Source organism: Mycolicibacter hiberniae (genome assembly GCF_010729485.1).
Classification (GTDB): domain Bacteria; phylum Actinomycetota; class Actinomycetes; order Mycobacteriales; family Mycobacteriaceae; genus Mycobacterium; species Mycobacterium hiberniae.
Window position 1 is genome coordinate 2,797,425 of sequence record NZ_AP022609.1, and the last position, 225,452, is coordinate 3,022,876.

A 225,452-nucleotide genomic window follows, 5' to 3' on the forward strand; every position below is an offset into this window, starting at 1 on the left:
ACGTTGCCCTTGAGCAGCACGGTGGCGCCGAACCGGTTCGCCAGTTCGGCGGCCGCGCCGACCCGGTCCGGGCCGGGCGGATGCCCTGCCAGCCGGGCGTATTCGCCGGCGTGCGGAGTCAGCACGGTGGGGGCGCTGCGGTCGGCCACCAGGGCCGGGTGGGCCGCGAGGATGGTCAACGCATCGGCGTCGACGATCACCGGCAGATCGGAGCCGAGCGCAAACCACAGTGCGGCAGCGGCCTGTTCGCCGGTGCCCAGGCCGGGGCCGACCGCCCAGGCCTGCACCCGGCCCGCAGCCGCCGGACTGGGTGCCGCGACCACCTCGGGCCAGTGCGAAACCACTGGGGCGGCAGCACTTCCGGCGTAGCGGACCATGCCGGAGGTGGCCGCCACGGCCGCCCCGGCGCACAGGATCGCCGCGCCCGGGTAGGTCGCCGAGCCGGCCAGGACGCCGGTGACACCCTGGGTGTACTTGTCGTCGCGAGGACCCGGCGCCGGCCAGATCCGCTCGACGTCGGCGGCGGTCAACCCGCGCACGTCGGTGTCGGGAAGATCCAGGCCGATATCGACGAGTTCGACCCTTCCGCACTGCCCCAGGGCGTGCACCGGCTTGAGACCGCCGAAGGTGACGGTGAGCGCGGCGTGCACGGCGGGACCGTCGGCCGCGCCGGTGTGCGGGTCCAGGCCGCTGGGGATGTCGACGGCCACCACCGGAATGTTCGCTCGCTCGACCGCGGCGAAGACCTCGGCGGCGTGCGGTCGCAACGGACCCCGCCCGGAGATGCCGACCACGCCGTCGATCACCAGGTCCGTCGCGGGCGGTACGCGGTCGACGATCCGGCCGCCGGCACGCCGGAACGCCGTGAGCCCCTTGGCGTGGGCGCGCTCCGGTTCCAGCAGGACGGCGGTGGCCGCCGCACCGCGCCGGCGCAGCAGAGTCGCCCCCCACAGCGCATCGCCGCCGTTGTCGCCGGAACCCACCACCGCACACAGAGTGCTCCCGGCAACCCCACCGGTGCGCGCCGTCAGCTCCCGGGCGATCGCGGTCGCCAGGCCGAACGCGGCCCGCCGCATCAGCACCCCGTCGGGCAGGCTTGCCAACAGCGGCGCCTCCGCGGCGCGAATGGCCTCGACGCTGTAGTAGTGCCGCATGCCGGCCTCCTCGCCCCTCCTCGGGATTGTCGCGATTGTCACGCTAGTGGCCGCCGGCGGCGCTCGGGTGATGTCGCAGCGGATGGTGCAGGGTCAGCGGATAGCAGGCCAATCCGATGAGCAGGGCGGCGGCATGGCCGATCGCGGTGAAATCCGGGTTGATGATCAGGGGAACGGCGAAGATGACGGCCAGCGCCGCCAGATAGACCCGGCGCCACGGCGGGCGGATGCGGTAGGTGAGCACCGCCATGACGCCCACCAGGAAGTAGCTGACGCCGATGTCACGGGCGTAGGTCAGCCGCTCGGACTCCCGGTGCAGGTGGATCAACACATACAGCGCGCCCTCGCTGACATAGGTGGCTCCGACGTGGGAGATCAACCCGACCATCAGCCAGCGCAGGTGGCCCAGCCAGTGTTCGGCCGGCGCCAGGAACAGGCTGAAAAGCACCAGATACGGCGACCAGTCCTTGCCGTCGATCCACAGCAGACTCGAGACCAGCACCTCCAGCGGATCGGTGGCCAGGTGATGCAGGTTGGTGGACTGCTCGACGAGCATGGTGCGCAGGTTCGGGCCCACCAGGTGCTGGATGGCGGTGGTGACCCCCAGCGCCGCCAACCACAGATAAGTCAGCGGCGCCGTGTGCACGAAGTGCCACACCGCGGCCAGCCGCGTTCTGAGGTTCGCCACGGCGTACAGCGTCGCACGATCAAGCCGGGACGAGGCCGCCCGACCGCTGATAACCTCACCTTCACAATCGGGCCAACCACCGGCGGCGGGCCCCGAGCGGATGTGGGGGCATCTATGAGCGAACCGCACGGTCCGTCACCCGACCCGTACCGCCTGGACCCGTATGCGCCGATGAACCGGCCCTTTCCGCCGCCCGGCGGGGGTCCTTTCCCGCCGCCGCTGCTGCCGCCGGGCCTCGGTATGCCGCCGCCTCCACGGCGCCCGGGGCGTGCCGCGGTGCTGGTCGCCGCGGCCTGTGTGATCGCGGTGATCGGCGTGGGGCTCACCATCGTGCTGTCCGGACGCGATCGGCACCACACGGCCAAACCCACTCCGACGACGCCGACCGCCACCTCGACCGCGACCGCGGCATCCCCGGACCGGCCACCGGTGCCGGTCGCCAAGATCGAGGGACTGCTCCCTCGCCAGGAGGTTCTCGCCGCGGCGGTGGCCGACCCGGATCTGGGTCTCGTGGTGAGCGGCGACGCGATGGATGACATCACCGTGGTGGACGCCGACTGTCAGGGAATCAGCTCCGTGGCCTCCGGGCCGGTCTACGCGGGCACCGGCTGGACCGCGATCCGCTGGCAGCGCTGGTACAGCCCGGCCGATATCGACACCCACGACCTCAAGCACGGCGTGCTGGTGTCGGTGGCCACCTTTCCGCGGGCCGAGAACGCCCATGCCTTCTACACCAAGCAGAGCGAGAAGTGGAAGCGGTGCGCCGGCCGCACCCTCAACATGACCGTCACCAACGGCGCCGATGAGCAGCCGGTGTTCTGGACCATCACCGAGGTCACCGAATCCGACGAGGTGACCAAGACGACCGCGATCAGCGAGGGTGGCGGCGGCTGGTCGTGCCAGGACGCCCTGACCGTTCGCAACAACGTGATCGCCCAGGCCGATGTCTGCGGCGACACCATCCCGGCCAACGCGGCGCAGGACATCCTGGGCGCGATCGCCCCGCAGGTCGACGCCGCCGGGTGAGCCGACCGCACCATCCTTGATCGGCCCCTGCCGCTGCCGTATCGTCCGAGTCAATTTCGCGTCTCCTGGTAGCGAATGCGAGGAAGGGGTGTCGGTGCGCAACCGCTACGCCGGGGAGCCGTTCGCCACCGGCGACTCCGAGGTCGCGGTCCGCATCAGCGTGTGCGCGGAGACTGATTCGACAGCGGCAGCACAGGCACTGCTCGACGCGATCACTGCGAAGATCGACGCAGCAGCGGGACATTGATGCACAGCGGCCGTACCGAGACGCACTGCCGCACAGCCAATGCGGGTTGCGGCGGACCACCCGCTGATAACGTCTCGTGCTGACGACACCGTCCGTCTATTGCCGGTACCCAGGGGGATGAGGTGCCCTTATGAGCGATCCCATGAGGCAGTCGCCCTACCGCTACGACCCCACGCGCTTCCCACCGACCAACGAGCCCATCTCGCCGGCGCCAGGCGGCCCCGTCCCGCCATTCTGGCCACCGGTTCCCCCACCGAACGGCAACCGCCGACTGATCCGGATGCTGCTGGGGCTGGTCTGCGTATTGACGGCGATTGTCGTGGCGCTCACCGTCACCGTCATACGCCGCGAACAGGACGAACACCCGCCGGCCAGCGCCCCATCGTCACCTGCCGCCTCCCCCGACCGAACACCGGCACCCCTCTCCGCTTCCGGTCGCCTGGTGCCCGTCGCCGCGCTCGACGGCCTGTTCCCGGATCGGGGTGTCGTCACTTCCGCGGTGGACGACCCCGCCATCGATCTGGTGACGCACGGTGAGCACATCGACCCCGAGGATCTGGCGGATGCCGATTGCCAAGGGATCGCCAGCGTCTCCTCCCAGGCCTACGCAGGATCAGGTTGGACTGCAATCCGCTGGCAGCGGTGGAACAGTCCGGCCGAACCCGATCCCCGCTTCCTGATGAAGCATGTCTCAATGTCCGTGACCGGTTATCCGCACGCCGCCGCTGCCCGGACCTTCTACGCCAATCAGAGCGCTGCGTGGCAGAAGTGCAACATCCGTATTGTCAACAGCCGCTCTGCCAGCGCGGACGAATCAGCCGACCAGCTCTGGTTTATCGATAATTTCACCGACTCCGACGGCGTACTCGGGGCCGTGATGATGGACAACGTCAACCCCGACTGGACGTGTGAAACCAGGCTGACCGTACGCCGCAACGTTGTTGTCCGCGCCGCCGTGTGCGCACACACAACTGCTTCGACAGCCGCACGCACAACTCCTTCGCTAGTGGCGGTACACACCCTGCTCGACTCGATCACCGCGAAGATCGACGCGGCCGGGTGAGCCCCCGCCACCCTTGATCGGCGCCTGCGCCTCGCGTATCGTCCGATTCAATTTCGCGTCGCACAGTAGCGAATGCGGGGAAGGTCGAGCTGTTGCGCAACCGCTACGCCGGGAAGCCGTTCAGCACCAGCGATTCTGCGATCGCCTCCGCTTTGGAGCAGGTGTCCATCCCCACCCTGTTGCTGTCGTGCGTACACATCACCGGTGATCCCCGCTTCATCCGCGACTTCAAGCAGAACGGGATCTTCCTCAACGAGATCCAGGGGTTCATGTCCGAGGAGGACAAGGCCCGTGCCCGCGCCGAAGCGCTGCCGGTGATCGTGGAGTACCGCGACCGGGGCTGCCCGCAGCCCGCTCCCCTGCCCGCCGAGCTGGTCAAGGAGATGCTGGACTGGGCGGCCTGTGAGAACGTACCGGAAGCCTACCTGGGATTGCTCTCCGAAGAACTCGACCTGGACGGCGTCGATCCTCGCGCTCCGACTCCGCTGGACCCGTCCCGCGCCGCGGAGCTACCGGTGGCAGTGATCGGCTGCGGTGAATCCGGCGTGCTGGCCGGAATCCGGCTGGCCCAGGCCGGCATCCCCTACACCATCTTGGAGAAGAACGACGGACCGGGCGGAACATGGTGGGAGAACACCTATCCGGGCGCCCGGGTGGACGTTGCGAACCACTTCTACTGCTACAGCTTCGAACCCAACAACAACTGGGGACATTACTTCGCCGAACAGCCGGAGCTGCGGGCGTACTTCGCCGGCCTGGTGACCAAACACGGTCTGGGCGAACACGTTCGCTGGGGCACCGAGGTCACCGCCGCTGCCTGGGACGAGGACACCGGAACCTGGACCCTGACCACGCGCACCGGCGACGGTTCGGTGTCCATGCTGGCGGCACGCGCGGTGATCACCGCAGTCGGTCAGCTCAACCGGCCGCATCTGCCCGATCTCGATGGAGCGGACAGTTTCGCCGGACCAGCGTTTCACTCCGCGGCGTGGGATCACAGCGTCGATCTGACCGGCAAACGGGTCGCGCTGATCGGAGCGGGCGCCAGCGGATTTCAGATCGCGCCCGCGATCGCCGAAAAGGTGGCCCACCTCATGGTGTTTCAGCGGACCGCACAGTGGATGTTTCCCAACCCGATGTATCACGACGCAGTCCACAGCGGGGTGCGCTGGGCGCTGGAGCACCTGCCGTTCTACGGCCGCTGGTACCGCTTCCTGCTGCTGTGGCCCGGCGCCGACAAGGGTTTGGAGGCTGCCCGGGTAGATCCGGACTATCCCGACCAGGACTACGCGGTGAGCGAGCTCAACGCCCTGGCCCGGCTAATGTTCACCGGCTGGATCACCGAACAGGTGGGCGACGACGACGAGCTGCTGGCCAAGGTGTTACCGGACTACCCCGCGACCGGCAAGCGCACCCTTCAGGACGACGGCACCTGGCTGCGCACCCTGCGACGCGACAACGTCGAACTGGACCGTACCCCCATTCGGCGGATCACCCCACAAGGCGTGGAGACCGATGACGGCGACCACCATGAAGTGGATGTGATCGTGTACGCCACCGGCTTTCGGCATACCGATGTGTTGTGGCCGATGCGCATCACCGGTCGTGACGGTATCGATCTGCACGCGCTGTGGGGCAGCAAACCGTATGCGTATCTGGGTATCACGGTTCCGGGGTTCCCGAACTTCTTTGTGCTCTACGGCCCGGGGGCGCATCTGGCGCACGGTGGCAGTCTGATCTTCAACTCCGAGTTGGAGATGCGCTACATCGATGCCTGCCTGGCAAAGCTTGCCGACGAGCAGCTGCATTCGATCGAGCCGACCGCGCAGGCCGCCGCCGAATGGCATCAGGCCACCCAGGTGGCGATCTCCAAGACCGTGTGGGCACATCCGGCGATCAAGCATTCCTACTTCAAGAACGCCGACGGCGAGATTCACACGGTGAGCCCGTGGCGGCTCGACGAGTACTGGTCGGCGGTGCGTGAACCGGATTGGTCGCAGTTCGTCATCGCAAAGGAGCGCTGAGGTGAGCGGAGTGGTCGTCACCGGGGCAGCATCGGGGATCGGCCGGGCCTGCGCCCAGGCCCTGGTCGCCGAAGGTCGCCGGGTTGCGTTGTGGGACATCGCGCCAGCGGTCCAGGACATAGCCGCAAGTTTGCGGATGCCCGGCGCGGTTGTCGACGTCTGCGACGACGACGGGATGCCCGCAGCGGTCACGGCGGCGGCCGACGCGCTGGACGGCATCGACGGTCTGGTGCACGCTGCCGGCCGGGTGTTGCCCGAGCCGGTGGGCGCCTACACCGCGAGTCCTGGGATGCGGTGATCGATGTCAACCTGCGCGCCCAGGCGATGCTCGTGCAGTTGATGCTGCCGCACCTGGAGGCTGCCGCCCGAGCCGGCGGCGATCCGGCAGTGGTCGGTATCTCGAGCATCGAAGGGTTGACCGCCAACCCGTTCATCCCGGCCTACTGCGCCTCCAAGGCCGGACTGCTGGGGCTGACCAGGTCGATGGCTGCCCAGCTGGGCCCGGCCGGAATCCGCGTCAACGCGGTCTGTCCCGGCTTCATCGAGACCCCGATGCTGCAGATCGCCCTCGACGTCGCAGAAGTCGCGGCCGGCTTTGTGGCAGCTGCGCCGCTGGGGCGGATCGGTCAACCGGCGGAGGTCGCCCAGGCGGTGGCGTTCCTGATGTCACCGCGGGCGTCGTTCATCACCGGGACCCAGATCGTGGTCGATGGTGGCGTCACCGCCCGGCATCCGTGACGGCCGAGAAGACCCCGCTGTGCCGCGACGTCGTCGGCCGTCCAACCGCGTACATTCCGGCGCGCGATCCCGCCCCACCGAGCACAAGCATCGGTAGCATCCCTGAAGATGTCCCAGAGCCACCCGCCGCCGAAGCCGCCGATCTCGTGGGGAGATCTCGTGGGGGCACTGTCAGCCTTAGCCCTGACGTTCATCGGCAGTGGTGTGGCCGCGTTTCTGGGACTGTTCCTGATGGCCTTCACGGACAACTGCCCGCCCTCGACCTGCAATATCGATGCAGGCGTCACAGCAATCACGGCCGGGTTCGCGGCTGCCGCCGTAGTCGTTGTGGGCGGAACGGTCGTCACCATCGTCCGACTGGTGCGCCGTAACCCGGCCTGGCCGTTCGCGTTGGCGACCCTGGTACTGACCGCCGCGGCGTGCACTGCGGGCATTGGCGGCTATATCACTGCGGTGGGTGGCTGACTCCTAAGTGGGGCGCACCATCTGCCGCGCGGCCACCGCCGGCCAAGGTGCGTATGGCCGATTCGGCGATCGCTTCCCGTAGGCCCCGTGTCGCCAGCTCATCGGCCAGCTCGTTGTCGGCTACTCCCGAATGGCCTTTCACCCAGAACCACTCAACCTGGTGACGCGCGCAGGCGGCCTGAAGCCGTTGCCACAGATCAACGTTCTTCACCGGCTGCTTGGCGGCGGTCCGCCAGCCGTTGCGTTCCCAGCCTGACACCCAGGTGGTGATGCCGTTGCGGACGTAAGTGCTGTCGGTGTGCAGATGTACCACCACCGGCCGGGTGAGGGCTTCCAGCGCCATGATCGGTGCGGTCAGCTCCATCCGGTTGTTGCTCGTCTCGCCGGGCTCGCCCCCGCACATCTCGCGGACGTGGTGGCGCATACGCAGCACCGCGCCCCAGCCACCCGGGCCCGGGTTGGGGCGGCACCCACCGTCGGTGTGGATGACGACCACGTCATCGGTGGATTCGGTCATCGGCTGAGGATAGGCGGAGAGATCATCGCGGTGCGGACCGACATACCCAGATCGCGGTGCCGCAGCGTGGCGATCCGGCGGCCGGGCTGCACGGCGTCCTTCACCGGCAACATACGCTCGCCGAAGAACGACGCAGTCGCCTCGATATCGGCGACGACGTAGGTGATGCCCCACAGCGATGACGGGCCGTCCGTCGCCGTTTCGGGCGACCCGACGACTTCGAGGATCACTGCCCCCAGCCGGAAGAAAATCTGCTGCATCGGCCGGCCGCCGAGTTCGGCGTCGCGGATCCGACGCGACCGCAGCCCGACGGCACCCAATGCCTCGACGGTGCGAGACAAGTTGGGGGACACCAGCACAATGTGATCGATCGAGGTCACGCCGTTCGGATGCGCAGCCGGCTCGGCGGCCGCCGCGATGGAATGGGAGGTGGGGATATCGATGCGTGATGCGCGTGCCGCGCGCAGCGTGTCAGGCCGGCACTGCTGCCGGAGTCGCGTCGGGGTTGAGATCACGCCACCAGCAGTAGATGAACAGCAGCATCGACATCACCAGCGCCACGATCACCCACAGTGTGATCGTGACGTCGATCCAGGATCCGATCGGCGGCGCGTCGGGCAGCGCATTGCGCAGCGGAACCACCGCGAAAAGCATGGCTGCATACCAGGTGGTCATCGGCGGCTGAAACTTTCGCCAGCCCAGGAAAGTCAGCACGGCTACCACGACCGCGACCACGGCCAGGGCGACCAGGACGCCGACGATGACGGCGCCGAAGGCCACCGTGCTCGGAGATCGATGCAGGGCCACCCGGTATGGGCCGGTGTCACGGTCGCTGGCGATCTCGTTCTTCCAGCCGGCGATGTGGTCGACAAACGTCACCGACATCCGTTCGGGCATCGTGGCATCCCCGCGCATGACGTCAACGGTGATGGGCCCGGTCTTGTAATGGTCGAACGGCCATTTCGCCGAGTTACCGGAGATGGTCAACGGGACCGGGAACTCTCCGGGCACCGTCCCCTTGGTCCAGCTGCGCTTGGTCGGGGTGACCGCGGAGTGCACCGCGATGCTGAGATCTTCGGTGAGTCCGTGGGTGTTCGGGTCGAGCAGCGACGGTCCCGGGGTGATGGTGACTTTGCCGGTCAGCGTGCCCTTTACGGTCTGCAGATCCTCGATGTCGATGATCACGGTCGTTCCGTCGGCGGACGCCAGGCCTTCGGTCAGATGACGCGGGCATCCGCACCCGGCGCGCTCGTACAGCGCCACCGTGACGACGTAGGACGCGACGAAGAAGACCGCCATGCCGATCATCAGCAGCAGCCTGGCCCGATTGACGTGTACAACAGGATTGCCGTTGGACAAGGCGGCTCCTCACTCGAAATGGTCAGGGTCGATGACGACGGCTGCATCGTCTCATCACCCCAACACGTCCCGCCACGGTTTCGCCGCACCGACCGACATTGGCCGTCCGAGCGCACGTTTGGGAGCGGCCGGCACGCGCCGGTGCGCTAGAAGACTTCGCTGCGCGGTGCGGCGATGACGAAGCCGTGGGTGACGGCGGAGCCGCCGGCCTTGGCGCCGTTCTCCTGCGCGGCCTTGAGCACGCACACCACCTCGGTGCCCAGCGGAGCCCCGCAGACCAGTGATTCGGTGGGCGAGAAGTCCCAGAAGACAATCTTGTGGCCGGGTGCCAGCATGATCGACGGAACCTTCTCCGGGTTTCCGAGCAGTCCCGCCGGTGCCATCGGCAGGAATTGCGCCGGGCCGTTGCCGTCGGCGTGCACCGTGCCAAGACTCACACTGCGGGTCCCCGGCGGTGTCCCGACAAGATTTCCCGCACAGGCGATGCTGTGCGTCACCTTCCCACGGCTCTTGCGGCAGGCCAGGCCGGACACGGTGGTGAACGCCAAGTCCGGAATACCGGTGAGGTCGGTAACCGTGGCGGGCAGCGGACCGCTGTCGTCGAACAGCGGACCGAGGTCGGGAACCTCATTGGCCGCAACGGCATTCGTCACCGGAGCGAACACCGCCATCAGGGCGCACGCCACTGCCAACAATCGTCGCACTGCAACTCCCGCTACTCGACGGTCACCGATTTGGCCAGGTTGCGCGGTTTGTCCACATCGTAGCCACGGGCCTGCGCCACCCCGGCAGCGAACACCTGCAGCGGGATGGTCGACAGCAGCGGCTGGTAAAGCGTTGACACCGCGGGGATCTCGATCAGGTGGTCGGCGTAGGGGCGCACCGTCTCGTCGCCCTCCTCGGCGATCACGATGGTGATGGCGCCGCGGGCCTGGATCTCACGGATGTTGGAGAGCAGCTTGGAATGCAGCATGGCCGCGTTCTTGGGCGAGGGCATCACAATGATCACCGGCAGGTCGTCCTCGATCAGCGCGATCGGACCGTGCTTGAGCTCGCCGGCGGCGAAACCCTCGGCGTGCATATAGGCCAGCTCCTTGAGCTTGAGCGCGCCTTCGAGGGCCACCGGGTAACCGACGTGGCGACCCAGGAACAGCACCGCGGGCGACCGGGCGAACTGCCGGGCCAGCTCGGCAACCGAATCCATGCCGTCCAGCACGTGCGACACCAGCTCGGGCATCGACTCCAGCTGCCGGTACTCGTGCTCGACTTCGTCGGGATACTTGGTGCCCCGGGCCTGCGCCAGCGCCAGGCCGACCAGGTAGTTCGCGGTGATCTGCGCCAGGAACGTCTTGGTGGAGGCGACACCGATCTCCGGCCCGGCACGTGTGTAGAGCACCGCGTCGCACTCGCGCGGGATCTGCGAGCCGTTGGTGTTGCACACCGCGAGCACCTTGGCCTTCTGCTCCTTGGCGTGCCGTACCGCCTCCAAGGTGTCGGCCGTCTCGCCGGACTGGCTGATCGCCACCACCAGGGTGCTGCGGTCCAGCACCGGATCGCGGTAGCGGAACTCACTGGCCAGTTCGACCTCTACCGGCAACCGAGTCCAGTGTTCGATCGCGTACTTGGCCAGCAGGCCGGAGTGGTAGGCGGTGCCGCAGGCCACCACGAACACCTTGTCGATCTCGCGCAGCTCCTGGTCGCTCAAGCGCTGCTCGTCGAGCACGATCCGACCGTCCTCGAAGTGCCCCAGCAGGGTTTCGGCCACCGCGGTGGGCTGCTCGGCGATCTCCTTGAGCATGAAGTACTCATAGCCGCCCTTCTCGGCGGCCGACAGATCCCAGTCGATGTGGAAGTGGCGGGCGGCGGCAGTGTCGTCGTTGCCGTGGAAGTCGGTGATGCGGTAGCCGTCGGCGGTGATGACCACCGCCTGGTCCTGGCCCAGCTCGACCGCGTCCCGGGTGAACGGGATGAACGCCGCCACATCTGAGCCCAGGAACATCTCGCCGTCACCGATGCCGACCACCAGCGGGGTGGACCGACGCGCGGCCACGATCGTTCCCGGGTCGTCGGCGTGGGCGAACACCACGGTGAAGTGGCCCTCAAGGCGGCGCAGCACCGCCAGGGCCGAGGCCACGAAGTCACCGGCGGTCTCGCCCTGCCGGTACTCCCGCGCCAGCAGGTGGACGGTCACCTCGCTGTCGGTCTCGCTGCCGAACTCGACGCCGGAACGTTCGATCTCGTCGCGCAGCACGGCGAAGTTCTCGATGATGCCGTTGTGCACCACCGCGAACTCCCCGGCGGTGTCGCAATGCGGGTGAGCGTTCTGGTCGGTGGGCCGGCCGTGGGTGGCCCAGCGGGTGTGGCCCAGACCGGTGCCCCCGGCCAGCAGAGCGGGATCGGTGGCAGCCAGTTCGGCTTCCAGATTGGCGAGCCGGCCCGCACGGCGCCGGACGGTCAGCTGCCCCACCCCGTCGACGACGGCGATACCCGCGGAGTCGTAACCGCGGTACTCCATCCGGCGCAGGGCCTCGACGACGACGTCACGAGCAGACCGCTGCCCGACGTAGCCGACGATTCCGCACATAGCTGTTCAGGGTAGTGCACGGGCAGCACCCGCCGAGCAATCGCGCTGGTCAGTGCCGTTACTGCGTGCCGAAGCCGTAGCGCCCAGGGGCGATCAGTGCCCGCCGATCGCTGCTACGCGCCGCCGAACAGGTCTGCCCACAGGTCGCCGAAGTCGAAGTCGGTAGCCACGCCGACATCCGGGACAACCTCCGGCGGGGGCCCGGCGAAGTCCAGTTCGCCGGTGAGCAGCAACGCGAGCGCCTGCCCCAATCCGGCCAGCGCGCCCAAATACCCGACCCCCTGACCCTGACCGAACGCCAGGTCGAGTTCGAGGGGATCGGTCACCGAGATGGTGATACCCAGCCCGTTGAGGATCGAGCCGCCACCAAAGACGGGCGGAGGAATTTCGGACCCGAGCAAAGCCTCAAAGTTGCCGCCGACTTCTCCCGGGGACAGCAGCCCGCCGAAGGCGAAGCTCAGTCCGGATATGCCCGCGCCCTCCGGCAGCAGGCCGGCTTCGCTGATCGTCGGGACCAGGAAGTCCAGGTTGAGCGTGGCGCCGTTGAGCCAGCCGTTGAACATGTTCGCCGGGATATTGATCAGTTCCTGCAGCGCCGCCATGGCGTCCGGGTCCTCGCCGCCGAGATTGGCGCTGATGGCTTCGATGCTGTTGACCAGCTCCACCAAAGGCGACAGGTACGGCCCCAGGGCGCCGATCAGCAGACCGGACAGCGGCGAGGCCAGGACTTGGATGATCTCCGGGATCGGGTCGGGGATCGGCGGAATGAGCCCGGGAGCCAAGGCTTCCCCTTGGTTGGTGAGCAGGCCGTAGAGCAGGAAGTTGCCGAGGCCGAAGCCGGGATCCCCGATCCCGCCTTCGCCCGAGGGCAGACTGGTGGTGAATTGAGCCAGCGGGTTGAGGAAGCCCTTCTGGTCGCCGGCAAGGAACGTCAGCGCAGCGCCCAGCTGCTCCAAGTCCAGATTTTCCGGGTCGGCGTTGCTGAGCGCATCACTGAGGGCACTGTTGGCGTCCTGCAACGCCGTCTGCAGCTCCGAGAGGTTGGTCTGCGCGGCGCTGAAGGCGTCGCTCCACGCACCGGTGAAGTCAAGACCGGCGGTCAGGGCGATATCGCCGACGCTGTGGACTTCAGGCAGCGGCGCGACCACCGGGGTGACCGTGATCATGCCGGCGCCGACCACCGCTATTCCGGCGGTCACAAAGGGACGTAATACAGGATTCATGTGAGTACTCCTCACTATCGAAGTGGCCTGCCGTCGAAACGCAACTGAGTATGGCGCCCACGTTAGTTATATTTTTACTGTGACACAAGACACAATCTCGCGCATTTTCCTGGCAACTTGCTGTCAGCATGACCACAGTTGTGCTAACAGCCGTTGCGTATTCGGTCCTGACCGCCGGCCCGTTGCGGCCAACCCGGCTCTGCGGCGGCGGTGCAGCGGTTATGTTGAGCATCCGCGCCAGCCACCATCCGCGGCGCAGGTCGGCCAGGAACCGAAGGGTTAGGGGACGACATGCCACAGCACCCTCCGACCACCGCAGGCACTCTGGTGGAACTGCTACGCCGGCAGGCAGACCGCTACCGGGACAAGGTCGCGTTCGTGTTCGACCCGGACGGCACAGCCGAACACGGCGCGCTCACGTACGCCGAACTCGACCGCAGCGCACGGGCGATCGCGGTGAGTCTGCAACAGCAGGGCGCGGCGGGGCGTCGTGTGCTGGTCGTCTGCCGGCCGGGTCTGGACAGCGTCGCGGCCTATTTCGGCTGCCTGTATGCGGGCGCGGTTGCGGTGCCGGTGCAGGATCGGCTCGGGCGGTTGGCCTTGATCGCTCCCGATGCGCGGGCCGGTTTCGCCCTGGCGGACTCCGCGACGCGCGACAAACTCAGGGCGAAGGTCGACGGCATGACCAAGCGGCCGCCGCTGTGGCTGGCCCCCGACGACCCCGGCGCGGACCCGGACAGCTGGGAACCGCCCGACGTCGACGGCAATACCACCGCCACACTGCAATACACCTCGGGTTCCACCAGGGCGCCCAAGGGAGTCGTCCTGACCCACGGCAACCTGCTGGCGAACCTGGTTGCGATCCATGAGGCGTGGGACGGCGACGACCAGAAGATCGCGGTGTGCTGGCTGCCGCAACACCACGACATGGGCTTGATCGGCGGCATCCTGCAGAGCGTGTTCGTCGGCGGCACGACGGTGCTGATGTCGCCGGCGGGCTTCATCACCCGCCCGATTCGCTGGCTGGAAGCCATGTCCCGGTACCGCGCCACCACCGCCACCGCACCCAACTTCGCCTACCAGCTCTGCGTCGAGCGCAGCTCCGCGCAGGAGCGCGCGGCGCTGGACCTGTCGCAGTGGTCGACGGCGATGAACGGCGCCGAACCGGTACAGGTCGCCACCCTGCGTGCCTTCGCCGAGGCTTTCGCCCCGGCCGGTTTCCGGCCGGAGGCGTTCCTGCCGGTGTACGGCCTGGCCGAGGCAACCCTGCTCGTCTCGGGCGGATCGGACGCCGCCGCACCGGTCGTGCGCCACGTCGACCGCACCGCACTGGGCGAAGACCGGGTCGTCGAGATCACCGCCGACGCCGATCCCCGCGCCGTGGCACTGGTCGGCTGCGGACGCCCCCGGGGCGGTCAGCAGATCGTCATCGCCGACCCCGAGACGCGACGGCGCCGCGGCCCCGATGAGGTCGGCGAGATCTGGATCTCCGGGCCATGCGTCGCCCAGGGCTATCGCGGCAAGCCCGAGGACACCGAGCAGACGTTCGGGGCCTACCTGGCCGACACCCGGGAGGGCCCCTACCTGCGCACCGGGGACCTCGGCTTTCTGCGAGCCGGGGAGGTGTTCGTCACCGGACGCTGCGCAGACCTGATCGTCTTCCGCGGCAACAACTATTACCCCAACGACATCGAGAAGACGGTGCAGGGCAGCCACCCGGCGTTGTTGTCCGGCCGGGGCGCAGCCTTTGCCGCCGGCACCGGGCCGGATGCCGACGAGCAACTGGTGCTGATCCAGGAGGTCGAGCCAGCCGGTGCGGCCGCGTACGCCGCCATGTTGGACGCGATCGAGGCAGCCGTTGTGCGCCACCACGCAATCGCCCCCCACGAGGTGGTCCTGGTCGGTCCCGGTTCCATCCCGACCACGTCGAGCGGCAAGATCCAGCGCCAGGCCGCCCGGCAGCGGTACCTCGACGGCGGTTTCGCCGCGGTGGCGCAACGGCGGGCGGCGCCGGGTAGGCGCACCGGTCCCGCCGATCCCGCGGCGGCCGCCCGGACCGCCGCCGCGGCGCAGCAGGCGGTGGCACTGCAGTACTGGAGGGCACGACCGGACTGACCCCGCAACGCCGGTGGCGCCGGTGCGTTACCGTCATCGGATGGCCAGCACCAAGCGTCTTTACGCCGCGTTGACCCGCCCCGGCCCGCATCGCGTCCTGCGCGGGGACCTGGCTTATGCCGGCCTGGCCGGGGTGGTGTACACCCCCGCGTCCGGGTACCGGCTGCCCGCCGTGGCATTCGGGCACGACTGGCTGACCGGGGCCGATCGCTACGCCGGACTGCTGGAGCACCTGGCCTCATGGGGTGTTGTGGCGGTGGCGCCGGCCACCGAACGAGGGCTGGCGCCGTCGGTGCTGACCCTGGCCGCCGACCTGGGCCGCGCCCTGGAGATCGCCATCGACATCCGGCTGGGGCCGGGGCGTATCAGCGTCGACCCCGGCCGGCTCGGGGTAGCCGGTCACGGCTTCGGCGGTTCGGCCGCGGTGTTCGCCGCGGCAGCACTGCCGATCACGCCCAAGGCCGTGGCGGCGATCTTCCCGACCGTCACCACACCGCCCGCCGAGCTGGCGGCGGCCGCACTCGATGTACCCGGCGTGGTGTTCAGTAGCGCCGGTGACCCCAAAGCATTGCGTTCCAACGCGATCGAGCTGGCCCACGCTTGGGGGCCCGCGACGCTGCGGGTGATCGACAAGGTGTCGCCCGCCGGACTGCCGCAGGGCCGCCGTCTCACCGGGTTCTTCGGCCTGCCGACGTCGGACCGGCGCACCCAGCGGCGGGTGCGCGCCCTGCTGACCGGATACCTCATGGCACAACTGGTGGGCGACAAAGCGTTCCGGGCCTTCGCCGACCCGCAGGCAGCCCTGCCGCGAACCCAGGCACCGGGTCCCCTGCCGGAGCCGCTGCCGCCGGAGGAGAAGCTCGCCGCACTGTTCGGGTAGCCGCGGTCCGCGGTGCCCGTTCTCCCCCGTCGCGATGGTGGACTACCTCGTGATGCGCCCTATTTTTTCCCTGAGTAGCCGCTGCTGCCGGCCCCCGAGGCGCTGGGCCGTCAGCAAAGACTGGTATGTGTGAGTGATGCGCATCGGTACACAGCTGAGCTACGCGGGCGGATTCAAGGAAGCCGTCGAGCAGGTCCTCGAGCTGGAGAAGATCGGGATAGACGTGGTCGCGGTCGCCGAGGCCTACTCGTTCGACGCCATCAGCCAGCTGGGGTACCTGGCCGCCAAGACCTCGCGGGTCGAGCTGCTCACCGGGGTCCTGCCCATCTACACCCGGACGCCCGCATTGCTGGCCATGACGGCGGCCGGCCTGGACTACGTGTCGGATGGCCGCTTCACCCTGGGCCTGGGTACGTCGGGCCCGCAGGTGGTGGAGGGTTTCCACGGCGTTGCCTTCGACGCTCCGCTGGGACGCACCCGCGAGGTCGTGGAGATCTGCCGGGCGGTCTGGCGCCGGGAACGACTCAACTATGCGGGCAAGCACTACCAACTGCCCCTTCCACCCGAACGCGGAACCGGTCTGGGCAAGGCTTTGCGGTTGATCAACCATCCGGTTCGGGAGCGCATTCCGATCTCGATTGCCGCCCTGGGCCCCAAGAACGTTGAGCTGACCGCCGAGATCGCCGAGGGGTGGCAACCCGTTTTCTTCTATCCGGAACGGGCGCAGGACATCTGGGGCGACTCGCTCAAGGCCGGTGCGGCCAGGCGTGATCCTGCGATGGCGCCCCTGGACGTTATCGTCGGGGCGACGTTGGCCATCGGCGACGACGTGGAAGACCGGCTGGCCTGGGCCAAGCCTCAGCTGGCGCTGTACATCGGCGGGATGGGCGCCAAAGGCCGGAACTTTTACCACAACCTGGCCACCCGTTACGGGTTCGGCGAGGTCGCCGATCGCATTCAAGAGCTCTACCTGGCCGGGCGCAAGACCGAGGCGATCAATGCCGTGCCCGACGAGCTGGTCCGCAACACCTCGTTGGTCGGGCCCCGCGGTCTGGTGGCCGAACGACTTGCCGCCTACGCCGAGGCCGGCGTGACAACGCTGCTGGTGGCCCCACTGGCAACCGGGCCGGACGAGGCGCTGCGCTACGTCGCAGAACTGCGCGACCTGCTTCCGTCGTGATCCAGCGCGGCCCGGCCGCGCGATCTTGCCCGCAATGACCCGCGGGTGTGCGGCACCCTCACCCGCCCGCGTGCGGCAACTCCTGGGCCGCGATGTCACACGGCGTCTGAGGTGCGACGTCTGAGGCCGCCAGGGGCTGCTCGGCATCGGTGCCGGCGCTCGGCGCTTCCGGTTCCCGATTGCCGCCCGACGGGGCCGCCTCCCCCGCGGCATCACCGAGTGGCGCGTTGCCCGGTCGGTCCTGCGGATCGTCTCGGTCAGCGGGCGACTCGGCGGGATCTGACTCCGGCTCGGCATCGGCGGCTTCGTCAGGGTCTGGGGACCCCTCGGAGTCGGCGACGCCGGCGGGCTCGGAGTGTTCGGCTTCGGCTCGGGGCCGGTCCTCGAAAGGATCGCGGAACGGCTCATCGGCACCGAACGTATCGGCGGTCCCCGGAATCAGCCCGCCCAGTCCGGGCAATCCGGGCAGGCCGCCCAGCCCGCCGCCGGTCCCACTGGGCGGGCCGGCCGACTGCCAGCCCCAGTCACCCGGGACGGCCCGCGTCCCGGGCGGCTCGAACGCGCCGGGAGTGCCCGGCGCACCGCCGTCGAACGGTGGCCCCGGATGCGGCGGCTGCGGGGCCGCCGGGCGCAGCGGCTGCGCCGGATCGTCTGACGCCGCGACCACAGCCGCTGCCGGCCGGCCACCATCGTCTGCAACCGGCACAGTCTCCGGGCCCTCGGGCCGCGGGATCGGCCCGAGGTCTGCCGGAACTGCGAACCACACCGCCGGCCCGGCGCCGGCTGCGGCGATCGCGGTGCGGTATGCCTCGGCAATGCCGTCCTGGGCAGCCCGGACTGCTGCGACCCAATCGCCGCGAACATCGTTGTCCACGTATGCAAGCACCTGCTTTTCCACGATGTCGACGGCCCGTTCGTCCGCGGTGCCGGCGTTCACCGCGCACGCCGCCGACAGCCAAGCCGGCCGTTGCGCGCCCACCCGCTCATCGACTCCCAGCACGGCCGCGACCTTGACATCGACCAACCGCCACAGCTCGTCGCGCAGGACACCGAGCCCGGTGGCCGCGGCGCGCAGCCGGTCGGTGAGCGCAGCAGCGGTGTCGCAGTGCCGGCGCAGGAACTCCGCGGCGGCGTCGGCGCCGGGGCCACGCCAGGCGTCCTGAAGCGCGGCAAGGTGGCGGCGCTGGGTGTGCAGTGCATCGTCGGCGGCGTCGGCCAGGGCGCGCAACTCGGTGCAGTCGGAGTCGAGCGCCCGCAGGTCCAGACCGGCTTCACTGTCGTAGCGGTCGGCGAGCTGGCCGTCATAGCCGGTGAGTTCAGCATCGCGGTAGCCCCGCCGGTGGCACGCCGAGACGTAGGCCTGGGTGACTGCGACCGCCTCGCGTCCCTGTGCCAGCCGTGCGGGCACGTCGAATCGTGCTGCCACGTCAGCCGACTCGCTCCGCCGCCAGCACCTCCACCTGCCGGTAGCGCGCCGACGCGGCCCGCAGCGCCGCGGCGATCTCGGTGGCGGCCCGTGACCAGCGGATCAGCTCCGGAACCCAGCCGTGCAGGGCGCGGCGCAGCTCCTCCCCCGCCCCGAAACAGTCGCGGCCCGCCGTGGCGCCGCCGAAGGTCAATCCGCCCAGCCGGATTCGCGTGGCGGTGTCCATGGCCGCCGCGGTCGTGTCGAAGTGGTCGGCCACCGAACACAACGCGGCGGCATCGAGGTAGAGCTTCAGTTGTCCCATACGGGTAGGACGCCGCCACGGCGAGCGGGGTTCCCGCCGATTCGCCCGAGTCAGCGCCGGGCGCGCACCACGTCGGCAACCTCGGCGGCGACCCGGCGGGACGTCTCCTCGTCGGCCGCCTCCACCATCACCCGCACCAGCTGTTCGGTACCGGAGGGCCGCAACAGGATTCGGCCGGCGTCGCCGAGCTCCTCGGTAGCGCGCCGAACCGCCTCGCGCACCGCCGGATGGCCCACCGCGTCGGCCTTGTCGGTGACTTCCACATTGATCAGCACCTGCGGCAGCGTGCACATCGCCGCGGCCAGTTCGGCCAGCGGGCGCCCGGTCTGGGCCATTCGCGCCATCAGCCGCAGGCCGGTGATGATGCCGTCACCGGTGGTGGCCACCTGGGGCAGCACGACGTGACCGGACTGCTCGCCGCCGAGGGTGAATCCGCCGGCCCGCAGTTGCTCCAGGACGTAGCGATCACCGACATCGGTGGTGTGCACCGTGATCCCGGCGTCGCGCATCGCCAGGTGCAGGCCGAGGTTGCTCATCACGGTCGCCACCAGGGTGTCATCGACCAGTTCGCCCGCGTCGCGCATGGCCAGGGCCAGCACCACCATGATGGCGTCGCCGTCGATCACGTTGCCGTCGGCGTCCACCGCCAGGCACCGGTCGGCATCGCCGTCGTGCGCCAAGCCCAGGTCGGCGCCGTGAGCACGTACCGCCGCCTGCAGCGGCTCCAGGTGCGTCGACCCGCAGCCGTCGTTGATGTTGAGTCCGTTGGGGTCGGCGTTGATCGCGATCACGGTGGCACCGGCGGCGCGGTAGGCATCCGGCGCTGCCTGCGACGCCGCACCGTGCGCGCAGTCCACGACCACGGTCAGGCCGTCCAGCCGGATCGGGTTGGCCTCGCTCAGGTGGTGCAGGTAGCGATCGAGCGCGTCGGGGGCATCGACCACCCGGCCCAGCTCGGCGCCGATCGGGCGCAGTCCCGGGCCGGCGGCGACCAAGTCTTCGATCTGGTCCTCGGTGGCGTCATCGAGCTTGTGGCCGCCCGGGCCGAAGAACTTGATGCCGTTGTCGGGCATCGGATTGTGGGAGGCGGAGATCATCACGCCGAAATCGGCATCGTATGCGCTGGTCAAATAGGCCACCGCGGGCGTCGGCAGGACGCCCGCGCGCAGCGCGTCGACGCCCTGACTGGTCAACCCGGCGATGACCGCGGCCTCCAGCATCTCGCCACTGGCGCGGGGGTCGCGGCCGACGACGGCGACCCGGCGCTCGGTGCTGGTGGACAGCCGCTGCGCCGCGGCGCCGCCCAGCGCAACCGCCAACTCGGCGGTCAGCTCGCGGTTGGCAACCCCGCGGACGCCGTCGGTGCCGAAAAGTCGACCCATAACTATCCTTTATCGCCGCGAGCGTGCGTGCTCCCGGCCCGACACGCCGGTGTCGGACCGGAAACCACCGCCCTCAAAAGCAAGCCGGGGGCACCTTCCGCGTGCGGAAGGCACCCCCAACTCGCTGCCAGAATGCAATCGCAGATCAGCGCTTGCTGTACTGCGGAGCCTTGCGGGCCTTCTTGAGACCGTACTTCTTGCGCTCGGTGGCCCGGGGGTCACGAGTCAGGAAGCCGGCCTTCTTCAGGGCCGGGCGGTCTTCGGGCTGGACCAGGATCAGCGCGCGGGCCAGCGCCAGACGCAGCGCCCCGGCCTGGCCGGACGGACCGCCGCCGTCGAGATGGGCGTAGACGTCGAAGCTTTCCAGCCGGTCCACGGTGACCAGCGGAGCCTTGATCAGCTGCTGGTGCACCTTGTTCGGGAAGTAGGCCTCCAGCGTGCGCCCGTCCAGGTCGAACTTCCCGGTGCCGGGCACCAGGCGCACCCGGACCACGGCCTCCTTGCGGCGGCCCACGGTCTGGATGGGACGGCCCAGGTAGTGCGGCTGGTAGGCCGGCTCGGCGTCTTCGTGCACTACGTCCTCGACAACCTCAACGACGGTCTCGTCGACCTCGGGGACCTCAGCACCTTCAAATGCGGTCTCGGTCATTGCGCCACCTGCTTGATTTCGAACGGGATCGGCTGCTGGGCGGTGTGCGGATGCACCGGCCCGGCGTAGACGTGCAGCTTGCGCTGAATCTGACGACCCAACTTGTTGTGCGGGATCATCCCGAGGATCGCCTTCTCCACGACACGGTCGGGACGGGTCTCCATCAGCTCGCCGATGCTGCGCTTGCGCAGCCCGCCCGGGTAACCCGAGTGGCGGTAAGCCATCTTCTTCTGCAGTTTGTCGCCGCTGATGGCGACCTTGTCGGCGTTGATGATGATGACGAAGTCACCGCCGTCAACGTTCGGCGCGAATGTCGGCTTGTGCTTGCCGCGCAGCAGGGTTGCTGCCGCAACGGCGAGCCGGCCAAGCACCACGTCGGTGGCGTCGATGACATACCACGAACGTGTGGTGTCACCCGCCTTCGGCGCATAGGTGGGCACAGCGCTTACCTCTTCTTTTCAACTCGAGCCGGGTCGTCCCGGACTTGCGGATCCCGGTATGAGCCGGGTGCCGGTCCGGCGTGGACGGCGGGGTGGTTCTCGGCGACCGACAGTGACCCGAGACCCGCTGTGCCCGCAGGCACCGCACGCCAACGGAGCAGCTTACCGGGGGCGATCCGGGCAGGTCAAAACGGCGACTGCCGGGGCGTTCAACCGGTGTGGCCCCCGACGGCTCTCCATCCCCAGGGGCCACACCGGTTCGGGGGCGGCCTCTCCTACCTCCCCCAGGCTCCCGCGGCGCGGCGATCGGCGTCGGCGACATCAGCGGCGCCGTCGCGCACCGCCCGGCCGAGATCGACCAGGATCTGGTTCAGCGCCTCGACCGCCTGCTGCCAGCGCAGCTGCTCGGCGTGGTAGGCCCCGGCCGCCTCCCGCGTCCAGACCTGTTGCAGCGGTGCGATCTGCGACCGCAACTCCTCCAGGGCCCCGTTGAGCCGGGCGGCCGTGGTGTGGATCTCCTGGCGGACAGCGAATTCGATCTCGTCGAAGTCGTACGACAGTGCGGTGTCCATACCCGGCACCGGTCAGATTCCGTCGCCGGCGGCGGCGATGTGGTGCGAGTGGGCCTCAGCCACCTCACGCAGCGCACGTTCGTTGCCCCGGATGGTCTCGGCGATACGCGCCAGCGCGTGATGCAGGTTCAGCGATTCGGAGTTCCAGCGATCCACAACGTCCTGGAACCGGGCCGCTGCCAGGCCCGACCACACCGACTCCGGAACCGCGCGCATCCGGGCGACGAACGCCTGCAGCATGCCCCGGATCTCCTCGTTGCGGGCGTCGGTGGCCGCTGCGACGGCGCGCATGACGTCGAAGTCGGCACGAAGCGCGGTGCTGCCGGCGGATCCGGACAGCCCGGAAGGTGTAGCCACATCAGTCCCTATCGTCGTCGGTTCGCTGATACGTAGTTCGACGGCGATACGCCCGTTCCGGTTCCCGCCGGTTCCCCACCGGGCGATTTCGCGGGCGGGCGGTCAACGCCCAACGGCATGGGCGGACCGCACCGCCTGCTCGCAGACGGTGCGCACGGTGTCGGCGCCGCCGGGGCCGCTCTGGCAGCCGACAGCGATCCGGATCGAGCCGTCGACCAGCACCGCCCAGGCGATCTGACGGTCGGCGCGCACCTCGCGATAGGTCACCGCGGGCCGGCCTGCACTGGTGCCGGCCGGATCGAAGTCCACGAACACCCCCGGCGTCTCGGCCTGGGCGCGCCGCAATCCCTGCTGCAGCGGATCGGCGACGGTGGCCAGCGCGCCGGCCGGGGCCGGCATCTGGGTCAGGTGCAGCACCTGATGCGGATCGGCCGGATTGGCCACCTCCACCCGTGCCGATCCGGGCCCACCGCTGACCCGCCGCACCGTCCAGTCCGCCGGGACCTGCATCGCCACCGCGCCGTCGAGCAGATACGACGTGGGCACGGGGGCCGGTGCCGTGCCCGGGTGCACCACCAGCGCCCAGCCGACCGGCAGAGCCAATCCCAGTGCGGCGGCAGCCGGCCGGCGCCGCCGGCGATGCCTCGCGACGGTCGCAGCGGCGACCGGCGTACCGGCGGCCGGGCGAACCGGGGGCAGCCCGTCGGCCACGGTCACCCGCACCTCGGGTCCCAACCGGTGGTCGATCATGCTCGCCAGCGCCGGGGCCCCGCCGACCCCGGCCGGCGCGTCGATCACCACGCCGTCGCGACGATCTCCCAGCGCCGCCAGGACCCGGCGGGCCACTGCGTCGGCGACCTCGCCGGGGTCGCCGATGCGCGGCTCGGCGACCATCCCGGGAATTCCGGTGCCGGTGACGGCAACCAGGCCGTCGGCGATCTCCACGACCGCTGCGGCACCGGCTGCGCCGGCCAGCACCGTCGACCGCGACCGGATGCGCACCGGCACGGCGCCGGCGGCCGCGGTGAGCGCCGCCACGCGTCGTTTCGGCCACCACGCCGGGTGTATGAGCTCCATCGCCACCGCGGGCGGGGCGCAGGCCAGCACGTCGCGCAGCAGCTCGGGCACCGCGACCGGTTGCCCGGCGACCAGCCCGACCGGGTCGTCGATCCATTCCACCGCCGCGACGGCACCGGCCGCTTCGGCGCCGCCGCAGCAGAGCCGCCGAATGGTGACGGGCCCGGCCTCGATCACCGCCCGATGCCCGGCGCTCATGGTTCCCAGGTCACCTGGATCAGCCGCGGCCCGTCGGCCCGCGTGGTCAACGTGCCGCGCCCGGCCGGCAGGTCGGCGGGTCGCCCCCAGCCGCCGGGGGCCTCCGCGCCGCTCATCGCCAGCCGCATCGCGCCCAGATCGGACAGCGCGGTCAGCGTCGGTTCATACGCCGACCGGGCGGCACCGCCGGTGCGGCACGCCACGATCAGGTGCAGCCCGACATCGCCGGCGTAGGGCAGGTAGTCCAGCAGCGGCGTCAGCGGATTGCCGGAGCCCGCGGTCACCACGTCGTGGTCGTCGACCACCACAAACCACTGCGGGCCGGACCACCAGGACCGGGCGCGTAGCTGCTGCGGGGCGAGGCCGGCGCCGGGTAACCGTGCGGACAGCTGCGCGGTCACGTCCGCCAATTGGCTCCTGAGCATCGGCGCGGTTACCGCGTAGCCGCCCAGGTGCCCGGGCGGCACCACCTCGAGCAGGCCGCGGCGGTAGTCGACCACCAGCAGTTGGGCCTGCTCGGCGGTGTGGGCGCGTACCAGCTCCCGGCACAGCGTGCGCAGCGCCGAGGTCTTGCCGCACTCGCTCTCGCCCAGGACCAGCAGGTGCGGTTGCCGGCCGAAATCGAGGGCGACGGCGGCCAGTTCGGGTTCACCGATGCCCAGTACCGGCAGTCCGGCGGCGGCCGCGGCCACATCTGCGGGCGCCACCACGGCCGGCAGCAACCGGATCGGCGGGGCGACGACACCGTCGGGATGCCGCAGCGGCGCCCAGTTTTCGGGCCGGGCGAGCCGCATGTGCATGCCCTCGGCAGTCAGACCGCGCCCGGGCCGATCCTGCGGCACCTGCTGGGCTTGCCGGCGGTCCAGTTCGGATTCGGCGGGATCTCCCAGGCGCAGCTCGATGCGGGTGCCGATGAGGTCGCGCAGGGCGGGCCGCACCTCGGCCCACCGCGACGCAGCCAGCACCACGTGCACGCCGTGGGACAGTCCGCTGGCGGCCAGTGCGACGATCGCGGCTTCGAGGTCGAATTCGCGGCACAGCGCAGCCCATCCGTCGATCACCAGGAAGACGTCGGGGGCCACGCCCTGGCCTTCCGCATCGCGGTCGGCGCCGGTTTCGCGGCGCGCCACCACAGCCTGCAGTTCGGCGACCATCCGCCCGACCAGATCGGGGTGCGCACGGTCGGCCACCGCGCCCACCTGCGGCACGGCGCCGAGGCCCGAAAGCATGCCACCGCCGAAGTCCAGGCAGTAGAACACGACCCGGGCCGCATCGTGGGTGGCGCACAGTGCGGCGATCAGGGTGCACAGGGCGGTCGACTTGCCCGATTGCGGCGCGCCGACCACTGCGACGTGTCCGGCTGCGCCGTCGAGCCGGACGCACAAGGCGGTGCGCCGCTGCTCGAATGGCCGGTCGACGACGCCGACGGGAACGCTCAGGTGGGCAGCAGGGTTGCTGCGCAACACCGATCCCAGGTCCGGGGAATCGCCTAAGGGTGCCAGCCAGATTCGGCGCGCTTGGGCGCCGTGCCCGGACACCCTGTGCAGCATCGCCTGCATCACGGTGCGCGCGCCTGGATCGGGTGCGGCGGCGGGGCGGTGAATCGGCGCGGCGGTGAACGGCTGTACCGCGGCGGGCGCCGACAGGGGGCGCGGGCACACACCGGAGACATAGGCCGTCTGGAATCGCCGTACGGTGCCGTCGGCGGTGCGCAGAAACCCCAGACCGGGGGTGTTCTCCAGGTCGTGCGCAGCCGTGGTGCCCAAGACGATCCGGGATTCGGCGGCTGACATCGTCTTCAGGCACACCCGGTAGGACAGGTGCGCTTCCAGCCCGCGCAGCCTGCCCTCTTCGAGGCGCTGGCTGGCCAGCAGCAGGTGGATTCCCAGCGACCGGCCCAGCCGGCCGATTGCGACGAAGGTGTCGAGGAGGTCGGGGTGGCGGTGCAGCAGTTCGGAGAACTCGTCGACGATGAGCAGCAGTGCCGGGAGGGCCGGTAGCTGCGGCTGCGTCGCGCGCGCCTGCCGGTATGCGGCCACGCCGGGCAGCCCGGCGTCGCGCAACTGCTGCTGGCGGCGCTGCAGCTCTCCGGCCAGTGCGTCGCGCATCCGGTCGACCAGCGGCGCCTCCTCGGCGAGATTGGTGATGACGGCACTGACGTGGCGGGCCTGGGAGAATCCGAGGAAAGTTGCGCCGCCTTTGAAGTCGACCAGGACCAGGTTCAGGTCCTCAGGCGAGTGACGCGCCACCATGCCCAGGACCAGGGTGCGCAGAAACTCCGATTTCCCGGATCCGGTGGCGCCGATACACAGTCCGTGCGGACCGCTGCCCCGATCGGCGGCCTCTTTGATGTCCAGCAGCACCGGGCCGGCGGCGTCGTCGGTGCCGATGGGAACGCACAACCGCTGCGCCGCCGCGCCCGCCCAGGCAGCCGGCGGGTCGAAGCCGTCGACGGTGTCGATGCCCAGCAGCTCAGCCCACCCCCGGTCGCCGCGGCCGGAGCCGGCCGCCCGGCAGCCGGCCAGTCGCTGAGCGCACACCGTCGCATCGGGGAGGCTCAGGTAGTCCGGCTGGCCGAGACGGCCGTCGCGGTCGTGCAACGTTGTTGCCGACACGGCCAGGCGGCGAGCGGCGCCGCGCGCTCCTGCCTCGGCTACCCGCAGACCTGCCGGGTCGTCACTGATCACCACGGCCCGGCGGCCGGCGAGGTCGCTTTCGGCGGCCGCCAGGTCGGGATAGGTCAGCAGCAGCATTCCCCCGGATGCCGACGGGTGCTGGTGGTGGGGAAGCCATTTCAGCCAGTCCCAGTCACGCTGGCGCGAACTGGTGACCGCGGCGATCGCCAGCACGGCGGGGGCGTGCAGGACGGCGAGCTGGCAGATCAGTGCGCGCAGCAGGCCGCCTACCCGCTCGGCGTCGCCGTCCAGCAGCAACGGCTCGCCGCCCAGCACCGGCAGCGTGACCGGCAGCTCGGGCACCGTGGCATAGGTGTCGAGAAAACGTTGCAGCGCGGCATCGGCGACCGGGTCGGCCCGGCTCGCCGGGTCATGCGCGGGCGCGACCAGTCGACTGGCCGGCACGGCCGGCCCAATGCCCACCCGCGCTGAGCCGAAAGCCGGATCGGCCGGCTCGCGCTCCCACTGCCGGGACCCACCGGTGAGCTGCCACAGGACGTCCGGGTCAGGATGTGACCACCGCGCAAATTCCGTCTGGGCCGCAGCGCTTTCGGTGACGGCGCCGCGCAGCCGGCTCAGATAGGCCAGATAGCTTTGGCGGTCATCATCGATGCCGTTGCCGCCCGAACGACTGCGTCCCGCCACTGCGAGGGCGACCGCCGAGCTGAGCATCATCACCGGCAACACGGCTACCGGGCTGCGTAGGGCGCTCACCCCGGCGCGGTGGGCGATGACGGTGACGGCGAGCATGGCCACGGCCGCCCCGATCGGCAGCAGCCGGGCCAGGATCATCCGATGGTCGCCGTCGCGAACCGATGGCGGTGCAGCGACGCCGATTTCGTTCTGCGGCGGCGGCGACGGTGGAGTCACGCACGGAGCGGGACCGGTCATCGGCACACGGTAGGAAGCCCCGTGGGAACCCGCAACTCGGCTGTGGATAGCCGCAAGCCCGTGCTCCGACGGGGCCGTAGCGTCGCCCCATCGAGGGCGAAAGGGGAACGCGACGTGTCCACTCCGGATTCCGGCCTGCGCCGGGTGGCGATATACACCGACCGCGCGCACGCCGACCTTGCCCTGCCGTCCGGCGTTCCGGTCGCGTCGCTGATCCCCGCTGTTGTGGACGTCCTGCCACCCGGGGCGGACCCGCCGCCGCTGCGCCCCTATCGCCTCTGTGAGCCCGGAAAGGCAGCGCTGGACGGTACGAAATCCCTGTCGCAACAGGGGATCCGCGACGGCGCAACACTGGTGTTGACCTACGCGCCGTGCCCCGCGCCGCAGGTGTATTGCGATGATCCGGCCGAGCAGCTGGCCGCCGGGGTTCAGGCGATGCAGCGCCCGTGGAGTCCGGGGGCGCGCCGGCTCAGTGCCGCGCTGGCGGCGAGCGGCCTGTCCGGGGTAGCCGGTTTCGTGGCCGTCCCCGGCGGGCCCGGCGCCCCCAACCTGTTGTTGGCGTTCGCGGCGGCAGGAACGGTAGCCCTGCTGACCGTTCCGTCGAGCGGCTGCGGTGCACCGGTTCGCACCATGTTGTGCTGTCTGGCCGGGCTGACGGTGCTGGCGGCGGTCGCGGCCACGGCCGTCGCGCTGAGCGGGTCCGGCCTGGCACGGCTGGCCGTTGTGGCGGCGTGCGCCGGTGTCTGGCTGACCCGCATCGCCGACCGCGTTGCCGCCGCGGCCACCGGGTTGTCCCGCAGCCCGCAGGCAGCCGTCGCCCGGGCCGGTCAGGCTCACGATCTGTTGACCGGGTTGGTGGCGGTGGCGTCGGGGCTGGTGGTGCTGGGCGCCGCCGGCGTGATCGCCGCGGCACCGGTCGCCGGGACGCCGCGGGCCGCCGGTGTGGTGTTCGCGGCGGCGGCCGGTGCGGCGTTGGCGCTGCGCGCCCGTTCGCACAGCGACGGCGCCCACATCGCGGCGCTGGTCGCCGGTGGTACCGCCACGCTGGGGATCGCGTTGCTGGGCGCGTCGTTCAGCGGGGCACGGCAGTGGCCGGCGGGGCTGGCCGTGGCGCTGGCCGCCGCGGCGCTCGGTTTCGGCGCCACCCCCGCGTCCGTGTCGATCCGGCGCGGCGCCGAGGTTCTGGAGGGCCTGGCGCTCGGTTCGCTGGCACCGCTGGCCTGCTGGCTGGTGGGGCTCTACAGCGTCGCCCGCGGGCTGAGCGTGGGGTGAACCGTGCGGCGCCGGCGGATCGCTCGATTGACCGCGGCCGCCCTGATGGCGGCGATGTCGGCGTGGGCGCCGCCGGCGAACGCGGTGGCCCCGCCCCCGGTCGACGGCACCCGACTGCCCCCGCCGGCGCCGGCCGCGCCGACCCGCCCCACCGTGCAGCGCGACGTGTGCACCGTGCCGTCGCTGGGCCCGGGCGGGCCGACGACCCAACTCGACGAGCTGGACCTGAGCGCCGCGTGGGCGCTCACCCGGGGGGCCGGCCAGCGGGTTGCGGTGATCGACACCGGGGTGGCGTTACACCGGCGCCTGCCCGGCCTGGTCGGCGGCGGTGACTACGTGTCCACGGGCGACGGCACCCGTGACTGCGACGGGCACGGCACGCTGGTCGCCGGAATCATCGCGGCCGCACCCGATCCCGCGACTGACCGGTTCGCCGGGGTGGCGCCGCTGGCCACCGTGATCGCCATCCGCCAGTCCAGCACCAGATTCAGTGCCGTCGGCGCGGCCCCCGGCATCGGCGACGTCGACACGCTGGCGGCGGCGGTGCGCACGGCGGCCGACCTGGGGGCATCGGTCATCAACATCTCCGCGGTGGCCTGCCGGCCCGAGAGCTCCGGCCTCGACGACCGCGCGCTGGGAGCCGCCCTGGCCTATGCGGTCGAGGTGAAGAACACCGTGGTCGTCGCCGCGGCGGGCAACACCGACGAGGGGTGCGGCGGCGACCAGCCCATGATCGTCACCCCGGCCTGGTACGACGACTACGTACTGACCGTCGGCTCGGTGGACGGCGTGGGCGCCGCGTCGGCCTTCACGGCGCCCGGCCCCTGGGTCGACGTGGCAGCCCCGGGCGAGTCGGTGCTCTCGCTGAGCACCGTCGCCGATGCGATGGCCGACAGTCTCGACGGCTCGGCGCTGCGCGGCACCAGTTTTGCCGCGCCTGTGGTCAGCGGTCTGGCTGCGCTGATCCGCGCGCGGTTCCCGCAGTGGACGCCGCGTCAGGTGATGGACCGGATCACGGCCACCGCCCACCCGCCACCGGGCGGGCGCGATGACTACGTCGGCGCCGGCGTGGTGGACCCGCTGGCCGCGCTGACCTTCGAACCAGCCGCCACCCGCGAGCAGGGTGGCCCGGCACCGTCGCAGGACCCGGCCGTGATCCTGCCCCCCGGACCCGCCACGGGTGCCGCCGGGTTGGGCACCGCCGTCGCCGGCACTGCGCTGCTGCTGGCAGCGCTGCTGGTGGCCGTCATCGCCCGGTTGGCGGCTCGCCGGAGGGCAGGTCGCGGGGCCGGAGCGCCTGGTCCCGGCTGAGCCGGGGGCCGGCCGGGAGCCCGGCCAGCAGTGGCCACGGCACCCCGGCCGCAGGGCCCGGAAGCCCCAGGCTGCGCGCCGCATCATCGTCGGCGACGGCGTACCGCACCCCGGTGTCGGCGATCAGATAGCCGGAACCCACGGGATGGCCGGCGGTATCGACCGCGCGAACGTAGGGCGTGTGTCCCGGCGGCAGGTAGACCGCATCCAGGGCGGGCCCCGGCCCATCCGCCTGCGCCAGTGCCGTCGGGGTCTCCCCGGTGGACAGGAAGGCCCCGGTGGACAAGGTGATCACGTCCGGGACCTCGGGGCGCCAGTGCGCGCACAGCGTCGCGGGGGCGATCCGCAGCCGACGGGGGTCGACCGGCGAGGCGTCGGGGGCTTCGGGGATCGCGTTGAGCAGCAGGGCCGAAACGCGCCGCGACACCGCGGCGGCCAGCACCGGGTCAGCGGGATCGACGGCGATCCGCCGTCCGTCGACCAGCAGGTAGCGGGCCCCGGACTCGGAGTCCACCGGCACCGCCTCCTGCGCCGTGACGCCGGCCGATTGCCGTGGCATGGGACCGACGAACAGCGTGGTCCCGGCGGTGTCGTCACACAGCGACCAGGTCTGCGCGGCCGGCGTCGCCGCCCCGAGGACGCCGGGAGCACCGGGAATGCCCAGCGGCGGGCCCCGCCGGGCGCGCCGGATCGCCTCGCCGTCCACCGGTAGCGGGTCGGCGGCACCGGCGATCAACCGCGCCGAGGCGAGGTTGTACACCGGATGCAGCACGTCGGCGACGCGGACATACAGTGCCCCGCTGGCCCGGTCCAGGACAATGGGTTCGTCACCCAGCACCGACTGCGGCCGCACGACGGCCAGCACCACCGCCCCCGCGGCGACGAGCGCACTGACCAGCCAGCTCAGGCCCAGCGCGGTCCGCCCGGGGGCGGGGTCGCCGGTCACCTCGCCGCGGGAGAGCGCCCTTGCCAGCCGGCGGGCCGCAAAGCGGTGGGCGCTGAGTTCGAGCTGCGTCCCCGATCGTCCCGCCATCTCGCCACCCGTCCCCGCGCGGTCTGTGCGGCGAGACTATCGGCAAGACCGGTGCGACGGTGCACGGCTTTCCACAGACCCGTCGGTATCGAACTGCGGCTTGGGTACCATCTCCGGTATGCGTTTTGCTCCGTTGAACAGCATTTTTTCCGCGGTCCTGATGGCTGGCGCACTACTGACCCTGCCGGCGGCGGCACCGGGCGTGGCACCGAGAGCCACCGCCTACGACTGCCCGGACGTCGAGGTCATCTTCGCCCGCGGTACCAGCGAGCCGCCGGGCGTCGGACGGGTGGGCCGCGCCCTCATCGACTCGCTGCGCCAGCAGACCTCCAAGCGAGTCGACGAGTACGGGGTCAACTACCCCGCAGGGCGACTGCAGCTGGGCGGTGGCGATGGAGCCAACGACGTGATCCGGCGGGTCAGAGACGCGGCCAACGTATGCCCCAACACTCAGCTGGTGCTGGGCGGTTATTCCCAGGGCGCCTCGGTGATCGACATCGTCACCGGCACGCGGGTCGGCGGCATCAGCTGGGGCAACCAGCTGCCCGCCGAATACGCCAAGCAGGTGGTGGCGGTGACCACGTTCGGCAACCCCGCGATCCGGGCCGGCGGTCCGATCAGCGTGCAGAGCGCCCTGTTCGCCGCCAAGGCGCTCGACCTGTGCAATCCGGGCGACCCGATCTGCCATGACGGGCCCGGCAACGAGTGGACCGATCACACCGACGGCTACATTCCCGCCCTGACCAGCCAGGCAGCCAACTTCATCGCCGGCCGGCTGCGGGCCGCGGGGCCGGTCTCGGCGCTGGCGCCGTGACCAGGACCACGGCAGTTATTTAGCTGATCAAGGCTTATTTTCGCTACTATCGCCCACCATGAAGGAACTGCGCATCCTGGCCTCGGGTGCTGCTGCGGCAGCGCTGCTGTTGGACCCCACTGCGTCGGCCCTGCCGGAGGCCTCAGCCGACGGCTGCCCTGATGTCGAGGTGGTCTTCGCCCGCGGAACCAACGAGCCGCCGGGCCTGGGCCGCGTCGGTGACGGGCTGGTCGGTGCACTGCGGAGCCAAACGGGCCGATCGGTCGGTGCCTACGCGGTGAACTATCCCGCCAGCTACGACTTCGGCCGTGCCGCCGACGGGGCCAACGATGCCAGCGCCCACGTGATGTGGATGGTGCAGAACTGCCCCGGCACCCGCCTGGTGCTCGGCGGGTACTCGCAGGGCGCCGCGGTCATCGACATCGTCGCCGCGGCCCCGGTGCCCGGCTTCGGTTTCACCTCGCCATTGCCGCCCGAGGCCGCCGAGCACGTCGCGGCCATCGCCGTCTTCGGCAATCCGTCGAACAAAATCGGGCAGCCGTTGACCAACAGTCCGGTGTACGGGTTCAAGACCATCGACCTGTGCACCGGCGGTGATCCGGTCTGCTCTCCCGGCCGCAACTTCGCCGCGCATTCGGGCTACACACCCTCCATGACCACCCAGGCGGCCTCGTTCGTCGCCGGGCTGCTATGACAGCCGGTTTAACGGGTCCGTAGGTCCCGGGTGATGACGGTGCGGGCTCCAAGCTGGTCGTCGGGCGGATAGTCGACGCCGACCAGCGTCAGCCCGCGCGCCGGCGCGGCGGTGAAGTCGCTGGAGCGGCGTTCGGCATTCAACAGCCCGGCGCACCACGCGGCGTCGCGGCGGTGCTCACCGACCGCCAGCACCGCCCCGACCAGGGACCGCACCATCGACCAGCAGAATGCGTCGGCACTGACCTGCGCGGTGACCAGATCCCCGTCGCGCACCCAGTCCAGACGCTGCAGGTCCCGGATGGTGGTGGCACCCTCGCGATGGCGACAGAAAGCGGCGAAGTCGTGGAGCCCCACCAGGCTTCGGGAAGCCTGCGCCATCGCGTCGACGTCCAGCGGACGCGACCACGCGGTGATGTAGCGGGCCTCTTGCGGCGCCACCCCGTAGGGTGCGGTCGACAGCCGGTAGACATAGTGACGCCGCAGCGCCGAGAACCGGGCGTCGAAATCGGCAACGGTGCGTTGCACCCGCAGCACCCGCACGTCGATCGGCAGGAAACGCGCCAATCGCCGTGTCAGGGCCAAGAACTCCGGTTCACCGTCACGGCGGGTCCGCGAATACGCATGCGGCAGCGTCGCAGCCGGGATGTCGAGGTGGGCCACCTGACCGGTGGCGTGCACACCGGTGTCGGTGCGTCCGGCCGCGAACAACCGCACCGGAGTGCGGAACACGGTCGTCAGGGCCTCATCGAGCACCCCGGCGACCGTGCGCTGGCCTGCCTGAACCGCCCATCCGGCGAAATCCGTGCCGTCGTAGGCGATGTCGAGCCGAAGCCGAACGACTTCGGCCGAATCGTCAGGACTCGTCGGTACCCTCGGCCGCATCAGTGGCCTCAGCAGCCTCGGTGGCTTCGGTAGCCTCGGTGGCTTCGGCCTCGGTCGCCTCGGCGGCCGGCTCTTCAACCGTCCCCTCGGCCTCGGCCTTGGCGGGCTTCTCGGCCTTCTCGGTCTTGGGGGCAGCCTTCTCGGCCTTGGCCGCGGCCCGGCGGGCGCGGTCGGCCTCCGACGTCACGGTCTTCTCCCGAACCAACTCGATCACGGCCATCGGGGCGTTGTCGCCCTGACGCGGTTCGACCTTGATGATGCGGGTGTAGCCACCGTTGCGGTCCGCGAAGTGCGGAGCGATCTCGGCGAACAGCGAGTGCACCACGTCCTTGTCGCGGATCTTCTTGAGCACCTCACGCCGGTTGTGCAGCGTGCCCTTCTTGGCGTGCGTGATCAGCTTCTCGGCGTACGGCCGCAATGCCCGCGCCTTCGGCTCAGTGGTCTTGATCCGGCCGTGGGTGAACAGCGAGGTGGCCAGGTTCGCCAGCAACGCCTTCTGGTGCGAGGACGAGCCGCCGAAGCGGGCACCCTTGGTGGGCTTGGGCATGGGGTCTTCTCCTAAATGGGGCCGACCCCCGTATCAGGTAGGGCCGGGACGGAAATTCGTTACAGCTGTTCGGTTTCGGCGTAGTCCTGCTCGTCGTATCCGGTGTCAGCCGACCAGGTGCCGGTGGCGGCGTCGTAGCCGGCAACCTGCGACGGGTCGAAGCTGGCCGGGCTGTCCTTGAGCGACAGGCCGAGCTGGTGCAGCTTGACCTTGACCTCGTCGATGGACTTCTGGCCGAAGTTGCGGATGTCGAGCAGGTCGGACTCGGTGCGAGCCACCAGCTCCCCGACCGTGTGCACACCCTCGCGCTTGAGGCAGTTGTAGGACCGCACGGTCAGGTCCAGGTCGTCGATGGGCAGGGCGAACGACGCGATGTGGTCGGCTTCGGCCGGCGACGGGCCGATCTCGATCCCCTCGGCCTCCACGTTGAGTTCGCGCGCCAGACCGAACAGCTCGACCAGGGTCTTGCCGGCCGAGGCCAGCGCGTCCCGCGGGCTGATCGAGTTCTTGGTCTCGACGTCGAGCACCAGCTTGTCGAAGTCGGTGCGCTGCTCGACGCGGGTGGCCTCCACCTTGTAGGTCACTTTGAGTACCGGCGAATAGATCGAGTCGACCGGGATCCGGCCGATCTCGGCGCCGGAGACCTTGTTCTGCACGGCCGGGACGTAACCGCGGCCGCGCTCGACGATCAGCTCCACCTCGAGCTTGCCCTTGTCGTTCAGCGTGGCGATGTGCATGTCGGGGTTGTGCACCGTCACGCCGGCCGGCGGCACGATGTCACCGGCGGTGACCGCACCGGGGCCCTGCTTGCGCAGGTACATGGTGACGGGCTCGTCCTCCTCGGAGGACACGACCAGGCCCTTGAGGTTCAAGATGATGTCGGTGACATCTTCCTTCACACCGGGCACGGTGGTGAACTCGTGCAGAACGCCGTCGATGCGGATGCTGGTGACGGCCGCGCCGGGGATCGACGACAGCAGGGTGCGCCGAAGCGAGTTACCCAGGGTGTAGCCGAAGCCCGGCTCGAGGGGTTCGATGACGAACTGAGACCGGTTGTCGGCCACAACCTCTTCGGACAGGGTCGGACGCTGCGAGATCAGCATGGTTTTCTTTCTCCTTCTGGCACCCGCTATTTGATGCCGGTTGGGGGTACTCGGGGCTAAGCCCCGAGTGAGCTACTTCGAGTAGAACTCGACGATCAGCTGCTCGGTGAGCGGGACGACGATCTGCGCACGCTCGGGCAACTGGTGGATCAGGATGCGCTGCCGCTCCCCGACCACCTGCAGCCAACCCGGGATGGGGCGGTCGCCCGACGTCTCCCGAGCGATCTGGAACGGCACCGTGTTGATCGACTTGTCCTTGACGTCGATGATGTCGTACTGCGACACCTGGTAGCTGGGCACGTCGACCTTCACACCGTTGACGGTGAAGTGGCCGTGGCTGACCAGCTGGCGAGCCATCCGACGGGTGCGGGCCAGACCGGCGCGGTAAACCACGTTGTCCAGCCGGCTCTCCAGGATGCGCAGCAGCTCCTCGCCGGTCTTGCCGCCCCGGCGGACGGCTTCCTCGTAGTAGCGACGGAACTGCTTCTCCATGACGCCGTAGGTGAAGCGCGCCTTCTGCTTCTCCTGCAGCTGCAGGCGGTATTCGCTTTCCTTGATCCGCGCGCGACCGTGCTGGCCGGGCGGGTAGGGCCGCTTCTCGAATGCCTGGTCACCACCGATGAGGTCTACGCCCAGACGGCGGGACTTGCGGGTGGCGGGTCCGGTGTAACGAGCCATGTTTTCCTAAACCTCCTAGACCCGGCGCCGCTTGGGCGGACGGCAACCGTTGTGCGGCTGCGGCGTGACGTCAGAAATGGCACCGACCTCCAGGCCCGCGGCCTGCAGCGAACGGATCGCGGTCTCCCGGCCCGAACCCGGACCCTTGACGAAGACGTCGACCTTCTTCACGCCGTGCTCCTGCGCCTTGCGGGCGGCGTTCTCGGCGGCCAGCTGCGCGGCGAACGGCGTGGACTTACGCGAGCCCTTGAAGCCCACATGGCCCGACGACGCCCACGCGATCACGTTGCCCTGCGGGTCGGTGATCGTCACGATCGTGTTGTTGAAGGTGCTCTTGATGTGAGCGGCACCATGCGGGATGTTCTTCTTTTCCCGCCGCCGGGTCTTCTGACCCTTCTTGGGGCCGGTCGCTTTCTTCGGTGGCATGACGATTACCTGGCCTTCTTCTTACCGGCGATGGTGCGCTTGGGGCCCTTGCGGGTGCGCGCGTTGGTCTTGGTCCGCTGGCCACGCACCGGCAGACCGCGACGGTGCCGCAGGCCCTGGTAGCAGCCGATCTCAATCTTGCGACGGATGTCAGCCTGCACCTCGCGGCGCAGGTCGCCCTCCACCTTCAGGTTGCGCTCGATGTAGTCACGCAACTGAGTGAGCTGGTCGTCGGTCAGGTCCTTGCTGCGCTGGTCCTTGTCGATACCGGTTGCGGCCAGGATCTCGCAAGCGCGGGTACGGCCGATGCCGTAAATGTAGGTCAGCGCGATCTCCATGCGCTTATCGCGCGGCAGGTCGACGCCCACAAGTCGAGCCATGGGGGCATGCCCCTTTCATCTTCGTTACGGAGGTTGTGATCCCAGCCCGTTCCCGGCCGACTGCTCCGGGGCCCGGCCTCCGATCCGGGCGTGTGTGAGGCGGCCCATCTCTAAAGATGCCAGCCGCTCACTGGTACTGGGAGGTCTGCATTCAGTTGTTGCTGATGCCCGGCTGCGCCGGGCGGGTGATCCGTGTCGTCGGGGAGCGCCGGTCGGCCGCTAGCCCTGACGCTGCTTGTGGCGCGGGTCCGCGCAGATCACCATGACCCGGCCGTGCCGACGAATCACCCTGCACTTGTCGCAGATCGGCTTGACGCTGGGGTTCACCTTCACGGCTGCTCTGGTCCTGTTCTCATCGCTGGTTGACGTGTTTCGACGGCGCTCGGGAGCTACTTGTACCGGTAGACGATGCGACCCCGGGACAGGTCATAGGGAGACAACTCCACGACCACCCGGTCTTCCGGCAGGATACGGATGTAGTGCTGCCGCATCTTGCCGCTGATGTGGGCGAGCACCTTGTGTCCGTTCTCCAGCTCAATGCGAAACATCGCATTGGGCAGGGGTTCGACCACTCGACCCTCGACCTCGATTGCCCCGTCTTTTTTGGCCATTACGCTCCGGCGATCCTCCGTGTCTGACTTATTCTTCGTGGCATGTGCATGCGCCCGTCACGGCGCAGCACCGACTACGACTGCAAAACGTGGGCCGGTGACAGGAAATTCTCGGCTCAACACCAAAAACTTCAGACTGGGCACGCAAGAGTCGACGCGGACGCCGCACCGTCGACCTACGATACCCGCATCCGCCTCCCACACCAAAATGCCGCATCCACACAGGCAGCGACATGCGAGGATGACCGCGACGGCCGGTGTGACGGCCGCCCGCAGTCGCCGGTTGAATCGAGGTGGGCGTGGTGACGATTGTGTACCTGGCGGCATTCGCCGTCGGCGCGATCGCACTGCTGGTCGCCGTGCTGCTGACCGACCTCGGGCATGACGGGATGCCGTTCCTGAACCTGACCGGTTTGTCGGCCGCTCTCGTCGGAGCGGGTGCCGGCGGGCTGGTGGGGACGTGGGCCGGGTTCGGTACGCCGGCCGCAGGCGCGCTGGGGCTCGGCACCGGGGTCGCACTGGTCTGCCTTGTGCACGGCGTGGCGCTGCCCTATCTGCGCCGGCAGGAAGCCAACTCTCAGCACGGGCGGTCGGCCTATATCGGCCTGCTGGGCACGGTGACGCTCGACGTGCCGCCCGGCGGGTGGGGCGAGGTGGCGTTCGTCGACCCCGACGGCAACCGGGTCCGGTCCCGGGCGATCAGCCCGGAACCGCTGAATCTTGCCAAAGCGACCCGCGTCTACATCGCTGATGTCGACGCCGATTACCTGCACGTCGTGGCAGTACCCCCGCAGTAACCGGCCGGAGAGGCAGTAACCATGTCACTTGTCCTGATCGTGACCATCAGCGCTGTGGCAGCACTGCTGTTGCTGGTCGGGTTGCCGATGATCTATGTCCGCAACTACGTCAAGGTGCCGCCGAACGAGGTCGCGGTCTTCACCGGGCGCGGTCAGCCGAAGGTGGTACGCGGGGGTGCCAGGTTCCGGATGCCGGGTATCGAACGGGTGGACATCATGAGCCTGGAGCCGTTCAACGTCAGCATCAACCTGCAGAACGCGCTGTCGAACAACGGGGTGCCGGTCAACGTGGAAGCTGTGGGCCTGGTCCGGATCGGCTCGGCCGACGAAGCCGTGCAGACCGCCGTGCAGCGCTTCCTGACGTCGAACCTCGACGATCTGCAGCGCCAGATCAACGACATCCTGGCCGGCAGCCTGCGCGGTATCACCGCGACGATGACCGTCGAGGATCTCAATTCCAACCGCGACACGCTGGCCCGCAGCGTGGTCGAGGAGGCGGGCACCGACCTTGCCCGCATCGGCATGGAAGTCGACGTCCTCAAGATCGCCGGTATCTCCGACCGCAACGGCTATCTGGAATCGCTGGGTCAGCGCCGCATCGCCGAGGTGAAACGGGACGCCACAGTCGGCACCGCCGAGGCCGAGCGGGACGCCCAGATCCGGTCGGCCAAGGCCCGTCAGGAGGGAGCGGTTGCCCAGGCCGAAGCCGATACCGCGATCGCCGTCGCCAATCAGAAGCGCGACGTCGAACTGGCCCGGCTGCGCGCCCAGACCGAGGCCGAGAACGCCCAGGCCGACCAGGCCGGTCCGCTGGCACACGCCCGCGCCGAGAAGGATGTCGGGATCGCCGTCGAGCAGGCCGAGGCCGCCCGGGTGCAGGCCCGCATCGAAGTGGAGCAGCGGCGCGCCGAGCAGGCCCAGGCCGCTCTGCAGGCCGATGTGATCGCCCCCGCCGAGGCGCAGCGGCAGGCCGATGTGGCCCGCGCCGAGGGCCAGCGCCAGGCCGCGATCCTGGCGGCTCAGGCCCAGGCGGAGGCGGCCCGGCAAGCCGGCGAAGCCCAGGCCGACGCGCGCAAGGCGGCCGCCGAGGCACTGCGGGTGGAACGCCAGGCCGAGGCCGACGGCGTCAAGGCGAAGCTGCTCGCCGAAGCCGAGGGCAAGAAGGAGATCGCCAACGCCCTCAACAGCTACAGCGCGGAGGCGGCCCGGATGCTGCTGCTCCCCGATGTGTTGAACTCGGTGGTTGCGGCCACCCAGGCCGCGGCCGCGCCGCTGTCCGACATCGAACGGCTGTCGATCGTCGGCGGCGCCGGCGATGCCCAGGATGCGCTCGGCGGTCTGCTGGGTATCAGTCCGTTGGGCATTGCCAAGGTGCTGGAGACGCTGAAGGCATCCGGGGTGGACGTCGCGGCCATGCTGCGTCCGCCTGCCACTGAACCCGCACCCGTGCCCAACTCGCATCCACTGCCCACCGAGTAACTGCGACCAGCACAGGAGTCACGATGTCGGAGACCTTCGCACTCAAACCCGACCTGGGCCGCTACGCGGTGTGGACCTTCGGGTCCCCCACCGGCGAGCAGGCCGCCGAGATCGAACGGCTGGGCTACGGCGCCATCTGGGTCGGCGGCTCGCCGGCCGCCGACCTGGCGTTCGTCGAACCGCTGCTGGAAGCGACGTCGACATTGCAGGTCGCCACCGGAATCGTCAACGTGTGGACGGCGGCGGCGGAGCCGGTCGCCGAGTCCTACCACCGCATCGAAGCCGCCTACCCGGGGCGGTTCCTGCTCGGCATCGGAGTGGGGCACCGCGAGGCCACCGCCGAGTACCGCAGTCCTTACCGCATCCTGAACGAGTACCTGGATGCCCTCGACGCGGCCGGCGTGCCGACCAGCCGCAGGGTGCTGGCCGCGCTGGGCCCCAAGGTGCTCGAGCTGGCCGCCCGGCGCAGCGCCGGGGCACACCCCTATCTGACCACCCCCGAGCACACCGCGACCGCGCGCGAGCTGATCGGACCATCGGTGTTCCTGGCGCCCGAGCACAAGGTGGTGCTGTCCACCGACGCGGCCGCGGCCCGCGAGACCGGACGGGAGGCGGTCGGCTTCTACCTGCGACTGTCGAACTACGTCAACAACTGGCACCGGATGGGTTTCGGCGACCGCGATCTGCGCGCGCCCGGAAGCGACCGGTTCATCGATGCGGTCGTGGCCCACGGCAGCGCCGAACAGATCGCCGCCCGGCTCGACGAGCACCTGCAGGCCGGCGCGGATCAGGTGGCGATCCAAGTGCTGGGCGGCTGGGAGCGCCTGGTGCCGACGCTGAAGGAGCTGGCCGGACCGCTGGGCCTGACACCGCGCGACTGAGCGATCCGCGCACCTACCCGGGTCTGGGCCGCCGTGGCGGGCACCAGGGCCCGCTCGGCAGCAGCCCAGACGTCGCCAGGCCGCCGCCGGTTATGGTTTCCCCATGCGTCTGCTGGTGACCGGTGGCGCCGGATTCATCGGCGCCAACTTCGTGCGCGGCACGCTGGCCCAGCATCCGGGCACGTCGATCACCGTGCTGGACGCGTTGACCTACGCCGGCAGCCGCGAATCGCTCGACGGCCTCGATGCCCGCTCCGACGAGTTCCAGCTGGTACAGGGCGACGTCACCGATGCGGCGCTGGTGTCCAAACTGGTCGCCGAGCTGGATCCGGCGACCGACGCGGTGGTGCACTTCGCCGCCGAAACCCACGTGGACAACGCGCTGGCCGATCCGGAGCCGTTCCTGCGCTCCAATGTGATCGGCACCTTCACCGTGCTGGAGGCGGTGCGCGCCCATCAGGTGCGGCTGCACCATGTGTCCACCGATGAGGTCTATGGCGAACTGGCGCTCGACGACCCCTGCCGGTTCACCGAGACGACGCCCTACCGTCCGTCCAGTCCCTACTCGTCGACCAAGGCCGCCGCCGATCTGCTGGTGCGCTCCTGGGTGCGCTCTTATCGGGTGCGGGCCACGATCTCCAACTGCTCCAACAACTACGGGCCGTATCAGCACGTGGAGAAGTTCATCCCGCGCCAGATCACCAATCTGCTGACCGGGCGCCGGGCCAAGCTGTACGGCAGCGGCGCACACGTGCGCGACTGGATCCACGTCGACGACCACAACAGTGCGGTCTGGCAGATCCTCACCGGCGGCCGCATCGGTGCCACCTACCTGATCGGCGCCGACGGCGAACGCGACAACCGCAGTGTGCTGCAGACCATCCTGCGGCTGATGGGCCACGACCCCGACGACTTCGACCACGTCGCCGACCGGCCCGGCCACGATCTGCGCTACGCCATCGACCCGTCGGTGCTGCGCGACGAATTGGGCTGGCGACCGCAGCACACACAGTTCGAAGCCGGCCTGCGCGACACCATCGACTGGTACCGCGCCAACGAAAACTGGTGGGGACCGCTCAAAGAGGCCGCCGAGGCCCGCTACACCGCGCTGGGGCGCTGACGTGGACGCGCGGGCACTGACGATCCCCGGCGCCTGGGAACTCACCCCGGCCCAGCACGCCGACGACCGCGGCGTGTTCTTCGAATGGTTCACCGACCGCGCGTTCACCGCGTTCGCCGGGCACCGCTTCGACCTGCGCCAGGCCAACTGCTCGGTGTCGCGCGCCGGCGTGCTGCGCGGCCTGCACTTCGCCCAGCTGCCGCCGGGACAGGCCAAATACGTGACCTGCGTGTCGGGTTCGGTCTTCGACGTGGTCGTCGATATCCGGGTCGGCTCCCCGACTTATGGCCGCTGGGATGCCGTGCTGCTGGATGCCACGGAGCGCAGATCGGTGTATCTTTCCGCCGGACTGGCACACGGATTCCTTGCCTTGCAAGACAATTCAACGGTCATGTATCTGTGCTCAGCCGAATACGCTCCGCAGCGCGAGCACACCATCTGCGCCACCGACCCGGAGATCGGCATCGACTGGCCCGACCGGCATCCCCTGGTGCTCTCCGAGCGGGATGCGGGCGCGCCGTCGCTGGCCGAGGTGCGCGCCGCCGGGCTGCTGCCCAGCTGGGACCAGTAACCCCGCTGCCGCCCGGTCCCCCGCTCAGGTCAGCGCGATGTACTTGGTCTCGAGGTATTCGTCGATGCCCTCCGCGCCACCCTCGCGGCCCAGCCCGGACTCCTTGATACCGCCGAAGGGTGCCGCGGGGTCGGAGATGATGCCGCGATTGACGCCGACCATCCCGCTTTCGACCCGCTCGGCCACCCGCAGCGCCCGATCCAGGCCGCGGGTGTAGATGTAGGCGGCCAGCCCGAACTCGGTCGCGTTGGCCGCGGCCACTCCCGCGTCTTCGCCGTCGAATCCGGCGATGGCCGCGACCGGCCCGAACACCTCCTCGGTGAGCAGCCGGGCCCCGGAAGGGATCTCGGTCAGCACGGTCGGCGGATAGAAGTAGCCCGGCCCCGCCACCGGCTGCCCGCCCAACAGCAGAGTCGCGCCCCGGTCCACCGCGTCGTCGACCAGTTCGCCGACCTTGCTGCGCTGCCGTTGGTTGATCAGCGGGCCGACGTCGACCCCGGCCTGCGTGCCGTCTCCGAGGGTCAGCTTCGCCATCCGGGCGGTGAGCTTGGCGGTGAACTCCTCGAGCACCGCATTGTCGACGTGAATGCGGTTCGCCGCGGTGCAGGCCTCTCCGCCGTTGCGCATCTTCGCGGCCAGGGCGCCTTCCACCGCTGCGTCCACATCCGCGTCCGCGAACACCACGAACGGGGCATTGCCCCCGAGTTCCATCGACGTTCGCAACACCCGGCCGGCGGCCTGCGCCAGCAGGCTTTTGCCCACTGCGGTCGATCCGGTGAAGGTGAGCTTGCGCAGTCGGGGATCGGCCAGCAGCGGCCCGGCCAACGCGGCCGCATCCGACGTGGGCAGCACCGACAGCACGCCCTCGGGCAGGCCGGCCTCGGCCATCACCTCGGCGAAGAGCAGCATCGTCAGCGGGGTGTCGGGCGCAGGTTTGACGACCATGGTGCAGCCGGCGGCCACTGCGGCGGCCACCTTGCGCGTACCCATTGCCAGCGGGAAGTTCCACGGTGTGATCGCCAGCGTCGGACCGACGGGCTGTTTGTCCACCAGGATCCGGCCGTTGCCCGAGGGCGCTGCGGTGTAGCGGCCGTTGATCCGGACCGCCTCTTCACTGAACCACCGCAGAAACTCTGCACCGTAGGTGACCTCGGCGTGACTCTCCGCCAAGGGCTTTCCCATTTCCAGCGTGATCAAAAGCGCGAACCGGTCCCGGTACTGCTCGATGAGTTCGAATGCGCGGCGCAGTATCTCGGCCCTGCGCCGGGCCGGCATTGCCGCCCAGGTGCCCTGGGTGGCGGCGGCAAGATCCATAGCCCGCGCCGCGTCGGCCGGGCCGGCGTCGGCGATCTCGACCAGAACCTCTTCGGTGGCCGGGTTGTACACCGCGAAGCGACCCCCGGCGGCCGCCGGCGTCGCAGTCCCGCCGAGCATCAGGTCGGTGGGTGCCCACGTCACACTGGTCTCCATCACTGACCTTTCCTGAACGGCAATCTGCGCCGGCCCCGCCCGTCGAAGATCCGCATGAGCGTCGTCACCAGACGGGCGCGGGACTTCGAAGCGGGGTACCACAGCGGTTCACGTTTCATCTCCGGACCCCGGGGAACCAGGATCGCTTGTTGGCGACAGTATTTGCGGATTCCAGACGCACCGCCGAAGCGGGCGCCCATCCCCGAGTTCTTCCAGCCGCCCATCGGCACCGCGAAGTTGACCAGGTTGGCGAACGCATCGTTGATGTTGACCGCGCCGACCTCGAGCTGGCGGGCCACCCATTCACCGCGCTGGCGATCCCCGCACCACACGGTGGCCGAGAGGCCATAGTCGGAGTCGTTGGCCAACCGGATCGCCTCGTGCTCGTCGGCGACCTTGATCACCGGCAGAAGCGGCCCGAACGTCTCCTCGGTCATGCACGTCATCGAGTGGTCGACGTCGACCAGTACGGTCGGCTCGAAAAACGCCCCGGACCGGGCGGGCTTGCCTCCGGTCAGGATTCGCGCCCCGCGCGCCACCGCATCTTCGACGTGCCGCGTCACGATATCGCACTGCCCGGGCGTCGCCATGGCCCCGATGTCGAAGTCGAACCCGCGGCCGTCGTGTCCCTGCCGGAGCTCTCGGACCTGCTTGACCAGGCAGTCCACGAACCGGTCGTACACCCGCGCCTCGACGTAGACCCGTTCCACCGAGATGCATACCTGCCCGGAGTTGAACAGGCCTCCGTAGACGATCCCGGCCGCCGTTCGGTCGATGTCGGCGTCGGCCAGCACGATCGCCGGATCCTTGCCGCCCAGTTCCAGGCTGCACGGCTTGAGCGACGCCCCGCACGCCGACGCGATCGCCCGCCCGGTCGTGGTGGATCCGGTGAACTGCACGTAGTCGACCGCGTCGACGACCGCTCGCCCGGTCTCCACACCGCCGGTCAGCACCGCAAACACCGGCGGGGCACCGATCTCCGCCCAGCCGCGGGCCAGTTCGCAGGCGCTCAGCGGGGTAACCTCCGACGGCTTCACCAGCACTGCGGCGCCGGCCATGAGCGCCGAGAACATGTCGAAGCACGGGTTGAGCAGCGGCAGATTCCACGGCGTGACGATGCCGATCACCGGGTAGGGCCGGTATCGGGTGATCAACCGCTTCGTCAGCCCGATCGGGCTGTGCGGGATGGGGCGCTCCTCGGCCAGGAACCCGCCGGCGTTGCTCGCCCAGTATTTGGCCAGGTCGATTGCCGCCGGAACTTCGATCTGAGCGTCGAAGCGGGTCTTGCCGGTCTCCGACTGCACCATGTCGGTCAGCCGTGCCGAGTGGTCGATCAACCAGTCCTGCAGGCGCAGCAGCCATTCCGCGCGGGCAGCGAAGCCGAGCTGCTCCCATTGCGGTTGGTGCCGGCGCAGCTCGCGGACGGCGTCGAAGACCTCCGTGCGTGAGTGGTCTGCGACTTGTCCGACCACCAGCCCATCGGCGGGGTTACGAACGTCGATCATGGGTGCGGGCACGGTCATCCCAGCGCTTGCCGATAGAGCGGGCTGTCGGCGCTGTAGTAATTGCAGTGGAATCCGCTCGGGATGCGGAACGGGATGCGCACCCGCGCCAGCGGCCCGTCCGCGAGGTTGCCGGCGTCGAACACCACCAGCTCGGTCTCGGCGGCCCCGGCCCGGTGCACCAATGTCACGGCGTAGCCGTCGGATTCGTCAGCTCCGCCGATCCGGGGAGCGAAGATGAGCTCTCCGGCGGCAGCTCCGTCACCGAAGTGGTAGACGTCCTCGGCCCCGGTCTCGGTGTCGACGCGCAGCACCGAATCCATGCCGTCGGCGCGCCCATCGACCGAATGCAGGTTGCTGTTGGCGAAGACGTTTCGGCTCGGACGGGTCATCATCCGGTCGTCGGGACGCGGGAACTGGATGTCGTGGTCGCTGATGATCCGCTCGTCCACCACATCGGTACCGGCGCTCGGGTCGATCGTCCAGCGCCGCAGGCTCTGCTGGGTTTCTGCGTGCGAGCGCCGGTTGCCGTGGACGTCGGGAAACAGCGCGGTCCCTTCCGCGGCCGCCACATCGGCGATGATGCGGCCGTTGTCCTCCCACACGTTGGCCTGATGCATCATGTGCCGCGGCGGGGCTTCGAACCAGCGCACGTCGGCTGCCGATCCGGTGCGCGGCATGACACCGAGCTTGGTGGGGCGTTCCGGGTCCCAGGCCACCATCGGCCCACCCGACATCGCCCGCTGAACGCTGATGTCCAGCGGTGTCACCGGAAAGACCACGTGGTTCTCGGTGACGAAGAAGGTGTGCATCAGGGTCTGATGCGGTATCGGAATGACCTCGTAGCGCAGCAGATTCCCGTCCGAACCCACCACTTCGTAGTGGATCGCCGGTTCGTCGCCCGGCCGGTGGGGCACCGAGCCGATGTTGATCAGCTCACCGGTCGCGTAGTCGACCGTCGGATGCGCCGAGAACGTGGTGGTGATCACCCCGCCGTAGTGCTCTTCGCCGAGGGTGTCCAGGGTGCGCGGCTCCAGCCGGACCGGTGGCGCGCCCTCCATCAGCGCCAACAGCCGCCCGCCGTGCAGGATGATGTTGGTGTTGGCGGTGTTGTAGCGGGTGCCGCGGGCCAGTGGGTCGGTCGTTGCCGGATTGTCGAGCACCCCGAACAGCCGCCGGCCGTGCTTGAGCTCCAGCTCCAGTTTTTCGGTGCGGACCCAGCGGCTGCGCATGGACACCCGGCCGTCTTCGATGAAGAACGCGTAGACCATGCCGTCGCCGTCGAACCAGTGGTAGTCCTCGTCGGTCGGCGGGTAGAGCGGTTCGGCACCGTTGCGGTAGAACACCCCGGCCAGGTCATCGGGAAGCTCGCCCTCGATGAACAGGTCGGGAGCACTGACTTCCATCCGGTTGGGCCGGTGATGACCGGTCAGAAACGGACTTTCCCGAAAACGCGGGTCAGCCATCGATGACTCCGTTCATTCGATGGCACCCAGTGGGGTGCCTACCGGGTAGGTTTCGTCGGCTTGGACGGCGCCATGGCGCAGAGTACCGGCGCAGGGGGCCGGGATGTCGGTCTCGACCTTGTCGGTACCCACGGTGTAGAGGTCCTCGCCCTCGGCCACCGGATGACCGTCTGGGACCAGCCAACCCATGAACGTGCCCTCGGTCATCGTGACGTCGAGTTTGGGCATTCGGATTTCCATCGTGGCCTTCCTATTCGCTGATGTTGAGTGCCTGGCTCGGGCAGGCCGCCACCGCCTCGGCGACCGCTCCGTGCCGACCGGGCGGAATGTCGTCGGCCGCGTGGGCCAGCCCGTCGTCGCCGACGGCGAAGACGTCTGGGGCCAGCGATTCGCAGATCCCGTGGCCGACGCAACGGTCTGGGTTGACAGTGACTTTCACGGTTCCTCCGATCACCGGGTCAGCACGGTGCACGCGCTGAGCCCGGGTGCGCCGTAGACGTGGGAAAAGCCGACCCGGGGCGTTCCGCCGATTTGGCGATCGCCGGCCTGCCCGCGTAGCTGCAGGACGTTCTCGTGCACCTGCCGCAGGCCCGACGCCCCGATCGGCTCGCCGTTGGCCAAGCAACCGCCGTCGGTGTTGACCGGCAGTCGCCCGGTCAGCTCGGTGGCACCCGAGTCGTAGAGCTCGGTCTGCGCGCCGTGTTCGCACAAGCCGGTCTCGGCGAGGTGGATGAGCTCTGCTCCGGCGTCGGTGTCCTGCACTTGCGCCACATCGACCTCGGCGGGGCTCACGCCGGCCGCCTCGAATGCCGCCTTGGCGGCGTCGACGCTGGGGCTCACGCCGCGGCGCACCGACAGCGAGGGACTGAGCACCTCGAACGAACCGGGCCGACGGGTCCGCACCGCGGTGCCGGCGATGTACACCGGGTCGGCGCGATGCCGCTTGGCGTGCGCGGCGCTGCTCAGCACCAAAGCGGTGGCGCCATCGCCCGGCGAGCACAGCATGTATTGGCGCAGCGGGTCCGACAACATCATCGAGTTGCGCACGTCGGCCTCGCTCAGCGGTTTGCGCCGCCAGGCGTTGGGGTTGAGCGCGCCATTGCGGAATGCCTTGCTGGCGACGGTCTCCAACAGCCGCTCCGGCAATCCGTACTCGTGCAGATAGCGTTGGATCTTCAGCGCGAAGAACTGCGACGTCATGGCCAGACCGGTGGTGCCGTACCACTGCCCGAGGCCGAGTGCCTCCGGGCGGATGGCGAACGCGCCACGCGGGTGCGAGTCGAAACCGACCACCACCGCGGTCTGCGCCGCACCCGAGGAGATGGCCTGCACCGCACAGATGAGCGAACTGGTACCGGTGGCACATCCGTTGAGCACGTTGATGAAAGGGATGCCGGTGAGACCGAGATCGGCGACCAGGGTGTCGGCCAATCCTGCGTCCATGCTGCCGCCGACGGCGTAATCGACGTCGCTCCAACCGATACCCGCGTCCTGCAGAGCCATCCGCACGGCGCGCACGGCCTCTTTGCGCGCGGTGGTGTCCAGATACCGGCCGAAGGGCCGGCATCCGATGCCGACGATCGCTACGTCATTGCTCATGGTCGTCTCCTGCCGTCTCCGCCGGCGCGAAGGCGAAGGCCGTTGCCGTGGTTCCTTCTTCGGTCGGCACTTCTATGCCGACCAGCCGCATCGGCATGCCGATCCGCAGCCGGTCCGGGTCAGCGCAGGTCAGGCGGGTCTCGATGATGACTTCGCCGGGCAATTCGACATAGCCCAGGCCGAAGGGTGTGAAGTCGTCGCCGGTCGGCACATACGGCGGGCTCGGCGGCGGGAACCGCTGGATGGTCCAACTCCACAGGGTGCCGCGGATGGCCAGCTGGGCCTCGACGACCCCGTCGGCGCCGCAGCTGCCGCAGCTGTCCCGGCGCGGGAACGCCGTATCACCGCAGTCCTGGCAGCGCCCGCCCAGCAGTCGCAGTCCGGCGTCGGTCATCTGCATGATCTCGGTATCGATGAGGTCAGCGCTCATCTGAGTTCCACTCCTGTCCTCGGTTTTCCGCGTACGCCGCGTTTGAGCACCACCACGTCGCCGTGGACCCCGGCCTGACAGGCCAGCCGAACGTGGTCGCCGCGCCCACCGTGGCCGCCCGAAAGTCCCGCTACCGCTTTGGCTTCCTCATCGCTCGGCGGCGACAGCGACTCGGGGTGTTCGAGCACCTCGACATGGCACACCAGGCATTCACCGTTGCCCCCGCAGATGGTGGGCCAGCGGTACCCGGCCTGCTGCCCGGCAGCCATGATGGTCTGCCCCGGCGCCGCGGTGAACTCGACGCCCGAGGGCTTGACGGTGACGGTCGGCATCTCAGCCCCGCCGCAGTTCCCGCCAGGGCCGGCCGCGCTCCAAGTCGGGTTCGCGATCCAGGCCGAGCACCCGCTCGGCGATGATGTTGCGCTGAATCTCCGAGGTTCCACCGGCGACGGTGAGGCGACGGCTGTCCAGCAGCGCATGCGTCTCCGCCGGTTCGGAGTCGCCGTCCCAGCAGGCGCCCGCCGGCCCGGCGATCTCGAAGCCCAGCTCACTGATGCGCTGGGACAGTTCGGATTGCAGCAGTTTGGTGATCGAGCCTTTGGCGTCGGGTGCGACCTCGAACCGCTGGTTGGTCAGGGTGAGTGCGCGTTCGGTGGCGATCAGCGCCGCGAGCCGGTCGCGAACGACCTCGTCGGCCCAGGCTCCGGTACGCCGGGCCAGCGCCAGCACGGGGTCCAGCTCCACCCCGCTGGCGGCCGAATCGCTGGAGAGCCCGGATCGTTCGGCGGTCAAGGTGGACAGGGTCACCCGCCAGCCGTCGTTGAGCGCACCGAGCATGGTGTCGGCCGGCAGTTCGACGCCTTCTAAGAAGACCTCGCAGAAGTGCTCGCTTCCGGTCATCTGCCGAAGCGGGCGCACCGTCACCCCGGCCGAGCGCATGTCGAGCAGAAAGCAGGTGATACCGGCGTTCTTGGGCACGTCGGGGTCGGTGCGGGCCAGCAGCATCGCGTAGCGGGAGATATCGGCGAAAGAGCTCCAGACCTTCTGTCCGTCCACCACCCAGCCATTGCCGGACGGCACAGCGCGGGTCGCCAGGCTGGCCAGGTCCGAACCGGCGCCCGGCTCGCTGAACAACTGGCACCACATGTCCTCGCCGGTCGCGATGCCGGGAAGATACCGTTCCCGTTGCTCGTCGGTGCCCCACTCGATGATGGCCGGGCCGATCAGCGTCAACGGGACGAAGTGCTCGACCGGCAGGACCGCCTGGGCGCGTGCCAGTTCCGAAAGCCACGCGTCGTGCTGTGTCATCTCCCACCGTCCCGCGAATCGATCAGGCCGGCCAGCCGCCCGCGGTGCCGGCTGGCGGCGCCGGTCAGGGCGATCACCGCGTGCGCCCGGCGCAGGTACCGGTGCGCCCAATGCTCCCAGGTGATCCCGATTCCACCGTGTAGTTGCACCGCGGCCTTGGTCGCCTCGACGGCCGTCTGGCGGGCCAGTGCCGCGGCCACCGCCAGATCGACTTCGGCCTGGACTGTCACCGGGCCGTCGCCGAGCTGCCACGCCGCCCCGTACACCGCCGACCTGGTCAGCTCGACCTGGGCGAGCATGTCGGCGAGCCGGTGTTTGACCGCTTGAAACGAACCGATGGTGCGGCCGAACTGGACGCGTCGACTGACGTAGTCGACGGTGCCGTCCAAGACCCGCTGCGCCACCCCGAGCAGTTCGGCTGACAGGACCAGGTCCGCGCGCCGCCGCATGGCGGCCGCGACCTCGACGCCGCACTCCAGCAGTGGTTGGCCGTTCGCCTGTGCAGCACGGCCGACCGGCCGCGAGAGATCCAATCCGGAGCACTCCTGCAGCCCGATCGCGTCGGCGCCGTACACGGCGACCCCGGTTTCACCGGCGACCGCTTGCTGCGTGACGACGACCGCGTCGTCGCTGTAGTCCCAGTAGGCGTCGGTCTGCCCGTCGCCGAAGCCGGTCAGCGACACCGCGACGCACGGAGCGCGCCGGCCCTCGCCTACCCCGGTGAGGGCCGGCTGCTGGGCCAGGGGCCCGACTGCGGCCGCAGAGACCAGTGGACCGTCGAACAGCGCGGCACCGGACTCCTCGGCCAGGATCGCCAACTCGACTGAAGTGGAACAGGTTTCACCGAAAAGCAGGTCGTCCACGCCGACCTCGGTGAGCAGTCGCCGCCACCGGTCGGGGCGCGCTGTGGTGGCGGTGGCGGCGAAGTACTCGCGCAGCACTTCCCGAAGGGCGGCATGCTCGGCGGTGAAGCCGAATATCTCCAGGGATGTCATCAGTGGCACACCGGTTCCTGATTGGACAGATATTGCCGGCGCAGCTGACGCTTGTTGACCTTGCCCATGGCCGAGCGCAGTTCGAAGTCGACCAGCTCCACCACATTCGGGCACTTGTAGTGCGTCAGGCGTTCCCGGCACCAGGCGATCAATTCGGCGGGTTGGGTGCCGGGCTCGGCTTGCACCAGGGCACACAGTTGTTCGCCGAGGTCGTCGTGCGGGATCCCGATGACCGCGACATCACTGACGCCGGGGTGGGTGCGCAGCACCGCCTCGGACTCGGCCGGATAGACGTTCACCCCGCCGCTGACCACCATGTCGGAGGCACGGTCGGTCAGGTACAGGAAGCCGTCTGCGTCCAGATGGCCGATCTCACCGATGGCGAACACTCCGTCTGCTACGTAGCTGCCCCGCGTCTTGGCCGGGTCCCCGTGGTACTCGGGCCGGTGACCGGTGGTCCACTGCACGCAGACCAAGCCGGACTCGCCGGTACCCAGTACCGCACCGTCGTCGCCGCGGATGGTCACCTCGACGCCGGGCAGCCCCTTGCCGACCGATCCGGGGTGGGCCAGCCATTCCGCGGAGGCGATCGTGGTCACGGTGCCGACCTCGGTCGAGCCGTAGGCCTCCACCAGCACCGGCCCGAACCACTCGATCATCGCCCTCTTGACGTGCTCGGGGCAGGCGGCGCCGGTGTGGATGATGCTGCGCACACTACTGACGTCGTGGCGGTCCCGAATCTCTTTGGGCAATGCCAGCATCCGGGCAAAATGTGTGGGCACCATCATCGTCGTCTCGATGCGGTGCGTCGCGATGGCTGCCAAAACGGCCTCGGCGTCGAACTTCGGCAAGATCACCACCGGGTTGCCGGTCACCAGCCCACGCACGCCGGTGATGGGACCGGTGTGGTGCATGGGCGCCACGATCAGGTGCTTGCCGGGGGTCCGAAACGGGGCGGCGCGAACGCGCTCCACGTGGTCGACCATGGACTCGCCGGTCGGAAACATCTGCTCGGGCAGTTCCACGCCTTTGGGCAGCCCGGTCGTTCCGGAGGTGTAGTACAGCGGCCTGGCCGGGCGGATGTCGCAGGGTGGCTCGGTGTCGGCGTGTCGTTGCACCACGCGGTCGAAGTCTTCGACACCGTCGGCATCGGGACTTCCCCACGCCACCACCGTCACGCCGGGGTCGGCGGCACGCGCGGTCGCCGCGGTGCGGGCGCTGCAGAGCACGGTGTGCACCGCGGCGTCGCGCAGGATGTAGCCGGTCTCGGCTGCGGTCAGGTGGTAGTTCACCGGTACCGCGGAAATCCCCGCGTAGGTGACGGCCAGATGCGCCAGGGCAGCGTGCGCACTGTTTTCGGCCATCACCGCGACCCGCTGCCCGGGTTCGACACTGCGCGACGTCAGCCAGTGGACGGTCCGGTTGAGTATCGAGTTCAGCTGCGGCCAGGTCCACTGGGTGGTCCCATCGGTCAGGGCTACTCCGGCGGCGTCCTGCCCGGCGCACTGCGCAATCCCGTGAACCAACCGGCTATCCCCTGCCCCGCAACGACGCCCGTGATCGCGCCAGCGCCGACCTGGCGGCTACGACGATCTCGTCGCAGCTGGGCACGAAGGCGTCTTCGAGGACCTTGGCGAACGGGATGGGGGTGTTGGCTCCGGCTACCCGCTGCACCGGGGCGCCCAACTCATCGAAGAGGTTCTCGGTGATCAGGCTGGCCAATTCGGCGCCGAATCCGCTGCGGCGCACCGCTTCGTGAACAACCACCGCGTGGCGGGTACGGGCCACCGACTCCAGCACCGTGGTCTCGTCGAGCGGAACCAGTGACCGCAGGTCGATCACCTCGGCGTCGATGGACTCCTGCGCCAGTTGTTCGGCGGCGGCCACCGCGTCGTGCACCTGCCGGCCGTAGCTGATCAGGGTGATGTCGGTGCCCGGCCGCACGGTCGCGGCCCGGCCCAGCGGAACCACGTGGTGACCGGTCGGGACGGGTTGCGGCGGACCAAAATACAGCAGGCTCTGCTCGACCACCACGCACGGGTCCGGGTCGAAGATGGCCGCGGTCAGCAGCCCCTTGGCGTCGGCGGGGTTGCTGGGCACCACGACTTTGAGTCCCGGGATGTGGGTGAGCCAGGCTTCGAGCATCTCGGAATGTTGTGCGCCGAACTGCATCCCGGCGCCGGCGGCGCAGCGGATGGTCAGCGGCACGGTCGTCTGGCCCCCGGACATGTAGCGCAGCTTTGCGGCATGGTTGGACAACTGGTCCATGCAGACCGCCAGGAAGTCCATCAACATGATCTCGGCGACGGGCCGCATGCCCGCGACAGCGGCCCCGATGGCCGCACCCACGATGGCCTGCTCGCTGATCGGGGTGGCGCGCACCCGGTGGGCGCCGTACTTGGTGGACAGCCCGACCGAGGTCTTGAACACCCCGCCACCGGGATCGGCGATGTCCTCGCCGAGCAGCAGCACCGACGGGTCGCGGCCCAGTGCGTCGTCGAGCGCGCTGCACACCGCCTGGAAGCCCGACATCGGCGTGGTGGGCGTGCCGGAATCGGTCACGACAAGTCCTCCTCGTACACGTCGGTCAATCCCTCGGACAGGTCCGGCTCGGGGCTTTCCACCGCGAACGCGACCGCCGCGGCGATCTCGGCCTTGGCGTCTGCCTCGATCGCTTCGATCTCGGCGACGCTGTGGATCTCGTTGTCGATCAGCCATTGCCGGAAGGCCAGCACCGGATCGGCGGCGCGCGCGGCGTCGAGCTCCCCGGGCTTCATGTACTCGTTGTTGTCGGACATCTGGTGTCCGTAGAACCGGAAGGTCATCGCCTCGATCAGGGTGGGACCGTCGCCGGCCCGGGCCCGATCAATCGCATCCTTGGCGGCCGTGTACATCGCGAGGGGATCGTTACCGTCCACCCGGACTCCGGGCATCCCGTAAGCGGCGGCGCGGTCGGCGATGCGGGCCACGCTGGTGCCGTCCTCGTAGGAGGTGTGTTCGGCGTACCGATTGTTCTGGCAACAGAAGACCACCGGCAGTTTCCACAGGCCGGCCAGGTTGCAGGCTTCGTGGAAGGCCCCGATGTTGGTGGCGCCGTCACCGAAGTTGACCACGGTGACCCGGTCTTCGCCACGCAGCTGGGCCGCCAGCGCCAGTCCGGCGGCGATGGGCAGCCCGCCGCCGACGATCCCGGTGGTGACCATCAGGCCGGAGTCCGGATGGGTGATGTGCATCGGCCCACCCTTGCCTTTGCAGGTCCCGGTGGCCTTGCCCATGAACTCCGCCCACAGTTGCGGCATGGGTACGCCCTTGGCCAGGTGGTCGTGCAGACCCCGGTAGGTGGTGACCACATAGTCGGTCGGCTTCAGCAGCGCCCCGATCGACGCGGGAATGATCTCCTGGCCGCGCGGCGAGTAGTACTGGGCACTGACCTGTCCGGTGAGGATCAACGACCGAAATTTCTCGTCGCACAGTTTGATCCGGGTGGCCGTGGTGAAGATTCGGGTCAGCGTGGCACTGGCCACGCCGGGTTCGGCGATCGAACCGGTCACGACGCCTCCCTATTAGTTAGTTCGATAATTAATTTGTAACACCGGTCACGATCCACTGTCAACGCTCCCAGCGGCCGCCTCGGGTCCTACTCGTCGGCGCCCAACAGCAGTGAATCGATCAGCGAGGTCATCTCGTCCATGGCGGCCGGGGTGGTCGACGCGGCCGCGTGCGCGAAGCCGTCGACAATGGCGCCGATCACGTGGGCTACCGCGACGGGGTCGCGGTCCGCGGGGATCAGCCCATGCTGCTGGCCGTTGCGCACCGCGGTGGCCAGGGTCTCGGCCATGGCCACCGCCTGCTTGGAGAACGCCTCGGTGAGCTCGGGATGACGACGCGCGTCGATGGGGGCGGTGGCGACGAAGCCGGCCAGCGTGGGCGACTCGTGGTTGATTCGCATCGACTCCCCGAGCACCGCACGCAGCAGCCCCTGCACCGAGCGCGGCTGGGCCATCGCCACTTCGGCGGACCGGGCGATGATCCGGCCGTAGACGTCCTCGCACACGGCGTCGAACAGTTTGCTCTTGGTCCCGTAGTGGTAGTAGACGGCGCCGGCGGTCACTCCGGCCAATTCCGCGATCAGGCTGTTGGTCGCCGGGCCGTACCCATATTGCGCGAAACACCGGCATGCCGCGTCGATCACCCGCTGCCGGGTGTCGCCGCTGTCGATTCCGGCTGGACGCCCCGGACCTGGTTTCACTCGCGCGTCGCCGTCACTCACTTGACCATCATGGCAAACGGCCGCGTCATTCCGCCGTTGACGTTCCGGGCGAGCGGCCGGTCAAATCCATTGACCCGGACAGTGACGCCTGTTACAAACTAATTGGTCAACCAGCCAATACTGTCCGGCCAGTCGGGCTGCGGGACAGCCGTACACCGAGGGAGCACTGCGATGGATCTCCGCCTCACCGGCAAGCGCGCACTCATCACCGGCGGCAGCCGTGGCATCGGCTTCGCCACAGCCACGACATTGCTCAAAGAAGGCGCCTCGGTGGGCATCTGCGCGCGCGACGAACAGGCGCTGGGCGCAGCGGCCGACAAGCTGTCCGAGCTCGGGACGGTCTTTCACCAAGCGGCCGACGTCAGCGACGCCGCGGCGGTGGACGCCTTCGTGCGCGCCGGCGCCGACGCGCTGGGCGGCGTGGACATCGTGGTGGCGAATGCGTCCGCGTCAGTCGGCGAGGGACCGTCGGCCTGGGCGAACAACTTCCACACCGACCTGATGAGCTTCGTCGGGCTCATCGAGGCCGCGCTGCCACATCTGCAGGCCAGCGACTCGGCCTCGGTCATCGCCATCGCCAGCACATCGGCGCTGGAGGCCGGCATCCTGCCCACCGCGAACAGCTTCGGCGCGCTGAAGGCCGCCATGCTCCAGCATGCCTCGGCGCAGGCCAAAGCCTTGGGCGCCGACGGCATTCGGGTCAATGCGGTGTCGCCGGGACCGGTGTACTTCGACGGCGGGGTGTGGGAGAACATCAAGGCCGGCATGCCCGAGCTCTACGAGGCCGCCAAGGCCGGCGCGGCGCTGGGCAAGTTCGCCTCGGCCGAGGACGTCGCCAACGCGGTGACCTTCCTGGCCTCGCCGGCGGCCGGGCACATCACCGGGACCAACCTGGTCGTCGACGGCGCCTTCACCAACCGATTCGCGTTCTAAGAACGGTGAATCGTCGCGTCCGTGCCGCGTTGGTGTGCGGCGGCCAATGGCACGACTTCGACTACGCCCGGCGGGAACTGCTGGGCGAACTGGCGGTCTACGACCAGGTGCACACCCGGGTCTACCAGGACTACGAGGGGCTGGGCCGGCTCGGGCCGGACGAGCCCCTGATCACCTACACCTGCAACGTCATGCCGTCGGAGGCGCAACGCGCGGCGCTCTCGGAGTTCCTCGCCGCGGGCGGTCGCTGGCTGGCGCTGCACGCCACCAACGCCTCCATCGTCCCCGCGGCCCCCGATGCCGATCACCTGTTCTGCACACCGCCGCTTCCCGGAAACCTGGCGCAGCTGCTGGGAAGCCGATTTCTGGGCCATCCACCGATCGCCCCCTACACCGTCACACCCGTCGCCGACCATCCGTTCACCGCCGGTATCGGCTCCTTCACCGTGACCGACGAGCTCTACATCAGCCAACTCCACCCGCCCTTGCAGGTGTTGGCGCACACCAGTTTCGTGGGCGAGTCGACCGGGTTCGCCGAAGGACACACCCACCTCGACGAGCCCCGTCCGGTGCTCTACCTCAAGCAGCACGGCGCCGGCACGGTCTGTTACTTCACGCTGGGACATTGCCGCGGCCGCTTCGATCTGGCCGATCTGGGCGTCGAGGACCTGGGCTGCGTGGACCGCGGCAGCTGGACCGTGCCGGAATTCCGCACGATTCTGCAGCGCTGCCTGCGCTGGGCCGTCACCGGGGAGTCACACCCGGCGCCCTGACTCCCCCAGCCGCCGACCGGGCCGCTACGTCTCCGCGGCCAGGTATGCGTCGAGGTCGGCGTGGAACTGCCGAATCCTGCTCTCCTGATAATTGGCCAGCGTGACACCGGGTTTGGTCATCGACTTCAGCCCCCGCTGCACCCAGCCCAGGTTGGTCAGGTCCTGATTGAGCACCGCACACAACCCGCCCAGCTCCGGTGCGGCGGCGAAGTCCTCATCGGGGCCCAGTACGTGCGGCGGAGCCGCCTTGGGCTTGGGCACACCGGCCGGCAGGGGAACGAGCATCATCACATCGAAGATGCAGCGGTCAGGGTCGTTGCCGTAGGGGCGGAACCGGTAGGTCAACGGCGCGCCCACCCCGGCCCACGGCGCCAGGTTCGGGAACACGAAATACTCGATGGCATCCAGGATCTCGCTGTCGCTGACATCGGACAGATCCGCCCCGGTGGCCTCCGCCAGCTGTGCGCGCATCGCTTCGGCGACCACCGGTCGGGCCTCTTGACCCTCCGGCACCGTGAAGCTCCCGACACCTTCGGGGTAGAAGTCGCGGAACATCGCCTCCAGCACATCCTGGGGCTCCAGCGGCTCGCCCAGGTGCGGACTGCTGGTGGCCTGCGCGGTGATCATCCGGTTGAATCCGGGCAACCCGTCGCTGCGGCGGTAGATGTCGTACTGGGTGTTGCAGTCGCCGAGGTACTCCAGCAGCTGCGGATGCGTGGCGATCACATGGTAGGACTCGATGAAGGCCTCCATCGCGACCTTCCAGTTGCAGTCGAGCACCTTGACCACGTGCACCGCCTTGAAGCGGTCCTGCAACTTGAACGGCTCCAGATGCCGGTCCGCCTCGCCGATGAAGTGCTCCAGCGGTACCGCGCCGGGGTCGGGATTGACGAACACGAATCCGGCCCACGTCGCGGTCAGCGCCTCAGGCAAGCCGAATTTCGCGTCGTCGATATGCGGGAAGTCCCAGCGGCAGGGAACATCGGTCAATGCTCCCTCCAGGCTCCAGGTGAATCCGTGGAACGGACAACGCAATTGGTTGGCGTGCCCGGAGTCATCGCAAAGCCGGCGGCCGCGGTGCAGGCAGGCGTTGTGGTAGGCCTTGATCTCCCCGCCCGGGGTGCGGACCACGATGAGCGACATGTCGGCGACGTCGTAGACGACGTAGTCCCCCGGCTCGGGAATGTCCTCTTCCCGGCAGGCCATCTGCCACACCCGTTTCCAGAGCTTGTCCACCTCCAGCCGGTGGAAGTCGCCGCTGATGTAGCGCGCCTTGTCGATGTCCTCGGAGCCGAGGAACTCAAACGACTCCTCCAGTAGCGGCTTGGGCACCTCACGGGTGTCGGTTGCCAGCAGCTCCTGCACCGTCGGTCCCGGTGAACGCGCCTCCCCCGGACCGCCGGGACCCTGCACACGCTCGCTCATCGTGCCTCCAAACCTACGACTGGCCGGCCGTGGCCAGCTGGGTGACATACTGCTCGACCACGGTGCCGATGAAAGCCGAGCCGTTGACGGCCCAGCCCCCGTCGACGTAGAGCGCCTGGCCGGTGATGTACCCGGCAGCCGGTGAAGTCAGGAAGGCGACCGCGGCGGCGATGTCTTCGGGGGTCCCGAGCCTGCCCAGCGGCATCGCCGCGCCGATGGCGTCCTGCAGTCCGGGATCGCCGAACTCCCCGGCGGTTCCTTCGGTGAGCACCAGGCCCGGACCGACCGCGTTGGCCCGGATCTTGCGAGGCGCGTACTCCACCGCCATCTGCCTGGTCAACGCGACCACCGCCGCCTTGGACGCCGGGTAGATTCCCCGGCCGGCGGCACCCACATGGGCCAGCACCGAGGCGAGGTTGACGATCGCGCCACCGTCGGCGCCGAATTTGGGCACCAACGCCCGGGTGACCAGCCAGGTACCGCGCACGTTGGTGCCCAGCACATCGTCGATCTCGGCGGTGGTGCTGTCGTCCAGCGTCGCCGATCGCCAGATGCCGGCGTTGTTGACCAGGATGTCCACCGCGTCGATCGCCTCGGCCAATGCCGCCACCGACCGTTCGTCGGAAACATCGCAGACCACAGCCTTACCGCCGACCTCCGCAGCGGCTCGTTGCGCCGCATCGCCGTCGACGTCGACGAGGACCACCTCGGCTCCCGCCGCAGCCAGATGGCGTGAAATCGCACGTCCGATGCCATTTCCCGCACCGGTCACCACTGCTTTCGGAGCTGCGCCAGCCACCCGTCCTCCACTTCCCGCGCGCCGGGACTGCGCCCGGCGACCACCTTGCGTATGACGCAGCTCACTATTATATTGGTGCACCAATTAGTCAAGTGCGTGATGCAAATTCCCTGGAGGCCGCGTTGAGCGACACCACTTCCGAGCAGACGACGGCGGCCCGATGCCCGGTCAGCGACTTCGACCCGCTGGCACCTGCGACTCTGCAGTGCCCCTACCCGTGGTACGAGTCGCTGCGCGCCGAGGCGCCGGTGCACTTCGTGGCCAGCCGGGGCATGTGGTTCGTCACCTCGCGTGAGTTGGTGGCCGAAGCGCTGTCCAACCACGAGGTGTTCTCGTCGAAATTCGGCTTGCCGCAGATGCCCGCACCGGAGTCGGTGGCCACGCAGGTCGCCGAGATCGAAGCGCAGGGCTGGCCGCCGGTGCCGACCCTGCTGACGGCGGACCCGCCCGAACACCACTACTACCGGCGCATGGTGGCCAAGGCGTTCACGCCGCGTCTGATCGCCCAGCAGGAACCGGCCATCCGCCAGATCGCCACCGAGATCGCCGACCAGCTACCCGCCGGCGAGCCGGTCGACTTCATCCCCGCGTTCGCCGCACCCCTGCCACTGCGGATCATCGCCCACCTCCTCAACGTGCCCGATGAGCGGATCGGCGACTTCAAGCGGTGGTCGGATCAGTTCGCCGCCACGGTCGGGGCCGAACTCGACGACACCGGCAGGCTGGAACAGGCGCGCAGCCTGCTGGAATACCAGCGCTACTTCGCCGCCGAACTCGACGATCGGCGGGCAAACCCCCGCGGCGACCTGATCACCGGACTGGTGAACGCCCCCGACATCGAAGACGGTGACGAACCGCTGAGCACCGGCGCGTGCCTGAGCATCATCCAGCAGCTGCTGATCGCCGGAAACGAGACCACCACCAAGTTGCTGACCAGCACGCTGCACATGGCGGCCCAGCAGCCCAAATGGTGGGATTGGTTGCGGGAGAATCCCACCGAGCGCGTCGAGGCGTTCACCGAGGAAGCCCTGCGGTACATGACTCCGGTGCAGAGCATGTTCCGGATCACCACCGCCGAGACCACGCTGGGCGGCTACACCATCCCGGCAGGCCAACTGGTGGTGCTGGCCTTCGCGTCGGCCAACCGCGACGAGGAGCGATTCGACCGGGCTGACGAGTTCAACCCCGAGCGGGACAACGCCCGGACTCACCTGGCGCTGGGCCACGGCATCCACGCCTGCCTGGGAGCTCCGCTGGTCCGGCTCGAGGCGAGCATCGCGTTCGTCGAGCTGGCCCGGCGCTTCAAGACCGTCAGGTTCGCCGACGACAACGACTTCACCTATGAGCCGAGCTTCATGTTGCGCGGCCTCAAACGGCTCTGTCTCGTCTTCGACCGGGACTGACGGGCGGGCCGACGACGGTGCAGGCTCCGGAGCTCGATGACGCGCCGAACCCGGCGACCCGGGCGATCGGGCGCTGGTCGCAGGACTACCTGCGCCGGCACCCGGTCACCGCGCTACGTACGGTGGGCGGTCAATGCGTGCTGGCGGTGCGAACCGCCCAGTACCTGGTCATCGACATCGCCCGTGGCCGCTTCCCGTTCACCGAATTCGTCGAGCAGGCCACCTTCATGGCCCGCACCGCAATCGTGCCGACGATGTTCGTCGCCGTACCGCTGAGCGTCACCCTGGCCATTCAATTCAGCTTGCTCGCAGGGCAACTCGGTGCGACATCGCTGGCCGGGGCCGCCAACGGCCTGGCCGTCATCCGGCAGGGCGCGCCACTGGTGGCGGCAGTGCTGATGGCCGCCGCGGTGGGATCGGCCACCGGGGCCGATCTCGGATCCCGCGCCATCCGCGAGGAAACCGACGCCATGGAGGTCATGGGCGTCTCGGTGATCCGGCGTCTGGTGGTGCCCCGGCTGGTGGCCAGCGTGGTGGTGGCCGTCGCCCTCACCGGCTTCACCTGCTTCATCGGCTTTCTGGCCGGCTACGCGTTCACCGTGACGCTGCAAGGCGGTACCCCGGGCAGCTACACCTCGACGTTCTCGTCGTTCGCGACCGTCGACGACCTGATCCTGACGCTGCTCAAGGCCGTCGTGTTCGGCGTCATCGTCGCGATCATCTCCAGTTACAAGGGACTGGACACCCGCGGCGGTCCGGCGGGAGTGGCGAACTCGGTGAACGCGGCCGTGGTGCAGTCGATCCTGCTGCTGCTTCTGACCAATGTCCTGATGAGCCAGATGTATCTGGTGCTGTTCCCGAAGACCAGTTTCTGATCATGGCGGCCACCACTTTCCTGCCCCCCGGCGCGCGCCCCGTGCTCGCCGCCGCGAACGTGCCCGTCGACCAAGCGGCCCGGATCGGGCACATGGTGGTGTTCTTCTTCCGGACGCTGGCCGGTATTCCGCTGGTGCTGCGGCGCTACCCGCGGGAGTTCTTCCGGCTGCTCTCGGATGTGACATGGGGTAACGGGTCGATCGTCGTCGGCGGCGGCACCGCCGGGGTGGTGTTGCTCAACGGCGCCGCCGGCGGCGCGGTGGTGGCGATCGAGGGCTACAACGCCCTCAACCTGCTCGGCCTGGGCCCGGCCACCGGGTTGATCACCGCGCTGGCGACCGTGCGCGAGATCGCGCCGATGATGGCCGCACTGAGTTTCGCCATCCAGGCCGGCTGTCGCTTCACCGCACAACTGGGCGCCATGCGCATCTCCGAGGAGATCGACGCGCTGGAGTCGCTGGCCATTCGCCCCATCCCCTATCTGGTGACCACCCGGGTGCTCGCGTCGGCCCTGGCCGTCGTTCCCCTGTTCGTCGTCTGTCTGTGCCTGAACTTCCTGGTGTGCCAGCTCGTGATCTTCCTGGTCAGCGGCCAGGCCTCGGGGACCTACCTGCACTACTTCGGGCTGATGCTGGCCGCGCGCGACATGGTTTTCGCGGTGATCAAGGTCGCCATATTCGTCGCCATCATGTCCACCCTGCAGTGTTACTACGGCTTCTACGCCACGGGCGGGCCGCGTGGTGTCGGCATTGCCGCGGGGCGGGCCATGCGCGCGAGCATCACCATCATGGTCTGCGTCAACATGCTTCTGACCATGGCGTTTTGGGGCATCGACGCCGGCGGACGGCTGGGCGGATAGATGCCGAACCGATTCGATTTCGACGGCCGGGGCCCCTCCACCCCGGCCTTGGTGGGCAGCGGAGTGGCCTTCGTCCTGATCTGCGCGCTGACCGGGTGGCTGCTGCTGGAGAAGTCAGCGGGCAAGCTGGACCCGCGGGTGCAGATCACCGCGGTGCTGTCCAGCGTCGGCGACGGCCTGCCCCCCAAATCCGATGTGAAGTTCCGCGGCGTGCTGGTCGGCGCGGTCCGCACCGTGATACCGGCCACGGACCAGGAACCGAACGTGGTGCACATCGACCTCAAACCCGATCGCGCACGCGGTATTCCGAACACCGTGACCGCACGCATCGTCCCCAGCAACGCCTTTGCGGTGTCCACGGTCCAGCTCGTCGACAACGGGCCGGCGGCGGTGGTCAAAAACGGCGACGTCGTCACCGAGGACCGCACCCTGCCGACCCAGTTGTTCCAGAACACGCTGGCCAAACTGCGTGATCTGGTCACCGCCGTCACCCGTCCCGGCAACGAACACACCCTCGGCCTGATCCGGGTGCTGGCGGACGCAACCGCCGGCCAGGGACCGGCGCTGAGCTCGGCCGCCCAGGGGCTCAACCGGATCGTGGCCGAAATGAACGGCCTCAGCGTCGATGACAGTGCACCGTCGACGCTGAAAACCTGGGAGTCGGCCATCGCCGCGCTGCGCGGCACCGCACCCGACTTGGTCGATGCGCTGCACCATGCCGTGGTGCCCATGCGCACCGTCGCCGAAAAACAGGCGGCACTGCAGAACCTGCTCACCGGAGCGCAGGACACCGTCGGCACCATGCGCACCGCCATGGACAACCACACCGACGAATTGGTGGCCATCGGCACCCAGATGACGCCGGTGGTCGGTGTGCTGGCCGACAGCTCGGCGAAGTTCCCGGCGATCGCACTGGGCATCAACCACCTGGTCGACACGTTCTTCGACGAGCTGTGGACCCGCACCGGCACCAAACTCAGCTTCAGCTTCAAGCTGGCGGTGGCGCTGGCTCCGCTGCGCCTTTACACCCGCAGCGACTGTCCGGTCTACGGCGAGCTGCGCGGCCCCAGCTGCGAGACCGCACCCGAGACGACGCCCGTCGTCGACACCCACGGGATTCCCGACTCACGCTCCTACGTTGCGCCACCTGGCATCACCCTGCCCGAACCCGCCAACGCCGCCGAGCAGGTCCTGGTGGGGCCGGCTGGAATCGCTTCGCCGGAAACCACTGTCACCCCAGGCGGCACGCCATGACCGCCCACCGCCGCCAGCTGGTCTTGCTGACCCTGTTTCTGGTTATGTGCATCTCGCTCACCGGGACCATCCTGGTCACCCTGCGCCGCGACGTGGCCGGCCCGACCAACACCTACACCGCGCTGTTCAGCGACGTCACGGGGCTACGGCCCGGATCGGATGTCCGCATGGCCGGGGTCCGGGTCGGCCGGGTAGACGCGGTGGACCTCGACGGCGACCACGCCAGGGTGCGATTCCGCATCCAGCGCAACCAGCCCGTCTACGGCGACACCATGGCCTCGGTCGTCTACCAGAACATCATCGGACAGCGCTACATCGGTTTGACCCTGGCGGATTTCGGGCGCCCGGAGAAGCTTCCCGACGGTGCCACCATCCCGATGGAGCGCACTGAGCCGTCGTACGACGTCACCCACCTGCTCAACGGTTTCGAACCGCTGTTCACCCTGTTGGACCCGGACAACCGGGGAAACCTGTCCAATGCCCTGATCAAGGCGCTCCAGGGCGACTCGAGTTCGCTCGCGGTACTGGTCAGCGAAACCTCCCGCCTGGCGAAATCCCTGGCCGGCCCCGATGACCTGCTGGGCCAGCTGATCACCAGCCTCACCGCGGTCACCCAGAACCTGGCCGATCAGGGCACAGCCCTGCAGACCACGCTGTCGCAGGTCCGCGCCGTCGTGGCCGGCCTCAATGTCCACCGCGACGAATTGATCACCGCGATGGGTTCCGTCTCCACGGTGGTCGGGCGGCTCTCCGGGATTCTCACCGCGGTGCGACCCGATCTGGAGGACACCCTCAACCGTGAGCCAGGGCTCCTGGCGACCATGATCGCGCGACAGGACCAATGGGCCACCATGGGCGCCAATCTCCCCGCGGTCTTCAAGGGCCTGGCCCGAATCACCGGCGACAGCACCTCCATGAGCGCCCAGGCCTGCGACTTCAACTTCACCTTGTTCAACTTCCTCAAACCCATCGTGCCCAGCATCATCAACGCCGCAACCCCGGGTGGGTGGCGTAAGTACTCGGCGCAGTGCAGGTGAGGACCATGCCAGCCCCGCGCGCGCGCAAACCGGTCCTCGAGGACCGCAACCAGGCCTGGCTGGGCACCATCGCGGTGCTGACCCTGACGGCGGTGATCGCCGCGACCACGCTGCTGACCACGCTGAACCTCGGCAAGACAACGTATTACGCGGAGTTTCTCCAGGCGGCCAGCATCCGGCCGGGCGACGAGGTGAGCGTCGCCGGCGTCCCGGTCGGCGCCGTCGAGGACACCGCGCTGGCCGGCGCTCACGTGCTGGTCTCGATGAAGATTCGCCGCGGGGTGGTGCTGGGTTCGCAGACCCGGGCTGCCATCAAGCTGACCACCGTGCTGGGCGCTCGCTACGTCGAGCTCAGGCCCGCCGGTGACGGTGAACTCGAAGGACGGCGAATCACCTTGGCGCACACCGAGGTCCCCTACGATCTGCAGCGATTGCTGCAGGACTCGACCAACACCTTCGAGGATGTCGACGCGCAGCGATTCGCCCAGTCCATGCAGGCGGTCTCAACCCAGCTGCGCGACCTCCCCGCGATTCTGCCCGACGCCCTGACCAACGTGCAGAACCTGTCGCGGGTCATCGCCGACCGCCGCGACCAGATCGCCGGGTTGCTGCGCAGCACCGCCGAGATCGCCGAGATCCTCGGCGGCCAGCAGGCCGATCTCGCCGCCCTGGTCGATCAGGGCCATCAGCTGTTCGGCGAGGTGACGGCACGCCGCGACGCGGTGCTGCGGCTGATGAACGCCGCCACCACACTGGTCGCCACTGCCCGCGACATCACCGTTGGCGACCACGCCCAGCTCGACCGGCTGCTCAGCGACATCCGTCAGGCCACCGCGATGCTGGGCGACCACGACGACCTGCTGCGCAACCTGTTCCAGGTGATGCCACTGGCCATGCGAAACGTGGCCAACGCCACCGGGTCCGGCCCGTTCCTGGACTTCGCACTGCCCGGCGGTCTGCTGGTGGATTCCTGGATGTGCGCGATCAGCGGCCGGGCCGAGCAATTCCGCTTCCCGGAGCGCTACCAGTACTTCAAGGACTGCGAATGACCAAACGGGCCCTCGTCGTCGCCATCATCGTGCTGGCCGCAGCCGCGGTCCTCGGTGCCGGATATACGCTGCGGTCGGCGGTGAGCGCCGGGCAGCGCACCATCACCGCCCGGTTCGACAACGTGATCGGCCTCTACACCGGCAACACCGTGGCGGTGCTCGGCATGCCGGTGGGCCGCGTCGCCTCGATCACGCCGCAGAGCAGCTACGTCGAAGTCGTCCTCGAAGTGGACCCCAAGGTCGCCCTGCCCGCCGACGTCCAGGCGGTGACGGTGGGCACCTCGATCCTCACCGACCGCCACGTCGAACTCACCCCGCCCTACGCCGGCGGACCCGTCCTGCCCGACGGCGCCGTACTCGGCCTGGACCGCACCAAGACGCCGATCGAGTTCGACCGGGTGCTCAAGATGGTCGACAAGCTCGGTACCGCGCTCGGCGGCGACGGCCACGGCGGCGGGCCGATGTCCGACATCCTCACCGCCACATCGAAGATCACCACCACCAGCGGTCAGCAGCTCAAGGACGCACTCGGCCAGCTCTCGACGGCGCTGCGGACCGGGGACGACGAGGGGCAGGCGACCCGCCAGAACATCACCACCATCGTCACGAACCTGAGCCGGCTGACCGACGCCGCAGCACGAAACCAGGACCTGGTGCGCGGGTTCGGCGCCGACATCCGCCAGCTCAGCAGCATCGCAGCCCAGCAGGGCGTCGGCAACGGAGACACCGGCCGCTCGCTCAACCAGGTGCTCGGCCAGCTCAACACACTGCTGTCCGACAACGGCGACAACCTGATGGCAACCCTGCGCAGCAGCAGCGCCCTGACCACAGCCCTGGCGGACTATCGCCGCGAACTGGCGGAGGTCTTCGACGTCGCTCCGCTGGCGATCGACAACGTGGTCAATGCGATGGACACCGACAACGGCATGTTGCGGGTGGCTGCGCACTTCGATTCGGTGTTCTTCGACAGCTCGATGACCAAAGAGGTCTGCAACATCCTGGGTCTGCGGCAATTGGGTTGCCGCACCGGCACGATCCGTGATCTCGGGCCCGATTTCGGGGTCACATCCGTCCTCGAGGCGATGACGAGGTTGGGGCAATGACACGGCGGATCCTGGCGGCACTGCCCCTGGCCGCGACCATGGTGCTCGCCGGCTGTTCGGTCGGGGTGGAACAGCTGCCCTTGCCCGCACCCGGCATCGGCGGCGACAGCTATCACCTGAACGCGGTGTTCTCCAACGCGCTGAACCTGCCGGACCGGGCCAAGATCCGGCTCGGCGGTGCCGATGTCGGCGAGGTGGTGTCGATGGCGGCCAGGGATTACACCGCTGTGGTCGATATGCGAATCCTCGCCGACGTCCGGTTGCCGGTGGGGACCACCGCCGAACTGCGGTCGGCCACTCCGCTGGGCGATATCTTCGTCGCGCTCACGCAGCCGCCGACGGCAGCCGGTGCGGCGCTGCTGCACGACGGCGACACCATCCCGATCTCCGCGACCCAGGCCGCGGCCACCGTCGAGGAGGTCCTGGCCTCGACCTCGATGCTGGTCAACGGCGGCGTGATCGGCAACCTGACCAGGGTTCTCAACGGCGTGGGCGACGCGGTCGGTCATGACGGTGACGGCCTGGCCGCCATGATCGGTGAATCGCGTGCGCTGGTGACCACCATGTCGGAGCGCACCGACGATCTTCGCGGGGTGATGCAGCAGACCACAGCGCTGGCCGACATACTCCACAGCCGACGGCAGTCGATCAACGACGTGCTGGGTTCGTCGGCGCCGGCGTTGGGCGTACTCGCCGGCCAGACCTCCACCATCGTCGATCTGGTGGACCAGATGGGCGCGATCACCGGCCAGCTGCAACGATTCCCGTCCATTGCCGGCGTCGACACCCGCAGCCTGATCCACGATGTCGACGAACTGTCCCGCGTGTTCAACGAGACGGCGCTGGAGCCTCGGGTGAGTTTGGACAACATGGTGCGGATCCTGCCTCCGGTGCTGAAGCTGTTCAGTGCCAACGCGGCGCACTCCGACGTCGACCTGCAGCAGTTGGCGCTCGGCCACATCGCGGACAAGAACCACCTGGGCGATCCGGAGTTCCACGGGCCCAAATGGGCCGACTGGGACAACCTGGTCGGCTCGTTGCGGTACGTCATCACTCAGTTGGGCGACCGGGTTTGGGGCACCGACCGGGGCCGGATCTGGGGGCCGCCGCAATGAAGCCCGTCGAACTGATCGCCGCGCTGGTTCTGCGGGCGGTGCGCACCGGTATGGCGCGCCGGCTGCTCATATCGGGCATCGCCCAAGTCGGCCTCGTGGTCGTCGGCGTCGCCTATCTGCTCTTCGGCGCCTTGCGCGACAACCCGTTCGCCGATCAGATGACGGTGACGGTGGACCTCGACGAGTCCGGCGGCCTGCTGGCCAACCAGGACGTCACCCTGCGGGGAGTACCGATCGGGCGGGTGGCCTCGGTGGACTTCACCGATGACGGCGTACGCGCCGTCGCCCGTATCGACGCACACGCCCGGATCCCGCGCGAGGGCATGGTGGCCCGGGTGTCCGGGCTGTCGCCGGCCGGCGAGCAGTACCTCAATCTCGAACCGGCCGCGTCCACCGGCCCGTTGCTCACCGACGGCACCGTGATCGGCCGATCCGACACCAGTACCCCGATTCCGATCTGGCGGCTGCTGGAGAATGTCGACGGACTGCTGGCGCAGACCGATCCGGTTCAGCTCAACGCGGTCCTCGGTGAGCTCGGGGTCAGCGAGCAGGGACCGCAGAAGCTGCGCGAGCTGCTCAGCGGCGGCCAACTGCTCATCTCCACGCTGGACGGAGTGCTGCCGCAAACCATGACACTGCTGCGCAGCAGCCGCCCGGCCTTCCGGATCTTCGATGAGGGGTCGGACGGAATTCGTTCTATCGCAGCCAATCTCGGCAGCACCTTGGCCGGAGTCAGCGCCAAGGATGCCGGCATGCGGCGTCTGCTCGAAGACACCCCTAATGCGCTCGCCACGATCGACCGGGTGATCGCCGACAACTCCGAGACCATGGTGCAGTTGCTGGGGAACCTGACCACCGTCGCGCAACTGTCCTACGTCCGCGTTCCCGCACTGCAGCAGTTGTTCCGCGACGATCGCCCGCCCCTGCTCGACGGCGTCGCCAGCCTGATGCACGGGGGCGGCATCTGGGCGATCGCCGACATCTACCCACGCTACATCTGCGACTACCCGCACCCCCGCGATGTGCCGTTCATCCCGAATTACCCCGAGCCCTACCTGCACACCTACTGCCTCAACGACGACCCCGGACTGCTGATCCGCGGAGCCCGCAACGCGCCCCGTCCACCCGGTGACGACACCGCCGGCCCGCCGCCGGGATGGGATCCCCTGCGCCGCACCGATCCCACCCCCGTCGGCCCGCACACCATTCCGCTGCCCTACGGCGGTCCGGTCATGCCTCCGGAATCCGAACCACACCGCCAGGGCATTCCCTGGAACTGACAAGGAGACGACAGATGCCCGCAACGGCCCCGGATCGGCGGTCAGTGCAAACCCGAGAAAGTGGAGCTGGCATGAGCAACAGAATCAGCGAGCTGCGTGACGACCTGATCATGCGCTCCATGCTGGGCCGGGTGGGCGACATCCCGGAGACGGTGCTGCTGCCCGTGCTGCGCGAGCTCGCCGACGACCGCGCGGTGGTGGACGCCGAGTGGGAATCGGTGATCGCCAGGCGGGTAGCCCCGGGGTCCCGGCTTCCTGCCCGCGAATCCTGGCGGCGCCGCTACGGACAGTTCGTCCGTGAACTGGAATGGGCCATCTCCGGTTTGGTGAAGAAACTGCCACGAGACGATGTCGAGCGGCTGGTCTCCGACACCGTGGCGGCCAGATTGCGCAGTTGGCTGCGCTACCTGCTGCCGGCGTTCGGCACGGTCACTCTGGTTCCGCGCGCACTGTATCCCCCTGTCATGGACGCCGGCGTCTCGGTGGCGACGTTCCTGGTCGGGCCGATCAGGCGGACCGGTGTCGAGCCCGACGGCACCCTGGTGTATGAAATCCCTGAATGCGCCATGCACACCGCCACCGAGGCGGGCGTGGCGCAGGAGCATTCATGCCTGATGGCGTGCAAAGCAGCCTGCGAGAAGTTGTTCGACAAAGACTCGGCGATGCCCTTGGAGTTCGAACCGCATCTGCCCGGACTGTCCTGCACGCTGCGGGTACATCCCGCCGCGAGCCACTCCAACAGATAGGACCGCTTGTGACCAACCCCGACACTGCCGGTGCCGACTTCGCCGCCTACACCCCGCTCTATGACGAATATGACTACACCATAGATGATTTCGACGGCGAGATCCCTGAGGGCCTGCGCGGAACCCTGTACCGCAACGGCTCGGGCAAGCTCGACGCCGGCGGGCAGGCGCTGGGTCACCTGTTCGACGGCGACGGCATGCTGTCGATGTTCTCCATTGCCGATTCGGTGCACTACCGCAACAGGTATGTGCGAACCAAGCACTACCGCAAATCGCTGACCTCGCGAGGAGCGCCCTACCGCGCGCTGGGAACCATGCGTCCCGGCGGCGTGCTCACCAACGCACTGCGGTTCCCGGCCAACGTGGCCAACACCGGCGTGGTGATGCACGCCGGCAAGCTGCTGGCGCTGTGGGAGGGCGGCCCGCCCACCGAGATCGACCCCGACACCCTCGACACCGTCGGCATTCACGACTTCGGCGGCGCGCTGAAATGGCTCGGCGCGTTCTCCGCGCATCCCAAGTGGGATCCCGACACCAAGGAGATGTTCAACTTCGGCCTGGCCATGGTGCCGTTCCCGAAGCTGATCTGCTACCGCGTGGACCGCGCGGGCAAGTTGCACCGACTGGGCCAGCTCGATCTGCCGCTGGCGATGTTCAACCATGACGTCGGCCTGACCAGCAAGCACATGGTCTTCGTGATTCCACCGCTGGTCTTCCCGACATCGAAGATGATGGGCGCCGCATTCGGGCTGCGTAACTTCATCGACGCCATCGAGTACGACGCGTCACGAGGCACCCTGATCGGTCTGGTGCCGCGCGACGGCGGCAAACCGCGGGTGCTCTACACGGATCCGCTGCTGCACCTGCACCTGGCCAACTCCTACGAGGACGGCACCGACACCGTGGTGGAGCTGGTGAACTACGACTCGACGTGGGAACAGCTCAACGGGCAGCTCTCCAGCTTGAGCACCGACCGGGCCAGCGACATCGGCTCTTACGGCGGAACCCTGATGCGGCTGCGGATCACCAAAACCGACAAGGTGATTCACGAGCCGGTGAGTGATCTTCGCGGGGAATTCCCGTCCTTCAACATCACCAAGACCAGCCGACCGAACCGCTACACCTATCTGTCCGCGGACGCCGACGGCAGCGACTACCCCAACGCGGTGGCCAAGATCGACAACACCACCGGCACGGTGGTCACCCACCAGTTCCCCTATGGCCACCAGCCGCACGAAGCGGTCTTCGCCGCCCGGCCCGGCGGCACCGACGAGGACGACGGCTGGTTGCTGGTGGCAACCCAGGACGGGGTCAGCAACCGCGCGGGCCTGGCGGTACTCGATGCCAAGAACATCGACGCCGGACCGGTCTACACCGGCCGGCTACGGCATCACCTGCCGCTCACCTTCCACGGCAGCTTCACCCCACGGGTGGCGCACCCTACCCGGTGATCGCGGCGAATTCCGGGGCGATCAGTTCGGCCACCCGGGGCCAGGGCACGGTGATCACCGGAAGCCCCCGGCCGAACTGATAGTCCGGGAAGTGCAGCTCGATGCCGTCGGCGGTCGGGATCCAGTATTTGAAGTTGAGATCGATCGGCGCCACCTCGTTGCCGAACTGCCAGCCCTGCCGGGGCGGCGCGTACCGGGTCGGCAGGATCTGTTTGGTCTCCTCGGCCAGCCGGGCCAGGCCGGCCGACTTGTCGACGAACAAGTTGTCCCACGTGATCAAGATTCCGCTGCGTTTGTCAAACACCCGGGTCGCCACGGCATGAAACGGCATATTCGGCATTTCGGTGTCGTATTCGCCGAGAAAAAGCGCGGAAACGGCGATCGGGCGAAATGACAGAGCCCCGGTGGAATTGAATGACCAGGGCATCGTCTTGGTCGCACTGGGCTCGTAGGTCGCGACCTGTCCGCGCGCCTCCGCATCGATCACGGCATTGATCGCGTCCGCCACGTTCGCATCGCCACCGGCGAGGCGCTGGTACTGAACTTCCCAGACACCCAATCGATCCGGGCTCTGACCCGCAATCGCCGCGGGCACCGCGAGATAGCCGCCCGCCGACTCGGGCTCCGCCCCCGCCACCGGCGCTCCGGCCACCGGGGCCACGCTCAAAAGGGCCACCAGCACCGTCGCGCAAATAACCCCCAGTCGCCGCATATCATTTTCCTTCGCGCTCGTCGGGCCGCTGAATACAGACTAGTGGATCGGCAAATTTTTCAGCGGTGAATTCCGCCCCGCACCGGCACTGTCGCCCGGCGGCCGGAATTGTCCGGCGGCCGGGTTCGCCGCGGGCCGCGCCGAGCCCGGCGCCCCGCCCCTCGCAAATACTAGGATGTCCTAGTATTCTCGTGTCGGGCCTATCGAGCCCCTCCACCACTTCCACGGGATGGCGCATGAGCACTCAGATACCGCACTTCATCGACGGCCGCCGCAGCGCCGGCACATCGCAGCGCACCACCGACGTCTTCGATCCCAACACCGGGGCCGTGCAGGCCACCTTGCCGCTGGCCAACGCCGCCGACGTCGACGCCGCAGTCGCCTCCGCCGCGGCGGCCCAGCGCGATTGGGCCGCCTACAACCCGCAACGCCGCGCCCGGGTGATGATGCGCTTCATCGACCTGGTCAACACCCATGTCGACGAACTGGCCGAGTTGCTCTCCCGCGAGCACGGCAAGACCCTCGAGGACGCCCGCGGCGACATCCAGCGCGGCATCGAGGTCATCGAGTTCTGTGTCGGCATCCCGCACCTGCTCAAGGGCGAACACACCGAGGGCGCCGGGCCGGGTATCGACGTGTTCTCGCTGCGCCAGCCGCTGGGCGTGGTCGCCGGCATCACCCCGTTCAACTTCCCCGCGATGATCCCGCTGTGGCAGGCCGGGCCGGCCCTGGCTTGTGGAAACGCCTTCATCCTCAAGCCGTCCGAGCGTGACCCGTCGGTGCCGGTGCGGCTGGCCGAGCTTTTCGTCGAGGCCGGGCTGCCGCCGGGGGTGCTGCAGGTGGTGCACGGCGACAAGGAGGCCGTCGACGCCCTGCTGCACCACCGCGACATCGCCGCGATCGGTTTCGTCGGCAGCTCCGACATCGCGCAGTACATCTACTCGACGGCGACCGCCAACGGCAAACGCGCGCAATGCTTCGGCGGGGCCAAGAACCACATGATCGTGATGCCCGACGCCGACCTCGACCAAGCCGTCGATGCCCTCATCGGCGCGGGCTACGGCAGCGCCGGTGAACGCTGCATGGCGATCTCCGTGGCGGTGCCGGTCGGCGAACAGACCGCCGAACGGCTGCGGTCCCGGCTGGTGGAGCGGATCAACAACCTGCGGGTCGGACACAGCCTGGACCCCAAGGCCGACTATGGTCCGCTGGTCACCCGCGCCGCCCTCGACCGGGTCAACGACTACATCGCCCAGGGCGTGGCGGCCGGCGCCGAGCTCGTGGTCGACGGCCGCACCCGCGGCAGCGACGACCTGCAGTTCGGTGACGCGAATCTGACGGACGGCTTCTTCGCCGGGCCGACGCTGTTCGACCACGTCAGCACCGACATGTCGATCTACACCGACGAGATCTTCGGTCCGGTGCTGTGCATCGTCAGGGCCGGGGACTACGAGGAGGCGCTGGCGTTGCCGTCGGAGCACGAGTACGGCAATGGGGTGGCGATCTTCACCCGCGACGGCGACACCGCCCGCGACTTCACCTCCCGGGTGCAGGTCGGCATGGTCGGGGTCAACGTGCCGATTCCCGTGCCGGTGGCCTACCACACCTTCGGCGGCTGGAAACGGTCCGGTTTCGGCGATCTCAACCAGCACGGGACGGCGTCCATCACCTTCTACACCAAGGTCAAGACCGTCACCCAGCGCTGGCCGTCGGGCATCAAAGACGGTGCCCAGTTCCACATCCCCACCATGGAATAGGGCCGGGCAATGGACACGACCTTGAATGACGAAGAACGGGTGATCGTCGACACCGCGGCGGCGTTCGCCGGCAAGCGCCTGGCCCCGTACGCGCTGGAATGGGATGCCACCCATCACTTTCCGGTCGACGTGATGAAGGAGGCCGCCGAGCTGGGGATGGCCGCGATCTACTGTCGCGAGGACGCCGGCGGCTCCGGGTTGCGCCGCCTCGACGGCGTCCGCATCTTCGAACAGCTGGCGATCGCCGATCCGGTGATCGCCGCCTATCTGTCGATCCACAACATGTGCGCCTGGATGATCGACAGCTACGGCACCGAGGATCAGCGCAAATCGTGGGTGCCCGCACTGGCGTCGATGGACGCCGTCGCCAGCTACTGCCTCACCGAGCCGGGCGCGGGCTCGGACGCCAGCGCGCTCAGTACCCGCGCGGTGCGCCAGGGCGGCGACTACGTGCTCGACGGCGTCAAGCAGTTCATCTCCGGCGCCGGCGTCTCCGACGTGTACGTGGTGATGGCCCGAACCGGGGACGACAGTCCTCGCGGGATCTCGACGTTCATCGTCGAAAAAGGAACTCCCGGACTGAGTTTCGGTGCGGCCGAGCAGAAGATGGGATGGAACTCCCAACCGACCGCTCAAGTGGTCTTCGACGGGGTGCGGGTGCCCGCCGAAGCCATGCTGGGCGGCCCCGGCGGGGAGGGCACCGGCTTCTCGATCGCGATGAACGGACTCAACGGCGGCCGGATCAACATTGCGGCCTGTTCAATGGGTGGCGGCCAGGCCGCGTTCGACAAGACCGGCAGCTACCTGGCCGACCGGCAGGCCTTCGGAAAGGCCCTGCTCGACGAACCGACGATCCGGTTCACCCTTGCCGACATGGCCACCGCACTGGAGACCTCACGGCTGCTGCTGTGGCGAGCGGCAACCGCGCTCGACACCGACGCAGCAGACAAGGTGGAGTTGTGCGCGATGGCCAAGCGCTATGTCACCGACGCCTGCTTCGAGGTCGCCGACCAGGCGCTGCAACTGCACGGCGGATACGGATATCTGCGTGAGTACGGTCTGGAGAAAATCGTCCGGGATCTTCGCGTGCACCGCATCCTGGAGGGCACCAACGAGATCATGCGGCTGGTGATCGGCCGTGCCGAGGCGGCCCGCGTCCGGTCCGGCCAGTAACCCGCCCATCTGGGATCACCAGGGCCACTGAGGAGTACATATGGCAATCGTCGCGTTTCTCGGCTTGGGCCGGATGGGTGGGCCGATGTCGGCAAACCTGGTCGCCGCCGGGCACACCGTGCGCGGCTTCGATCCGGTGCCGGCGGCCATTGCGGCAGCCGAGCAACACGGCGTGACCATTCACGCCGGTGCCGCCGAGGCGGTGGCCGGGGCGGACGCGGTGGTGACCATGCTTCCGCACGGCGACGCGGTGAAGAGCTGCTACGCCGAGATTCTGCCGGCGGCCTCGCCCGGCGCCCTGTTCATCGACAGCTCGACGATCTCGGTCGCCGACGCCCGCGAGGTGCACGCCCTGGCCGGCTCCCACGGGTTCGCCCAGCTCGATGCGCCGGTGTCCGGTGGAGTCACCGGTGCGGTCGCCGGCCGGCTGGCGTTCATGGTCGGCGGTGAGGATGCCGCGGTGGCCCGGGCAACCCCGGTACTGGAGCCGATGGCCGCCAAGATCATTCACTGCGGCGCTGCGGGTGCCGGGCAGGCCGCCAAGATCTGCAACAACATGGTGCTGGCCGTGCAGCAGGTGGCGGTCGCCGAGGCGTTCGTGCTGGCCGAAAAGCTCGGCCTGGCCGACCAAGCCCTCTTCGACGTGATGACCGGCGCCACCGGTAACTGCTGGGCGTTGCACACCAACTGCCCGGTCCCCGGGCCGGTGCCCACCTCGCCGGCCAACCGGAACTTCGAGCCGGGTTTCGCCACTGCGCTGATGGACAAGGATCTGCACCTGGCCATGGACGCCGTGACGTCGACCGGTGCGAACGCACCGCTGGGCAGCCACGCCGCACAGATCTACCGCGACTTCGCGGTCGATCACGGCGCGCAGGACTTCAGCGCCGTGATCAACGTGCTGCGCGACAACTGAGCGTGCCGGTGATCGGATCACCGGCCAGCCAAACTTGTCAGACCCTGCTGCGATGATGACGTCATGTCCTCGGCCGCATCGACTGCTCCGCCGGGCGTCGCTGCGCTGTCCCCCGATCAGCGTCTTGACGTGCTGTTCGGCGAGTTGTCGGAGCTGACCGGCCAGCGCAACGCCATCGACGGGCGCATCGTCGACATCATCGCCGAGATCGACCGCGACGAACTGTGGGCAACCACCGGCGCACGCTCGGTGGCGGCATTGGTGGCCTGGAAAACCGGTGTGTCCCCGGGCAACGCGCACACGATCGCGACCGTGGCACAGCGCGCAGAGTCGTTCCCCCACTGCACCCAAGGCATGCGCGAAGGCCGCCTGTCGTTGGATCAGGTCGGCGTCATCACCAGCCGGGCCGCCGACGGATCCGATGAGCACTACGCGCAACTGGCCGCCGTCGCCACGGTCAACCAGCTGCGCACCGCGGTCAAACTCGAACCACGCCCCGAACCCGAACCCCGGCCCGAACCGGTGCGCTCGATCACCAAAGTCACCGACGAGCGGGGCACCTGCTGGCGCATCAAACTCGACCACCTCGACGCAGCCAAGTTCGACGCAGCACTGCAGTCTCACCTCGATGCGCTGATAACGCAGTACAAGCGCGACCACGACGATTCCGGCCGCCCAACAGACCAGACACCGCCGTTGCCCACCACCGCTGATGCCTTCCTGCGTCTGGTCGAAACCGGATGGGATGCCGAGGCCACCCGCCGGCCCCACGCCCAGCACACCACCGTGGTAGCCCACCTCGACGTCCAAGACCGGACCGCGGCACTGCACCTGGGCCCACTGCTCTCCGACGACGAACGCCAATACCTGACCTGCGACGCCACCTGCGAAGTGTGGTTCGAACGCGACGGCGAGGTGATCGGGTCGGGACGGTCGACCCGCACCATCAGCCGCCGGTTGCGCCGCGCACTGGAGCACCGTGACCGCTCCTGCGTGGTTCCCGGCTGCGGAGCCACCCGCGGCCTGCACGCGCACCACATCCGGCACTGGGAAGACGGCGGCGAAACCGAACTCGCCAACCTGGTGCTGGTCTGCCCCTACCATCACCGGCTGCACCACCGCGGCATCATCACCATCACCGGCCCCGCCGACCATCTCGTCGTCACCGACGCGGCCGGCCGACCGCTCAGCCCGGCATCACTGGCCCGCCCACCCAAGCGACCCCCGCCCGTAGTCGCACCCTGCCCCGGCCCCACCGGCGAACGCGCCCAATGGTGGTGGTACCAACCCTTCCAACCCCAACCACCACCGGAATTCAACTAATCGGTCGTAACCCTGCGGCAGTGGCCCGATAGCAGAGCATGTGTGCAGCGGTGCCGTCGCCGGCGCTGCCACCGCAGTCCCGTGGACTGGACTCAGTCGCTCCACGGCTGACGCGGCGGGTCATAGTCAAGTTCCCACGACCGCCATGTGGGCCGCCAGTACAAGTCGGCCTCGGCTTCGCGTTGTCGGCTCTGTGCGAGCTGTTCGTCGATCTGGCGTTGTCGTTCAAAGGCTTTCAGCTCAGCCTCCCGAACGGCCTCCGTGAGCCGTGTGCGGGCCTCGGCCAGGCTGATGATAGGGATGCCGAGCGTGCGGGCCGTGGTATGCCGCGAGTCGTTAGCCTCTGGAGTTGAGGTGGCCAGCCACCGGACGGTCTTGGTGATGTTGACGGCAAGTCTGGCGCCATAGGATTCGGCCTCCCGACGCAGGTCGATGATTTCGCTGTGATCACCGAGTATCGCGATGCGCAGACCCCGAAGATAGCGGGCCTCGGCCGACGGTGGTGGCTCGGCGCTGGCCTCAATGACGTGACGAAGCTCTTCGGCTAGGTCGGTCAAACCAAGGGCGTCGGCGAGCAGATACATTTCCTTGCGAGCGGTTGCGGACAACGCAGTCCAGTCGGAGCTGTGATCGGGAAACGCTGCTTCCCAGGACTTCCGGTGAAGCTGCCGAAGCTGGGTACCGGTTAGTCGGGTCAGGCGTGCCTGGTCGGTGAGCACAGCGGCTTCCTCGTAGGTCAGCCGGCCGTCTTTCACCGCATCGGTTAGGACAGCCTGATACTGCGAGATTGCCCGACGGTCACCGACTCGTACCACCGGTGACTGTGGGAATGCATCGAGAAGCTCCGCCACGGAGGCGCGGGAAAGCCCGACGGGTCGACAGCTGATGGCGCACTGACGCATGGGGACCGGTATGGCGTCGGGCGGGGCCTGCGTCAAATACAGAGGGTGAGGTGACGTACGCAGCAACCACAGCAGCACCTCACGGACGGCGCGCGCATCACCGAGCGCGGTATGACGCTGCTCGTTCCAGCCTCCGGTGGCTGTCTTGTACATCGCAGTCAGGCTGAAGGCCCGCCCTTCGAGTTGCCGCCGAGATGTCTGCAATGTGCACAGGCCGAGCACCGGCGGCAGAGACAGACGGGTCTGAACTGCAGCGGCAGAAAGGAATCCGCCCTCGAAGTCCAGATTGTGGGCGACCAGGGCAGTACCTGCCATGAACGCGAAAGCCTCCGGCAGCGCTTCGTCCAGGCACGGCGCCCCGGTCAGATCGGCGTCGTCAATGCCGTGGACCTCCCGGGCACCGACGCTTGAACCAGGACTGTTGACCAACGTGGCGAACTCGTCGAGAACAGTGCCGTCCGCGGTGAACTTGACCAAGCCGATCTCCACGATCTGGTCGGCGCCGGGGTCCAAACCGGTGGTCTCGATATCGATCGCAGTGAACGTGACCCCGTCGACGGTGTGCTTGGTAGGCGTGCGGGTGAGCAGAGCGCGGGGAATGTCCGATGCCGTTGCGGTGGGTGCGGGGTCTGCACCGCGGGGGCCGAAGATGCCGGCATTGCACTGCGAGATTCGCCGAGCCTCCGACTCGCTGGCGGTACGGATTTGCGGACCGGGACGCGCCGACAGTGCCGTCGCCACCGCGGCGGTAGAACCATCGCGGGAAACCTGGAGTTGCCATTGCAGTCCCTGCGAAGAGGTTATGTCGAGGGTGCTGTAGCGCATCACCGGTAGCTGGCGGTTGTCCTTGTAGCGCCGATCCGGTCCGCCCTTGACGTTCACGTACTGCCACGTGTGGTCCACCTGGACGGCATCGCCGGGCGGCGCGGCGTTCTCAATAAACCGGGTCTGGCCGGCAGAAACGTGCAAGTGCGCGTAGCCGATGTCGCTGAAGTGCTTGCCCTCGCGTACCAGGGCGCGGTCGGGCAGGAAGTACAGGGCAGCATTGCCGGCACGAATCGATGGGACGGCGATGTTGGTGGCCAGTTCCTTGGGACCCGTCGTCGTCGCCGACCCCGTCACTCGCGACAGCAGACTTCCGGCACCGGAATTCGTCTTGAACTGATAGGTGGTGATCACCGCCCCCGATTCCAGCACCCGCCAGACCCGCTGCGAGTCGGTCAGCCAGGCCCATTGCGTCACCACGGAGTCGAACCAAGATAAGTGCTCATCGTGTACGTCGTAGAACAGCACCACCGTCTTGTGCGCACGGTCGTTGAGCACCAGCCAGGCGCACCCGGGAGCCGCCAATGCCCATACGATCAGCCCGAACGGCAGCGTCACCAAGCCGAGCAAGAACGCCGCGCCGGTCACCCACCAACCCCATGCCACCCGGCTCGACGCACCATTGAGCTGCTCAACCACGTCGTCACTACTGGTCGGCTCCAACTCGAATGCTGTGCTGCCAGTGACGTCCTCCATGACCACGCCGCTGCTGAGCCGAAAGGCCTGAGCGAAAACCCGCTCCGGCGGTTCGGTGGGTTGCGGACGATGTGGCTGCGATCTGGCGCCGAGCGTTGCCCGGTAGTACACGCCGCCACGGCCAATGTGCACGTAGTTTCCCCGCGGGCCACTGCCTACACGGAACCCCGGAATACCGGCACTGACGCCAATGCCTGATTTGCTCAGATTGAACCGGAACGGACCCGCTTTGATGCTTTTGCGCAGATAGAAGCTCACTTCGGTGCCTCGTCTTTCGTTCCTCCCGACGGCATCGTGCCACACATGATGTTTGCGGGGGGCCAGATCAGCCGGCCATCACGGTGGCGCTGGCAACGAGAGTGGGCGGGCGCCATCGGCGGCGAGCGACGTCAGACTCGACGGCCTGACTGACTGCTGCGCTTTTTGCTACGACGCGCTGCGCGCACCAGTGCCGTCACACCGTGTGACTCGGTTCTGGCGGCGGCGTCTTTGGTGTGAGGGCGGCATCTCGACGCGGGGATCAGGGCCGGGTCTGGGTCCTGCTCGGCCGGAACGTGCAGTCGCCGCGGCTGTCACTGGCCTGCCGGCTACTTCGCGATCGCCATCACGGCGCCCGGCCGCAGCCAGCCGATGATCTTCACCAGCGTGGCGTCGTCGATCGCCACGCAGCCCGCGGTCGGCCCGCCGTCGGTGGTGTGAAAGAAGTAGGCGGAGCCGGCACCGGGTGTGCGGGCCTTGTTGACACCGATCACCACCGCGTGCCGGTACTGCGGGATGTTGAGGTTCTCGCTGGCCGCCGTGTTGAACGGGCACTGGGCTTTTTTGCAGACCTGCATGGTGTTGTAGGTCGGGCTCTGGGAGTCGCTGTCCCACCAGTGGTCGGATCCGACCTGCACATACGGCAGGCCACCACCGGGATTGGGAGCGGTGCCGAACGCCGAGTCGAGCGTGTAAATCCCCATCGGGGTCGACGGCTCGCCTTCCTTGGTCTCTCGCGTGATGCCCGCCGAACCGACGTGTGCCGGAATCCCGATCGCGACCGGTTCCCAGCCCGCGAGAGTCCGCTGATAGACGTCGATCTTGGCCGTCGAATGACCCACTCCGACAACCGAAACCACCTGAGTGGCGTTGCCCACCGCATTCCCGAACCACGGTTCGACGACCGCCGTCGCCAACGGCGCCGACTTGACGCTCATAGAGCACAACACCGCGCACAGCACAACGACCAGTCGACGCACCGCATCATGGTCGACGACAGGTGGCGTCAGCGTCAAACGCGCCGATCGCCTGGAGCCGTCGTCAGCCCGCCGCGCGGGAGCTGAACCGGGCGACCACCCGCTCGGCCTGCAACTCACGGCATCCGGCCGCCGACAAACCGTCGTAGTCGGCCGGGTAACCGGCCGAGCCCGCGCTGATCACCGGCAGGCCGATCGCTGCGGCGGTGCGCGCCCCGGCTTCGGAGCCGGCGATCACCAGCGCCTCTCCGGCGACGATGCCCAACTCCCACAGCGCCAGGCGGTAGAGCCCGGCGTCACCGGCCGGCCCGGTCAGGTCGTCGGCGCTGACAACGGTCTCCGACATGCCGTCGCCGATCAGTTCCCGCACCCGCGACTGCACCCAACTGCGCGGCCCGGCACCGACCACCGCGACCCAGATACCGGCCGCGAACAGGCTCAGCACCAGATCCACCAGCCCCGGACGCGGCTCCCCTTCGGCGTCGGCCAGCGCATCCAGATCGAAGATCACCGCTTGCAGCGGGTACACCTCGGCATCCGGGTGTACCTGGTCCCACCAGAACGGGCGGGCTGGACCGGTCCATGTCGCGAGTTCAGTTGTGATCTGCATAACAGACACCGTGCCGGATGCCGCCGCGGGTGTCCTCCCCCATTGGGGGGATCGGGCGGGGGAATCACCTTCTCCGCTGCCGGTTCGTGGGCCTTATTGTCTTGCTATGCCCGTGCGCCTGGTCCTGGTCGACGACCACGAGATGGTGATCGAGGGCCTGCGGGCCATGCTCACCGCGTTCGCCGATCGGATCGAAGTGGTCGGGCAGGCCATCAATGCCGCGCAGGCCATGACGGTGGTCGCCGACACCGACCCGGACGTGGTGCTGTGCGACGTGCGGATGCGCGGTGAGAGCGGCCTGGACCTGTGCCTGGCCCTGCGGGAACGCGACCCGCAACGCAAGGTGGTGATGCTCTCGGTCTACGACGACGAGCAGTACCTCTTCGAGGCGCTGCGCGTCGGGGCCAGCGGCTATCTGCTCAAAAGCATCAGCAGTGACGACCTGGTGCATCAGATCGAGTTGGCCCACCACGGCGAGACGGTCATCGACCCCGGACTGGCGGCCCGGGCGGCCGGTACCGCGGCCCGCCTGCAGCGCAACGAGTTCTGGCCCGGCGCCCGGCAAGGGCTGACGCAGCGGGAAAGTGAGATCCTGGCCTACATGGTCAGTGGGCTGTCCAACCGCGGAATCGCCACCAAGCTGGTGATCGGCGAAGAGACGGTCAAGTCGCATCTCCGCTCGATCTACCGCAAGCTCGGGGTGTCCGACCGCACCGGCGCCGTGGCCACCGCGCTGCGCGAGGGGATCTACCGGTGAGCTCGGCCGGCGGGCAGCGTCCCCGTTCCCGCAAGCCCCGCGCGGTCCGGGATTTCGTCGACGCCAACCACGAGCTGGCGCTGCTGCGGGAACTCATCCAGGCGGCCTCCAGCGGACCCGGCGTGGAACCGCTCGCCGCGGCCGCGGCCCGGATGATCACCGCAGCCACCGGCACCGACGTCTGCTTCGTGCATGTGCTCGATGACACCGAGCGCTCGCTGACCCTCACCGGCGCGACCCCGCCGTTCGACACCGAGGTCGGCAAGATTCGGCTGGCGCTGGGTTCGGGGGTCTCGGGTTGGGTAGCCCGCCACCGCGAGCCGGTGGTGATCAGCCACGACAAAGAGGCCGACCCGCGGTACCTGCCGATCGAATCGCTGCGTGGGCGCGACTTCACCTCAATGGTGTCGGTGCCCATGGAGACCGATCCGGGCGGGCTGGTCGGGGTGCTCAATGTGCACACCGTGCGGCGCCGCGAGTTCACCGCCGGCGACGTCGAGCTCCTGCGGGTGATCGGCCGGCTGATCGCCGGTGCCATGCACCAGGCCCGGCTGCACCGGCAGCTGGTGGCGCGCGAACGGGCCCACGAGCTCTTCGTCGAACAGGTCATCCAGGCCCAGGAGATCGAACGGCGCCGGCTGGCCGGTGACATCCACGACGGGATCTCGCAGCGGCTGGTGACGCTGTCCTATCGGCTGGACGCCGCCGCGCGTGCGGTCGGCAGCGACCCGGACGAGGCGTCGGTGCAGCTGGAGGCCGCGCGTGAACTCGCCGGACTGACGCTGCAGGAGACCCGCGTGGCGATCAGCGGGCTGCGGCCGCCGGTCCTCGACGACCTGGGCCTGACGGGCGGCCTGGCCAGCCTGGCCCAGTCCATCCCGCAACTGACGATAGAGCTGGAACTGGCCGAGACCCGGCTGCCCGAGCACATCGAGCTGGCGCTGTACCGCATCGCTCAGGAGGGCCTGCAGAACGTCGTCAAACACGCGGCCGCGACGACGGTCCGGCTGAGTTTCACGATCACCGCCGACCCCGACACCGCGCGACTGGAGATCGTCGACGACGGGGTCGGTTTCGACACCTTCGAGCACCCGGTGGGCGGCGACGAGATGGGCGGCTACGGGGTGCTGTCGATGGCTGAGCGCGCCGAGTTGGTCGGTGGGCGGCTCAACATCCGGTCGCGTCCCGGAGCGGGCACCGCCGTGACCGCCACCATCCCGATCCCCGCGCCGACAGCGCGAGAATCCGCCGGTTAGCGTCCCACGGCGTCCGCTAGAAATCGCCGGCGTTGCGGCGCAGCGTCTCGATGGCCGACGACAACGCCCGCGATTCCTCTAGCGACATACCGAGATCGGCGAACACCTGAGCGTTGAGGCTGGCCGTCGCGTCGGCGACGGTCGCGCGCCCCAGTTCGGTGATGGACACCAGCGTAGTGCGGCCGTCGGTCGGGTGCGGCAGCCGCTCGACCAGACCAGCGGCCTCCAATCGCCGGATGGCATGCGTGACGCTGGTGACGTGGACCTGCAGCCGGTCGGAGGCTTTGGTGATCGGCAGTGCACCGGAGCGGCTGAACGCCAACAACCGCAACAGCTCGAATCGGGAGAAGCTCAAGTCGTAGGGGCGCAGGGTCGCCTCCACCCGGGCCAGCAGAATCTGGTGGGCCCGCATCACCGATGTCACCGCCACCATCCCGTCGGCGACGTCGCCCCAGCCGGCCCGCTCCCAGTTGGCTCGCGCCAGGGCGATCGGATCGGCGTCGCCGGACGCAGGGGAAGCTGCCACGTCCTTTTCTTACCGCACCGCGCCGCGTGGTCATGACGGTGTGCGCCAATCCGGTGTATCCACCTTCGGGCGCATTCGTCGCAGAACGCGGCGCTGCAGCTGCCGATCAGGGAAAAAGGTTCGCTGTCATAGCGGAAAATGAACCATTGAGCACCTCCTCACGGCACACTGACGAGATATGACCGCGCCGTCGCTCGCTGCCGTAGCCGTTAAGTTCCCGTCCCATCGATACAGCCAGGCCGAATCCGCCCAAGCACTGGGCGACTTCGCCGGCCCCGAGTTTCGGCGGTTCTTCGAGGCCAGCGGCGTCGCCTCCCGCCACCTGGCGCTGCCCCTGTCCCGCTACGCCGAATTGAGCGGGTTCACCGAGGCCAACGACACCTTCATCGAGGTCGCCCTCGACCTCGGCGAGCAAGCGCTGCGGGCCGCCCTGGACGCCGCCCACATCGAGCCGGCCGACGTCGACGTCGTGGTGTCCACGACGGTGACCGGCCTGGCCGTACCGACCCTGGAGGCCCGCCTGGCGGCCAGAGTCGGGTTGCGGCCCGACGTCAAACGGGTCCCGCTGTTCGGGCTGGGCTGCGTCGCCGGGGCCGCCGGGGTGGCTCGGATGTATGACTATCTGCGTGCCTATCCCGACGGGGTGGCGGCGTTGCTCGCGGTCGAACTGTGCTCACTGACCATCCAGCGCGGCGATCGCTCGATACCGAACTTCGTGGCCGCCAGCCTCTTCGGTGACGGCGCGGCCGCCGCGATCGCCACCGGCGCGAACCGGCGGCCGGCCGGGGCGAACATGCCGCGCATCCTGGCGACCCGCAGCCGGCTCTACCCCGACAGCCAGGACGTGATGGGCTGGGACATCGGCACCGACGGTTTCCGGATCAAGCTGTCGGTCGAGGTCACCACCGTGGTGGAGAAGTACCTGGCCGACGACGTCCACAACTTCCTCGCCGACTGCGGCCTGCGCGCCGAGGACCTGTCCGCCTATGTCTGCCATCCCGGCGGACCCAAGGTCATCGAGGCGGTCCAAAACGTGCTGGACCTGCCTGCCGAAGCGCTCGACCGCACCCGGACATCGCTGCGCGAGAACGGGAATCTGTCGTCGGCCTCGGTACTGGATGTGCTGCGGGCCACCGTGGCCGAGCCGCCGCCGCCCGGGTCGTTCGGCCTGATGATCGCGATGGGGCCCGGATTCTGTTCCGAGCTCGTACTGCTCGGCTGGTAGCCGGATGTATTACCTGCTGATCCTGGCGGTCGGGCTGGAGCGACTGGTCGAGCTGGCGGTGTCGACGTCGAATGCGAAATGGGCCTTCGCCCGCGGCGGCAAGGAGTTCGGCGCAGGCCACTACCCCGCCATGGTGCTGCTGCACTCCGGGCTGCTTGTGGGCTGTGTTGCCGAGGTGTGGCTGCTGCACCGCCCGTTCATCGGATGGCTGGGCTGGCCGATGCTGGCCTTGGCCGCGTTGAGCCAGGTGTTGCGCTGGTGGTGTGTGGCGACGCTGGGCCGGCGCTGGAACACCCGGGTGATCGTGTTGGACGGTGTTCCCCTGGTGCAGCGCGGGCCGTATCGGTGGCTGCACCATCCCAACTATGTGGCCGTGGTCCTCGAAGGGGTGGCACTGCCGTTGATCCACACCGCGTGGCTGACGGCACTGCTGTTCACCCTCGCCAACGCCGCGCTGCTGCGGGTCCGGATCCGGCTGGAGAACTCGGCCTTGGGCTACGCCTAACGCCTCAGAGGCCTAACGCCTGAAGCGGCGCTGGCCTCCGCCCGCACCGCACCGCTGCCCGCGGGCGGGGTTACGCGCCGGTGGGGGTGACCGGGCTGGTCAGGATCCGCGGCCCGTCCTCGGTCACCGCGACACTGTGCTCCCAGTGCGCCGCGCGCGACCCGTCGGCGGTGACGACCGTCCACTCGTCTTCGAGGATGACGGTCTGGTCGGTCCCCAGGGTCAGCATCGGCTCGATCGCAAGCACCGACCCGGCTACCAGCAGCGGCCCGTGGCCGGGCGATCCCTCGTTGGGCAGGAAGGGGTCCATGTGCATCTGGCGGCCGATGCCGTGGCCGCCGTAGCCGGCGACGATACCGAAGGAGCGCTTGAACTGCGCGGATGCGGCCCGGGCGCCGGTTTCGATGGCGTGCGAGACGTCGCTGAGCCGGTTGCCCACCACCATCGCCGCGATCCCGGCCTCCATCGCCTGCCGGGTCGCCGCGGACAGGTTCTCGTCGGCGACCGACAGGGTGCCGATACCGAAGGTGATGGCGGCGTCGCCGTGCCAGCCGTCCAGGATCGCTCCGCAGTCGATGGAAACCAGATCACCGTCCGCCAGCAGCTCGGTGGCCGAGGGGATGCCGTGCACCACCCGGTCGTTGACCGAGCTGCAGATCGAGGCCGGGAACCCGTGGTAGCCCAGGAACGACGGAGTGGCGCCCGCGTCGCGGATCACCGATTCGGCGATCTCGTCCAGTTGCAGGGTGGACACCCCGACCGCGGCGGCCTCGCGGACCGCCGAGAGTGCGGCCGCGACGACGGCGCCGGCCGCGGCCATCGCGTCGAGCTCGCCTGGGCTGCGATGCGGCACCGCTTTGCGCCGCTTCGGCAGTCCGATCACTACTGTCCCAGGGCGTTCAGGGCGCGTGTGAACACCTCATCGAGCGTGCCGAGCGCATCCACGACGTGCAGGTCGTGCTCGTCCTGGTAGTAGTCCAACAGCGGCGTGGTCTCCTCGCGGTAGATCATCATGCGGTTGTGGATGACATCGGCGGTGTCGTCGGCGCGCCCGCGTTCCTTGAGCCGCTTGAGCAGTTCGCTCTCGGTGACGCGGAACTCGAGCACCGCATCCAGCTTGGTCTGGCGGCGCTCCAGCATGGCGTGCAGTGCCTCGGCCTGCTCCACCGAACGGGGGTAGCCGTCCAGGATGAATCCGTTGGCGGCATCGGGCTGGTCCAGCCGATCGTCGACCAGCGCGTTGGTCAGCTCCGGCGGAACCAGGTCGCCTGCATCGAGATACTGCTTCGCCTGCTTGCCCAGCTCGGTGCCCTCGGCGATGTTGCGCCGGAAAAGGTCGCCGGTGGAGATCTGCGGGACGCCCAGCTTCTCCGCCAGCTTCACCGCCTGGGTGCCCTTGCCGGCCCCCGGCGGTCCCAGCAGTACGACTCTCACTTGAGGAACCCTTCGTAGTTGCGCTGCATGAGCTGGCTCTCGATCTGCTTCACCGTGTCCAGACCGACGCCGATCATGATCAGCACCGCGGTGCCGCCGAACGGCAGGTTCTGGACGGTGCCCGAGCTGCCCATCTGCAGGAACAGGTTGGGCAGCACCGAGATGACGCCCAGGTAGATCGAGCCAGGCAGGGTGATCCGGCTGAGCACGAAGCGCAGGTAGTCCGCGGTCGGGCGGCCCGGCCGGATGCCCGGAATGAAGCCACCGAACTTCTTCATCTCGTCAGCCCGCTCATCGGGGTTGAACGTGATCGACACGTAGAAGTACGTGAAGAAGATGATCAGGCCGAAGTACAAGGCGATGTAGACCAGGTTCGACGGATCCGACAGGTAGGTGCTGACGAACTTGTCCCACCAGCCGTTGCCGGCGCCGCCGCCACTGTGGACCAACTGGGTGACCAGCTGCGGAATGTAGATCAGCGACGAGGCGAAGATGACCGGGATAACGCCGGCCTGGTTGACCTTCAGCGGCAGGTAGGTCGAGGTGCCGCCGTACATCCGCCGGCCCACCATCCGCTTGGCGTACTGCACCGGAATACGACGCTGTCCCTGCTCGACGAAGACCACGCCGACGACGATGACCAGCGCGGCCAACAGGACCATGGTGAACACCACGGGGCCGCGGGAGTCCAGGATGGTTTTGCCCTCGATCGGGATGCGCGCGGCGATTCCGACGAAGATCAGCAGCGACATGCCGTTGCCGATGCCGCGCTCGGTGATGAGCTCACCGAGCCACATCACCAGCACCGCACCGGAGGTCATCACCAGCACGATGACCATCAGGGTGAAGATGCTGTGGTCGGCGATGATGTCGTGACGCAGGCTGCAGGTCTGCAACAGTCCGCCGTTGGCGGCCAGCGCCACGATGCTGGTGGCCTGCAGAATGGCCAGGGCAACCGTCAGGTAGCGGGTGTACTGCGTCATCTTGTTCTGGCCGGACTGGCCTTCTTTACGCAGTTCCTCGAAGCGCGGAATCACCACCGTCAGCAGCTGGACGATGATGCTGGCGGTGATGTAGGGCATCACGCCGATGGCGAACACCGTCAACTGGAGCAGCGCCCCGCCGGAGAACAGGTTGATCAGCGAGTAGACCTGCGCGGCGTCACCACCGCTGACTTCCTTGATGCACTGCTGCACGTTCTGGTAGTCGACGCCGGGCGATGGGATGGCGGCTCCCAGCCGGTACACCACGATGATGCCCAGCGCGAACAAGATCTTGCGCCTCAGGTCGACCGTCCGCAGCGCTGAGATGAAAGCCGAGAACACTCTTCTCCTCCTGCGCAGCCGAGGTCCGGTCGCGGCGTTCCAATGGGCTGTTCTGTCCCAGCCCCGGTTAGTCCTGGGTAAGTCCTGCGTTGTCCCGTCCGCGTGGCGGCCCGTCATGGCGGGGCCACGCGTGACTTTGGCGCGTCAGCAGTCTACGAGACTAACAGCTCAGCACGAGGGGGCGGGCTGGCCTTGGCGGCACTGCCAGCGCGCAGTCAGGCTGGCGGCGTACAGTCGCCCTAGCTCGTTAAACGCGCTAACTAAATTTTCCGGGCTGATCTGACCGGCAGAGAGGAAGAGGACCGTGATGGCACCTACCGAACTCAACACCGCCGACCTGCCCTCCGGCGCGGACATGGACGCCGCCATCGGCGCGGGGCGGGGCTGACGACCGTGGCGCGCAGTGACAACGACAGCTGGGACCTGGCCTCCAGCGTGGGAACCACCGCCACCATGGTCGCCGCCGCCCGTGCGCTGGCCACCGCGGAACCGGACGCCATCATCTCGGACCCGTTCGCGGCCCCGCTCGTGCGCGCGGTGGGCGTCGACTTCTTCACCAAGATGGTTGACGGCGCCCTGGAGCCGGCGGTGGCCGCGGAGGCCAAGGCCGCCGCTGAGCCGATGACGGCCGTGATGGCGGTGCGCACCCGGTTCTTCGACGACTTCTTCCGGGCAGCCGCGGCGGCCGGGATCCGGCAGTTCGTGATCCTGGCCGCCGGACTGGATTCACGGGCCTACCGGTTGGACTGGCCGCAGCCCAGCGTGGTCTATGAGATCGATCAACCGGAAGTCATCGAGTTCAAGACGCGCACGCTTGCCGCACTGGGCGCCCAGCCGAGCGCCGATCGCCGGGCCGTGGCGGTCGATCTGCGCGACGACTGGCCGGCGGCCTTGCGCGAACGTGGTTTTGACCCGACGCAGCCCACCGCGTGGATCGCAGAGGGGCTGCTGGTCTACCTGCCCCCGGATGCACAGGACCGGTTGTTCGACCACATCACCGCGCTGAGCGCCCCGCGCAGCAGGCTGGCGACCGAATTCCACCCCGACGGCGGCGCCGCGCTCAGCGGCTCGAACCAGTCGCTGGGGCAGCGGTTCGCCGCTCAGGGCCTGGACCTCGACATCGCCACCCTGGTGTACCCCGGCGAGCGCAATCCGGTGGGCAGCTATCTGAGCCAGCGCGGGTGGCAGGTGAACGAGCGCTCCCGCGAAGCGGTGTTCGCCGCCTACGGTCGCAGCTTTCCCGACGGCGACATCGTGGCGCGGCTGCGCAATTCGGTTGCGATCGAGGCAATTCGCACCTGACGGCGGGCGGCCGCCGCCTTCGGGGCGGTGAATTGGCCATTCGGCCGCTGGCCGGCTTCCGGCAACGGTATAACGGCCCCATGGTGCTCAAAGTCGCGGTTCCGCCCGACCTGATCGGCGGCGACGTCGATGAGGGTTTCGGCAAGGTCGCCGACGCCTTCCGGGACAACTTCGCCCGTGGCAGCGAAGTGGGCGCCGCCCTGGCGGTCTACCGCAACGGCGCCAAAGTCGTTGACCTGTGGGGTGGTTATCGCGACGGCTACAGCCGCGCTCCGTGGCGGCGCGACACCATGGTCAATGTCTTCTCGAGCACCAAAGGCGTGGCGGCGTTGGCCGTGGCGCTGGCCGTGTCGCGGGGCTTTTTCGGTTACGACGACAAGGTGGCCGCCCACTGGCCGGAGTTCGCCCAAGTGGGCAAGGGCGACATCACGGTACGCCAGCTGCTCGGGCACCAGGCGGGGCTGAGCGCGCTCAAACCGCCCCCGGCGCTGGCCGACGTGGCGGCCCCGGATCGACTGGCCCCCCTGCTGGCGGCTCAGCGGCCCCGCTGGGCGCCGGGAACCCGCCACGGATATCACGCGGTCACCTTGGGCTGGTACGAATCCGAACTCATCCGCCGCACCGACCCCGCCGGACGTACCCTGGGCCGCTTCTTCGCCGAAGAGATCGCCCGGCCACTCGGGCTGGACCTGCACATCGGGCTGCCCTCTTCGGTGTCCCGCGACCAGGTGGCGCTGTTGCACCAGTGGAAACGCGCGGAGTCCCTCCTGCACCTGTCGGTGATGCCCGGCGCTCTGGTGGCCGCCATGCTGAATCCGTTCGGTCTGCTGGGGCGGGCGAGCTCGCTTCCGCGCGACATCAAACCGTGGGACGGCGACTACAACCGCGACGACGTACGCGCCGTGGAAATCCCGTCTGCCAACGGGATCGGCACCGCCAGAGCGATCGCGCAACTCTATGGCGCCGCTGCCGGCGCGGCCCCCGCTCTGCCACTGTGCGAGGACGTGCGCGATGAACTCGCCGCTATGCCGGCGCCGCCGTCGCGCGGGGAACGCGACAAGGTGTTGGGCGTGGAGCTGGTGTTCAATCTGGGCTTGTCCAAACCGGCGTTCGGCACGGTTTTCGGTTCTTCCGACAAGGCCTATGGCACACCGGGTTTCGGCGGCTCGTTCGGGTTCGCCGATCCCGACACAGCGATCGGCTACTCCTACGTGATGAACCGCCTGGGCTTTCACCTGCACAGCGACCCGCGCGAACTCGCGCTGCGCCAGGCAGTGTTCCACCACGTCCTCGGGGCCCGGCGACAAGCCTGATCAGGCTGGATTCAGCGCGGACCACCGCGCCTTACCAGCGCGACTCCCCCAGCCACAGCACGTGCGCACCGTTGACCGAGCGTTCGATGTGCTCGACCACTCCTACCAGAGAGCGCACCACCAAGCCGCCGACCGCAGCGGACACCGCCGCCGCCGGCTGCGACGACGGGCGCGGCCGGATGAATTCCCACCACGACGAGCCCGGATACGACGCGGTGCGGACCTGCGCATCCGCATCGAGCCCGGCTAACACCTTCGCCCGGCGTACCGCCGTGCGCAGGCCGCCCAGTTCGTCGACCAGCCCGCGCTCGGCCGCGTCCGCGCCGGTCCACACCCGCCCTCGTGCCACCGCGTCGACTTCTTCGGTGGACAGGTTGCGGCCTTGCGCCACCCGGGCGACGAAGTCGTCGTAGAACAGATCCGCCTCGGTCTCCACCTGCCCCTGCTGTTCGGCGGTGAAGGGCGCGTCCATCGACCAGGCGTCGGCGTTGGCGCCGGTGCGCACCGCATCGCTGCCCACCCCCAGCCGGTCCTTGAGAGCACGGGTCACCAACTTGCCGGTCACCACGCCGATGGATCCGGTGATGGTGCCCGGATTGGCCACGATGGCATCCGTACCGGCGGAGATGTAGTACCCGCCGGATGCGGCCACCGCACCCATCGAGGCCACCACCGGTTTGCCCGCAGCACGTGCCTGCTGCACGGCCCGCCAGATGGTTTCCGAACCGGTGACCGACCCTCCCGGACTGTCGACCCGCAGAACGATCGCGGCCACGTCATCGTCGGCGGCCGCCTCCCGCAGCGCCGCGGCGATGGTGTCACCGCCCACGCTGCGGTTGCCCAGCGGTGACAGCGGTGGTCCGCCCGAGCCGCTGACGATCGCCCCCGCCACCGTCACCACGGCGACCACCGGTTTGGGTTTGCGTCCCGGCAACGGCGGGCCCGACCCGGGCGTGGTGGCATGCGCGTAGCGCGTCAGGTACAGGCGCGGCGGCGCGTCGTCATCGTCGGCGCCGGCGATGTCCCCGGCGCCGGTGAGTTCGGTGATCCGGTCGTAGGCCTGGTCACGGAAGCCGATCCGGTCGATCAGCCCCGATCGCTGTGCGTCGTCGCGCAACAGCGGCGCCTTGTCGGCCAGGGCATCGACGACCCCGGCGTCGAGCTTGCGGGATTCGGCGACCGCCGCACGCACCTGCGCATGCAGGCTCTGCACCAGCGCGGTGTCGGCCTCGCGGTGCGCATCGGTGTAGGAGTCCTGGGTGAAAAGGTTGGCCGCCGACTTGTACTCACCGCGCGCGACGAACTGTGCCTCGATACCGGCCTTGTCCAGGGCGGTACGCAGGAAGGTCGCGCTGGTGGCGAAACCGACCAGCCCGACGGTGCCCGACGGCTGCATCCAGATCTCGCCGAACGCCGAGGCCAGGTAGTACGACAGCGTGCCCGGATAGGTCTCGGCCCAGGCCACAGACGGCTTGACGGCAGTGAATTCGGCGACCGCGGCCCGAAGCTCCTGCACCGGCCCGGCAGCGGCCGCCGACAGCTGTACCCGTGCGATCAATCCCGCCACCCGAGGGTCTTGTGCCGCGCGGTGGATCGCGGCCACCACGTCGCGCAGCACCGGCGGTCGGCCACCGGAACGGATCAGCGCCAGCGGGTCGAAGGCGCTGGTCTCGTGGGGAAGCTCTTGCAGGTCGAGTTCGAGGATGACGCCGTTGGGCACGCCGTGATGGCGGGCGGTGTCGAGGCGGCGCGCAACGCCGCGCAGGCCGTCGATCCCGGGTACCCCGGGCAGCAGAGAGAACATGGATTCGAGCCTACCGGCGGCGTGCGGGACGGCGACCAGACGCAGAATCGCACCCCACCGCGGAGTGGAGTGCGATTCTGTGACTGCTCGCGCAGCGGCAAGCCCTACAGCTCGGTGGCGCTGCCTCCGGCTGCGGTGATCTTGTCCTTCGCGCTGCCGCTGAACTTGTGGGCGGTGACGTCGGCCTTGACCGTCAGCTTGCCGTCGCCGAGCACCTTGACCAGCGTGTTCTTCCGGACAGCGCCCTTGGCGACCAGCTCATCGAGTCCGACGGTGCCACCCTCGGGGAACAGCCGGTTGATGTCGCCGACGTTGACGACCTCGTACTCGGTGCGGAACCGGTTGCGGAAGCCCTTCAGCTTGGGCAGCCGCATGTGGATCGGCATCTGCCCACCCTCGAACGCGACCGGCACGTTCTTGCGTGCCTTGGTGCCCTTGGTGCCGCGACCCGCGGTCTTACCCTTGGAACCCTCACCACGGCCGACGCGGGTCTTCTTGGTGTTCGACCCGGGCGCAGGGCGCAGGTCGTGCAGCTTGATGGTCATTCTGCTTCCTCCACTTGCACGAGGTGGTGAACAACCCGGATCAGCCCACGGGTCTGCGGATTGTCCTCACGCACCACCGACTGGCGGATCTTGCGCAGGCCCAGGGTACGCAGGCTCTCGCGCTGCTTCCAGCGTGCACCGATGGTGCCGCGGACCTGGGTGATCTTCAGGTTAGCCATGATTACGCCGTGCCTTCCCGCGCCGCGGCGGCAGCCAGAGCATCGCTCTCGCGACGAGCCTTGAGCATCGCGGCCGGCGCAACATCTTCGATGGGCAGGCCACGACGAGCCGCCACCTCTTCGGGTCGCTGGATCATCTTCAGCGCGGCCACGGTGGCGTGCACCACGTTGATCGCGTTGTCACTGCCCAGCGACTTGGACAGGATGTCGTGCACCCCGGCGCATTCCAGCACCGCACGCACCGCGCCACCAGCGATCACACCGGTACCGGGGCTGGCCGGACGCAGGAACACCACACCGGCGGCGGCTTCACCCTGCACCGGGTGGACGATGGTGCCACCGATCAGCGGCACCCGGAAAAAGCCCTTGCGAGCCTCCTCCACGCCCTTGGCGATCGCGGCAGGCACTTCCTTGGCCTTGCCGTAGCCGACACCGACCAATCCCTTGCCGTCGCCGACGATCACCAATGCGGTGAAGCTGAACCGGCGACCACCCTTGACCACCTTGGACACCCGGTTGATCGCGACGACGCGCTCCAGGTAATTGCTCTTGTCGCCGTCCCGGTTGTCGCGGCCGCCACGGCCGCCGTCGCGGCCACCACGGCCACCCCGGTTGTCACGGTTGTCGCGCCCGTCGCTGCGGGAGGCACTGCCCGTGTCGGGACCTGCCGAGGAGGCCCCTGTCGGCTGCTCCGCCATCATGCGGTCCTTCCAGTCATCTTCACGTCCGTCATCAGAAGTTCAATCCGCCCTCGCGTGCCGCGTCTGCCAGCGCCGCGATGCGCCCACCGTAGGTGTAGCCACCGCGGTCGAACACCACGTCCTGCACGCCGGCGGCCTTGGCGCGCTCGGCGATCAGCTGGCCGACCCGAACACTGTGGGCCTTCTTGTCGCCGTCCACACCCCGTACGTCGGCCTCGATCGAGGACGCCGCTGCCACCGTGTGGCCGGCGAGGTCGTCGACCAGCTGCACGTGGATGTGCCGCGCGGAGCGGTGTACGACCAAGCGCGGACGCTCGGCGGTGCCCGCGACCTTCTTGCGCAACCGCGCATGCCGACGGATACGGTGCGTGCGCCGAACCTCGGAGATGTTCTGCCCGACGGGCTTGCGGTCCGCGGTGCCTGCTTGTGATTGCGCCATGACTACTTACCTGTCTTTCCGACCTTGCGGCGAACCTGCTCACCCTCGTAGCGCACACCCTTGCCCTTGTAGGGGTCGGGGCGACGCAGGCGGCGGATGTTCGCCGAGATCTGGCCGACCTTCTGCTTGTCGATGCCCGAGACCGAGAACTTGGTGGGCGTCTCCACCGCGAAGGTGATGCCCTCCGGAGCCTTGATCAGCACCGGGTGGCTGTAGCCCAGCGCGAACTCCAGGTCGCTGCCCTTGAGCGCGACGCGGTAGCCCACGCCGAAGATCTCCATCTTGCGGACGTAGCCCTCCGACACACCGGTGACCAGGTTGGCCAACAGGGTGCGGCTCAGTCCGTGCAGCGACCGGTTTCGCCGGTCGTCGTCCGGCCGGCTCACCACGAGGGCGCCGTCGTCGTTACGAACGACGTTGATCGGCTCCGCCACGGTGAGCTCCAGGGTGCCCTTGGGTCCCTTGACCGAAACGTTCTGACCATCGATGGTCACGTCGACCCCGGCGGGAACCGGAACCGGCTGCTTACCAATACGCGACATGTCTGCTACTCCCTCACCACACGTACGCGAGGACTTCGCCGCCCACGCCCTGCCTGGCCGCCTGACGGTCGGTCAGCAGACCCGAGGACGTGGAGATGATCGCCACGCCCAGGCCGCCGAGCACCCGAGGCAGGCTGGTCGACTTTGCGTAGACCCGCAGGCCCGGCTTGGACACCCGGCGCAGACCGGCGAGACTGCGCTCGCGGTTCGGGCCGTACTTGAGGTTGACCACCAGCGCCTTGCCCACCCGGGCGTCTTCGACGTGGTAGTCGGTGATGTAACCCTCGCGCTTGAGGATCTCGGCGATGTTGGCCTTGATCTTCGAGTGCGGCAGGGTCACCTCGTCGTGGTACGCCGAGTTGGCGTTCCGCAGACGGGTCAGGAAGTCCGCGATCGGATCCGTCATAGTCATTTAGGCTGCTCCTCCACCCTCACCAGCTGCTCTTCTGCACACCGGGCAGCTCGCCGGCGTGCGCCATTTCGCGCAGGCAGATTCGGCACAGGCCGAACTTGCGGAGCACCGCGCGCGGGCGGCCGCACTTGTTGCAACGGGTGTAGGCGCGCACCGCAAACTTGGGCTTGCGGGCCGCCTTGATCACCAACGCCTTCTTAGCCATGTGGTCAGTTCTCCTTGAACGGAAAGCCGAGAGCCCGCAGCAGCGCTCGACCTTCGTCGTCGTTGGTCGCCGAGGTGACGACGGTGATGTTCATGCCCCGCGGGCGGTCGATGGAGTCCACGTCGATCTCGTGGAACATCGACTGCTCGGCCAGCCCGAAGGTGTAGTTGCCGGAACCGTCGAACTGCTTGGGCGAAAGCCCGCGGAAGTCGCGGATACGCGGCAGCGCGATCGAGGTGAGCCGGTCCAGGAACTCCCACATCCGGTCACCGCGCAGCGTGACCCGGGCACCGATCGGCATGCCCTCGCGCAGCTTGAACTGGGCGATGGACAGCCGGGCCTTGCGGATCTCCGGCTTCTGGCCGGTGATCGCGGCCAGGTCGTTGACCGCGTTGTTGATCAGCTTGGCGTCCCGGGCGGCTTCACCGACACCCATGTTCACCACGACCTTCACCACGCCCGGGATCTGCATCACGTTGGCGTAGTTGAACTCTTTGTTGAGCGCGTCGCGGATCTCTTCGCGGTAGCGCACCTTCAGCCGAGGCTGGGTCTTTTCTGCAGTCGTCATCTCTAGATGTCCTTGCCATTGCGCTTGGAGACGCGAACCTTCTTGCCGGACTCGGCGTCCACCCGGTAACCGATCCGGGTGGGCTTGCCGTCGGAGTCGACGACCATCACGTTGGAGACGTGGATCGGAGCCTCTTGGGTGACGATCCCGCCCGAGGAGGCGCCGGCCTGGTTGGCCGAGTTCGCGACGTGCTTGCGGATCCGGTTGACGCCCTGGACCAGCACCCGGTTGCGGGTGGGGAATGCCTGCAGGACCTTGCCCTTGGCACCCTTGTCCTTGCCGGCGATGATCAGAACGGTGTCGCCCTTATGGACCTTCATCTACAACACCTCCGGTGCCAGCGAGACGATCTTCATGAACTTCTTCTCGCGCAGCTCGCGGCCAACCGGCCCGAAGATGCGAGTTCCACGGGGGTCGTTGTCAGCCTTGATGATGACGGCCGCGTTCTCGTCGAACTTGATGTAGCTGCCGTCGGCGCGGCGACGCTCCTTGGCGGTGCGCACCACGACAGCCTTCACCACGTCGCCCCGTTTGACGTTGCCGCCCGGGATGGCGTCCTTGACAGTCGCGACGATGACATCACCGATGCCGGCGTATCGCCGCGACGAGCCGCCGAGCACCCGGATGCACAAGATCTCCTTGGCGCCGGTGTTGTCGGCGACCTTCAACCGCGATTCCTGCTGAATCACCAGATCTCCTCAGTAATTGGGACGATGCGCGACATGACAAGTGGCATGCCGGAATCTCCCCGGTCGTGCATGGTCTTCTTTATTGCCGAAGGGCACGCAGGGCCAACTCACGCCAGCCGAGGTCTGCACATGGCAACCCCTAGATCCTAGGCGACGTAGCGCCAGACTCCAAATTGCTGGCCGACCCCCCGGGGGTGCAGCACCGGAATCCGATATGGCTGGTGCCGGTGTCCTGCGCCTGCGGCGATCGGGCGGCGGGCCGGTAGCGGTGACAGTACTCGGGCGCGCACAGGTGCGAGCCGCCCTTGAGGGTCTGGCTGACGGTGGGGTCGCCGGCAGCGGCCGGGGCGCAGCAGGCACTCGGCGGCGCATCGAGGCGGTGATGGACCGAGAAGACGGTGGTCGTCCACTCCCACACATTTCCGATCATGTCGAGCAGGCCCCAGGCGTTGGCGGCAAAGGCGCCGACCGGCGAAGTCCCGGACCAGCCCAGAGCACCGGCATTGCGGTACGGGAACGCTCCCTGCCAGGTGTTGGCCATCAGGGCCCCGCCGGGCTTCTCCTCCTCGCCCCACGGATAGGTGGTCGCGGCCCCGGCCCGAGCGGCGTACTCCCATTCGGCTTCGGTGGGCAGCCGCCGCCCCGCCCACCGCGCGTACGCCGCCGCGTCGGGGTAGGCCACCTGCACCACCGGGTGATCGAGCTTGTCCTCGACGCTGCTGCGCGGGCCCAGCGGGTGCCGCCAGTTCGCGCCGGGCACCCACCGCCACCACTGCCGCCAGTCCTGCAGGTCGACCGGCCCCGATGTCGGGGTGAAGACCAGGGCACCCGGCTGCGCATCGCCGTAGCGCGCCGGGTCGAGTTGCTGTTCGGCGACGGTCACATAGCCGGTTGCCGCGACGAACGCGGCGTACTGGGCGTTGGTGACCGGATGGCTTTCCATCGCGAACGGCTGCACCGCCACACTGTGGATCGGCGCCTCTTCGGGGTAGAAGCTCGTCGAACCCATCCGGAACACCCCGGCCGGGATGTCGACGAGTTCGGTCAGCACGGCGTCAATCCCGGGCGAATGCGGCGGCGATGCTCTTCCTCACATCCAGGTACGGCTCGCCGCTGACATCCACGGCCACATCCGCGATGGTTCCCCCGGTGAAGCCGAACGGCGCACGATACGCCGACGACACGGCTTGGCCGGTGTTGCGTCCCACGCTGACACCGCCCCCGGCCAGTGCGAAGGCACCCGGCTGGGCGAGCATCCCGGTCAGGGTGGCCACCACGGTGTCGTCGATGTAGAGCGCAGCGTCGCCCACCGGGGTGTGGCTGCCCTCGACGGTGCCGGTGCGCTCGAATCGGACGCCGAAGATGTGGTCTCCCAGCGGGATCGGATCGACCGAGGACAGCCACTGCTCACGCTCGCCGAGGAAGTTGTAGACGTAGTGCAGCTTGCCGTCCTGTACGAACAGCGCGTGACCGCCGTGCCGTGCGCCCTGCTTGAACAGCACACCCTCGGCGGCAGCGGAATCCACCGTGACGCGCGCCAACACCGAGAACGATCGCCCGCGGATCTCCACGCAGGCTCCCAACGGCACCTCCGCGGTGTTCGGGTAATACGTGTAGGCGGTGCGGTCACCCGACAGGTACGGCCGCTGCCGGCCCGTCATCTCGATGATGTTCAGGTCCGACAGCGGAAGTCCGTTGTAGCGTTCCGCTTCAGAGAACCACAGCTGCTTGAGCTCTTCGAGTTTCTCGGGGTGCTCGGCCGCCAGGTCGTGGCATTGGCTGCGGTCTTCGGCCAGGTGATAGAGCTCCCACCGGTCGTCGTCGAAATGACTCCAGCCGGACGGGGTCGCCGCATGCACCGTGTTGGCGAACCAGCCACGGTGCCAGATTCCGCGGGTGCCCAGCATCGTGTAGAACTGGGTGTGTTTTCCGGTATCTGCGGCCGGATCAAGCAGCGCTGCTTTGAAACTCACGCCTTCCAGCGGACGCTGGGCGACACCGCGCACGGTCTCCGGCGGCGTGATGCCGAGCAGGTCGTAGACCGTCGGGGTCACATCGCAGACGTTGACGTAGGTGTCGCGCACCTCGCCGTGCGCCGCGATCCCTTTGGGCCAGCTGACGATCGCCGGATCGGCGATGCCGCCCTCGTGCGAGGCATAGCGCTTGTAGAGCTTGTAGGGCGTGTTGAACGCCATCGCCCAGCCGACAGGATAGTGGTTGTAGGTCTCTGGGCTGCCGAGCTGATCGAAGAGCTTCATCGCCTCTTCGACGGAGTCGATGTAGCCGTTGAAGAACTTGTTCTCGTTGGGCGACCCGTTCGGGCCGCCCTCTCCGCTGGCTCCGTTGTCGGAGATCACCACCACGATGGTGTTGTCGAGCTGCCCGGATTCCTCCAGGTAGTCCAGAATCCGGCCGATCTGAGCATCGGTGTAGCTCTGGAATCCGGCGAACACCTCGGCCATTCGGGCGAACAGGCGCTTCTCGGAATCATCGAGGGTGTCCCAGGGGCGGACCATGTCCAACAGCGGCCAGGGATGGCCCGTGGAGCCGGTGACGTCGGCGTAGGGGTTGACCTCGGAGAGATCGGTGTCCGCCGGCACCAGGCCCAGCTTCTTCTGGTTCTCCAGGACGATCTCGCGGTACTTCTCGTAGCCCATGTCGAAGCGCCCGGCGTAGCGATCGGCCCATTCGGCGAACACGTGGTGCGGGGCGTGGCCGGCGCCCGGGCAGACATAGCCGAACCAGGGCTTGCCGGGTGCGACGGTCTTCGCGTCGCGGATGAACTCGATCGTCCGATCGGCGATGTCCTTGGACAGGTGGTAGCCGTCCTCCGGTGTGGCGGGCGGCTCGACCGGATGGTTGTCGTAGACCAGATCGGGATACCACTGATTGGTCTCGCCGCCCATGAATCCGTAGAACCGGTCGAAGCCCCGCTGGGTCGGCCAGTGCCGCCGCGTGGCCGCCATGTTGGACTCCTCCAGCGGCGTGAGGTGCCACTTGCCGACGCAGAAGGTGTTCCAGCCCTGTTCGGCGAGAACCTCACTGAGAAGGGCGGTGTCGTAGGGGATGCGCCCACTGCAGTTGGGGAACCCATCGGTGAACTCTTCAATGGTCGCCATCCCGACGCTGGTGGCGTTGCGGCCGGTCAGCAACGCAGCTCTGGTCGGCGAGCACAGGGCGGTGGTGTGAAACTGCGACAAGCGGACCCCGCGGGTGGCGATCCGGCTCATGGTCGGCATCTCGACCAGCCCACCGAAGCAGTCCCAGGTCGCGATGCCGGTGTCGTCCCAGACCAGGTACAGCACGTTGGGTGCGCCCTCGGGAGCCGTCGGCGCGGCGAACGGACCCCAGTCCGGTTCGGAATCCCGGATGTCGAGACTGATCTTGCCCTTGAACTCCACCATCGCTCACTCCGTCGTCGGCCCCCGGAACTGTTGTGACACTACCGGGACGCCGGCCAAGCGGCAGACTTTGCGAGCCGGACACGCCTTGTGCGCAGCCGAATTCGGTTTCCACACGCAACGGCGCACCCCGGCCACAAGGCCGCTACGCCCGGTGCGGAAAAAGCAGCGGCCCTGACGCGCAGTAAGGACTGCGTGTCAGGGCCGCGGCGTAAGAGCTTCTACTTGGCCTTCTCGAGGATCTCGACCAGGCGCCACCGCTTGGTCGCCGAGAGCGGACGGGTCTCCATCAGCGACACGCGGTCGCCGACACCGGCCGTGTTGTTCTCGTCGTGTGCCTTGACCTTCTTGGTGGTCCGGATGATCTTGCCGTACAGCGGGTGCCGCATACGGTCTTCGAGCTCGACGACGATGGTCTTCTCCATCTTGTCGCTGACCACGTAGCCGATCTGGGTCTTGCGGCGGCCCCGCGGCGTCTCGGTGCGCGGAGTGTGCTTGGCGCCCTTCTCCGCGGCGTTAGCCTTTGCAGCCTGTGCCATTACGATGCCTCGCCTTCAGAACCAGCGGGACCGGACACCAGGCCCAGTTCCCGTTCGCGCAACACGGTGTAGATGCGCGCGATCTGGTGGCGCACCGTGCGGAGCCGACGGTTGTTGGTGAGCTGCCCGGTTGCCATCTGGAAACGCAGGTTGAACAGCTCTTCTTTGGACTCGCGCAGCTGCTCGACGAGTTCGTCGGCGCTCAGCTCGCGCAGTTCGCCGGCGGTCACTCCCACTGCCATCAGAACTGCTCCTCTCGGGTGACGATGCGCGCCTTGATCGGCAGCTTGTGGATCGCCCGGGTCAGTGCGGCACGGGCGATGGCCTCATTCGGGTAGCTCAGCTCGAACAGCACCCGACCCGGCTTCACGTTGGCGACCCACCACTCCGGTGAGCCCTTACCGGAACCCATGCGGGTTTCGGCGGGCTTCTTGGTCAGCGGGCGGTCCGGGAAGATGTTGATCCACACCTTGCCGCCACGCTTGATGTGCCGGTTGATGGCGATACGCGCCGACTCGATCTGCCGGTTGGTGACGTAGGCGTGCTCCAGGGCCTGGATGCCGTACTCACCGAACGTCACCGCGGTGCCGCCGCTGGCGATACCGCGCTGCTTGGGGTGATGCTGCTTGCGGTGCTTGACCTTACGGGGAATCAACATGATTCAGCTCTCCGTGTTCTGCGTTTCCGCTGCGGCCGGAGCGGCCTCGGTGACCGTCTCGGCAGCAGCGGTGTTCTCGGTGCTCTCAGCGGCCCGCCCGGCGTCGGTGCTGGTCGCGGTGGTACCGGAGGCGCCACTGCGGCGCGGGCGGGTGCCCGACGGACGCTCCCGGCGGGGACGGTCGGCCGACGGCGCCGCAACGGACAGCTCGCGCTTGCCCCCGACGACGTCGCCCTTGTAGATCCAGACCTTCACGCCGATCCGGCCGAAGGTGGTCTTCGCCTCGTACAGTCCGTAGTCGATGTCGGCGCGCAGCGTGTGCAGCGGCACCCGGCCCTCACGGTAGAACTCCGAACGGCTCATCTCAGCGCCGCCGAGACGGCCCGAGCACTGCACCCGGATGCCCTTGACGTTGGGCTGGCGCATCGCCGACTGGATCGCCTTGCGCATCGCACGGCGGAACGCCACACGGTTGCTCAGCTGCTCGGCCACGCCCTGGGCCACCAGCTGCGCCGTGGACTCGGGGTTCTTGACCTCGAGGATGTTCAGCTGGACCTGCTTGCCGGTCAGCTTCTCCAGGTCGGAGCGGATCCGGTCGGCCTCGGTTCCCCGACGGCCGATCACGATGCCCGGACGAGCGGTGTGGATATCCACCCGAACCCGGTCCCGGGTCCGTTCGATCTCGACGTCGGCGATGCCGGCACGCTCGAGTCCGCTCGACAGCAGACGCCGGATAGCCACGTCTTCCTTGACGTAGTCCGCGTACTGCTTATCGGCGTACCAGCGCGACTTCCAGTCGGTGGTGATACCGAGCCGGAAACCGTGCGGATTGATCTTCTGGCCCATTACTCCGAGCCCTCCTTCGCGTCGGACGTCTCAGGCGCCTTCTTGGTTGCCGCCTTCTTGGCGGGCGCCTTCTTCGCCGCCGCTTTCTCCGTCGTCTTCTCGGCAGCCTTGGCTGCGGAAGCCTTCTTGGCCGGCGCCTTCTCTGCCGCCTTGGCGGGCGCCTTGGCAGCCGCCTGGCCGGCGGCGGCCTTGCTGGCCTGGGCACGACGCGCCCGGGCGGCACCGGCGGACTGCGCCGAGCCACCGCCGGAGACCGGACGGCTCTCCACCACCACGGTGATGTGGCTGGTGCGCCGGCGGATCCGGTACGCACGGCCCTGGGCGCGCGGCTTGATCCGCTTGGCGGTCGGGCCCTCGTCGGCGTAGACCGTGGCCACCACCAGGGTGGCGGGGTCCAGGCCGTTGTTGTTCTCGGCGTTGGCCGCCGCGCTGGCGATGACCTTGGCCAGCGGCAGGCTGGCTTGCTGCGGGGCCCAGCGCAGGATGTCCAGCGCCTCAGACACCGACTTACCGCGCACCAGGTTGATCACCCGGCGCGCCTTGCTGGCCGAGATACCCACATGGCGGGCCTTGGCGACAGCGGACGGAAATTCAGTCGTAACGCTCACCGGCGCTTAGCCTTCCGGTCGTCTTTGATGTGTCCCTTGAAGGTGCGCGTCGGAGCAAATTCGCCGAGCTTGTGCCCGACCATCGACTCGGTGACGAATACCGGAACATGCTTGCGGCCGTCGTGTACGGCGAACGTGTGCCCGATGAAGTCCGGGATGATCGTCGACCGACGTGACCAGGTCTTGATGACCTGCTTGGTGTTCTTCTCGTTCTGCACGTCGACCTTCTTGAGCACATGCTCGTCGACGAACGGACCCTTCTTGAGGCTGCGTGGCATCGCTTTCCCTCCGATTCCTAGCGCTTCTTGCCGGTGCGCCGGCGTCGGACGATGAGCTTGTCGCTGGGCTTGTTCGGCCGGCGGGTGCGACCCTCCGGCTTACCCCATGGGCTGACCGGGTGCCGGCCACCGGAGGTCTTACCCTCACCACCACCGTGCGGGTGGTCCACCGGGTTCATGACCACACCACGGACGGACGGGCGCTTGCCCTTCCACCGCATACGGCCGGCCTTACCCCAGTTGATGTTGGCCTGCTCGGCGTTGCCCACCTCGCCGACGGTGGCGCGGCAGCGCACGTCGACGCGGCGGATCTCTCCGGAGGGCATACGCAGCGAGGCGTAGGCGCCTTCCTTACCCAGCAACTGAATGCTGGAGCCAGCCGAACGGGCCATCTTGGCGCCACCACCGGGACGCAGCTCCACGGCATGCACCAAGGTGCCGGCCGGGATGTTGCGCAACGGCAGGTTGTTGCCGGGCTTGATATCGGCGTTGGCACCCGACTCGACCACGTCGCCCTGCGACAGACCCTGCGGCGCGATGATGTAACGCTTCTCGCCGTCGAGGTAGTGCAGCAGCGCGATCCGTGCGGTGCGGTTCGGGTCGTACTCGATGTGCGCGACCTTGGCGTTGACGCCGTCCTTGTCGTGGCGACGGAAGTCGATCACGCGGTAGGCACGCTTGTGGCCGCCACCCTTGTGGCGGGTGGTGATGCGGCCGTGGGCGTTGCGCCCGCCGTGGCCGTGCAGCGGCCGAACCAGCGACTTCTCCGGGTGAGAGCGGGTGAGCTCAGCGAAATCGGAGACGCTGGCACCGCGACGACCGGGGGTCGTCGGCTTGTACTTGCGGATTCCCATGTCAGTTAGATCTCTCTCTCACGCCGGTCAGGCCGGTGCGGCGAACAGGTCGATCGGCTTGCTGCCGGGCGCCAGAGTCACAATGGCGCGCTTGGTGTCTTTGCGCTTGCCGTAGCCGGTCCGGGACCGCTTGCGCTTACCCGGCCGGTTCGCGGTGTTCACCGACGCAACCTTGACCGCGAAGATCTTCTCGATCGCGATCTTGATCTGCGTCTTGTTCGTGTCGGGGCGGACCACGAAGGTGTACACGTTGTTCTCGATCAGCCCGTAGGACTTCTCGGAGATGACCGGCGCGAGGATGATGTCGCGGGGGTCGGTGATCGTCGCCATCAGGCCGAAACCTCCTCGGTTTTGGCGGTGTGAGCCTCGATGTAGGAGTTCAGGGCCTCAACGCTGAACACCACGTCGTCGGCACGCAGCACATCGTGGGTGTTGAGCTGGTCCGCGGACAGGATGTGCACACCCGGCAGGTTGCGCACGCTGCGGGCGCCCGTCTCGTCGGCCCGGCCGATGACCACCAGCACCCGCTTGCGGTCGGTGAGCGAGCCCAGGAACGTCTTGGCGCTCTTGGTCGACGGGGTCTGGCCGCTGACCAGCTCGGTGACCGCGTGGATCCGGCCGTTGCGCGCCCGGTCGGACAACGCTCCGCGCAGGGCGGCGGCGATCATCTTCTTCGGGGTGCGCTGGCTGTAGTCGCGGGGCTTGGGCCCGTGCACCACACCACCGCCGGTGAACTGCGGCGCCCGGGTCGAGCCCTGGCGGGCACGGCCGGTGCCCTTCTGCCGGTAGGGCTTGCGGCCACCGCCGCTGACCTCACCGCGAGTCTTGGTGGAGTGCGTCCCCTGGCGGGCCGCAGCCAACTGAGCGATCACCACCTGGTGCATGAGCGCGATGTTGGCGGGAGCGTCGAACAGCTCGGCGGGCAGCTCGACCGAGCCGCCGGACTTGCCGTCCGGAGTCTTGACGTCAATCGTGATGCCGGCCATTACTTCTCACCCTTTTTGATCGCGCTGCGGACCAGAACCAGCCCACCGTTGCGGCCCGGAATGGCGCCCTTGATCAGCAGTACGCCGTTCTCGGCGTCCACCTTGTGCACCACCAGGTTCTGGGTGGTGACACGGTCGTTGCCCATGCGTCCCGACATCCGGGTGCCCTTGAACACCCGGCCGGGGGTCGAGCAGCCACCGATCGAACCCGGCCGGCGGTGCACAGCCTGCGCGCCGTGACCGGCGCCCTGGCCGGCGAAGCCGTGCCGCTTCATGGTGCCGGCGTAACCCTTGCCCTTGGAGGTTCCGGTGACGTCGACGTAGCTGCCGTCGCTGAAAATCTCGGCGGTCAGCTCCTGGCCGACCTCGTAGCCGGCGGCGGCCGTCTCATCGTCGAGGCGCAACTCAGCCAGGTGCCGGCGCGGGTTGACGCCCGCGGCGGTGTACTGACCCGACAGCGGCCGGTTGACCTTGCGAGGGCTGATCTCGCCGTAAGCGAGCTGGACGGCGCTGTAGCCGTCGCGCTCAGGGGTGCGGATGCGGGTGACCACATTCGGCCCGGCCTTGACGACCGTGACCGGCACGACCTTGTTGTTCTCGTCGAACACCTGTGTCATGCCCAGTTTGGTACCCAAAATACCTTTGCGTGCCATGGTTTCTTCCGAGCTCCTACTGGGATGCCTTATTGAATGTTGACGTCGACGCTGGCCGGCAGATCGATGCGCATCAAGGCGTCAACGGTCTTCGGCGTGGGATCGAGGATGTCGATCAACCGCTTGTGGGTGCGCATCTCGAAGTGCTCCCGCGAGTCCTTGTACTTGTGCGGGGACCGGATGACGCAATACACGTTCTTCTCGGTCGGCAGCGGCACCGGGCCGACTACGGACGCACCGGTACGAGTGACCGTCTCAACGATCTTGCGCGCCGAGGCGTCAATCGCCTCGTGGTCGTAGGCCTTGAGCCTGATGCGGATCTTTTGTCCCGCCACGCTTCTGCTACCTCACTCCTGCAAAGGGGGCCCGTCTTTCGAACCCTTTGTGCCCCAGCTCGCCTACACCTGTCGGACCCGTGGGTCCGGTGTCGACACTGCGCTGGGCGCTGTCGCCGCTGTTTACCTGTCCTGGTCCACCGGTCCCCGCGGTCGGGCGTGTCGCCCGCACACGGCCTCGTGCACGGTGAAAAAACTCCGTACGCGAGAGTGGGACCGGATGCGCCCGGGTGGGCGCTGGTCGTATGCCCGGCCAGGAGCGATCCCGGCGCAGGCGAACCTGAATAGTATGCCCCAGATCGGTTCAGCGGCCAAATCCCCAGCGGTAGCGCTGCCGGCCCGCGGGGCCTGCAACCGCCGAACAGTCCGGCCAGCGATCTTACTTGCCGGTAAGGTGAGTCGGCGTGACCGGATCTACCAGTACTTATCGGGCTTGGCGGCGGCTGGCGGGCGTCCCGGGCGGCACCCGGATGTTCTCAGCCGCGGCGATGGCCCGGGTTCCCTATTTCGCCTCGGTGCTGCCCCACGTGGTCCGGATGGAGCCCGGACTGGCCGAGGTGCTGGTGCCCAAGTGGCCGTTCGTCTACAACCACCTGCGCACGGTGCACGCCATCGCGTCCTGCAATGCGGCCGAGGTGGCGATGGGCATGCTGATGGAGGCAACCGTGCCCACCAGCCACCGTTGGATTCCCAAGGCGATGAGCGTGACCTATCTGGCCAAGGCGACGACGTCGTTGCGGGCCACGGCGCGGCTGACGCCGCCGGAGTTTGACTCCATCGCCGAAGGGGCCGAGGTGGTGGTGCCGGTCAGCATCACCGACAAGGCCGGCGTCGAGGTGGTGCACGCCGACATCACCACCTGGGTGACGCCGGCCTGAGCGGGCGAGCTCGCACACTCCCCCGCCGAGCGTGTACTCAGCCCGAGATTTCGGGCGATTTTTCGTCCTGAGTACACGCTCGGCGAAAGAACAAGAGGTCAGTTGCGCACGCCCGCCCAGAAGTCGCACTGGTGCTCTACGGCGTAGTCGGTGATCACCCGGCTTCCGTCGGTCCGCAGCGACATCCAGCGCCGCTGCGGCCCCGGCCCCACCACGGGCCAGTCGGGTTGCTCGACCGCGATCGGCGCCCCGGTCACCACAAAGCCCGTCCAGTACTCGATCATCTGGTCGGACAGCCGGCGCTGGGCGGGATCCAGCGGCGGCGCCCCGCCGATGTCGAACAGATAGCGCATCTCCAGGGAGTGGGTGGCCCCGACCGGGAACGGCACCCGGTCGTACAGGTCTGGGGCCGGAGCGTGCGGGTCGTCGAACTCGTAGCCGTAGACGGGGGCGCCGGCAGCCAGTCCGCCGGCCATCCGGTCGGCCAGGCAGGCGAAGATGTCGTCGGTCGCCGCGGCCGCGTAGGCCAGCGAGACGCTGCCGCGGTACCGGGCCGGCGGATAGTGTTGCGCCACCGCGGCGGCGTGGTCGGGGCCGAACGTGTCGTCCAGTTCGCCGGGGTATTCCGTGGCGGTGATCTCCCGGCCGACGCGCAGATACCGCAGTGCGACGAACATGGTGAACTCGTCGCGGTTGATGCCGAGCAGTACCGGTCTGCCCGCCGGGCCGCCCTCATGCGGGGACTCCTGAAACACCCGCACCGGATCCTTGGGCAGCAGCTTGGTTCCGATCACCGGACCGCTGAGCTGATCGGTGCCGAAGCGCGAGTACCACAGCGGCTTGGCCAGCCGGTCGGGCGGCAACGCCCGCAGACACGACGCGATCTGCTCGTCGGGATAGTCATGGCCCCGGCCGTGCTCGCCGCAGCCCAGGGATTCGGTGTACTCCCGGCTGATCTGCTGCGCCTGCGCCACCTCGACCTGAGCCTGACAGGGCCCACTCTGGATGATCGCCGCCCGGAACAGCCCGGCCGATTCCGGCGCGGCCAGGTGGTCGCAGACCGACATACCGCCGGCGGACTCACCGGCAATGGTCACCTTGTCCGGATCGCCGCCGAACGCATCGATGTTGTCGCGCACCCAGCGCAGCGCCGCCTGCTGATCCGCCAGGCCGTAGTTGCCCGGGTCCCCCAGTGCCGGGTCGGCCAGGAAGCCGAGGGCGCCCAACCGGTAGTTGACGGTGACGACCACGATGCGGCCCCGGACCGCGAGGCGTTGCGCGTGATAGATGTCGCCGGCGCCCCGCATGAAGCTGCCGCCGTGAATCCAGACCATGACCGGCAGCGGCTCGGCCGCCGAACCGGTCGGCGTCCACACGTTCAGCGTCAGACAGTCCTCGCTGGTCGGGTCCGCGTCGCCGGCGTCCGGCTGGATGCACCACGGTCCGCGCCGCACCGCCTCGCGCACCCCCGGCCAGGCGGGCATCGGCGCCGGCGGCTGCCATCGCAGCGGACCGACCGGCGGCGCGGCGTACGGGACTCCTTGGAACAGACGGTGATCCGGACCGACGCTTCCTCTCAGCAGACCGGAGCCGGTTCGCACCACGTCGGCGTTGAGCGCGACAGCACGAGGGCCCACGCCGGGCTGGGACGCCGCACCGTCAGAACTCGCGCACCCGGCAGCCAGCACCGCGGTGAGCGCCAGCACCAGGACGCCGGCCCGCGCCACCCGGCGACACGATCGGATCGACATGACCGAAGAGCCTAATCGGCCGGATCGGCGCAAAGCGGGTACACGACGGGCGACTATGCCCGACACTGGTGCGGACCTGACACCTGTCAAGAATTGTGGACGAGGAGCCGGACTTGAGCACACCGACAGTTGACCAGGCGGCCCAGGTATTCGCCGACCCCAGCGCCTACGCCGACGACACTCGGCTGCATGCCGCGCTGACACACCTGCGCGCCCACGCACCGGTGTGCCTGGTCGACCGGCGGCCCTACCGCCCGTTCTGGGCGATCACCCGGCACGCCGACATCATGGAGATCGAACGCGACAACGCGCTGTGGATCAACGAACCGCGGCCGGTGCTGGTGCCCGCCGAGTCCGACGACCTGCAGCGCTCCCTGCTGGAGTCCGGCATGGGTCTGCGCACGCTGATCCACATGGACGACCCGCTGCACCAGAAGATGCGTTCCATCGTCTCGGAGTGGTTCCGCCCCAAGGCAATGCGCAATCTCAGGGCCCGTATCGACGAACTCGCGCACCGCTACGTCGAGAAGATGGTCCAGCTGGGGGGCGAGTGCGACTTCGTCCAGGAGGTCGCGGTCAACTACCCACTGTTCGTGATCCTGTCACTGCTCGGCCTGCCCGAATCGGACTTTCCCCGCATGCTGCGCCTGACCCAGGAGCTGTTCGGCGGTGACGATGAGGAGTACCGCCGCGGCTTGACTCCCGAGGAGCAGCTGCCGGTGCTGCTCGACTTCTTCGCCTACTTCGGGGCGCTGACCGCCGAGCGGCGAGCCCGCCCGACCGAGGACCTGGCCTCCACGATCGCCAACGCGACCATCGACGGGGCGCCGCTGTCCGATGTGGACACCGCCTCCTACTACGTCATCATCGCCACCGCCGGCCACGACACCACCAGCGCGGCGATCAGCGGCGGCATGCAGGCACTGATCGAGCATCCCGAGCAGCGCGAGCGCCTCCGCGCCGACATGAACCTCATGCCGACCGCGGTCGAGGAGATCATTCGCTGGGTGACGCCGGTCAAGGAGTTCATGCGCACCGCGACCGCCGACACGCAGGTGCGCGGCGTGCCGATCGCCAAAGGAGAATCGGTCTACCTGTCCTACGTCTCGGCCAACCGTGACGAGGACGTGTTCGCCGACCCGTTCGTCTTCGACGTCGGACGCGACCCGAACAAGCATCTGGCGTTCGGGCACGGCGTGCACTTCTGCGTGGGTTCCGCCTTGGCGCGCATGGAGATCAGCAGCTTCTTCAGCGCCCTGCTGCCCCGCCTGGAATCCGCCGAACTGGCCGGCGATCCGCAGCTGGTGTCGACGACGTTCGTCGGCGGGCTCAAGCACCTGCCGATCCGCTATCGCATCCGGCCCTGACCGCACAGCAGCGCAGCCGCCCGTTGAGCCAGCATCGCGATCGTCGCGTGCGGCCCGCGACTGGGGATCGTGGGCAGCGCCGATCCGTCGATAACCCATAGCCCGGCGATCCCCCGCACCCTGCACTGCGCGTCGAGCACCGCGGCCCGGTCGGCATCGTTGCCCATGGGCGCGCTGCCGCACAGGTGTTGCGAAGTCGACCAACGCGGCTCGGTGCCAGAGGTTGTGGTGCCCAGGACAGCCCCGAGCAACTCCACCCCGCGGCGCAGCTCGGCAAGGTCTTGCGGCTCGGTGTCATAGCGGTGCTCGATGCGCGGGGCGACCTGCGGATCCGCCGACACCAGACTGATCCGGCCGCGGGCGCGCGGGGTCATCAGCGCAACGCCGATCTGCGGCGGATCGACGGCGGCGGCCTCACCGACCATGGTCGCGAAACCCGTGGTGTAGGGCCGGATTTCCAGGCCTTCATGGTGCAGTACGGCCTCGAGCACCGGGCGGCCCGGCGTGGCCGGCCACTCGGCTGAGACCAGCCACTCCGGGTGGTCCGCGCAGTGCGCACCCACCGGAAGTGCGGATCTGACGGCAACCCCGGCGGCACGCAGCATCGCTTCCTCACCCACCCCGGACAGCATCAGCAGGTGCGCTGTGCCGATCGCTCCGGCGCACAGCACGATTCGATCCGCCGTCAGCCGCACCGGCCCCTGCTCCCCGATCGCCTCCACCGCCACGGCCCGGTCGCCCTCGATATCGACGCGCACCGCGCGGGTCTTCGTCAGGACGGTCAGGTTGGACCGGGACAGGGCCGGCCGCAGGTACGCCTGGCCCGGGCCGGTGCGCACACCTTCGACGATGTTGAGCGGGACGGCGCCGACTCCCGGTCCCGTCGCCATCGTCGCGTCGTTGAGATCGTCGATCCAGCCGAAGCCCGCCCGCGTCACCGATTCGATGAATCGATTTGTGCCAGCGCACATGTCGCGAGTGCGCCGGACCGGAATCGGCCCGGAGTCACCGTGCGCCGGGCCGTGGAAGTCCAGGTCGGTCTCAACCGCCCGAAACGCCTCCAACACCTCCGGCCAGGACCAGCCGGCGGGAAAACCGGCGAAGTCCGCGGGCAGTCCGCGGCAGAAGTAGCCGCCGTTGACCGCACCGGAGCCTCCAAGCGTGGCACCGCGCACGATGGCCGCCGCGTGGTCGCCGGTCAACTCGGCGCGGTAACGGCGCACCAGCGGGCTCGCAGCGCCGATCGGCAACCGTGCGGCATCGACGGTCTGCGCCGCCAGAACCGGGTCGTCTAGCCCGGCTCCCGACTCCACGAGGGTCACCGAGCATGCCGGATCCGCCGAGAGCAGTGCTGCGACAATGGATCCGGCGCTGCCCGCTCCCACCACCAGGGCGTCGCCGTGCACCACCGGAACCGTCAAGCCTCTAACCCCGGATCTGCGGCTTGAGTGCGGCACCGTTGCGCTCCCGCACCACACCGCCCCACAGGCCGGCGCCGTAGGCGAGGTCGTCGAGCCGTTTGAGCAGCAGGTAGCCGAGCAGCCCCAGCGGCCGTGTGTCGTCCTCGCAGCGCGCGTGGCGCAGCCAATCCACCACTCCGTCGGCAACCGCCGCCACCACCAGCGCCCTGCGGCACCGCTGAGACACCAGAGCGGCCAGCAGTGCTAGCGGCCAGTAGTGCCGACACAGGGCTGAAGCGATCTGCAGCCCGGCACCGGCCAGTCCGCGCAATGTCACGATCAGCACATCGGCCGGCGCGGTGTCGGGGCCGCGCATGGACTTGGCGACCTTGCGTCCGGCCAGCGCAGCGATCGCCAACGCGACCAGGTACCCCGCCGTCGAGCCGAGCGCCATCAGCACCCAGCCCGCCAGGGCCCATCCGGAGATCACCATGGGCGCGGTCTTGTCTGGATGCCGCGCCGACAGCGGAGCCGCCGAGCTTCCGTAGAATGCCTTGCGCGACAACCACTCCTGTATGTCGACCCGGTGGTCGTGGGCGACCTGCGCGATCGGCTCATAACGCAGCCGGCTGCCCGAGTCCACCAGGCGCCAGCACAGGTCGACGTCTTCGCCGGACCGCAGCGCCTCGTCGAAGCCACCCAAGGCACGCAACGCCGCAACACGGCAGATGATGGCCGCACTGGGGACGTAGGCGACCCTGCTGCAGGGCACCACCGGAGCCTCACAACCACCCAGATCCAGGGACGACCGGATGCCCTCGTAGCGCGCGAGCAGATTTCCGCTGTCGGCCATCGCGACGATACGCGGAGCCACCAGGGCCACGGCGGGGTCGCAGAAGTGGCCCAGCAGCGCCTCCAGCCAGCCCCGCCGCGGCACCACGTCTGAGTCGAGAAAGGCAACGAAATCCGTGGTGCAGACGCTCAGGCCGGTGTTGCGCGCCGCGGCCGGACCCCGATTCTCCGGGTGTCGCATTACCTCCAGCGTGCAGTTGTGCGCGGCCGCCAGGTCTTCTCGGCAAACCGGAACTTGCGACCCGTCATCCACCACCACGACGCGCAACCCGCGCAGCGCCGCCACCAGGCGCTGTAGACCGATTATGTTGTCCCGAACCGGAATTACTACCGTGACGTCGCGATACGATGGACCGCCGACCGGCCGCGGGTGGGCAACCGTGGCATCGAGCAGGGTCCGGGCCAGCTGAGCGCTGACGGCGTCGCGTACTTCGAGGCGGCCGTCGGACAGCATTCCCCGGGCGGCGGGCGCCAGCCTGAGCAGCCGGGTCGGCGAGCCGCCCAACAGCGTGGACCCGCGGCCCAGCACGCGCACTTTCCGGTCGACCTGCACGGCGAAGCCGTCCGGGAGACGATCCACGGTCATCGCAGCATCCCGTCCGGCCCGGGAGCCCAGCTCGTGATGGCGGCCAGCGCCGCGTCGGCCATCTCACCGAAGAACCGCCGCCCCTCGGCGGCGGTGGCGGTGGTCGGGTCACCCAGCACCCCGACGGCGCTCACTGCGGCGACACCGCCGGCACGCATGGCGGGCAACAGCTGCGCCAAGGGCGCCGTGTTTCCTGACTGCGCGCGATCCAGCCGGACACTCTCCGGTGAAAGATGCAGCAACAGAGATGTTTCGGTGTGCCCGGCATGGGCGTCAGCGCCCGCCACGGCACACGGGACCCAGGCCACGTCGCGCGCTTCGGAGCGCAGCAGGCGCACCGCTTGGGCCATCGCGGACGTATTGCCGCCGTGGCCGTTGACGAAGACCACCCGCTGAGCCCAGCAGCACGCCGACCGGCCGTACTCGACCAACAGCCGGGTCAGTGTTTCGGTGCCGATCGAGATGGTTCCGGCAAAACTCTGGTGCTCACCACTGGCGCCGTAGGCGACGGCCGGCGCCACCGCCCAGGCGCCCCGGCGGGCCGCCAGCTCACCGGCCAGCGCCTGGGCGATTCGGGTGTCAGTGTCCAGCGGCAGGTGCGGCCCGTGCTGTTCGGTCGATCCGACCGGAACCAGCAGCGTCGCGCCTGAGCCCGGCAGCTGGCGCTCTAGCAGGTTCTGCAGCTCGTTCCACGTAGAACTTCCGAGCTCGCGGCCAACCACCATCGCACGATGGTAAGCGAATTCACCTGTCGTACACCAGTTGTTGAAAAGTACGACTGGCGTAAATTTTTCTTCCGGGCACGCGATCCGGCCGCGCCTGATCACGTTCGTCCCGTTGGCCACGGGCGTATCAGCTGCCGGGGCTGATTTCGCAGGTGGACGACCCGGGCGGACTACCCGGCCTGAGCGGCCGGCACGCCGAGCGCACGGGCGAAACCAGCCGGAATCAGGATGTCCTCCGGCGACAGGTCGTGCACCGAGGCCCGGCCGAGCCCCATCAGGGCCGAGTCGATACCGCCCCGCAGGATGTCCAGGACGTTCTCCACACCCGGCTGCCCGGCGGCGGCCAGACCCCACAGGTAGGCCCGGCCGATCATCACCGCACGCGCGCCCAGCGCGACCGCCTTGACAACGTCGCTGCCCCGCCGGATACCGCCGTCGAGCAGCACCTCGATCTGGTCGCCGACCGCCTGGGCGATGGCCGGCAGGGCCCGGATCGCCGCAGGAGTGCCGTCCAGGTTGTTGCCACCGTGGTTGGAGACCGAGATCGCCGAAACACCGGCATCTACAGCACGTTTGGCGTCGTCGACGCGCATCACGCCCTTGAGCATGAACGGCCCGCCCCACAGTTCGCGAACCCAGGCGATATCTTCCCAGGTGGGCGGCGGTGTACCCATCCATTCTCCATAGGCCTGAAAGAACGGCGGCCCGGACTCGCCGGGGCGTGCCTGGTTGGGCACCCGCAGAGTCGGAGGACGCAGGGTCTTGGCCCACCGCAGGAACCAGCCCGGCCTCGCGAGGGCCTCCGGCATCATCGTGATCATGGTCTTGAGATCCATCTTCTCGGGGATGGTGGGACTGCCCCAGTCCCGCCCGTGCGAGAAGCTCCAGTCGGTGGTGGCGATCAGACCGAGCGCCCCGGCCGCCCGAGCGCGCTCCACCCGCTCGGCGATGGCATCGCGTCCCCCAAGCCAGTAGATCTGGAAGAAGGTCTTGGGATTGGCGGCGATCACCTCTTCCATCGGCTTGCTGGCGAACGACGACAGACCCATCGCGGTGCCGCGGGCCGCCGCGGCTCGGGCGACAGCTACCTCGCCGTCCGGGTCGATCGCCTGAACTCCGGTAGGCGAAATCATGACCGGCATTGAGATCTCTTGGCCCATAACGGTGGTCGACAGTTCGCGACTGGCCGGTGCGCCCACCACATGGGGAGCGAAACCCAGCTCGCTGAACGCCGCGACGTTGTCGCTGACCGTCAGACCTTTTTCGCTGGCCGAGATCAGCGAGGAGTATGCGGACTTGGGAAGCCGCTTTTTGGCTCTCTCCTGGGCGACTGCCACAGTTTCGAACCAGAGATTACGAGCCATGTTCAGATCGGACTTTCGTTGCAGAGGCGGGCCGGCGGGCGCATGGACAGCGTCAGCGGTACCACAGACGTGATCGGCTTACCGCGGGAGTGGTCCGCGGCGGGACGGGGCTTGGTGCGTTCGGCGGCCAGGGCGGGCGCGCCGTAGCCCTGCACACATTCGGGATCGGGGCCATCGAGCGGCAAGCCGGTGAAGAACTTGGCGGCCATGCACCCGCCCCGGCAGCTGTCGTAGTGCTCGCAACCACCGCACGCACCCGCGGACTGCGGTTCCCGCAGCTCGCGAAACAGCGGAGCATTCTTCCAGACGTTGCCGAAGCCGTTGTCGGCCAACACATTTCCGGCCAGAAAGCGGTCATGAATGGCGAACGGACATGCGTAGACATCCCCGACGGGGTCGATGAGGCAGACCACCCGGCCGGCGCCGCACATGTTCAGCCCGGCAAGCGCACCGGGGGCCCCGAGCCCCGACAGGTGAAAGAAAGAGTCGCCGGTCAGCACGCGCTCCCCATTGGCGACCAGCCAGTCGTAGAGCGCCACCTGCTGTTCGGCGGTCGGGTGCAGCTCGTCCCACACGTCGGCTCCCCGCCCGGACGGCCGGAGCCGAGTGATGCGCAGGGTGGCCCCGTACCGGCTGGCCAATGCGGCGAAGTCGTCGAGCTGGTCGATGTTGTGGCGGGTCGCGACGACGGAGATCTTGGCGTCGGAGAAGCCGGCCGCAGCCAGGTTCTCCAGCGCGCGGATCGCCATGTCGAACGAGCCGGGCCCGCGGATGGGGTCGTTGACCTCCGCGGTCGCGCCGTCGAGGGAGATCTGGACGTCGACGTAGTCGCTGGCCGCCAGTTGGGCCGCCACCTCGGGCGTGATCCGCAGGCCGTTGGTGGAGAACTTCACGCCGACGTGATGCTCGGTGGCGTAGTCCACCAGCTCCCAGAAGTCTGCGCGCACAGTGGGTTCACCGCCGCCGATGTTGACGTAGAACACCTGCATGCGTTCCAGCTCATCGATGATGTCCTTGCATTGTTGCGTGGACAGCTCGCGGGGATCGCGCTTGCCCGACGAAGACAGGCAGTGCACACACGCCAGGTTGCAGGCGTAGGTCAGTTCCCACGTCAGGCAGATCGGAGCGTCCAGGCCACGCTCGAATTGTTCGATCAGCCGGGGCACCGGTGCCACGGACGTCATTGGCCCTCCCTGGGCATCAGCATCTTCGAGTCCGCCAGCACGCGCAGCGCATGCAGGTAGGGACCCTGGTCGGCGTCGTCGACTCCGGCTGCACGGCAGGCGGACCGGACATCGTCGTGGTCCGGCAGAGACCGCACCACCTCGACGATGGTGCGGTTCTTCAGAAACGACAACTTACGAGTGCCGAAGTGGTACAGCAGGGCACCAAACGGCTCCGGACGCAGCGCCACCTGCGGGTGGAGCTGCCAGCCGCGGTCGGGGTCGAACACTGTTGCCTCCGACTGCACGGCGACCTCCGGCATGGTCAGTAGACGCCGCACATGCCGTCGATGGACACCTCTTCGACCAGGGTCTCGGTGACGATCTCGGCGGCGGTGTCGTTCTGCAGGTTGCTGTCCATGACGCGAGCCTTTCTCCGGGGTTCGACAATGCACTGTCGTGTCGGTCACAATCTCGGGACAGAATATGGCATCGAGTGCCGTAAAGAAAGCGGGGCTGTCGGATGGGCGGTGCACTGGAGCCACACACCCGCGCCGGCCGGCGCCGGTCCACCACCCCGCACCACATCACCGACGTGGCGATCGACCTCTTCGCCGCGCGCGGTTTCGGCGAGGTCAGCGTGGACGACGTGGCGCACGCCGCGGGTATCGGCCGCCGCACGCTGTTCCGGTACTACGCCTCCAAGAGCGCCATCCCGTGGGGCGACTTCGACGCGCACCTGCAGCAACTGCGGGCCCTGCTGGACGCCATCGAGCCGGCGGCGCCGCTGGGCGATGCGCTGCGCGCGGCACTGCTGGCGTTCAACACCTTTGACGAGAGCGAGACGGCGCGGCACCGGCGGCGCATGCGCGTGATCCTGCAGACCGACGAACTGCAGGCGTACTCGATGACGATGTATGCCGGCTGGCGCGCGGTCATCGCGGAGTTCGTGGCCCGCCGGGCGGGCCTGCACCCAGACGACCTACGGCCGCAGACGGTGGCGTGGACCATGCTGGGCGTAGCACTGAGCGCCTACGAGCGCTGGCTGGGCGACGAGACGCTGGTCTTGCCGCAGGTGTTGGGCGACGCGTTCGACGCCATCCGCGGCGGCCTGGACTGATCCGGCCCCTGCCCGGTACCGGCCTCAGCCCACGGCGGTGCGGTACGCGGCGACGACGGGCTCCAGTTCGTCGGGCGTGGCGCCGTGCAGGATCACCGCGTCGGCCCCGTAATCGAACTCCCGGCGGATGCGCCCGGCGCAGCGGCTCGCCGGGCCGGTCGCCGCGGGCTCGAGCCATTCTGCGGGGATCAGCGTCGCGATGTGCTCGATCTGCTCGGCGGTGGCTTTGTGATCGATGCCGCCCGGAATCGACAGCACCACCGGATCGTCGCGGAAGCGCTGCAGCACGGCCGGATCCCAGTCGTTGGTGCGCACCATCAGGTCGCCGTAGCCCTGCAGGTAGGTCGCCAGGCGTGCGACGGTCTTGTGCAACCGCAGCTCTTCGGGCAGGTGATCGCCTACGGTGGCCAGACAGGACCAGACGCGAACCTGCGCCGGGTCGCGGCCGGCGCGCTCGGCGGCTTCTTTCACCGTCCGCACACTGCGCTGCAGTGTCTGCGGGCTGAAGTAGGTGTGCAAGATGACGTCGTCGAACAGCGCCCCGCCCAGCGCCAGCGTCTTCGGCCCGAACGCCACCAGTGCCAGGCGGATGTCTTCGCCGAAGTCCGGGTCCAGGAACAGCACCGGGTAGCGCCCGATCGGCCCGTCGTGGTTGATGATCGTCTCGCCGTTCCAGAGGCGGCGCATCACCTGCGCGAAGTCGGCCATCTGCGCGGTGGTGACGCTCGGTATGCCGAACGCGGCGTACATCGCGGCCACACCGCGCCCGATGCCCAGCGTGAACCGCCCCCCGGACAACCGGTGCATGGTGGTGGCCCACGACGCGGTGATCAGCGGGTGGCGGGTGTTGTGGTTGGTTGCCGCGGTGGCGATCTGGGTCCGCTCGGTGACCGCGCATGCGGCGCCGACCAGCGACGCGGCCTCCTTGACGTTCCAGCGTTCGGAGATGAACGCCGTGCCCAGGCCCAGCTCCTCGCCCCGGCGCGCCTGTCCCGGGAGCGCGGCCGGTCCGTCGCCGCCGGCGCCGGCCAGCAGGTAGTAGCCCAGCTCACCGAGGACCCGCTCAGTCATTGGCCGCCTTCGCCGGTAGATGTATCGATGGGCTTACGGTACGGTATTCAGTTGACTGCCCGTGGGAGGACACGCGATGAAGGTTCCCTTCACCTGGAAGGTCACCGGCTGGTTCATGATCGGCTGGTCCCCGGAGTTCGTCCCGGGTCAGTCGCGCGCCCTGCACTACTTCGACGAAGACCTGGTCGCCTACCGGGACGCCCGCGGTGAATTGCATGTGATGGAGGCCCATTGCAAGCACATGGGCGCCCATCTCGGCCACGGCGGCGCCGTCGTCGAGGACCGTCTTGAGTGCCCCTTCCACGGCTGGCAGTGGGGCCCCGACGGCTGCAACAAATTCATCCCCTACCAACCGGACCGGCCGAACAAGGCGCTGCGCCTGCGGGTCTACCCGGTCCGCGAGCAGCACGGCTGCGTGTTCGTATGGCACCACCCCGACGGCGCCGAACCCCACTGGGAGATGCCCGACATCTTCGGCAAATTTCCCCAGTTCACCACCGGACCGCAGGGTTACTACCGGGCCTTCCCGGAGTTCTCCCGGCGCCTGGAAGGCGAACCGGTTCACCCGCAGATCGTCGCCGAGAACGCCGCTGACAGCGCACATTTCCAGTACGTGCACCACGCGACGGTGACGCCGAGGGTGCTTGAGTGGAAGATGGTCGACCAAGAGTGGCACTTCGTCGCCGGCTTTCCCGATGAACGCTCCGAGGACCCCGAGCAGATGGCGTTGCGCTTCCACAGCCACCTGTTCGGCCTGGGTGGGGCGATCAGCATCTTCGAGGGTGTGCAGCAGCACCGGCTGATCTTCGCCTGCACGCCGGTGGACGAGGGCCGCTCAGATCTGTTCTATTCGATCTGGTGGCCGCGGATTCCCGGTGATGATTCCGACGCGCCGCCGGAGGACGTGCGGGCGCGCGTGGAGAAGCAGTTCCTGATCACCGTCGAAGACGACTTGGGGATCTGGCGTTACCAGCGCTACATCGAGAATCCGGCACTGTCCAAGGTCGATGCGAAACCATTCATGACTCTGCGGAAATGGGCGACACAGTTTTATGACGTACCGCCCACCGACCTGAGCTGACCGCCGTCTTGCCATGACCGCCGACATGGCGGACCTGGCACGATGCGGTGGCCGGTGTCGCGGGCGAGTACGGTGCTGCCATTATCGACAACACCTTGTCCCTGCTGGCGACGATCACCACCACAGAGGAGCTGATGCACACGTGGCACCCCTGACCCCGTTCACCGTGCCGGAAGTCTTCGACGCGGTAGCCGCCGCGATCGGCGACCGCGACATGATCGTCCAGGGCGACCGGCGCTACAGCTACGCCCAGATCCTGGAGCGGTCCAACCGCTTGGCGTCCTACCTGCACTCCCGCGGGCTGGGGTGTCACACGCCGCGCTCCGAACTCGGCCAGCACGAGGCGGGCCAAGACCTCCTGGGCATCTACGCCTACAACGGCAATGAGTTCGTCGAGACCCTGCTGGGCAGCTTCCGCGCCCGGGTGGCGCCGTTCAACGTCAACTACCGGTACGTGCGCAACGAGTTGTCGTACCTGCTCGCGGATTCGGGCGCCACCGCGCTGGTGTACCACGCCGCTTTCGCGCCCACGCTGGCCGAGGTCCTTCCCGAGCTCCCCCAGCTCAAGGTGCTCATCCAGATCGCCGACGATTCCGGCAACGCGCTGCTCGATGGAGCCGTCGACTACGAGACCGTCCTGGCGGACAGCTCGCCGGAGCCGCCTCCGGTGCAGCCCTGCCCCGACGACCTTTATGTGCTCTACACCGGCGGCACCACCGGCATGCCCAAGGGCGTGCTCTGGCGTCAGCACGACATCTTCATGGGCTCGTTCGGCGGCCGCAATCTGATGACCGCCGAAGAAGTCAGCTCCATCGACGACATCGTGGGGCCGGCCCGGGAAAACCCCGGCGTCAAGCTGATGATCCTGCCGCCGCTGATCCACGGTGCCGCGCAGTGGGCAGTGATGACCGCGATCAACACCGGCCAGACCCTGGTATTTCCGTCGGTGGTGGACCACTTCGACGCCGACGACGTGGTACGCGCCATTGAGCGGGAGAAGGTGCTGTCGGTGACCGTGGTCGGCGACGCGATGGCCCGGCCGCTGCTCGACGCGATTCGCAAAGGCAGTGCCGATGTGTCGTCGCTGCTGGTGGTCGCCAACGGCGGGGCGCTGCTGACGCCGTACGTCAAACAGCAGATCGTCGAGACCCTGCCCGGCGCCATGGTGATCGACGGGGTCGGTTCTTCCGAGACCGGCGCCCAGATGCGGCACATGTCGACCTCGGGCGCGGTCTCCACCGGAACCTTCGCCGGTGGACCGGACACCTGCGTGGTGGCCGAAGACCTGGGTGCCGTCCTGCAGCCCGGGCACGACGGCCTGGGCTGGCTGGGTCAGCGCGGCTATGTCCCCCTGGGCTACAAGGGCGATGCCGCCAAGACCGCGGCGACGTTCCCGGTGATCGACGGGGCGCGCTTCGCTGTTCCCGGCGACCGTGCGCGGCATCTGGAGGACGGATCGATCGAGCTGCTCGGGCGGGATTCGGTGACGATCAACTCCGGCGGGGAGAAGATCTTCGCCGAAGAGGTCGAAACGGCTCTGGCCTCCCACCCGGGCGTCGTCGACGTGGTGGTCGCGGGCCGGCCCAGCGAACGCTGGGGACAGGAGGTGGTGGCCGTGGTGGCCCTCGCCGAGGGTGCCGACGTCACCGCCGCTGAGCTCATCGAGCATGCCGGCAAGTCGCTGGCCCGCTACAAGCTGCCCAAGGCCGTCGCCTTCCGGCCGGCGATCGTGCGCAGCCCCGCCGGCAAGGCCGACTACCGTTGGGCGCGCGAACAGGCCGAGCAGGGCTGATACCCGCTCAGACGCGCCGGGACCGGCGTCGCGCGCGGTTGCGCGCCGAGCGCACCATCGCCTCGGCGTAGAAGCGCATCGCGGGCCGAAACGGCGGCGCAGCACTTCCCGTGATGCTGAACGGGAGATCGGATCCCACCACGGTCCGGTAGTGGCTGAACGCGTCGAAGCCCACCTTGCCGTGGTAGGCGCCCATGCCGCTGCGCCCCACTCCGCCGAACGGCGCCCCGGGGGGAATCATGTGCGCGGCGAAGTCGTTGCGGGCCACTCCCCCACTTCGGCTGCGCCGGACGAAATCGCGAAAGTTCTTGTCGTCCGGCCCGAACCAGTAGGCGACCAGCGGGGCCGGACGTCCGTTGATGGTCTCGATCGCCTCATCCAGGCTAGTGTAGCCCTGCACCACCAACACCGGGCCGAAGATCTCCTCCTCGCAGATGCGCATGGTCGGCTCGACGCCGCGCACGATGGTGGGGGCGATCTTGCGCGAGATGCGATCCGGGAGTGCCTCGCCGGCGGGCGCGACGGTCTCCACCTCGGCGCCGCGCCGGCGAGCGTCCTCGATCAGGCCCAGCACCCGGTCGAAGTTGGCGTCGTTGACGCAGGAGCAGTAATCGTCGTTGGCCAGGATCGTCGGGAACATCGCCTGCAGGGCCTGGCGGGCCGCATCGACGAAGGCGTCCACCTCGCCCTCGGGCACCAGCACATGGTCCGGGCACACGCAGGCCTGCCCGCCGTTGACCATTCGGCCCGCTGCGATCCGCTTCGCCGAGCGCCGGATGTCCGCGCCGGGGCCTACCACGACGGGGTTCTTGCCGCCCAGTTCCAATGTCACCGGAACAAGGTTTTGCGCGGCGGCCCGCTGCACCAGGGAGCCCACCGGCGGTGAGCCGGTGAAAAAAACATGGTCGAACGGCAGACCCGCGAAGGCGCCCGCCACCTCGGGGCCGCCGGTGACGACGGCCAGCTCGGCTTCATCGAAATAGTCCGGCGCAAGCCGCTGCATGAGCTCGGCGGTGCGCCAGGTGATCTCCGACATCTTGATCATCACCCGGTTGCCCGCCGCGAAAGCCGCCGCCGCCGGGACCACCACCAGTTGCAGTGGAAAGTTCCATGGTCCGATGATTCCCACCACGCCCAGCGGGGTCGGCTGCACCTGCGCCCGCAGTCCGGCCAGCCTGGCCGGGCGCAGCAGACTGCGGGGGCGCATCCATTGCCGCACATGCGATCTGGTGTGCTCCACGACGGGGATGATGCCGATCAGCTCAGTGGCCAGGGAGGCCTCCCGCGACCGGGTCCCGAAATCGTGCGCCATCGCCTCGGTGAAAGCGTCGACGTTGTCCAGCACCATCGCCATCAGCCGGTCGATGCGGTTGCGCCGGACAGCGGCGCTGGGCGGCCCGTCGTCGGCGAAGGAGCGCCGCTGCTTCTCCAGCAGATTTGCCAGGTCGGTAGTCACGACAGGTCCAGCGGCCCGTTTTGGGCCACGGTCTGCAACTGGCCCAGTTCGACGCCATGGTCGGCGGCGGCCTCGATGCAGGCCGCAACGTCCTTGCGCATGAAGGGCGCAACGATTTTGGCGAAGCTGTCCACACCCCCGGCCGACTGCACGTACCCCGCTGCCCGGCTACCGCCGCTGCACTGCTGCAGCGCCTCGAACAGGCTGGTGTCGCTCACTCCGAGGTTCTTGCCCAACTCAACCGCGGCGGCCACAAGTTGCGCGTTGGCGGCGAACAGCACGTTGTTGATCAGCTTGAGGTTCAAGGCGGTGCCCAGCGCGCCGGTGGGGATCACCGGCTCGGCGTAGGACGCCAGCACCGGCCGCGCCCGGGCCACCGCGTCGTCGGGGCCGCCGAGCAGCACAGTGAGCGTGCCCGCCTCGATGTCGTGGGCGCCTCCGCTGACCGGGGCGTCCACCAGCACCGGGCCGTCCGGAAACTCCGCCGCAAGGCCGGTCAGCGTGCCCACCGTGCCCGTGGTGTGGGAGACCACGACGGCGCCGGGGTCGGCATGGGCGAGCAATCCGTCGGCACCGGCGGCGACCTCGAGCAGTTGCGCGTCGGAGAACAGGCAGCTGATCACCACGCCGGCATCACGGGCGGCCGCGGCAACCGACTCCACCGGCACCGCTCCTGCGGCCGCGAGCCGTTCCCGCGCCTGGGGTCGGCGGGCGTACACCTGAACCCGGTACCCGGCGGCGGCCAGGCGCAGCACCATGGGCTCGCCCATCCTGCCGGCTCCGACGAATCCGACGACCTGGCCGGTTGCGCTCATTCTCCGCTCCTCAGGGCAGCTTTCGGCTATCCGGTAAGGCCAACCGTAGCATTGTTCACCAGCGCCGAATTCGTTACAGTCGTCCTTACTGTCGATATTTCGGGTGCATCAGAAGGCTGGCGAGGATGACCAACCAGCGGCGCAAAGTCGTGGTCGTGGGCGCGGGGTCGGGAATCGGCGCCGCCACGGCCGCGTACTTCCACCAGCGCGGCGATTGCGTGCTCGCGGTCGACGTACGCGCCCACCACACGCCGGCCTCCCAGCACGCCACCTGCGACCTGAGGGATCCCGCGGCCATCGCCGAGTTCACCGCCGGAATCGGTGACGGCTGGGATCTGCTGGCTCACGTCGCCGGCGTTCGCGGCACCGCACCGGCCGCCGATGCGCTGACGGTCAATTACCTGGGCATGCGTCTGATGACCGAGGGCCTGCTGCCACGGCTTCGTCGCGGCGGCGCGGTGGTCGCGGTGACATCGACGGCGGCACTCGGGTGGGAGCAGCGCATTCCGGTGCTCAACGGCCTACTCGAAGCAACCGAAGCGCAGGAGGTCATGCGCCGGCAGGCGGGCCAGGACCCGACTTACCCCGTCTACAGCACCTCCAAGCAGGCGATGATCCTGTACGCCAAGCGCCGCGCCGCGCCGCGCCGCGACAGCACACGCCGAGTACGGCGTGCGGATCAACACGGTGAGCCCGGGCCCGGTGGAGACGCCGATATTGCCCGACTTCGAGCAGTCGATGGGCAAACAGATGCTCGACACCGTACGTACCGCCGTCGGCCGGCACGCCGGCGTCGAGGACATCGTCCCGGTGATCGACTTCCTGGGCTCTCCCGGCGCCGGCTGGATCACCGGCCAGGACGTTCTCGTCGACGGCGGCGTCATGAATGCGATCACCGTCGGGACACCCGTCCCCTAGGGCCAACCTTCCGAGAGGAAACCAATGACACTGGATTCGTCACCTGACACGCCGATATCGCCGCACCCATACCATCGGCTCGACATCTCCGAAACTGAGTTCTGGGGCAAGGATTTCCGGACCCGGGACGAGACCTTCGCGACGCTGCGCGACGAGCCCGGACTGACCTGGCACCGGCCGTTGGACGCCGTGTTCCCCCACGAAGAGGACGGCTACTGGGCGGCGACCCGGCACGCGGACGTCAAGTTCGTGAGCCAGCATGAAGAGCTGTTCTGTTCCCGCGAAGGCGTCAGCGTCGATCCGATGCCGGCCGAGATCCAGCGCAACATGACGTTTTTCCTGGCGATGGACCCGCCCGACCACACCCGGTATCGCAAGCTCATCAGTTCGGGATTCACGCCGCGGCAGGTCCGGCGCATCGAGGAGCAGATCAAAGCCAACTCTCGCAGCATCGTTGACGACCTGCTGACCCAATTGCGCAGCGGCGACCAGATCGACTTCGTCGCAAGCTGTTCGGGCCTACTGCCTATGCGCACCGTCTCGGACATGATCGGTATCGACCCGGCCGACCAGCAGAAGGTCGCCTACGCCGCCGAATGTCTGTTCAGTAGCAGCGACGAGGAGTACGCCTCGCTGGAGGAGCGGGCCGTGCACGTCATGACGCAGCTGGGCGTGCTGGCCGGTTCCGGCGTCGAGTTGGCTCAACGCCGCCGCGCCGAACCGCACGATGACCTGATGACCGAGCTGGTCAACGCCGAGGTCGACGGCCACCGGCTGACCGACGCCGAGCTCGGCTCGTTCATGGTGTTGCTGGGATCTGCCGGCAACGACACCACCAAGCAGGCCACCACGCATGCGTTCAAGGCGCTCGTCGACCATCCCGAACAGCGCGCCTGGCTGCTGGCGGATTACGACAATCGGATCGGCGGGGCGGTCGAGGAGTTCGTGCGCTGGGCGACACCGGTACTCGCCTTCGGCCGCCACGCGGTGGTCGACACCGAGGTCGCCGGGACCGAGATCAAGGCCGGCGAGAAGGTGGCGCTGTTCTACTGCTCGGCCAATCGGGACCAGACCGTGTTCGACCGGCCGCATGAATTCGACATCACCCGCGCCACCAACCCGCACCTGGGCTTCGGCGGCGGTGGCGCGCACTATTGCCTGGGCACCCATGTCGCCCGGATGGAGCTGCGGCACCTGTTCTACGAGCTGCTCACCCGCTTGCCCGAGGTCACCCTCGGCGAACCGGAGTACCTGCAGAGCACCTTCGTGCACGGCATCAAGCGGATGCCGATCAGTCTCGCCTGACCCTGGCGCACTACATACTAAATCGATTACTGTAATTCTTACAGTACGTTGCTACGCCCGACGGGAGATCAGCCGTGGAGAGCCAGGTTGACGACATCGCTGCCGCACTCGACAAGCCGGCCGACTACCTGAAGAACCCGTACCCCTACTTCCAGAGCAAGCGCGAGGGACTCGGGATCTTCCCCGGAACGGTCATGGACTACACCAAGACCCCGGCGTCGCTTCGGCCCAAAACTCAGTTCGCGGCCGTCTCTTTCGAGGCGGTCAACCAAGTCTTCCGCGATGCGGACTCGTTCAACTCGCATATCTACGATGTCACCATCGGGCTGTTCATCGGACCGACGATCCTGGCGATGGAGGGCGAGCCGCACCGCAACCATCGCAACCTGGTCTCGTCAGCCTTCAAACGGAAGTCGCTGGTGCACTGGGAGCCGGAGGTGGTTCGGCCGGTCTGCACCGCGCTGATCGACGAGTTCATCGCCGAGGGCACCGCCGACCTGGTGTCGGGATTCACCTTCGAGTTCCCCACCCGGGTGATCGCCAGGCTGCTGGGGCTCCCCGAAGAAGACCTGCCCTGGTTTCGTCAGCGGGCCATCGAATTGATCAGCTACACCGTGGCCTACGAGCGGGCATTTCGTGCGTCGGCGGAACTCAAAGAGTATTTCCTGACCCAGATGGACAAACGCAAGTCCGCGCCCACCGACGACATCATCGGCGACCTGGTCACCGCGGAAGTCGATGGCGAGAAGCTCACCGACGAAGCGATCTTCTCGTTTCTGCGACTGCTGCTGCCGGCCGGCTTGGAGACCACCTACCGGGCTACCAGCAACCTGCTGTACCTGTTGCTCACCCATCCCGAACAGTTCGCAGCGGTACGCAACGACCACGATCTGATCGGCGCCGCCATCGAGGAGGGCCTGCGGTACGAAACTCCACTGACCACCGTGCAGCGCACCGCAATCCGCGACATCGAGGTGGCCGGCGTCGAGCTTCCCGCCGGCGCCGTCGTCGATGTGTGCATCGGCTCGGCCAACCGTGACGAGAACCGGTGGGAACGGGCTGAGGAGTTCGACATCTTCCGAAAGTGGATTCCGCACATCACCTTCGCCGCCGGCGAACACACCTGCATGGGTCTGCATCTGGCCCGCATGGAGATGCGGGTCGCCATGGAATGCCTGCTGGACCGCCTCGGTGACATCACTCTGGTCACCGACGACCACCCGCACATCTACGGGCAGCCCTTCCGCTCCCCGCGTTCGCTTCCGGTGACGTTCACTGCGTGAGACCCGCCGACCGCGGCCGCCGGGAGCCGATCGTCTTGGTCTCCAGGTACTGCGCGAACCCCTCGATCCCGCACTGCCTGCCCCAGCCGCTGCTCTTGTAGCCGCCGAACGGAGCGTCGGCGCCGTAGTACATGCCTCCGTTGACGCCGATCGCCCCGGTCCGGATTCGGCGGGCCACGTTCAGCGCCCGTTCGTTCGACGCCGAGACCACTGCGCCGGCCAGCCCGTACGCGCTGTCGTTGGCGAGGCGCACGGCCTCGTCGTCGTCACCGAACGGCAGCATCACCAGCACGGGACCGAAGACCTCCTCCCGCGCGATCGCGGCGCTGTTGTCGACCCCCACGATCACCGTCGGCTGCAGGTAGTGTCCCCCCGCCAGCTCGGCGGGCAGTCCTTCGACTTCGCCGCCGCCGGTGGTGATCTCGGCCCCGTCGAGGCGGGCCCGCGTGTAGGCGTCGAGCACTCGGCGCTTCTGCGCGGCACTGATCAGCGGGCCGACCAGCGTCTGCGGAAGGGCCGGATCGCCCACGGTCACGGCGGCAAAGGCCGCGGTGACTGCCGTGACGAGTTCATCGAACATGCTGGTGTGAACCAACATCCGGGTGGTTGCGGCACACGCCTGTCCGGCATGCACGCATACCCCGACGGCGCCGGGAATGACCTTGGCGGGATCGGCGTCATCCAGCACGATCAACGCCGACTTGCCGCCGAGCTCGAGGAACGTCCGCTTCATGGTGTCAGCGCTGGCGCGGGCCAGGTGCTTGCCGACGGCCGTCGACCCGGTGAAAGAGATCATGTCGACTCGCGGATCGGTTCCCAGCAGGCCGGCAACCTCGTTGGACGGCGTGGGCACGACGTTGACCACCCCGGCGGGGATGTCGGTGTGCTCAGCGATCAGGCGTCCCAACCGGGTGGCGTTCCACGGGGTGTTCGGGTCGGGCTTGAGGACGACGGTATTGCCGGCCGCCAGAGCAGGACCCAGCTTGTTGAGGATCACCTCGACGGGGAAGTTGGACGGCGTGATCGCCGCAACCACACCGACCGGCTCCTTGACCACCATGCGGACGTTGCGGTCTCCGAACAGTCCGCCGCCGTCGAGTAGCCGCTCCCAGTCGAATTCGTCGATCAACCGGCTTGGGTAACGCAGCCCGTCGACCAGCGGCCAATCCAGTTGCGCCAGGTGGGTCGTCATCACCGGGCAGCCGACCTCGGCGATCAACTCGGTGCGCAACTCTTCCTTCTCGGCTTCCAGCGCCGCCTGCAGTTGTCCCAGGCAGCGCTTGCGCAGGGCGCGGTTGGTCGCCCAATCGGTATCGTCAAAGGCCCGGCGGGCGGCACCGATCGCCTGCCCCATGTCGGCCTCCCCGGCGGCAGCGGTAGTCCCCAACAGCCGCCCGGTGGCCGGGCTTACATTGTCGAAATGGGCCCCGGAGGCCGCCGCGACCAACTTGCCGTCGATCAGCATGCGCGATTCCGCGGCGGCCGCGGCCCGTCGGCCGATCTGGACGCTGCTAGCTTGCTGCCCGCCGTCGCTCACCTGCGGGCAAGCCGTTTCGTGGATACAACGGTAACCATTACAGTAGAATACTTCAAAAGCTTTTGGGCGGCGGCAGGAGCGCGCTGAGTTGATCAAGGTCATGAACGGCTTCCGCGTCCTGGAGGTCGCGCAGTTCACCTTCGTGCCCGCCGCCGGTGCGATATTGGCCGACTGGGGAGCCGACGTCATCAAGGTCGAGCATCCGGTACGCGGCGACACCCAGCGGGGCTTCATCCGGATGGGCGGATTCGAGCTCAACCCCGACCGGCACCCGCTGATGGAACACCCCAACCGGGGCAAGCGCAGCGTCGGGATCGACGTCTCGCTGGCCGACGGGCAGCAGGTACTTTATGAATTGGCCGCTACCGCAGATGTTTTTCTGACCAACTACCTGCCGCGCGCCCGGCAGAAGAACAAGTTCGACGTCGAGCACATCCGCGCCGCCAACCCCGACATCGTCTACGCCCGGGGCAGTGCGTACGGCGACAAGGGCCCCGAGCGTGATGTCGGCGGCTTCGACGGCACTGCCTTTTGGACCCGCAGCGGCGTCGGCCACGCGCTGAGCCCCGAGGAGCTGGGGACCCCGCTGTCACAGGGAATCCCCGCCTTCGGCGACTCAATCGGCGGAATGAACATCGCGGGCGGGATCGCCGCTGCGCTGCTGCACCGGGAGCGCACCGGCGAGGCCCTCGAGGTCGACGTCTCGTTGCTGTCGACCGCGTGGTGGGCGGCCGGCGCCAGCGTGACACAGGGACTGGACACCGGCGAGGCCATGCGTGCGGCGATGCCGGAATCCGCCGGGTCGCAGGGCAACCCCTTTCTGGGCAACTACACCACCTCCGACGGTGGGACCATCAACCTGTGCATCGTCAGTCCGACCGGCTACATCCGGGACACCTTCGAGCACCTGGGCATCGGCGAGGCCGCCGATGACCCGCGCTTTTCCGATGTGCTGCCGCTGATGCGCAACGCGGCGGCGGCCGGGGCGCTGATCGCCGACGCTATCGGCGCCAAGCCGTTCGACTACTGGCGCACACACCTCAAGACCATGAAAGGCCAGTGGGCGCCGTTCCAGAGCCTGGTCGACCTGGGCTCCGACGAGCAGGCCGTCGCCAACGACATGATCGCCGAAGTGGAACCGGCCGACGGCGGGCGGCCGTTCAAGGTGGTCCGGGGCCCGGTCCAGTTCAACCACGAGCCGCTGCAGACCACCCGGGCCCCGCAGGCCGCCGAGCACACCGAAATCGTCCTGACCGGACTCGGGATGGACTGGGACCGTATCGAAAAGCTCAAGGAATCCGGCGCTATCGCTTAACCGGGCGTCGGCGGCCCGTCGTATTTCCGGTCGGCGTCGAAGTTGAAGTTGGCGACCGCGGTCGTCACGCCGATCCCGATCGGACCGTGCGCGTCGAATAGGCTCGAACTCCCGGTCGCCACACCCGCGTCGCTGTAGTGGGTCATTGCCGCCAAACAGATATACGGACCGACCGGTAGCCGGCTCAGGGTCAAGGTGAAGTCGGCGTTGATGAAGGCCAATCCCTCGGTGCTGAAATTCGTCAGTGACGCGGTCACGTCGACCGCCATCGCAGCCCGCACGAACGGCGAGATCTCCTCGCCGTCTACCAGATCGCGGATCTCGCGTATCCAGGCGAAGCGCGGCCCGGCGTACTGCCATTGGAAGCGCCCGGCCTCGTCGGTGCCGTAAGCCCGAATGAACATCGGCACCGACTCGTCGTGGCGTGCCGGTTCCGCCGGAATCGGCGGCAGCGTCACCGCGGTGGTGAAGAACTCGCCGTCGGGTTGCACCCCACGGCGCAGATACAGCGCCGAGGCGCGGGCCACCAGTTCGCCGTTCTGCGTCATCGCGGCGTCGACCGCCCGCATCCGCGAGCCCGACCGGACCACGCCCGCGGTGACCTGCAACGGCTCGGTGGCGACTCGCCGAAGGATCTCGACGGTCAGGCGCGCGGGTTGCAGATCATCCTCGGGGACGTGGCCTTCGACCGCCCGGGCCAGCAGGCCGCCGACCACCTGGCCTCCCAGCGTCGGCCCCCACCCGCCCTGACCGATGGGATTCGGCAGGAAGTCGTTGTCCCGACGTACCACGAACGGGATCATGTCTTGCCTCGCTCCAGATAGAACTTCGCGGCGCGCCGAATCGCGAGTTCGGTCGGTTCGGGATGCCAGCCCAGTTCCCGGGTGGCCTTGCCGTGGCCGGCAGGCGACGTCGACGCCATCAGTCGCGCGCCGGTCGCGGTGAATACGAAGTCGCGGCGCAGCAGCGCGCCGACCAGGCCGACCACATGGCCCACTACATGCAGGAAGGCCATCGGAATCCCGATGCGCGGGGGTGCGACCCCGACCGCTTCGGCCGCGATCGTGAGCATCTCCCGCTGGGTCATGTAGCGCTCGGAGAGGATGTAGCGCTCGCCGATCCTGCCCCGCTCCGCTGCCAGCAGCATCCCGCGGGCAGCGTCGTCGATCCCGACCACCTCGGCGCCCACGCCGCGCGCGTATGCCGGCATCTTCCCCAGCGCCGCGAGCTGAACAAGCATCCCCTGCCGAGGCTGCCAGTCCGGCGGGCCGTACGGGTTCGACACGTTGGTGATGACGGCGGGTAGCCCGCGCTCGGCCACGTATTCCAGCACCAGCCGCTCGGCCTCGCGCCGGGAGGCGATGTATCCCCCGCCCTGGCGGGTCCAGTTGAACGGCGTGTCTTCGTCCACGGTTTCGCCGGTGCGTCCCACCGCGATGGTTCCGATGGTGCTCAGGAACACGAACCTGTCGAGCTCGGCTGTTGCCGCCACCTCCAGGACGTTGCGCAGGCCCTCGACATTGGTCCGAAACAGCGGGGCGGGGTCGCGAAGCTCGGCCCGGGTGTCGACGACGCAGTAGTACACGACGTCGCGGTCGGCCATAGCGGCGGCGAGCGCTTCGGTGTCGAAGATGTCGCCGTAACACCGCTGCACGTCGAGGCCGTCAATCCCCTTGGTGGAGCTGGAATGACGCAGCAACACGCGCACGTCGTCGCCGCGGGCGGCCAGCTGTCTGGTGACGCAGGCGCCGACATTGCCACTGGCCCCCATGACGAGGACTCGGCGCCCCTGCACCGCCGATCCCTCGTTCGCTGCCATCCCAGAGCCTTTGCCGTGATTGCCAGACGGCGCCGGAAGGCCCGCTGTTCGCCTGGATCGATGATACTTTACTGTAAGTATTACAGTTAGCAGACCTGTTACGCGGAGGTCCCATGCAGAAGGCGCTCGCACCCGACATCTCGACGTGGCCGGAGGAGAATCCACAGCTGATCGGCAGCCGCTGCGATGCCTGTGCCGCCACCGTTTTCCCGGCTCAGCCGCGCTGTCCGAGTTGCAGCGGCGACCAGATGAGCCAAGAACTCCTACCGCGCACCGGCACCCTGGTGGCCTGGACCACGCAGGGGTTTGCGCCCGGGGCACCGTATCTGGGCCCCACCGGTAAGGACTTCGTACCCTTCGGCGTCGGCCTGGTGCAGCTGGGCGATGTCATCCGCGTGGAGGGCCGCCTCACCGAGAACGATCCGGACAAGCTGGAGTTCGGGATGCCGGTGGAACTGGTCATGATTCCGTTCACCTCCGATGCCGACGGCAACGACATCATCACCTTCGCCTTCCGGCCGGTATAGGAGCACGCGACCCATGGGTAATGACGTAGCGATCATCGGCGTCGGCCTGCACCCGTTCGGCCGGTTCGAAGGCAAGTCGGCGATGGCAATGGGGGTCGACGCGATCTTCGCCGCGGTCGCCGACGCCGGCGTGGACTGGAATGACATCGGTGCCGCGACCGGCGGCAGCTGGACGGTCGCCAACCCGGACGCGATCGTCGGGATGGTCGGGTTGTCCGGCATCCCGTTCACCAACGTGTTCAACGCGTGCGCCACCGCGGCCAGCGCCGTCAAGGTCTGCGCCGACGGTATCCGGCTCGGCGACTACGACATCGGCATCGCCGTCGGCTTGGACAAGCATCCCCGAGGAGCGTTCACCGAGGATCCGGCCCTGGTCGGGATGCCACGCTGGTACGCCGAGAACGGCCAGTATCTGACCACCCAGTTCTTCGGCATGAAGGCCAACCGCTACCTGCACGATCACGGCATCTCCCAGCAGACCCTCGCCAGGGTCGCCGCCAAGAACTTCCGCAACGGCGCGTTGAACCCCAACGCATTCCGGCGTAAGCCGATCTCCGAAGTGGAGATCCTGGATTCGACGATGCTGAACTACCCGCTCACGCAGTACATGTTCTGCGCCCCCGACGAAGGCGCCGCCGCAGTGGTGATGTGCCGCGCCGACATCGCGCACCGCTACACCGACAAACCGGTATACCTGCGCGCGGTCGAGGTACGCACCCGTCGTTACGGCGCCTATGAGGTGAACACCACCTTCGCTCCGGTCACCGAAGACGTGGCGCCCACGGTCTACGCCGCCCGCGCTGCCTTCGCCAAGGCCGGTGTGGCGCCCGAGGACGTCGATGTCATCCAGCTGCAGGACACCGACGCCGGCGCCGAGATCATCCACATGGCCGAGTGCGGCTTCTGCGCCGACGGCGATCAGGAGAAGCTGCTCGCCGTCGGGGCGACCGAGATCACCGGGACACTGCCGGTCAACACCGACGGCGGGCTGATCGCCAACGGCGAGCCCATCGGCGCCTCGGGACTGCGCCAGATCCACGAACTGGTGCGCCAGCTGCGCGGCCAGGCCGGCGACCGCCAAGTGCCCGGGAATCCCCGGGTGGGATTCGCCCAGCTCTACGGCGCGCCGGGCACGGCGGCCGCAACCATCCTCACCACCTGATTCCCATGCCGAGCAGACGCAGAATCGCACGATTGGTTGCCCGTGAATGCGACTCTGCGTCTGCTCGCGGTAGGAAAGGAGCGCTGCATGAGCCAGTTCCGTGACGCGCCGATCTTCGATGCCGACCAGCACATGTACGAGACCCCCGATGCGCTGACCAAGTACCTGCCGGAGAAGTATTCGCGGGCAGTCCAGTTCGCCCAGATCGGCCGGCAGACCCGCATCATCATCAACAACCGCGTCAGCGACTTCATCCCCAACCCCACCTTCGAACGGGTTGCCGCGCCGGGCGCGCATGAGAAGTTCTTCGCCGGCGAGAACACCGAGGGGCTGAGCCTGCGCGAGATGCAGGGTCCGGCGATCGCCGCACCGCCCGCGACCCGCAACCCGCAGGACCGGGTCGCCGAGCTGGACCGCCAGGGCGTCACCGAGGCGCTGAACTATCCGACGCTGGCCAGCCTGGTCGAGCACGCCAGCGCCGACGACCCCGAGCTGACGTGCGCCATCATCCACGCGCTCAACCAGTGGATGGCCGAGCACTGGACGTACAACTACCACGGCCGAGTGTTCTCCACGCCGATCATCAACCTCTCCGAGGTGGACGCCGCCCAGCGCGAACTGGAGTACATCCTCGACCACGGCGCGGTCGTCGCGCTGGTCAAGCCGGGTCCGGTCAACGGCGTCCGCGGCTGGCGCTCTCCCGCGCTGCCCGAGTTCGACCCGTTCTGGGGCGATGTGCAGGCCGCCGGCCTGCCGATCGTGCTGCACGCCAGCTTCCCGCCACTCGACGACTATGTCGGCCGGTGGGAACCGGCGTACACCCAGAACTTCATGGCGCAAAGCGCCTTTCGCTGGATGGTGCTGGGCCACCGCGAAATCGCCGACATGATCACCAGTCTGATCTGTCATGGCACCCTGACCCGTTTTCCCGGACTGCGCATCGCCAGCGTGGAAAACGGCAGCTCCTGGATCCGGCCGCTCTTCGATGATTTCGGCGAACTGTACAAAAAGATGCCGCAGAACTTCCCGGAGCACCCGCATGAGGTCTTTCGCCGCAACATCTGGGTCAGCCCGTTCTGGGAGGGCCGCGTCTCCGACGTCGTAGACACCGTGGGATGGGACCGGGTGCTCTTCGGATCGGACTATCCGCATCCCGAGGGCCTGGCCGAGCCGAAAGGGTTCTGGCGCTACGCCGAGGGGATGGATGTCCGGCGCACCTATGACTTCATGGGCGACAACGCCCGGCGGTTCATGGGGCTGCCCATCGCGAACCCGGATCCCGAAGCACGCAAACCGCCCGTGCTCACCGGCTCCTGATCTGACCCGGCCCCGAGCGGCGGGCGAGCCTGGCCAGCACGGCGCGAACGCGCGGCGAGAGATAAACCGCGAACAGCCCGTTGAACAGATCCTCGCGCAGCCGGGTGAGCGTCGACGATGCGATCCGCCACTGGTCGTCGGCCTTGACGTAGGTCTCGGTGTAGTGGCCGTAGCCGCGCAGGTTGATCCCGGGACCGAGGCGCACCACATCTTCCAGCGCCCATACCCCGTGCGCGGTGGTCGGCGAGTCCAGCTCGATGTCGGGCGCATGGACCTGGTGGACCGTGGGCTGGCCTCGCAGGCTCTTGCGGGTGAAGGCCACGAACGCATCGGCTCCGGTGACGACTTTGCCGCCCGCAGCCGAGGTGTCGCTGACGAAGTCATCGGTGAACAGCGCGCGCCACGCCGCCCAGTCTTTGGTGTCCAGATAACGGCAGTAGCGGGATTTCAGCCGCTTGATCGCCTCGATATCCGCGGCGTTCTCAGCCACGATCCGCCGCCGGCTCGTAGCGCAGCATCGTGACGTCGTGTTCGGGGTAGTCGCAGAACACCGGCTGCACCCGCATTCCGACCGCCAGATCGGCCGGGTCGACGTTGACCAGCTCGGTGGAGAACCGCGGGCCCTCATCCCATTCGACGATCCCCAGCAGTTGCGGCACCGCGCCGGCGAAGTGCGGTCCCACCGGCCGGCGGGCCACGGTGAAGGAGTACAACGTGCCCATCCCGGAGATTTCCCGCCACTGAAGGTCATCGGCCAGGGTGCGTGGGGCGCGGACTCGGGGGTAGAACACGTAGCTCTGCGAAGACGGCGAATACTGGATGACAATCCGGTGCTCGGCCAGCGCGTCCCAGAACGGTGCGGTGGTCGGCGTTTTGACCGGCATCGGTCGCTCAAAGCTCATCATCTGCTGCTAGTCCCCTTCCAGAATGAGGGTCGTCTGCTCCGACAGGATCCCGCCGTTGCCCGAGACGAAGGCCCGGTTGCAGTCGGCCACCTGCGCGTCCCCGGCGCGACCCATGATCTGGCGGGTGGCGTCGCAGACATGGTGCATGCCGCCGGCCAGGCCGGCCTGCCCGAATCCGAGTTGCCCGCCGGCGGTGTTGAGCGGGAAGTCACCACGGAAGGTCAGGTCGTGATCGGCCAGGAACTGCATGCCTTTGCCTTTCTCGCAGAAGCCGGCATCCTCCAGCGAGAGCACCACGGTGATCGTGTAGCAGTCGTAGATGGAAACCATGTCCATGTCCGCCCGCGTCAGATCCGTCATGGCGAACGCGGTGTCGGCCGCCTCCCGGATCGGGGTGGCCAACAGGTCGGCGGCGTAGGTCAGGGTCTTGAACGGCACATGCTCACCGAAACCTTTGATCCACACCGGCCGGTTGCGGGCCCGCTTGGCGACCTCTGCGCTGGCGATCACCACCGCTGCCCCGCCGACGCAGGGCATCACGATCTCCAACATGTGCAGCGGATCGGCGATCACCGGGCTGGCCAGAACATCCTCGACGGTCAGCGGCGTGTCGCGCCAGATGGCACCGTCGGTGTGGTTGGCGTTGACACGTTGATCGACGACCAATTTGGCCATCGCCCGTTCGTCGTAGCCGTAGACGGCGCCGTAGCGGGTGGCAACCTGGCCGTAGGGGCCGTTCTGTCCCAGGTTGCCGTAGGGGATCTCGAACTCTGCTTGCGGAGAGCCGAATTGGTTGCTCGACGAGCCGAAGAACATCGCGTCGACAAGCGGCCTGGGCTTACGTTCCGACATCGGGGTGATGTAGCGGGCGGGCAACGCGCACAGCACCACATCACAGATGCCCAGCTCGATCGCCGCTGCGGCGCGCCAGACCATGGCAGCCGCGCTGGCCCCGCCCAGGTCGACGATTTCGGCGAACCGCGCTGGAATCCCCAAGTATTCGGCGATTGTGGAAGGTACGAAGATCTCGGATTCGCCCAGGTGCGAGGTGACGATGCCGTTGGCCAGCTCAGCGGGAAGGCCCGCGTCGGCCAGTGCCGCCGCGCTCAGCTCTGCCCACTGCTCCAGCGTGAACGGGGCCGGCGTCGCCTTGTTCATCCGCTCCGGCGGCAGCTCGACGTAACCGACGATCGCGGCGTCTCCACGTAATCCCATGTGGTGTCCTTTATCTCATTTGCGAGGTAGGCCGAGGATCATCTGCGCGATGATGTTCAGCTGGATTTCCTTGGTACCGCCTCCGATCAGCTCGGCCGGAGACAACAGATAGGGCTCGATGACGGCCGGGTCGGAGTCGACGACCATGGCCAGGCGACCGACGGTGGCAAGTGTCGCCCGGAAGGTACGGCGCAGCAGCACGTTCATCGCCACTTTGGCGATGCTCGAGGATGCCGCGAGACCCGCACCGTCGAGCATCCTGATGGTCTCGCGCACCCCGAGCGCCCTGATCGCGTTGGCGTAGGCGTCGAGTTCGCCCAACGCGCGCACCGCGTCGTCGCGCGACGGCCCCGCGGCGGCGGCGAGGGCCCGTAGCGCGACCGCCCGGTCGTTTTCGACGTATCCGCTGATGGCGGTGCGCTCCTGGGCCATCGTGGCGATCGCGAGCTGCCAGCCCTCGGTGGGCGCGCCCAGCAGCATCTCGTCGGGGACGAAGACGTCGGCGAGGAAGACTTCGTTGAACTCGGCAGCTCCGGTGGCCATCTGAATCGGCTGCACTTCGATACCCGGCGAGCGCATGTCCACGATGAAGTAGCCGATACCGCGGTGTTTGGGTGCCGCGGGGTCGGTACGGGCGAGCAGGGCGCCGTAATCGGCACGCTGGGCCGCCGAGGTCCAGATCTTGTGACCGTTGATGCGCCATCCGCCGTCGACCTTGGCCGCCCGGGTGGTCAGCGACGCCAGATCGGAGCCCGCACCCGGCTCGGAAAACAACTGGCACCAGGCAAGTTCACCGCGCTGTGTCGCCGGAATCAGCCGCTGCGCCACCGCATCAGATGCGGCGTGAATCAGCGACGGCAGGATCCATTCGGCGATGCCCAGCGACGGCCGCACCAGTCCGGGCCGTTTGGCGAACTCCTCGATGATGATCAACTGCTGCAGGGGGGAGGCATCGCGCCCCCACGGTGCGGGCCACTGCGGGGCGATCAGCCCGGCTTCGGCGATCAGCGTGCGCTGCGGGCCGGTTTCGAAGTGCGGGTAGTCGCCTTGGCGCCCCGGGCCGTCGTTGGCCAGGGCCGCGGCGGCGTCGAGCGTTGCGGCGACACCGGCTCGGAACTCGGCCTCAGCGCCGCCGAGATCGACGGTGAAGTCCCGCTGCTGCGCGATCGCCGGCTCACCGAGTCGACGGGCCCAGTCGGTTGCCGCGCCGATCGAGGCGGCGATGCTGGTGGCCCGGCGCCAGTACAGGTGCAGATCGTGTTCCCAGGTGAACCCGATGGCGCCGAACATCGTCAGGGTGTCGAACACGATGTCGGGACAGGGCGCGACCGCCGTCAGCGCCGCGGTGGCGGCGGCCATCCGGTGCTGTTCAGGGGTGTCGGTGATGGCCCGAAGTGCGTCCCAGGCCGCGGCGCAGGCCAGTTCGGCGTTGACCAGCAACATGGCCGCCTGATGCTGCAGTGCCTGGAACGTGCCGATGGCCACGCCGAACTGCTCTCGGGTGCGCAGATGCGCGGTGGCCGCCTCCACACACCACCCGGCGATGCCGGCGCACACCGCTGCGGCCAGGCCCACGGCGAGGTAGTCCGCACGCTCGGTGTCCACGCCGGCCAGGACATCGCCGGCGTTCGCCGGGTAATCGGCCAACGTGATGGTGGCCAGGTCGGTGAGCAGGTCGGTGCCGGCCACCGACCGAGTCGCCACCTGCGCCTCGGCGACATCGACCACCGCCCAGAGATGGGTGCCGTCGTCACAGCGGGCGCAGACCAGCACCAGCCGAGCCGCGCGGGCACCCGGGATCACCTCGGAGACACCGCTGACCCGCCATCCGTCGTCGGTTCGCGCAGCGGTGAAGTCCGACTGGCCGGCCAGCACCACCGTGGCCGGCGCGCCGGCAGCGAGGGCGCGCAGAAACCGCTCCTGCGCAGGGGTGCCCGTGCCGAGCAGGCCGACCGCTCCGGCTGTCACCGTCGGCAACAGCGGTCCCGGCAGCGACACCGTACCCGCGGCCTCGAGGACCGCGGCGGCGTCGTGCAGCCCACCTCCCTGTCCGCCGTAGTGTTCCGGAATGTGGATCGCGTGAAACCCGTGTGAGACCAGGTCATTCCACCACGACGGCAATTCGCCGTCTGCCAGCGCGTCGAGCGCCTCACGGGTATCGGTCATCGGCGCGTGCCGGGCGGCGAACTGCCGCAGCGACTCGCCGAGTTGGCGCTGTTCGGCACTGAGCGTCACGCTCACGAGCTCTCCTCATGTTTGTCGCGTGCAGTCTGGGATTGGATACGCGCCGCGGTTTCGCGCACGGCCGCGCCGAGTTCGGCGACCTCCCCAGCGGTCAGGGCGGCGAAGGGGGCGATTCCCACCGACATCACGGCCGTGCCGTCGGCGTCGCGAACCGGGGCCGAGACGCTGGCGACCGGATGGCGCTCGCCCTGTGCGAGTTCGTCGGGCAGGTAGTCGACCTCGGTGAGATCGGCGAACGCCGTGGCGACGCGCGCGGTGATCTCGTCGGGCTCGCCGTCGGCAGCCAGGGCTTGCAGCGCCGAGTACACCCGGATGTACTCGCGACTCATCCGGTCGATCGCGTAGCCGCGCCGACCGACTTCGTCGAGCACCGCACCCAGCCGGCGCCGCAATCGCGGCGAGGGTGCGCCCAGCCCGCTGAGCCAATCCTTCTTGACGGCCTCGCTGGTCCCGGCGATGAATTCGCGGCCGAAGGGGGCCACCAGCGGCATCCGGAATCCAGGTTCGAGTCGCAGCCCGGCGATCGACTCCCCGACCGAGTCGGTTACCACCACCGTCGCCCCCTGGCGAACGCCGAGGATCGCCTGCCTGCCGACCGCGCCGAAAAGCCGCTGCAGCTCGGGCCGGAAGGCCTGCTTGTTGACCGGGCGCGCCAGGGCGGACAGGGCGGGCCCCCAGGAGTAGCGCCCGGAGTCGCGGTCCCGCACCAGCCACCGCCGATTGGCGAGGGTGGACACGATGGCGTGGCAGGTGCCGTGGCTGATGCCCAGGGTGTGCGAGATCTCCGAGAGGGACAGGTGCCGTTGCGCGTCGGCGGCCAGCAGCTCAAGGATCCGCATGACCCGCTCGGTCGGCGGCGATGACACCGGGCGGCCGGTGCCGACCGCATCGCTGACGCCCGTCATACTTTCGAAAAATACGTCGAATAATCGACGTCCGCAAATCCCGGGAGACGTCAGCCGGCGCCGGCGACCCGCGTCCGCTCGCGCACCGAAGCCACCACGCCGCCGTCGTTGAGGATGTCGGTGCCGGTGAGGTAACCCGCCTTGGCACTGACGCAGAATGCCATCAGCTCGGCCATCTCCTCGGCCGTGCCCCAGCGCGGCACGGCGGCGTCGGCGACCAGTGCCCCGGCGCCGGCCTGCTCCTCCAAGCGGCCCATCTCGGTGTCCACCGAGCCTGGGGACACCGAGACGATGCGCAGCCCCCGGCCGTTGAACCGCTCGGCCTGCGCGCTGGAATACCAGCGCACGAACGCCTTGCTCACCGCGTAGGCGATCCCCGATCGCACCTCCGGCGGCATCGGGTCGCAGACCGCCGCCATGGCCCCGGCGAATGCGCCGGGGTCCTGCAACGCCAGCGGGAATCGGTCGGTGGGTATCAGGTCCTCGGGCAGCAGGTGCGCGGCCATCGATGCGACGTTGACGATCGTGGCCCCCTCGGGGGCCACGGCGTAGAAGACCTCGTTGACGTTGAGGGTGCCGACGGCGTTGGTGCGCATGACGTAGTCCGCGTCGCCCATGCTTGGGCTGACGCCGGCAGTGTGGATCACCGACGTGACCGGTCCGATTCCCGCCGCGATGTCGAAGAGCCGGACGACGGCAGCGCGGTCGGTGACGTCGCCGTTGACGGCGGTGACCTCCACCCCGTTCAGCGCCCTCACCGCGGCATCCAGCCGATCCTGCCGGACGTCGCACAGCACGACCGGCTGCTCGCGGCCGACGATCGCGGCGGTGGCAAGGCCCATCCCGCCGGCGCCACCGGTGATCACTGCGACCATCGCGCTACACCCCTGCCCGTCGCGCCGGCGCCGGTTGTTTGGCGGCATAGCGGCGTGCCCACTCGGCACGCGGCCGGATCGAGGTGTCCACATCGGTGGCCGTCGCCCGCAACGCACCTACCGTCGCCTGCGGTCGCGGGGTGTGCGCGAAGGGATCCCAGTTGAAGAACCGGCAGGAGTTCTGCCAAGTGATCTTGTTGATGTCGGAGTCGTCGGCTCCGGCGGCCTCTAGCTCGGCAAGCACCTGCTCGGGGGCGTCCGGCCAGAAGCAGTCCGAGTGCGGGTAGTCGCACTCCCAGGCGATGGTGTCGATGCCGATCTCGTGGCGCAGCTTCAGTGAGGTCTTGTCGGTGACGTAGCAGGCCAGTGAGTGCTCGCGAAACACCTCGCTGGGCAGCTTGTCGCCGAAGTCGCGGCGCAGCCACTTCTGGTTGGTGTAGTGCCGGTCGCTGCGATCGAGGTAGAACGGGATCCAGCCGATTCCCCCCTCGGAGAACGCGAACTTCAGATCGGGATAGTTGCGCATCGCGGGCCCCCAGAGCAGGTCCTGGGCGCACATCGCCGACACCTGGGTGGCCAGGATGATCATGTTGTCGATCGGCGCGTTGGGTGCCATGCTGATCGCCCCGAAGCCGGTGCCGATGTGCAGGCACATCACCACGTCGCACTCCGAGAGGGTGGTGAACACCGGTCCCCAGTAGTCGTCGTCGTGGTAGCTGGGCAGTCCCTCCAGGTGTGGCAGCTCGGGCATGGTGACCGCGCGGCAACCCTTGGCCGCCACCCGGCGGATCTCGGCGCACATCGCCTCGGGATTCCAGGTCGGCAGGATCGCGATCGGGATGAACCGGCCCGGGTAGGCTCCGGCCCACTCGTCGATGTGCCAATCGTTATAGGCAGACACCATCACCAGGGTGACGTTCTCCCGGGTCATGTTGAGGTGCCGCGCGGAGAATCCGGTGAAGGTCGGGAAGCACATCGAGGCGAGGATGCCGTTGCGGCTCATGTCGCGGACCCGCTCGTGCACGTCGTAGACGCCGGGGCGCATCTCGGCGAAGCCTGCGGGGTCACGGCCCCACTCCTCAGCCGGCCACGACACCACCGCATTGAGTCCGCTGACCCCTTGCGGGCGGCCCTGATACATCCACTGGTCGACGCCATTGTCGTCGGTGACGACGATCGGCGCCTCCGCCTTGTATTTGGCCGGGACGTGGCGCAGGAACATGTCGGGCGGCTCTACCACGTGGTCGTCGATGCTGACCAGAATCATGTCGTCGAGGTGCACAGCTCTACTAGTACCCTGGAAAATCGTGACCGTCTCCGCGCGTTCGGCCATAGATTTTGCAGAACCGGCCAACATCGATCTGCGCCGTGGGGGTCGGGCCCGGGCCGGCAGCTATCTGTACGAGGGCCGCCATCTGGTCACCGGATGGCACTCCCACGACATGCACCAGATCGAGTACGCCGTCGGCGGGGTGGTCGAGGTCGAGACCGCCGCAGCGCACTATCTGCTGCCGCCCCAACAGGCGGCCTGGATCCCGGCCGGCCTGGACCATCAGGCCGTGATGCGTGCGGAAGTCCGCACCGTGGCGGTGATGTTCGCCCCTGAGCTGGTCGCCCACGCCGGCGACCGGGCCCGCATCCTGACCGTCTCACCGCTGATCCGGGAGATGATGCTGCACTCGCTGCGGTGGCCGATCGAGCGACCTGACGGCGACAGCGTCTCCGACGACTTCTTCCGCACTTTGGGACACCTGGTGTCCGCGGCGCTGGAGCATGAGGCGCCGCTGAGCCTGCCGGTGTCCGACCATCCGATCGTCGGAGCGGCCATGACCTACACCAAGCAACACCTGGCCTCGGTGACCGCCGCCGAGGTCGCGCACGCCGTCGCGGTGTCCGAACGCACCCTGCGCCGGCAGTTCGACACGGTGATCGGCATGTCGTGGCGCACCTACCTGCTGCATGCCCGGATGTTGCAGGCCATGGCGCTGCTGGCCGCCCCCGATCAGGGCGTCCAGCAGACCGCCGCCGCCGTCGGTTTCGACAGCCTGTCGGCGTTCACCCGGGCGTTCACCCGATTCGCCGGCGAAACCCCGTCGGGCTATCACCGCAGGATCACGACGTCGTGACCGGCGACTACTTCGCTGCCGGCGAGTAGTTCGGCTTGCCCAGGCCCAGGACGTACTGGGCGATCATATTGCGGAAGACCTCCAGGGTGCCGCCGTAGATGCCGACCAGCGGCGCGAACCGGAACACGTATTCCGAGGCACCGCCGTCGATGGCCCCGTCGGTATCGATCGGCAGCGCCGATGCGCTTCCGAGCAGGTCCATCAGATCCGGCGAGACGTCCCGCATGGCCTGCGCCAGGGCCACCCGCCCGAATATCGAGGGCGTCGAAAGGGAGGCCTCCACCCGGGCGGCGGCCCGTCCCAGCCGGTAGGCCACCGAGCGGTCGGCAATACTGCCCGATCGCCCGGCCACTTCGCCGGCCTTGTCCACGGCCACCGCCATGAAGTTGGCCTGGTGCATCATGATCGAGACGTCGGCCAATCCGTCGGCGGCGGCATCCACCGCGCCATGTTCGACGTTGAGAGGCTCACGCAACACTGTCCAGCCACCGTTGACCTCTCCGAGCCGGTACTTGTCGTCGACGCGCACGTCGCTGTAGTAGACGATGTTGGTGCGGTCTCCGTCGACGGTGCGCAGGCCCTGGATCTCGATGCCCGGGGAGTCCAAGGGCACCAGGAACATGGTCAGGCTCTTGTGTTTCCGCGCGTCCGGATCGGTGTTGGTGATCAGGAAGACGTACTGGCAGTTGTGCGCGCCGGTGGTGAACATCTTGGAGCCGTTGATAATCCAGTTGTCCCCGTCGCGCACCGCGCGGGTTTTGCAGGTCGCGACGTCCGAACCGCCTTCGGGTTCGGTGTAACCCAGACACAGCCTGATGTGGCCGCTGAAGACCCCTGGCAGGATCTCCTCGCACAGCTCGGGCGAGCCGAAGGAGGCGACCGACCGGGCCACCATCGACGTGGTTCCCCAGGTGACCCAAGGGACGTGCGCGCGACGTTTCTCCAGCTCCCAGATGCGCCGGCGCACTCGGGTGAAGCCACCGTCGTCCTCGGTTTTCCACTCCGCTTCCAGGTAGCCTGCGGCGCCGAGAGCCAGGTGCACGCCCTCGTCGAAGTTGTCCCCGGTCTCGCGGTCTCGGCGCTTGACCGCCTCGGTGACATGAGTGGCCAGGAACGCGCGCACCTCCTCGCGAAAAGCCAGGTCCTCGTCGGTCAGCTGCGGTTGTGAGAAGTCCATGATGCTCCCGTTCTGCTGGGTTGCGCGCTAGGCGGTTTCGCGGGCGGCGATGATGTCGGCGATGTGACATGCGCTGGCGCCGGGGTCGCCTCCGGCCAGCGGCCAGCCACGGGCCCGCACCAGATAGGCGGTGGCCGCGGCTTCTGCCGAAACCCCCAGTCCGCCTTGGATGTGTACCGCCATGGTGGCGGCCTTGGCGGCCTCCTCGGCCATGAAGACGAACGCCGAGGCGGCCAGTTCCGGGCGCTCGTCGGGCTCGTTGTCCATGAACCACCCCGCCCGGTAGGACAGGTTGCGTCCCGAGGCGACGGTGATCGCCATGTTCGCCAAGGGGTGCGAGATGGCCTGCAGGGTGCCGATCGGCACCCCGAGGGTGTAGCGGGTCTTGGCGAACTCCGCGGCGATCGTCATGGTCTGCTCCACCATCCCGACGAGCGCCGAGGCGGTCAGCAGTCGCCATTCATCCAGCGCACGCTGGTATTCGGCCAGCGCCGCGGGACCGCGGCCCAGCACCCTGCGGGTGTCGGCGTCAGCGGGGTCGACCCAGGCCATCGGCAACCGGCCGATGTTGTCGACGCGTGCCGGGCGGGTGCCGAAGGAAAGGAGAACCACCTCTTGATTGTCGGGGCCATCGCGCACGATGACCGTGTCGGCGATCGACCCGGTCGGTAGCAGCCGGGGGCCCGCCACCGCGTCCTGGTGCGGATCGAACGCGACCAGGCGCGTCCCGCCGACGATCTCGGCGGTTTCGTCAGCGTCCGGTGACAATCCGGATAGCCGGTTCAAAAGCCTTGTGGCGCAGACCTGGTCGACCCAGGGTACTGGCGCCAAGCAACGGCCGATCTCCTCGGCTACCAGCACAAGATCGACCAGGGTCGCACCGTCGCCGCCGGCAGCCTCCGGCAACGCCATGGTGGTGGCACCCATCGCGCACAGCCGCTCCCACAGGTTCTTGTCGAAGCCGGATTCTTCTGCGGCGCGCACCGTTTCGATTCCGCAGTGGGTGGCGAAGAACTGCCCGTAGGCGGCCTGCAGGGCAACGTGGTCCTCGGTCAGGCTGTAATCCAGCCTGCGCAGTTCGAAGCGATCCATCTCAGCTCTCCTGTTCGGGTACGGCGCCGCGTTCGGCGAAGAAGAAATCGGCGGCATTGCGGTAGAGGTATCGGTCGAGAACCTCAGGGGGCAGGTCCAGAGCGCGAGCCTCGGGCACCACCCGGTCCATGCGGAGCACCGGCCAGTCCGAGGCGAAGATGATCTTGTCGGCGCCCCGGGTCCGCAGGAAGTGCAACAGGGCCTCCGGCAGCCGCTTGGGCGACCAGGCCGAGGTCATCAACCGCAGGTTGCGGTATTTGAGGAGCATGCGGACGGCGACGTCCCACCAGGGGTCGGCGCCGTGGATCATGCACAGCCGCAGTTCGGGGAACCGCACGCAGACCCGGTCGAGGTGGATCGGATGCTGGACCTCGCCGGGGACCGGCGGGCCCGGGATACCGGTGTTGACGCACAGCGGCAGATCCAGTTCGGCGCACTTGGCATACAGCGGGTAGTAGACCGCGTCGCTCGGCGGGTACTGGCCGTCGCCCCAGAAGCTGGGACCCACCACGGTGTAGACCACCGGCAGATCGTTGGCGACGGCGCTCAGTTCCCGCAGCGCGGGTACCGGCCGCAGCAGGTTCACGCCGCCCATCGCCAGCGCGAACCGATCAGGCCGGGCCGCCACGAACTTTCGCGCGGTCACCGACGGTTTGACCAGGTTGTCCATCAGGACGGCCTTGGTCACCCCGTTGGCGTCCATCTCGTCGAGCAGCGCCGACATGTCAACGGGCGCGAACATCGACGCCGGCCCCTTGAAGTAGTCGTCACGCGCGCGAACCATCCATCCGGGCTGTTCGCTCTCGCCGAAGTGCACATTGACCAGGCAGTCGATGGCTTTCATGATCGCTCGCTCACGGGCATGGCAACCCCTTCATTCGCCTGTCGTTTGGCCCAGCGGTAGTCGGCCTTCCCGTTGCCCAGACGGCGCACCTGCGGCACCAGGAGGAACGCCTTGGGAACCTTGAATCCGGCCAGCGCAGCTCGGCAGTGGGCATCCAACTGTTCGCCGATGACCGCCGAATCGGGTTGCGCAGCAACCAGTGCGACCAGTTCTTCGCCCCACCGCGCACTGGGTCGCCCCACCACCAGCGCGTCGGCCACTGCCGGATGCGCGCGCAGCACATCTTCGACCTCCTCGACGAACACCTTCTCCCCACCGGTGTTGACCACCAGCGCGTCCCGGCCGAACAGTCGTAGCGTGCCGTCTTTCTCGATGCCGGCGCGATCACCGGAGATCACCACCCGTTGCCCGTCGATCTGCCCGAAGGTACGCCGCGTCGCGTCGGCGTCGTCGAAGTATCCGAGCGGGATCCGCCCGGTCCGCACCGCCCAGCCGACCTCGGCGTCACCGGGACGCAGGAACCGGGTCCGGTCATCCGATACCACCGATCCCCCTTCCCTCAGGTCGAAGGTGTCGCGGCGCTGGTCTCGTTGACTGCGACCGAAGCCCAGATTCCCGGTCTCCGAGGAGCCGTAGCCGTTGATCAGGGTGATCTGCGGAAGCAGCCGCAGCAGCTCTGCCTGATACAACGGATTCGTTGCGGCGCCGCCCGTTGCGATCGAGTGCAGGGACGTCAAATCGTAGGTCTCCCGGTGCAGCTCGGCGACCAGGGGTGCGGCGTAGGCGTCGCCCACCATGGTCATCAGACCGACTTTCTCGCGTGCGGCGATTTCCAACACCGTGCGGGGGTCGAATCCGGTGCGGGTGTCGTTGAGGATCACCGTCTGCCCGCTCAGAATGGCCGAGAACGCAGTCCACATCCCAGCGGCGTGCATCAGTGGCGACAGCGCGAACCAGGGCGGACCGGCATGCTGCACCTTCTGGTGGATCTCTGCCGCACAACTGTGGTCATCGCCGGTCATCGACGAGACGTAGACATCGCTTTGCCGCCACAACACCCCCTTGGGGCGCCCGGTCGTTCCGCCGGTGCAGATCATCAGCAGATCGTCGGGAGACGGCGCCCGCGCTTGGTCGGTGTCGCCCAGCGCCAGGGCGTCGTCCAGCGACACCGCCGGCAGGTCCGAGCCCCCGGTGTCGCCGCCGTCGCCGATCCGGATCAGCAGTTCGGCGCCGGATTCGCGCAGCACGGCTGCGAACTTCGCCTCCAAACACGCGTGGTAGATGACCGCCCGCGGTCGCAGATACGCGAAGAGGTCGCCGGCCTCGGCCGGCGTGTAGTAATGGTTGACGTTGACCGGGACCGTGCGCGCCTTGAGACAGCCGATCACCATGTCGGGGTAGCGATCGTTGTGCATGAGCAGCGCAACCCGGTCTTGACCGCACTCCCAGTCCTGCAACTCCGCGCGCTCACGCCACGCGCCGAGACCGCGGCCGGCCAGGTAATTGGCCAGTCGGCGGGTGCACTCGGCGGATTCGGCGAAGGTAGTGCGCCGGTCCCCGCAGATCGTCATGGTCCGGTCGGGCACGACCTCGGCGATCGCGTCGAGGACGGCGCCGAGTGTCCATTCGCGCACCGTCAGACCGAAGCTGCCGGGTGGGCGACGCCCGGTGCGGAACGGTTCTGATTACCTAGCAGGGTTAGTGCATTGTCTCGCATCACCATTCGGGTATCTTCTACGCTGAACTCAGGAAACTGCGGTATGTCTGCGGTGAAGGTCGTCGGGTCGGCCAGGCCCTCACCGTGCGGCCAGTCCGAGCCGAACAGGATCTTGTCAACGCCAATGGTGTCGGCTAGCAGCTTCACGTCATCCTCGTAGTAGGGGGCAATCCAGACGTTGTTGCGCAGCTGCTCGATCGGATCTTCCTTGTAGTGGTAGGGCGCATTGTTGGCCGACTTCTTCAACCGCTTGATCAGCCGATAGACGAAGTACGAGCCGTTCTCGATGCTGACCACCTTGAGCTTGGGGTGACGGGTGAACACCTGGTGCACGATCATCGAGGCGATGGTGTCGTGGATCGCGCGATCATCCATGATCACCATGTCCAGCGGGTCGCGCTTGCCGAATCCCTTGAACACACCGCTGCCGCCCCACAACGCCGGGATCGCCATGTAACCGGAGTCGGACAGGTGGAAGACGACTGCGACGCCCGCCTCGGCAAGACGCGCCCACACCGGGTCGTGCACCGGGTCACCGAGGGACCTGGGCCGAACCTCGCCGGGCACCGGCGCCGGGCGCACACACACCAGCTTGGCGCCGCGGCTGATCACGAATTCGACTTCCTCGACAGCCTTCTCGGGGTCGGCCAGAGAGATGATCGGTGCGGATATCACGCGGCCGTCGGGGCGGTCGAAGCCCCAGTCCTCGTCGAGCCAAAGGTTGAACGCGTGCACCGAAGCCATGGTGGCGGGGATGTCGTGCTTGAGTCCCTCCTCCACGCCACAGGCGAAAGTCGGCAGCATAAACACCGTCTCCAGGCGTTGCCGGTCGAGCACCTGCACGCGGGCATCGCGGTTCTGGTATTCGGGATGCTCGGAGAGCCGGTCGACCCTCATCAACGACGCCGGATCCACACCTTCGGGGATCTCGCCGCGGAACAGCAGATCCAGGCAGCCGGGTTCGATGATCGGGTCGAAGCTCGGGTTCGGGATGAAGTGATTGACGACCCCGCCGAACACCGCCAGGGTCCGCTTGCCGTCCTGCACCATCTGGACACCGCGGCTGTGGAATTCTTTGGGCAGGTGCCGAGTGAAGGCATCCAGCGGCTCGTAGTAGTGGTTGTCGACATCGACGGCCAGGTACGGGAGTCGTTCACGTGCGGCAGTCATGTGCTCAACCTTTCTCCAGTAAGGGGCGGGAAGTTGGGCGGTCGCTTCTGAAGGAAGCTGGTGACTCCCTCGATGACGTCGGGACGCGCCAGCGATTCGTACATCAGGGCTTCGGCGCGCGCGGTCACCGCGGCCACGTCATCGAGCGCGTCACCGTAGGCCTGTGCTTTGATCACCGCCAATGACGCCGGTGAGCAGTGCGCCGCGAGGTCTCGCGCGTAGTCCATGGCACGTTGCACCAGCAGGTCGGGCGCGACGACCTGGCTGACCAGGCCGAGCTCGCGGGCTTCCTCGGCGAGGAAGGTGCGCCCACTGAGCAGCAGGTCCATTGCCGCACCCCAGCCGGCCAGCCGCGGCAATATCCAGGAAATGCCGTATTCGGCGATCAGCCCCCGCCGGGTGAACGCGGTGGCGAACTTGGCCCCGGCGGCGGCGAACCGCACGTCGCACATCAGAGCGTGGGTGAGGCCGATCCCCACACACGAGCCGTTGATCGCCGCGATCACGGGTTTGCGCAGCTCGGTGAGGAAGTGCGGATGACGCTCTCCGACCAGCTGCGCCACATCGGTTCCGGCAGTGTCGGATTCGGGATCTTGCAGGCCGCCGGCGGACCCCAGGTCGGCCCCGGCACAAAAGCCGCGGCCGCGGCCGGTCACCAGGATCGCTCGCACCGCGGGGTCCGCCTCGGCATGGTCGATCGCGGCGTAGAAGCCCGCCGCGATATCAGGCCCCCAGGCGTTGAGACGCCGCGGGCGGTTGAAGGTGATCAGCGCAACGCCGTCGCTGACGTCGTAGAGCACGGGGGCGCCGGCGTCGACGAGGGTGTCATCGTCGGCAGCGGTCATCGGTGCCGCACCTCCTCGCCCCGGATACCTTGCCGCCGTCGGGAGTCCGACTGGAACAGTTCTTACTGTATACCTTTCGGTAGCGCATTCCGCAACTGGCGTCCCGCCCGGCTAAACTGCCATGACTCCAGGTCAGGGGCATTTCCTGCCAGGTTGTCAGGTGAAATCCGAGCCGCCGTCGACGTTGACGTTGGCACCGGTCATGTAGGAGTTGCGGCGCGAGGCCAAAAAGGCCGCCACCGCGCCGACTTCGTCGGGCAGACCGGCCCGCGGCATCTGCGCCGGGTGGCCGAAGTGCTCGGCGATTACCTGCATCAGCCGGTAGGGGTCGTCACCGTCGGCTCCCTTGGAGCGGGCCCAGCCCACCAGCGCCTCGGAGGCAACGCTGCCGGGCGAGACCACGTTCACCAGAATCTCGTCGGGAGCCAGCAGCAGCGCCAGGTTCTTCGAGATGCTGTTCACCATCGCCTTGGCCGCCGTGTAGGCGACCAGGACGGTGCTCTGGCGCTGCGTCGACTGCGCCGAGAAGTTGACGATCCGGGCCCATTCGGCATTGCGCAACAAGGGCAACGCAGCACGGACGGTATGCACCATCCCCATCGCACCCTGGTCGATCGCCCGGCGCCACTGGTCATCGTCGAGCTCGTCGAACGTGCCCTGCACGTCGGGTCCGGCCGCGTTGACCAAGATGTTGAGTTGGCCGCCCCAGCGGCTCCCGAGTTCAGCGAAGACCTGTTGCACCCGTTGCTCGTCCCCGGCGTCGGCGACCAGTGCGATCGCCTCCGGACTGCCGCGACCGCGCAGGTCCGCGCAGGCACGGTCCAGATCGGCGACACAGCGGGCCATCACCGCTACCCGGGCCCCGTCGTCGGCCAGGCACCGGGCCGTGGCCAGTCCCATCCCCCGGCTCCCGCCGACGACGACGGCGCGTGCGTCGCGCAAACCCAGGTCCATACGCCAGGCCCAGGGTCAGGCGCCGGTCCAGTTCGGGGCGCGCTTCTCGGCGAACGCGATGGCGCCTTCCTTGGCGTCGTGCGAGGTGAAGACCGGCGCGATCAGTTCGCCCTGCTTCTTCCAGATCTCGTCCTGGCTCCAGCCGGCGGACTTCACCATGATCTCCTTCGTCACCGCTACGGCCAGCGGGCCGTTGGCGGTGATCCGCTCGGCCAGCGCGATGGCCCCGGCCAGCGCTTCACCGGGCTCGGTGAGCACGTTGACAAATCCCCACTCGGCGCCCTGTTCGGCGGTGAAGGTCTCACCGGTCAATGCCAATTCGAGGGCCTTCTGATACGGGATCCGGTGTGGCAGACGCAGTAGACCACCACCGGCCGCCACCAAGCCCCGCTTGACCTCCGGGATGCCGAATTTCGCGCCCTTGGCAGCGACCACCAGGTCAGTGGCCAGCACCAGTTCGGTGCCGCCGGCCACCGCGTGGCCCTCGACAGCGGAGATCAGCGGTTTGCGCGGCGGGCGCTCGGTGAAGCCGAGCCCGCGCCCGGGGACATAGGCCAACTCCCCGGCTGCGAACGCCTTGAGGTCCATCCCCGCACAGAAATTGCCGCCGGCCCCGGTGAGCACCCCGACCGACAACTCCGGGGTGTCGTCGAGCTCGTCGCAGGCCGCGGCCAAGCCCTCCGCGACGGCCTTGTTGGCCGCGTTGCGCGCCTCCGGACGATTGATCGTGATGACGAGAATCCGTCCACGACGCTCACGCAGCACCACTTCGGACACGGCTCACCCTTCAGACGTTGGGGCACGATTTATCAAAATGCTTACCATATGGTTTACGGTAAGAGAAGCTCAATGACCGGTGCCAGCGCCGGGTACAGGTAGGTTTGACGGCTAGGTTTAAGGGCGAAGAATCCGGCCGTGTCGACCAGAACTGGAGGTACCCCGCAGTGGCAAAGCAGCCAGTCGCCGAGAAACGGCAACGGCGCGAACGCGGCTCGATCAACCCCGATGACATCATCGACGGCGCCTTCGAGCTCGCCGAGCAGATCGGTGTCGACAACCTGAGCATGCCGTTGCTCGGCAAGCATCTGGGCGTCGGGGTGACGAGCATCTACTGGTACTTCCGCAAAAAGGACGACCTCCTCAACGCGATGACCAGCCGAGCCTTGCGCCAGTATGTTTTCGCCACCCCGTACGTGGAGGCCAAGGACTGGCGCCAGACGTTGCACGACCACGCGCACAGCATGCGGTCGACTTTTCTGGGCAACCCGATCCTGTGCGACCTCATCTTGATCCGGGCGGCGTTGAGCCCCCGTGCCGCCCAGATCGGCGTCCAGGAGGTGGAACGCGCGATCGCCAGCCTGGTGGAGGCCGGCCTGTCGCCGCAGGACGCCTTCGACACCTATTCGACGATCTCGGTGCACATTCGCGGGTCGGTGGTGCTCCGGCGCCTCTACGAAAAGAACCGGGCGTCGGATGCCGAGGGGCCCTCCGATTTCGAGGAAGCACTCGTGATCGACCCGGCCGTGACCCCGCTGCTGGCAGAGGCCACCAGGCAGGGCCATCGGGTGGGAGCGGCGGACGACGCCAACTTCGAATACGGCCTCAACTGCATCCTCGATCACGCCGAGCGGCTGATCGCGCAGAACACCAAGTCGGCGCGCCGGCGCGCCGCACCGGCTTCGTCGGCCAAACGCCGCTAGACCTCGACCACCACCGCGCCGCCCTGCCCACCACCGGCGCACATGGCGGCCACACCGATGCCACCGCCACGCCGCTGCAGTTCATAGAGCAGCGTGGTCACCATCCGGGCACCGGACGCGGCGATGGGGTGGCCGAGGCTGCAGCCGCTGCCGGAGAAGTTCACCAGCTCTTCGTCGATGCCGTATTCCTTGCACGCCGCGATCGGCACCGAGGCGAAGGCCTCGTTGATCTCCCACAGTGCGACATCGCCGACGGACAGCCCGGCCCGCTGCAACACCTTGCCGATCACTTTGACGCCGCCGAGCCCGGTGTCGCGGGGCGCCACACCGACCGAGCCCCAGGCCTTGACGGTTCCCATCACGGTCAGCCCGTTGTCGCGCGCGTAGTCGGAGTCGACGAGCGCGACCGCGGCCGCGGCATCGTTGGTGCCGCTGCTGTTGCCGGCGGTGATGGAGAAGCCCTCGATCTCGGGGTGCAACACCTTCAGGGCCGCCAGCTTCTCCGCGGTGGTGTCGCGACGCGGGAATTCGTCGACCTTGAACTCGGTCACCGAACCGTCGGGCAGTTCGACCTTGAGCGGGATGATCTCGTCGACGAATTTGCCGGCGTCGATCGCCGCGATCGCCCGTTGATGCGACCGCGCCGCCCAGGCATCCATCTGCTCACGGGTGATACCGGCAGCCTGTGCGGTGTTCCAGCCCACCGTGATCGACATGTCCCGGGTGGGCGCATCCGGGGTCTCCGGGTGCGTCGGCGGCATCCAGGGCTCGACGAAGGTCACCTCCGGGCCGGGCACCCGCCACTTGGTCAGCGGCGTCATCGACAGCGACTGCACACCGCCGGCGATCAGCACGCGCTCCATACCGGAACCGATCTGCGCGGAGGCGTTGCCGATAGCGGTCAGGCTGCCCGCACAGTGCCGGTTGACCGATTGGCCCGGCACCGATTCCATGCCGCATGCAGCTGCCGCGTAGCGAGCGAGATCGCCGCCACCGTAGTGTGATTCGGCGAAGATGATGTCGTCGATCACAGCCGGTTCGATGCCGGCCCGGCGAACGACCTCGGGCAGCACCGTGGTGATCAGGGTCTCCGGCGGCGTGTTGACCAGAGTCCCCTTGAACGAACGTCCGATAGCCGTGCGGACAGCGCCGACGATGACAGGCGTAGACATTTTTCCAACCTTACATTATTGGTCACTTTTGTAAAGCAAACGACTGGCTCCGGGGAACCGGCGTCACGGCTCGGGCACATGGAAGTGCTCGTCACGCAACCGGAATGCCTCTTTGGTGCCGTATTGCGCCCGGGTTTTGACGAAGTTGAACTCCCCCGGCGCAAACTGCAAGTTCGTTCCGAAGGCGTGAAACAGATAGCTCGCCACCTCTTCGCCCTGATAGGCCTGACTCTGCTCGACGAGGCGAAACGCCTCTTTGGCGATGACGATCCCGTCGGCCGGCATCTTGGCCACCTTGCACGCCCAGTACCGGGCCCGTGCGGTCACGGCCTCGGGCGCGCAGGTCTCGGTGAAGACTCCCAGGTGTTCGACCGCGCCAGCATCGATGATGTCGCCGGTCAGCAGCAGTCGCCGGGCCAGCACCGGGCCGAGGCGGTGGAAGAACATGTGCAGGCTGCCCAGAGCCGGCCCCAGGAACCGCGTTGCGGGCATGCCGATCCTGGTATCGCGCGCGATCACCGAGATATCGGCCATCAGCGCCATCTCGAAACCGCCGCCGAGGGCATAGCCGCTGATCTCGCCCACCGTGACCTTCGGAAAGCCCATCAGGTTGTGATAGAAGCCGAACGACTTGCGGTCCACGGCGAGCCGGCGGCGCTGACTCGGCCTCCCCTTGGCCGCCGCTGCGGAGGGCGAGGGCGACCCGCCCTCGCCGTACCAGCCGTAGGCGTTGTTCATGTCGGCCCCGGCGCTGAACACCCCGTCCGCGCCACGCAGCAGCACCACCACCAGGTCGTCGTCGCCAGCGACCCGGTCCAGGCAGCGGTCCACCGCGTCGCGCATCGCGGCGTCGTAGGAATTGCGTCGGCCGGGGTTGTTCAGCGTGATGGTGGCGATTCGCCCCTGCGGATCGACGTCGAAGAGCACCCGCTCGTCGGTGGTCTCGACAGCACTCATCGGTGGGACTCCTCACCCGGCTGCCGCCGGCCGAATCGAATGGCACTCAGTTTCTCCGGCGCCGCAGCCGCCGTGGTGACCTCGCCGGTGCACAGCAGCTCGCCCCGATGACTCAGACGCGCCGTGGAGGCGATGCCGCGTTCGACCTCGCGTCGCGCGATGTCGAAGTTCAACTCGGTGAGAATGGGCGTGGGACGCCGGTAGGTGACCAGCAATGAGCGGGTGCGCCCCGCCGCGCCCACCGCACAGCTCTGATGCTGGGTCACGCAGTCAAAGAAGACGCCGAGAAATCCACCGTGCACCAGTCCCGGGGGCCCCTCGTAGGGAAGCGGGAATGTGACTGTACCCGAGGCGGTCTCGGCATCCAGGTGGTCGAACCGGTACTCCGGGAAACAGGGGTTGTAGGACCCGACGTCGAAGGCGTGCTCCAAGTAGACCCGGCCTTGGTCGCCGTCAACGGCCTCCAGCCGGGGGATCGCCTCCATCGGGGCCGACGGAGCCAGTTGCCGCTCCCAGTCGGCGACACGGGCCAGCATGTCATCGACGGCCGGGTGCGGGCGCTCCAGCGCGAGCAGCAGTCCGGTCAGGCGGCGCAGGGCACCGGCCGCCGCAACGGTCTGGGCCAGCGGCAACTCGCCGAAACGGGCGGCATCACCAGCCGAAACCACGTTGCCCGGACGCTGCGCCATAGACCCTTCTCCGTCGGACCGCACAAATCGTATAGCCTACTGTAGCTATCACGATATAGCGTTGAAAGGTGGATACCACCGTGGCCGATTCCGGCGATTCCAGGTCCGGCTCCGCCCCTGACGGTGCGGTGACGGTCCTGCGCGACGGCGCGCTGCTCCGCTTGACGCTGCAGCGCCCGGCCCGCCGGAATTCCCTGAGCTGGCCGATGACCGACGCGCTGGTCAAGACCCTCACCGAGGCGGCGAGCGACGACACGCTGCGCGCCATCCACATCCGCGGCGCCGGGGACGACTTCTGCGCGGGCGCGGACTGGGTCACCACGAATGCCGGCGACCGGCGGCCACGCACCGGCGACCTGGTACGCCGGGTCCCACACGCCGGGCACCGGGTGATCGAACTGGTGCAGACCATCCAACTGCCGGTCGTGTGCAGCGTCCGGGGGTGGGCGGTGGGCTTGGGCTGCAACCTCGCCCTGGCCGCCGACTTCACCGTGGCCGCCGACGACGCCGTGTTCTGGGAACCGTTCCTGGCGCGTGGTTTCAGCCCGGACTCGGGAGCCACCTGGCTGCTGCCCCGCCTGGTGGGCCTGGCCCGGGCCAGACGGATGCTGCTGCTGGGCGAACAGATCACCGGCGGTTCCGCACAGGACTGGGGACTGATCCATCAGGCCGTGGCTCCGGCCGACGTGGACACCGCCACCGAAGAGCTGCTGGCGACCCTGACGTGCGGTCCCACCGTAGCGATCGGCCTGACCAAACAGGCACTGCACCACGGGCTGCACACGACACTGCCGCAAGCTATGACCCAGGAGTTGTTCAACCTCGAACTCAGCTGCCGCACCAGTGATTTCAAAGAAGGACTGGCCGCATTCGCGCAGCGCCGGCCCCCGGACTTCACCGGCCGCTGAGAGACAAGGATCCAGCCCATGCCGACCTTCGACACCATTGCCTACGACGTACGCGGGCACACCGCCACCATCACGCTGAACCGCCCGGAGGCGCTCAACGCCCTGAGCCCGCACATGATCACCGAACTTCGAACCGCCTACGACCGGGCCGAGAACGACGACACGGTATGGACGATCATCGTCACCGGCAATGGTCGGGCGTTTTGTACCGGGGCCGACGTCAAAGCGATCCCCGGCGACGGCAAAGTGATCAATGAACGGCCCTATCTGTCGACCTACGAACAATGGGAGGCTCCGCAGGAGGGCACTCCGCCGTTCCGGACGATGGCCAAGCCGGTGCTGGCGGCGATCAACGGGCTCTGTTGCGGCGCGGGACTGGACTGGGTGACCACCTGCGACATCGTGATCGCCTCGGACCGCGCGACGTTCTTCGATCCGCATGTTTCGATCGGCCTGGTCGCCGGGCGCGAAGTGGTGCGACTGGCCCGGGTGTTGCCCCGTTCCGTCGCATTGCGAATGGCCATGATGGGCAAGCACGAACGCATGGATGCGCAGCGCGCCTACGAGCTCGGCATGATCAGCGAGGTGGTCGCGCACGACGGATTGCTGGCGCGCGCCCACGAGATCGCCGACACCGTCAACTCCAACGCACCCCTTGCGGTACGCGGGACGCGGCTGGCGATCCTCAAAGGTTTGGACCTGCCGCTGCACGAGGCGGAAATGCTCGCCGAGTCGTTCCGAGAACGCAACCTACACACCGCGGATTCGCTCGAGGGTCCGCGGGCCTTCGTCGAGAAGCGGGCCCCGGAGTGGCAGTGCCGATGAGTCCTGCGTTCACCACGATCCTGCTCGACTTCGACCGCGGCGACCGCGTCGCCACCATCACGTTGAATCGCCCGGAGCGGCTGAACGCATTCGACCGCACCATGTGCGAGGAATTGGCGGCCGCATGGCGCATCGTCAAACTCGACGCGGGCGTCAACGCCGTTGTGCTGCGCGCCGCCGGCGACCGGGCGTTCAGCGCCGGCCTGGACATCAAAGAGCCCTACGGCCAGCCCGACAATGTCTGGAACCACGAGGATCCCGGCGAAGCGCTCAGTCCCAAGTGGCAGAAGATGTTCAAACCCGTCATCTGCGCCGTGCAGGGAATGTGCACCGCGGGCGCGTTCTACTTCATCAACGAGGCCGACGTGGTGATCTGTTCGGAGGAGGCCACCTTCTTCGACTCCCACGTCTCGGCGGGGCTGGTCTGCGCACTTGAGCCGATCGGACTGATGCGCAAGATCGGATTGGGCGAAGCACTGCGAATCGCTTTGATGGGCAACGACGAACGGGTCGGGGCGCAGACCGCCTTACGCCTCGGCCTGGTGTCGGAGGTCGTGGCCCGCGACCAGCTCTGGGAGCGCGCACACCAGATCGCCGCGACGATCGCGGCCAAGCCGCCGTCGGCCACCCAGGGCACGGTCAAGGCCATCTGGGAGTCGCTGGACAAGCCGTACCGGGCCGCCTTGGACCAGGGCCTGATCTACACCCGGCTGGGCAACCCCCTGGGCAAGGCCGAACTCGACGCGCTGCCCCCGCGCCCCGCCACACCGCCACGGTTGCGCTGATGACCCATCCGCTGAACCGGCGCATCGCCGACGTGCTCGAGCTGGACCCCGATGCGGCGGCGCTGCAGTACGAAAACGATTGGCACTCCTGGTCCGCACTGGCGACCCAGGCATGGCGCATCGCCGGCACGGTTGAGCCCGGCGCTCGGGTGGGGATACTGCTGCGCAACCGTCCCCCCCAGGTGGCCGCCCTGCTCGGAGTGCTGCTGGCCGGCGGGTGCGTGGTGGTGATCAATCCCGCTCGCGGCGATGACCGCACCCGCGCCGAGATAGCCGCGCTGGACCTGCCGGTGATCATCGGTTCCCCAGACGACCTGGCGGCGCTGGTCCCCGCGACGTCGCGCACCACCAGGGTGGCGATCTCCGATCTGGCCGTCGAGCCGAAGATCCAAGCCGCCGAAGCCCACCTCGGTCCCGGACGGCCCGGGGTGGCGGTGTCGATGCTGACCAGCGGAACCACCGGGCCGCCCAAACGCGTCGACCTGCGCTACGACATGCTGGCGCACAGCGTCATCGGACCCGACTATGCCGTCGCCCCGGCCCCGGAGCAGCTGCGCCGCGGTATCGCGATCGTCAACGCACCGTTGGTGCACATCGGAGGCGTGTACCGGGTGCTGCAGTGCATCGCCGAGGCGCGGCCCTTTGTACTGCTGGAGCGATTCGAGCTGCGACGCTGGGCCCAAGCGGTGCGTCAGTGCCGGCCGCGTGCCGTGTCGCTGGTACCGGCCGCTTTGCGCACGGTCCTGCACTCCGACCTGGGCCGCGAGGATCTGGAGAGCATCCGCGCCGTCACCTCGGGTACCGCCCCGCTGTCCGCCGACGACGCCGATGCCTTCACCGCCAAGTTCGGGATACCCGTTCTGACGTCCTATGCGGCAACCGAATTCGGTGGCGGGGTGGCCAGCTGGACACTGGAGGACCATCGGCGGTTCTGGCAGCGCAAACGCGGCAGCGTCGGGCGCGCGAGCCTCGGCGCACAGCTGCGCGTCGTCGACCAGGACGGCACCCCGCTCGGGGCGGACCAGCCGGGCCTGCTGGAGGCCAAACCGGGACAACTGGGCCCCGAAGCGGACTGGATCCGCACCACCGACTTGGCGCGCATCGATGCCGACGGTTTCCTGTGGATTCTGGGCCGGGCGGATCAGGCCATCATCCGGGGCGGGTTCAAAGTGCTGCCCGACGACGTGCGGGTGGCCCTGGAGGCCCACCCGGCCGTCCACAGTGCCGCGGTGGTGGCCCGGGCCGACGCACGGCTCGGCCAGACGCCGGTGGCCGCTGTCGAACTGCGCGACGGTGCCCACACCGACCCCGAGACCCTGACGGCGTTCCTGCGCGAGCGGTTGGCCCGCTATGAGATTCCCACCGAGATCGCGATCGTCGATGCCCTTCCGCGCACGTCTTCGGGCAAGGCCGATCTGGGTGCCGTGCGAGAGCTGATCACGACGCGGAGCAGACATGCTCGCTGAAACCCTGCCGGCGCTGCTGCGCGCTCAGGCACGCGCACGCGGCGCCCACCCCCTGCTGATCTGCGACAGCGACCGGATCAGCTACGCCGACGCCGAACAACGCTCGGCCGCGCTGGCCCGTCGGCTCCTGGCGCTGGGCGCCGGCCCGGGCAGCCACATCGGGCTGTTGTACCCGAACGGCACGGCATTCGTCATCGGGCTGCTCGCCGCGGGCCGGATCGGCGCCGTGGTGGTACCGTTCGCCACCCTGGCGGCGACGGCGGAACTGCGGGTGCAGTTGGTGCACAGCGACGTGAGCATGCTGCTGGCCGCGCCCTCCTACCGATCGCACGACTACCGGGCCCAGCTGACCGAGATCCTCGCCGACGTGGATCTCGACGGCGGCGCTGCACTGCTGAGCAGCAATGTGCCGCAACTGCGTCATGTGCTCTTCGACGCCGAACACTCCAGCGCTGCCGGCGACCAGGACGCCGCGACGTCCCTGCGAGCCCTGGAGGACGCTGTTGCCGGCGCTGACCAGCTGGCGATCGTCTACACCTCCGGTTCGACCGGCGCGCCCAAGGGCGCGGTGCACACGCACGCCGGTCTGATCGGCCATCAACGCGACCTCAATGCGATCCGGCGGCTGACCGCCGAGGACACCCTGTTCTGCAACTCACCGTTCTTCTGGATCGGCGGGTTCGCGTTCGCGCTGCTGGCAACCATGATCGCCGGGGCGACGCTGCTGTGCTCCAACGCCACCGACCCCGGCCTCACTCTGGACCTGTTGGAGGCCGAGAAGCCCACGATGGCCAACGGTTTCCTCAGCGGTATCGCCGCGCTGGCACAACACCCGAGCCTTCCCTCCCGTGACCTGTCCAGCCTGCGGCGCGGGAATCTGTACCCGTTGATGCCGCCGGACGCACGGCCCTGCGACCCCGAACTGCGGCACGGCATGCTCGGGATGACCGAGTCCGGGGGCCCGATACTGGTCAGCGGCGACGACTCCGTTCAGCCCGAGCACCGGCGGGGTAGCTTCGGTAAACCGGCCCCCGGATTCGAATGCCGGGTGCACGACGGGGAGCTGTGGGTACGCGGCCGCTACATGATGCAGCGTTACCACAAGCGCAGCAGGGAAGAGTGTTTCGATGCCGATGGGTGGTTCCACACCGGCGATCTGGTCCGCACCGACGCGGACGGCTTCTATTACTACCTCGGCCGGCGCGACCGGATGATCAAGACCGCGGGCGCCAGCGTCTTCCCGGCGGAGGTGGAACGAGCCATTGCCAAGGTGACCGGCGGATCGGTCGCGCACGTCTTCGGCGTCCCCGACCCCGACCGGGGCCACCTGGTCGCGGCGGTGATCGTCGCCGACGATGTCGACCAGGCACACCTACGCGCCCGGCTTGCCGCCGAGCTCGCCAGCTTCAAGATTCCGCGCCGGATCACCGCAGTCCCGGCCGCCCGGATCCCGCTGCGGCCCGGCGGGAAGGTCGACCTGCGCCGGCTGGCGGAGTTCCTCGATGACTGATCCCGCCCCGGTCGCGCTGACCGTCGATGCGGTGGTGCGTGCGCGTGCCGCCGCCGACCCGAACAAGCCGATGGTGATCGACCCGGCTCAGCGCCTCAGCTACGGCGATCTGGACGCATCGACGCGGGAGCTTGCCGCGGTCTTCGTCCAGGGCGGAGTCGGCAAGGGCACACGGGTGGGGCTGCTCATGCCCAACGGCGTCGACTGGGTCCGCATCGCGATTGCGCTGACCCGGATCGGGGCGGTGCTGGTGCCGCTGAGCACCTTGCTGCCGCCGCCCGAACTCGCGGCTCAGTTGCGAGTCGCCGGCGTGTCGGTCCTGATCAGCGTCGAGGAGTTTCGCGGCCGCCGCTATCTCGACGACCTGCGCACCCCCTCGGCCGAGCTGCCGGCCTTGCAGCAGGTTTGGTCGACCGGTTGGGTGGCCCGCGCCACCGCGGCGTCCGCTGCCCGCCGAATCGTCGACGCCATGACCGCGACCGTGACTCCTGCCGACCTGCTGCTGATCGTCTTCACCTCCGGCAGCAGCGGCCCCCCGAAAGGAGTGGTGCATTCGCACGGCAGTGCGCTGGGCGCCGTCGAATCCGGATTGGCTGCCCGCTGCATCACCGCGAACACGCGGCTGTACCTGCCGATGCCGTTCTTCTGGGTGGGCGGATTGGGCGGCGGAGTGCTGTCGGCACTGATGGCCGGGGCCACCCTGGTCACCGAGGAGCGCCCGACACCCGAGTCCACCTGCAGGTTGCTGGAAGCCGAACGAGTGACGCTGTTCCGGGGCTGGCCGGATCAGGCCGCCGCGTTGGCAAGCCATGCGGGCGACACCGACCTTTCCGCCTTACAACCGGGCAGTCTGGACGCGCTGCTGCCACCGCAATTGCGCGCCGAGCCCGGGGCCCGGGCCAATCTCTTCGGTATGACGGAGTCTTTCGGGCCGTACTGCGGCTACGCCGCAGACACCGACTTGCCGCGCTCGGCCTGGGGAAGCTGCGGTAAGCCGTTCGCCGGCATGGACGTTCGCATCGTCGACAGCGCGACCGGCGCTCCGGTGGCCGCCGAGACGATCGGCATGATCCAACTGCGCGGGCCGCACACGCTGCGCGGCCTCTGCGGACGCTCCCGGGAACAGACCTTCACCGCCGACGGCTACTACCCCACCGGGGATCTCGGCCGCCTCGATCAGGACGGATTCCTGTACTACCACGGACGATCCGATGACATGTTCAAGGTCAGCGGCGCCACGGTCTATCCCAGCGAAGTCGAGAAGGCACTGCGGAGCATCACCGGTGTGCGCGACGCGGTGGTCGTCAACCTCGCCGACCGAGCGGGAAACCGGGTGGCGGCGGTGATCGCCGGTGCCGGGCTGAGCGTCGAGATGCTGCGTGATCGCGCCCGGGATGTGTTGAGCCCGTTCAAGGTGCCGACGGTATGGCTGGTGGTGCCGGGCACCGACGCCATACCCCGTGGTCCGACGGGCAAGGTCGACAAACGCCGAATACAGGACATGCTGACGACGCGCGACCGCGCTGTCGCGGGCGCAGAGCAACGGAGGGAACGCATATGACAGGCCGGCTGACCGACAAGGTGGCATTCATCACCGGCGCAGCGCGGGGACAGGGCCGCGCCCACGCCGTGCGGATGGCAAGCGAGGGAGCCGACATCATCGCCGTCGACATCGCCGGCAAGCTGCCCGACTGCGTGCCGTACAACCCGGCGAGCCCCGAAGACCTGGCCGAAACGGTCCGGCTGGTGCAGGCCGCCGGCCGGCGCATGGTGTCCGCGGTCGTCGACACCCGCGACTTCGACGGCCTGCGCGAGGCGGTAGCCGACGGGGTGGCGAGCCTGGGGCGCCTGGACATCGTCGTCGCCAATGCCGGTGTCGCAGCGCCGCAGGCCTGGGATGCCATCTCTCCGGGGAATTTTCGCGACGTCATGGAGATCAACGTGACCGGTACCTGGAACACCGTGATGGCAGGTGCCCCGCACATCATCGCCGGCAAGCGTGGCGGCTCGATCATCTTGATCAGTTCCGCCGCGGGCATCAAGATGCAGCCGTTCATGGTCCACTACACCGCAAGCAAGCACGCGGTCACCGGCATGGCCCGTGCGTTCGCCGCCGAACTGGGCAAGCACGCGATCCGGGTCAACAGCGTGCACCCGGGTCCGGTGAACACCGACATGGGCACCGGCGACATGATCAGCGCGCTGGGCCAGGCGATGGAGAGCAATCCACAACTCTCGCAGATGCTCACCCCGTTTCTGCCCACCTGGATAGCCGAGCCCGACGACATCGCCGGCACGGTGTGCTGGCTGGCCAGTGCCGACTCCCATCTGGTGACCGCGGCCGCGATTCCGGTGGATCAGGGCTGCACACAGTACTGAACGCCGGGCAGGCGGACCGTATCCTGGTGATCCGCACGTGGATCCGATGGCGCAGGACTAGGGTGAGCTGCTGACAGGTCAGCCGCGCCCCGACGACAAACAGAGATGAGGACGGCAATGAGTCCACTGCTCCGGTATCGCGCCACACTGCCGGTATTCGCCCTTGCTGTGACATCAGTCGCGCTGATCGGTCTGGCTTCACCCGCCGTCAGCCGGGCCGTGCCGCTGGATGGCTGCGGCTACGGCATGTACTTCAACACCGAGACAAACCAGTGCGAGCCCGGGGGCGTGGACCCGCATCCGTTCATCGGGCCCGTCGGACCGGCCGGCGTCGGTGTCGGCGGCCCCGTCGGACCCGGTGGCGTCGTCGGCCCCGTCGGCGTCGGTCCGGCCGGCCCCGGGCCTATCGGACCCGGCCCGGCGGGACCCGGCCCTGGCGGACCGGGCGGACCTGGCCGGCACTAGCTATCTCCTGGCGGCCTTGGCGGCTAGTCCTGCTGGGCAATCCGCTCGTTATGGATGCGCACCAGTTCCCGGAAACGCAGCCGGTGGTAGTGGGGTACGGGCTGGATGCCCCATTCGTCTTGCGCACTGGCTTTGCCGGCGGCCCCTTCGGGTGGCCCGAGCGGCGGGTAGGGATACTTGCACTCCAGGGTGTCGTCGGAGAAGCGGGTCTTGAGCAGTTCGCTGCAGATCTCTGTGAGGCTCAGCGTCGGATAGCCGTAGTAGACCGCCATGAACGGCAGGGTGAAGGCGCCCTCGATCACCAGCGCCACCAAACACACCAGGGTGGCCCGCTTGATCCAGGTGTGCATCCGGGCGTAGTAGGGGGTGGTGCCCGGCGGCAGCGCTTCGGTAGCAGGTGTTGTCATCGTTGGGCTCCTTGATCAGTCGGAGAAGATCTCCCGGTTGACGGTGTGCAGGTAGGGGATGGCCAAAAACGGTGTGATGTAGAAGATGTCGTAGAGCCACCAGCCGATCACCGGGAACACCACGCCGGCGTAGCGCACATCGGCATACATGGTCATGTTGAACACGTAGAGAATCCAGATGAGTACGCCCATCCAGCAGGTGACGATCATCCATTGGTGACCCCAGCGCTTCATCTGCAGGAATCCGATCGCCGCCGCGCAGCGCATCGCAAAAACGGTGAGGATCATGCCGAAGACCATGGACTTCTCGCCGGGCCCGGCTGAGCCCCCGATCCACAACTCGTTGTAGTGCCAGAAGTAGCCGGCGTCGAACATCCCGCCCCAGCCGATCATCAGGACCCGGTTGATCAGGGTGTGGTTGGCGACCAGGTCCAGCGCCCACCCGAGACTGTTGAGGGCACCGTCGATCAACACCAGATAGCCGATCAGGGTGACGATCATGGGCCGTACTGCCAAACCCGCCTGCAGCGATTGCCGCTGCAGCCAGACCCCGCGCAGGAAGACCGGCAGACCGATGATGCCCGGCACCCACATGCCCATCAGCGCCGCGCCGGCGATCATCCAGCGGTCCGCCCGGCGTTGGGCGGTGCGCGATAGCGTCTCGTGCTCCTCGATCCCGGCGAAGTCCGCCGTGGAGCCCTGCACGGTTGGCCTCACAGCTGCCACCAACCCCGGGCGAACGACATGTAGAGCTGAATGCCGAACATGATCGCCAGATAGCCGTAGATGAAGATCTGAAAGACGATGAGGGCTCTTTTGCGATTGCGTTCCTGCTGATCCATTTCTGCGACTTCCTTTCCTAGGGGCGCTCGCTGATCACGCCGGCTGCCACTTCACGTAGGCCGTCATGGATTGCGCCATCGGTGGTCAGTGGCGCGAGGATGCATGCTTGAGCGGCTTCGAACTCGCCCGCACCGGCGGCCACCAGTTCCGCGGCATTGACCAGCGTGCGGGTGGAGGGCGGTTCGAAATGAAACGCCTGATCGGCGGTGCGCAGCGCCGTGGCGCATTGCACCAGACGGGCGGCGATCTGCGGCTCGACGCCGGTTTCGGCGACGATCACCGCGGCTTCGCGCTCCGGTGGCAGATAGTCCATGGGCAGCGTGGCGAACCGCTGACGGAAGGACGGCTTGAGCTCCTTGAGCGAGCTCCGGTACGCCGGGTTGTAGGAGCAGACCAGCATGAAGGTGTCCGGGGCGTTGACAGTTTCGGCGGCACGATCCAAGAACAAGGTGCGCCGATGATCGGTCAGCGAGTGCAGTACGGCCAGCGAGTCGTGCCGCGCCTCGACGACTTCGTCGAGATAGCAGATCGCACCGGTCTTCACCGCCGTGGTCAGCGGCCCGTCGGTCCACACCACATCGCCACCGGCCACCATGAACCGGCCCACCAGATCCGAGCTGGTCAGATCATCGTGGCAGCTGATGGTGATCACCGGGCGCCCCAGCAGTTGGCCCATGTGCTCGACGAGGCGGGTCTTGCCGCAGCCGGTGGGACCGGTGAGCATCACCGGGATGCGGCGCAGGTACGCCTTCTCGAACAACTGCACTTCATTGCCGTTGGCGAAGTAGACATCGCTGCTCATTGCGATCCTTGCACGTCGTCGGTCATGCTGCGGTCAGTTCGCGGTGCACGTGGGCCAGTACTCGCGGTAGCTCCGCGGCCCGCCGAATCCGTTGGGAGCGGCGCGGTCCGAACACCTCGGGAAGCGGGTCGACCCGTACGGGACCGACGCCGACGTAGTACACGCACACCCCTGCTTGATCGGCTTCGGCGACGGCATGGGCCACATCGGCCCACGCATATCGGCCTTCATAGCCCTCATCGGACATCAGGCCGTCGCCGATCATCAGAAGTAGCCGCCGCTGCCCGGGTTGTGTCAGCAGCCGGCTGGTCAGATGGCGCAGCGGCGCACCCAGGCGGGTATAACCACCGGCGATCAGGCCCAGCCCGCTCGGCGCTACGAACCTGCGGTCGCCGAAGTCCTTGAGGCAATGCACCTCTACGCGGTGGCGCGTGTTGCCGGTGAAGGCAAAGATGCCATGGCGCTGCCGTGCACCGGTCATCGCTGCCGAGAGTGCATCAGCGCAGGCGAGCTCCAGTCCGAACAACCGACCCCCGTGCGCCCCCAGCGACGAGCTCGCGTCCAGCAGCACCGCGGTGGTCACGTCCCGGCTCGCCGGCAGCAATTCCCGGAAGATCCGCGGCTCTTCGGCTTGCCCGGCCAAGACGTCGAGGCGGTGGCTGACATAGGCGTCGACGTCAAGATCGCATCCGTCGACAAGGCGATTGGTCATGGCCCGAACCGTGGGTTGTTCGAACCACTTACGCAGGTCGACCGCGGCTGCCGAGGGTTGGCCGGCCGATGTTCGGCGGCTGAGTTCGATGACGGCGACGTGGTCGGGCAGCAGGCTGCCGGTGTGGGTGTTCCACTCCGGGTACGGGATGCCCGGCCGCCGGTCGCGGCCGATGAAACGATCGTCCTCTTCGGGCCGGCTGGGCGGCGGCAACGCGGTGTTGCGAACTCCCCCGTCCCCGCCGACCGGAATCGAATAGGGCCGGGGGCGCCGCTTCTGGTTGCTGGACCACGGCATTCGGCCGGCCCGGCGCACCGATGAGCTCAAGCTCTGCGGTGTCGTCCACGCGGACGGCAGGGCCCCTATCAAGGGGTGGGCGGTCAGTGGTCGCCGGCTACGCGCCAGCTCGACAGCGCGGTCGAACATCTCGGCGGCCGGCATGTCGGCATCGCCGGGATCGAGATCCGGCAGCACCCGCTGCAGCTCGCCCATCAGACCCGGCCACCGCCCGGCGATCCAGTCCACGGCGACCTGCGCCTCGATGAGGGTCAGTGCCCGACGCTCGCGTGGCGAGAGGTCCCCCAGCTGATACTGCGCGATGCGCTCCTTGGACGGCGAGCACTGCAGCGCCACCCCGCAGCTCACCGTCCGCCTGGTCCAGCCGGGCTCGCCTGGGTGGGGCACATAGACAGTGGACAGGTTCGGGTTCAGGCCGAAGCTTCGCTGCGCGCCGGTCAGCAACCGCGCTCCGTCGCGGCGCCCGCCGCTGAGCGCGACGGCCGTCAGCGCGCAGCTGCTCTCCAGCGCCATCGGGTGCATGTCTGACGTGGTTCAGAAGGTCCCGATGCTGGAGAACATCCAGTACCAGAACGCGATGATCAAACAGGTCCCGCCCCATGCGGCGACGTAGCGGAGAATCTCCCAGAGCCAGGTCATCGTCGTCTCCTTGGTGTCTTGTCAGTCGGCGAAGATCTCGCGGTTGACGGTGTGCAGGTAGGGGATCGCCAAAAACGGTGTGATGTAGAAGATGTCGTAGAGCCACCAGCCGATCACCGGGAACACCACGCCGGCGTAGCGCACATCGGCATACATGGTCATGTTCAACACGTAGCCGACCCAGATCAGCACACCCATCCAGCAGGTCACCACCATCCACTGGTGACCCCAACGCTTCATCTGCAGGAACCCGATTGCCGCCGCGATGCGCATGGTGAAGACGGTGAAGATCAGGCCGACCTCCCAGCCCTTCTCGCCCGGGCCGGCCGCCCCGCCGATCCACAGCTCGTTGTAGTGCCAGAAATAGCCGGCGTCGAACATCGCACCCCAGCCGTTGAGCAGCACCCGGGCCAGCAGGGTGTGGTTGGCCACCGTGTCCAGGGCCCACCCCACGGCGTTGATCGCGGCATCGATGATGACCAGGTAGCCCAGCAACGTCACGAGCATCGGCCGCACGGTCAGCCCGTCGCGTTGAGCCTTGCGCTGCAACCAGATTCCGCGCAGGAACAGCGGCAGGCCGAAGACACCGGCCGCCGCGGTACCGATCAGCATGCCGCCGCTGATCAACCAGCGGTCGGCACGCCGCTGGGCCGCATGGGACAGCTCCAGGTGCTCGTCCAGCCCGAGCCCGTCGTGGTGTTGCTGCGATGCGGTTCGCACGGGGCCACCCCTCGCCATGTTGGACAACGCCTACGACGGTAGGGCCGTCACTGACTTAAGTCAATGACTTTCGGGCGGCCTCCGCACACCGAGCCCTCGGAGCGTTCTGGTCAGGTAATCGGCGACCAACTCCGGACGCGAGGGCCAGTCATGCGTGGTGATGAGCAGTGCATACAGACCCAGCAGGTAAAACACCGCGCTGTTCATCGCGACGACGTCGCCGTCGACCTCGCCGCGCTGCCTTGCCCGTTCGATGCATTCGGCGATCAGAACGATCAACGGATGATGCTCGCCGTTTTCGGCGGATGGGCGGGTCGGCGAGAAGTGCAGTGCCAGAAACTCGGTGAACAGCGGGTCGCCCAGCCGGCTCTCCAGGTCGATGACCAGGCGGGCAGATTCGGCCAAAATGCCCGAGAGGTCCTGGGGCGCAGACAGGAACTTCTCGAACTGCTTGGCGATTCGCTCTTCCTCTCGGCGTTCGAGCTCCAGCAGCACATGCTCTTTGGTCGGGAAGTGGAAGAAGAACGTGCCGTGCGCGACGCCGGCGGCAGCCACAATCGCGCCGACGTCGGCCTGGGCCATCCCGGTTCGCTTGAATTCGGCGGTCGCCGCGCCGAGCAGCCGCTCCCGGGTCTGCAGGCGCCGGACCTCGCGCGCCGTCATCTTCTCCGGCTTGTCCGCCACGGCCATGCCCTGCCCCTCCGCCCGCCGACTCTGCAGGCCTCGCAGTGATGACAGTATCGCCTCACCAGGAGCGGGCGCATTCGATGACTTAAGTCAGCGGCTCCGAATCGTGCAGGGTCCCCGCGATCAGCCCCCGGATGTTGTTTCGGCACCGGCCACGACGTATCACGCCCCGGCCGCGGCGGACCTCGCCTGCAACTGCTGCTTGTCCACCTTGCCGGTGGCGTTCAGCGGCAGCGCATCCACGAAGCGCACCGAGCGCGGCACCTTGAATCCGGCCATCCGCTCGCGACTCCAGGCGATCACATCCGCCTCATCGATCTGCGCACCCGCCGCCTTGACCACGAACGCCTTGCCCACTTGGCCGAGTCGCTCGTCGGGCACCCCGATCACCGCGGCGTGCGCGATCTCCGGATGCTCCAGCAGGAAGCCCTCGATCTCTGCCGGGTAGGCGTTGAAGCCACCGACGATGAACATGTCCTTCTTACGGCCGACGATGCGCAACCGCCCGGCGTCATCGAGCGTGCCGATGTCGCCGGTGTGCAACCAGCCCGCTGCGTCGATAGCCTCGGCGGTCGCGGCGGGGTCGTCGAGGTAGCCGACCATCACGTTGTAGCCGCGCACCAGGACCTCTCCGGTTTCCGCGTCGCCGGCGATGCGGACCTCGATGTCGGCGCAGGCCTGGCCTGCCGTGGTCGCGATGTCCTCGAACGAGTCGCCGGGTCGCGACGCCGTCACCGTGCCGGCTTCGGTGAGCCCGTAACCGGTCATGATGGACCGGAACGGCAGTTCGCTGCGGATCCGGCGGATCAGGTCCACCGGGATGTCCGCGGCCCCGGTGACGGCGGCACGCAGCGACGACAGGTCTCGATTCCCACCCGCCTCCAGCAGCGACTGATACAGCGTCGGCGGACCGGGCAGCATGGTGATGCGTTCGGACTCAACGAGTTCCAGCACGGTCTCGGCGTCGAAGACCCGCACCGGCACCATGGTGGCTCCGCGGATGCACGCGGCGATGCAGCCCGCCTTGTAGCCGAAAGTGTGAAAGTAGGGATTGACCATCAGATACCGGTCGCCCTGCCGCAGATCGGCCAGATCGCACCATTCGGCATACAGGCGCAGGTTCTGCCGGTGGGTCATCATCACGCCCTTGGGCCGGCCCGTCGTGCCGGAGGTGAAGATGATGTCGGCGACATCGCTGCCGTCGACCGTGCGGTGCAGCGGTGATCCGTTGCTCAGGAAGTCCGAGTTCAGGTCGATCACCGGAACTCCGGTCGGTGCGCTGAAATCCACGCCGAGGAAGCCCTGCTCTGCCAGGACGAGCTTCGCGCCGCTGCGGCCGATGATGTCGTCGGCCTCGGCCTGCTTGAACCGGGTGCTGACCGGAACCAGCACCCCGCCCGCGGTGAGCAGCCCGAACGCCGCGATGATCCACGCCGCCGAATTCGGCGCCCAGACCGCCACCCGATCACCCTTGGCGACGCCCGCCTCCGCGAATGCGCCTGCCGCGCAACGGACGCGGTCGGCCAACTCGGCGAAACTCAGATGTGTCGAGCCGTCGACGATCGCCTCAGCGTCTCCAAAGCGATCGCCGACACTGAGGACCATCTCGGGAATGGTCTGCCAGCGCGGCACCCTAGACGGTGACGAGCCGGCCGAGGTTTCCGCCCATGATCTTGGCCTGGTCCTCAAGAGGCAGATGCGACAGCGCGGTGATGTAGTGGGTCGGCTCCGCCAGGCCCTCCGGGTGCGGCCAGTCAGAACCGTAGAGCACCTGGTCCACGCCCACCAGGTTGATCAGGTCGTCGATGCCCTCCTCATAGAACGGGCTGACGTAGATCCGGTTCTTGATCTCCTCCATCGGGTTGCCGAGGAACGCCTCGGGCGCCTTCCGGTAGACCTCGGCCATGGAGTCCAACAGCGGGAACATCCACTTGGAGCCGGCTTCCACAATGCCGACCTTGAGCTTCGGGTGCCGGAACAGCGCACCGTGGATCACCCAGGAAGCGACCGCGTCCTGGATCGGACGCCACTCGTTGAGGATGCCCATGGCGTTGGTCTGGAACGGCAGCATCTCTTCGACGGCGCCGTCCCATTCGGAGGTGTACCGGGAGTAGCCGCTGTCCGACGAGTGCATCCCGATGAAGACGTCGTATTCGACGCACTTCTCCCAGAAGGGGTCGAACTCGGGCAACGCGAACGAACGCGGGCCGCGGAAGCCGGGCACCGGAGCCGGCCGGATCAGGATGGCCCGGGCGCCGCGCTTGACCACCCACTCCAGCTCTTCGATGGCTTTCTCGACGATCGGAAGGGTGATGACCGGAGTGGTGAAGATGCGGTTCTGGTAGTTGAAGCCCCAGACCTCGTCCAGCCACTGATTCAGCGCGTGCACGATGACGTGGATGGCGACCGGGTCGTCGCGCAGCCGTTCCTCGATGAGACTGGCCAGCGTCGGAAACATCAGCGAGCGGTCGATGCCCAGCTCGTCCATCAGCTTCAGCCGGGGGGCGGGCTCGAAGAACGCCGGGATGGACTTCATCGGCTCGCCGAACAGCTCACGCTTGCTCTTGCCGTCGGGGTTGCCGTACTTGAAGTACTCCTCCCACGCACCCGGCTTGGCCACCACCGAGAACGTCGGGTTGGGAATGTAATTACTGATCTGGCCGCGGATGGCGATCTTGGTGCGCCCATTGATCTCGACGTACTGAACGATGTCCTTGTATTCCTTGGGCAGGTACTTGGTCAGCGCTTCCGGCGGCTCGTAAAGGTGATTGTCCGCATCAAACAAGGGGAACGGTACGTCGACGCGATGTGACAGTTGACCCATGAAATGCTCCTTTTCAGCTTACGAGAATCATATTCTCATAGCGGTGTCGTTGCAACACGCTCGGCCAGCTGCTTGCGCACCAGGTACTTCTGCACCTTGCCGCTCGCGGTGCGAGGGAAGTCCTCGACCTCATGCAGATCCTCCGGCCACTTCTGCCGCGCCACCCCCATGCGCTCGAAGTGCTCCCGGACGTTCGCCATGGTCGGCAAGGCGTGCCCCGGCTTGACCCGCAGGACCGCGACCGCGCGCTCCCCCAGTCGCACATCCGGTACCGCCACCACGATCGCCTCGGCCACAGCCGGCATGGCCAGCAGGACATCTTCGACCTCGACCGCACTGATGTTCTCGCCACCGCGGATGATCACGTCGGCCTTGCGGTCGGTGATGGTCAGATACCCGTCGGCGTCGAACACGCCGATGTCGCCGGTGTGATACCAGCCCTCGGCGTCGAACGCCGCCTCGGTCAGGGCATCGTCGGTGTAGCCCAGACACAGGTCCGGGCCGCGGCTCAAGATCTCGCCATCGGCAGCCAGCCGCACCTCGACGCCGGGACGGGCATCCCCGTCGGTGAACAGCCGTTTGTCCTCCGCCGCATTGGGGCGCGAACCGGTGATCGACGGGTGCTCGGTGCTGCCGTAGGAGCGGAACACGAAGATGCCCAGATCGGCCAGCCGGCGGGTGACCGCACCGGGCACCGTCGACCCGCCCAGGCCGACGTGGCGGATATGGCGCAGATGCGCGTCGGTGAAATCCGGATGGTCGAGCAGGCTGGTGACGAAGTACGGCGGACCGCCGCCGATCGAAACCCCTTGCTCGGACATCAGCGCCAGCACCTTGGCCGGGTCCCAGACATCGGCAAGATCGATCGGCGCGCCGTCGAGCACCGGGATCAAAAACGCGCCGACCATGCCGATGAAGTGTCCGACCGGGGTGGCGGTCAGCTGCCGCCCACGGTCTGCGGGGTAGTTGGCCAGCAACTGGCGCGTCTCGCAGCACAGCGTCTGGTGACTGTGGATGACCCCCTTGGGGTCACGGGTGGTCCCCGAGGTGAACGCGATCAGGGCCGGCCCCGCCGGGTCGGTGTCGAGCGTGCCCGCCATCGGCTCGTCGGCGAGCAGATCCTCGAAGTCGACGACGCTCGCGTCTCTCCCGCCCACCACGCTCGCATCGTTCCCGCCCACCACGCTCGCGTCTCTCCCGCCCACCACCCCGACAATCGGGACGTCGGCGCACAGCTCGGGACGGAAGCACATCCGCCCGAACCGCTCGGCGGTGATGAACACCCGCGGGCGGCTGGCGGCCAGGATGTAGCTCAGCTCCCGGGGGCCGTAGAAGTGCACGACGGGCACCACCACCGCGCCCAGGAACGCCGCCGCCCAGAACGCCGCGGCGGCCTCCATCCAGTTGGGCAGCTGTAGCGCCACCACATCGCCCGGACCGACGCCGCGGGCCAGCAGCCCCGCCGCCAACCGACGGGCGACGAGCTCCACATCGCCGAAACTCCCCCGCCATGGCCGCACCGCCGAATGCACCTCGAACCCGGTGTCCGGGTTGCCCGCCAGCCCCGCGGAGAGCAGGTCACCAAGGGTTTCGCGGGTCCACCACCCCTGCTCTTCGTAGCGCTGAACCAGCTCGGCGGGAATCTTTCGCATAGCGCCCGTGATGATATTCTCCATTTTTGAGAATGCCAATATCTTGAGCGGAGAGCCATGGGTCACGACTGTCCGGATGACCTGGACGTGCAGCTGGAGGACGGCCTGGCCGTCATCACCATCGACCGGCCACAGGCCCGCAACGCGATCGCGCCCCAGACCATGGAGCAGCTCGACCGGGCGCTGGACAAAGTCGCCGGGGCGCAGGCACTGGTGATCACCGGCGGTGGCGATCGCGCCTTCGTCTCCGGCGGTGACCTCAAACAGCTCGCCGCTCTGCGCACCGAGGCCGAAGCCGCGGCCATGGCGTGGCGGATGCGCACCCTGTGCGATCGGATCGCGGCGTTTCCGGCGCCGGTGATCGCCGCACTGAACGGCCACGCGCTGGGCGGCGGCGCCGAAGTCGCGGTCGCCGCAGACATCCGTATCGCGGCCGCGGACATCAAGATCGCGTTCAATCAGGTGTCATTGGCGATCATGCCGGCCTGGGGCGGCGCCGAGCGACTGGGCGCGCTGGTCGGACGCAGTCAGGCATTGCTGCTGGCCGGAACCGGAACCGTGCTCGAGGCCGCGGCCGCCGAACGGATCGGCCTGATCAACCGGGTGGTACCCCGCGACTCCTTCGACGCCGAATGGCGCGCCCTGGCCCGGTCATTGGCGAACCCCTCGGCCGGTGAGATCAAGCGGGTGCTCGGCGGGGCGTCGGCGGACGAGGCGGTGGGCGCCTTCGCCCGGCTGTGGGTAGCCGATGAGCACTGGGAAGCCGCAGATCGTCTCCAACAGGGCAGAAAACAGCGCTAATGGCCGATGCGACCCGAGGCCGGCCCGCCGCCGAAGGGCTGCGTCTCTGGCGGCGGATCACCCTCGAGCCGGGTCAGCCAACGCTCGACGAACTCGACGGTCTCGGCATGACCGAGGGTCATACCCAATGCCTCGTGCTCGATGATCAGCATCCGCGAGGCGCTGGTCATCAGCACCATCAGCACCGTCGGCGGGAACTCCACGTCATCGATGCCGTACCGCTCCAGCAGTCCGGCGACGGCCGCGACCTGTTCGGCGCGCAGCCGTTCGGCATACGAGGCGATCTCGCTCCGCAGGGCCGCACGCTCGTTGGCGACAGTGATGAACTGCATGGTCAGCGCCGTCCACGCCGGATCGGTGTTGAATCGCCACAGCGCCCACAGCGGCTGCGGCGACGCCAACGCCGCCGCCTGCTCAGCCAACCCCTGATCGCCGCGCCGGCGGAACATCTCCAGGAACAGATCGTCCATCGTGCGGAAGTAATAGTGCACGAGCTGGTGCTTGAGCCCGGCCCGCTCGGCGACGCGACGCGAGCTGACGGCGCCGGCACCGGCGGTCAGCAGAAGCTCTTCGGCGGCGTCGAGCAACAGGGTTCGGTTTTTCGCGTCCGGGGCCCCAATTCTGCGCTGTCCCTTACCCGATTCGGACATCCCGTTCGCTCCGCATCATCGTCGGCACCGTTACACCCACGGCGGCCATCGTAGTGCCGCCGCAACCCTTGACCCCCAACTCCGCCCATGCTAAGCAGGTGCACAGCAGCTGTCAGCCCGTTCTGCAGAGAGGTCCATGTTGACTGACTTCGCCACGATCGATTTCTTCACCGATCAGTCTCTGGTGCCCGATCCCCACCCGTACTTCGATTACCTGCGGGCCCAGAATCCGGTCACCCCACTGGGGGTGTACGACGTGGTCGCGGTGACCGGTCACGAAGAGGCCAACGAGATCTATCGCGACTCCGACACCTATTCCAACCTGGTCGCGGTCGGCGGGCCGTTCCCGCCCCTGCCGTTCACCCCCGAGGGCGACGACATCAGCGAGCAGATCGAGGCGCATCGCCATCTGATGCCGATGACCGAGCACATGGTCACCATGGACCCGCCGATGCACACCAAAGCCCGGTCGCTGCTGAGCCGGCTGCTCACGCCCAAGCGGCTCAAGGAGAACCAGGACTTCATGTGGCAGCTGGCCGACCGCCAGCTCAACTACTTCATCGACAGCGGCACCTGCGAATTCCTCACCTCCTATGCCCGGCCGTTCGCCCTGCTGGTGGTCGCCGACCTGCTCGGCGTGCCCGACGAGGACCGGCCGGCGTTCCAGCAGGTGCTCGGCGCACCGCAGCCCGGTGCCCGCATCGGATCGCTGGACCACGAAGAACTGGCCCACGACCCCCTGGCCTGGCTGGACGACAAGTTCAGCCGCTACCTGCGCGACCGGCGGGAGAGCCCGCGCGGCGACGTGCTGACCGACCTGGCCACCGCCACCTACGAGGACGGCTCGATTCCCGAGATCGCCGACGTGGTCAAGAGCGCCACATTCCTGTTCGGCGCCGGCCAGGAGACCACCACCAAGCTGCTCAGTGCCGCACTGCGGTTCATGGCCGAGGACCCGTCGCTGGTCGAGCAGCTGCGCAGTGACCGCAGCAAGATCCCGAACTTCCTCGAGGAGACCCTGCGCCTGGAGAGCCCGGTCAAGACCGACCCCCGGCTGGTGCGCAAGACCACCACCCTGGGTGGCGTCGAACTCAAAGCCGGCACCGTGGTGGTGATGTTCCCCGGCGCGGTCAACCGCGACCCGCGCAAGTTCGAGAACCCGCACGAACTGCGCATCGACCGGCCCAATGTGCGCGAGCACCTGGCATTCGCCCGGGGCAGCCACACCTGTCCGGGCTCACCGTTGGCACGTGCCGAGAGCCGCATCTCGCTGGAGCGAATCCTGGACCGCATGACCGACATCCGGCTCGATGAGGCCCAGCACGGCCCGGCCGGAGATCGCCGGTTCACCTTCGAACCGACTTTCATCCTGCGTGGCCTGACCGAACTGCACCTGGAATTCACCCCGGTAGCCGCACCTGTCAGCGCCGGCCTGTGAACCGCTGCCCTGCCGAGACGAGGGACGCATAGCCATGACGGTGACCACCACTGAGGACGTCCGCTACGACCCCTATGACGTCGACCTCAACAATGACCCGTATCCGATGTTTCGCCGGCTTCGCGAAGAGGCGCCGCTTTACTACAACGCCGAGCACGACTTCTACGCGCTGACCCGGTTCGACGACGTCAACAAGGCGCTCGTCGATCACCAGACCTTCAGCTCGGCGCGCGGCGCGATTCTCGAGCTGATCAAGGCCAACACCCCCATCCCCCCGGGTCTGATCCTCTTCGAGGATCCGCCGGTACACGACATCCATCGCAAACTGCTGGCCCGGATGTTCACGCCGCGCAAGATCGCCGAACTCGAGTCCAAGATCCGCGAATACTGCGCCCGGTGTCTTGATCCGCTGATCGGAACCGGAAGCCTGGACTTCGTCGCCGACCTGGGCGCGCAGATGCCCATGCGGGTCATCGGCATGCTGGTGGGCATCCCCGAGGCGGACCAGGAGATCATTCGGGACCGCTCGAACGACAACATGCGCACCGAGGCCGGAAAGCCGATGAGCATCGCCTCGGACGGGTTCGACGACGGCTCGATCTTCGCCGACTACCTCGACTGGCGTGTGAAGCATCCGTCCGACGACATCATGACGGAGTTGCTCAATGTCGAGTTCACCGACGAATCCGGCACCACCCGGCGGCTCTCGCGTGACGAGTTGCTGATGTACGTGATGCTGGTGGCCGGGGCCGGAAACGAGACCACCACCCGGCTGATCGGCTGGACCGGCAAGGTGCTGGCCGAGCATCCCGATCAGCGCCGCGACCTGGTACAGAACCCGGCGCTGATCCCGCAGGCCATCGAAGAACTGCTGCGCTTCGAAGCGCCGGCGCCGCACGTCGCCCGCTACGTCACCCGCGATGTGCAGTACTACGGCCAGACCGTGCCGGAAGGCGCCGTGATGATGATGCTGATCGGGGCGGCCAACCGCGACCATCGCCGCTTCGCCCCCGACGGCGATGTCTTCGACATCCACCGCGAAGCCCGCCAGCACCTGACGTTCAGCGTGGGCGCGCATTACTGCCTGGGTGCCGCACTGGCGCGGCTGGAAGGGCGTATCGCGCTGGAGGAGGTGCTCAAGCGCTTTCCCGAGTGGGACGTCGACCTCACCAAGGCCGCACTGTCACCGACGTCCACGGTCCGCGGCTGGGAGTCCATGCCGGCACAAATCAGATGAATCCACTTCTACAAGTTACGAATTGAGGTTAATGCCATGGCTGGACGTGTTGAGGGCAAGGTCGCATTCATCACTGGCGCGGCCCACGGTCAGGGCCGCAGCCACGCGGTGCGGCTGGCCGAGGAGGGCGCCGACATCATCGCGATTGACGTCTGTAAGCCGATCGTGGAGAACTCGCCGATTCCGCCGGCCACTCCCGAGGAACTGGCGGAGACCGTCGACCTGGTCAAGGCTCGGGGCCGCCGGATCTTCACGGCCGAAGTCGATGTGCGCGACTTCGACGGCCTCAAGGCCGCGGTAGACGCCGGAGTGGAGGAACTGGGCGGCCTGGACATCATCGTCGCCAACGCCGGCATCGGCAACGGCGGCGACACCCTCGACCAGTGCACCGAACACGACTGGCAGGAGATGATCGACATCAACCTGTCGGGTGTGTGGAAGACCGTCAAGGCCGGTGTGCCGCATCTGATTTCCGGAGGAAAGGGCGGCTCTATCGTCCTGACCAGCTCCGTCGGCGGGCTGAAGGCCTACCCGCACTGCGGCAACTATGTCGCGGCCAAGCACGGCGTCGTGGGGATCATGCGCTCCTTCGCCGTGGAGTTGGGTCACCACAACATCCGCGTCAACACCGTGCACCCCACTCATGTCAGCACCGGCATGATCATGAACGAGGGCACCTGGAAGATGTTCCGTCCGGACCTGGAGAACCCGGGCCCCGACGACATGGCGCCCATCTGCCAGATGTTCCACACCTTGCCCGTTCCGTGGGTGGACGCGGTGGATATCAGCAACGCCGTGCTTTTCCTGGTATCCGACGAGGCCCGCTACATCACCGGAGTCACCCTGCCCGTGGACGCGGGAAGCTGCCTGAAATAACCGCCTCGGCGACTCCGGACAGCTGGGAAGCGATATCCCCGGAGTGGATGAGCGCTGCGCTCAGCGCTCACCACCCGGGGCGGTCGTGGACGCGGTCTCGGTCGCAGCCCGCGACAACCGCACCAATCGGCGCGCCCGCCTGGCCCTGAGTTACGCCGCCGGCAGCAGGCCGGCCACCGTGTTCGCCAAAGCCATCGACCCCCAGCACGCCGACTCGGCAACACCTACGTGCTGCCCGATGGCGACGTCGGCTTCCTGGACTGGCAGATGGTGCGGCGCGGCAATGTCTCCTTGGACGTGGGCTATTTCCTGCAGGGTGCACTGACCACCACCGACCGGCGGGCCGGCGAACGCGCGCTGCTCGAGGAATACCGCGGCGCACGGTCTGGCGATCTGGATCGCGACCCTGTCTGGTGGCGACAACTGGCAACGGCCGGATATCAGTCTGGCCTTCGCGCAGCACTACGCCGCGGTGTTCACCGACCTGGACACCCGCGGGGCGCTGGACGCCCTCGACGCTGCTGCCGAATAACACCGTTCTCGCGCTGCTGGATTCGATCGAGCTCGCGGCCTAGGCAGGTGCATTGCCGATGACGCCGGCGGCTGCAAGCGCCGCGATCTCGGTCTCGGTGAGGCCCAGCTCGGTGAGCAACTGATGGTTGTGCTGACCGAGCAACGGCGCGGGGCGGGCGTGAACCGTCCGCGGCCCGCGCGAGAGCCGGGCCGGCAGCGTGCTGTGGGATGCGGGACCGTTGAGCGGGTGGCCCACCTGCTCGAAGAAGTCCCGCGCGGCCAACTGCGGCAACTCGGTCTGGCGATGCGGCTGCATCACCTTGGCCACCGGAACCCCGGCGCCCCAGAGTGTCTCGACGACCTCGTCGGCGCTGCGGGTAGCGCACCAGGCGGACAGCTCTTGGTCGATGGCGTCGTGCTGGGCGCGCCGCCCGGCAGCGTCGGACAGGGCCGGGTCGGCGGCCCAGGACGGGTCGCCCAGCGCACCGCACAGGCCCGTCCACTGCTCGTCGGTGGCGACCGCAATCGCGACCCAGCAGTCTTCTCGCCCGAATTCGTCGACTCCGGTGGTCCGGTAGAAGTTCTGCGGAGCGGCCGCGGGTCCGCGGTTTCCGTCGCGCTGCAGCAACGCACCGTTTGCCGAGTATTCGATCACCTGCTCGGCGGCGATGTTGAGGGCGGCGTCGATCATGGCGGCCTCCACCAGGACTCCCTCGCCGGTCCGGCGCCGGTGCTCCAGTGCCAGCAGCAGCGCGGTCAGCGCGTGCACACCCGCATTCGGGTCGCCGATCGAGTACGGCTCGTACGGGTTGCGGTCGGGGTAACCGGTCAGCCAGCTCAGCCCGGCGGCGTCTTCGATGACGTAGGCGAAGGCCGGGTTGTCCCGCCAAGGGCCGTCCAGGCCGAATCCGGGCATCCGCAGCATGATCACGTCATTGCGCAGCGACTGCACGAACCCGAAATCCAGGCCGAGGTTCTCGATCACCCGCGGGGTGAAGTTCTCGACGATGACGTCGCAGTCCGCGATCAGACGGTGCAGCACGTCGCGGCCGTCCTCGGTCGCGAAGTCCAGGGTGAGGCTCTTCTTGTTGGTGTTGAGTGCGGAGAATATCGGTGAACGTTCCCACCACGACTCCTCGCTGACCGGTATTCCGGCGATCAGCCGGGTGCCGTCGGGATGGCGGGCGGACTCCAGATGGATCACCTCGGCACCGAGCATGGCGAGCAGGTGAGTGCACGACGGGCCGGCCCAGAAGGTGGTCATGTCCAGCACACGTATGCCCTTGAGCGGCAGTCGGTCATCAGGGGCCGGCGAGACGGGGGCAGTTCGCCGCCGCGGCGGCAGGCGCCGGTAGGTGTCGGTGTGTTCGCCCAGGTGCGGCGCCGGAGCCGGCTCGGCAGGCGCCACACCATCCAGCCGGTAGGGGGGCGCCGGCTGGATGAACCCGTCCCGCGGATTGCACGTGAACAGCCGCCGATGCCGGAAGTGGTCGAAGCCTGCGACGTTCGCGCCGTTGCCGACCGGCGAGTTCGGTATCCGGAACGCCGAGGCCAGGTCGCGGACCTCCTCGACGGTGTGATTGCGCACCCACTCGTAGAGTTCGGGGGCGTGCAGGTTCGCCTGCTCGGTGATCGACAGCGGCGAGTCCTCGTCGATCCACTCGTCATGGCCGGTCATGACGCACAGGTCGAACCACTGCTGGGCGGTGCCACAGCCCAGCGCGACCAGACCGTCGGCGGCCTGCGCCACGCCCGGTACCGTCGGCCTGCGCTCGGACCGCCACGGGCGCCCCAGCATTTCGAAGTAGGTCACGGGATAGTAAGTGAGGCCGAGTATCTGGGCTTCCAGGGCCGAGAGGTCGATCAGTTCTCCGCGACCGTCGCGCAAGGCACGCAGCCGCGACGCCAAGGTCATGGCCGCGGCGTAGGCCCCGGCGAGCCAGTCGCCCACCTGCCCGCCGATGTGCACCGGTGCCCGATCCTGGGCTCCGCGACCGAGACCGACCGCTCCCCCCGACCAGGCCTGCAGGGTGAACTCGGTGGCCGGGCGATCCCGCCACGGACCGTCCAGCCCGAAGGGCGTAATGGCGGTGACCACCAGATGCGGGTGCCGCCGGTGAATCTCCGCGGGCGCCAACGACGGGTGCCGGCCGACGACTCCCTGGCGCGACCACACGACCGCGTCAGCGGAGGCCAGCAGGGTGTGTACCCATTCGATGTCGGCGGGATCGTTGGGATCGGCGACGACACTGTGCTTGGAGCACCCCAGGAAGCTGAACAGCGCACCGCCGGCGCCGGCATCGACCACCGCGTGCGAGGCCGACCAGCCGCGTAGTGCGTCCCCTTGCGGTGGCTCGACATTGATGACCAGTGCCCCGCCGTCGGCGAGCATCTTGGTGGCATACGCGCCGGAGATGCCGTCGGACAGATCGATGACGGTATAGCCGTGCAGCGGCCCCACGGCGTCAGGATTCCGCGTCGCGACTCGACTTGCTCAAGCGGAAGTCGGGCGGGAATCTGGAGTCGTTGTCCTTGACCGCTCCGCTGAGTCCGGATTCGATCGCGTCGTCGATCATCAGGTCGTCGACGTCGGGAGCAACGCCGGACCCCATCGACTCGAAGAACGCCGACAACAGGCTGCCCATGTACTCGCCCTGATGCTGCTTGTAGACCTCGAAGAACATCTTCTGCATGAATACGGTGTCCACCGGGCGGTTACGGGAGCAGGCCAGCGCGTACTTGTCGACCTCGGCTTCGAGCTGGTCGCGCGGCACCACCTTGTTGAGGAAGTTGCACTTCTCCATGTCGGCGGCGGTGAACGGTCTTCCGGTGAAGACCATTTCGGAGAACTTGCGCAGCCCCATCATCTGCACCCAGGTCCACATCCGCGGCCCCCATCCGTAGTACCGGAAAGATGGGTGGCCGAACAGCGCGTCGTCGCTGGAGATCACCAGGTCGGCGTCTGCGGCCTGGTAGAAATGCCAGCCGTAGCAGTAGCCCTTGGCTTCGACGATGCTGATCTTCTTGAGCTCCTGCAGTGGCCGGTTTCCAGCCTGCACATTGGCGTACCACGCGCTGATGGTGGCGCCGTTGCGGAACGTGCCCTGGGGCGGGTAGCTGACGTCCATGCCCTCCAGGCGCAGTTCGGCCAGCCGCTTGTCCGGATCGGCGACGCCCTCCATGAATTCGGGAAGGTCGGCGCCGCTGCCCAGGTTGTCCCCCACCCCGCGGATCACCACCACTTTCACGTCGTTGTCAACGCTTGCGGCGCGCAGCAGGTCCGCGTAGCGCAGGCGCGCGGACGAGGTCGGCGCGTTGAGGTATTCCGGGCGGTCAAAGGTGATGGTGGCGATCTTGGTGGCCGGGTCCTTGCGGTACCGGATGATCTCTTCCGCGGAGGGCCGTCCCGAGTCCCCGGCTGTGTCTGACATTGGCGATCTGCTCCTTCAACTGGCGCTACGTATGCACCGGTGGACGTGATGTCACGGGCGGTATCACAGCCCGAGGAAGGCTTTGATGTTGCCGCTCACCACTTTCGCCGCATCCTCTGGTCCCAGGGCATTGACCACACCGGCCAGTGACTTCTCCGAGTAGCCGAAGGTGCTCTCGTTGTGCGGGTAGTCCGACGACCACATCACCTTGTCCACCCCGATCTGGTCGATCAGCCGCAGGCCGAGCGGGTCCACCATGAACGACGCGCTCATGTGGGTGTCCCAATAGTGCCGGATGTCGTGCTGGAGCTGGTGGGTGAACATGTGCTGGTAGGAGGCGAGCAGGTGCTCGGCGTCCTGCAAAGCGGTGGGAACCCAGGCGATCCCGCCTTCGAACCAGCCGATCCGCAGTCCCGGGTGGCGGTCCAGGATGCCGGAGAAGAGGTACTTGGCGAACTGCTCGCGGAACGAGTCGACATTGACCATCATGCCCACCACGACGCTGTTGATCTCGCAGGGCGTCTTCGGCGGAGTCTCACCGATGTGGTGGGTGATCGGCAATCCGGCCTGTTCGATCTCATCCCACACCGGATCCATCGCCCGGGCACCGAAGTCGATGATGTTGCCGTCATCGCCCTTCCCGGGATTCAGCGGCAGCAGGAACGTCTTGAGGCCCAGGGATTTCACCTCTTCGAGGGTTCGCCGGGTTCCGGCGGGGTCCCACCAGTTGATCAGTCCCACCCCGTAGAAGTGGCCGTCGGACTGTTCCTGCAACTCGGCCATGTACTCGTTGTAGATCCGAAAGACCCGTTCCCGCAGCTCCTTGTCGGGGAAGTGAAACAGTGCGAGTACAGCGTTCGGAAACGCGAGTTCCCTGTCGACGCCGTCGGAGGCGAGCTCCCGGATGCGGGCCTCGATATTGCTGCTGGCCGCCCCGGCCAGATCGTCGTATTGCATGAGCACCGCCGAGAAATCGCCCGGCAGGAACGACTGCCCCTTGCGGCCGACCATGTAGGCGCCGTCCTCGTACCAGATCCGCGGCGCCTTGTCCTTGAGGTCCTCGGGGAACCGCTGGTAGAAGATGTCGTCGGCGATGGAGATGTGGTTGTCGGCGGAGAACACCTCGGTACCGGCCGGCAGGCCGACATTACCCAAGCCGACACCGGCCTGCCCGTGCCGGTCCTTGGGTGCCCCGTAGCCGCCGGGGGGATAGAACGCGACGCCTTGAGTTGATGTGCTGGACATGTCAATCCACTTCCAATCGGGCGGTTACCAGGTGACGGGGAGTTCGTAGACGCCGTAGGCGAGCCGGTCGTTCTTGAAGGGGATCTGGTCGATGTCCACCGCCAGCTTCAGCGTGGGGATGCGCCGGAACAACGTGCGGAAGGCGATCACCATCTCCGCGCGGGCCAGCTGCTGACCGACGCACTGGTGCGGACCGAAGCCGAACGCCATGTGCTGACGGGCCGGGCGCGCCAGGTCGAGGGTGTCCGGTTCGGGGAAGACCGAGGCATCCCAGTTGGCCGGCGCCAGGTCGATGATGATCCCCTCACCCGCGCGGATGGTTTCGCCGGCGATCTCGATGTCTTCGACGGCCACCCGGCGCTGGCCGGTGTGGATGATCGACAGATAACGCAGCAGCTCCTCGACGGCGTTGGCGATCGCGGCGTCGTCGTCGCCGCGGAACACCGCAGTCTTCTCGGCGATCCTGTCGGACTCATGCAGCAGCGCCACGATGCCCAGGCCGATCATGTTCGCGGTGGTCTCGTGCCCGGCGATGAGCATCCCGGTGCCCAGTTGGGTGGCCTCGCGCACCGACAGCTCCTCATTGCGCACCCGCTTGGCCAGATCGGAGACCACGTCGTCGGCCGGCTCGGCCATCCTGGCCTCCAGCAGCTGGACCAGGTACTTGGAGAGCTCGGTGGCACCCGCGGCCAGATCGTCCGAGGTGGCGTTGCGGTCCACTCCCATGGTGGCGTGCTGCTGGAAGAACTCGTGGTCCTCGTAGGGCACCCCGAGCAGTTCGCTGATCACCAGCGACGGAATCGGCAGTGCGAATCCCTCGATCAGGTCGGCCGGTTGCGGTCCGGCCAGGATCGCATCGATGTGCTCGTCGGTGATCCGCTGCGTCACGGACTTCAGCGCCTCGACGCGCTTCATGGTCAGCGCCGGCGACAGGATTCGCCGGTACCGAATGTGTTCGGCACCATCGGTGGTGAACACCGATTTAGGCCGGTGGTCGACGCTGGCGCGCATCATCTCGTTCCAGTGCGGAAAGCCGGGCTGGTGGTCGTCGACGCTGACGCGGGGGTCGGAGAACAGGGCGCGGACCGCCTCGTAGCCGGTGATCAGCCAGGGCGTGCTGCCGTCCCAGATCCGCACCCGGCTCAGCGGGGCCTGCGCGGCCAGCGCCATGGTCTCCGGCGGCGGCGCGAAAGGGCACCGGCCATCGCGGCTCATCGGGTATTCCGGCGTTGTGGTGGTGACAATGGTTGCGTCGGTCACGCTCACTCCTCGACGATCTTGATGGCTCCGGAAGGGCAGGTGCGGGCCGCCTCCCGCACGGTGTCGGCCAGCCCCGCGGGCGGGTTGTGGTCGAGTACGACGACGACCCCGTCCTCGTCCCGCTGGTCGAAGACTGCGGGTGCAAATCCGACGCACTGCCCCGACGAGGCGCAGATATCCTGGTCAGCGGTCACTTTCATTGCGGGCCTTCCGTCTTTTCGGTGACCGGGGCCAGCCACAGCCCGACGATCGCGTCGATGAGGTCAGACCCGGACTCCGCCCAGCTGGCAGCCGCCGAGACCCCCGCCGCCACCGCGCGCTCGTGTTCGGCGCAGGTGTGCATCAAGAGATTGCGCGCCATCACATTCCGCGCCTGGTGGACCCGGACCGGAAGGTCTGGCAGGCAGGCGTTGATGCCCTCGATGACCTGCACCAGAGACGGCGAACTCAGCGCGTCCTTGACGACGATGTTGTGGTAGGCGGGATCGGCCATCACCTGTGCGGCAAAACGCGCATACCAGGTCGGATTGCCCGACGCAGCAAGGTGATCGGTGAGCGGCCTTACCAGGCACGACACCCAGTCGCGCAGGTCGGTGGACTGCACTGCCGCCGAAACCATCTCTTCGCGCAGCCGCTCGACCGGCGCCCGGTGGCGTCGCTCGATCTCGCGCACCAGATCGGTCTTGGTGCCGAAGTGGTATCCGACCGCCGCGTTGTTGCCCTGACCGGCGGCCTCGCTGACCTGACGGTTGGAGACCGCGAAGACCCCGTGTTCGGCGAACAGCTGTTCGGCCGCGGTCAGGATCGCCTCCCGCGTGCTGTTGGACCGGTCAGCGCGCGCGGCCCGATCAGCGGTGGTCACGGCGTCAGTCAACCGCGCACAGTCATTTAAGTCAAGCGATTGATTTAACTAGGTGACGACTCGGCGGGCTTGGGGCGGCGACGGATCGCCTTGCCCGCGACCGTCCCGCCGTCCACCGGCAACACCACACCCGTGACGTACCGGGAGCGTTCACCGGCGAGGTACAACGCCGCCTCGGCGACGTCGGCCGCGGTGCCCTCCCTCTTCAGCGGCCGGTCGGCGCGCATGGTCTCGCGAATCGCCGCTTCGAACCGCGCCAGGTCATCCGGGTCCAGGTTCGCCGCCGCCGACGACGCCACGAAAGGCGTCGGAACATTGCCGGGGGCAATGGCATTGACCCGGATGTCATAGTGCGCCAACTCGATCGCCGCCGACTTGGTGAACTGGATGACGGCGGCTTTCGAGGCGCGGTAAGTCATCACCCCGCCGCCGGCCTGGATGCCGCCGATCGACGTCAGATTGAGGATCGACCCGCCGCCGGCCTTGGACATGTGCCGGGCAGCGTCGCGGGTGCCGGCCATCACGCCGAGCACGTTGACCGCCATGATCCGATGGAAGTCGGCCAGGTCGTCGTCGAGGAACCGGTTGTGCATGGTTCCGGAGACGCCGGCGTTGTTGACCATGATGTCCAGTCCACCGAACGTCTCGACGGCGGCCTCCACCAGTGCGCTTATCTGAAGCGGATCGGCGACGTCGGTGACCCGAAATGTCGCCTCGGCGCCGAGTTCGGCGGCGAGCGCCTCCCCGCGGTCACGGTCGAGGTCTGCGATGACCACCCGTGCCCCCTCGGCGAGAAATCGCTCGGCGATCCCGCGGCCGATACCCGATGCACCCCCGGTGACGATCGCCACCTTTCCGGCCAACTCGTTGCCCATCTGCGCCCTTCCGCTGCCACCGGCCTCCGACTCAACCCGCTTTGCCAGATTCAGTCAAGCGACTGATTTAATTCTTCGGCGTCCGGGACGACTGCGGCCGGGCAGCAGGCGCCCGACGTGCGACGTCCGGTCATTTCGGCAGAGGAGCCGGAATAGCTTGGTGTGCAAGGCATAGCGCCGAAGCGCTGACCCACCGCACGGAGTCGGCTTTGCCGCTGTCGGGGTCGGCAGGTTGCCCAATGTTCGCAAATTCTCGGCGCTCTCGGGAGAAACTCAGAGCATGACCGCCCAAGCCCCCCGCCCGACCGACGACCAGCTGGCCATCTCCGCCCTGCTCTACCGGTACGCCCGCGCCGTCGACACCAAGGACCGGGCGCTGTACCGGTCGGTGTTCACCGAGGACGCCGTCATCGACTACACCTCGGCCGGCGCCGTCTGTGGCACCCGCGACGAAGTCGCCGACTGGTTGGCGGCGGGCTTTGCGGCTATCCCGATGTCCATGCACTACGTCACCAACATCGAAGTCCTGGGGCACTCCGGTGATACCGCGACGGTGCGGGCGATGTTCTACAACCCCATGCAACTGCCCGGGATGACGGACGTGAGCTGCTGCGGCGGCTATCACCACCACGAGCTGGTCCGCACCCCCGACGGCTGGCGCAGCCGCAACCTGCGCGAGGAGAACATCTGGTTCACCAATCCGCCGGGACGCCCCGACATCGGTTGATCACCGCGTGGATTCGGCGGCTCTTGGATGTCAGACCCTGCTGCGATGATGACGTCATGTCCTCGGCCGCATCGACTGCTCCGCCGGGCGTCGCTGCGCTGTCCCCCGATCAGCGTCTTGACGTGCTGTTCGGCGAGTTGTCGGAGCTGACCGGCCAGCGCAACGCCATCGACGGGCGCATCGTCGACATCATCGCCGAGATCGACCGCGACGAACTGTGGGCAACCACCGGCGCACGCTCGGTGGCGGCATTGGTGGCCTGGAAAACCAGTGTGTCCCCGGGCAACGCGCACACGATCGCGACCGTGGCACAGCGCGCAGAGTCGTTCCCCCACTGCACCCAAGGCATGCGCGAAGGCCGCCTGTCGTTGGATCAGGTCGGCGTCATCACCAGCCGGGCCGCCGACGGATCCGATGAGCACTACGCGCAACTGGCCGCCGTCGCCACGGTCAACCAGCTGCGCACCGCGGTCAAACTCGAACCACGCCCCGAACCCGAACCCGAACCCCGGCCCGAACCGGTGCGCTCGATCACCAAAGTCACCGACGAGCGGGGCACCTGCTGGCGCATCAAACTCGACCACCTCGACGCAGCCAAGTTCGACGCAGCACTGCAGTCTCACCTCGATGCGCTGATAACGCAGTACAAGCGCGACCACGACGATTCCGGCCGCCCAACAGACCAGACACCGCCGTTGCCCACGACCGCTGATGCCTTCCTGCGTCTGGTCGAAGCCGGATGGGATGCCGAGGCCACCCGCCGGCCCCACGCCCAGCACACCACCGTGGTAGCCCACCTCGACGTCCAAGACCGGACCGCGGCACTGCACCTGGGCCCACTGCTCTCCGACGACGAACGCCAATACCTGACCTGCGACGCCACCTGCGAAGTGTGGTTCGAACGCGACGGCGAGGTGATCGGGTCGGGACGGTCGACCCGCACCATCAGCCGCCGGTTGCGCCGCGCACTGGAGCACCGTGACCGCTCCTGCGTGGTTCCCGGCTGCGGAGCCACCCGCGGCCTGCACGCGCACCACATCCGGCACTGGGAAGACGGCGGCGAAACCGAACTCGCCAACCTGGTGCTGGTCTGCCCCTACCATCACCGGCTGCACCACCGCGGCATCATCACCATCACCGGGCCAGCCAGTCACCTCGTCGTCACCGACGCGGCCGACCGACCGCTCAGCCCGGCATCACTGGCCCGCCCACCCAAGCGACCCCCACCAGTAGTCGCACCCTGCCCCGGCCCCACCGGCGAACGCGCCCAATGGTGGTGGTACCAACCCTTCCAACCCCAACCACCACCGACCACCCATGAGGTCCGATGAATCACCGGGACGGCAATAGCCTCCGTTTCCCACGGCGGGTCAGCCCGCGCAGAAGTCCAGCAGTAGGCCGTTGACCTGCTCGGCCTGTTCGATCTGCGGGCAGTGGCCGGCAGCGTCCACGACCGCGGAGCGACCGGCGGGAATCTGATCGGCGATCTTTGCAGCCCAGCCCGGCGGCAGCAGCTTGTCGCACGCACCTTCGATCACCAGTGTGGGCGCCGAAATGCGTTCGTAGGGACGGCTGCTGGGCGCCGGCGGCGGGGGCTGCGCGCCGGGGCGGCGGAATCGCGCCGCCGCCACGGCCTCCCAGGCGCCCGGTGCGGCACTCGAGGCGTAGCGGCGTGCCACGTAGTCGTCGTCGGCCGGATAGGCCGGGTCGCTGAACAGCGCCGCCACGATTCGGCGCATCGCGGGCACCGTCGCGTCGTAGTCGTAGAGCGCGGCCATGTGCTCGTTCTGCTGGATCTCGCCGCCGCCGCAGATGGCGACCAGCCGGCGCACCGGCAACACCGCTGCCTGCGACGTGGCGTCGACCAGCAGCATGATGGCGCCCATCGAGTTGCCCACGAAATCGGCGGATTGCACGCCCAGTTCCGCGCAGAATCGCGCCACGTGACGAATCCGCATACCGCGTCCGTCGTTGAAGTCGATCACTTTGGCCGACTCCCCGAACCCGAGCAGATCAGGGGCGAGCACCCGATACCGTTCGGCGAGTGCGGGAATGGTGCGCTCCCAACCGATCTCGGCAGACGCACCGAACTCACCGCCGTGCAACAGGACCACTGCCGGGGCAGACGGGTCCCCCGCCTCCAGGTAGGACGTGTGCAGGCCGTCCACCATGACGGTCTTGCGGGACACCAACACCGGGGCTCCTCCGTCGGGGCTACTTGATCGCGATCGGGTTCACCGGCGAGCCGACGCCGCCGGTCACCCGCAACGGCGGCGCCACCAGCTGGAATTCGTAGCGGCCGTCGGCGGCGCAGTCTGCGGCGAGCGCGCCGAGATCCCAGTACTCCCCGAGCATCAGCCCCATGTCACGCAGGCACAGCATGTGCATCGGCAGATAGGTTCCCTCGACACCGGAGACCGGATTCTCCACCATCACGTTGTCGGCGGCCACCGCCGCGACGTCGTGCTCGTGCAGCCAGGAGGCGCACCGCCAATCCAGTCCGGCTCCCGGCTCGGCGCCGTCGCCGGTGGCGCGAAACCTTTGCCACCACCCGGTTCTGATCAGCACGATGTCGCCGGGTTCGACGGTGACCTGTTGGGCTCGGGCAACCTCGTCGAGTTCGTCCGGGGTGATCGGGGTGCCCAGCGGCAGGAAGGTGTCGGCGCCGCGATGGGCAACCACATCCAGCAGCACTCCGCGCGAGACGATCCCTTTGCCGTCCACTTTGTCGATGCCGCAGTGGTAGGCGCCGAGGCTGGTCACCGAACTCGCCGGGAATCCGTTGTAAAGCTGATCGTCGTAGTAGACGTGCGACAGCGCATCCCACTGGCTGGCGGCCTGCAGCGGCATCACGATCATGTCGTCGTTGAACCGAAACGGGTTGTCGGTGAAGTACTCGCTGAGCTGCTGAGCCACCAGGTTTTGGCGCCACTGCGGGCCGTAGTCGGCCAGCGTGCTGACATCGCCGCCGTCGACGGTCATCACGTGAATCGGGTTGTGCCGGAACTGGAAGGCCCCCTGCGGCCCCGACGATCCGAACTCCACCCCCAGCGGAAACACCTTGCCGTGCCGCACCAGACCGGCGGCGGCGGCGATCTTGCCCGGCGTGATGAGGTTGAGGGTCCCCAGCTCGTCGTCGTCACCCCAGCGCCCCCAGTTGCGGACGCTCTCAGCCACCCGCCGGAACTCGGTCAACCCGGCCATGGCACCGTCCCCTTCGCCAGCGCAGCGGCAGCCCGGCTGCTGATGTTGCCGCCATCGACCCAGAGCACCTGGCCGGTGATGTACCCGGCTGCTGGACTGTTCAGGAACACCAGCGGTGCAGCCTGTTCGTCCGCGCCGGCGACCCGCCCCAGCGGCTTGGGAATGTCGTCGAGAAAGCCCTGTCCGTAGCTGCTGCGCAACTGATCGAGGATCGGCGTTTCGGTGACGCCGGGCGCGGTGCAGTTGATCCGGATCCCGCGCTGCGCCAGCGCTTCGGCGTTGAGCATGCCGTAGAGGATGATCGCCTCTTTGGACAATCGGTAGCCGCCGTCGGCGAGCGCGGCGGGATGGGCACGGCACCACTGTAATCCGTCGGCCATTCCCTCGGAGTTCACCAGGCCGACTGTGGTCTGCGCGTTCTCGCGGTAGGCCGCCGCGGCCAGCGAGGACACGTTGGCGATGGCCGATCCCGACGGCATCGCCGGCAGGAGCCCTTCGGTGAGCTGGCGCATGCCCAGGAAGTTGATCGTGACCACCCGCTGCGGGTCCCCGATGCCCGAGGACACCCCGGCGACGTTGAACAACGCGTCGATCGGCCCGGCCGCCCTGATCGCGGTGGCGGCGCGATCGATGGATTCTGGATCAACCAGGTCGATCGGATGGAATTCGTCGACGCCCGCCGCGGTCTCGATTCGGTCCAGGCCGGTGACGTGCGCGCCGAGTTCGCCGAGCTGCGCCACCAGCTGCGCGCCGATTCCCGAGGCGCAGCCGGTGACCACGGCTCGTCGACCGTCGTAGCGCCACAGCTCAGACGCCGCGGCGCTCACTGTCCGCCGCGTTCCCGTTCTTGCTTGGCCAGTTGAGCGGCCTGCACCCGGCCCTCGTTCATCTCGGCCATCGCCTCGGGGATCTCGGTGGCGGTGAACGTGCCGCCCCGACCGGTCGGCAGTCCGCCGAACGCGTAGGACTCGTCGAAAACCGGCGCGGTGGACTTCGGACGACGGGCCTCGAGCTTCTCCAGAACCGGTTCCAGCCTCTTGGCCTTCTCGGCGACCGCCTTCTCGTCGCGCTCGATGAACTCCGGCAGCACCTGGGTGCCCATCAGCTCGATGGCCTCCATGGTGGCCTCATGGCTACGCGGATTGAGCAGCAGGATGAGTTCGTCGACCCCGCTCTCCTCGTAGCCGCGCAGGAACTCGCGTGCGGTCGCCGGGCTGCCGATCGCCCCGCGACCCGGCCCGTAGGCCAGCGTCGGATCCTTGTCCACCTCTTCGAGATAGCGTTGCCACACCCCGGTTCGGCCCGGTGTGTGCTCGCCGGTCATGTAGTAATGCATGATCCCGAACGAGAAGAATCCGCCGCCTACCCCCAGACGGGCGATTGCCTGCTCGTCGGTGGGAGCCACCATCATGGACAGGTCGCCGCCGATGGCCAGAATGTTGGGATTCACCTGGGGCGTCACCGGGACGCCGTTCTCCTCGAGTTCCTTGTAGTACCCGTTGACCCGCTCGGCCAGCGGACCGGGGCCGGTATAGGCGAAACTCAGTGCACCGATGCACTTCTGCGCCGCCATCTGGACTGAGGCAGGCCGGGTGCACGCCACCCAGACCGGCGGATGCGGCTTCTGCAGCGACTTGGGAATGACATTGCGGGCCGGCATCTGCACGTGCTGGCCGTCGAATCCGGTGAACGGTTCTTCGGTCATACAGCGGATCGAGACCTCGAGAGCTTCTTCCCACTGGGCGCGTTTGTCGGCGGGGTCGATCCCGAAGCCGCCGAGCTCGGCGATCGACGATCCCTCCCCCGTCCCGAACTCCACCCGGCCGCCCGACAGCAGGTCCAGGGTGGCAACCCGCTCGGCCACCCGGGCCGGGTGGTTGACCACCGGGGGCAGGTGCATGATCCCGAAGCCGAGCCGGATGTCCTTGGTCCGCTGGCTGGCGGCGGCCAGGAACATCTCCGGCGCCGTGGCGTGGCAGTACTCCTCCAGGAAGTGGTGCTCGGTGAGCCACACCGTCGAGAAACCGGCTTTGTCTGCCGCTTCCACCTCATCGAGGCCGTCGCGGAACAGCAGGTGTTCGTCGTCGTCGGACCACGGGCGCGGCAGCGCGAATTCGTAGAAGAGCGAAATCTTCACGGTTTCCTCCTGGACGGTTGTTGGGGTGTCTGTGATTCGGCGGATTGTTCTCGGGTGCAAAGGTGTTGGGCTGCCACATAGCCGAAGGTCATCGCCGGGCCGATGGTGGCTCCGGCGCCGGCGTAGCTGCGCCCCATCACCGGCGCCGCGGCGTTGCCCACCGCGTACAGGCCGCCGATCACCGAGCCGTCGGCGCGCAGCACCCGGGCATGCTCGTCGGTGCACAGGCCGCCGGAGGTGCCCAGATCGCCGAGGATGATCCGGAACGCGTAATAGGGCGGCCCGCCCAGCGGGTGCAGGTTGGGATTGGGCAGTGTCGGATCGCCGTAATAGTTGTCGTAGGCGCTGTCGCCGCGGTTGAAGTCGTCGTCGTGGCCGGAGCGCGCCAGTTCGTTGAACCGGTTTGCGGTGCTGCGCAACCGTTCCGGCGGTATCCCGATCTCGCCGGCCAGCTCCTCGAAGGTGCTGGCGGTCTTGACCACCCCGGAATCCAGCCAGGCCTGGGGCATCCGGCGCCCGGTCGGCACCGGCGCGCCGGGGATCTTCGGGATTGGAAGGTGCCCGGCCACCACATAGCGGTGAAAGGAGCGCTGGTCGGTGATCAACCAGCACGGGATGTGTGTGACGCCGGAGTTCTGCCCGGCGATCATGGCGTGCGCAAAGTCCATATAGGGCGCCGCTTCGTTGATGAACCGTTCCCCGTCTCCGTTGACGATGAACTGCGACGGCATCATGCGTTCGTTGAGCATGAACTGCAGGCGCCCGTCCGGCCAGCACAACGCCGGGAACCACCAGGCCTCATCGAGCAGCTCGGCGGCGGCGCCGACGCGCATCCCGGCCCGGATGCCGTCGCCGGTGGCCAGCGGGTTGCCGAAGCTCCAGTCATGTTCCAGCACAGGCTGATGCTGCTTGCGCCAGGCCAGGTCGTGGTCGAAGCCGCCGCTGGCCAGGATCACCCCGCAGCGCGCCATGATGCGCTGTGTGCGTCCGTCGCGCGCCACCATCGCACCGATCACCGCGCCGGAGTCGTCGGTGATGAGCTCGGTCATCGGTGTGTCGAGCAGCAGCGGTATGTCGCGCTCGACCATGGCGAGCCGGAGCCGGGCGGCCAGCGATTGGCCGATGGCGGCCATCCGGTCTCCGAACACCCGGGCGCGGAACATCCGCCACAGCAGCTTGACCAGGACGGCTTTGCCCCGCCACGATTGCCGGACCTGGTAGAAGAGCCGAAGATCTTTGGGCCCCAACCAGATCCCCCGCGGCGCCAGCGCCAGGGGGGCGAGGAGGTTTTGTTCCTCGTCACCGAGCTTGCGCAGGTCGATGGCGAGCACGTTGATGGTGCTGCCCAACGCCGAGCCACCGGGAAGCTCCGGGTAGTAGTCGGCGTAACCGGGCTTCCAGACGAACTCGAACCAGGGGCTGGCCTGCTCCAGGAACTCCATCATCCGCGGGGCGCTGTCGACGTATTGCCGCAGCCGTTCCTCGCTCACCAGCCCGTCGGTGATCGCGCGCAGATAGGTCAGCACGTCGTCGGGGTCGGGCGCATAGCCCTCCCGACGCTGCGCCGGCGCCCCCGGCACCCAGATGCCGCCGCCGGACAGCGCGGTGGATCCGCCGAAGTAGTGCGCCTTCTCCACGACCAGGGTGTCCAGGCCGTGTGCGTCCGCGGTCAAGGCGGCGGTCATGCCGCCGCCGCCGGAACCGATGACCAGCACATCGACGACCTGTTCGTTCACCGGATCACCTCCGTGGGCTGGGCGGTGCGGACGGCGAAACCGGCGATCAGTTCTGGGGCGGCCCGGTAATAGCGGTGGTCTGTCCGGTAGCTGCCCTGGGCGGCGAGCGCCCCGAAAGCCGCTACCCAGCTGCGGATCTCGTGCGCGGACCCGCCGCCGGCCTCGGTGATGAAAGAGTTGGACCAGGCGTCTAGTTCCTCGAGCGCTCCGGCGTCGACGATCGCCAGGAATCGCTCATCGAACTCCGGGTTCAGTGGCGCCAGAGCCCCCGACCCGGCCGCGAAGTCACGGGCCGCCGCGATCACCGCGTCCTGTCGGCTTTGGCGCTGTTCGGCGGTCATGGCGGTGCCGTGCAGGATCCGGTCGCGGGTGGCGGGCGGCGCCGTGGCAAGAGTGGGGATGGGCGGATCATGCGACAGTCCACCGGAACCCAGGACCAGGATCCGCAGGTCCAGGCCTGCCAGGTATCGCCCGACCGCAGCCCCCAGTGCCCGGGTCCGGTGCAGCGGTCCCAGCGGGGCGGCTACGGCGTTGATGAAGATCGGGATGACCGGGCATGCGGCTGCGTCGCCGAACAGGCGCTCCAGCGGTTGCACGACGCCATGGTCGACATCCATCGTTGCCGAAACCGCCAGATCCACACCCTGTTCCAGTACCGCCGCCGCACACTCTGCGGCGAGGTCGGCGGGGACGTCGAGCGCCCCGAGGTGGGTCCCGTAGTCGCCGATGCCCTGGGCGGCGGTGCCGATGCAGAACGGCGGCATCAGGCGCAAGAAGAAGCCGTTGTAGTGGTCCGGCGCGAACACCACCGTCAGCTGCGGGTCGAAGTCGGCGACGAAGGCGGCGGCCTGCTCGATCGCTGCCTCGACGTCGGCCATCACATCAGGGGGTGGTCCCGGCAGATTCAGCAGTGGGCTGTGGGACATGCAGCACAGACTCAGTGCCATCGGGGCGTTCACCCCCTTGCGGGCTGGGCGCCGTCGGCGTCAGCGACAAAGCACCGAACAGGAGCGCGCTGACCTCCGGTGCACGCTGGGCGATACAGGCCGCGGCGATGCAGCGGTCCGGGCGCAGGAACAGCACCGACTGTTCGTGGCGGTCGAACCAGGCCTTCAACTGTCCGGTCCGGTCTCCAACGATGGTGACCGCGGGGTCGTCGGTCTGGCCGGGCGGCGTCCAGTGCAGCTGGGTCAAGGGCCGCAACGCGGCGAAGCCGGCTCCCAGCGCCGTCCACCGGGCGAACGCCTCTTCGCCGAGCAGCACCCGGGGGTTGTTGTTCCAGGCCAGCACCGCGAAGCCGGCGCCGATCACGTCGTCGAGCAGCAGGTCTGCGCCGGCCCGGGTATCGACTCTGGGCTGGATGAACAGCGTGCCCACCGGCGAGTCGGGGCGACGTGGCTGGTCATGGACGACCGCGCCCTGCTCGTAACGCGGCATCGGCTTGAAACGCATCTCCAGCACGTAGCGCTTGAGTGTCGGCACCGCCGACGCCGCGCGGATCACCCCGTCGCGCAATCCCGCCACCCTCCGGTTGGTCGGGGAGATCACCTTGCCCACCATGGTGGAGAGGTCGATCATCGCGCGGGCGTGCTTGCGGCGCTCGGTGTCGTAGCTGTCCAGCAGGCTGGGGCGAGCCTGGCCCCGTACCACCGCGGCCAATTTCCAGCCCAGGTTCATCGCATCGCGGATCCCGCTGTTGTAACCCTGGCCCTGCCACACCGGCATCAGATGGGCGGCGTCGCCGGCCAACAGAAGCCGGCCACGGCGGAAGGCCCCGGCTATGCGGGAGTGGTGCGTGTAGAGCCGGTGGCGGATCACGTCGACGTCGTGCGGACGCGGCAGGAACGGGGCCAGCATGGCGGCCACGAATTCGGGATCCTGCGCCTGCTCGTCGGTCTCGTGGGCGTGGATCATGAACTCGAACCGGCGGATGCCGTGGGCGATCGAGATCGAGGCGTAGGGGCGCGCCGGGTCGGCGCCGACCTCACTGTTGGGATGTCCCAGAGGGTCATTGGCGATGTCGACGACCAGCCAGCGCGTCGAGGAGGTGGTGCCCTCGAAGGACACTCCCATCAGCCGGCGGGTGGCGCTGCGGCCCCCGTCGCAACCGACGACGTAGCGAGCCGACACCGTCTGCGGCTCCGCCCCGCCAATGTGCACGGCGACCGAGTCGGATTCATGCGGCGGTCCCAGCTTCGCCTCTCCTGCGTCGAGCCTCGCTGAACCGCCGGGGCTTTCCTCGCATCCGGTCATCGGGCGGCCCCACAACACCTCGACGTGGTCGAACCGCTCCAGCCCGCGCAGCAGTTCGGCGTCGACCAGCGGCTGCACGAAACCGTTGCGCTTGGGCCAGCCGAAGCCGGCTTCGGCAGGTGCCATTTCGGCCAGCAACCGCCGGCGGCGGTCGTAGAACCGCAGGATCTGGTTCGGCACGGTGTGCGGCAGTACGGCATCGACCAAACCGATCGCCTGGAAGGTACGCAGCGACTCGTCGTCGAGCCCGACCCCCCGGGGATAGTCGATGAGCGTCTCGCGGTCCTCGACGACCAGAGTGCGGATTCCCTGCAGGCCAAGAATATTGGCCAGAGTCAGGCCGACCGGACCGGCCCCCACCACCACGACGTCGACATCATTGAGCGCGGCCACACTAACGCTCCAGCAGGAATTCCAGGTGCAGGCGATTGAACGTCTCGGGGTCCTCATACTGCGGCCAGTGGCCGCAGCCGGGCATCAGTTCGAATCGGGCACCCGGAATCATCGACGCGATCCGTTTGCCCTCTTCGACATCGGCCGTCGGGTCGTCGCTGGTCCAGACCACCAGCGTCGGCGCCGTGATCCGCGCGTAGTCGCCCGGGCCCAGCAGGTTGCGAGCCCGGATCTGCGGGTCCTGCAGCGCCATGATGTCGCGCATCGCGTCGACGAAACCGGGCAGCCGGTAGATGCGCCGGCGGCTGGCGACGATGTCGTCGTAATCCTTGGCCTTGTCGGCCATCAACCATTTGATGCGCGCCTGCACGGTTTCCCAACTGGGGTTCTCGACCGCGGCCATCGACAGCGTGATGATGCGCGCCATCACCTCGGGGTCGGCCTGCGAGCCTCCCGCGGTGTTGAGCACCAGCCGATGGACCCGGCCCGGATGGTCGATGGCGGCGCGTGCGGCAACCCACCCGCCGAGGGATTCACCGCTGATGCTGGCTGTGGTCGCACCGATCGCATCCAGCACATCCATCAAGTGCGCCACATAGTGGGCGATCTCCAGGGGATGACCGGGCTTGTCGGTGTAACCGTGCCCGAGCATGTCCACCGACCAGGTCCAGAAGTGTTCGGCATGCGCGGCCAGGTTGCGGACGTAGGCCTCGGCATGCCCGCCCGAGCCGTGCAGCAGCACCAGCACCGGCTTGGCCGGGTCGCCGGCCCGCAGGTATCGCGTGCGCACGCCGTTCGCGTCGAGGTACCCCTGCTCGAACGCGACTCCCTGGAGGTCGCTCCAGACGCTTTCGTACTCCGGCACCGCCACCTCTTCCCCGGGGACCGCGCGAGAACGCTGTTCTCGGTTTATGGCATACAATGCGTGCTTTTATCGCACACATATGTACGTTATATTCAAGAGCATCACTCTCACGCGGGTGGATGTCAAGGAGGCCGCACCGATGCCCGACGCCGCCGAGCCCGCGCGGGGTTCGCAGACACTGGCCCGGGGGCTCGCTGCTCTCGAGGCGGTGGCCGCCGCGCCGAACGGGCTGACGGTGCAACAGGTCGCCGACCGCGTCGGCGTGCACCGGACCATCAGCTATCGGCTGCTCAACACGCTGACCGGCTTCCGGCTGATCGCCAAGGGCGACGACGGCCGGTACCGCCCGGCGGCCGCGCTGGCCGTCCTCGGAGCCTCGTTCGACAACAACGTGCGCCAGCTGAGCCTGCCGACGCTGCGCGCCCTTGCCGATGAACTCGGGACCACGGTGTCCCTGCTGGTAGCCGAGGGCGAGCAGCAGGTGGCCGTCGCCGTCATCGTCCCCACCCAGGTCGGCTACCAGCTCGCGTTCCATGAGGGCAGCCGGCATCCGCTGAGCCTGGGCGCGGCCGGCATCGCGCTGCTGGCCGCCATGCCCCCGCGGCCCGGGGAACGCGACATCGTCCCCCAGACGCGGGAACGCGGGTGGGTGGTCACCCACGGCGAGATCGAGCCGGGAACCTTTGGGCTGGCGGTCCCGGTGCGTCGCCGCCCGCCGTCACCGCCGACCTGTATCAACCTGATCTCCCACCGCGAGGACGTGGTGCTGCGCGGCCGCGAAGCCGTGCTGGCCGCTGCCGGGCGGTTGTCGGAGGTCTTGAGCTGAATCCGGCCGAGAGGACAACAATGACGACACCGGACTGGGACGACAGCGTCGACGTGGTGGTGCTGGGCAGCGGCGCAGCCGGGCTGACCGCGGCAGTCACCGCGGCGGTGCACGGCGCCTCGGTCGCCCTCTACGAGAAGTCGCAGACCGTGGGCGGTACCACCGCGGTCTCCGGCGGGATCGCCTGGATCCCGGCGCACGACCGGATGCCCGGGCTCACCGTCGATGCCGCAATGGACTACCTGCGCGCCCAGTCATTGGGGGCCATGGACGACGAACTGGTTGCGGCGTTCGTCCGGACCGGACCGGAGATGGTCGACTTCGTCGAAGCCCACAGCGACGTCCGTTTCGAGGTCGCCACCGGTTTTCCGGACTACAAGCCGGAGCTGCCCGGCGGGCGCCCCGCCGGAGGACGCTCGCTGAGTCCGCTGCCTTACGACATCTCCCGGGTCGGCTGCTGGCGGGACCGGATCACCTCCTTCCCAGCCGACTACAGCAATGTGGGATTCGACGCTGAGACCCGCGCCCGGCTGCACGCCGACATCGAGGCGGACGCCGGCGGCGATCTCTGCGTGGCCGGCACCGCGCTGATCGCCGGGCTGCTTCGGGGCGCGCTGGACGCCGGCATCACGCCCGCCACCGGATGCCGCGGGGTCGAGTTGCTCGCCACCGAAGACGGTCGCGTCGGCGGCGTCCGCATCGAGGCGGGCGGCTCGTCGCGCCGGGTGCGGGCGCGACGGGCGGTGATCCTGGCAAACGGCGGCTTCGAGTGGGATACCGCGCTGGTAGAGGCCTTTCTGCGCGGGCCGATGCGGGGCGCGGTGTCACCCCCGAACAACACCGGCGACGGGCTGCGCATGGCGATGGCACGCGGCGCGGACCTGGCCAACATGGGCGAGGCATGGTGGGTTCCGATCGTGCGGATCCCCGGGGACACCATCGACGGTCACCAGCGCAGCCGCAGCGTGCGACTCGAACGCACCCGCCCCCGCAGCATCATCGTCAACCGAGCCGGACGGCGGTTCGTCAACGAGGCATGCGACTACAACTCGATGGCCGGCGCCTTTCACTACCTGGAGCCGCGCGGGGGGTACGTCAACGATCCGGCGTGGATCGTCTTCGATGCCGAACACCTGCGCCGGTACGGATTCCTCGGTGTGGCGCCCGGCGGAGCGGCACCCGACTGGTTCTGCGGCTCCCCCGACCTGGCCGCCCTGGCCGCCAAGACCGGTATCGACGCGGACGGCCTGATGCAGACGGTGACTGACTGGAACAGCGGCGTGGCAGCGGGCGGCGATCCCGAGTTCGGGCGGGGATCCAGCGCCTACGACGGCTATTGGGGTGACCCGCAGGCGAGCACCGTCGCCGGGCGCACGCTGGGGCCCATCGACACCGCCCCCTTCTACGCCGTGCCGCTGTCGGTCGGAGCGATGGGCACCAAGGGCGGCCCCCGCACCGACTGCGACGGCCGGGTGCTGCACGTCTCGGGCGGGCCCATCCCGGGCCTGTTCGCCGCGGGCAATGCGATGGCGGGGGTCACCGGGCGGGCGTACGGCGGGGCCGGCGGCACCATCGGCCCGGCGATGGTGTTCGGCTACCGGGCGGGGCGCGCGGCGGCCGACCCTGGGCGGTGACCGGCGGAAGGGTTTCGCCCCCCCAAGCACGGCGGAATTGATATTCTTCGTTACCAAGAATTTGAGTCTTCGGCAGTGTGCCCGCTCGGCGGGTGCAGCAGTGGAGGGAACCGTGACAGGCAGGTCGGTCGCCGCGTCATCCCTGGTGGCGGGAATGGCGTGCGCCGGAGCGCTGGCTGTCGCCGTCCCGGCCGGCGCCGACGATCCGGCGCCGCACCACGTCCGCTACTCGGTCAGCGCGACTCAGACCGCACAGGCATTCGTGTACTACCGCGAGGTTCAGCCGCCCAACTTCGGCGAATATAGTCACAACCCCTACCAGTACAGTCCGCGAGCGGACGTCACGGTCGGCCCCAACCAGCCCTGGATCTTCGAAACCACGTTGGCCGATCCGCAGGACTGGGCCATGGTGGTGGTGTCACTGCCCGGGATGCATCCCGAACTGCCATCGCCGGGCTTCGTCTGCGAGCTGCGCGTCGATGACGTCGTGGTCGCCACCGACGCCGGCACCAAGGGGGCGCTCTGCTCGCTTCGCACGTGGTGAGGGACCCTGGTGCTGAGCTGAACGACAGGAGGCCGTATGCCCTCGCGTGATCCGGCGAAGCCGGGCGGAAAGCACGCCGCCAAGCGCCCTTCGAAGGATGCTCTGACGCTGGCCGAAGCCGAGGCGAAGGCCGCCGAGGCAGCGGCGGAGTTGGCCCGCGCCCGAGCGGAGCTGCTCAAGGCGCAGCAGGGGTCGGCCGACGCGGGCGAACCGGAATCCGCACAGGACGCCGACGGCGAAGCTTCTGAAGCCGGCGAGCCAGCGCCGGACGTCGACGCAGCGGCCCCCGCCGAGGCCGCTGACCAGCCCCCTAGGCTCATCCGCGCCTGGAAGCGGCTGCGGTGGGTTGCGGCGACGGTCGCCATACTCGCCATCGGGGGACTCACCGCCGGCAGCGTGGTGATCCTGGTCCACCATCGCAGCGTCGCTGAGCGCCAACGTCAGTCCGCCGAGTACGCCGCCGCCGCCCGCCAGGGTGTGGTGACACTGATGACACTGAACTACGAGACCGTCGAAGACGACGTCCAGGCGATCCTCAACAACTCGACCGGCGAGTTCAAGAAGGACTTCGAAGCCCACGCCGCCGACTTCGCCAAAGTCGCTCGTGACTCGAAAACCGTCACCACGGTCGACACGGCGGTCGCGGGGGTGGAGTCGATGTCAGACGATGAAGCGGTGGTGCTGGTCGCAGCGACCACCAAGGTCACCAATACCGCGGGAGCCAAAGAGGAGCCCCGCAGTTGGCGCCTCACCGTGCACCTGGCCCGTGAGGGTGACCAGGTCAAATTGTCGAAAGTGGACTTCGCGGCATGAGTGAATCCGACCAGGAACCTGTCGCGCCGGAGCCGATCGACGACGAGTCGATGACGGCAGACGGCGATGACGCCGCACCGCAGGTGCCAGACGAGGCCGTCGCGGAATCGCCGGCCGAGCAGCCTGCCGCCAAACCGACCGTGGCCACCGCACGTTGGGTCGCTGCGGTGCTCGGTGGCCTGCTCGTGGCGTCGGCGGCGCTGACCGGCTGGCTCTACTTCGGGGTACTGCGGGCCGACCAGCAACTCGGACCAGAGGCCGAGCAGGCGGTGATGGCGGCTGCCGCCGACGGGGCGGTGGCCGTGCTCACTTACTCACCGAAAACGCTGGAGCAGGATTTCAGCGCCGCGCAAAGTCACCTGACCGGCGACTTCCTCTCCTACTACACCGATTTCACTCAGAAAGTCGTCACCCCGGCCGCCAGGGAGAAAGACGTTCAGACGGTGGCCGCAGTGGTCCGCAAAGGCATCATCTCGCTGCGGCCCAGCTCGGCTGAAGTGCTCATCTTCCTGAACCAGACCACAATCAGCAAAGCGGTGCCAGACGGTTCCTACTCGATGAGCAGCGTCAAGGTCGGCCTGGAGAAGCACGACGGCCGGTGGTTGATCTCCTCGTTCGACCCGGTGTAGCGGGTCCACACCAGTTACATCCGGACCAGGGCGAACGTCCAGGTATTCACCCCGCCCGGACCATTCATGCAGCCCACGTCGAAATGCGATTCGACGACGCCGGCCAACGTGTTCGCATCCCACCTGTAGGTGTCGCGCGTCGGCATCGAGGGCCCGAATGGGCAGTTCAGACCGTTGGGGTAATCGGAGGTGAACGAGTACTGCCCGTCCACCAGTCTGGCCGTCCCGCCGTAATACCCGCGGCCGAAGAAATGCGGCCGATCGATCGCACTGATCGTCACGCAACCGGCCGGCAGGTCGTCGAACTCGCCCATCGTCTCGCACGGGTAGACCGCCCAGACCCACGTGGCGTCGGTCCACCGGTTGCTCAGGACTTCATAATTGCCGTATCGCATGTCGGCCGCGGCAGTCGGCGCCACCACCGTGGCGACGGTCAACGCGGCGAGCGCTGCACCGACAGTGGTTCGTAGCATGGCGAACTCCTTCGACTTGCCGGGACTGTTGTGCCGCTAGAGATCTCCGCGGCGCCACAACGAGTACCCGTCTACGGCTACACAGGTCAGGAACAGGCCGTCGGGAGCCTGCGCCACCTCGCCGGAGTACTCATCGCACCTGCTGTTCTCCTCCTTGATGCCGTGCATCTCCGGAGCGCGGAACCAGCGCGGTTCGTAGCGACGCGGCGACCCGCAGAACACCAGCCTGCCCGGCAGGGTCGACGGCCCTGCGACAGCCGACCCGAAGACGAAGTAGGTGGTGTTGGAGCACGGCGCCCCCAGCACGACGTTCGGCATGATCCCGGGTGTGCAGGCCGGAACGTCGCACATCGGCACGTACGGGTCGGCAGCCGACGGCGCGCCAGGTGTCACGCCGGCAACCGTCCCGGCGGCCAGTGCCGCCGCGATGAATGCTTTCAACATTCCAGTGGTCTGCATGGTCGCCCCTACCGCCTAGAGTCGCTGCACCGTCAACGGCATGAGGATCACGGTGGGCTGGTTACGCCCACAGGCACCGGATACGCCGATCGTTCTGTCATAGCCGATCAGCAGATCGATATTGCGCTTCTCGTACTGCCCGTTGACGTCGCCGCCCTGGAACTGGTAACGCTGCCGCCCCGGCGAGGTGGTGCCGTCCGGACAGGTCTGCCAGTTCTCGTGGAAGCGATCGACGATCCAGCGCGAGGTACGGAACTCCAGCGGTGCCGTCCAGCCCTGGTCGCTGCTGACCTGCCCGGTACAGACGTGCGCATCCTCGCAACTGGAACTGAACGTCCACACCGACGACACCGTGACCTCGTTCATGAAAACCTCGTTGGTCTTAGCCCAGTCGCCGTTGGAGGTGACCCGGTAGGGCCCGTTGAGCTCGAAGCCCAGAGCAGCCTGCGTCAGCGGCGCCGGGGTCGACCCCACGACCAGCCCGAAAGCCGCTGCGGCGACTATTAATTCACGTGTGCGCATTCGTCCTCCCTCGGCACTCAGAAAGGCATCAGGTCGGTCCACGACTTGGGCGAGGAACCGGGAACCAGGTTCGTCTGCTGCTCGTATCGCCCATCGGGGGTCATGTATTTGCCGGTGTTCGGGTCGTAGGGCAGCACCGCGACCGACGGCCCCGAGTTTGGAGTCGCCGGTGGAACGGCGTTCGGCGCTTCGGGCGGCGGCGCGGGCACCACCGGCCGAGGGGAATCAGGCGGCGTCCCCGACGGGGTGGCCCACGGCGGCAGCGGGGTCCCCCCAACGGGAGCGAAGAGCCGGTCGCTGAAGTCGGCCCGGTCATCGATCGGCACACCCTGCTTGAGCAGGTTCGGGTCGAACGCTCCGGGGCCGGTGAGGTGCTGACGCATGGCGATCGGGACGAAGCCCTTGGGGTCGTCGCAGAGTTCGACAGTCGGCGCGCGCTTGCCCGGATGTTCGATACAGGGGAAGTTGCGGGCGCCGCGCACCGATATCGGGGAATCCTGCGGCAGTTTGCAGTACAGACCGTCGGGAGTGTCGATGGTGGTGGTGTCGGCCGGGGAACGCCACGATGACGGCGGCAAGAACCCTACGGTGCACGGGTTGGGGTCACCAAAGGTCAGGGTGAAGTCGCCCTGGGGCAGACCGGTCGCGTTGTTCTTGGGCAGACCGAACGACTGCTGGGCCGCAATGTACCCGGGCAGCAACACCATCAGCTGTTCCAGCGACGGGTTGTAAACCATCAGCACCTGCCCCAGCGTGTTCAGGTTCGCCAGCAGGATCGGCAGCGTGGGCTTGAGATCCTGCATCAGCCCCGACACTTCCTCTGCGAATCCGGGTCCGCGTTGCAGGATGGCCCGCAACTGCGGGTCGTTGGCGGCGACCTGTTCGGAGATCCCGGCCACGCTGCGCGCCCAGGTCCGGATCGCGTCGGTGCTTCGTTCCTGGGAGTCCAGCAGCGGCGCACCGTCATCGACCAGCCTGCGCACCTTGTCCGAGACCCGGTTGGCGTCACCGCTGATGGTCGTTGCCGAATCCAGCAGTGATTGGAAGTCGTAGCCGGCGCCGTCGAAGGCCTGGAAGGTCTCGTCCAGCAGGGCACTGAGCTTGTCTTTGGGGATGCTGTCGACCAGGGCACTGACCTGATCGAGCATCGGCCCGACTTGCTGTGGAACTTCGGTATCCGAGGCCGCGATCACCGAGCCGTTGTGCAGGTACGGGCCGCTGTCGCTGCGCGGCTGCAGGTCGACGTACTGCTCGCCGATCGCCGAAACACTGCGCACCGCAGCCACCAGATCGGCCGGCACCTTTGGTGAGCGATCCAACGACAACGTGGCGCGCACACCGTTGGACGTCAGCTCCACCTTGGTCACCGCGCCGATCTGTACGCCGTTGTAGGTGACGTTGGAGAATCGGTAGAGACCGCCGGTCTCGGGCAGGTCCAGTGTGACCACCACCCTGCCGATCCCGAGCATGGTCGGCAGTTGCATGTAGCCGAAGAGCATGGCTCCCACGCCGATGACCGACGCCACCAGGAACAGGATCAGCTGGATCCGGACGAAGCGTGTCAGCATCTAGCCACCGCCTCCCGAGGTAACCGCTCCCGGCGGGAGGGCCTGGCCCGCAGACTGCAGGATCGGCTCTTGCAGCGGATCGTAGGAATAATTCAGATACCACGGATCACCGGGCGCCGGAACCAGTTTCGCGTCCTCGTCACCCCACTGTGTGCCGGCGAACAGGGACCGCTTGAGGCGGGGTTTGGTGAGGTCGAAGACCGCGAACAGGTTCAGGAAGTCACCCCGCACGGCGCGCTCGATCGCGTTGGGGCCGTACGGGAAGGCTGAGGCGTAGGCCACTGCCGAATTGAGCTCCGGGCCGATGTCGGCCAGCGAACGCAACGCCGGTTCGATGTGGATGAGGTCGGAGACCAGTTGGCGACCGGAGTCGTTCACCAAACCGGCCGACAGGTCGCCGAACTGCCCCAGCTTGGTCAACGCGGTGACGAATTTGGGGCGTTCCCTGATCAAGACGTCGATGGCCGGGGGGATCTTGTTCAGCGCGCGGTTAATGGTGTCGCGCTGCCCGGCGAACGTCGTGGCCGCCCGGTTCATCTCTGCGATGGCGTCGACGATGTTGTCCCGTTGCCGGTCCAACGCTCCGGTGAAGTGGTCCAGCCGCACGATCAGGTCGCGAATGTCGGCCTCACGGCCGGCCATGGTGGCGCTGAAATTATGGATGATGTCGCCGATCTGACCGAGTCCGCCCCCGTTTACCAGCACGGCCAGCGACGACAGGGTCTGCTCGGTAGACGGGTAGGTCGACGAGCCACTCAAATCGATGGTGGCCCCCGACATCAGCTTCCCCGTAGGAGCTTCTCCGACAGGTGGATTGAGCGCCAGGTGCATCGAACCGAGCAGGCTGGTCTGCCCAACGGTCGCGACCACATTCGCCGGGACTTCGACGCCGGGGTTGACCGCGATCTCGACGTTGGCGTGCCAGTCGCTGACGGTCATCTTGCCGACGCTGCCGATCACCACGTCGGCGAGCATCACCGGCGAATTGGACTCCAGTGTCCCGACATTGGCCAGCTGGACCGTGAAGTGCTGGGCCCCGGGTCCGCGGCCCTGAACGCCTGGCAGTGCCAGCGAGTTCAAACCGCCGAAGGCGCAGCCGGTGGTGGTGGCGGCGACCGCGACGGCAAGTGCCGCACTGCGCCGCAAGCGACGGTGACCGATCATGGCGAGGATGTCCCTTCCGCGGGTAGCTGACCCGGCAGGCCGGGCGGCGGCCCCAGCGGCGGGCCGCCCGGCAGCAGCATCCCGTCGAACGTGGTCGGGCTGGGCAGGGGCGCTCCGGGAATCAGTGGAGGCGTGGCTGCGGCGGGCAGTCCGTCTGGCACGTAGGAGCCCCGTGGTTGCAGGGGATCCGTCCACCCAGGCGGAGGGGGGACATCACCGTGCAGCCCGGTGTAGGCCGAGATCGACGGCTGTTGTTCCGGCAGGTTTGCCGGGTGCTCGGCGTGCGGCATCAACGCCGGGTCGGTGTAGATCAACTTGTCCGGGCTGGCCGCCTTGGTCAGATACGGGGAAATCGGCATCGGGAGGCCGTTGAAATTCAGCAGTCGCATAGCCGGCCCGAGGTACTGCTCGCACAGCTTGCCGGTCTCCGTCGACGTCACGTTACCGACCGCGCCGGTCATCGTGCAGATCGCCTGGACAGGGTTGCTGAAGTTGGAAAACGCGAACGAGCCCACCGGAGTTCCGCTGGTCACGTTGTACATGTTGAGTGTGTTGGCGATTGCGTTCGGGGTGATGTGCAGAATATTGCGGATCGCGTTCTTCGAATCGACCAGCGTCTGACTGACCTTGGCGACGCCCTGCAACGCCTCGGCGGTCTCGGCGCGACTGCCCGCCACGAAATCCCGCACCGTGTCGATCGCGCCGGCGAAGTCGGTGAGAGCAGCATCGAGGTTGGATCGACTGTCGTTGATCACACTGGTCAAGGTGGCGAGCCGGGATTCGAACACCACAATCTGCTGATCACTGTCACGCAGTGCGGTGACGAACGTCTGCAGACCCGAGATGATGTCGACGATGTTGCCACTGCCCTCGGCGAAGATCCGGGCCACGCCGGACAGTTGCGCCAAAGTTTCGCGCAGTTTGGCGCCGTTGCCGTCCATCGCGTTTGCCGCGCTGTCGATGAAGCGTGACGCCGACGTTCCCGAGACACCGCTGCGTGGCCCCAGTTCAGCGGCAAGGCGGTTCAATTGGATCTTGACCTCATCCCACTCGACCGGGACCGCGGTGTGCTCGCGCGGAATCACCGCGCCATCGCCCAGGGTCGGCCCGTCACCGCGATGGTAGGCGGGGGTCAGTTGGACGAAGCGCGCCGCCACCAGATTGGGCGCGACGATGACGGCTTTGGCGTCGGCCGGGATCGGCACCTTGCGATCGACCCGCAACGTCAGTTTGGCCTGGGTGCCCTGCGGTTCAATACGGTCGATCGTGCCGACCTTCACTCCGGCGACCCGGACTTCGTCACCGGGATAGATCGCGGTCGCGGTGGAGAAATACGCCGTGATCCGAGTCGGTTTCAGGATGGTCTGGCGGGCGAGTATGCCCGCGCCCGCCACCAGCAGCAGTGCCGCCACGACGGCCGCCGCCCGGTGCAGTGGTTTACGAGTCCTCATCGGGGCGGCAGATCTCCTGGTTGCGGAATCCCGTTGACCGGGAACGGCAGTTCGGCACGCGGCCCGGCGTTGTCCGGCGGCTGCCCGGCATCGACGCCGCGCCGGAATCCGAACGCGTAGTCGAAGAACGGCTGGAGCAGCTGCGGCAGGAACAGGTTCGGAATATAGGCGCTGTAGTAGGCCCCGTTGGACACGGTCTCGCCTTGGGTGAGTTCGTATTTCGCCAGACCGGGCAGCGCCTTGGCGAGGTTGTCCCGGTTCTTCACCAGGATCTTGTTCAGCTCGATGATCTTATCGAGCGTCGGTCGCAGCCGTTCATTGTTCTGGGCGACCAGGTCGGATAGCTGCCGCGATACCGCCGAGGTGCTGACCAACAGGTTGACGATCGCCTGCCGCCGGGTGTTGAGCACATCGACAAGACTGTCGGCATCCAGGATCAGCGAATTGATCTGCTGACTGCGTTCGGAGAGCACTCCGGTCAGATCGGCGGCCGATTTCAGCAGGTCGGCGAGGCCTTCGTTGCGGTTGTTCACCGCCCGCGACAGCCGACTCAGGCTGTCGAACGTGGGCCCCAACTGCGGAGCGATCTGGTCGATGGTGTCCGAGAGGGTGTCCAAGGACCGGTTCAGCGACTCGGTGTCGGTGCCGGCGGTGTTTGTGGTGAGTTCACCGACCACGTCGATCAGCGAGTACGGCGATGACGTGCGGGTAAGCGGAATGACCTCGAGGGGGCGCATCCTGCCGCTGCCCGCCGGCTCTACCGTCAGCACCCGCTCACCGAGCAGCGACCCGGTGCGAATGTGAGCGGTGGTCTGCCCACCGAGCCCGTACTTGCCCGCCAGGGTGAAGGTCACCAGCGCGTCACCGTTGTCGAGTGCGACATCGGTGACCGAGCCGACCTTGATCCCCGACAGCGTGACATCGGCGCCGGTACTGAGGCCACCGGCTTCGGCGAACCGGGCCTGGTAGCGCACACAGGTGGCCCATTGGATCAGCTGTTCGGGCTGCAACCCGATCCCAACGATGAACCCGACGACCGCGATGCCGATCAGTCCCATTCGCATCAGGTGGCTGCCGTGGTATTTCAGCATGGGCGGGTCCCCTGCCGTGGCGGGGCGGCACCGGGCAGCATGCCGCTCATTCGGTGTCGCTGCATCGGCCCTCCTCCGCTTTGATCCACGGGAACACCGCTGTGCGACCTTGGGTGTCGCTGACCCGGATCTGAACCGCGCACAGGTAGTACTGGATGAACCCGCCGTAGGCGCCGAGTCGAATGGCCTTGCGGTAGTTCTCCGGTGCCTTCTGCAACGACATGTCCAGGCCCGCCAGGTCGGCGTTGATCGCGGTGGTCAAACGGTCGACCTGAGTGATGGCGTTGGTCAGGGGATCCCGAGCGTTGCCGAGGAGATCGGCCAGCGACGCGGTGCCGCGGTCCAGCGCCGTCACCGCGGTCCCGATCGGGTCGCGGTCGGCCGCCAGCCCGGCGACCAGCTTGCCCAGCCGATCGATCGCCCCGGAAAACCGCTTGTCGCCGTCGGACAAGGTGGCCAGCGTCGTGCGCAGTTGGTCGATCAGCGATTCGATCACCTGGTTGTTGTCAGCAAGGGAATTCGAGAACGACGACGTTCGCGACATCAGTGAGTCGATGGTGCCCCCCTGGCCCTGCATGATCTGGATCAACGACGCTGTGAGCGAGTTGACGTCCTCGGGATTCAGTCCACGGACCACCGGCTTGAGCCCGTTGAGCAACAGGTCCAGGTCCAGGGCCGGGGCGGTCCGTTCGAGCGGGATCTGCGCTCCCTTTCCCAACAGCTGAGTCGAGCCCGGCCCATCGGTCAGTTCCAGGTAGCGGTCACCGACCAGGTTCAGGTAGCGCACCGAAGCCTGGGTTCCCGTGGTGAGCGCAATGTTGCGGTCGGCCTGGAACTTCACCAGGACCGTTCCGTCTGAGCGCAGCGACACACCACCGACCGTGCCGACACGCACGCCGGCGACCCGCACACTGTCGCCGGCCTTGAGCCGGGAGGCGTCGGCGAACACTGCCTGGTAGCCCACAGTGGGACCAGTCCGAACCTCCGCGAAGATCGCGAACAGAAATACCGTCGCCAGCACCATCACCACGGCGTAGCTGCCGAACTTGACCAGAGGTCCCAACCCGCTTCTCATCCCGGCATCCCCACCTGGGCGCTGTTGCGCGGCGGCCCACCGATCGGCCCGAACAGTGCCTGCTTGAGGCCATCGGAGTTGAGCAGGATCCCTTGGTTGCCGTATTCGTACGGGTTGGCTCCGACGTCGGCGATCAACGCGGGCACCCGGTATTCCGGCGGTACGTCGGGAAGGCCCAGGTCGGTGCAGTAGGAACGGTCGGAGCGGGCCGCCACCTTCGGTAGATGGTCGGGGTAGCGGTACCTCTCCTTGGCCAGGGTGAAGCTGGCGGTGATGATGATGCCGGGGACGTGGAACGGCGGGGATTTGGCGAACGGCACCAGACCGCCGATCGAGCAGCCGAGTTCTTCGTGGTATTTGTCCAGCAGCGCAGCCGTCGGCTCCAGCACCTGCGTCAAGTCCGTCAGTGCCTGCCGGTTCTCGCCCAGTACCTCGTTTCCGCTGTCAGCGAGACCGATGGCGCTGAGCAGGAAGGTGTCCAGGCTGTTCTGCTCGGCCACGATGCTGTCACTCATGGTGGTGGTGGCGTTGAGCGCGACGGTGAGGTCCGGGGCGGCATCGGCGTAGGACCGGAACACCGGTGCCATGGTGGCGGCTTCGTGTTCCAGGGTGCCCAGGCTGGGCTCGATCTCGGCCAGCAGCCTGTCGAAATCGGTGAGCGCCTGCCCCAGTCTCTGCCCGCGGCCGTTGAACGCCGTCGAGACCGCGCCCAGGGTCTCGTTGAGCTTCATCGGGTCGATCTTGTCCAAGACCCGCACGAGCTGCTGAAACACCGTGTTGATCTCGACGGTGACATGTTCGCCCGCCAGCACTTGACCTGCGCGCAGCCTGGCCGCCTCCGGGGCCGGCGGCGCCACCAACTCCACGGACTTGGCCCCGAACACCGTCGTCGAGGCGATCCGGGCGGTGACGTTGGCCGGAATCAGCCGCAGCTGGCCGGGCTCAATCTCCAGTCGCAGCGCGGCGGTGCCGTCCGGCAGCGGATCGATGGACCCGACCTTGCCGACCTGAACGCCGCGCATCTTGACCTTGGCGTCGGGGTACATCACCAGCCCGGCTCGCGACGAGAGCACCGTGACCGACACGGTGCGGGTGAAGCTTCCCCGGAACAGGCCGATCGGCAACGCGATTGCAGCTGCGATGATCAGCACGGTGGCCAGCCCGATCAGCGGACGCAGATAGGTCGGCTGCTGGCGCCTGACACCCGTGGGCCGATGCGGGCCAGCGCCGGCCGACCCTCGGTCCGGATCGTTGAGGTGGCCGCCCAATGGCGGATCCGCGGTCGCTCCCAGAACCACTACCGCTCCGTCACCGAGGCCGCGCGGCAGACATCGGCATGACCCGAGATCGCCGCTTTCACATCATTGAGCACCACCGCTGCCGCCCCCTTCCACGATGGTTACCGCCGACACCGCAGTCGGACCCCCGAGGTGTGTGGCAAGTCGATCCGCGCCTTGATTGACGCGCACCTGCTCGAAGAGTTCTACGCACTGTGCCACACCACTGCCACCCCGGGATGGCCTTTGGGCGTCAGGTAGCACGGCATCGAGCAACTCCCGCATTCTCAGGTGACCGCGCCGACGGTCTTGAGTTCGATGATCCGGTCCCAGTCCAGGCCGAGCTCAGCCAGGATCTCATCGGTCTGCTCAGCGAATCCCGGTGCCGGGCCCGTCGACGGGGCAGTCACATCGAACTGCACCGGATTGGCCACCAGCTCCAATTCCCCGGCGGTGACCAGGTATTCGTTGGCTCGGATCTGCGCATCCTGCGCCGCCTGCAGGGTGTCCTGCACCGGCGCCCACGGGCCGGCCAGGGTGGCAAACCGCGCACTCCATTCGGGCAGCGTGCGCTTGGCCATCGCCTCGCGCAGGATTTCCACGGCGACCGGGGTGTGCTCGGCAAACGACTGCGCGGTGGAAAACCGCGGATCGTCGATGTAGGCGTCGAGGTCCATGTGCTTGCACACGTCGGCCCAGAATTTGGTGGGCTGCATCATGACAAACGAGATATAGCGTTCGTCGGCGGTCGCGTAGACACCCACCAGCGGGTTGATCGGCGAACCATGCACACCCGGGGGCTGTTGCACCAGGCGTTCGCCCAGATGACTGGTCAAGGCGACGGTATGCCCCAGTGCCCACAGGCCGCTGCCCAGCAGTGACACGTCCACCACCGACGGCTCGCCGGTGCGCTCGCGCTTGAACAGAGCCGCGGCAATGCCGCCGGCCAGGTTGGTGCCCGAGACGGTGTCGCCGTAGGCCGGTCCGGGCGGGCCGATCATGCCCTCGATACCCGGCGGCGTGATCGTGGCGGCGGTACCGGCGCGACACCAGAACGCGGTCATGTCATAGCCGCCTTTGTCCGCTTCGACGCCGCGGGGACCCAGCGCACTGCCGCGGGCGTAGACGATCTTCGGGTTGACCGCCCGGATGTCGTCGACGTCCATGCCGAACTTCTGGCGGTGCCCGGGCAGGAAACTGGTGAGGAAGACATCGGCGCGCTTGGCCAATTCGAGCAGTACCTGCCGGCCCTCGGGCGTCGAAACGTCCAGACCGATGCTGCGCTTACCGCGGTTGGCGTGCTCGATATTGGGATTCGGATCGCCTTCTACCCGCAGCATCCCGGTTTGGCGCAGGCCCCGCTGCGGGTCGCCGGTCACCGCATGCTCAACCTTGATGACCTCGGCGCCCCACTCCGCGAGCACCGCACCGGCGGAGGGGACGAACCCGTACATGGCGACTTCCAGAACGCGAACACCCTCGAGCGGCCTCATGCCGGCGCCCCGGCGACGGGCATGGCGAAGGTCTTGCTCTCCAGGAATTCCTCCAGCCCGGCCACGCCCATCTCGCGCCCGATGCCGGATTGCTTGTAGCCCCCGAAGGGGGCGTCCGGGCTGAAGTAGTTGCCACCGTTGATCGAGAACGTTCCGGTGCGGATTCGACGCGCCACGGCCAGCGCCCGGTCCTGGCTGCCGAAGACAGCCCCGGACAAGCCGTAGATCGAGTTGTTGGCGATCCGGACCGCATCGTCGTCGTCGTCGTAGCCGATCACCGTCAGGACCGGCCCGAAGACCTCCTCCTGGGCGATCTCGCTGTCGGGATCGACACCGGTCAAAAGCGTCGGAGTGTAGAAGAAGCCGGGGTCGACCTTCTCCCCGCCGGTCACCAGGGTGGCACCGGCGGCGATCGCGCGCTGCACCATGGCGTCGACCTTGTCGCGCTGCTTGGCGCTGATCAGCGGACCCATGTAGGTCGTGGGGTCGGTCGGGTCGCCGTAACGCACGTGCGAGAAGTTGGTCTTGACCAGTTCGACGATCTCGTCGTGATGACTGTTGGGCACCAGCAGCCGCGACGTCAGCGCGCAACCCTGACCGGCGTGGGTGACCATCGAGAACGCCGCGAAGACCGCGGCCATGGCGAAGTCGGCGTCGTCGAGGATGATCGCCGCGGACTTGCCGCCGAGTTCCAGGAAGACCCGCTTGAGGGTTCCGCTGGCGGCGGCCATGATGGCCCGTCCCGTCGGGGTGGAGCCGGTGAAGGTGACCATGTCAACGTCCGGGTCGGCGGTCAGGGCCGCTCCGACCGCCGGGTCCGACGAGCTGATCACGTTGACCACCCCGGCCGGGATGTCGGTGTGGTTGGCGATCAGCTCACCGAGCGCCAGCGTCACCAGCGGGGTGTCCGGCGCGGCCTTGAGGACCACGGTGCAGCCGGCTGCCAGCGCAGGGCCCAGCTTGGCCAAGGCCAGCTGGTTGGGGTAGTTGTAGGCGATGATCGCGGCGACGACACCCGCGGCTTCCTTCTCCACCCACCGGTGGTGCAACATTCCCCGACTCTCCACGTTGCCGAGATCTTCGGTCAGCGGATAGGTCTTCAGCAGATCGGCATAGTAGCGGACGATTGCGATCGGTTGGTCGAGCTGCGCACCCTGGGTCAGCGCCGGGGTGGCGCCGACCTCGGCGATGGTGAGCGCGGCCAGTTCGTCACGGTGCTCGACGAGTGCCCGGTGCAGCTGATCCAGGCAGCGAACGCGCAACTCGGTATCGATGGCCCAGTCGCCGGCGTCGAAGGCCTCGCGCGCCGCCGCGACGGCTGCCCTCGCGTGCTCGACACCGGCCTCCGGCGCGTGGCCGAGCACTTCTCCGGTGGCCGGGTTGAGCGATGCGTAGGTGGTGTCGGCACCCACCAGCTCGCCGTTGATCAGCAGTCGCCGGTCGACTCGCTCGTCGGCGGCGGTCTCGGCTGTGCCCAGCGAATGCATCCAAGCCTCCCGGCGGGTAACTAGATTCTCATCTGCGGCGAATCATACATCGCCTATACGAGAACTCAAGGGAGTACGAAGGGCCTTGCGGCTGAGATCGTTCCGTCGAGAGCGCAAGCGGTTACTGCATTTTCGCTGCTGAGAAGCGGTCTGCGCGCGCCTTGCCAGAAGCAGTTATGCGAGAGTACGATTCTCACCGATCGGAAAGGAGATTCTTTGTGACCGATACGGGCCTCGTGAGGACCGCTGTCGTGACCGGAGGCGCCTCGGGTATCGGTGCGGCAGTCGTGAACCGATTGCGCGCCGCCGGCCACCGGGTGGCGATCATCGACCTCCATCCCAACGACCTGGACCTGGCCTTCGCCGCCGACGTCACCGATCGCGCGCAGATCGACGCCGCCCTCACGCAGATCCGCGAACAACTCGGGCCGGTCACCATCCTGGTCAACGCCGCCGGCCTGGACGGCTTCAAGAAGTTCAGCCACATCAGCTTCGAAGACTGGCAGCGCGTCATCGACGTCAATCTCAACGGTGTCTTCCACACCATCCAGGCCGTACTGCCCGACATGGTCGACGCCGGCTGGGGACGGATCGTCAACATCTCCTCCTCCAGCACGCATTCCGGCACGCCGTATATGGCGCACTACGTGGCCGCCAAGTCCGCCGTCAACGGACTCACCAAGACCCTGGCGCTGGAGTACGGCCCAGCCGGCATCACCGTCAATGCCGTGCCACCCGGCTTCATCGACACCCCCATGCTGCGCAACGCCGCGAGCCGCGGGTTTCTCGGCGACATCGACGACAACATCGCCCGCACCCCGGTGCGGCGGATGGGCAAGCCCGAGGACATCGCCGCGGCCTGCGCGTTCCTGGCGTCGGAGGAGGCCGGCTACATCACCGGACAGATCCTGGGCGTCAACGGCGGCCGGAACACCTGAACTTCCAACAAGTTCCGCCACATCACGGCGGATCCAGCGCAACGAAAGGAACAGCTGTGGGACGCGTTGCCGGAAAGGTCGCCTTCATCACGGGCGCCGCCCGCGGCCAGGGCCGCAGCCACGCGCTGCGCCTGGCCGAGGAAGGCGCCGACATCATCGCCGTCGACCTGTGCCAGGACATCGAGACAATCGGCTACCCGATGGCGCGGCCCGAGGATCTCGAGGAGACCGCCAAGCTGGTGGAGAAGACTGGGCGCAGCATCGTTACCGCCCAGGCCGACGTGCGCGACTCGGCGGCGCTCAAGACCGCGCTCGATGCCGGCCTCGCCGAGTTCGGCAAGCTCGACATCGTTGTCGCCCAGGCCGGCGTCGCCGGCATGAAGGGCAACCCGCCACTGCAGGCGTGGACCGACGTCATCAACACCAACCTGGTCGGCACCATCAACGGCATTCAAGTCGCACTGCCCCACCTGTCCGAAGGCGCTTCGATCATCGCCACAGCCTCGGCCGCCGCCTTGATGGACGCCCACCAGAAGGCGAACCCGGGCGGCGACCCGGGCGGGATGGCCTACATGACCTCCAAGCGCCTGATCGCGCAGTACGTGCACGACCTGGCAACGGAGTTGGCGGTACGCGGCATCCGCGCCAACGTCATTCACCCGACCAACTGCAACACCGACATGCTGCAGAGCGAACCGATGTACCGCTCCTTCCGCCCCGACCTGGAACATCCGACCCGCGCCGACGCCGAGCCGGTCTTCTACGTCCAGCAGGCGATGAAGGTGCCGTTCATCGAGCCCGAGGACATCTCCAACGCGGTGCTGTGGCTGGCCTCCGACGAGGCCCGCTACGTCACCGGGATGCAGTTGCGGGTCGATGCCGGCGGCTACCTCAAGTGGTACGACTACCACGTCTGATCGTCGCGTGACCTGCGCCCCGGCGACCGCTGCTGGCACTGCCCAACGCACCGATAACGGTTGAAAGGACTACAGAACATGAAGGTCTCCGTTGACTCACAGCGCTGCCAGGGCCACACGCTGTGCGCGATGATCGCGCCTGATTCCTTCGTACTCAACGACATCGACGGCACTTCGTCTCCGGTGTCGGAAACGGTTCCCGAAGACCAGCAGCATGCGGTCCGCGAGGCTGCACACTCCTGCCCCGAACAAGCCATCCTCATCGAGGAATGACGAGGGAGAATTCCTTGAGCGTCAACGATTCCCTGACCGCGGCCGATTCCGGCGACACCGCCGACGACCACAGGAAGAACTCGTTCTACTTCGATCGGCACACCCCGGAGTACCGTGACCGCTTCGAGGAGATCACCCGCGAGATGCACGCCAAATGCCCGATGGCGTGGAGCCCCACCTACAACGGGCACTGGGTGGCCGCCGACAGCAAGCACGTCTTCGAGCTGGCCCGCTGTCCCGTCGTCTCCAACCATCACGACATCAGCGGCGAGACTCCCTTCCAGGGCATCACCATCCCCAAGGCCAGCCGCGCGACGGTGGTGCGCGGCGGCATCCTCGAGATGGACGAGCCTGAGCACAGCGCCTACCGGGGTGCATTGAACCCCTACCTGTCCCCCGCCGCGATCAAGCGGTGGGTGCCGTTCGTGGACGAGATCACCCGCGCCGCAGTCGATGAGCACATCGAGTCGGGACGGATCGACTTCGTCGAGCACCTGGCCAACGTGGTCCCGGCGGTGTTCACCCTCGCCATGATGGGCATCGAACTCAAGAAATGGAACGTCTACAGCGAACCGACCCATGCCTCGGTGTACACCCCCGAGCACTCGCCGGACCGCGAGAAGATCAACGAGCAGCACCGCGAGATGGGCATCGACATCATCAACAACATGATGGAGATCCGGGAGAACCCGCGCCCGGGTCTGGTCAACGCGATGCTGCAACTGCGCATCGACGGTGAACCGGCGCCCGACATCGAGATCCTGGGCAATCTGGGCCTGATCATCGGCGGCGGCTTCGACACCACCACGGCCCTGACCGCACATGCCCTGGAATGGCTCGGCCAGAATCCGCAGGAGCGCACCCGGCTCAGCACGCAACGCGCAGCATTGCTCGACTCGGCGACCGAGGAATTCCTCCGGTTCTTCACGCCGGCGCCCGGCGACGGACGGACGTTCGCCGAGAACGTCGAGGTGGCGGGACAGCAGTTCAAACAGTTCGAGCGCCTGTGGTTGTCCTGGGCGATGGCCAACCGCGACCCCGCGATCTTCGAGGAGCCCGACCGCGTCATCCTCGACCGTAAGGGCAACCGCCACTTCAGCTTCGGGCTGGGGATACACCGCTGCATCGGCTCCAACGTAGCGCGCACCGTCTTCAAATCCATGCTGACAGCGGTGCTCGACCGGATGCCCGACTACCAGTGCGACCCCGAAGGCACCGTGCACTATGACACCATCGGAGTGATCCAGGGCATGCGAAACCTGCCCGCCACCTTCACTCCCGGCAAACGGCTTGGGCCGGGACTGGACGAGACCCTGGAAAAGCTGCAGCGCATCTGCGACGAGCAGGAGTGCGCCCGCCCGATCACCGAGCGCAAGGAAGCGGTCGTCATCGACTGACGCTTCTCGGCGCGAGCAGACACAGAATCGCACGCACGCAGAGCGTGTCGTGCGATTCTGTGTCTGCTGGCGGCGCTGACCTCGCGGCTCAGCCGCGGGGCAGACCCAGTCCCTGCTGGGCGATGATGTTGCGGTGAATCTCCGACGTGCCTCCGGCGATGGTGCCGGAGAAGCTGCGCGCGTGGCGCTCGAACCAGCTGGCGAAGTAGCTGTCGAGGTTCATGGGGGCATAGGGTCCCGAATTCGCCGGGTGCACCAGGCCTTGCGCCCCCGCCGCGTCCAGCGCATGGCCGGTGGCGAACATCTCGGCCTCTGAGCCGAGCAGCTTGAGCACCGACAGGGCGGCCACGTCCTGTTCACCGCGCGCAGCCCGCGCCAGCGCCGCCGACCCGAGCAGGCGCAGCGCCTGGTAATCCATGACCGCCGTGGCGAATCGGTCACGCTCGAGGGCGCCCTCGGGGTGGAAGTCGGCGATGATGTTGTCCAGCCTGTCGGCGAAACCCAGCCACATCATGGTTCGCTCGTGGCCCAGCGAGCCGTTGGCCACCCGCCAGCCGCCATGGAGTGGACCGATCAGGTTCTCGGCCGGCACACGCACATCGGTGAAGAAGACCTCGTTGAAGTCTTTGTCCTCGATACCGCAGATGGTGGGGAACGGCCGCCGCACCACCCCCGGAGTGTCGGTGGGGATCACCAGCACACTGATGCCTTTGTGTTTGGGCGCATCGGGATCGGTGCGGACGAAGGTCAGCAGCACATCGGCGTCGTGCGCTCCAGAGGTCCAGACCTTCTGCCCGTTGACGACAAAGGAATCGCCGTCGCGGTCGGCCCGGGTGCGCAATGACGCCAGGTCCGACCCGGCGCTCGGCTCGCTCATGCCCAATGAGGCGGTGATCTCGGCACGCAGAATCGGCACCGCCCAGCGTCGCTGGTGTTCGTCGGTGCCGAACGTCAGCAATGACGCGGCGATGATGTTGACGCCCTGCGGATTGAAGCTGTGGTAAATCCTGCGCCGGCAGAGCTCTTCCAGATGCACGAACTGCTGCAGCAGGGTGGCGTTGCGACCGCCGAACTCCGGCGGATTGCCGGGCAACAGCCAGCCGTTGTCGAACAGCAGGCGCTGCCAGCGGCGTGCCCACGGCGGCATGTGCGAGACCGAGCGAGGCCGCTCCAGGGTCTCCGCCTCGGCCGGGAGGTGGGCATCGAGGAACGCCGCGAACTCGGCGCGAAATTCCTCGACCTCAGCGTCAAATGCGAGCTGCAAGGCACTCCTCGGCGATCGCGGCGCGGTGTTGGTCGGCGCCCCCCAGCATCAGCTCACCGGCTTTGGCCCGCTTGAGCGCGAATTGCAGGTCGTTCTCCCAGGTGAATCCCATCGCCCCGAACAGCTGAAGGCCGTGCCGGAAGACCACCGACTGGCATTCGCCCGCCGAGGCCTTGGCCATCGCCGATGCCATCCGCCGGCGCGGGTCGTCGACCGAGATGGTCAGCGCCGCGAAGTACGCCAGCGCCCGGGCACGTTCGATCGCCACGTGCATGTCCGCCGCCTTGTGCTGGACGGCCTGGAATGACCCGATCGGGACCCCGAACTGCTGCCGGCTGCGCACGTGCTCCAGCGCCAGGTCGAGGATGCGCTGGCAGGCGCCCACCATCGTCAGCGCCATCCCGCACAGTGCGACGTGGCGGGCTCGCTCGACATCGCCGCGGATCCGGGCCGTGTCGGCGACCTCGACGCCGGCGAAGGACACGTCGCTGATGTGCAACGTCGGGTCAAAAACGGTCGACTTGCGGGTGGTGACAGCGCCGGCATCGACCACGAACACGCCCGCCGCGGTGACCACCGCCAACCGGTCGGCGCGGTCGGCGTCGAGCACACCCACGGCGGTGCCGTCGAGCACCCAGCCGCCGGCATTGCGGTGCGCGGTCACCCCGCTGTACACCGCGGCACCGGTGGACCCATCCGGCCGGTGCTGCTCGCCGACCAGCGGCGCGAACTGGGTCATAGTCGCCAGAAACGGCGTGGGATCGGTGGCGCGGCCCAGTTCTTCGAGCACGATCGCCAGCTCCACCGCGGTTTCGGGCTGGTGCAGCTCGGTCAGTCCGAGGTCGACGTAGACCTTCCAGAGGGCGTCGACGTCCTTGCGCAGGGAGTCCGCGTCGCCCTGCCCCTCGGCGACCCTGCGCACCAATGCGGGCGTGCACTGTTTACCCACCACGTCGCGTACCGTGGCCTGCCACAGTCGCTGATCTTCGTCGAACTCCAACAGCATCGCAGCCACCTTCCCGAACGCCGGTTGAGAATATCATTCTCACTACCGGATGTAATGCTCTCGTCGTCAGCTCATGCATCACCGCTGCCAAACCGTGCCAGTCGGCCCGCAGCGGGCACATCGGGACGGGCGAGGCGAACGCAGAATGAGAACCTTGTTCTTGCTTGAAAAGAATACAGCTATACAATGGGTCGCACCGGGGGTCGGGCGGCACCGTGACGGCTACACAGTGCCCGGCGGACAGTACGGCGAAGGGCGGCGTTGATGATCGAACACCCGGACGGCACCCGCACGCCTGTCATCGACGCCAGCGTGCATATCTTTGCGGCGTCCAACGGCGACCTTCGCAGCTTCCTGCGGGAGCCGTTCAAAAGCCGCGGATTCCCCGACTATGAGATGGACTGGTACGGCGCACCGGGCGGCGAGTACGCACCCCGTACCGACGGTCCGCAGCGCCAATACCCCGGTTCGGACCCCGACCTGGTCGCCGCGCACTTGTTCGCCGAACGCGGAGTCGACGTCGCGGTGCTGCACCCGATGACCCGCGGCGTCATGCCGGACCGGCATCTGGGATCGGCGATCGCCGCGGCACACAACGAGATTCTGGTGTCGCGCTGGCTGGACCACGGCGAACACGGGAACCGGTTCCGGGGCACCATCCGCGTCAACCCGGACGACATCGCAGGGGCCCTGCGCGAGATCGACCGATGGAAAGACCACCCGCGGGTGGTGCAGATCGGCGTTCCTTTGCAGTCCCGGGAGCTGTTCGGCAAGCCCCAATTCTGGCCGCTGTGGGAGGCCGCCGTCGACGCCGGGCTTCCGGTGGCGGCGCACATCGAGGTGGGTTCGGGCATCTCCGCCTCGCCGACGCCGTCGGGCGTTCCCCGAACCTACGAGCAGTACGTGAGCTTCATGGCGTGCAACTACCTGTACCACCTGATGAACATGATCGCCGAGGGCGTGTTCGAGCGGATGCCGGAGCTGAAGTTCGTGTGGGCCGACGGTGCCGCGGATCTGCTCACCCCCATCATCTGGCGGATGGACACCTTCGGCCGGCCGCACCTGGAGCAGACACCCTGGGCGCCGAAGATCCCCAGCGACTACCTGCCCGGCCACGTCTTCTTCGTCCAGGGCGCCATGGACGGCCCCGGCGACGCCGACTTCGCCGGCGAGTGGTTCGGCTTCACCGGCAAAGACGACATGGTGATGTACGGATCCAGCTATCCGCATTGGCAGCACAACGAACTGACCGTTCCGCGTTCGTTCAGCGCTGAGCAGCGCGACAAGCTGTGCTGGCGCAATGCCAGTCGGCTCTACGGCATCGACGTTCCATCCGTCGCGGGCGCACACTAGAGAACATCAGGAACCGAGGGAGTTCACCATGACTGCGACAGCCACCGAGCGCCAGCCGGCCGCCGAGCGAATCGCCGTGCGGTGTGTGGATTCGGATGTGCACCCGGTGCCACGCCGCGGCGAGCTGGTGCAGTACCTGCCAGAGCCGTGGCGCAGCAAGTACTTTCTGCCCCGCCGGGTGGGCGAGCAGATCTACTACGACGCGCCCGACTACGCGCACGCGTTCGCCATGCGCGTCGACACGTTTCCCGCCGATGGCGAGTTCCCCGGCAGCGATCCGGCGTTGGCGTTCAAACAGCTCATCATGGAGGCGGGCGCGGATTTCGCGATCCTGGAGCCCGCCGCCTATCCGGCCCGATTTCCCGAAGCCCAGCAGGCGATGTCCTCGGCACTCAACGACTGGCAGGCCAACCACTGGCTCGACGCCAAGAACAACTGGCATCAGCGCTGGCGCGGGTCGATCTGCGTGGCGATCGAAGACCCGGCCGGCGCGGTGGCCGAGATCGAGAAGTGGGCGGGCCACCCCTACATGGCGCAGATCCTGATCAAGGCCGAACCGCGGCCGTCGTGGGGCGACCCGAAGTACGACCCGATCTGGGCGGCCGCCACCAAGCACGACATCACCGTGAGCTGTCACCTGTCGCGCAGCCATCACGAGGAACTGCCGATGCCGCCGGTGGGAATGCCCAGCTACAACCACGATTTCATGGTCACCTACTCGTTGTTGGCGGCCAACCAGGTGATGAGCCTGGTTTTCGACGGGGTTTTCGACCGCCACCCCAACCTGCGCATTGTGCTCGTCGAGCATGCCTTCACCTGGATTCTGCCGCTGATGTGGCGGATGGACGCCATCTACGAAGCCCGCAGATCGTGGGTGGAGATCAAACGCAAGCCCAGTGAATACGTCAAAGACCACATCAAGTTCACCACCCAGCCGCTGGACTACCCGGAGGACAAAACCGAACTGTCGCGGGCTTTCGAGTGGATGGAGTGCGAGAAGATCCTGCTCTATTCCTCCGACTACCCGCATTGGACCTTCGACGACCCGCGTTGGCTGGTCAAACACCTGCCCAAGGCAGCCCGGGAGGCAGTGATGTTTCGTAACGGACTGGCGACCTATCACCTTCCCGACACCGTCCCGGCCCTCGAGGGACAGGTGCGGGTGTTCTAGATGGGGCAGGAGGAAAAGCGGCCCCGGTTGGCCCAGGGCCGCGAACATGTCGTTGCGACCGTCGATGAGATCCCGCCTGGGACACACAAGCTCGTGCCGATCGGCCATCACGGCGTCGGCGTGTACAACATCAACGGGACGTTCTACGCGATCGCAAACTTCTGCCCGCACCAGGGCGGGCCGCTGTGCGCAGGCCGGTTGCGCGGCCGTACCGTCGTCGACGAGCAGAGCCCCGGTGACGCCGCCATGGTCCGCGACCTGGAGTACATCTACTGCCCCTGGCACCAATGGGGTTTCGAGCTCGCCACCGGCACGACTGCGGTCAAGCCGGAGTGGAGCATCCGCACCTACCCCGTGCGGGTTGTCGGCAACGACGTCCTCGTCCAGGCCTAACGCACAGGAGTATCGGTGGCCTCAATCGAAGTCAACGGGGGAAATGTTGTCTACGAGATCCTCGGTTCCACCGGTGATCTGATCGTGCTGACCCCCGGCGGCCGGTTCTCCAAGGAGATCCCGGGCCTGCGCCCGCTGGCCGAAGCGCTCGTCGACGGCGGCTACCGGGTGCTGTTGTGGGACCGCCCCAATTGCGGCGCCTCCGACGTGCAGTTCTACGGCCAGTCCGAATCGCACATGCGCGCCGAGACCCTGCACGGGTTACTCACCGCCCTGGGGACCGGACCGGTCATCCTGGCCGGCGGGTCAGGCGGGGCGCGGGACTCGATCCTGACCACCATTCTCTATCCGGAACTGGTCACCAAGCTGGCGCTGTGGAACATCGTGGGCGGCATCTACGGCACTTTCGTGCTCGGTTCCTACTACGTGGTGCCCAGCATCCTCGCCGTCCGCGGCGGCGGGCCGAAGGCACTGCTGGACATCCGCGAGTGGCAGGAGCGGGTCGCGGAGAACCCCGACAACGAGGCACGCCTGCTCGGCCTGGACGGCGACGCCTTCCTCAAGGTGATGTTGCGCTGGCTCAACGCATTCGTCTCCAAGCCGGGCCAGACGATTCCCGGCGTCGACGACGAGATGTTCGACCGGATCACGGTGCCCACGCTGATCATCCGGGGCGGCGAGAACGACTGGGATCACCCCAAGCGCACCTCGCTGGAGGTCAACTGCCTGATCAGGGGATCAGAGCTGATCGACCCGCCGTGGCCCGAAGATGCCTGGGAGCGAGCGGCCGAGGACCGCGCGTCGGGAAAGGTCAGTCATTTCAACATGTTCGACACCTGGGTGCTGGCCGCCCCGGCGATCCTGAAGTTCCTGGGGCGTTGATGCGGTCATCGGGCGTGAAGGTGAACCTCGCAGTTCAGCGACGCCTCCAGAGCGGTATGGACGCGGCTCTCGCCGACTCGCTGCAGACCCGGTTCGGCAACGGTCACGTGCACAACATCGAGACCGTCCGGCCCCGGCACCCGGACGATCTCGCCGGCCAGGCCCAACCCGGCGAGCACCCCGTGTACGTCGTCGTCGGTGCCCCTGCTCAGATAGGTCACCACGCCGGGCTCCGCGGTGGTGTTGAAAGCGCTGGCGCACAGGCGCATCCCCAATTCTCGGACATCGGACTCGGATCCGGTGATCAGCAGTCGCACGTGGCGCCGGCCCACCGGCATGGCCGCGACATCGGCATCGACCACGTCGACACCCGCTTGGCCCGCCAACTCTCGCAGCCTTGCCATTCCCGTCGTCACCTGCTCGGTCGTGAGCTTCCCAGCAGGGTCGACGTCGAGGCGTACCACCGCTGTTCTCACGTTCGTGAGCCTAGCCAAACGAGGTGGCGATGACGACCAAGTGCACGGCTACCCCCGACCTGGCGGCCATCACCGTGGCCACCTGGCCGGGCTGCGAACCCCGGCTGCTGGGAGCGCGATCAGAGGCCGAGTCCGCCACGCAGTACCTGGCCGACGGCGGATATCAGGCACTCGACGACGCCGACGGGCTGCTCGGCGAGGTGCAGCGCAGCGGCCTGCTGGGCCGCGGCGGTGCGGCGTTCCCCCTGGGGGTCAAGCTGCGCTCGGTTCGCGACGGCGGCCGGCGCGCCGGCGGCGCCGTGGTGGTGGCCAACGGCGAAGAGGGCGAGCCGGCTTCGGCCAAGGACCGCTGGCTGTTGCGTCGCCGGCCGCATCTGGTGATCGACGGCCTGCGGCTGGCCGCCGCGATGGTGGCGGCCCGCAGTGCCTACGTCTATGTCTCTGACCCGATGTCCGCCCGCAGCGTCGAGAACGCGCTGGGCGAACTTGGCCCGGAGGTTCCCGGTGGGTTGTCGATCAAGGTGTTCGTGGTCGAACCGAGCTATGTGGCCGGCGAGGAGACCGCCGCGGTGCGGGCGATCAACGGCGGCCCGGCGAAGCCGACCGACAAGCCTCCCCGCCCTTACCAGCGGGGCGTCGCTGCGCTTCCGACGCTGGTGTCCAACGTCGAAACGCTGGCGAACCTTCCCTTTCTCCTGCGGTACGGCGCGGACGCCTTTCGCGCACAAGGAACCGCACTGTCCCCGGGAACCTTCCTGGCCACCGTGAGCGGCGGCGGGCGACCCCCGGTGCTCTACGAGCTGCCGCACGGCATCGCGCTCTCTGAGCTGCTGCGCGTCCACGGGTTTGTGGCTGAGCGGGTCCGCGGTGTGCTGATGGGCGGCTACTTCGCCGGCCTGCTCGACCCCGACGCCCTGCGCGTCTGCCTCGACCAGGAATCGCTGCGCGCCGTCGGCAGCGGCCTGGGCTGCGCAGCGATCGCCGTCCTCACCGACGAGTGCCCCGTCGCGGTGGCGGCCTCGGTGTTGGCCTACTACGGCCGGGAGAACGCCGGGCAGTGCGGATCATGCTTCAACGGCACCGCAGCGATGGCAGCGGTCGCCGAAGCACTCCGCGACGGCGTGGCCGACACCCAGGATGTCGAACGACTGCAGCGGTGGGCCGGTGTGCTGCCCGGACGTGGCGCCTGCGGCACGTTGGACGGCGCCGCCGGCGTTGCCACCAGCCTGCTGAGCCGCTTCCCGGATTC

Annotated in this window: 228 protein-coding genes and 5 pseudogenes (2 of these 233 cut by a window edge); 86 read left to right on the plus strand and 147 right to left on the minus strand. The window is 68.0% G+C overall.

Features of this window, described 5'->3' with window-relative positions; translation table 11 throughout:
- Together G6N14_RS13185 and G6N14_RS13190 are read right to left on the minus strand one after the other, a co-directional pair.
- On the minus strand, positions 1 to 1,154 hold the 5' portion of the coding sequence (locus G6N14_RS13185) for an NAD(P)H-hydrate dehydratase (protein WP_085135192.1). The gene continues 268 nt to the left of window position 1, outside the view; 1,154 of the gene's 1,422 nt are visible here — the first part of the coding sequence; the start codon lies at positions 1,152 to 1,154; the stop codon falls past the left edge of the window.
- Positions 1,155 to 1,197: 43 nt separating this feature from the next.
- Positions 1,198 to 1,842, minus strand: coding sequence for a rhomboid-like protein (locus tag G6N14_RS13190; protein ID WP_085135193.1), 645 nt, complete (start codon positions 1,840 to 1,842; stop codon positions 1,198 to 1,200).
- Between the two features lie 114 nt (positions 1,843 to 1,956).
- Between G6N14_RS13190 and G6N14_RS13195 the strand changes: the two genes are divergently transcribed.
- From G6N14_RS13195 to G6N14_RS13220, 7 genes are all read left to right on the plus strand, one after another.
- On the plus strand, positions 1,957 to 2,868 hold the full coding sequence (locus G6N14_RS13195) for a sensor domain-containing protein (protein WP_085135194.1): 912 nt from the start codon (positions 1,957 to 1,959) through the stop codon (positions 2,866 to 2,868).
- 94 nt (positions 2,869 to 2,962) lie between these two features.
- Complete coding sequence (locus G6N14_RS13200) at positions 2,963 to 3,115, plus strand: hypothetical protein (protein WP_163786991.1); 153 nt, start codon at positions 2,963 to 2,965, stop codon at positions 3,113 to 3,115.
- Between the two features lie 130 nt (positions 3,116 to 3,245).
- A complete protein-coding gene (locus G6N14_RS13205; RefSeq protein ID WP_234808866.1) occupies positions 3,246 to 4,178 on the plus strand; it encodes a sensor domain-containing protein in 933 nt (310 codons plus the stop codon).
- A gap of 92 nt (positions 4,179 to 4,270) precedes the next feature.
- A complete protein-coding gene (locus G6N14_RS13210; protein WP_085135195.1) occupies positions 4,271 to 6,202 on the plus strand; it encodes a flavin-containing monooxygenase in 1,932 nt (643 codons plus the stop codon).
- Between the two features lies 1 nt (position 6,203).
- Positions 6,204 to 6,500, plus strand: a complete 297-nt coding sequence (locus G6N14_RS21220) for an SDR family oxidoreductase (protein WP_264079943.1) — start codon at positions 6,204 to 6,206, stop codon at positions 6,498 to 6,500.
- Positions 6,497 to 6,940: an SDR family NAD(P)-dependent oxidoreductase gene (locus G6N14_RS21225; protein ID WP_264079944.1), complete on the plus strand. Its 444-nt coding sequence runs from the start codon at positions 6,497 to 6,499 to the stop codon at positions 6,938 to 6,940. The genes G6N14_RS21220 and G6N14_RS21225 overlap by 4 nt, the downstream gene beginning before the upstream one ends.
- A 108-nt stretch (positions 6,941 to 7,048) precedes the next feature.
- Positions 7,049 to 7,405 carry a hypothetical protein gene (locus G6N14_RS13220; RefSeq protein WP_085135196.1) on the plus strand — a complete coding sequence of 119 codons (357 nt, stop codon included), beginning with the start codon at positions 7,049 to 7,051 and terminating at the stop codon, positions 7,403 to 7,405.
- Here G6N14_RS13220 and rnhA read toward each other — a convergent pair.
- The 6 genes and pseudogenes from rnhA to gjpA all read right to left on the minus strand — a co-directional run bounded on the left by rnhA (position 7,386) and on the right by gjpA (position 13,064).
- Entirely contained in the window at positions 7,386 to 7,922 is a 537-nt protein-coding gene (gene rnhA, locus G6N14_RS13225) for a ribonuclease HI (protein WP_085135197.1), read from the minus strand. The two genes, G6N14_RS13220 and rnhA, sit on opposite strands and share 20 nt — an antisense overlap.
- Positions 7,919 to 8,359: pseudogene (locus tag G6N14_RS13230) on the minus strand (glyoxalase); the annotation flags it as partial. The gene rnhA and the pseudogene G6N14_RS13230, both read right to left, overlap by 4 nt.
- A 34-nt stretch (positions 8,360 to 8,393) precedes the next feature.
- Positions 8,394 to 9,230 carry a DUF4436 domain-containing protein gene (locus tag G6N14_RS13235; protein WP_085135268.1) on the minus strand — a complete coding sequence of 279 codons (837 nt, stop codon included), beginning with the start codon at positions 9,228 to 9,230 and terminating at the stop codon, positions 8,394 to 8,396.
- Positions 9,231 to 9,427: 197 nt separating this feature from the next.
- Entirely contained in the window at positions 9,428 to 9,985 is a 558-nt protein-coding gene (locus G6N14_RS13240) for a hypothetical protein (RefSeq protein ID WP_133054897.1), read from the minus strand.
- 11 nt (positions 9,986 to 9,996) lie between these two features.
- Complete coding sequence (glmS, locus tag G6N14_RS13245; protein WP_085135199.1) at positions 9,997 to 11,865, minus strand: glutamine--fructose-6-phosphate transaminase (isomerizing); 1,869 nt, start codon at positions 11,863 to 11,865, stop codon at positions 9,997 to 9,999.
- 113 nt (positions 11,866 to 11,978) lie between these two features.
- The gene (gene gjpA, locus G6N14_RS13250; protein ID WP_234808867.1) at positions 11,979 to 13,064 is read right to left on the minus strand and encodes an outer membrane porin GjpA; all 1,086 of its coding nucleotides are present in this window, start codon (positions 13,062 to 13,064) and stop codon (positions 11,979 to 11,981) included.
- A 315-nt stretch (positions 13,065 to 13,379) separates the two neighbouring features.
- On the opposite strand from gjpA, the gene G6N14_RS13255 reads away from it, so the two are divergent.
- The 3 genes from G6N14_RS13255 to G6N14_RS13265 all read left to right on the plus strand — a co-directional run bounded on the left by G6N14_RS13255 (position 13,380) and on the right by G6N14_RS13265 (position 17,263).
- Complete coding sequence (locus G6N14_RS13255; protein WP_085135201.1) at positions 13,380 to 15,203, plus strand: fatty acyl-AMP ligase; 1,824 nt, start codon at positions 13,380 to 13,382, stop codon at positions 15,201 to 15,203.
- 40 nt (positions 15,204 to 15,243) lie between these two features.
- A complete protein-coding gene (locus tag G6N14_RS13260) occupies positions 15,244 to 16,083 on the plus strand; it encodes a dienelactone hydrolase family protein (RefSeq protein ID WP_085135202.1) in 840 nt (279 codons plus the stop codon).
- Between the two features lie 136 nt (positions 16,084 to 16,219).
- The gene (locus G6N14_RS13265) at positions 16,220 to 17,263 is read left to right on the plus strand and encodes an LLM class F420-dependent oxidoreductase (RefSeq protein ID WP_085135203.1); all 1,044 of its coding nucleotides are present in this window, start codon (positions 16,220 to 16,222) and stop codon (positions 17,261 to 17,263) included.
- A 58-nt stretch (positions 17,264 to 17,321) separates the two neighbouring features.
- Here G6N14_RS13265 and G6N14_RS13270 read toward each other — a convergent pair whose 3' ends face one another.
- The 9 genes from G6N14_RS13270 to eccCb all read right to left on the minus strand — a co-directional run bounded on the left by G6N14_RS13270 (position 17,322) and on the right by eccCb (position 27,234).
- Complete coding sequence (locus G6N14_RS13270; RefSeq protein ID WP_085135204.1) at positions 17,322 to 18,689, minus strand: hypothetical protein; 1,368 nt, start codon at positions 18,687 to 18,689, stop codon at positions 17,322 to 17,324.
- A gap of 1 nt (position 18,690) precedes the next feature.
- Complete coding sequence (locus G6N14_RS13275; protein WP_085135205.1) at positions 18,691 to 18,993, minus strand: type VII secretion target; 303 nt, start codon at positions 18,991 to 18,993, stop codon at positions 18,691 to 18,693.
- 50 nt (positions 18,994 to 19,043) lie between these two features.
- Positions 19,044 to 20,375 (minus strand): phosphoglucosamine mutase, encoded by a 1,332-nt coding sequence (gene glmM, locus G6N14_RS13280; protein ID WP_085135206.1) that lies wholly within the window; start codon positions 20,373 to 20,375, stop codon positions 19,044 to 19,046.
- A 145-nt stretch (positions 20,376 to 20,520) separates the two neighbouring features.
- The gene (gene rpsI / locus G6N14_RS13285) at positions 20,521 to 21,024 is read right to left on the minus strand and encodes a 30S ribosomal protein S9 (protein ID WP_109559761.1); all 504 of its coding nucleotides are present in this window, start codon (positions 21,022 to 21,024) and stop codon (positions 20,521 to 20,523) included.
- On the minus strand, positions 21,021 to 21,464 hold the full coding sequence (gene rplM / locus G6N14_RS13290) for a 50S ribosomal protein L13 (RefSeq protein WP_024443784.1): 444 nt from the start codon (positions 21,462 to 21,464) through the stop codon (positions 21,021 to 21,023). Before rplM ends, rpsI begins: the two co-directional genes overlap by 4 nt.
- A gap of 275 nt (positions 21,465 to 21,739) precedes the next feature.
- On the minus strand, positions 21,740 to 22,036 hold the full coding sequence (locus G6N14_RS13295) for a WXG100 family type VII secretion target (RefSeq protein WP_085135207.1): 297 nt from the start codon (positions 22,034 to 22,036) through the stop codon (positions 21,740 to 21,742).
- A 12-nt stretch (positions 22,037 to 22,048) separates the two neighbouring features.
- The gene (locus G6N14_RS13300; protein ID WP_085135208.1) at positions 22,049 to 22,393 is read right to left on the minus strand and encodes a WXG100 family type VII secretion target; all 345 of its coding nucleotides are present in this window, start codon (positions 22,391 to 22,393) and stop codon (positions 22,049 to 22,051) included.
- Between the two features lie 102 nt (positions 22,394 to 22,495).
- Entirely contained in the window at positions 22,496 to 23,668 is a 1,173-nt protein-coding gene (locus G6N14_RS13305) for a type VII secretion-associated protein (protein ID WP_085135209.1), read from the minus strand.
- Positions 23,665 to 27,234, minus strand: a complete 3,570-nt coding sequence (eccCb, locus tag G6N14_RS13310; protein WP_085135210.1) for a type VII secretion protein EccCb — start codon at positions 27,232 to 27,234, stop codon at positions 23,665 to 23,667. The genes G6N14_RS13305 and eccCb overlap by 4 nt, the downstream gene beginning before the upstream one ends.
- A gap of 114 nt (positions 27,235 to 27,348) precedes the next feature.
- Between eccCb and G6N14_RS13315 the strand changes: the two genes are divergently transcribed.
- Both G6N14_RS13315 and mycP read left to right on the plus strand, forming a co-directional pair.
- Entirely contained in the window at positions 27,349 to 28,506 is a 1,158-nt protein-coding gene (locus tag G6N14_RS13315) for an EsaB/YukD family protein (RefSeq protein WP_163787159.1), read from the plus strand.
- A gap of 3 nt (positions 28,507 to 28,509) precedes the next feature.
- Positions 28,510 to 29,817 carry a type VII secretion-associated serine protease mycosin gene (gene mycP / locus G6N14_RS13320; RefSeq protein ID WP_407663113.1) on the plus strand — a complete coding sequence of 436 codons (1,308 nt, stop codon included), beginning with the start codon at positions 28,510 to 28,512 and terminating at the stop codon, positions 29,815 to 29,817.
- On the opposite strand, the gene eccB is transcribed toward mycP, so the two are convergent.
- On the minus strand, positions 29,753 to 30,850 hold the full coding sequence (gene eccB, locus G6N14_RS13325) for a type VII secretion protein EccB (protein WP_085135212.1): 1,098 nt from the start codon (positions 30,848 to 30,850) through the stop codon (positions 29,753 to 29,755). The two genes, mycP and eccB, sit on opposite strands and share 65 nt — an antisense overlap.
- Positions 30,851 to 30,968: 118 nt before the next feature.
- Here eccB and G6N14_RS13330 point away from each other — a divergent pair, with 118 nt between their 5' ends.
- Positions 30,969 to 31,664, plus strand: coding sequence for a cutinase family protein (locus G6N14_RS13330; RefSeq protein ID WP_085135213.1), 696 nt, complete (start codon positions 30,969 to 30,971; stop codon positions 31,662 to 31,664).
- A gap of 58 nt (positions 31,665 to 31,722) precedes the next feature.
- The gene (locus G6N14_RS13335; RefSeq protein WP_085135214.1) at positions 31,723 to 32,358 is read left to right on the plus strand and encodes a cutinase family protein; all 636 of its coding nucleotides are present in this window, start codon (positions 31,723 to 31,725) and stop codon (positions 32,356 to 32,358) included.
- 8 nt (positions 32,359 to 32,366) lie between these two features.
- On the opposite strand, the gene truA is transcribed toward G6N14_RS13335, so the two are convergent.
- The 8 genes from truA to infA form a co-directional block, all read right to left on the minus strand.
- Positions 32,367 to 33,242, minus strand: a complete 876-nt coding sequence (gene truA / locus G6N14_RS13340) for a tRNA pseudouridine(38-40) synthase TruA (RefSeq protein ID WP_085135215.1) — start codon at positions 33,240 to 33,242, stop codon at positions 32,367 to 32,369.
- The gene (gene rplQ, locus G6N14_RS13345; RefSeq protein ID WP_085135216.1) at positions 33,214 to 33,789 is read right to left on the minus strand and encodes a 50S ribosomal protein L17; all 576 of its coding nucleotides are present in this window, start codon (positions 33,787 to 33,789) and stop codon (positions 33,214 to 33,216) included. The genes truA and rplQ overlap by 29 nt, the downstream gene beginning before the upstream one ends.
- A gap of 59 nt (positions 33,790 to 33,848) precedes the next feature.
- Positions 33,849 to 34,892 (minus strand): DNA-directed RNA polymerase subunit alpha, encoded by a 1,044-nt coding sequence (locus G6N14_RS13350; protein ID WP_085135217.1) that lies wholly within the window; start codon positions 34,890 to 34,892, stop codon positions 33,849 to 33,851.
- A gap of 72 nt (positions 34,893 to 34,964) precedes the next feature.
- Positions 34,965 to 35,570: a 30S ribosomal protein S4 gene (gene rpsD, locus G6N14_RS13355; protein WP_085135218.1), complete on the minus strand. Its 606-nt coding sequence runs from the start codon at positions 35,568 to 35,570 to the stop codon at positions 34,965 to 34,967.
- Positions 35,571 to 35,585: 15 nt separating this feature from the next.
- Complete coding sequence (gene rpsK / locus G6N14_RS13360; protein ID WP_046189661.1) at positions 35,586 to 35,996, minus strand: 30S ribosomal protein S11; 411 nt, start codon at positions 35,994 to 35,996, stop codon at positions 35,586 to 35,588.
- 5 nt (positions 35,997 to 36,001) lie between these two features.
- On the minus strand, positions 36,002 to 36,376 hold the full coding sequence (rpsM, locus tag G6N14_RS13365; RefSeq protein WP_085135219.1) for a 30S ribosomal protein S13: 375 nt from the start codon (positions 36,374 to 36,376) through the stop codon (positions 36,002 to 36,004).
- A 219-nt stretch (positions 36,377 to 36,595) separates the two neighbouring features.
- Positions 36,596 to 36,709: a 50S ribosomal protein L36 gene (rpmJ, locus tag G6N14_RS13370; RefSeq protein ID WP_046318639.1), complete on the minus strand. Its 114-nt coding sequence runs from the start codon at positions 36,707 to 36,709 to the stop codon at positions 36,596 to 36,598.
- Between the two features lie 56 nt (positions 36,710 to 36,765).
- A complete protein-coding gene (gene infA / locus G6N14_RS13375; protein ID WP_003418601.1) occupies positions 36,766 to 36,987 on the minus strand; it encodes a translation initiation factor IF-1 in 222 nt (73 codons plus the stop codon).
- Between the two features lie 302 nt (positions 36,988 to 37,289).
- On the opposite strand from infA, the gene G6N14_RS13380 reads away from it, so the two are divergent.
- The 5 genes from G6N14_RS13380 (at position 37,290) to rfbC (ending at position 41,835) form a co-directional block, all read left to right on the plus strand.
- The gene (locus tag G6N14_RS13380; RefSeq protein ID WP_085135271.1) at positions 37,290 to 37,784 is read left to right on the plus strand and encodes a hypothetical protein; all 495 of its coding nucleotides are present in this window, start codon (positions 37,290 to 37,292) and stop codon (positions 37,782 to 37,784) included.
- 21 nt (positions 37,785 to 37,805) lie between these two features.
- Complete coding sequence (locus G6N14_RS13385; RefSeq protein ID WP_085135220.1) at positions 37,806 to 39,263, plus strand: flotillin family protein; 1,458 nt, start codon at positions 37,806 to 37,808, stop codon at positions 39,261 to 39,263.
- 23 nt (positions 39,264 to 39,286) lie between these two features.
- Positions 39,287 to 40,144 carry an LLM class F420-dependent oxidoreductase gene (locus G6N14_RS13390; protein ID WP_085135221.1) on the plus strand — a complete coding sequence of 286 codons (858 nt, stop codon included), beginning with the start codon at positions 39,287 to 39,289 and terminating at the stop codon, positions 40,142 to 40,144.
- Positions 40,145 to 40,247: 103 nt separating this feature from the next.
- On the plus strand, positions 40,248 to 41,264 hold the full coding sequence (gene rfbB / locus G6N14_RS13395; protein ID WP_085135222.1) for a dTDP-glucose 4,6-dehydratase: 1,017 nt from the start codon (positions 40,248 to 40,250) through the stop codon (positions 41,262 to 41,264).
- A 1-nt stretch (position 41,265) separates the two neighbouring features.
- The gene (rfbC, locus tag G6N14_RS13400) at positions 41,266 to 41,835 is read left to right on the plus strand and encodes a dTDP-4-dehydrorhamnose 3,5-epimerase (RefSeq protein ID WP_085135223.1); all 570 of its coding nucleotides are present in this window, start codon (positions 41,266 to 41,268) and stop codon (positions 41,833 to 41,835) included.
- A 24-nt stretch (positions 41,836 to 41,859) separates the two neighbouring features.
- Here rfbC and G6N14_RS13405 read toward each other — a convergent pair whose 3' ends face one another.
- The 14 genes from G6N14_RS13405 to G6N14_RS13470 all read right to left on the minus strand — a co-directional run bounded on the left by G6N14_RS13405 (position 41,860) and on the right by G6N14_RS13470 (position 54,875).
- Positions 41,860 to 43,305: an NAD-dependent succinate-semialdehyde dehydrogenase gene (locus G6N14_RS13405; protein WP_085135224.1), complete on the minus strand. Its 1,446-nt coding sequence runs from the start codon at positions 43,303 to 43,305 to the stop codon at positions 41,860 to 41,862.
- Complete coding sequence (locus G6N14_RS13410; RefSeq protein ID WP_308214866.1) at positions 43,305 to 44,810, minus strand: aldehyde dehydrogenase family protein; 1,506 nt, start codon at positions 44,808 to 44,810, stop codon at positions 43,305 to 43,307. Before G6N14_RS13410 ends, G6N14_RS13405 begins: the two co-directional genes overlap by 1 nt.
- A 14-nt stretch (positions 44,811 to 44,824) precedes the next feature.
- Positions 44,825 to 46,273 carry a carotenoid oxygenase family protein gene (locus G6N14_RS13415; RefSeq protein ID WP_085135226.1) on the minus strand — a complete coding sequence of 483 codons (1,449 nt, stop codon included), beginning with the start codon at positions 46,271 to 46,273 and terminating at the stop codon, positions 44,825 to 44,827.
- A 12-nt stretch (positions 46,274 to 46,285) separates the two neighbouring features.
- On the minus strand, positions 46,286 to 46,513 hold the full coding sequence (locus G6N14_RS13420; RefSeq protein ID WP_085135227.1) for a lipoyl domain-containing protein: 228 nt from the start codon (positions 46,511 to 46,513) through the stop codon (positions 46,286 to 46,288).
- Positions 46,514 to 46,523: 10 nt separating this feature from the next.
- Positions 46,524 to 46,712: a ferredoxin gene (locus G6N14_RS13425; RefSeq protein ID WP_085135272.1), complete on the minus strand. Its 189-nt coding sequence runs from the start codon at positions 46,710 to 46,712 to the stop codon at positions 46,524 to 46,526.
- Positions 46,713 to 46,723: 11 nt separating this feature from the next.
- Positions 46,724 to 47,872: a thiolase family protein gene (locus G6N14_RS13430; RefSeq protein ID WP_085135228.1), complete on the minus strand. Its 1,149-nt coding sequence runs from the start codon at positions 47,870 to 47,872 to the stop codon at positions 46,724 to 46,726.
- Positions 47,862 to 48,302 (minus strand): Zn-ribbon domain-containing OB-fold protein, encoded by a 441-nt coding sequence (locus G6N14_RS13435; protein WP_085135229.1) that lies wholly within the window; start codon positions 48,300 to 48,302, stop codon positions 47,862 to 47,864. Before G6N14_RS13435 ends, G6N14_RS13430 begins: the two co-directional genes overlap by 11 nt.
- Positions 48,299 to 48,634, minus strand: a complete 336-nt coding sequence (locus G6N14_RS13440) for a 2Fe-2S iron-sulfur cluster-binding protein (protein WP_085135230.1) — start codon at positions 48,632 to 48,634, stop codon at positions 48,299 to 48,301. The genes G6N14_RS13435 and G6N14_RS13440 overlap by 4 nt, the downstream gene beginning before the upstream one ends.
- A gap of 1 nt (position 48,635) precedes the next feature.
- Positions 48,636 to 49,610, minus strand: a complete 975-nt coding sequence (locus G6N14_RS13445; RefSeq protein WP_085135231.1) for an acyl-CoA dehydrogenase family protein — start codon at positions 49,608 to 49,610, stop codon at positions 48,636 to 48,638.
- Entirely contained in the window at positions 49,607 to 50,605 is a 999-nt protein-coding gene (locus tag G6N14_RS20900; RefSeq protein WP_234808879.1) for an acyl-CoA dehydrogenase family protein, read from the minus strand. The genes G6N14_RS13445 and G6N14_RS20900 overlap by 4 nt, the downstream gene beginning before the upstream one ends.
- Entirely contained in the window at positions 50,605 to 52,131 is a 1,527-nt protein-coding gene (locus tag G6N14_RS13455; RefSeq protein ID WP_085135232.1) for an AMP-binding protein, read from the minus strand. Before G6N14_RS13455 ends, G6N14_RS20900 begins: the two co-directional genes overlap by 1 nt.
- 4 nt (positions 52,132 to 52,135) lie before the next feature.
- A complete protein-coding gene (locus G6N14_RS13460) occupies positions 52,136 to 53,137 on the minus strand; it encodes an alpha-ketoacid dehydrogenase subunit beta (RefSeq protein ID WP_085135274.1) in 1,002 nt (333 codons plus the stop codon).
- A gap of 26 nt (positions 53,138 to 53,163) precedes the next feature.
- On the minus strand, positions 53,164 to 54,156 hold the full coding sequence (locus G6N14_RS13465; RefSeq protein ID WP_234808870.1) for a thiamine pyrophosphate-dependent dehydrogenase E1 component subunit alpha: 993 nt from the start codon (positions 54,154 to 54,156) through the stop codon (positions 53,164 to 53,166).
- Between the two features lie 86 nt (positions 54,157 to 54,242).
- A complete protein-coding gene (locus G6N14_RS13470; RefSeq protein WP_234808871.1) occupies positions 54,243 to 54,875 on the minus strand; it encodes a TetR/AcrR family transcriptional regulator in 633 nt (210 codons plus the stop codon).
- Positions 54,876 to 55,046: 171 nt separating this feature from the next.
- On the opposite strand from G6N14_RS13470, the gene G6N14_RS13475 reads away from it, so the two are divergent.
- Positions 55,047 to 55,808, plus strand: coding sequence for an SDR family NAD(P)-dependent oxidoreductase (locus tag G6N14_RS13475; protein ID WP_085135234.1), 762 nt, complete (start codon positions 55,047 to 55,049; stop codon positions 55,806 to 55,808).
- 5 nt (positions 55,809 to 55,813) lie between these two features.
- Positions 55,814 to 56,581: a ThuA domain-containing protein gene (locus tag G6N14_RS13480; RefSeq protein WP_085135235.1), complete on the plus strand. Its 768-nt coding sequence runs from the start codon at positions 55,814 to 55,816 to the stop codon at positions 56,579 to 56,581.
- Between the two features lie 24 nt (positions 56,582 to 56,605).
- Here the strand turns inward: G6N14_RS13480 and G6N14_RS13485 are convergent, their stop codons facing one another.
- Both G6N14_RS13485 and G6N14_RS13490 read right to left on the minus strand, forming a co-directional pair.
- Positions 56,606 to 58,006 (minus strand): aromatic ring-hydroxylating oxygenase subunit alpha, encoded by a 1,401-nt coding sequence (locus tag G6N14_RS13485; RefSeq protein WP_085135236.1) that lies wholly within the window; start codon positions 58,004 to 58,006, stop codon positions 56,606 to 56,608.
- A 13-nt stretch (positions 58,007 to 58,019) separates the two neighbouring features.
- Positions 58,020 to 58,805, minus strand: a complete 786-nt coding sequence (locus G6N14_RS13490) for an SDR family NAD(P)-dependent oxidoreductase (protein WP_085135237.1) — start codon at positions 58,803 to 58,805, stop codon at positions 58,020 to 58,022.
- A gap of 122 nt (positions 58,806 to 58,927) precedes the next feature.
- Between G6N14_RS13490 and G6N14_RS13495 the strand changes: the two genes are divergently transcribed.
- From G6N14_RS13495 to G6N14_RS13540, 11 genes are all read left to right on the plus strand, one after another.
- Complete coding sequence (locus G6N14_RS13495; RefSeq protein WP_133054899.1) at positions 58,928 to 60,208, plus strand: cytochrome P450; 1,281 nt, start codon at positions 58,928 to 58,930, stop codon at positions 60,206 to 60,208.
- Between the two features lie 17 nt (positions 60,209 to 60,225).
- Positions 60,226 to 61,083 (plus strand): MlaE family ABC transporter permease, encoded by an 858-nt coding sequence (locus G6N14_RS13500; RefSeq protein WP_109559764.1) that lies wholly within the window; start codon positions 60,226 to 60,228, stop codon positions 61,081 to 61,083.
- A 2-nt stretch (positions 61,084 to 61,085) separates the two neighbouring features.
- On the plus strand, positions 61,086 to 61,943 hold the full coding sequence (locus tag G6N14_RS13505) for an MlaE family ABC transporter permease (RefSeq protein WP_085135240.1): 858 nt from the start codon (positions 61,086 to 61,088) through the stop codon (positions 61,941 to 61,943).
- Entirely contained in the window at positions 61,944 to 63,197 is a 1,254-nt protein-coding gene (locus G6N14_RS13510) for an MlaD family protein (protein WP_085135241.1), read from the plus strand.
- Positions 63,194 to 64,234, plus strand: a complete 1,041-nt coding sequence (locus G6N14_RS13515; protein ID WP_085135242.1) for an MlaD family protein — start codon at positions 63,194 to 63,196, stop codon at positions 64,232 to 64,234. The genes G6N14_RS13510 and G6N14_RS13515 overlap by 4 nt, the downstream gene beginning before the upstream one ends.
- 5 nt (positions 64,235 to 64,239) lie before the next feature.
- Positions 64,240 to 65,283 (plus strand): MCE family protein, encoded by a 1,044-nt coding sequence (locus tag G6N14_RS13520; RefSeq protein WP_085135276.1) that lies wholly within the window; start codon positions 64,240 to 64,242, stop codon positions 65,281 to 65,283.
- Positions 65,280 to 66,386 carry an MCE family protein gene (locus G6N14_RS13525; protein WP_085135243.1) on the plus strand — a complete coding sequence of 369 codons (1,107 nt, stop codon included), beginning with the start codon at positions 65,280 to 65,282 and terminating at the stop codon, positions 66,384 to 66,386. The genes G6N14_RS13520 and G6N14_RS13525 overlap by 4 nt, the downstream gene beginning before the upstream one ends.
- Entirely contained in the window at positions 66,383 to 67,501 is a 1,119-nt protein-coding gene (locus G6N14_RS13530; RefSeq protein WP_085135244.1) for an MlaD family protein, read from the plus strand. The genes G6N14_RS13525 and G6N14_RS13530 overlap by 4 nt, the downstream gene beginning before the upstream one ends.
- Positions 67,498 to 68,781: an MlaD family protein gene (locus tag G6N14_RS13535; RefSeq protein WP_085135245.1), complete on the plus strand. Its 1,284-nt coding sequence runs from the start codon at positions 67,498 to 67,500 to the stop codon at positions 68,779 to 68,781. Before G6N14_RS13530 ends, G6N14_RS13535 begins: the two co-directional genes overlap by 4 nt.
- Positions 68,782 to 68,852: 71 nt before the next feature.
- Positions 68,853 to 69,527 carry a hypothetical protein gene (locus tag G6N14_RS20905; protein WP_234808872.1) on the plus strand — a complete coding sequence of 225 codons (675 nt, stop codon included), beginning with the start codon at positions 68,853 to 68,855 and terminating at the stop codon, positions 69,525 to 69,527.
- A gap of 8 nt (positions 69,528 to 69,535) precedes the next feature.
- Entirely contained in the window at positions 69,536 to 70,978 is a 1,443-nt protein-coding gene (locus G6N14_RS13540; RefSeq protein WP_234808873.1) for a carotenoid oxygenase family protein, read from the plus strand.
- On the opposite strand, the gene G6N14_RS13545 is transcribed toward G6N14_RS13540, so the two are convergent.
- Positions 70,968 to 71,690, minus strand: coding sequence for an RsiV family protein (locus G6N14_RS13545; protein WP_234808874.1), 723 nt, complete (start codon positions 71,688 to 71,690; stop codon positions 70,968 to 70,970). The two genes, G6N14_RS13540 and G6N14_RS13545, sit on opposite strands and share 11 nt — an antisense overlap.
- A 236-nt stretch (positions 71,691 to 71,926) precedes the next feature.
- On the opposite strand from G6N14_RS13545, the gene G6N14_RS13550 reads away from it, so the two are divergent.
- The 4 genes from G6N14_RS13550 to G6N14_RS13565 all read left to right on the plus strand — a co-directional run bounded on the left by G6N14_RS13550 (position 71,927) and on the right by G6N14_RS13565 (position 76,859).
- Positions 71,927 to 73,447 (plus strand): CoA-acylating methylmalonate-semialdehyde dehydrogenase, encoded by a 1,521-nt coding sequence (locus G6N14_RS13550; RefSeq protein WP_085135248.1) that lies wholly within the window; start codon positions 71,927 to 71,929, stop codon positions 73,445 to 73,447.
- A gap of 9 nt (positions 73,448 to 73,456) precedes the next feature.
- A complete protein-coding gene (locus tag G6N14_RS13555) occupies positions 73,457 to 74,620 on the plus strand; it encodes an acyl-CoA dehydrogenase family protein (RefSeq protein WP_085135249.1) in 1,164 nt (387 codons plus the stop codon).
- 40 nt (positions 74,621 to 74,660) lie between these two features.
- Positions 74,661 to 75,536: a 3-hydroxyisobutyrate dehydrogenase gene (mmsB, locus tag G6N14_RS13560; RefSeq protein WP_085135250.1), complete on the plus strand. Its 876-nt coding sequence runs from the start codon at positions 74,661 to 74,663 to the stop codon at positions 75,534 to 75,536.
- A 63-nt stretch (positions 75,537 to 75,599) separates the two neighbouring features.
- Positions 75,600 to 76,859: an HNH endonuclease signature motif containing protein gene (locus G6N14_RS13565; RefSeq protein WP_163787161.1), complete on the plus strand. Its 1,260-nt coding sequence runs from the start codon at positions 75,600 to 75,602 to the stop codon at positions 76,857 to 76,859.
- A 92-nt stretch (positions 76,860 to 76,951) separates the two neighbouring features.
- Here G6N14_RS13565 and G6N14_RS13570 read toward each other — a convergent pair whose 3' ends face one another.
- From G6N14_RS13570 to G6N14_RS13580, 3 genes are all read right to left on the minus strand, one after another.
- Complete coding sequence (locus G6N14_RS13570) at positions 76,952 to 79,540, minus strand: DUF4236 domain-containing protein (RefSeq protein ID WP_133054957.1); 2,589 nt, start codon at positions 79,538 to 79,540, stop codon at positions 76,952 to 76,954.
- Positions 79,541 to 79,869: 329 nt separating this feature from the next.
- Complete coding sequence (locus tag G6N14_RS13575) at positions 79,870 to 80,520, minus strand: L,D-transpeptidase family protein (protein WP_085137426.1); 651 nt, start codon at positions 80,518 to 80,520, stop codon at positions 79,870 to 79,872.
- Between the two features lie 61 nt (positions 80,521 to 80,581).
- Positions 80,582 to 81,127, minus strand: a complete 546-nt coding sequence (locus tag G6N14_RS13580; protein WP_085137424.1) for an HAD family hydrolase — start codon at positions 81,125 to 81,127, stop codon at positions 80,582 to 80,584.
- 106 nt (positions 81,128 to 81,233) lie between these two features.
- Here G6N14_RS13580 and G6N14_RS13585 point away from each other — a divergent pair, with 106 nt between their 5' ends.
- Positions 81,234 to 81,884 (plus strand): response regulator, encoded by a 651-nt coding sequence (locus G6N14_RS13585; RefSeq protein ID WP_046318391.1) that lies wholly within the window; start codon positions 81,234 to 81,236, stop codon positions 81,882 to 81,884.
- 74 nt (positions 81,885 to 81,958) lie between these two features.
- Positions 81,959 to 83,140: a GAF domain-containing sensor histidine kinase gene (locus tag G6N14_RS13590; protein ID WP_109559930.1), complete on the plus strand. Its 1,182-nt coding sequence runs from the start codon at positions 81,959 to 81,961 to the stop codon at positions 83,138 to 83,140.
- Between the two features lie 16 nt (positions 83,141 to 83,156).
- Here G6N14_RS13590 and G6N14_RS13595 read toward each other — a convergent pair whose 3' ends face one another.
- On the minus strand, positions 83,157 to 83,666 hold the full coding sequence (locus G6N14_RS13595; protein WP_085137422.1) for a MarR family transcriptional regulator: 510 nt from the start codon (positions 83,664 to 83,666) through the stop codon (positions 83,157 to 83,159).
- A gap of 178 nt (positions 83,667 to 83,844) precedes the next feature.
- On the opposite strand from G6N14_RS13595, the gene G6N14_RS13600 reads away from it, so the two are divergent.
- Positions 83,845 to 84,891: a type III polyketide synthase gene (locus G6N14_RS13600; protein ID WP_085137420.1), complete on the plus strand. Its 1,047-nt coding sequence runs from the start codon at positions 83,845 to 83,847 to the stop codon at positions 84,889 to 84,891.
- 4 nt (positions 84,892 to 84,895) lie between these two features.
- Positions 84,896 to 85,396: an isoprenylcysteine carboxyl methyltransferase family protein gene (locus tag G6N14_RS13605; RefSeq protein WP_085137419.1), complete on the plus strand. Its 501-nt coding sequence runs from the start codon at positions 84,896 to 84,898 to the stop codon at positions 85,394 to 85,396.
- 70 nt (positions 85,397 to 85,466) lie between these two features.
- Here the strand turns inward: G6N14_RS13605 and map are convergent, their stop codons facing one another.
- From map to secY, 3 genes are read right to left on the minus strand one after another with little or no spacing between them, the layout of a single operon-like run.
- Positions 85,467 to 86,279 carry a type I methionyl aminopeptidase gene (gene map / locus G6N14_RS13610; protein ID WP_085137417.1) on the minus strand — a complete coding sequence of 271 codons (813 nt, stop codon included), beginning with the start codon at positions 86,277 to 86,279 and terminating at the stop codon, positions 85,467 to 85,469.
- On the minus strand, positions 86,279 to 86,830 hold the full coding sequence (locus tag G6N14_RS13615; RefSeq protein WP_085137415.1) for an adenylate kinase: 552 nt from the start codon (positions 86,828 to 86,830) through the stop codon (positions 86,279 to 86,281). Before G6N14_RS13615 ends, map begins: the two co-directional genes overlap by 1 nt.
- Entirely contained in the window at positions 86,827 to 88,155 is a 1,329-nt protein-coding gene (gene secY, locus G6N14_RS13620; RefSeq protein WP_085137413.1) for a preprotein translocase subunit SecY, read from the minus strand. Before secY ends, G6N14_RS13615 begins: the two co-directional genes overlap by 4 nt.
- 393 nt (positions 88,156 to 88,548) lie before the next feature.
- On the opposite strand from secY, the gene G6N14_RS13625 reads away from it, so the two are divergent.
- Both G6N14_RS13625 and G6N14_RS13630 read left to right on the plus strand, forming a co-directional pair.
- A complete protein-coding gene (locus G6N14_RS13625; RefSeq protein WP_085137411.1) occupies positions 88,549 to 89,457 on the plus strand; it encodes an SAM-dependent methyltransferase in 909 nt (302 codons plus the stop codon).
- An 80-nt stretch (positions 89,458 to 89,537) separates the two neighbouring features.
- The gene (locus G6N14_RS13630; RefSeq protein ID WP_085137409.1) at positions 89,538 to 90,770 is read left to right on the plus strand and encodes a serine hydrolase domain-containing protein; all 1,233 of its coding nucleotides are present in this window, start codon (positions 89,538 to 89,540) and stop codon (positions 90,768 to 90,770) included.
- A 31-nt stretch (positions 90,771 to 90,801) separates the two neighbouring features.
- Here the strand turns inward: G6N14_RS13630 and sppA are convergent, their stop codons facing one another.
- From sppA to rpsJ, 24 genes are all read right to left on the minus strand, one after another.
- The gene (sppA, locus tag G6N14_RS13635) at positions 90,802 to 92,574 is read right to left on the minus strand and encodes a signal peptide peptidase SppA (protein WP_085137407.1); all 1,773 of its coding nucleotides are present in this window, start codon (positions 92,572 to 92,574) and stop codon (positions 90,802 to 90,804) included.
- A gap of 104 nt (positions 92,575 to 92,678) precedes the next feature.
- The gene (gene rplO / locus G6N14_RS13640) at positions 92,679 to 93,119 is read right to left on the minus strand and encodes a 50S ribosomal protein L15 (RefSeq protein ID WP_085137405.1); all 441 of its coding nucleotides are present in this window, start codon (positions 93,117 to 93,119) and stop codon (positions 92,679 to 92,681) included.
- A complete protein-coding gene (rpmD, locus tag G6N14_RS13645; RefSeq protein WP_019738973.1) occupies positions 93,116 to 93,298 on the minus strand; it encodes a 50S ribosomal protein L30 in 183 nt (60 codons plus the stop codon). The genes rplO and rpmD overlap by 4 nt, the downstream gene beginning before the upstream one ends.
- Before the next feature lie 2 nt (positions 93,299 to 93,300).
- Positions 93,301 to 93,996: a 30S ribosomal protein S5 gene (gene rpsE / locus G6N14_RS13650; protein WP_407663115.1), complete on the minus strand. Its 696-nt coding sequence runs from the start codon at positions 93,994 to 93,996 to the stop codon at positions 93,301 to 93,303.
- 34 nt (positions 93,997 to 94,030) lie between these two features.
- Complete coding sequence (gene rplR, locus G6N14_RS13655; protein ID WP_085137401.1) at positions 94,031 to 94,438, minus strand: 50S ribosomal protein L18; 408 nt, start codon at positions 94,436 to 94,438, stop codon at positions 94,031 to 94,033.
- A gap of 2 nt (positions 94,439 to 94,440) precedes the next feature.
- A complete protein-coding gene (gene rplF / locus G6N14_RS13660) occupies positions 94,441 to 94,980 on the minus strand; it encodes a 50S ribosomal protein L6 (RefSeq protein WP_085137400.1) in 540 nt (179 codons plus the stop codon).
- 13 nt (positions 94,981 to 94,993) lie between these two features.
- Positions 94,994 to 95,392 (minus strand): 30S ribosomal protein S8, encoded by a 399-nt coding sequence (rpsH, locus tag G6N14_RS13665; RefSeq protein ID WP_067969791.1) that lies wholly within the window; start codon positions 95,390 to 95,392, stop codon positions 94,994 to 94,996.
- A 19-nt stretch (positions 95,393 to 95,411) separates the two neighbouring features.
- Positions 95,412 to 95,597: a type Z 30S ribosomal protein S14 gene (locus tag G6N14_RS13670; protein ID WP_024440399.1), complete on the minus strand. Its 186-nt coding sequence runs from the start codon at positions 95,595 to 95,597 to the stop codon at positions 95,412 to 95,414.
- Between the two features lie 4 nt (positions 95,598 to 95,601).
- The gene (gene rplE / locus G6N14_RS13675) at positions 95,602 to 96,165 is read right to left on the minus strand and encodes a 50S ribosomal protein L5 (RefSeq protein ID WP_085137398.1); all 564 of its coding nucleotides are present in this window, start codon (positions 96,163 to 96,165) and stop codon (positions 95,602 to 95,604) included.
- 2 nt (positions 96,166 to 96,167) lie between these two features.
- On the minus strand, positions 96,168 to 96,485 hold the full coding sequence (rplX, locus tag G6N14_RS13680) for a 50S ribosomal protein L24 (RefSeq protein ID WP_085137396.1): 318 nt from the start codon (positions 96,483 to 96,485) through the stop codon (positions 96,168 to 96,170).
- A complete protein-coding gene (rplN, locus tag G6N14_RS13685) occupies positions 96,486 to 96,854 on the minus strand; it encodes a 50S ribosomal protein L14 (protein ID WP_085137394.1) in 369 nt (122 codons plus the stop codon).
- Between the two features lie 139 nt (positions 96,855 to 96,993).
- Positions 96,994 to 97,905, minus strand: coding sequence for a formylglycine-generating enzyme family protein (locus G6N14_RS13690; protein WP_085137392.1), 912 nt, complete (start codon positions 97,903 to 97,905; stop codon positions 96,994 to 96,996).
- A gap of 4 nt (positions 97,906 to 97,909) precedes the next feature.
- The gene (locus tag G6N14_RS13695; RefSeq protein WP_085137390.1) at positions 97,910 to 100,258 is read right to left on the minus strand and encodes an arylsulfatase; all 2,349 of its coding nucleotides are present in this window, start codon (positions 100,256 to 100,258) and stop codon (positions 97,910 to 97,912) included.
- Between the two features lie 218 nt (positions 100,259 to 100,476).
- Entirely contained in the window at positions 100,477 to 100,794 is a 318-nt protein-coding gene (gene rpsQ / locus G6N14_RS13700; RefSeq protein ID WP_085137388.1) for a 30S ribosomal protein S17, read from the minus strand.
- On the minus strand, positions 100,794 to 101,036 hold the full coding sequence (gene rpmC / locus G6N14_RS13705) for a 50S ribosomal protein L29 (protein WP_085137387.1): 243 nt from the start codon (positions 101,034 to 101,036) through the stop codon (positions 100,794 to 100,796). The genes rpsQ and rpmC overlap by 1 nt, the downstream gene beginning before the upstream one ends.
- On the minus strand, positions 101,036 to 101,452 hold the full coding sequence (rplP, locus tag G6N14_RS13710) for a 50S ribosomal protein L16 (protein ID WP_024440409.1): 417 nt from the start codon (positions 101,450 to 101,452) through the stop codon (positions 101,036 to 101,038). Before rplP ends, rpmC begins: the two co-directional genes overlap by 1 nt.
- A 3-nt stretch (positions 101,453 to 101,455) precedes the next feature.
- Positions 101,456 to 102,298: a 30S ribosomal protein S3 gene (gene rpsC, locus G6N14_RS13715; protein WP_085137385.1), complete on the minus strand. Its 843-nt coding sequence runs from the start codon at positions 102,296 to 102,298 to the stop codon at positions 101,456 to 101,458.
- Positions 102,298 to 102,906 (minus strand): 50S ribosomal protein L22, encoded by a 609-nt coding sequence (gene rplV, locus G6N14_RS13720; RefSeq protein WP_085137384.1) that lies wholly within the window; start codon positions 102,904 to 102,906, stop codon positions 102,298 to 102,300. Before rplV ends, rpsC begins: the two co-directional genes overlap by 1 nt.
- The gene (rpsS, locus tag G6N14_RS13725) at positions 102,903 to 103,184 is read right to left on the minus strand and encodes a 30S ribosomal protein S19 (RefSeq protein ID WP_024440412.1); all 282 of its coding nucleotides are present in this window, start codon (positions 103,182 to 103,184) and stop codon (positions 102,903 to 102,905) included. The genes rplV and rpsS overlap by 4 nt, the downstream gene beginning before the upstream one ends.
- 17 nt (positions 103,185 to 103,201) lie before the next feature.
- Complete coding sequence (gene rplB / locus G6N14_RS13730; RefSeq protein WP_085137382.1) at positions 103,202 to 104,038, minus strand: 50S ribosomal protein L2; 837 nt, start codon at positions 104,036 to 104,038, stop codon at positions 103,202 to 103,204.
- A gap of 27 nt (positions 104,039 to 104,065) precedes the next feature.
- The gene (gene rplW / locus G6N14_RS13735) at positions 104,066 to 104,368 is read right to left on the minus strand and encodes a 50S ribosomal protein L23 (protein ID WP_046295911.1); all 303 of its coding nucleotides are present in this window, start codon (positions 104,366 to 104,368) and stop codon (positions 104,066 to 104,068) included.
- Complete coding sequence (rplD, locus tag G6N14_RS13740; RefSeq protein WP_085137380.1) at positions 104,368 to 105,024, minus strand: 50S ribosomal protein L4; 657 nt, start codon at positions 105,022 to 105,024, stop codon at positions 104,368 to 104,370. Before rplD ends, rplW begins: the two co-directional genes overlap by 1 nt.
- Complete coding sequence (gene rplC, locus G6N14_RS13745; RefSeq protein WP_085137379.1) at positions 105,024 to 105,677, minus strand: 50S ribosomal protein L3; 654 nt, start codon at positions 105,675 to 105,677, stop codon at positions 105,024 to 105,026. Before rplC ends, rplD begins: the two co-directional genes overlap by 1 nt.
- Before the next feature lie 29 nt (positions 105,678 to 105,706).
- Positions 105,707 to 106,012, minus strand: a complete 306-nt coding sequence (rpsJ, locus tag G6N14_RS13750) for a 30S ribosomal protein S10 (protein ID WP_003883485.1) — start codon at positions 106,010 to 106,012, stop codon at positions 105,707 to 105,709.
- A 470-nt stretch (positions 106,013 to 106,482) separates the two neighbouring features.
- On the opposite strand from rpsJ, the gene G6N14_RS13755 reads away from it, so the two are divergent.
- A complete protein-coding gene (locus G6N14_RS13755; protein ID WP_179960886.1) occupies positions 106,483 to 106,890 on the plus strand; it encodes a hotdog fold domain-containing protein in 408 nt (135 codons plus the stop codon).
- A gap of 98 nt (positions 106,891 to 106,988) precedes the next feature.
- On the opposite strand, the gene G6N14_RS13760 is transcribed toward G6N14_RS13755, so the two are convergent.
- Complete coding sequence (locus tag G6N14_RS13760) at positions 106,989 to 108,641, minus strand: carboxylesterase/lipase family protein (protein WP_085137375.1); 1,653 nt, start codon at positions 108,639 to 108,641, stop codon at positions 106,989 to 106,991.
- 113 nt (positions 108,642 to 108,754) lie between these two features.
- Here G6N14_RS13760 and G6N14_RS13765 point away from each other — a divergent pair, with 113 nt between their 5' ends.
- Complete coding sequence (locus G6N14_RS13765) at positions 108,755 to 110,008, plus strand: cytochrome P450 (RefSeq protein WP_085137446.1); 1,254 nt, start codon at positions 108,755 to 108,757, stop codon at positions 110,006 to 110,008.
- Here the strand turns inward: G6N14_RS13765 and mftG are convergent.
- The 7 genes from mftG to mftA all read right to left on the minus strand — a co-directional run bounded on the left by mftG (position 109,990) and on the right by mftA (position 116,519).
- On the minus strand, positions 109,990 to 111,429 hold the full coding sequence (mftG, locus tag G6N14_RS13770) for a mycofactocin dehydrogenase MftG (RefSeq protein WP_085137374.1): 1,440 nt from the start codon (positions 111,427 to 111,429) through the stop codon (positions 109,990 to 109,992). The genes G6N14_RS13765 and mftG overlap by 19 nt on opposite strands.
- A 4-nt stretch (positions 111,430 to 111,433) precedes the next feature.
- Positions 111,434 to 112,846, minus strand: a complete 1,413-nt coding sequence (gene mftF, locus G6N14_RS13775) for a mycofactocin biosynthesis glycosyltransferase MftF (protein ID WP_085137372.1) — start codon at positions 112,844 to 112,846, stop codon at positions 111,434 to 111,436.
- The gene (gene mftE, locus G6N14_RS13780) at positions 112,843 to 113,571 is read right to left on the minus strand and encodes a mycofactocin biosynthesis peptidyl-dipeptidase MftE (RefSeq protein ID WP_085137370.1); all 729 of its coding nucleotides are present in this window, start codon (positions 113,569 to 113,571) and stop codon (positions 112,843 to 112,845) included. The genes mftF and mftE overlap by 4 nt, the downstream gene beginning before the upstream one ends.
- A gap of 170 nt (positions 113,572 to 113,741) precedes the next feature.
- A complete protein-coding gene (gene mftD / locus G6N14_RS13785; protein ID WP_085137368.1) occupies positions 113,742 to 114,935 on the minus strand; it encodes a pre-mycofactocin synthase MftD in 1,194 nt (397 codons plus the stop codon).
- Between the two features lie 2 nt (positions 114,936 to 114,937).
- Positions 114,938 to 116,119, minus strand: coding sequence for a mycofactocin radical SAM maturase (gene mftC / locus G6N14_RS13790; RefSeq protein ID WP_085137366.1), 1,182 nt, complete (start codon positions 116,117 to 116,119; stop codon positions 114,938 to 114,940).
- Positions 116,116 to 116,421 carry a mycofactocin biosynthesis chaperone MftB gene (mftB, locus tag G6N14_RS13795; protein ID WP_085137365.1) on the minus strand — a complete coding sequence of 102 codons (306 nt, stop codon included), beginning with the start codon at positions 116,419 to 116,421 and terminating at the stop codon, positions 116,116 to 116,118. The genes mftC and mftB overlap by 4 nt, the downstream gene beginning before the upstream one ends.
- A 2-nt stretch (positions 116,422 to 116,423) precedes the next feature.
- Positions 116,424 to 116,519 (minus strand): mycofactocin precursor MftA, encoded by a 96-nt coding sequence (gene mftA, locus G6N14_RS13800; RefSeq protein WP_082109703.1) that lies wholly within the window; start codon positions 116,517 to 116,519, stop codon positions 116,424 to 116,426.
- Between the two features lie 102 nt (positions 116,520 to 116,621).
- Between mftA and mftR the strand changes: the two genes are divergently transcribed.
- The gene (gene mftR, locus G6N14_RS13805; RefSeq protein WP_085137363.1) at positions 116,622 to 117,218 is read left to right on the plus strand and encodes a mycofactocin system transcriptional regulator MftR; all 597 of its coding nucleotides are present in this window, start codon (positions 116,622 to 116,624) and stop codon (positions 117,216 to 117,218) included.
- Positions 117,219 to 117,242: 24 nt separating this feature from the next.
- On the opposite strand, the gene G6N14_RS13810 is transcribed toward mftR, so the two are convergent.
- Positions 117,243 to 118,289 carry a TIGR03857 family LLM class F420-dependent oxidoreductase gene (locus G6N14_RS13810; protein WP_085137361.1) on the minus strand — a complete coding sequence of 349 codons (1,047 nt, stop codon included), beginning with the start codon at positions 118,287 to 118,289 and terminating at the stop codon, positions 117,243 to 117,245.
- 76 nt (positions 118,290 to 118,365) lie between these two features.
- Here G6N14_RS13810 and G6N14_RS13815 point away from each other — a divergent pair, with 76 nt between their 5' ends.
- The 3 genes and pseudogenes from G6N14_RS13815 (at position 118,366) to G6N14_RS13825 (ending at position 121,162) form a co-directional block, all read left to right on the plus strand.
- On the plus strand, positions 118,366 to 119,370 hold the full coding sequence (locus tag G6N14_RS13815) for an aromatic ring-hydroxylating oxygenase subunit alpha (protein WP_085137359.1): 1,005 nt from the start codon (positions 118,366 to 118,368) through the stop codon (positions 119,368 to 119,370).
- A gap of 41 nt (positions 119,371 to 119,411) precedes the next feature.
- Positions 119,412 to 119,525, plus strand: a pseudogene (locus tag G6N14_RS13820) (cysteine hydrolase); the annotation flags it as partial.
- Positions 119,513 to 121,162, plus strand: coding sequence for a medium-chain acyl-CoA ligase Mig (locus G6N14_RS13825; RefSeq protein WP_109559928.1), 1,650 nt, complete (start codon positions 119,513 to 119,515; stop codon positions 121,160 to 121,162). The pseudogene G6N14_RS13820 and the gene G6N14_RS13825, both read left to right, overlap by 13 nt.
- Positions 121,163 to 121,169: 7 nt before the next feature.
- Here G6N14_RS13825 and G6N14_RS13830 read toward each other — a convergent pair whose 3' ends face one another.
- Both G6N14_RS13830 and G6N14_RS13835 read right to left on the minus strand, forming a co-directional pair.
- Positions 121,170 to 122,597: an aldehyde dehydrogenase family protein gene (locus tag G6N14_RS13830; protein WP_085137442.1), complete on the minus strand. Its 1,428-nt coding sequence runs from the start codon at positions 122,595 to 122,597 to the stop codon at positions 121,170 to 121,172.
- 17 nt (positions 122,598 to 122,614) lie between these two features.
- Positions 122,615 to 123,433 (minus strand): NAD(P)-dependent oxidoreductase, encoded by an 819-nt coding sequence (locus G6N14_RS13835; RefSeq protein ID WP_085137357.1) that lies wholly within the window; start codon positions 123,431 to 123,433, stop codon positions 122,615 to 122,617.
- 125 nt (positions 123,434 to 123,558) lie between these two features.
- On the opposite strand from G6N14_RS13835, the pseudogene G6N14_RS21480 reads away from it, so the two are divergent.
- The 3 genes and pseudogenes from G6N14_RS21480 to G6N14_RS13850 all read left to right on the plus strand — a co-directional run bounded on the left by G6N14_RS21480 (position 123,559) and on the right by G6N14_RS13850 (position 126,939).
- A pseudogene (locus G6N14_RS21480) lies at positions 123,559 to 124,351 on the plus strand (SDR family oxidoreductase).
- Between the two features lie 24 nt (positions 124,352 to 124,375).
- Positions 124,376 to 125,656, plus strand: a complete 1,281-nt coding sequence (locus G6N14_RS13845) for a cytochrome P450 (RefSeq protein WP_085137355.1) — start codon at positions 124,376 to 124,378, stop codon at positions 125,654 to 125,656.
- 74 nt (positions 125,657 to 125,730) lie between these two features.
- A complete protein-coding gene (locus G6N14_RS13850) occupies positions 125,731 to 126,939 on the plus strand; it encodes a cytochrome P450 (protein WP_085137353.1) in 1,209 nt (402 codons plus the stop codon).
- Here G6N14_RS13850 and G6N14_RS13855 read toward each other — a convergent pair.
- On the minus strand, positions 126,929 to 128,404 hold the full coding sequence (locus G6N14_RS13855) for an aldehyde dehydrogenase family protein (RefSeq protein WP_234809029.1): 1,476 nt from the start codon (positions 128,402 to 128,404) through the stop codon (positions 126,929 to 126,931). The genes G6N14_RS13850 and G6N14_RS13855 overlap by 11 nt on opposite strands.
- A 172-nt stretch (positions 128,405 to 128,576) precedes the next feature.
- On the opposite strand from G6N14_RS13855, the gene G6N14_RS13860 reads away from it, so the two are divergent.
- On the plus strand, positions 128,577 to 129,791 hold the full coding sequence (locus G6N14_RS13860; protein WP_085137440.1) for a CaiB/BaiF CoA transferase family protein: 1,215 nt from the start codon (positions 128,577 to 128,579) through the stop codon (positions 129,789 to 129,791).
- Here G6N14_RS13860 and G6N14_RS13865 read toward each other — a convergent pair.
- Together G6N14_RS13865 and G6N14_RS13870 are read right to left on the minus strand one after the other, a co-directional pair.
- Entirely contained in the window at positions 129,788 to 130,594 is an 807-nt protein-coding gene (locus G6N14_RS13865; RefSeq protein WP_085137349.1) for a thioesterase family protein, read from the minus strand. The two genes, G6N14_RS13860 and G6N14_RS13865, sit on opposite strands and share 4 nt — an antisense overlap.
- Positions 130,591 to 131,610, minus strand: coding sequence for an NAD-dependent epimerase/dehydratase family protein (locus tag G6N14_RS13870; protein WP_085137347.1), 1,020 nt, complete (start codon positions 131,608 to 131,610; stop codon positions 130,591 to 130,593). Before G6N14_RS13870 ends, G6N14_RS13865 begins: the two co-directional genes overlap by 4 nt.
- A gap of 113 nt (positions 131,611 to 131,723) precedes the next feature.
- Between G6N14_RS13870 and G6N14_RS13875 the strand changes: the two genes are divergently transcribed.
- The 3 genes from G6N14_RS13875 (at position 131,724) to G6N14_RS13885 (ending at position 134,616) form a co-directional block, all read left to right on the plus strand.
- Complete coding sequence (locus G6N14_RS13875) at positions 131,724 to 132,137, plus strand: Zn-ribbon domain-containing OB-fold protein (protein ID WP_085137345.1); 414 nt, start codon at positions 131,724 to 131,726, stop codon at positions 132,135 to 132,137.
- Positions 132,138 to 132,150: 13 nt separating this feature from the next.
- A complete protein-coding gene (locus G6N14_RS13880; RefSeq protein WP_085137344.1) occupies positions 132,151 to 133,299 on the plus strand; it encodes a thiolase family protein in 1,149 nt (382 codons plus the stop codon).
- Between the two features lie 87 nt (positions 133,300 to 133,386).
- A complete protein-coding gene (locus G6N14_RS13885) occupies positions 133,387 to 134,616 on the plus strand; it encodes an amidohydrolase family protein (protein WP_085137342.1) in 1,230 nt (409 codons plus the stop codon).
- On the opposite strand, the gene G6N14_RS13890 is transcribed toward G6N14_RS13885, so the two are convergent.
- The 7 genes from G6N14_RS13890 to G6N14_RS13920 are packed head-to-tail and all read right to left on the minus strand — an operon-like array spanning position 134,603 to position 142,042.
- Entirely contained in the window at positions 134,603 to 135,109 is a 507-nt protein-coding gene (locus G6N14_RS13890; protein WP_407663171.1) for a nuclear transport factor 2 family protein, read from the minus strand. The genes G6N14_RS13885 and G6N14_RS13890 overlap by 14 nt on opposite strands.
- On the minus strand, positions 135,099 to 135,521 hold the full coding sequence (locus tag G6N14_RS13895) for a Zn-ribbon domain-containing OB-fold protein (protein ID WP_085137339.1): 423 nt from the start codon (positions 135,519 to 135,521) through the stop codon (positions 135,099 to 135,101). The genes G6N14_RS13890 and G6N14_RS13895 overlap by 11 nt, the downstream gene beginning before the upstream one ends.
- A 6-nt stretch (positions 135,522 to 135,527) precedes the next feature.
- Entirely contained in the window at positions 135,528 to 136,736 is a 1,209-nt protein-coding gene (locus tag G6N14_RS13900; RefSeq protein WP_085137338.1) for a thiolase family protein, read from the minus strand.
- A gap of 15 nt (positions 136,737 to 136,751) precedes the next feature.
- Entirely contained in the window at positions 136,752 to 138,977 is a 2,226-nt protein-coding gene (locus G6N14_RS13905) for an acyl-CoA dehydrogenase family protein (protein ID WP_085137336.1), read from the minus strand.
- The gene (locus tag G6N14_RS13910; protein ID WP_085137334.1) at positions 138,974 to 139,885 is read right to left on the minus strand and encodes an IclR family transcriptional regulator; all 912 of its coding nucleotides are present in this window, start codon (positions 139,883 to 139,885) and stop codon (positions 138,974 to 138,976) included. Before G6N14_RS13910 ends, G6N14_RS13905 begins: the two co-directional genes overlap by 4 nt.
- A 50-nt stretch (positions 139,886 to 139,935) precedes the next feature.
- A complete protein-coding gene (locus G6N14_RS13915) occupies positions 139,936 to 140,760 on the minus strand; it encodes an SDR family oxidoreductase (protein ID WP_085137332.1) in 825 nt (274 codons plus the stop codon).
- A gap of 4 nt (positions 140,761 to 140,764) precedes the next feature.
- Entirely contained in the window at positions 140,765 to 142,042 is a 1,278-nt protein-coding gene (locus G6N14_RS13920; RefSeq protein WP_109559926.1) for an amidohydrolase family protein, read from the minus strand.
- A 25-nt stretch (positions 142,043 to 142,067) separates the two neighbouring features.
- Between G6N14_RS13920 and G6N14_RS13925 the strand changes: the two genes are divergently transcribed.
- Positions 142,068 to 142,886, plus strand: a complete 819-nt coding sequence (locus tag G6N14_RS13925; RefSeq protein WP_085137438.1) for an AraC family transcriptional regulator — start codon at positions 142,068 to 142,070, stop codon at positions 142,884 to 142,886.
- A 7-nt stretch (positions 142,887 to 142,893) separates the two neighbouring features.
- On the opposite strand, the gene G6N14_RS13930 is transcribed toward G6N14_RS13925, so the two are convergent.
- The 8 genes from G6N14_RS13930 to G6N14_RS13965 all read right to left on the minus strand — a co-directional run bounded on the left by G6N14_RS13930 (position 142,894) and on the right by G6N14_RS13965 (position 151,462).
- A complete protein-coding gene (locus G6N14_RS13930) occupies positions 142,894 to 144,063 on the minus strand; it encodes an acyl-CoA dehydrogenase family protein (protein ID WP_085137329.1) in 1,170 nt (389 codons plus the stop codon).
- 27 nt (positions 144,064 to 144,090) lie between these two features.
- Positions 144,091 to 145,155 (minus strand): acyl-CoA dehydrogenase family protein, encoded by a 1,065-nt coding sequence (locus G6N14_RS13935; RefSeq protein ID WP_085137327.1) that lies wholly within the window; start codon positions 145,153 to 145,155, stop codon positions 144,091 to 144,093.
- A 1-nt stretch (position 145,156) separates the two neighbouring features.
- A complete protein-coding gene (locus tag G6N14_RS13940) occupies positions 145,157 to 145,999 on the minus strand; it encodes an amidohydrolase family protein (RefSeq protein ID WP_085137325.1) in 843 nt (280 codons plus the stop codon).
- Positions 145,996 to 147,633, minus strand: coding sequence for an acyl-CoA synthetase (locus tag G6N14_RS13945; RefSeq protein ID WP_085137323.1), 1,638 nt, complete (start codon positions 147,631 to 147,633; stop codon positions 145,996 to 145,998). Before G6N14_RS13945 ends, G6N14_RS13940 begins: the two co-directional genes overlap by 4 nt.
- Before the next feature lie 2 nt (positions 147,634 to 147,635).
- On the minus strand, positions 147,636 to 148,886 hold the full coding sequence (locus tag G6N14_RS13950; RefSeq protein ID WP_085137321.1) for an amidohydrolase family protein: 1,251 nt from the start codon (positions 148,884 to 148,886) through the stop codon (positions 147,636 to 147,638).
- Entirely contained in the window at positions 148,883 to 149,731 is an 849-nt protein-coding gene (locus G6N14_RS13955; protein ID WP_085137319.1) for an enoyl-CoA hydratase, read from the minus strand. The genes G6N14_RS13950 and G6N14_RS13955 overlap by 4 nt, the downstream gene beginning before the upstream one ends.
- A gap of 156 nt (positions 149,732 to 149,887) precedes the next feature.
- A complete protein-coding gene (locus G6N14_RS13960; RefSeq protein WP_085137317.1) occupies positions 149,888 to 150,685 on the minus strand; it encodes an SDR family NAD(P)-dependent oxidoreductase in 798 nt (265 codons plus the stop codon).
- Positions 150,686 to 150,700: 15 nt separating this feature from the next.
- Positions 150,701 to 151,462, minus strand: coding sequence for a crotonase/enoyl-CoA hydratase family protein (locus G6N14_RS13965; protein ID WP_085137315.1), 762 nt, complete (start codon positions 151,460 to 151,462; stop codon positions 150,701 to 150,703).
- A gap of 167 nt (positions 151,463 to 151,629) precedes the next feature.
- On the opposite strand from G6N14_RS13965, the gene G6N14_RS13970 reads away from it, so the two are divergent.
- Positions 151,630 to 152,385, plus strand: coding sequence for a TetR/AcrR family transcriptional regulator (locus G6N14_RS13970; protein WP_085137314.1), 756 nt, complete (start codon positions 151,630 to 151,632; stop codon positions 152,383 to 152,385).
- On the opposite strand, the gene G6N14_RS13975 is transcribed toward G6N14_RS13970, so the two are convergent.
- From G6N14_RS13975 to G6N14_RS13985, 3 genes are all read right to left on the minus strand, one after another.
- Complete coding sequence (locus tag G6N14_RS13975; RefSeq protein ID WP_085137312.1) at positions 152,382 to 153,557, minus strand: thiolase family protein; 1,176 nt, start codon at positions 153,555 to 153,557, stop codon at positions 152,382 to 152,384. The two genes, G6N14_RS13970 and G6N14_RS13975, sit on opposite strands and share 4 nt — an antisense overlap.
- 63 nt (positions 153,558 to 153,620) lie before the next feature.
- Positions 153,621 to 154,514 carry an enoyl-CoA hydratase/isomerase family protein gene (locus tag G6N14_RS13980; RefSeq protein WP_085137310.1) on the minus strand — a complete coding sequence of 298 codons (894 nt, stop codon included), beginning with the start codon at positions 154,512 to 154,514 and terminating at the stop codon, positions 153,621 to 153,623.
- On the minus strand, positions 154,511 to 155,203 hold the full coding sequence (locus G6N14_RS13985; RefSeq protein WP_085137309.1) for a hotdog family protein: 693 nt from the start codon (positions 155,201 to 155,203) through the stop codon (positions 154,511 to 154,513). Before G6N14_RS13985 ends, G6N14_RS13980 begins: the two co-directional genes overlap by 4 nt.
- Before the next feature lie 68 nt (positions 155,204 to 155,271).
- Here G6N14_RS13985 and G6N14_RS13990 point away from each other — a divergent pair, with 68 nt between their 5' ends.
- The 8 genes from G6N14_RS13990 to G6N14_RS14025 all read left to right on the plus strand — a co-directional run bounded on the left by G6N14_RS13990 (position 155,272) and on the right by G6N14_RS14025 (position 163,541).
- A complete protein-coding gene (locus tag G6N14_RS13990; protein ID WP_085137307.1) occupies positions 155,272 to 156,111 on the plus strand; it encodes an enoyl-CoA hydratase/isomerase family protein in 840 nt (279 codons plus the stop codon).
- A gap of 18 nt (positions 156,112 to 156,129) precedes the next feature.
- Positions 156,130 to 156,936, plus strand: a complete 807-nt coding sequence (locus tag G6N14_RS13995) for an enoyl-CoA hydratase/isomerase family protein (protein ID WP_085137306.1) — start codon at positions 156,130 to 156,132, stop codon at positions 156,934 to 156,936.
- Positions 156,933 to 157,721, plus strand: coding sequence for an enoyl-CoA hydratase/isomerase family protein (locus tag G6N14_RS14000; protein ID WP_179960839.1), 789 nt, complete (start codon positions 156,933 to 156,935; stop codon positions 157,719 to 157,721). The genes G6N14_RS13995 and G6N14_RS14000 overlap by 4 nt, the downstream gene beginning before the upstream one ends.
- Positions 157,721 to 159,187 carry a class I adenylate-forming enzyme family protein gene (locus tag G6N14_RS14005; protein WP_085137302.1) on the plus strand — a complete coding sequence of 489 codons (1,467 nt, stop codon included), beginning with the start codon at positions 157,721 to 157,723 and terminating at the stop codon, positions 159,185 to 159,187. The genes G6N14_RS14000 and G6N14_RS14005 overlap by 1 nt, the downstream gene beginning before the upstream one ends.
- Positions 159,177 to 160,697, plus strand: a complete 1,521-nt coding sequence (locus G6N14_RS14010; RefSeq protein ID WP_085137300.1) for a class I adenylate-forming enzyme family protein — start codon at positions 159,177 to 159,179, stop codon at positions 160,695 to 160,697. Before G6N14_RS14005 ends, G6N14_RS14010 begins: the two co-directional genes overlap by 11 nt.
- Positions 160,690 to 162,258 (plus strand): class I adenylate-forming enzyme family protein, encoded by a 1,569-nt coding sequence (locus G6N14_RS14015; RefSeq protein WP_085137298.1) that lies wholly within the window; start codon positions 160,690 to 160,692, stop codon positions 162,256 to 162,258. The genes G6N14_RS14010 and G6N14_RS14015 overlap by 8 nt, the downstream gene beginning before the upstream one ends.
- On the plus strand, positions 162,255 to 163,076 hold the full coding sequence (locus tag G6N14_RS14020) for a mycofactocin-coupled SDR family oxidoreductase (protein WP_085137296.1): 822 nt from the start codon (positions 162,255 to 162,257) through the stop codon (positions 163,074 to 163,076). The genes G6N14_RS14015 and G6N14_RS14020 overlap by 4 nt, the downstream gene beginning before the upstream one ends.
- A gap of 117 nt (positions 163,077 to 163,193) precedes the next feature.
- Complete coding sequence (locus G6N14_RS14025) at positions 163,194 to 163,541, plus strand: hypothetical protein (protein WP_133054956.1); 348 nt, start codon at positions 163,194 to 163,196, stop codon at positions 163,539 to 163,541.
- A 23-nt stretch (positions 163,542 to 163,564) separates the two neighbouring features.
- On the opposite strand, the gene G6N14_RS14030 is transcribed toward G6N14_RS14025, so the two are convergent.
- From G6N14_RS14030 to G6N14_RS14070, 10 genes are all read right to left on the minus strand, one after another.
- Positions 163,565 to 163,948: a hypothetical protein gene (locus tag G6N14_RS14030; protein ID WP_085137294.1), complete on the minus strand. Its 384-nt coding sequence runs from the start codon at positions 163,946 to 163,948 to the stop codon at positions 163,565 to 163,567.
- A 15-nt stretch (positions 163,949 to 163,963) separates the two neighbouring features.
- Positions 163,964 to 164,665, minus strand: coding sequence for a hypothetical protein (locus tag G6N14_RS14035; RefSeq protein ID WP_234809028.1), 702 nt, complete (start codon positions 164,663 to 164,665; stop codon positions 163,964 to 163,966).
- Positions 164,662 to 164,790: a hypothetical protein gene (locus G6N14_RS21230; protein ID WP_024441860.1), complete on the minus strand. Its 129-nt coding sequence runs from the start codon at positions 164,788 to 164,790 to the stop codon at positions 164,662 to 164,664. Before G6N14_RS21230 ends, G6N14_RS14035 begins: the two co-directional genes overlap by 4 nt.
- A gap of 17 nt (positions 164,791 to 164,807) precedes the next feature.
- Positions 164,808 to 165,593, minus strand: coding sequence for a CbbQ/NirQ/NorQ/GpvN family protein (locus G6N14_RS14040; RefSeq protein ID WP_085137291.1), 786 nt, complete (start codon positions 165,591 to 165,593; stop codon positions 164,808 to 164,810).
- Between the two features lie 22 nt (positions 165,594 to 165,615).
- On the minus strand, positions 165,616 to 167,124 hold the full coding sequence (locus tag G6N14_RS14045; protein ID WP_085137289.1) for a nitric oxide reductase activation protein NorD: 1,509 nt from the start codon (positions 167,122 to 167,124) through the stop codon (positions 165,616 to 165,618).
- Positions 167,125 to 167,262: 138 nt separating this feature from the next.
- The gene (locus G6N14_RS14050; RefSeq protein ID WP_085137434.1) at positions 167,263 to 167,979 is read right to left on the minus strand and encodes a hypothetical protein; all 717 of its coding nucleotides are present in this window, start codon (positions 167,977 to 167,979) and stop codon (positions 167,263 to 167,265) included.
- A 42-nt stretch (positions 167,980 to 168,021) separates the two neighbouring features.
- Positions 168,022 to 168,651: a TetR family transcriptional regulator gene (locus G6N14_RS14055; protein WP_085137287.1), complete on the minus strand. Its 630-nt coding sequence runs from the start codon at positions 168,649 to 168,651 to the stop codon at positions 168,022 to 168,024.
- Positions 168,652 to 168,810: 159 nt separating this feature from the next.
- The gene (locus G6N14_RS14060) at positions 168,811 to 170,280 is read right to left on the minus strand and encodes a FadD3 family acyl-CoA ligase (protein WP_109559923.1); all 1,470 of its coding nucleotides are present in this window, start codon (positions 170,278 to 170,280) and stop codon (positions 168,811 to 168,813) included.
- 1 nt (position 170,281) lies between these two features.
- Positions 170,282 to 171,472, minus strand: a complete 1,191-nt coding sequence (locus G6N14_RS14065) for an amidohydrolase family protein (protein WP_085137283.1) — start codon at positions 171,470 to 171,472, stop codon at positions 170,282 to 170,284.
- Positions 171,473 to 171,507: 35 nt separating this feature from the next.
- On the minus strand, positions 171,508 to 173,124 hold the full coding sequence (locus tag G6N14_RS14070) for an AMP-binding protein (protein WP_085137281.1): 1,617 nt from the start codon (positions 173,122 to 173,124) through the stop codon (positions 171,508 to 171,510).
- 57 nt (positions 173,125 to 173,181) lie between these two features.
- On the opposite strand from G6N14_RS14070, the gene G6N14_RS14075 reads away from it, so the two are divergent.
- Positions 173,182 to 173,925, plus strand: a complete 744-nt coding sequence (locus G6N14_RS14075; protein ID WP_085137279.1) for an enoyl-CoA hydratase/isomerase family protein — start codon at positions 173,182 to 173,184, stop codon at positions 173,923 to 173,925.
- Here G6N14_RS14075 and G6N14_RS14080 read toward each other — a convergent pair.
- Complete coding sequence (locus G6N14_RS14080; protein WP_085137277.1) at positions 173,922 to 174,575, minus strand: TetR family transcriptional regulator; 654 nt, start codon at positions 174,573 to 174,575, stop codon at positions 173,922 to 173,924. The two genes, G6N14_RS14075 and G6N14_RS14080, sit on opposite strands and share 4 nt — an antisense overlap.
- Before the next feature lie 139 nt (positions 174,576 to 174,714).
- On the opposite strand from G6N14_RS14080, the gene G6N14_RS14085 reads away from it, so the two are divergent.
- The 4 genes and pseudogenes from G6N14_RS14085 (at position 174,715) to G6N14_RS14100 (ending at position 178,658) form a co-directional block, all read left to right on the plus strand.
- Complete coding sequence (locus G6N14_RS14085) at positions 174,715 to 176,013, plus strand: cytochrome P450 (RefSeq protein ID WP_085137432.1); 1,299 nt, start codon at positions 174,715 to 174,717, stop codon at positions 176,011 to 176,013.
- A 34-nt stretch (positions 176,014 to 176,047) separates the two neighbouring features.
- Positions 176,048 to 177,250, plus strand: a complete 1,203-nt coding sequence (locus tag G6N14_RS14090; protein WP_085137275.1) for a cytochrome P450 — start codon at positions 176,048 to 176,050, stop codon at positions 177,248 to 177,250.
- A gap of 36 nt (positions 177,251 to 177,286) precedes the next feature.
- A complete protein-coding gene (locus G6N14_RS14095; RefSeq protein ID WP_085129936.1) occupies positions 177,287 to 178,126 on the plus strand; it encodes a mycofactocin-coupled SDR family oxidoreductase in 840 nt (279 codons plus the stop codon).
- A pseudogene (locus G6N14_RS14100) lies at positions 178,123 to 178,658 on the plus strand (oxidoreductase family protein). The gene G6N14_RS14095 and the pseudogene G6N14_RS14100 overlap by 4 nt, the downstream one beginning before the upstream one ends.
- 39 nt (positions 178,659 to 178,697) lie before the next feature.
- On the opposite strand, the gene G6N14_RS14105 reads toward G6N14_RS14100, so the two are convergent.
- The 7 genes from G6N14_RS14105 to G6N14_RS14135 form a co-directional block, all read right to left on the minus strand.
- Complete coding sequence (locus G6N14_RS14105) at positions 178,698 to 181,100, minus strand: CaiB/BaiF CoA-transferase family protein (RefSeq protein ID WP_085137273.1); 2,403 nt, start codon at positions 181,098 to 181,100, stop codon at positions 178,698 to 178,700.
- Between the two features lie 4 nt (positions 181,101 to 181,104).
- Positions 181,105 to 182,070: an enoyl-CoA hydratase/isomerase family protein gene (locus G6N14_RS14110; protein WP_085137271.1), complete on the minus strand. Its 966-nt coding sequence runs from the start codon at positions 182,068 to 182,070 to the stop codon at positions 181,105 to 181,107.
- A 63-nt stretch (positions 182,071 to 182,133) separates the two neighbouring features.
- Positions 182,134 to 183,315 (minus strand): amidohydrolase family protein, encoded by a 1,182-nt coding sequence (locus G6N14_RS14115; RefSeq protein ID WP_085137269.1) that lies wholly within the window; start codon positions 183,313 to 183,315, stop codon positions 182,134 to 182,136.
- A 24-nt stretch (positions 183,316 to 183,339) separates the two neighbouring features.
- On the minus strand, positions 183,340 to 184,530 hold the full coding sequence (locus G6N14_RS14120; RefSeq protein ID WP_085137430.1) for a cytochrome P450: 1,191 nt from the start codon (positions 184,528 to 184,530) through the stop codon (positions 183,340 to 183,342).
- Positions 184,531 to 184,577: 47 nt separating this feature from the next.
- Positions 184,578 to 184,775: a ferredoxin gene (locus G6N14_RS14125; protein WP_085137267.1), complete on the minus strand. Its 198-nt coding sequence runs from the start codon at positions 184,773 to 184,775 to the stop codon at positions 184,578 to 184,580.
- Entirely contained in the window at positions 184,772 to 185,449 is a 678-nt protein-coding gene (locus G6N14_RS14130) for a TetR/AcrR family transcriptional regulator (protein WP_275986157.1), read from the minus strand. The genes G6N14_RS14125 and G6N14_RS14130 overlap by 4 nt, the downstream gene beginning before the upstream one ends.
- Positions 185,450 to 185,481: 32 nt before the next feature.
- Positions 185,482 to 186,312, minus strand: coding sequence for an SDR family NAD(P)-dependent oxidoreductase (locus tag G6N14_RS14135; protein WP_085137263.1), 831 nt, complete (start codon positions 186,310 to 186,312; stop codon positions 185,482 to 185,484).
- A gap of 280 nt (positions 186,313 to 186,592) precedes the next feature.
- Between G6N14_RS14135 and G6N14_RS14140 the strand changes: the two genes are divergently transcribed.
- Positions 186,593 to 187,039 carry a nuclear transport factor 2 family protein gene (locus G6N14_RS14140; protein WP_085137261.1) on the plus strand — a complete coding sequence of 149 codons (447 nt, stop codon included), beginning with the start codon at positions 186,593 to 186,595 and terminating at the stop codon, positions 187,037 to 187,039.
- Positions 187,040 to 187,095: 56 nt separating this feature from the next.
- Positions 187,096 to 188,370 (plus strand): HNH endonuclease signature motif containing protein, encoded by a 1,275-nt coding sequence (locus G6N14_RS14145; RefSeq protein ID WP_163787166.1) that lies wholly within the window; start codon positions 187,096 to 187,098, stop codon positions 188,368 to 188,370.
- A 39-nt stretch (positions 188,371 to 188,409) separates the two neighbouring features.
- On the opposite strand, the gene G6N14_RS14150 is transcribed toward G6N14_RS14145, so the two are convergent.
- From G6N14_RS14150 to G6N14_RS14185, 8 genes are read right to left on the minus strand one after another with little or no spacing between them, the layout of a single operon-like run.
- Entirely contained in the window at positions 188,410 to 189,210 is an 801-nt protein-coding gene (locus G6N14_RS14150; RefSeq protein WP_085135819.1) for an alpha/beta fold hydrolase, read from the minus strand.
- 43 nt (positions 189,211 to 189,253) lie between these two features.
- Positions 189,254 to 190,243: a cyclase family protein gene (locus G6N14_RS14155; protein ID WP_085135696.1), complete on the minus strand. Its 990-nt coding sequence runs from the start codon at positions 190,241 to 190,243 to the stop codon at positions 189,254 to 189,256.
- On the minus strand, positions 190,231 to 191,070 hold the full coding sequence (locus G6N14_RS14160; protein WP_085135697.1) for a coniferyl-alcohol dehydrogenase: 840 nt from the start codon (positions 191,068 to 191,070) through the stop codon (positions 190,231 to 190,233). Before G6N14_RS14160 ends, G6N14_RS14155 begins: the two co-directional genes overlap by 13 nt.
- Complete coding sequence (locus G6N14_RS14165; RefSeq protein ID WP_085135698.1) at positions 191,067 to 192,380, minus strand: LLM class flavin-dependent oxidoreductase; 1,314 nt, start codon at positions 192,378 to 192,380, stop codon at positions 191,067 to 191,069. The genes G6N14_RS14160 and G6N14_RS14165 overlap by 4 nt, the downstream gene beginning before the upstream one ends.
- The gene (locus tag G6N14_RS14170) at positions 192,377 to 194,065 is read right to left on the minus strand and encodes an FAD-binding protein (protein WP_234808927.1); all 1,689 of its coding nucleotides are present in this window, start codon (positions 194,063 to 194,065) and stop codon (positions 192,377 to 192,379) included. Before G6N14_RS14170 ends, G6N14_RS14165 begins: the two co-directional genes overlap by 4 nt.
- A gap of 47 nt (positions 194,066 to 194,112) precedes the next feature.
- The gene (locus G6N14_RS14175; RefSeq protein ID WP_234808920.1) at positions 194,113 to 195,042 is read right to left on the minus strand and encodes a 3-carboxyethylcatechol 2,3-dioxygenase; all 930 of its coding nucleotides are present in this window, start codon (positions 195,040 to 195,042) and stop codon (positions 194,113 to 194,115) included.
- Entirely contained in the window at positions 194,999 to 196,762 is a 1,764-nt protein-coding gene (locus G6N14_RS14180; RefSeq protein ID WP_234808921.1) for a bifunctional 3-(3-hydroxy-phenyl)propionate/3-hydroxycinnamic acid hydroxylase, read from the minus strand. Before G6N14_RS14180 ends, G6N14_RS14175 begins: the two co-directional genes overlap by 44 nt.
- Position 196,763: 1 nt before the next feature.
- Positions 196,764 to 197,627, minus strand: coding sequence for an alpha/beta fold hydrolase (locus tag G6N14_RS14185; RefSeq protein WP_085135820.1), 864 nt, complete (start codon positions 197,625 to 197,627; stop codon positions 196,764 to 196,766).
- A 139-nt stretch (positions 197,628 to 197,766) separates the two neighbouring features.
- Here G6N14_RS14185 and G6N14_RS14190 point away from each other — a divergent pair, with 139 nt between their 5' ends.
- From G6N14_RS14190 to G6N14_RS14210, 5 genes are all read left to right on the plus strand, one after another.
- A complete protein-coding gene (locus tag G6N14_RS14190; RefSeq protein ID WP_085135822.1) occupies positions 197,767 to 198,453 on the plus strand; it encodes an IclR family transcriptional regulator domain-containing protein in 687 nt (228 codons plus the stop codon).
- 20 nt (positions 198,454 to 198,473) lie between these two features.
- Complete coding sequence (locus tag G6N14_RS14195) at positions 198,474 to 200,087, plus strand: FAD-dependent oxidoreductase (RefSeq protein ID WP_085135701.1); 1,614 nt, start codon at positions 198,474 to 198,476, stop codon at positions 200,085 to 200,087.
- A gap of 154 nt (positions 200,088 to 200,241) precedes the next feature.
- Positions 200,242 to 200,631 carry an Rv2576c family protein gene (locus G6N14_RS14200; RefSeq protein ID WP_085135702.1) on the plus strand — a complete coding sequence of 130 codons (390 nt, stop codon included), beginning with the start codon at positions 200,242 to 200,244 and terminating at the stop codon, positions 200,629 to 200,631.
- 36 nt (positions 200,632 to 200,667) lie between these two features.
- Positions 200,668 to 201,444, plus strand: coding sequence for an Rv1363c family protein (locus G6N14_RS14205; protein ID WP_085135703.1), 777 nt, complete (start codon positions 200,668 to 200,670; stop codon positions 201,442 to 201,444).
- Positions 201,441 to 202,073: a twin-arginine translocation pathway signal gene (locus G6N14_RS14210; protein ID WP_085135704.1), complete on the plus strand. Its 633-nt coding sequence runs from the start codon at positions 201,441 to 201,443 to the stop codon at positions 202,071 to 202,073. The genes G6N14_RS14205 and G6N14_RS14210 overlap by 4 nt, the downstream gene beginning before the upstream one ends.
- Before the next feature lie 14 nt (positions 202,074 to 202,087).
- On the opposite strand, the gene G6N14_RS14215 is transcribed toward G6N14_RS14210, so the two are convergent.
- The 12 genes and pseudogenes from G6N14_RS14215 to G6N14_RS14265 all read right to left on the minus strand — a co-directional run bounded on the left by G6N14_RS14215 (position 202,088) and on the right by G6N14_RS14265 (position 214,133).
- On the minus strand, positions 202,088 to 202,546 hold the full coding sequence (locus G6N14_RS14215) for a hypothetical protein (protein ID WP_085135705.1): 459 nt from the start codon (positions 202,544 to 202,546) through the stop codon (positions 202,088 to 202,090).
- A gap of 36 nt (positions 202,547 to 202,582) precedes the next feature.
- On the minus strand, positions 202,583 to 203,005 hold the full coding sequence (locus tag G6N14_RS14220; RefSeq protein WP_085135706.1) for a hypothetical protein: 423 nt from the start codon (positions 203,003 to 203,005) through the stop codon (positions 202,583 to 202,585).
- Positions 203,006 to 203,020: 15 nt separating this feature from the next.
- On the minus strand, positions 203,021 to 203,527 hold the full coding sequence (locus tag G6N14_RS14225; RefSeq protein WP_085135707.1) for an Rv2253/PknI dimerization domain-containing protein: 507 nt from the start codon (positions 203,525 to 203,527) through the stop codon (positions 203,021 to 203,023).
- Positions 203,528 to 203,544: 17 nt separating this feature from the next.
- Complete coding sequence (locus tag G6N14_RS14230; protein WP_085135708.1) at positions 203,545 to 205,095, minus strand: MCE family protein; 1,551 nt, start codon at positions 205,093 to 205,095, stop codon at positions 203,545 to 203,547.
- Entirely contained in the window at positions 205,096 to 206,259 is a 1,164-nt protein-coding gene (locus G6N14_RS14235) for an MCE family protein (RefSeq protein ID WP_085135709.1), read from the minus strand.
- Positions 206,256 to 207,710 carry an MCE family protein gene (locus G6N14_RS14240; RefSeq protein ID WP_085135710.1) on the minus strand — a complete coding sequence of 485 codons (1,455 nt, stop codon included), beginning with the start codon at positions 207,708 to 207,710 and terminating at the stop codon, positions 206,256 to 206,258. Before G6N14_RS14240 ends, G6N14_RS14235 begins: the two co-directional genes overlap by 4 nt.
- Positions 207,707 to 208,801, minus strand: coding sequence for an MCE family protein (locus G6N14_RS14245; protein ID WP_085135711.1), 1,095 nt, complete (start codon positions 208,799 to 208,801; stop codon positions 207,707 to 207,709). Before G6N14_RS14245 ends, G6N14_RS14240 begins: the two co-directional genes overlap by 4 nt.
- A 46-nt stretch (positions 208,802 to 208,847) precedes the next feature.
- Positions 208,848 to 209,876 (minus strand): MCE family protein, encoded by a 1,029-nt coding sequence (locus G6N14_RS14250; protein ID WP_085135712.1) that lies wholly within the window; start codon positions 209,874 to 209,876, stop codon positions 208,848 to 208,850.
- Positions 209,873 to 211,174, minus strand: a complete 1,302-nt coding sequence (locus G6N14_RS14255) for an MCE family protein (RefSeq protein WP_407663119.1) — start codon at positions 211,172 to 211,174, stop codon at positions 209,873 to 209,875. The genes G6N14_RS14250 and G6N14_RS14255 overlap by 4 nt, the downstream gene beginning before the upstream one ends.
- A 63-nt stretch (positions 211,175 to 211,237) precedes the next feature.
- Positions 211,238 to 211,410, minus strand: a pseudogene (locus G6N14_RS20910) (thiolase family protein); the annotation flags it as partial.
- A gap of 30 nt (positions 211,411 to 211,440) precedes the next feature.
- Positions 211,441 to 212,646 carry a CaiB/BaiF CoA transferase family protein gene (locus tag G6N14_RS14260; RefSeq protein ID WP_085135713.1) on the minus strand — a complete coding sequence of 402 codons (1,206 nt, stop codon included), beginning with the start codon at positions 212,644 to 212,646 and terminating at the stop codon, positions 211,441 to 211,443.
- On the minus strand, positions 212,643 to 214,133 hold the full coding sequence (locus G6N14_RS14265) for an aldehyde dehydrogenase family protein (RefSeq protein WP_085135714.1): 1,491 nt from the start codon (positions 214,131 to 214,133) through the stop codon (positions 212,643 to 212,645). The genes G6N14_RS14260 and G6N14_RS14265 overlap by 4 nt, the downstream gene beginning before the upstream one ends.
- Before the next feature lie 236 nt (positions 214,134 to 214,369).
- Here G6N14_RS14265 and G6N14_RS14270 point away from each other — a divergent pair, with 236 nt between their 5' ends.
- The 4 genes from G6N14_RS14270 (at position 214,370) to G6N14_RS14285 (ending at position 217,658) form a co-directional block, all read left to right on the plus strand.
- Entirely contained in the window at positions 214,370 to 215,071 is a 702-nt protein-coding gene (locus tag G6N14_RS14270) for an SDR family NAD(P)-dependent oxidoreductase (protein WP_085135715.1), read from the plus strand.
- A 56-nt stretch (positions 215,072 to 215,127) separates the two neighbouring features.
- The gene (locus G6N14_RS14275; RefSeq protein WP_085135716.1) at positions 215,128 to 215,988 is read left to right on the plus strand and encodes a mycofactocin-coupled SDR family oxidoreductase; all 861 of its coding nucleotides are present in this window, start codon (positions 215,128 to 215,130) and stop codon (positions 215,986 to 215,988) included.
- A gap of 78 nt (positions 215,989 to 216,066) precedes the next feature.
- Positions 216,067 to 216,261 carry a ferredoxin gene (locus G6N14_RS14280; protein WP_085135717.1) on the plus strand — a complete coding sequence of 65 codons (195 nt, stop codon included), beginning with the start codon at positions 216,067 to 216,069 and terminating at the stop codon, positions 216,259 to 216,261.
- Positions 216,262 to 216,275: 14 nt separating this feature from the next.
- Positions 216,276 to 217,658: a cytochrome P450 gene (locus tag G6N14_RS14285; protein WP_264079948.1), complete on the plus strand. Its 1,383-nt coding sequence runs from the start codon at positions 216,276 to 216,278 to the stop codon at positions 217,656 to 217,658.
- An 88-nt stretch (positions 217,659 to 217,746) separates the two neighbouring features.
- On the opposite strand, the gene G6N14_RS14290 is transcribed toward G6N14_RS14285, so the two are convergent.
- Positions 217,747 to 218,922, minus strand: coding sequence for an acyl-CoA dehydrogenase family protein (locus G6N14_RS14290; protein ID WP_085135719.1), 1,176 nt, complete (start codon positions 218,920 to 218,922; stop codon positions 217,747 to 217,749).
- Positions 218,906 to 219,928, minus strand: coding sequence for an acyl-CoA dehydrogenase family protein (locus G6N14_RS14295; RefSeq protein WP_085135720.1), 1,023 nt, complete (start codon positions 219,926 to 219,928; stop codon positions 218,906 to 218,908). The genes G6N14_RS14290 and G6N14_RS14295 overlap by 17 nt, the downstream gene beginning before the upstream one ends.
- A 264-nt stretch (positions 219,929 to 220,192) precedes the next feature.
- Here G6N14_RS14295 and G6N14_RS14300 point away from each other — a divergent pair, with 264 nt between their 5' ends.
- Genes G6N14_RS14300 through G6N14_RS14315 form a run of 4 tightly spaced genes read left to right on the plus strand, consistent with a single transcriptional unit; the run spans position 220,193 to position 223,727 of the window.
- Complete coding sequence (locus G6N14_RS14300) at positions 220,193 to 221,281, plus strand: amidohydrolase family protein (RefSeq protein ID WP_085135721.1); 1,089 nt, start codon at positions 220,193 to 220,195, stop codon at positions 221,279 to 221,281.
- A 28-nt stretch (positions 221,282 to 221,309) separates the two neighbouring features.
- Entirely contained in the window at positions 221,310 to 222,452 is a 1,143-nt protein-coding gene (locus tag G6N14_RS14305) for an amidohydrolase family protein (protein WP_085135722.1), read from the plus strand.
- Positions 222,453 to 222,845, plus strand: a complete 393-nt coding sequence (locus G6N14_RS14310; RefSeq protein WP_046315783.1) for a Rieske (2Fe-2S) protein — start codon at positions 222,453 to 222,455, stop codon at positions 222,843 to 222,845.
- Between the two features lie 15 nt (positions 222,846 to 222,860).
- Positions 222,861 to 223,727, plus strand: coding sequence for an alpha/beta fold hydrolase (locus G6N14_RS14315; protein WP_085135723.1), 867 nt, complete (start codon positions 222,861 to 222,863; stop codon positions 223,725 to 223,727).
- Between the two features lie 5 nt (positions 223,728 to 223,732).
- Here the strand turns inward: G6N14_RS14315 and G6N14_RS14320 are convergent, their stop codons facing one another.
- A complete protein-coding gene (locus G6N14_RS14320) occupies positions 223,733 to 224,203 on the minus strand; it encodes a hypothetical protein (protein WP_085135724.1) in 471 nt (156 codons plus the stop codon).
- A 29-nt stretch (positions 224,204 to 224,232) separates the two neighbouring features.
- Here G6N14_RS14320 and G6N14_RS14325 point away from each other — a divergent pair, with 29 nt between their 5' ends.
- On the plus strand, positions 224,233 to 225,452 hold the 5' portion of the coding sequence (locus tag G6N14_RS14325) for an NADH-ubiquinone oxidoreductase-F iron-sulfur binding region domain-containing protein (RefSeq protein WP_085135824.1). It continues 94 nt past the right edge of the window; the window shows 1,220 of its 1,314 coding nt (coding positions 1–1,220); the start codon lies at positions 224,233 to 224,235; its stop codon lies off the right edge, out of view.

Excerpts from the sequence above, each read along its gene's own strand:
- G6N14_RS13195 (WP_085135194.1), top strand. The coding sequence starts at position 1,957 with ATGAGCGAACCGCACGGTCCGTCACCCGACCCGTACCGCCTGGACCCG.
- G6N14_RS13205 (WP_234808866.1), top strand. The coding sequence starts at position 3,246 with ATGAGCGATCCCATGAGGCAGTCGCCCTACCGCTACGACCCCACGCGC.
- G6N14_RS13220 (WP_085135196.1), top strand. The coding sequence starts at position 7,049 with ATGTCCCAGAGCCACCCGCCGCCGAAGCCGCCGATCTCGTGGGGAGAT.
- rnhA (WP_085135197.1), bottom strand. The coding sequence starts at position 7,922 with ATGACCGAATCCACCGATGACGTGGTCGTCATCCACACCGACGGTGGG.
- G6N14_RS13235 (WP_085135268.1), bottom strand. The coding sequence starts at position 9,230 with ATGATCGGCATGGCGGTCTTCTTCGTCGCGTCCTACGTCGTCACGGTG.
- glmS (WP_085135199.1), bottom strand. The coding sequence starts at position 11,865 with ATGTGCGGAATCGTCGGCTACGTCGGGCAGCGGTCTGCTCGTGACGTC.
- G6N14_RS13255 (WP_085135201.1), top strand. The coding sequence starts at position 13,380 with ATGCCACAGCACCCTCCGACCACCGCAGGCACTCTGGTGGAACTGCTA.
- G6N14_RS13260 (WP_085135202.1), top strand. The coding sequence starts at position 15,244 with ATGGCCAGCACCAAGCGTCTTTACGCCGCGTTGACCCGCCCCGGCCCG.
- G6N14_RS13265 (WP_085135203.1), top strand. The coding sequence starts at position 16,220 with ATGCGCATCGGTACACAGCTGAGCTACGCGGGCGGATTCAAGGAAGCC.
- G6N14_RS13275 (WP_085135205.1), bottom strand. The coding sequence starts at position 18,993 with ATGGGACAACTGAAGCTCTACCTCGATGCCGCCGCGTTGTGTTCGGTG.
- glmM (WP_085135206.1), bottom strand. The coding sequence starts at position 20,375 with ATGGGTCGACTTTTCGGCACCGACGGCGTCCGCGGGGTTGCCAACCGC.
- rpsI (WP_109559761.1), bottom strand. The coding sequence starts at position 21,024 with ATGACCGAGACCGCATTTGAAGGTGCTGAGGTCCCCGAGGTCGACGAG.
- G6N14_RS13295 (WP_085135207.1), bottom strand. The coding sequence starts at position 22,036 with ATGGACACCGCACTGTCGTACGACTTCGACGAGATCGAATTCGCTGTC.
- G6N14_RS13305 (WP_085135209.1), bottom strand. The coding sequence starts at position 23,668 with ATGAGCGCCGGGCATCGGGCGGTGATCGAGGCCGGGCCCGTCACCATT.
- eccCb (WP_085135210.1), bottom strand. The coding sequence starts at position 27,234 with ATGACCGGTCCCGCTCCGTGCGTGACTCCACCGTCGCCGCCGCCGCAG.
- eccB (WP_085135212.1), bottom strand. The coding sequence starts at position 30,850 with ATGGCGGGACGATCGGGGACGCAGCTCGAACTCAGCGCCCACCGCTTT.
- G6N14_RS13330 (WP_085135213.1), top strand. The coding sequence starts at position 30,969 with ATGCGTTTTGCTCCGTTGAACAGCATTTTTTCCGCGGTCCTGATGGCT.
- G6N14_RS13335 (WP_085135214.1), top strand. The coding sequence starts at position 31,723 with ATGAAGGAACTGCGCATCCTGGCCTCGGGTGCTGCTGCGGCAGCGCTG.
- truA (WP_085135215.1), bottom strand. The coding sequence starts at position 33,242 with ATGCGGCCGAGGGTACCGACGAGTCCTGACGATTCGGCCGAAGTCGTT.
- rplQ (WP_085135216.1), bottom strand. The coding sequence starts at position 33,789 with ATGCCCAAGCCCACCAAGGGTGCCCGCTTCGGCGGCTCGTCCTCGCAC.
- G6N14_RS13350 (WP_085135217.1), bottom strand. The coding sequence starts at position 34,892 with ATGCTGATCTCGCAGCGTCCGACCCTGTCCGAAGAGGTTGTGGCCGAC.
- rpsD (WP_085135218.1), bottom strand. The coding sequence starts at position 35,570 with ATGGCTCGTTACACCGGACCCGCCACCCGCAAGTCCCGCCGTCTGGGC.
- rpsK (WP_046189661.1), bottom strand. The coding sequence starts at position 35,996 with ATGCCACCGAAGAAAGCGACCGGCCCCAAGAAGGGTCAGAAGACCCGG.
- rpsM (WP_085135219.1), bottom strand. The coding sequence starts at position 36,376 with ATGGCTCGACTTGTGGGCGTCGACCTGCCGCGCGATAAGCGCATGGAG.
- infA (WP_003418601.1), bottom strand. The coding sequence starts at position 36,987 with ATGGCCAAAAAAGACGGGGCAATCGAGGTCGAGGGTCGAGTGGTCGAA.
- G6N14_RS13385 (WP_085135220.1), top strand. The coding sequence starts at position 37,806 with ATGTCACTTGTCCTGATCGTGACCATCAGCGCTGTGGCAGCACTGCTG.
- G6N14_RS13390 (WP_085135221.1), top strand. The coding sequence starts at position 39,287 with ATGTCGGAGACCTTCGCACTCAAACCCGACCTGGGCCGCTACGCGGTG.
- rfbB (WP_085135222.1), top strand. The coding sequence starts at position 40,248 with ATGCGTCTGCTGGTGACCGGTGGCGCCGGATTCATCGGCGCCAACTTC.
- G6N14_RS13405 (WP_085135224.1), bottom strand. The coding sequence starts at position 43,305 with ATGGAGACCAGTGTGACGTGGGCACCCACCGACCTGATGCTCGGCGGG.
- G6N14_RS13410 (WP_308214866.1), bottom strand. The coding sequence starts at position 44,810 with ATGATCGACGTTCGTAACCCCGCCGATGGGCTGGTGGTCGGACAAGTC.
- G6N14_RS13415 (WP_085135226.1), bottom strand. The coding sequence starts at position 46,273 with ATGGCTGACCCGCGTTTTCGGGAAAGTCCGTTTCTGACCGGTCATCAC.
- G6N14_RS13420 (WP_085135227.1), bottom strand. The coding sequence starts at position 46,513 with ATGGAAATCCGAATGCCCAAACTCGACGTCACGATGACCGAGGGCACG.
- G6N14_RS13430 (WP_085135228.1), bottom strand. The coding sequence starts at position 47,872 with ATGAGCAATGACGTAGCGATCGTCGGCATCGGATGCCGGCCCTTCGGC.
- G6N14_RS13435 (WP_085135229.1), bottom strand. The coding sequence starts at position 48,302 with ATGAGCGCTGACCTCATCGATACCGAGATCATGCAGATGACCGACGCC.
- G6N14_RS13440 (WP_085135230.1), bottom strand. The coding sequence starts at position 48,634 with ATGCCGACCGTCACCGTCAAGCCCTCGGGCGTCGAGTTCACCGCGGCG.
- G6N14_RS13445 (WP_085135231.1), bottom strand. The coding sequence starts at position 49,610 with ATGACACAGCACGACGCGTGGCTTTCGGAACTGGCACGCGCCCAGGCG.
- G6N14_RS20900 (WP_234808879.1), bottom strand. The coding sequence starts at position 50,605 with ATGACATCCCTGGAGATATTCGGCTTCACCGCCGAGCATGCCGCCCTT.
- G6N14_RS13460 (WP_085135274.1), bottom strand. The coding sequence starts at position 53,137 with ATGTCGGGCTTCCAGGCGGTGTGCAGCGCGCTCGACGACGCACTGGGC.
- G6N14_RS13475 (WP_085135234.1), top strand. The coding sequence starts at position 55,047 with ATGGATCTCCGCCTCACCGGCAAGCGCGCACTCATCACCGGCGGCAGC.
- G6N14_RS13485 (WP_085135236.1), bottom strand. The coding sequence starts at position 58,006 with ATGAGCGAGCGTGTGCAGGGTCCCGGCGGTCCGGGGGAGGCGCGTTCA.
- G6N14_RS13505 (WP_085135240.1), top strand. The coding sequence starts at position 61,086 with ATGGCGGCCACCACTTTCCTGCCCCCCGGCGCGCGCCCCGTGCTCGCC.
- G6N14_RS13510 (WP_085135241.1), top strand. The coding sequence starts at position 61,944 with ATGCCGAACCGATTCGATTTCGACGGCCGGGGCCCCTCCACCCCGGCC.
- G6N14_RS13515 (WP_085135242.1), top strand. The coding sequence starts at position 63,194 with ATGACCGCCCACCGCCGCCAGCTGGTCTTGCTGACCCTGTTTCTGGTT.
- G6N14_RS13520 (WP_085135276.1), top strand. The coding sequence starts at position 64,240 with ATGCCAGCCCCGCGCGCGCGCAAACCGGTCCTCGAGGACCGCAACCAG.
- G6N14_RS13525 (WP_085135243.1), top strand. The coding sequence starts at position 65,280 with ATGACCAAACGGGCCCTCGTCGTCGCCATCATCGTGCTGGCCGCAGCC.
- G6N14_RS13530 (WP_085135244.1), top strand. The coding sequence starts at position 66,383 with ATGACACGGCGGATCCTGGCGGCACTGCCCCTGGCCGCGACCATGGTG.
- G6N14_RS13535 (WP_085135245.1), top strand. The coding sequence starts at position 67,498 with ATGAAGCCCGTCGAACTGATCGCCGCGCTGGTTCTGCGGGCGGTGCGC.
- G6N14_RS20905 (WP_234808872.1), top strand. The coding sequence starts at position 68,853 with ATGAGCAACAGAATCAGCGAGCTGCGTGACGACCTGATCATGCGCTCC.
- G6N14_RS13545 (WP_234808874.1), bottom strand. The coding sequence starts at position 71,690 with ATGCGGCGACTGGGGGTTATTTGCGCGACGGTGCTGGTGGCCCTTTTG.
- G6N14_RS13550 (WP_085135248.1), top strand. The coding sequence starts at position 71,927 with ATGAGCACTCAGATACCGCACTTCATCGACGGCCGCCGCAGCGCCGGC.
- G6N14_RS13555 (WP_085135249.1), top strand. The coding sequence starts at position 73,457 with ATGGACACGACCTTGAATGACGAAGAACGGGTGATCGTCGACACCGCG.
- mmsB (WP_085135250.1), top strand. The coding sequence starts at position 74,661 with ATGGCAATCGTCGCGTTTCTCGGCTTGGGCCGGATGGGTGGGCCGATG.
- G6N14_RS13565 (WP_163787161.1), top strand. The coding sequence starts at position 75,600 with ATGTCCTCGGCCGCATCGACTGCTCCGCCGGGCGTCGCTGCGCTGTCC.
- G6N14_RS13580 (WP_085137424.1), bottom strand. The coding sequence starts at position 81,127 with ATGCAGATCACAACTGAACTCGCGACATGGACCGGTCCAGCCCGCCCG.
- G6N14_RS13585 (WP_046318391.1), top strand. The coding sequence starts at position 81,234 with ATGCCCGTGCGCCTGGTCCTGGTCGACGACCACGAGATGGTGATCGAG.
- G6N14_RS13600 (WP_085137420.1), top strand. The coding sequence starts at position 83,845 with ATGACCGCGCCGTCGCTCGCTGCCGTAGCCGTTAAGTTCCCGTCCCAT.
- G6N14_RS13605 (WP_085137419.1), top strand. The coding sequence starts at position 84,896 with ATGTATTACCTGCTGATCCTGGCGGTCGGGCTGGAGCGACTGGTCGAG.
- G6N14_RS13630 (WP_085137409.1), top strand. The coding sequence starts at position 89,538 with ATGGTGCTCAAAGTCGCGGTTCCGCCCGACCTGATCGGCGGCGACGTC.
- sppA (WP_085137407.1), bottom strand. The coding sequence starts at position 92,574 with ATGTTCTCTCTGCTGCCCGGGGTACCCGGGATCGACGGCCTGCGCGGC.
- rplO (WP_085137405.1), bottom strand. The coding sequence starts at position 93,119 with ATGACCATCAAGCTGCACGACCTGCGCCCTGCGCCCGGGTCGAACACC.
- rpmD (WP_019738973.1), bottom strand. The coding sequence starts at position 93,298 with ATGGCTAACCTGAAGATCACCCAGGTCCGCGGCACCATCGGTGCACGC.
- rpsE (WP_407663115.1), bottom strand. The coding sequence starts at position 93,996 with ATGGCGGAGCAGCCGACAGGGGCCTCCTCGGCAGGTCCCGACACGGGC.
- rplR (WP_085137401.1), bottom strand. The coding sequence starts at position 94,438 with ATGGCGCAATCACAAGCAGGCACCGCGGACCGCAAGCCCGTCGGGCAG.
- rplF (WP_085137400.1), bottom strand. The coding sequence starts at position 94,980 with ATGTCGCGTATTGGTAAGCAGCCGGTTCCGGTTCCCGCCGGGGTCGAC.
- rpsH (WP_067969791.1), bottom strand. The coding sequence starts at position 95,392 with ATGACTATGACGGATCCGATCGCGGACTTCCTGACCCGTCTGCGGAAC.
- G6N14_RS13670 (WP_024440399.1), bottom strand. The coding sequence starts at position 95,597 with ATGGCTAAGAAGGCGTTGGTGATCAAGGCGGCCCGCAAGCCCAAGTTT.
- rplE (WP_085137398.1), bottom strand. The coding sequence starts at position 96,165 with ATGACGACTGCAGAAAAGACCCAGCCTCGGCTGAAGGTGCGCTACCGC.
- rplX (WP_085137396.1), bottom strand. The coding sequence starts at position 96,485 with ATGAAGGTCCATAAGGGCGACACCGTTCTGATCATCGCCGGCAAGGAC.
- G6N14_RS13695 (WP_085137390.1), bottom strand. The coding sequence starts at position 100,258 with ATGGTGGAGTTCAAGGGCAAGATCAGTCTCGACATCCGGGATTCCGAA.
- rpsQ (WP_085137388.1), bottom strand. The coding sequence starts at position 100,794 with ATGGCACAGGCTGCAAAGGCTAACGCCGCGGAGAAGGGCGCCAAGCAC.
- rpmC (WP_085137387.1), bottom strand. The coding sequence starts at position 101,036 with ATGGCAGTGGGAGTGACCGCCGGCGAACTGCGCGAGCTGAGCGCCGAC.
- rplP (WP_024440409.1), bottom strand. The coding sequence starts at position 101,452 with ATGTTGATTCCCCGTAAGGTCAAGCACCGCAAGCAGCATCACCCCAAG.
- rpsC (WP_085137385.1), bottom strand. The coding sequence starts at position 102,298 with ATGGGCCAGAAGATCAATCCGCACGGTTTCCGGCTCGGTATCACCACC.
- rpsS (WP_024440412.1), bottom strand. The coding sequence starts at position 103,184 with ATGCCACGCAGCCTCAAGAAGGGTCCGTTCGTCGACGAGCATGTGCTC.
- rplB (WP_085137382.1), bottom strand. The coding sequence starts at position 104,038 with ATGGGAATCCGCAAGTACAAGCCGACGACCCCCGGTCGTCGCGGTGCC.
- rplW (WP_046295911.1), bottom strand. The coding sequence starts at position 104,368 with ATGGCGACGATCACCGACCCCCGCGACATCATCCTCGCGCCGGTCATC.
- rplD (WP_085137380.1), bottom strand. The coding sequence starts at position 105,024 with ATGGCCGGCATCACGATTGACGTCAAGACTCCGGACGGCAAGTCCGGC.
- rplC (WP_085137379.1), bottom strand. The coding sequence starts at position 105,677 with ATGGCACGCAAAGGTATTTTGGGTACCAAACTGGGCATGACACAGGTG.
- G6N14_RS13755 (WP_179960886.1), top strand. The coding sequence starts at position 106,483 with ATGTTCTCAGCCGCGGCGATGGCCCGGGTTCCCTATTTCGCCTCGGTG.
- G6N14_RS13760 (WP_085137375.1), bottom strand. The coding sequence starts at position 108,641 with ATGTCGATCCGATCGTGTCGCCGGGTGGCGCGGGCCGGCGTCCTGGTG.
- mftF (WP_085137372.1), bottom strand. The coding sequence starts at position 112,846 with ATGACCGTGGATCGTCTCCCGGACGGCTTCGCCGTGCAGGTCGACCGG.
- mftE (WP_085137370.1), bottom strand. The coding sequence starts at position 113,571 with ATGGTGGTTGGCCGCGAGCTCGGAAGTTCTACGTGGAACGAGCTGCAG.
- mftD (WP_085137368.1), bottom strand. The coding sequence starts at position 114,935 with ATGGCTCGTAATCTCTGGTTCGAAACTGTGGCAGTCGCCCAGGAGAGA.
- mftC (WP_085137366.1), bottom strand. The coding sequence starts at position 116,119 with ATGACGTCCGTGGCACCGGTGCCCCGGCTGATCGAACAATTCGAGCGT.
- mftB (WP_085137365.1), bottom strand. The coding sequence starts at position 116,421 with ATGCCGGAGGTCGCCGTGCAGTCGGAGGCAACAGTGTTCGACCCCGAC.
- mftA (WP_082109703.1), bottom strand. The coding sequence starts at position 116,519 with ATGGACAGCAACCTGCAGAACGACACCGCCGCCGAGATCGTCACCGAG.
- mftR (WP_085137363.1), top strand. The coding sequence starts at position 116,622 with ATGGGCGGTGCACTGGAGCCACACACCCGCGCCGGCCGGCGCCGGTCC.
- G6N14_RS13810 (WP_085137361.1), bottom strand. The coding sequence starts at position 118,289 with ATGACTGAGCGGGTCCTCGGTGAGCTGGGCTACTACCTGCTGGCCGGC.
- G6N14_RS13815 (WP_085137359.1), top strand. The coding sequence starts at position 118,366 with ATGAAGGTTCCCTTCACCTGGAAGGTCACCGGCTGGTTCATGATCGGC.
- G6N14_RS13835 (WP_085137357.1), bottom strand. The coding sequence starts at position 123,433 with ATGAGCGCAACCGGCCAGGTCGTCGGATTCGTCGGAGCCGGCAGGATG.
- G6N14_RS13845 (WP_085137355.1), top strand. The coding sequence starts at position 124,376 with ATGACACTGGATTCGTCACCTGACACGCCGATATCGCCGCACCCATAC.
- G6N14_RS13855 (WP_234809029.1), bottom strand. The coding sequence starts at position 128,404 with ATGCTGATCGACGGCAAGTTGGTCGCGGCGGCCTCCGGGGCCCATTTC.
- G6N14_RS13860 (WP_085137440.1), top strand. The coding sequence starts at position 128,577 with ATGAACGGCTTCCGCGTCCTGGAGGTCGCGCAGTTCACCTTCGTGCCC.
- G6N14_RS13865 (WP_085137349.1), bottom strand. The coding sequence starts at position 130,594 with ATGATCCCGTTCGTGGTACGTCGGGACAACGACTTCCTGCCGAATCCC.
- G6N14_RS13870 (WP_085137347.1), bottom strand. The coding sequence starts at position 131,610 with ATGGCAGCGAACGAGGGATCGGCGGTGCAGGGGCGCCGAGTCCTCGTC.
- G6N14_RS13875 (WP_085137345.1), top strand. The coding sequence starts at position 131,724 with ATGCAGAAGGCGCTCGCACCCGACATCTCGACGTGGCCGGAGGAGAAT.
- G6N14_RS13880 (WP_085137344.1), top strand. The coding sequence starts at position 132,151 with ATGGGTAATGACGTAGCGATCATCGGCGTCGGCCTGCACCCGTTCGGC.
- G6N14_RS13885 (WP_085137342.1), top strand. The coding sequence starts at position 133,387 with ATGAGCCAGTTCCGTGACGCGCCGATCTTCGATGCCGACCAGCACATG.
- G6N14_RS13895 (WP_085137339.1), bottom strand. The coding sequence starts at position 135,521 with ATGATGAGCTTTGAGCGACCGATGCCGGTCAAAACGCCGACCACCGCA.
- G6N14_RS13900 (WP_085137338.1), bottom strand. The coding sequence starts at position 136,736 with ATGGGATTACGTGGAGACGCCGCGATCGTCGGTTACGTCGAGCTGCCG.
- G6N14_RS13910 (WP_085137334.1), bottom strand. The coding sequence starts at position 139,885 with ATGACGGGCGTCAGCGATGCGGTCGGCACCGGCCGCCCGGTGTCATCG.
- G6N14_RS13915 (WP_085137332.1), bottom strand. The coding sequence starts at position 140,760 with ATGGTCGCAGTGATCACCGGTGGCGCCGGCGGGATGGGCCTTGCCACC.
- G6N14_RS13930 (WP_085137329.1), bottom strand. The coding sequence starts at position 144,063 with ATGGACTTCTCACAACCGCAGCTGACCGACGAGGACCTGGCTTTTCGC.
- G6N14_RS13935 (WP_085137327.1), bottom strand. The coding sequence starts at position 145,155 with ATGGATCGCTTCGAACTGCGCAGGCTGGATTACAGCCTGACCGAGGAC.
- G6N14_RS13940 (WP_085137325.1), bottom strand. The coding sequence starts at position 145,999 with ATGAAAGCCATCGACTGCCTGGTCAATGTGCACTTCGGCGAGAGCGAA.
- G6N14_RS13950 (WP_085137321.1), bottom strand. The coding sequence starts at position 148,886 with ATGACTGCCGCACGTGAACGACTCCCGTACCTGGCCGTCGATGTCGAC.
- G6N14_RS13955 (WP_085137319.1), bottom strand. The coding sequence starts at position 149,731 with ATGACCGCTGCCGACGATGACACCCTCGTCGACGCCGGCGCCCCCGTG.
- G6N14_RS13960 (WP_085137317.1), bottom strand. The coding sequence starts at position 150,685 with ATGGACCTGGGTTTGCGCGACGCACGCGCCGTCGTCGTCGGCGGGAGC.
- G6N14_RS13975 (WP_085137312.1), bottom strand. The coding sequence starts at position 153,557 with ATGTCTACGCCTGTCATCGTCGGCGCTGTCCGCACGGCTATCGGACGT.
- G6N14_RS13980 (WP_085137310.1), bottom strand. The coding sequence starts at position 154,514 with ATGAGTGCTGTCGAGACCACCGACGAGCGGGTGCTCTTCGACGTCGAT.
- G6N14_RS13985 (WP_085137309.1), bottom strand. The coding sequence starts at position 155,203 with ATGGCGCAGCGTCCGGGCAACGTGGTTTCGGCTGGTGATGCCGCCCGT.
- G6N14_RS13995 (WP_085137306.1), top strand. The coding sequence starts at position 156,130 with ATGCCGACCTTCGACACCATTGCCTACGACGTACGCGGGCACACCGCC.
- G6N14_RS14000 (WP_179960839.1), top strand. The coding sequence starts at position 156,933 with ATGAGTCCTGCGTTCACCACGATCCTGCTCGACTTCGACCGCGGCGAC.
- G6N14_RS14005 (WP_085137302.1), top strand. The coding sequence starts at position 157,721 with ATGACCCATCCGCTGAACCGGCGCATCGCCGACGTGCTCGAGCTGGAC.
- G6N14_RS14010 (WP_085137300.1), top strand. The coding sequence starts at position 159,177 with ATGCTCGCTGAAACCCTGCCGGCGCTGCTGCGCGCTCAGGCACGCGCA.
- G6N14_RS14015 (WP_085137298.1), top strand. The coding sequence starts at position 160,690 with ATGACTGATCCCGCCCCGGTCGCGCTGACCGTCGATGCGGTGGTGCGT.
- G6N14_RS14020 (WP_085137296.1), top strand. The coding sequence starts at position 162,255 with ATGACAGGCCGGCTGACCGACAAGGTGGCATTCATCACCGGCGCAGCG.
- G6N14_RS14025 (WP_133054956.1), top strand. The coding sequence starts at position 163,194 with ATGAGTCCACTGCTCCGGTATCGCGCCACACTGCCGGTATTCGCCCTT.
- G6N14_RS14030 (WP_085137294.1), bottom strand. The coding sequence starts at position 163,948 with ATGACAACACCTGCTACCGAAGCGCTGCCGCCGGGCACCACCCCCTAC.
- G6N14_RS21230 (WP_024441860.1), bottom strand. The coding sequence starts at position 164,790 with ATGGATCAGCAGGAACGCAATCGCAAAAGAGCCCTCATCGTCTTTCAG.
- G6N14_RS14040 (WP_085137291.1), bottom strand. The coding sequence starts at position 165,593 with ATGAGCAGCGATGTCTACTTCGCCAACGGCAATGAAGTGCAGTTGTTC.
- G6N14_RS14045 (WP_085137289.1), bottom strand. The coding sequence starts at position 167,124 with ATGCACCCGATGGCGCTGGAGAGCAGCTGCGCGCTGACGGCCGTCGCG.
- G6N14_RS14050 (WP_085137434.1), bottom strand. The coding sequence starts at position 167,979 with ATGGCGAGGGGTGGCCCCGTGCGAACCGCATCGCAGCAACACCACGAC.
- G6N14_RS14055 (WP_085137287.1), bottom strand. The coding sequence starts at position 168,651 with ATGGCCGTGGCGGACAAGCCGGAGAAGATGACGGCGCGCGAGGTCCGG.
- G6N14_RS14065 (WP_085137283.1), bottom strand. The coding sequence starts at position 171,472 with ATGGGTCAACTGTCACATCGCGTCGACGTACCGTTCCCCTTGTTTGAT.
- G6N14_RS14070 (WP_085137281.1), bottom strand. The coding sequence starts at position 173,124 with ATGCGAAAGATTCCCGCCGAGCTGGTTCAGCGCTACGAAGAGCAGGGG.
- G6N14_RS14075 (WP_085137279.1), top strand. The coding sequence starts at position 173,182 with ATGGGTCACGACTGTCCGGATGACCTGGACGTGCAGCTGGAGGACGGC.
- G6N14_RS14080 (WP_085137277.1), bottom strand. The coding sequence starts at position 174,575 with ATGTCCGAATCGGGTAAGGGACAGCGCAGAATTGGGGCCCCGGACGCG.
- G6N14_RS14090 (WP_085137275.1), top strand. The coding sequence starts at position 176,048 with ATGACGGTGACCACCACTGAGGACGTCCGCTACGACCCCTATGACGTC.
- G6N14_RS14095 (WP_085129936.1), top strand. The coding sequence starts at position 177,287 with ATGGCTGGACGTGTTGAGGGCAAGGTCGCATTCATCACTGGCGCGGCC.
- G6N14_RS14110 (WP_085137271.1), bottom strand. The coding sequence starts at position 182,070 with ATGTCAGACACAGCCGGGGACTCGGGACGGCCCTCCGCGGAAGAGATC.
- G6N14_RS14115 (WP_085137269.1), bottom strand. The coding sequence starts at position 183,315 with ATGTCCAGCACATCAACTCAAGGCGTCGCGTTCTATCCCCCCGGCGGC.
- G6N14_RS14120 (WP_085137430.1), bottom strand. The coding sequence starts at position 184,530 with ATGAGCCGCGATGGCCGGTGCCCTTTCGCGCCGCCGCCGGAGACCATG.
- G6N14_RS14125 (WP_085137267.1), bottom strand. The coding sequence starts at position 184,775 with ATGAAAGTGACCGCTGACCAGGATATCTGCGCCTCGTCGGGGCAGTGC.
- G6N14_RS14135 (WP_085137263.1), bottom strand. The coding sequence starts at position 186,312 with ATGGGCAACGAGTTGGCCGGAAAGGTGGCGATCGTCACCGGGGGTGCA.
- G6N14_RS14140 (WP_085137261.1), top strand. The coding sequence starts at position 186,593 with ATGACCGCCCAAGCCCCCCGCCCGACCGACGACCAGCTGGCCATCTCC.
- G6N14_RS14145 (WP_163787166.1), top strand. The coding sequence starts at position 187,096 with ATGTCCTCGGCCGCATCGACTGCTCCGCCGGGCGTCGCTGCGCTGTCC.
- G6N14_RS14150 (WP_085135819.1), bottom strand. The coding sequence starts at position 189,210 with ATGGTGGACGGCCTGCACACGTCCTACCTGGAGGCGGGGGACCCGTCT.
- G6N14_RS14155 (WP_085135696.1), bottom strand. The coding sequence starts at position 190,243 with ATGGCCGGGTTGACCGAGTTCCGGCGGGTGGCTGAGAGCGTCCGCAAC.
- G6N14_RS14170 (WP_234808927.1), bottom strand. The coding sequence starts at position 194,065 with ATGACCGCCGCCTTGACCGCGGACGCACACGGCCTGGACACCCTGGTC.
- G6N14_RS14175 (WP_234808920.1), bottom strand. The coding sequence starts at position 195,042 with ATGTCCCACAGCCCACTGCTGAATCTGCCGGGACCACCCCCTGATGTG.
- G6N14_RS14190 (WP_085135822.1), top strand. The coding sequence starts at position 197,767 with ATGCCCGACGCCGCCGAGCCCGCGCGGGGTTCGCAGACACTGGCCCGG.
- G6N14_RS14195 (WP_085135701.1), top strand. The coding sequence starts at position 198,474 with ATGACGACACCGGACTGGGACGACAGCGTCGACGTGGTGGTGCTGGGC.
- G6N14_RS14200 (WP_085135702.1), top strand. The coding sequence starts at position 200,242 with ATGGCGTGCGCCGGAGCGCTGGCTGTCGCCGTCCCGGCCGGCGCCGAC.
- G6N14_RS14205 (WP_085135703.1), top strand. The coding sequence starts at position 200,668 with ATGCCCTCGCGTGATCCGGCGAAGCCGGGCGGAAAGCACGCCGCCAAG.
- G6N14_RS14210 (WP_085135704.1), top strand. The coding sequence starts at position 201,441 with ATGAGTGAATCCGACCAGGAACCTGTCGCGCCGGAGCCGATCGACGAC.
- G6N14_RS14215 (WP_085135705.1), bottom strand. The coding sequence starts at position 202,546 with ATGCTACGAACCACTGTCGGTGCAGCGCTCGCCGCGTTGACCGTCGCC.
- G6N14_RS14220 (WP_085135706.1), bottom strand. The coding sequence starts at position 203,005 with ATGCAGACCACTGGAATGTTGAAAGCATTCATCGCGGCGGCACTGGCC.
- G6N14_RS14225 (WP_085135707.1), bottom strand. The coding sequence starts at position 203,527 with ATGCGCACACGTGAATTAATAGTCGCCGCAGCGGCTTTCGGGCTGGTC.
- G6N14_RS14230 (WP_085135708.1), bottom strand. The coding sequence starts at position 205,095 with ATGCTGACACGCTTCGTCCGGATCCAGCTGATCCTGTTCCTGGTGGCG.
- G6N14_RS14235 (WP_085135709.1), bottom strand. The coding sequence starts at position 206,259 with ATGATCGGTCACCGTCGCTTGCGGCGCAGTGCGGCACTTGCCGTCGCG.
- G6N14_RS14240 (WP_085135710.1), bottom strand. The coding sequence starts at position 207,710 with ATGAGGACTCGTAAACCACTGCACCGGGCGGCGGCCGTCGTGGCGGCA.
- G6N14_RS14245 (WP_085135711.1), bottom strand. The coding sequence starts at position 208,801 with ATGCTGAAATACCACGGCAGCCACCTGATGCGAATGGGACTGATCGGC.
- G6N14_RS14250 (WP_085135712.1), bottom strand. The coding sequence starts at position 209,876 with ATGAGAAGCGGGTTGGGACCTCTGGTCAAGTTCGGCAGCTACGCCGTG.
- G6N14_RS14260 (WP_085135713.1), bottom strand. The coding sequence starts at position 212,646 with ATGAGGCCGCTCGAGGGTGTTCGCGTTCTGGAAGTCGCCATGTACGGG.
- G6N14_RS14265 (WP_085135714.1), bottom strand. The coding sequence starts at position 214,133 with ATGCATTCGCTGGGCACAGCCGAGACCGCCGCCGACGAGCGAGTCGAC.
- G6N14_RS14280 (WP_085135717.1), top strand. The coding sequence starts at position 216,067 with ATGAAGGTCTCCGTTGACTCACAGCGCTGCCAGGGCCACACGCTGTGC.
- G6N14_RS14295 (WP_085135720.1), bottom strand. The coding sequence starts at position 219,928 with ATGCTGTTGGAGTTCGACGAAGATCAGCGACTGTGGCAGGCCACGGTA.
- G6N14_RS14300 (WP_085135721.1), top strand. The coding sequence starts at position 220,193 with ATGATCGAACACCCGGACGGCACCCGCACGCCTGTCATCGACGCCAGC.
- G6N14_RS14305 (WP_085135722.1), top strand. The coding sequence starts at position 221,310 with ATGACTGCGACAGCCACCGAGCGCCAGCCGGCCGCCGAGCGAATCGCC.
- G6N14_RS14310 (WP_046315783.1), top strand. The coding sequence starts at position 222,453 with ATGGGGCAGGAGGAAAAGCGGCCCCGGTTGGCCCAGGGCCGCGAACAT.